This is a genomic window from Cohnella rhizosphaerae, assembly GCF_029525575.1.
In the GTDB taxonomy this organism is placed as follows: domain Bacteria; phylum Bacillota; class Bacilli; order Paenibacillales; family Paenibacillaceae; genus Cohnella; species Cohnella rhizosphaerae.
The window spans coordinates 173,015-403,129 of sequence record NZ_JAPDIA010000003.1 but is presented as its reverse complement, the minus strand read 5'-3'; the positions used below and the strand labels follow the sequence as shown (position 1 = coordinate 403,129).

The 230,115-nt window shown below is 59.0% G+C and carries 211 protein-coding genes, 1 tRNA gene, 26 pseudogenes and 1 riboswitch (2 of these 239 only partly in view); of the genes and pseudogenes, 80 read left to right on the top strand and 158 right to left on the bottom strand.

Annotation, left to right across the window (positions count from 1 at the left end; all coding sequences use genetic code 11):
* A protein-coding gene (locus OMP40_RS07425; RefSeq protein WP_277530398.1) for a vWA domain-containing protein crosses the window boundary here: on the top strand, window positions 1-945 show its 3' portion. 573 nt of this gene lie to the left of the window's left edge; 945 of the gene's 1,518 nt are visible here — the last part of the coding sequence; the start codon falls outside the window, past its left edge; it ends in the stop codon at window positions 943-945.
* 95 nt (window positions 946-1,040) lie between these two features.
* On the opposite strand, the gene OMP40_RS07420 is transcribed toward OMP40_RS07425, so the two are convergent.
* The 5 genes and pseudogenes from OMP40_RS07420 to OMP40_RS07400 form a co-directional block, all read right to left on the bottom strand.
* Window positions 1,041-2,633: a chitinase gene (locus OMP40_RS07420; RefSeq protein ID WP_277530396.1), complete on the bottom strand. Its 1,593-nt coding sequence runs from the start codon at window positions 2,631-2,633 to the stop codon at window positions 1,041-1,043.
* The gene (locus tag OMP40_RS07415; protein WP_277530395.1) at window positions 2,630-3,004 is read right to left on the bottom strand and encodes a hypothetical protein; all 375 of its coding nucleotides are present in this window, start codon (window positions 3,002-3,004) and stop codon (window positions 2,630-2,632) included. Before OMP40_RS07415 ends, OMP40_RS07420 begins: the two co-directional genes overlap by 4 nt.
* 390 nt (window positions 3,005-3,394) lie before the next feature.
* Window positions 3,395-4,786, bottom strand: a complete 1,392-nt coding sequence (locus OMP40_RS07410) for a glycosyltransferase family 2 protein (RefSeq protein WP_277530393.1) — start codon at window positions 4,784-4,786, stop codon at window positions 3,395-3,397.
* Between the two features lie 531 nt (window positions 4,787-5,317).
* Window positions 5,318-5,879, bottom strand: a pseudogene (locus OMP40_RS07405) (NADAR family protein).
* A gap of 336 nt (window positions 5,880-6,215) precedes the next feature.
* Window positions 6,216-6,524 carry a DUF2628 domain-containing protein gene (locus tag OMP40_RS07400; protein WP_277530391.1) on the bottom strand — a complete coding sequence of 103 codons (309 nt, stop codon included), beginning with the start codon at window positions 6,522-6,524 and terminating at the stop codon, window positions 6,216-6,218.
* Window positions 6,525-6,820: 296 nt separating this feature from the next.
* On the opposite strand from OMP40_RS07400, the gene OMP40_RS07395 reads away from it, so the two are divergent.
* Complete coding sequence (locus OMP40_RS07395; protein WP_277530390.1) at window positions 6,821-7,708, top strand: TolB family protein; 888 nt, start codon at window positions 6,821-6,823, stop codon at window positions 7,706-7,708.
* A 70-nt stretch (window positions 7,709-7,778) separates the two neighbouring features.
* Here OMP40_RS07395 and OMP40_RS07390 read toward each other — a convergent pair whose 3' ends face one another.
* Window positions 7,779-9,353, bottom strand: a complete 1,575-nt coding sequence (locus OMP40_RS07390; RefSeq protein ID WP_277530389.1) for an ABC-F family ATP-binding cassette domain-containing protein — start codon at window positions 9,351-9,353, stop codon at window positions 7,779-7,781.
* A 276-nt stretch (window positions 9,354-9,629) separates the two neighbouring features.
* Here OMP40_RS07390 and OMP40_RS07385 point away from each other — a divergent pair, with 276 nt between their 5' ends.
* Window positions 9,630-10,298, top strand: coding sequence for a DUF559 domain-containing protein (locus OMP40_RS07385; protein WP_277530387.1), 669 nt, complete (start codon window positions 9,630-9,632; stop codon window positions 10,296-10,298).
* A gap of 362 nt (window positions 10,299-10,660) precedes the next feature.
* On the opposite strand, the gene OMP40_RS07380 is transcribed toward OMP40_RS07385, so the two are convergent.
* The 11 genes from OMP40_RS07380 to OMP40_RS07330 all read right to left on the bottom strand — a co-directional run bounded on the left by OMP40_RS07380 (window position 10,661) and on the right by OMP40_RS07330 (window position 19,969).
* A complete protein-coding gene (locus tag OMP40_RS07380; protein WP_277530385.1) occupies window positions 10,661-11,785 on the bottom strand; it encodes an NADH-dependent flavin oxidoreductase in 1,125 nt (374 codons plus the stop codon).
* Window positions 11,786-11,891: 106 nt separating this feature from the next.
* On the bottom strand, window positions 11,892-12,422 hold the full coding sequence (locus OMP40_RS07375) for a TetR/AcrR family transcriptional regulator (RefSeq protein WP_277530382.1): 531 nt from the start codon (window positions 12,420-12,422) through the stop codon (window positions 11,892-11,894).
* Between the two features lie 313 nt (window positions 12,423-12,735).
* The gene (locus OMP40_RS07370; RefSeq protein WP_277530380.1) at window positions 12,736-13,095 is read right to left on the bottom strand and encodes a hypothetical protein; all 360 of its coding nucleotides are present in this window, start codon (window positions 13,093-13,095) and stop codon (window positions 12,736-12,738) included.
* Window positions 13,096-13,215: 120 nt separating this feature from the next.
* Complete coding sequence (locus OMP40_RS07365; RefSeq protein WP_277530378.1) at window positions 13,216-13,551, bottom strand: hypothetical protein; 336 nt, start codon at window positions 13,549-13,551, stop codon at window positions 13,216-13,218.
* A 250-nt stretch (window positions 13,552-13,801) separates the two neighbouring features.
* Window positions 13,802-14,761, bottom strand: a complete 960-nt coding sequence (locus OMP40_RS07360; RefSeq protein WP_277530376.1) for an ATP-binding protein — start codon at window positions 14,759-14,761, stop codon at window positions 13,802-13,804.
* A complete protein-coding gene (locus OMP40_RS07355; RefSeq protein WP_277530375.1) occupies window positions 14,721-15,092 on the bottom strand; it encodes an HD domain-containing protein in 372 nt (123 codons plus the stop codon). Before OMP40_RS07355 ends, OMP40_RS07360 begins: the two co-directional genes overlap by 41 nt.
* A 43-nt stretch (window positions 15,093-15,135) precedes the next feature.
* Window positions 15,136-15,567 carry an HD domain-containing protein gene (locus tag OMP40_RS07350; protein ID WP_277530373.1) on the bottom strand — a complete coding sequence of 144 codons (432 nt, stop codon included), beginning with the start codon at window positions 15,565-15,567 and terminating at the stop codon, window positions 15,136-15,138.
* A 617-nt stretch (window positions 15,568-16,184) separates the two neighbouring features.
* Window positions 16,185-16,391: a hypothetical protein gene (locus OMP40_RS07345; RefSeq protein ID WP_277530371.1), complete on the bottom strand. Its 207-nt coding sequence runs from the start codon at window positions 16,389-16,391 to the stop codon at window positions 16,185-16,187.
* 439 nt (window positions 16,392-16,830) lie between these two features.
* Window positions 16,831-18,021 (bottom strand): sulfurtransferase, encoded by a 1,191-nt coding sequence (locus OMP40_RS07340; RefSeq protein WP_338131052.1) that lies wholly within the window; start codon window positions 18,019-18,021, stop codon window positions 16,831-16,833.
* A complete protein-coding gene (locus tag OMP40_RS07335) occupies window positions 17,906-19,180 on the bottom strand; it encodes an NtaA/DmoA family FMN-dependent monooxygenase (protein WP_277530369.1) in 1,275 nt (424 codons plus the stop codon). The genes OMP40_RS07340 and OMP40_RS07335 overlap by 116 nt, the downstream gene beginning before the upstream one ends.
* Window positions 19,181-19,288: 108 nt before the next feature.
* On the bottom strand, window positions 19,289-19,969 hold the full coding sequence (locus OMP40_RS07330) for a carboxymuconolactone decarboxylase family protein (RefSeq protein ID WP_277530367.1): 681 nt from the start codon (window positions 19,967-19,969) through the stop codon (window positions 19,289-19,291).
* Between the two features lie 186 nt (window positions 19,970-20,155).
* On the opposite strand from OMP40_RS07330, the gene OMP40_RS07325 reads away from it, so the two are divergent.
* Complete coding sequence (locus tag OMP40_RS07325) at window positions 20,156-21,085, top strand: LysR family transcriptional regulator (protein ID WP_277530365.1); 930 nt, start codon at window positions 20,156-20,158, stop codon at window positions 21,083-21,085.
* Between the two features lie 48 nt (window positions 21,086-21,133).
* Here OMP40_RS07325 and OMP40_RS41295 read toward each other — a convergent pair whose 3' ends face one another.
* From OMP40_RS41295 to OMP40_RS07310, 4 genes and pseudogenes are all read right to left on the bottom strand, one after another.
* Entirely contained in the window at window positions 21,134-21,784 is a 651-nt protein-coding gene (locus tag OMP40_RS41295) for a tripartite tricarboxylate transporter permease (RefSeq protein WP_420871949.1), read from the bottom strand.
* A 73-nt stretch (window positions 21,785-21,857) separates the two neighbouring features.
* A pseudogene (locus OMP40_RS41290) lies at window positions 21,858-22,619 on the bottom strand (tripartite tricarboxylate transporter permease); the annotation flags it as partial.
* Between the two features lie 21 nt (window positions 22,620-22,640).
* The gene (locus OMP40_RS07315; protein WP_277530361.1) at window positions 22,641-23,207 is read right to left on the bottom strand and encodes a tripartite tricarboxylate transporter TctB family protein; all 567 of its coding nucleotides are present in this window, start codon (window positions 23,205-23,207) and stop codon (window positions 22,641-22,643) included.
* Window positions 23,208-23,303: 96 nt separating this feature from the next.
* Complete coding sequence (locus tag OMP40_RS07310) at window positions 23,304-24,368, bottom strand: tripartite tricarboxylate transporter substrate binding protein (protein WP_277530360.1); 1,065 nt, start codon at window positions 24,366-24,368, stop codon at window positions 23,304-23,306.
* Window positions 24,369-24,542: 174 nt separating this feature from the next.
* On the opposite strand from OMP40_RS07310, the gene OMP40_RS07305 reads away from it, so the two are divergent.
* The gene (locus OMP40_RS07305) at window positions 24,543-25,076 is read left to right on the top strand and encodes a hypothetical protein (protein WP_277530359.1); all 534 of its coding nucleotides are present in this window, start codon (window positions 24,543-24,545) and stop codon (window positions 25,074-25,076) included.
* Between the two features lie 261 nt (window positions 25,077-25,337).
* Here the strand turns inward: OMP40_RS07305 and OMP40_RS07300 are convergent, their stop codons facing one another.
* From OMP40_RS07300 to OMP40_RS07255, 9 genes and pseudogenes are all read right to left on the bottom strand, one after another.
* Entirely contained in the window at window positions 25,338-26,948 is a 1,611-nt protein-coding gene (locus OMP40_RS07300; RefSeq protein WP_277530358.1) for an alpha-L-rhamnosidase-related protein, read from the bottom strand.
* Entirely contained in the window at window positions 26,923-27,228 is a 306-nt protein-coding gene (locus OMP40_RS07295) for a hypothetical protein (protein WP_277530356.1), read from the bottom strand. Before OMP40_RS07295 ends, OMP40_RS07300 begins: the two co-directional genes overlap by 26 nt.
* Window positions 27,229-27,400: 172 nt before the next feature.
* Window positions 27,401-27,685, bottom strand: a complete 285-nt coding sequence (locus OMP40_RS07290) for a hypothetical protein (protein ID WP_277530353.1) — start codon at window positions 27,683-27,685, stop codon at window positions 27,401-27,403.
* 126 nt (window positions 27,686-27,811) lie between these two features.
* Window positions 27,812-28,747, bottom strand: coding sequence for an AraC family transcriptional regulator (locus OMP40_RS07285; RefSeq protein WP_277530352.1), 936 nt, complete (start codon window positions 28,745-28,747; stop codon window positions 27,812-27,814).
* Between the two features lie 219 nt (window positions 28,748-28,966).
* Entirely contained in the window at window positions 28,967-29,893 is a 927-nt protein-coding gene (locus OMP40_RS07280) for a zinc-dependent alcohol dehydrogenase (protein WP_338131051.1), read from the bottom strand.
* 76 nt (window positions 29,894-29,969) lie between these two features.
* Window positions 29,970-31,169, bottom strand: coding sequence for a helix-turn-helix transcriptional regulator (locus tag OMP40_RS07275; RefSeq protein ID WP_277530350.1), 1,200 nt, complete (start codon window positions 31,167-31,169; stop codon window positions 29,970-29,972).
* 31 nt (window positions 31,170-31,200) lie between these two features.
* On the bottom strand, window positions 31,201-32,232 hold the full coding sequence (locus tag OMP40_RS07270; protein WP_277530349.1) for a hypothetical protein: 1,032 nt from the start codon (window positions 32,230-32,232) through the stop codon (window positions 31,201-31,203).
* 914 nt (window positions 32,233-33,146) lie between these two features.
* Window positions 33,147-34,043: pseudogene (locus OMP40_RS07260) on the bottom strand (ABC transporter permease); the annotation flags it as partial.
* Between the two features lie 93 nt (window positions 34,044-34,136).
* A complete protein-coding gene (locus tag OMP40_RS07255; protein WP_277530347.1) occupies window positions 34,137-35,774 on the bottom strand; it encodes an extracellular solute-binding protein in 1,638 nt (545 codons plus the stop codon).
* Window positions 35,775-36,104: 330 nt separating this feature from the next.
* Here OMP40_RS07255 and OMP40_RS07250 point away from each other — a divergent pair, with 330 nt between their 5' ends.
* The gene (locus tag OMP40_RS07250; protein ID WP_277530344.1) at window positions 36,105-37,427 is read left to right on the top strand and encodes an MFS transporter; all 1,323 of its coding nucleotides are present in this window, start codon (window positions 36,105-36,107) and stop codon (window positions 37,425-37,427) included.
* Between the two features lie 936 nt (window positions 37,428-38,363).
* Here the strand turns inward: OMP40_RS07250 and OMP40_RS07245 are convergent.
* Window positions 38,364-39,953 (bottom strand): ankyrin repeat domain-containing protein, encoded by a 1,590-nt coding sequence (locus OMP40_RS07245; protein WP_277530342.1) that lies wholly within the window; start codon window positions 39,951-39,953, stop codon window positions 38,364-38,366.
* A 154-nt stretch (window positions 39,954-40,107) separates the two neighbouring features.
* Here OMP40_RS07245 and hprK point away from each other — a divergent pair.
* Window positions 40,108-41,023: pseudogene (gene hprK / locus OMP40_RS07240) on the top strand (HPr(Ser) kinase/phosphatase).
* A 188-nt stretch (window positions 41,024-41,211) separates the two neighbouring features.
* Here hprK and OMP40_RS07235 read toward each other — a convergent pair.
* The 6 genes and pseudogenes from OMP40_RS07235 to OMP40_RS07210 all read right to left on the bottom strand — a co-directional run bounded on the left by OMP40_RS07235 (window position 41,212) and on the right by OMP40_RS07210 (window position 46,747).
* Window positions 41,212-42,228, bottom strand: coding sequence for an NADase-type glycan-binding domain-containing protein (locus OMP40_RS07235; protein WP_277530340.1), 1,017 nt, complete (start codon window positions 42,226-42,228; stop codon window positions 41,212-41,214).
* Between the two features lie 428 nt (window positions 42,229-42,656).
* Window positions 42,657-43,181, bottom strand: coding sequence for an ABC transporter substrate-binding protein (locus OMP40_RS07230; protein WP_277530338.1), 525 nt, complete (start codon window positions 43,179-43,181; stop codon window positions 42,657-42,659).
* On the bottom strand, window positions 43,081-44,445 hold the full coding sequence (locus OMP40_RS07225; protein ID WP_277530335.1) for a helix-turn-helix domain-containing protein: 1,365 nt from the start codon (window positions 44,443-44,445) through the stop codon (window positions 43,081-43,083). The genes OMP40_RS07230 and OMP40_RS07225 overlap by 101 nt, the downstream gene beginning before the upstream one ends.
* 202 nt (window positions 44,446-44,647) lie before the next feature.
* The gene (locus OMP40_RS07220; RefSeq protein WP_338131050.1) at window positions 44,648-45,382 is read right to left on the bottom strand and encodes an acyl-CoA dehydrogenase; all 735 of its coding nucleotides are present in this window, start codon (window positions 45,380-45,382) and stop codon (window positions 44,648-44,650) included.
* A 199-nt stretch (window positions 45,383-45,581) separates the two neighbouring features.
* Window positions 45,582-45,821, bottom strand: a pseudogene (locus OMP40_RS39805) (acyl-CoA dehydrogenase family protein); the annotation flags it as partial.
* Window positions 45,822-45,949: 128 nt separating this feature from the next.
* Window positions 45,950-46,747: an SDR family NAD(P)-dependent oxidoreductase gene (locus OMP40_RS07210; RefSeq protein ID WP_277530331.1), complete on the bottom strand. Its 798-nt coding sequence runs from the start codon at window positions 46,745-46,747 to the stop codon at window positions 45,950-45,952.
* A 198-nt stretch (window positions 46,748-46,945) separates the two neighbouring features.
* Here OMP40_RS07210 and OMP40_RS07205 point away from each other — a divergent pair, with 198 nt between their 5' ends.
* A complete protein-coding gene (locus tag OMP40_RS07205; RefSeq protein WP_277530329.1) occupies window positions 46,946-47,641 on the top strand; it encodes a response regulator transcription factor in 696 nt (231 codons plus the stop codon).
* 112 nt (window positions 47,642-47,753) lie between these two features.
* On the opposite strand, the gene OMP40_RS39800 is transcribed toward OMP40_RS07205, so the two are convergent.
* Window positions 47,754-47,954 carry a hypothetical protein gene (locus tag OMP40_RS39800; RefSeq protein WP_338131049.1) on the bottom strand — a complete coding sequence of 67 codons (201 nt, stop codon included), beginning with the start codon at window positions 47,952-47,954 and terminating at the stop codon, window positions 47,754-47,756.
* A 62-nt stretch (window positions 47,955-48,016) separates the two neighbouring features.
* On the opposite strand from OMP40_RS39800, the gene OMP40_RS07200 reads away from it, so the two are divergent.
* The 4 genes from OMP40_RS07200 to OMP40_RS07185 all read left to right on the top strand — a co-directional run bounded on the left by OMP40_RS07200 (window position 48,017) and on the right by OMP40_RS07185 (window position 52,363).
* The gene (locus OMP40_RS07200) at window positions 48,017-49,141 is read left to right on the top strand and encodes a sensor histidine kinase (protein WP_338131048.1); all 1,125 of its coding nucleotides are present in this window, start codon (window positions 48,017-48,019) and stop codon (window positions 49,139-49,141) included.
* A 213-nt stretch (window positions 49,142-49,354) separates the two neighbouring features.
* Entirely contained in the window at window positions 49,355-50,479 is a 1,125-nt protein-coding gene (locus OMP40_RS07195; RefSeq protein WP_277530327.1) for a TolB-like translocation protein, read from the top strand.
* A 53-nt stretch (window positions 50,480-50,532) separates the two neighbouring features.
* Complete coding sequence (locus OMP40_RS07190) at window positions 50,533-51,603, top strand: hypothetical protein (RefSeq protein ID WP_277530325.1); 1,071 nt, start codon at window positions 50,533-50,535, stop codon at window positions 51,601-51,603.
* 67 nt (window positions 51,604-51,670) lie between these two features.
* Window positions 51,671-52,363: a YjgB family protein gene (locus tag OMP40_RS07185; RefSeq protein ID WP_277530323.1), complete on the top strand. Its 693-nt coding sequence runs from the start codon at window positions 51,671-51,673 to the stop codon at window positions 52,361-52,363.
* A gap of 290 nt (window positions 52,364-52,653) precedes the next feature.
* On the opposite strand, the gene OMP40_RS07180 is transcribed toward OMP40_RS07185, so the two are convergent.
* The 8 genes and pseudogenes from OMP40_RS07180 to OMP40_RS39795 all read right to left on the bottom strand — a co-directional run bounded on the left by OMP40_RS07180 (window position 52,654) and on the right by OMP40_RS39795 (window position 57,496).
* Window positions 52,654-52,821, bottom strand: coding sequence for a hypothetical protein (locus tag OMP40_RS07180; RefSeq protein WP_277530321.1), 168 nt, complete (start codon window positions 52,819-52,821; stop codon window positions 52,654-52,656).
* Between the two features lie 192 nt (window positions 52,822-53,013).
* A complete protein-coding gene (locus OMP40_RS07175; protein WP_277530318.1) occupies window positions 53,014-54,579 on the bottom strand; it encodes a methyl-accepting chemotaxis protein in 1,566 nt (521 codons plus the stop codon).
* A gap of 275 nt (window positions 54,580-54,854) precedes the next feature.
* The gene (locus OMP40_RS07170; protein ID WP_277530315.1) at window positions 54,855-55,556 is read right to left on the bottom strand and encodes a CTP synthase C-terminal region-related (seleno)protein; all 702 of its coding nucleotides are present in this window, start codon (window positions 55,554-55,556) and stop codon (window positions 54,855-54,857) included.
* A gap of 16 nt (window positions 55,557-55,572) precedes the next feature.
* Entirely contained in the window at window positions 55,573-55,914 is a 342-nt protein-coding gene (locus OMP40_RS07165) for a helix-turn-helix transcriptional regulator (RefSeq protein ID WP_459076905.1), read from the bottom strand.
* A 136-nt stretch (window positions 55,915-56,050) separates the two neighbouring features.
* A pseudogene (locus tag OMP40_RS41285) lies at window positions 56,051-56,281 on the bottom strand (WYL domain-containing protein); the annotation flags it as partial.
* Between the two features lie 190 nt (window positions 56,282-56,471).
* A pseudogene (locus OMP40_RS41280) lies at window positions 56,472-56,537 on the bottom strand (hypothetical protein); the annotation flags it as partial.
* A 103-nt stretch (window positions 56,538-56,640) separates the two neighbouring features.
* Window positions 56,641-57,357: a sigma factor-like helix-turn-helix DNA-binding protein gene (locus OMP40_RS07155; protein WP_338131047.1), complete on the bottom strand. Its 717-nt coding sequence runs from the start codon at window positions 57,355-57,357 to the stop codon at window positions 56,641-56,643.
* Complete coding sequence (locus OMP40_RS39795) at window positions 57,335-57,496, bottom strand: RNA polymerase sigma factor (protein ID WP_338131046.1); 162 nt, start codon at window positions 57,494-57,496, stop codon at window positions 57,335-57,337. Before OMP40_RS39795 ends, OMP40_RS07155 begins: the two co-directional genes overlap by 23 nt.
* A gap of 212 nt (window positions 57,497-57,708) precedes the next feature.
* Between OMP40_RS39795 and OMP40_RS07150 the strand changes: the two genes are divergently transcribed.
* The gene (locus tag OMP40_RS07150; RefSeq protein WP_277530311.1) at window positions 57,709-58,458 is read left to right on the top strand and encodes an SDR family oxidoreductase; all 750 of its coding nucleotides are present in this window, start codon (window positions 57,709-57,711) and stop codon (window positions 58,456-58,458) included.
* Between the two features lie 577 nt (window positions 58,459-59,035).
* The gene (locus tag OMP40_RS07145; protein ID WP_217595190.1) at window positions 59,036-59,239 is read left to right on the top strand and encodes a zinc ribbon domain-containing protein; all 204 of its coding nucleotides are present in this window, start codon (window positions 59,036-59,038) and stop codon (window positions 59,237-59,239) included.
* Window positions 59,240-59,300: 61 nt separating this feature from the next.
* Here the strand turns inward: OMP40_RS07145 and OMP40_RS07140 are convergent, their stop codons facing one another.
* Window positions 59,301-60,191 carry a LysR family transcriptional regulator gene (locus OMP40_RS07140; protein ID WP_277530307.1) on the bottom strand — a complete coding sequence of 297 codons (891 nt, stop codon included), beginning with the start codon at window positions 60,189-60,191 and terminating at the stop codon, window positions 59,301-59,303.
* 208 nt (window positions 60,192-60,399) lie between these two features.
* Here OMP40_RS07140 and OMP40_RS07135 point away from each other — a divergent pair, with 208 nt between their 5' ends.
* The gene (locus OMP40_RS07135; RefSeq protein WP_338131045.1) at window positions 60,400-61,299 is read left to right on the top strand and encodes an acrylyl-CoA reductase family protein; all 900 of its coding nucleotides are present in this window, start codon (window positions 60,400-60,402) and stop codon (window positions 61,297-61,299) included.
* A 34-nt stretch (window positions 61,300-61,333) separates the two neighbouring features.
* Complete coding sequence (locus OMP40_RS07130) at window positions 61,334-61,738, top strand: SRPBCC family protein (protein WP_277533029.1); 405 nt, start codon at window positions 61,334-61,336, stop codon at window positions 61,736-61,738.
* 99 nt (window positions 61,739-61,837) lie between these two features.
* Here OMP40_RS07130 and OMP40_RS07125 read toward each other — a convergent pair.
* Together OMP40_RS07125 and OMP40_RS07120 are read right to left on the bottom strand one after the other, a co-directional pair.
* Window positions 61,838-62,512 (bottom strand): annotated as a pseudogene (locus tag OMP40_RS07125) (GDSL-type esterase/lipase family protein); the annotation flags it as partial.
* Window positions 62,513-62,549: 37 nt separating this feature from the next.
* Window positions 62,550-63,137: a TetR/AcrR family transcriptional regulator gene (locus tag OMP40_RS07120; RefSeq protein ID WP_277530305.1), complete on the bottom strand. Its 588-nt coding sequence runs from the start codon at window positions 63,135-63,137 to the stop codon at window positions 62,550-62,552.
* 169 nt (window positions 63,138-63,306) lie between these two features.
* Here OMP40_RS07120 and OMP40_RS07115 point away from each other — a divergent pair, with 169 nt between their 5' ends.
* The 11 genes and pseudogenes from OMP40_RS07115 (at window position 63,307) to fhuB (ending at window position 75,809) form a co-directional block, all read left to right on the top strand.
* Window positions 63,307-63,666 carry a DoxX family protein gene (locus OMP40_RS07115; protein WP_277530303.1) on the top strand — a complete coding sequence of 120 codons (360 nt, stop codon included), beginning with the start codon at window positions 63,307-63,309 and terminating at the stop codon, window positions 63,664-63,666.
* A gap of 216 nt (window positions 63,667-63,882) precedes the next feature.
* Window positions 63,883-64,386, top strand: a pseudogene (locus tag OMP40_RS39790) (beta-ketoacyl-ACP synthase III); the annotation flags it as partial.
* A gap of 244 nt (window positions 64,387-64,630) precedes the next feature.
* A complete protein-coding gene (locus tag OMP40_RS39785; protein WP_338131044.1) occupies window positions 64,631-64,882 on the top strand; it encodes a 3-oxoacyl-[acyl-carrier-protein] synthase III C-terminal domain-containing protein in 252 nt (83 codons plus the stop codon).
* Window positions 64,883-64,919: 37 nt separating this feature from the next.
* Window positions 64,920-66,290 (top strand): ATP-grasp domain-containing protein, encoded by a 1,371-nt coding sequence (locus OMP40_RS07105; RefSeq protein WP_277530302.1) that lies wholly within the window; start codon window positions 64,920-64,922, stop codon window positions 66,288-66,290.
* On the top strand, window positions 66,287-67,285 hold the full coding sequence (locus tag OMP40_RS07100; protein ID WP_277530300.1) for an NAD-dependent epimerase/dehydratase family protein: 999 nt from the start codon (window positions 66,287-66,289) through the stop codon (window positions 67,283-67,285). Before OMP40_RS07105 ends, OMP40_RS07100 begins: the two co-directional genes overlap by 4 nt.
* On the top strand, window positions 67,282-68,259 hold the full coding sequence (locus OMP40_RS07095) for an MBL fold metallo-hydrolase (protein ID WP_277530298.1): 978 nt from the start codon (window positions 67,282-67,284) through the stop codon (window positions 68,257-68,259). The genes OMP40_RS07100 and OMP40_RS07095 overlap by 4 nt, the downstream gene beginning before the upstream one ends.
* Window positions 68,256-69,428, top strand: a complete 1,173-nt coding sequence (locus OMP40_RS07090) for a F390 synthetase-related protein (protein ID WP_277530296.1) — start codon at window positions 68,256-68,258, stop codon at window positions 69,426-69,428. The genes OMP40_RS07095 and OMP40_RS07090 overlap by 4 nt, the downstream gene beginning before the upstream one ends.
* Before the next feature lie 271 nt (window positions 69,429-69,699).
* The gene (locus OMP40_RS07085) at window positions 69,700-70,743 is read left to right on the top strand and encodes a GNAT family N-acetyltransferase (RefSeq protein WP_277530294.1); all 1,044 of its coding nucleotides are present in this window, start codon (window positions 69,700-69,702) and stop codon (window positions 70,741-70,743) included.
* Between the two features lie 21 nt (window positions 70,744-70,764).
* Window positions 70,765-71,628 (top strand): SDR family oxidoreductase, encoded by an 864-nt coding sequence (locus OMP40_RS07080; RefSeq protein ID WP_277530293.1) that lies wholly within the window; start codon window positions 70,765-70,767, stop codon window positions 71,626-71,628.
* A gap of 1,032 nt (window positions 71,629-72,660) precedes the next feature.
* Window positions 72,661-73,707, top strand: coding sequence for an ABC transporter substrate-binding protein (locus tag OMP40_RS07075; RefSeq protein ID WP_277530292.1), 1,047 nt, complete (start codon window positions 72,661-72,663; stop codon window positions 73,705-73,707).
* Window positions 73,704-75,809 carry a Fe(3+)-hydroxamate ABC transporter permease FhuB gene (gene fhuB / locus OMP40_RS07070; RefSeq protein WP_420871907.1) on the top strand — a complete coding sequence of 702 codons (2,106 nt, stop codon included), beginning with the start codon at window positions 73,704-73,706 and terminating at the stop codon, window positions 75,807-75,809. Before OMP40_RS07075 ends, fhuB begins: the two co-directional genes overlap by 4 nt.
* A gap of 61 nt (window positions 75,810-75,870) precedes the next feature.
* Here the strand turns inward: fhuB and OMP40_RS07065 are convergent, their stop codons facing one another.
* On the bottom strand, window positions 75,871-77,355 hold the full coding sequence (locus OMP40_RS07065; protein ID WP_277530291.1) for an MDR family MFS transporter: 1,485 nt from the start codon (window positions 77,353-77,355) through the stop codon (window positions 75,871-75,873).
* 183 nt (window positions 77,356-77,538) lie between these two features.
* Here OMP40_RS07065 and OMP40_RS07060 point away from each other — a divergent pair, with 183 nt between their 5' ends.
* Both OMP40_RS07060 and OMP40_RS07055 read left to right on the top strand, forming a co-directional pair.
* Window positions 77,539-77,832, top strand: a complete 294-nt coding sequence (locus OMP40_RS07060) for a PadR family transcriptional regulator (protein ID WP_277533025.1) — start codon at window positions 77,539-77,541, stop codon at window positions 77,830-77,832.
* Window positions 77,771-78,025 (top strand): hypothetical protein, encoded by a 255-nt coding sequence (locus tag OMP40_RS07055; RefSeq protein ID WP_277530289.1) that lies wholly within the window; start codon window positions 77,771-77,773, stop codon window positions 78,023-78,025. The genes OMP40_RS07060 and OMP40_RS07055 overlap by 62 nt, the downstream gene beginning before the upstream one ends.
* Before the next feature lie 22 nt (window positions 78,026-78,047).
* Here the strand turns inward: OMP40_RS07055 and OMP40_RS07050 are convergent, their stop codons facing one another.
* Both OMP40_RS07050 and OMP40_RS07045 read right to left on the bottom strand, forming a co-directional pair.
* Window positions 78,048-79,130 (bottom strand): hypothetical protein, encoded by a 1,083-nt coding sequence (locus OMP40_RS07050; protein WP_277530287.1) that lies wholly within the window; start codon window positions 79,128-79,130, stop codon window positions 78,048-78,050.
* Window positions 79,131-79,141: 11 nt separating this feature from the next.
* Window positions 79,142-80,914, bottom strand: a complete 1,773-nt coding sequence (locus OMP40_RS07045) for a glycerophosphodiester phosphodiesterase (protein ID WP_277530285.1) — start codon at window positions 80,912-80,914, stop codon at window positions 79,142-79,144.
* A 164-nt stretch (window positions 80,915-81,078) separates the two neighbouring features.
* On the opposite strand from OMP40_RS07045, the gene OMP40_RS07040 reads away from it, so the two are divergent.
* Both OMP40_RS07040 and OMP40_RS07035 read left to right on the top strand, forming a co-directional pair.
* The gene (locus OMP40_RS07040) at window positions 81,079-81,396 is read left to right on the top strand and encodes a hypothetical protein (RefSeq protein WP_420871906.1); all 318 of its coding nucleotides are present in this window, start codon (window positions 81,079-81,081) and stop codon (window positions 81,394-81,396) included.
* A gap of 141 nt (window positions 81,397-81,537) precedes the next feature.
* The gene (locus OMP40_RS07035; RefSeq protein ID WP_277530281.1) at window positions 81,538-81,732 is read left to right on the top strand and encodes a transporter; all 195 of its coding nucleotides are present in this window, start codon (window positions 81,538-81,540) and stop codon (window positions 81,730-81,732) included.
* A 54-nt stretch (window positions 81,733-81,786) separates the two neighbouring features.
* On the opposite strand, the gene OMP40_RS07030 is transcribed toward OMP40_RS07035, so the two are convergent.
* The 7 genes and pseudogenes from OMP40_RS07030 to OMP40_RS07000 all read right to left on the bottom strand — a co-directional run bounded on the left by OMP40_RS07030 (window position 81,787) and on the right by OMP40_RS07000 (window position 88,372).
* A complete protein-coding gene (locus tag OMP40_RS07030) occupies window positions 81,787-82,410 on the bottom strand; it encodes a hypothetical protein (RefSeq protein WP_277530279.1) in 624 nt (207 codons plus the stop codon).
* Between the two features lie 10 nt (window positions 82,411-82,420).
* The gene (locus OMP40_RS07025; protein WP_277530277.1) at window positions 82,421-83,056 is read right to left on the bottom strand and encodes a hypothetical protein; all 636 of its coding nucleotides are present in this window, start codon (window positions 83,054-83,056) and stop codon (window positions 82,421-82,423) included.
* Window positions 83,043-83,474 carry a sigma-70 family RNA polymerase sigma factor gene (locus OMP40_RS07020; RefSeq protein ID WP_277530275.1) on the bottom strand — a complete coding sequence of 144 codons (432 nt, stop codon included), beginning with the start codon at window positions 83,472-83,474 and terminating at the stop codon, window positions 83,043-83,045. The genes OMP40_RS07025 and OMP40_RS07020 overlap by 14 nt, the downstream gene beginning before the upstream one ends.
* A 647-nt stretch (window positions 83,475-84,121) precedes the next feature.
* Window positions 84,122-84,938: pseudogene (locus OMP40_RS07015) on the bottom strand (TerC family protein).
* Between the two features lie 286 nt (window positions 84,939-85,224).
* Window positions 85,225-87,186, bottom strand: a pseudogene (locus tag OMP40_RS07010) (GTP-binding protein).
* Between the two features lie 84 nt (window positions 87,187-87,270).
* Window positions 87,271-87,639, bottom strand: a complete 369-nt coding sequence (locus tag OMP40_RS07005; RefSeq protein ID WP_277530273.1) for a hypothetical protein — start codon at window positions 87,637-87,639, stop codon at window positions 87,271-87,273.
* A gap of 415 nt (window positions 87,640-88,054) precedes the next feature.
* On the bottom strand, window positions 88,055-88,372 hold the full coding sequence (locus tag OMP40_RS07000) for a hypothetical protein (RefSeq protein WP_277530271.1): 318 nt from the start codon (window positions 88,370-88,372) through the stop codon (window positions 88,055-88,057).
* Window positions 88,373-88,798: 426 nt separating this feature from the next.
* On the opposite strand from OMP40_RS07000, the pseudogene OMP40_RS06995 reads away from it, so the two are divergent.
* From OMP40_RS06995 to OMP40_RS06980, 4 genes and pseudogenes are all read left to right on the top strand, one after another.
* Window positions 88,799-90,278 (top strand): annotated as a pseudogene (locus tag OMP40_RS06995) (Lsa family ABC-F type ribosomal protection protein).
* 180 nt (window positions 90,279-90,458) lie between these two features.
* Window positions 90,459-93,746, top strand: a complete 3,288-nt coding sequence (locus OMP40_RS06990; RefSeq protein ID WP_277530269.1) for a BTAD domain-containing putative transcriptional regulator — start codon at window positions 90,459-90,461, stop codon at window positions 93,744-93,746.
* A 513-nt stretch (window positions 93,747-94,259) separates the two neighbouring features.
* Window positions 94,260-94,331, top strand: a pseudogene (locus OMP40_RS41275) (hypothetical protein); the annotation flags it as partial.
* 51 nt (window positions 94,332-94,382) lie between these two features.
* Window positions 94,383-95,408, top strand: a complete 1,026-nt coding sequence (locus OMP40_RS06980) for an S-layer homology domain-containing protein (protein ID WP_277530266.1) — start codon at window positions 94,383-94,385, stop codon at window positions 95,406-95,408.
* A gap of 141 nt (window positions 95,409-95,549) precedes the next feature.
* On the opposite strand, the gene OMP40_RS06975 is transcribed toward OMP40_RS06980, so the two are convergent.
* Complete coding sequence (locus OMP40_RS06975) at window positions 95,550-96,563, bottom strand: glycoside hydrolase family protein (protein ID WP_277530264.1); 1,014 nt, start codon at window positions 96,561-96,563, stop codon at window positions 95,550-95,552.
* 123 nt (window positions 96,564-96,686) lie between these two features.
* Between OMP40_RS06975 and OMP40_RS06970 the strand changes: the two genes are divergently transcribed.
* Together OMP40_RS06970 and OMP40_RS06965 are read left to right on the top strand one after the other, a co-directional pair.
* Window positions 96,687-97,076, top strand: coding sequence for an AraC family ligand binding domain-containing protein (locus OMP40_RS06970; protein ID WP_277530262.1), 390 nt, complete (start codon window positions 96,687-96,689; stop codon window positions 97,074-97,076).
* A gap of 182 nt (window positions 97,077-97,258) precedes the next feature.
* Window positions 97,259-97,591 carry a helix-turn-helix domain-containing protein gene (locus tag OMP40_RS06965; protein WP_338131143.1) on the top strand — a complete coding sequence of 111 codons (333 nt, stop codon included), beginning with the start codon at window positions 97,259-97,261 and terminating at the stop codon, window positions 97,589-97,591.
* A 433-nt stretch (window positions 97,592-98,024) separates the two neighbouring features.
* Here OMP40_RS06965 and mgsA read toward each other — a convergent pair.
* The 4 genes and pseudogenes from mgsA to OMP40_RS06945 all read right to left on the bottom strand — a co-directional run.
* Window positions 98,025-98,430: pseudogene (mgsA, locus tag OMP40_RS06960) on the bottom strand (methylglyoxal synthase); the annotation flags it as partial.
* 207 nt (window positions 98,431-98,637) lie between these two features.
* The gene (locus OMP40_RS06955) at window positions 98,638-99,189 is read right to left on the bottom strand and encodes a PspA/IM30 family protein (RefSeq protein WP_277530261.1); all 552 of its coding nucleotides are present in this window, start codon (window positions 99,187-99,189) and stop codon (window positions 98,638-98,640) included.
* Window positions 99,190-99,213: 24 nt separating this feature from the next.
* Complete coding sequence (locus tag OMP40_RS06950; protein ID WP_277530259.1) at window positions 99,214-99,759, bottom strand: hypothetical protein; 546 nt, start codon at window positions 99,757-99,759, stop codon at window positions 99,214-99,216.
* Window positions 99,740-100,333, bottom strand: a complete 594-nt coding sequence (locus OMP40_RS06945) for a hypothetical protein (RefSeq protein WP_277530257.1) — start codon at window positions 100,331-100,333, stop codon at window positions 99,740-99,742. Before OMP40_RS06945 ends, OMP40_RS06950 begins: the two co-directional genes overlap by 20 nt.
* 257 nt (window positions 100,334-100,590) lie before the next feature.
* Here OMP40_RS06945 and OMP40_RS06940 point away from each other — a divergent pair, with 257 nt between their 5' ends.
* Complete coding sequence (locus OMP40_RS06940) at window positions 100,591-101,064, top strand: C40 family peptidase (RefSeq protein WP_277530254.1); 474 nt, start codon at window positions 100,591-100,593, stop codon at window positions 101,062-101,064.
* Between the two features lie 222 nt (window positions 101,065-101,286).
* Window positions 101,287-103,465: pseudogene (locus tag OMP40_RS06935) on the top strand (heavy metal translocating P-type ATPase).
* 164 nt (window positions 103,466-103,629) lie between these two features.
* Here OMP40_RS06935 and OMP40_RS06930 read toward each other — a convergent pair.
* From OMP40_RS06930 to OMP40_RS06915, 4 genes and pseudogenes are all read right to left on the bottom strand, one after another.
* Window positions 103,630-104,394 carry a M56 family metallopeptidase gene (locus OMP40_RS06930; RefSeq protein ID WP_277530253.1) on the bottom strand — a complete coding sequence of 255 codons (765 nt, stop codon included), beginning with the start codon at window positions 104,392-104,394 and terminating at the stop codon, window positions 103,630-103,632.
* Window positions 104,391-104,816, bottom strand: a complete 426-nt coding sequence (locus tag OMP40_RS06925) for a BlaI/MecI/CopY family transcriptional regulator (RefSeq protein WP_277530251.1) — start codon at window positions 104,814-104,816, stop codon at window positions 104,391-104,393. Before OMP40_RS06925 ends, OMP40_RS06930 begins: the two co-directional genes overlap by 4 nt.
* A 110-nt stretch (window positions 104,817-104,926) precedes the next feature.
* Window positions 104,927-105,191, bottom strand: a pseudogene (locus tag OMP40_RS06920) (C40 family peptidase); the annotation flags it as partial.
* A 127-nt stretch (window positions 105,192-105,318) separates the two neighbouring features.
* Window positions 105,319-105,801, bottom strand: a complete 483-nt coding sequence (locus tag OMP40_RS06915) for a PCYCGC motif-containing (lipo)protein (RefSeq protein ID WP_420871905.1) — start codon at window positions 105,799-105,801, stop codon at window positions 105,319-105,321.
* Window positions 105,802-105,830: 29 nt separating this feature from the next.
* Here OMP40_RS06915 and OMP40_RS06910 point away from each other — a divergent pair, with 29 nt between their 5' ends.
* Window positions 105,831-106,826: an ATP-dependent DNA ligase gene (locus OMP40_RS06910; protein WP_338131043.1), complete on the top strand. Its 996-nt coding sequence runs from the start codon at window positions 105,831-105,833 to the stop codon at window positions 106,824-106,826.
* 71 nt (window positions 106,827-106,897) lie between these two features.
* On the opposite strand, the gene OMP40_RS06905 is transcribed toward OMP40_RS06910, so the two are convergent.
* The 16 genes and pseudogenes from OMP40_RS06905 to OMP40_RS06835 form a co-directional block, all read right to left on the bottom strand.
* Window positions 106,898-107,353: a hypothetical protein gene (locus OMP40_RS06905; RefSeq protein WP_277530248.1), complete on the bottom strand. Its 456-nt coding sequence runs from the start codon at window positions 107,351-107,353 to the stop codon at window positions 106,898-106,900.
* Window positions 107,346-108,464, bottom strand: coding sequence for a KamA family radical SAM protein (locus tag OMP40_RS06900; RefSeq protein ID WP_277530246.1), 1,119 nt, complete (start codon window positions 108,462-108,464; stop codon window positions 107,346-107,348). Before OMP40_RS06900 ends, OMP40_RS06905 begins: the two co-directional genes overlap by 8 nt.
* A gap of 171 nt (window positions 108,465-108,635) precedes the next feature.
* Window positions 108,636-108,781: riboswitch (cyclic di-AMP (ydaO/yuaA leader) on the bottom strand.
* Window positions 108,782-108,821: 40 nt separating this feature from the next.
* Window positions 108,822-109,344, bottom strand: a pseudogene (locus OMP40_RS06895) (DUF2179 domain-containing protein).
* Between the two features lie 5 nt (window positions 109,345-109,349).
* The gene (gene thpD / locus OMP40_RS06890) at window positions 109,350-110,249 is read right to left on the bottom strand and encodes an ectoine hydroxylase (protein ID WP_277530244.1); all 900 of its coding nucleotides are present in this window, start codon (window positions 110,247-110,249) and stop codon (window positions 109,350-109,352) included.
* 27 nt (window positions 110,250-110,276) lie between these two features.
* Window positions 110,277-110,660 (bottom strand): ectoine synthase, encoded by a 384-nt coding sequence (locus tag OMP40_RS06885; protein WP_277530242.1) that lies wholly within the window; start codon window positions 110,658-110,660, stop codon window positions 110,277-110,279.
* Between the two features lie 23 nt (window positions 110,661-110,683).
* The gene (gene ectB / locus OMP40_RS06880; RefSeq protein ID WP_277530241.1) at window positions 110,684-111,988 is read right to left on the bottom strand and encodes a diaminobutyrate--2-oxoglutarate transaminase; all 1,305 of its coding nucleotides are present in this window, start codon (window positions 111,986-111,988) and stop codon (window positions 110,684-110,686) included.
* A gap of 61 nt (window positions 111,989-112,049) precedes the next feature.
* Window positions 112,050-112,553 carry a diaminobutyrate acetyltransferase gene (ectA, locus tag OMP40_RS06875; RefSeq protein ID WP_277530239.1) on the bottom strand — a complete coding sequence of 168 codons (504 nt, stop codon included), beginning with the start codon at window positions 112,551-112,553 and terminating at the stop codon, window positions 112,050-112,052.
* Window positions 112,554-112,600: 47 nt separating this feature from the next.
* On the bottom strand, window positions 112,601-113,383 hold the full coding sequence (gene ehuA, locus OMP40_RS06870; protein ID WP_277530237.1) for an ectoine/hydroxyectoine ABC transporter ATP-binding protein EhuA: 783 nt from the start codon (window positions 113,381-113,383) through the stop codon (window positions 112,601-112,603).
* A complete protein-coding gene (gene ehuD, locus OMP40_RS06865; protein ID WP_277530236.1) occupies window positions 113,334-114,083 on the bottom strand; it encodes an ectoine/hydroxyectoine ABC transporter permease subunit EhuD in 750 nt (249 codons plus the stop codon). Before ehuD ends, ehuA begins: the two co-directional genes overlap by 50 nt.
* A gap of 3 nt (window positions 114,084-114,086) precedes the next feature.
* On the bottom strand, window positions 114,087-114,725 hold the full coding sequence (ehuC, locus tag OMP40_RS06860) for an ectoine/hydroxyectoine ABC transporter permease subunit EhuC (protein WP_338131042.1): 639 nt from the start codon (window positions 114,723-114,725) through the stop codon (window positions 114,087-114,089).
* A 16-nt stretch (window positions 114,726-114,741) separates the two neighbouring features.
* Window positions 114,742-115,149, bottom strand: coding sequence for a type 2 periplasmic-binding domain-containing protein (locus OMP40_RS41270; protein ID WP_420871904.1), 408 nt, complete (start codon window positions 115,147-115,149; stop codon window positions 114,742-114,744).
* A gap of 34 nt (window positions 115,150-115,183) precedes the next feature.
* Entirely contained in the window at window positions 115,184-115,681 is a 498-nt protein-coding gene (locus OMP40_RS41265; RefSeq protein WP_420871903.1) for a transporter substrate-binding domain-containing protein, read from the bottom strand.
* A 688-nt stretch (window positions 115,682-116,369) separates the two neighbouring features.
* Window positions 116,370-116,843 (bottom strand): MarR family winged helix-turn-helix transcriptional regulator, encoded by a 474-nt coding sequence (locus OMP40_RS06850; RefSeq protein ID WP_277530232.1) that lies wholly within the window; start codon window positions 116,841-116,843, stop codon window positions 116,370-116,372.
* 135 nt (window positions 116,844-116,978) lie between these two features.
* Window positions 116,979-117,581 (bottom strand): DUF2812 domain-containing protein, encoded by a 603-nt coding sequence (locus tag OMP40_RS06845; protein WP_277530230.1) that lies wholly within the window; start codon window positions 117,579-117,581, stop codon window positions 116,979-116,981.
* A 1-nt stretch (window position 117,582) separates the two neighbouring features.
* A pseudogene (locus tag OMP40_RS06840) lies at window positions 117,583-117,889 on the bottom strand (PadR family transcriptional regulator).
* A gap of 132 nt (window positions 117,890-118,021) precedes the next feature.
* A complete protein-coding gene (locus OMP40_RS06835; protein WP_277530229.1) occupies window positions 118,022-118,375 on the bottom strand; it encodes a DoxX family protein in 354 nt (117 codons plus the stop codon).
* Between the two features lie 142 nt (window positions 118,376-118,517).
* Here OMP40_RS06835 and OMP40_RS06830 point away from each other — a divergent pair.
* A pseudogene (locus OMP40_RS06830) lies at window positions 118,518-118,863 on the top strand (winged helix-turn-helix transcriptional regulator).
* Between the two features lie 542 nt (window positions 118,864-119,405).
* On the opposite strand, the gene OMP40_RS06825 reads toward OMP40_RS06830, so the two are convergent.
* Window positions 119,406-120,047: an NAD-dependent epimerase/dehydratase family protein gene (locus OMP40_RS06825; RefSeq protein ID WP_277530228.1), complete on the bottom strand. Its 642-nt coding sequence runs from the start codon at window positions 120,045-120,047 to the stop codon at window positions 119,406-119,408.
* Window positions 120,048-120,123: 76 nt separating this feature from the next.
* Window positions 120,124-120,192 (bottom strand): annotated as a pseudogene (locus tag OMP40_RS06820) (hypothetical protein); the annotation flags it as partial.
* 175 nt (window positions 120,193-120,367) lie between these two features.
* Here OMP40_RS06820 and OMP40_RS06815 point away from each other — a divergent pair.
* Window positions 120,368-121,198: a helix-turn-helix transcriptional regulator gene (locus OMP40_RS06815; RefSeq protein ID WP_277530226.1), complete on the top strand. Its 831-nt coding sequence runs from the start codon at window positions 120,368-120,370 to the stop codon at window positions 121,196-121,198.
* A 217-nt stretch (window positions 121,199-121,415) separates the two neighbouring features.
* Here the strand turns inward: OMP40_RS06815 and OMP40_RS06810 are convergent.
* Window positions 121,416-121,936 (bottom strand): annotated as a pseudogene (locus OMP40_RS06810) (GrpB family protein).
* Window positions 121,937-121,962: 26 nt separating this feature from the next.
* The gene (locus OMP40_RS06805; RefSeq protein ID WP_277530225.1) at window positions 121,963-122,784 is read right to left on the bottom strand and encodes a phytanoyl-CoA dioxygenase family protein; all 822 of its coding nucleotides are present in this window, start codon (window positions 122,782-122,784) and stop codon (window positions 121,963-121,965) included.
* Between the two features lie 298 nt (window positions 122,785-123,082).
* On the opposite strand from OMP40_RS06805, the gene OMP40_RS06800 reads away from it, so the two are divergent.
* Window positions 123,083-123,721: a helix-turn-helix domain-containing protein gene (locus OMP40_RS06800; protein ID WP_277530223.1), complete on the top strand. Its 639-nt coding sequence runs from the start codon at window positions 123,083-123,085 to the stop codon at window positions 123,719-123,721.
* A gap of 80 nt (window positions 123,722-123,801) precedes the next feature.
* Here the strand turns inward: OMP40_RS06800 and OMP40_RS06795 are convergent, their stop codons facing one another.
* Window positions 123,802-124,029, bottom strand: coding sequence for a helix-turn-helix domain-containing protein (locus tag OMP40_RS06795; protein WP_277530221.1), 228 nt, complete (start codon window positions 124,027-124,029; stop codon window positions 123,802-123,804).
* A 143-nt stretch (window positions 124,030-124,172) separates the two neighbouring features.
* On the opposite strand from OMP40_RS06795, the gene OMP40_RS06790 reads away from it, so the two are divergent.
* The 9 genes from OMP40_RS06790 to OMP40_RS06760 all read left to right on the top strand — a co-directional run bounded on the left by OMP40_RS06790 (window position 124,173) and on the right by OMP40_RS06760 (window position 130,195).
* Window positions 124,173-124,502: a DUF6809 family protein gene (locus OMP40_RS06790; protein ID WP_277530219.1), complete on the top strand. Its 330-nt coding sequence runs from the start codon at window positions 124,173-124,175 to the stop codon at window positions 124,500-124,502.
* Between the two features lie 835 nt (window positions 124,503-125,337).
* Window positions 125,338-125,532 (top strand): AAA family ATPase, encoded by a 195-nt coding sequence (locus OMP40_RS41260; protein ID WP_420871902.1) that lies wholly within the window; start codon window positions 125,338-125,340, stop codon window positions 125,530-125,532.
* Window positions 125,533-125,660: 128 nt separating this feature from the next.
* Window positions 125,661-126,398, top strand: coding sequence for an AAA family ATPase (locus OMP40_RS41255; protein ID WP_420871947.1), 738 nt, complete (start codon window positions 125,661-125,663; stop codon window positions 126,396-126,398).
* Window positions 126,298-126,729, top strand: a complete 432-nt coding sequence (locus tag OMP40_RS06785) for a hypothetical protein (protein WP_277530218.1) — start codon at window positions 126,298-126,300, stop codon at window positions 126,727-126,729. Before OMP40_RS41255 ends, OMP40_RS06785 begins: the two co-directional genes overlap by 101 nt.
* A complete protein-coding gene (locus OMP40_RS06780) occupies window positions 126,671-127,114 on the top strand; it encodes a hypothetical protein (RefSeq protein WP_277530216.1) in 444 nt (147 codons plus the stop codon). The genes OMP40_RS06785 and OMP40_RS06780 overlap by 59 nt, the downstream gene beginning before the upstream one ends.
* A 241-nt stretch (window positions 127,115-127,355) precedes the next feature.
* On the top strand, window positions 127,356-128,024 hold the full coding sequence (locus OMP40_RS06775; RefSeq protein ID WP_277530215.1) for an SMI1/KNR4 family protein: 669 nt from the start codon (window positions 127,356-127,358) through the stop codon (window positions 128,022-128,024).
* Window positions 128,025-128,293: 269 nt separating this feature from the next.
* Window positions 128,294-128,812 carry a hypothetical protein gene (locus tag OMP40_RS06770; RefSeq protein WP_277530213.1) on the top strand — a complete coding sequence of 173 codons (519 nt, stop codon included), beginning with the start codon at window positions 128,294-128,296 and terminating at the stop codon, window positions 128,810-128,812.
* A gap of 107 nt (window positions 128,813-128,919) precedes the next feature.
* Window positions 128,920-129,885, top strand: a complete 966-nt coding sequence (locus tag OMP40_RS06765) for an RDD family protein (RefSeq protein ID WP_277530211.1) — start codon at window positions 128,920-128,922, stop codon at window positions 129,883-129,885.
* Between the two features lie 82 nt (window positions 129,886-129,967).
* A complete protein-coding gene (locus OMP40_RS06760; protein ID WP_277530210.1) occupies window positions 129,968-130,195 on the top strand; it encodes a hypothetical protein in 228 nt (75 codons plus the stop codon).
* Between the two features lie 526 nt (window positions 130,196-130,721).
* Here the strand turns inward: OMP40_RS06760 and OMP40_RS06755 are convergent.
* The 3 genes from OMP40_RS06755 to OMP40_RS06745 all read right to left on the bottom strand — a co-directional run bounded on the left by OMP40_RS06755 (window position 130,722) and on the right by OMP40_RS06745 (window position 133,784).
* Entirely contained in the window at window positions 130,722-131,231 is a 510-nt protein-coding gene (locus OMP40_RS06755; RefSeq protein ID WP_277530208.1) for a S1C family serine protease, read from the bottom strand.
* A gap of 16 nt (window positions 131,232-131,247) precedes the next feature.
* Window positions 131,248-131,871: a hypothetical protein gene (locus tag OMP40_RS06750; protein WP_277530206.1), complete on the bottom strand. Its 624-nt coding sequence runs from the start codon at window positions 131,869-131,871 to the stop codon at window positions 131,248-131,250.
* Between the two features lie 1,196 nt (window positions 131,872-133,067).
* Window positions 133,068-133,784, bottom strand: coding sequence for an SDR family NAD(P)-dependent oxidoreductase (locus OMP40_RS06745; protein ID WP_277530204.1), 717 nt, complete (start codon window positions 133,782-133,784; stop codon window positions 133,068-133,070).
* Between the two features lie 100 nt (window positions 133,785-133,884).
* Between OMP40_RS06745 and OMP40_RS06740 the strand changes: the two genes are divergently transcribed.
* The gene (locus tag OMP40_RS06740) at window positions 133,885-134,244 is read left to right on the top strand and encodes a MerR family transcriptional regulator (protein WP_277530203.1); all 360 of its coding nucleotides are present in this window, start codon (window positions 133,885-133,887) and stop codon (window positions 134,242-134,244) included.
* Window positions 134,245-134,318: 74 nt separating this feature from the next.
* On the opposite strand, the gene OMP40_RS06735 is transcribed toward OMP40_RS06740, so the two are convergent.
* On the bottom strand, window positions 134,319-135,587 hold the full coding sequence (locus OMP40_RS06735; RefSeq protein ID WP_277530201.1) for a mechanosensitive ion channel family protein: 1,269 nt from the start codon (window positions 135,585-135,587) through the stop codon (window positions 134,319-134,321).
* Window positions 135,588-135,695: 108 nt separating this feature from the next.
* Window positions 135,696-136,757 carry an AraC family transcriptional regulator gene (locus tag OMP40_RS06730; RefSeq protein ID WP_277530200.1) on the bottom strand — a complete coding sequence of 354 codons (1,062 nt, stop codon included), beginning with the start codon at window positions 136,755-136,757 and terminating at the stop codon, window positions 135,696-135,698.
* On the opposite strand from OMP40_RS06730, the gene OMP40_RS06725 reads away from it, so the two are divergent.
* From OMP40_RS06725 to OMP40_RS06715, 3 genes are read left to right on the top strand one after another with little or no spacing between them, the layout of a single operon-like run.
* Entirely contained in the window at window positions 136,756-137,742 is a 987-nt protein-coding gene (locus tag OMP40_RS06725) for a zinc-dependent alcohol dehydrogenase (protein ID WP_277530197.1), read from the top strand. The two genes, OMP40_RS06730 and OMP40_RS06725, sit on opposite strands and share 2 nt — an antisense overlap.
* The gene (locus OMP40_RS06720; RefSeq protein ID WP_277530195.1) at window positions 137,739-138,746 is read left to right on the top strand and encodes a zinc-dependent alcohol dehydrogenase; all 1,008 of its coding nucleotides are present in this window, start codon (window positions 137,739-137,741) and stop codon (window positions 138,744-138,746) included. The genes OMP40_RS06725 and OMP40_RS06720 overlap by 4 nt, the downstream gene beginning before the upstream one ends.
* Window positions 138,680-139,435: an SGNH/GDSL hydrolase family protein gene (locus tag OMP40_RS06715; protein WP_277530193.1), complete on the top strand. Its 756-nt coding sequence runs from the start codon at window positions 138,680-138,682 to the stop codon at window positions 139,433-139,435. Before OMP40_RS06720 ends, OMP40_RS06715 begins: the two co-directional genes overlap by 67 nt.
* 143 nt (window positions 139,436-139,578) lie before the next feature.
* Here the strand turns inward: OMP40_RS06715 and OMP40_RS06710 are convergent, their stop codons facing one another.
* The 8 genes from OMP40_RS06710 to OMP40_RS06675 all read right to left on the bottom strand — a co-directional run bounded on the left by OMP40_RS06710 (window position 139,579) and on the right by OMP40_RS06675 (window position 149,489).
* Window positions 139,579-143,163, bottom strand: coding sequence for an S-layer homology domain-containing protein (locus OMP40_RS06710; RefSeq protein ID WP_277530191.1), 3,585 nt, complete (start codon window positions 143,161-143,163; stop codon window positions 139,579-139,581).
* Window positions 143,081-143,515 (bottom strand): hypothetical protein, encoded by a 435-nt coding sequence (locus OMP40_RS06705; RefSeq protein WP_277530189.1) that lies wholly within the window; start codon window positions 143,513-143,515, stop codon window positions 143,081-143,083. Before OMP40_RS06705 ends, OMP40_RS06710 begins: the two co-directional genes overlap by 83 nt.
* Window positions 143,490-143,792 (bottom strand): hypothetical protein, encoded by a 303-nt coding sequence (locus OMP40_RS06700; protein ID WP_277530186.1) that lies wholly within the window; start codon window positions 143,790-143,792, stop codon window positions 143,490-143,492. Before OMP40_RS06700 ends, OMP40_RS06705 begins: the two co-directional genes overlap by 26 nt.
* Before the next feature lie 44 nt (window positions 143,793-143,836).
* Window positions 143,837-146,188, bottom strand: a complete 2,352-nt coding sequence (locus OMP40_RS06695; RefSeq protein ID WP_277530184.1) for a right-handed parallel beta-helix repeat-containing protein — start codon at window positions 146,186-146,188, stop codon at window positions 143,837-143,839.
* A 68-nt stretch (window positions 146,189-146,256) separates the two neighbouring features.
* Window positions 146,257-146,622: a carbohydrate ABC transporter permease gene (locus OMP40_RS06690; protein WP_338131142.1), complete on the bottom strand. Its 366-nt coding sequence runs from the start codon at window positions 146,620-146,622 to the stop codon at window positions 146,257-146,259.
* 10 nt (window positions 146,623-146,632) lie between these two features.
* Complete coding sequence (locus tag OMP40_RS06685) at window positions 146,633-147,136, bottom strand: ABC transporter permease family protein (protein WP_277530183.1); 504 nt, start codon at window positions 147,134-147,136, stop codon at window positions 146,633-146,635.
* Between the two features lie 26 nt (window positions 147,137-147,162).
* Complete coding sequence (locus OMP40_RS06680; protein WP_277530182.1) at window positions 147,163-148,038, bottom strand: carbohydrate ABC transporter permease; 876 nt, start codon at window positions 148,036-148,038, stop codon at window positions 147,163-147,165.
* Window positions 148,039-148,052: 14 nt separating this feature from the next.
* The gene (locus OMP40_RS06675; RefSeq protein WP_277530180.1) at window positions 148,053-149,489 is read right to left on the bottom strand and encodes an ABC transporter substrate-binding protein; all 1,437 of its coding nucleotides are present in this window, start codon (window positions 149,487-149,489) and stop codon (window positions 148,053-148,055) included.
* 129 nt (window positions 149,490-149,618) lie between these two features.
* Between OMP40_RS06675 and OMP40_RS06670 the strand changes: the two genes are divergently transcribed.
* The gene (locus OMP40_RS06670; protein ID WP_277530178.1) at window positions 149,619-150,566 is read left to right on the top strand and encodes a cache domain-containing protein; all 948 of its coding nucleotides are present in this window, start codon (window positions 149,619-149,621) and stop codon (window positions 150,564-150,566) included.
* On the opposite strand, the gene OMP40_RS06665 is transcribed toward OMP40_RS06670, so the two are convergent.
* From OMP40_RS06665 to OMP40_RS06650, 4 genes are all read right to left on the bottom strand, one after another.
* Window positions 150,538-151,971, bottom strand: coding sequence for a sensor histidine kinase (locus OMP40_RS06665; RefSeq protein ID WP_277530176.1), 1,434 nt, complete (start codon window positions 151,969-151,971; stop codon window positions 150,538-150,540). The genes OMP40_RS06670 and OMP40_RS06665 overlap by 29 nt on opposite strands.
* 85 nt (window positions 151,972-152,056) lie before the next feature.
* Window positions 152,057-152,296: a hypothetical protein gene (locus tag OMP40_RS06660; protein ID WP_277530174.1), complete on the bottom strand. Its 240-nt coding sequence runs from the start codon at window positions 152,294-152,296 to the stop codon at window positions 152,057-152,059.
* Window positions 152,293-153,102 carry a response regulator transcription factor gene (locus OMP40_RS06655; protein WP_277530172.1) on the bottom strand — a complete coding sequence of 270 codons (810 nt, stop codon included), beginning with the start codon at window positions 153,100-153,102 and terminating at the stop codon, window positions 152,293-152,295. The genes OMP40_RS06660 and OMP40_RS06655 overlap by 4 nt, the downstream gene beginning before the upstream one ends.
* 215 nt (window positions 153,103-153,317) lie before the next feature.
* Window positions 153,318-154,061 (bottom strand): SDR family NAD(P)-dependent oxidoreductase, encoded by a 744-nt coding sequence (locus tag OMP40_RS06650; protein ID WP_277530169.1) that lies wholly within the window; start codon window positions 154,059-154,061, stop codon window positions 153,318-153,320.
* Window positions 154,062-154,254: 193 nt separating this feature from the next.
* Here OMP40_RS06650 and OMP40_RS06645 point away from each other — a divergent pair, with 193 nt between their 5' ends.
* The gene (locus OMP40_RS06645; RefSeq protein ID WP_277530167.1) at window positions 154,255-154,809 is read left to right on the top strand and encodes a TetR/AcrR family transcriptional regulator; all 555 of its coding nucleotides are present in this window, start codon (window positions 154,255-154,257) and stop codon (window positions 154,807-154,809) included.
* A gap of 96 nt (window positions 154,810-154,905) precedes the next feature.
* Here the strand turns inward: OMP40_RS06645 and OMP40_RS06640 are convergent, their stop codons facing one another.
* The 4 genes and pseudogenes from OMP40_RS06640 to OMP40_RS06625 form a co-directional block, all read right to left on the bottom strand.
* Complete coding sequence (locus tag OMP40_RS06640; protein WP_277530165.1) at window positions 154,906-155,712, bottom strand: TIM barrel protein; 807 nt, start codon at window positions 155,710-155,712, stop codon at window positions 154,906-154,908.
* A gap of 139 nt (window positions 155,713-155,851) precedes the next feature.
* On the bottom strand, window positions 155,852-156,346 hold the full coding sequence (locus OMP40_RS06635) for an SRPBCC family protein (RefSeq protein ID WP_277530163.1): 495 nt from the start codon (window positions 156,344-156,346) through the stop codon (window positions 155,852-155,854).
* Between the two features lie 2 nt (window positions 156,347-156,348).
* Window positions 156,349-156,678 (bottom strand): ArsR/SmtB family transcription factor, encoded by a 330-nt coding sequence (locus OMP40_RS06630; RefSeq protein WP_277530161.1) that lies wholly within the window; start codon window positions 156,676-156,678, stop codon window positions 156,349-156,351.
* Between the two features lie 32 nt (window positions 156,679-156,710).
* Window positions 156,711-157,053, bottom strand: a pseudogene (locus OMP40_RS06625) (DUF1801 domain-containing protein).
* Window positions 157,054-157,242: 189 nt separating this feature from the next.
* Between OMP40_RS06625 and OMP40_RS06620 the strand changes: the two are divergent.
* The 4 genes from OMP40_RS06620 to OMP40_RS06605 are packed head-to-tail and all read left to right on the top strand — an operon-like array spanning window position 157,243 to window position 160,198.
* Complete coding sequence (locus tag OMP40_RS06620; protein ID WP_277530155.1) at window positions 157,243-157,761, top strand: sigma-70 family RNA polymerase sigma factor; 519 nt, start codon at window positions 157,243-157,245, stop codon at window positions 157,759-157,761.
* Window positions 157,752-158,117 (top strand): hypothetical protein, encoded by a 366-nt coding sequence (locus OMP40_RS06615; RefSeq protein ID WP_277530153.1) that lies wholly within the window; start codon window positions 157,752-157,754, stop codon window positions 158,115-158,117. The genes OMP40_RS06620 and OMP40_RS06615 overlap by 10 nt, the downstream gene beginning before the upstream one ends.
* On the top strand, window positions 158,095-158,871 hold the full coding sequence (locus OMP40_RS06610) for a hypothetical protein (protein ID WP_277530151.1): 777 nt from the start codon (window positions 158,095-158,097) through the stop codon (window positions 158,869-158,871). Before OMP40_RS06615 ends, OMP40_RS06610 begins: the two co-directional genes overlap by 23 nt.
* On the top strand, window positions 158,813-160,198 hold the full coding sequence (locus OMP40_RS06605; RefSeq protein WP_277530149.1) for a carboxypeptidase-like regulatory domain-containing protein: 1,386 nt from the start codon (window positions 158,813-158,815) through the stop codon (window positions 160,196-160,198). The genes OMP40_RS06610 and OMP40_RS06605 overlap by 59 nt, the downstream gene beginning before the upstream one ends.
* 36 nt (window positions 160,199-160,234) lie before the next feature.
* Here OMP40_RS06605 and OMP40_RS06600 read toward each other — a convergent pair whose 3' ends face one another.
* From OMP40_RS06600 to OMP40_RS06580, 5 genes and pseudogenes are all read right to left on the bottom strand, one after another.
* Window positions 160,235-161,008, bottom strand: coding sequence for an ABC transporter permease (locus OMP40_RS06600; RefSeq protein WP_277530147.1), 774 nt, complete (start codon window positions 161,006-161,008; stop codon window positions 160,235-160,237).
* Window positions 161,009-161,768 (bottom strand): annotated as a pseudogene (locus OMP40_RS06595) (ABC transporter ATP-binding protein).
* A gap of 15 nt (window positions 161,769-161,783) precedes the next feature.
* A pseudogene (locus tag OMP40_RS06590) lies at window positions 161,784-162,135 on the bottom strand (DUF1048 domain-containing protein).
* 39 nt (window positions 162,136-162,174) lie between these two features.
* Window positions 162,175-162,522: a DUF1048 domain-containing protein gene (locus tag OMP40_RS06585; RefSeq protein ID WP_277530146.1), complete on the bottom strand. Its 348-nt coding sequence runs from the start codon at window positions 162,520-162,522 to the stop codon at window positions 162,175-162,177.
* Window positions 162,519-162,827 (bottom strand): PadR family transcriptional regulator, encoded by a 309-nt coding sequence (locus OMP40_RS06580; RefSeq protein WP_277533018.1) that lies wholly within the window; start codon window positions 162,825-162,827, stop codon window positions 162,519-162,521. Before OMP40_RS06580 ends, OMP40_RS06585 begins: the two co-directional genes overlap by 4 nt.
* Before the next feature lie 241 nt (window positions 162,828-163,068).
* Between OMP40_RS06580 and OMP40_RS06575 the strand changes: the two genes are divergently transcribed.
* Window positions 163,069-164,790 carry a sensor domain-containing diguanylate cyclase gene (locus tag OMP40_RS06575; protein ID WP_277530143.1) on the top strand — a complete coding sequence of 574 codons (1,722 nt, stop codon included), beginning with the start codon at window positions 163,069-163,071 and terminating at the stop codon, window positions 164,788-164,790.
* Between the two features lie 127 nt (window positions 164,791-164,917).
* Here OMP40_RS06575 and OMP40_RS06570 read toward each other — a convergent pair whose 3' ends face one another.
* The 4 genes from OMP40_RS06570 to OMP40_RS06555 form a co-directional block, all read right to left on the bottom strand.
* Complete coding sequence (locus OMP40_RS06570; protein WP_277530141.1) at window positions 164,918-165,226, bottom strand: DUF2628 domain-containing protein; 309 nt, start codon at window positions 165,224-165,226, stop codon at window positions 164,918-164,920.
* Between the two features lie 124 nt (window positions 165,227-165,350).
* Window positions 165,351-167,321: an S-layer homology domain-containing protein gene (locus tag OMP40_RS06565; RefSeq protein ID WP_277530140.1), complete on the bottom strand. Its 1,971-nt coding sequence runs from the start codon at window positions 167,319-167,321 to the stop codon at window positions 165,351-165,353.
* A gap of 1,313 nt (window positions 167,322-168,634) precedes the next feature.
* Entirely contained in the window at window positions 168,635-169,741 is a 1,107-nt protein-coding gene (locus OMP40_RS06560) for a hypothetical protein (RefSeq protein ID WP_277530139.1), read from the bottom strand.
* Between the two features lie 553 nt (window positions 169,742-170,294).
* Window positions 170,295-170,486, bottom strand: coding sequence for a hypothetical protein (locus OMP40_RS06555; protein ID WP_277530138.1), 192 nt, complete (start codon window positions 170,484-170,486; stop codon window positions 170,295-170,297).
* Window positions 170,487-170,884: 398 nt separating this feature from the next.
* On the opposite strand from OMP40_RS06555, the gene OMP40_RS06550 reads away from it, so the two are divergent.
* Together OMP40_RS06550 and OMP40_RS06545 are read left to right on the top strand one after the other, a co-directional pair.
* A complete protein-coding gene (locus tag OMP40_RS06550; protein ID WP_277530137.1) occupies window positions 170,885-172,084 on the top strand; it encodes a hypothetical protein in 1,200 nt (399 codons plus the stop codon).
* 131 nt (window positions 172,085-172,215) lie between these two features.
* Window positions 172,216-173,253: a hypothetical protein gene (locus tag OMP40_RS06545; RefSeq protein ID WP_277530136.1), complete on the top strand. Its 1,038-nt coding sequence runs from the start codon at window positions 172,216-172,218 to the stop codon at window positions 173,251-173,253.
* Window positions 173,254-173,539: 286 nt separating this feature from the next.
* Here OMP40_RS06545 and OMP40_RS06540 read toward each other — a convergent pair whose 3' ends face one another.
* From OMP40_RS06540 to OMP40_RS06530, 3 genes are all read right to left on the bottom strand, one after another.
* Window positions 173,540-173,953, bottom strand: a complete 414-nt coding sequence (locus tag OMP40_RS06540; protein ID WP_277530135.1) for a hypothetical protein — start codon at window positions 173,951-173,953, stop codon at window positions 173,540-173,542.
* Entirely contained in the window at window positions 173,868-174,656 is a 789-nt protein-coding gene (locus OMP40_RS06535; protein ID WP_277530134.1) for a hypothetical protein, read from the bottom strand. The genes OMP40_RS06540 and OMP40_RS06535 overlap by 86 nt, the downstream gene beginning before the upstream one ends.
* A 123-nt stretch (window positions 174,657-174,779) precedes the next feature.
* Complete coding sequence (locus tag OMP40_RS06530; protein WP_277530133.1) at window positions 174,780-175,025, bottom strand: hypothetical protein; 246 nt, start codon at window positions 175,023-175,025, stop codon at window positions 174,780-174,782.
* A gap of 361 nt (window positions 175,026-175,386) precedes the next feature.
* Between OMP40_RS06530 and OMP40_RS06525 the strand changes: the two genes are divergently transcribed.
* On the top strand, window positions 175,387-179,487 hold the full coding sequence (locus tag OMP40_RS06525; protein WP_277530132.1) for an Ig-like domain-containing protein: 4,101 nt from the start codon (window positions 175,387-175,389) through the stop codon (window positions 179,485-179,487).
* An 86-nt stretch (window positions 179,488-179,573) separates the two neighbouring features.
* Here the strand turns inward: OMP40_RS06525 and OMP40_RS06520 are convergent.
* From OMP40_RS06520 to OMP40_RS06500, 5 genes and pseudogenes are all read right to left on the bottom strand, one after another.
* Window positions 179,574-180,336: pseudogene (locus OMP40_RS06520) on the bottom strand (SDR family NAD(P)-dependent oxidoreductase).
* A gap of 26 nt (window positions 180,337-180,362) precedes the next feature.
* Window positions 180,363-180,845 carry a MarR family winged helix-turn-helix transcriptional regulator gene (locus OMP40_RS06515; protein WP_277530131.1) on the bottom strand — a complete coding sequence of 161 codons (483 nt, stop codon included), beginning with the start codon at window positions 180,843-180,845 and terminating at the stop codon, window positions 180,363-180,365.
* A gap of 129 nt (window positions 180,846-180,974) precedes the next feature.
* Window positions 180,975-181,865 (bottom strand): AI-2E family transporter, encoded by an 891-nt coding sequence (locus OMP40_RS06510; protein ID WP_277530129.1) that lies wholly within the window; start codon window positions 181,863-181,865, stop codon window positions 180,975-180,977.
* Between the two features lie 8 nt (window positions 181,866-181,873).
* Complete coding sequence (locus tag OMP40_RS06505) at window positions 181,874-182,062, bottom strand: hypothetical protein (protein WP_277530127.1); 189 nt, start codon at window positions 182,060-182,062, stop codon at window positions 181,874-181,876.
* Between the two features lie 23 nt (window positions 182,063-182,085).
* Entirely contained in the window at window positions 182,086-182,622 is a 537-nt protein-coding gene (locus tag OMP40_RS06500) for a staygreen family protein (RefSeq protein ID WP_277530125.1), read from the bottom strand.
* A gap of 148 nt (window positions 182,623-182,770) precedes the next feature.
* On the opposite strand from OMP40_RS06500, the pseudogene OMP40_RS06495 reads away from it, so the two are divergent.
* Window positions 182,771-184,005 (top strand): annotated as a pseudogene (locus OMP40_RS06495) (NAD(P)/FAD-dependent oxidoreductase).
* Window positions 184,006-184,093: 88 nt separating this feature from the next.
* On the opposite strand, the gene OMP40_RS06490 reads toward OMP40_RS06495, so the two are convergent.
* Window positions 184,094-185,056 (bottom strand): alpha/beta hydrolase family protein, encoded by a 963-nt coding sequence (locus tag OMP40_RS06490; RefSeq protein ID WP_277530123.1) that lies wholly within the window; start codon window positions 185,054-185,056, stop codon window positions 184,094-184,096.
* 389 nt (window positions 185,057-185,445) lie between these two features.
* On the opposite strand from OMP40_RS06490, the gene OMP40_RS06485 reads away from it, so the two are divergent.
* Window positions 185,446-185,829, top strand: coding sequence for a hypothetical protein (locus OMP40_RS06485; protein ID WP_277530121.1), 384 nt, complete (start codon window positions 185,446-185,448; stop codon window positions 185,827-185,829).
* A gap of 53 nt (window positions 185,830-185,882) precedes the next feature.
* Here OMP40_RS06485 and OMP40_RS06480 read toward each other — a convergent pair whose 3' ends face one another.
* From OMP40_RS06480 to OMP40_RS06460, 5 genes are all read right to left on the bottom strand, one after another.
* A complete protein-coding gene (locus OMP40_RS06480; RefSeq protein WP_277530119.1) occupies window positions 185,883-186,668 on the bottom strand; it encodes an ankyrin repeat domain-containing protein in 786 nt (261 codons plus the stop codon).
* Between the two features lie 1,290 nt (window positions 186,669-187,958).
* Window positions 187,959-189,611, bottom strand: a complete 1,653-nt coding sequence (locus OMP40_RS06475; RefSeq protein ID WP_277530118.1) for an AIPR family protein — start codon at window positions 189,609-189,611, stop codon at window positions 187,959-187,961.
* On the bottom strand, window positions 189,556-189,789 hold the full coding sequence (locus OMP40_RS06470; protein WP_277530116.1) for a hypothetical protein: 234 nt from the start codon (window positions 189,787-189,789) through the stop codon (window positions 189,556-189,558). Before OMP40_RS06470 ends, OMP40_RS06475 begins: the two co-directional genes overlap by 56 nt.
* 524 nt (window positions 189,790-190,313) lie before the next feature.
* Entirely contained in the window at window positions 190,314-191,180 is an 867-nt protein-coding gene (locus OMP40_RS06465) for a sulfurtransferase (RefSeq protein ID WP_277530114.1), read from the bottom strand.
* A 288-nt stretch (window positions 191,181-191,468) separates the two neighbouring features.
* A complete protein-coding gene (locus tag OMP40_RS06460) occupies window positions 191,469-192,500 on the bottom strand; it encodes an MFS transporter (protein ID WP_277530113.1) in 1,032 nt (343 codons plus the stop codon).
* Window positions 192,501-192,906: 406 nt separating this feature from the next.
* On the opposite strand from OMP40_RS06460, the gene OMP40_RS06455 reads away from it, so the two are divergent.
* A complete protein-coding gene (locus tag OMP40_RS06455) occupies window positions 192,907-193,386 on the top strand; it encodes a GNAT family N-acetyltransferase (RefSeq protein WP_277530111.1) in 480 nt (159 codons plus the stop codon).
* A 157-nt stretch (window positions 193,387-193,543) separates the two neighbouring features.
* Here the strand turns inward: OMP40_RS06455 and OMP40_RS06450 are convergent, their stop codons facing one another.
* Window positions 193,544-193,813 (bottom strand): TFIIB-type zinc ribbon-containing protein, encoded by a 270-nt coding sequence (locus tag OMP40_RS06450; RefSeq protein WP_338131041.1) that lies wholly within the window; start codon window positions 193,811-193,813, stop codon window positions 193,544-193,546.
* A 213-nt stretch (window positions 193,814-194,026) separates the two neighbouring features.
* Here OMP40_RS06450 and motA point away from each other — a divergent pair, with 213 nt between their 5' ends.
* Complete coding sequence (motA, locus tag OMP40_RS06445) at window positions 194,027-194,836, top strand: flagellar motor stator protein MotA (protein ID WP_277530109.1); 810 nt, start codon at window positions 194,027-194,029, stop codon at window positions 194,834-194,836.
* Complete coding sequence (locus OMP40_RS06440; RefSeq protein WP_277530106.1) at window positions 194,814-195,674, top strand: flagellar motor protein MotB; 861 nt, start codon at window positions 194,814-194,816, stop codon at window positions 195,672-195,674. The genes motA and OMP40_RS06440 overlap by 23 nt, the downstream gene beginning before the upstream one ends.
* Before the next feature lie 119 nt (window positions 195,675-195,793).
* Here OMP40_RS06440 and OMP40_RS06435 read toward each other — a convergent pair whose 3' ends face one another.
* Complete coding sequence (locus OMP40_RS06435) at window positions 195,794-196,639, bottom strand: hypothetical protein (RefSeq protein WP_277530104.1); 846 nt, start codon at window positions 196,637-196,639, stop codon at window positions 195,794-195,796.
* A 241-nt stretch (window positions 196,640-196,880) separates the two neighbouring features.
* On the opposite strand from OMP40_RS06435, the gene tadA reads away from it, so the two are divergent.
* A complete protein-coding gene (tadA, locus tag OMP40_RS06430) occupies window positions 196,881-197,339 on the top strand; it encodes a tRNA adenosine(34) deaminase TadA (protein ID WP_277530103.1) in 459 nt (152 codons plus the stop codon).
* On the opposite strand, the gene OMP40_RS06425 is transcribed toward tadA, so the two are convergent.
* Window positions 197,328-197,543 carry an aspartyl-phosphate phosphatase Spo0E family protein gene (locus tag OMP40_RS06425; RefSeq protein ID WP_277530101.1) on the bottom strand — a complete coding sequence of 72 codons (216 nt, stop codon included), beginning with the start codon at window positions 197,541-197,543 and terminating at the stop codon, window positions 197,328-197,330. The genes tadA and OMP40_RS06425 overlap by 12 nt on opposite strands.
* Window positions 197,544-197,749: 206 nt before the next feature.
* On the opposite strand from OMP40_RS06425, the gene OMP40_RS06420 reads away from it, so the two are divergent.
* The 5 genes from OMP40_RS06420 (at window position 197,750) to OMP40_RS06400 (ending at window position 203,246) form a co-directional block, all read left to right on the top strand.
* Complete coding sequence (locus OMP40_RS06420; RefSeq protein WP_277530099.1) at window positions 197,750-198,160, top strand: response regulator transcription factor; 411 nt, start codon at window positions 197,750-197,752, stop codon at window positions 198,158-198,160.
* A complete protein-coding gene (locus OMP40_RS06415; protein WP_277530096.1) occupies window positions 198,150-198,467 on the top strand; it encodes a winged helix-turn-helix domain-containing protein in 318 nt (105 codons plus the stop codon). Before OMP40_RS06420 ends, OMP40_RS06415 begins: the two co-directional genes overlap by 11 nt.
* Window positions 198,455-199,927, top strand: a complete 1,473-nt coding sequence (locus tag OMP40_RS43060; RefSeq protein WP_277530095.1) for a sensor histidine kinase — start codon at window positions 198,455-198,457, stop codon at window positions 199,925-199,927. Before OMP40_RS06415 ends, OMP40_RS43060 begins: the two co-directional genes overlap by 13 nt.
* A 68-nt stretch (window positions 199,928-199,995) precedes the next feature.
* Window positions 199,996-200,685, top strand: a complete 690-nt coding sequence (locus OMP40_RS06405; RefSeq protein WP_277530093.1) for an ABC transporter ATP-binding protein — start codon at window positions 199,996-199,998, stop codon at window positions 200,683-200,685.
* Window positions 200,682-203,246, top strand: coding sequence for an ABC transporter permease (locus OMP40_RS06400; protein ID WP_277530091.1), 2,565 nt, complete (start codon window positions 200,682-200,684; stop codon window positions 203,244-203,246). Before OMP40_RS06405 ends, OMP40_RS06400 begins: the two co-directional genes overlap by 4 nt.
* 1,017 nt (window positions 203,247-204,263) lie before the next feature.
* Here OMP40_RS06400 and OMP40_RS06395 read toward each other — a convergent pair.
* The 14 genes from OMP40_RS06395 to OMP40_RS06335 all read right to left on the bottom strand — a co-directional run bounded on the left by OMP40_RS06395 (window position 204,264) and on the right by OMP40_RS06335 (window position 217,586).
* Window positions 204,264-204,944: a zinc-binding dehydrogenase gene (locus OMP40_RS06395; RefSeq protein WP_277530090.1), complete on the bottom strand. Its 681-nt coding sequence runs from the start codon at window positions 204,942-204,944 to the stop codon at window positions 204,264-204,266.
* Window positions 204,877-205,275 (bottom strand): MDR/zinc-dependent alcohol dehydrogenase-like family protein, encoded by a 399-nt coding sequence (locus OMP40_RS06390; protein ID WP_277530089.1) that lies wholly within the window; start codon window positions 205,273-205,275, stop codon window positions 204,877-204,879. The genes OMP40_RS06395 and OMP40_RS06390 overlap by 68 nt, the downstream gene beginning before the upstream one ends.
* 64 nt (window positions 205,276-205,339) lie before the next feature.
* The gene (locus tag OMP40_RS06385; protein ID WP_277530087.1) at window positions 205,340-205,837 is read right to left on the bottom strand and encodes a chitinase N-terminal domain-containing protein; all 498 of its coding nucleotides are present in this window, start codon (window positions 205,835-205,837) and stop codon (window positions 205,340-205,342) included.
* Window positions 205,800-207,206 carry a golvesin C-terminal-like domain-containing protein gene (locus OMP40_RS06380; protein ID WP_277530084.1) on the bottom strand — a complete coding sequence of 469 codons (1,407 nt, stop codon included), beginning with the start codon at window positions 207,204-207,206 and terminating at the stop codon, window positions 205,800-205,802. The genes OMP40_RS06385 and OMP40_RS06380 overlap by 38 nt, the downstream gene beginning before the upstream one ends.
* Complete coding sequence (locus tag OMP40_RS06375; protein WP_277530082.1) at window positions 207,184-208,194, bottom strand: hypothetical protein; 1,011 nt, start codon at window positions 208,192-208,194, stop codon at window positions 207,184-207,186. The genes OMP40_RS06380 and OMP40_RS06375 overlap by 23 nt, the downstream gene beginning before the upstream one ends.
* On the bottom strand, window positions 208,130-210,040 hold the full coding sequence (locus OMP40_RS06370) for a hypothetical protein (protein ID WP_277530080.1): 1,911 nt from the start codon (window positions 210,038-210,040) through the stop codon (window positions 208,130-208,132). The genes OMP40_RS06375 and OMP40_RS06370 overlap by 65 nt, the downstream gene beginning before the upstream one ends.
* 429 nt (window positions 210,041-210,469) lie before the next feature.
* Window positions 210,470-212,026: an extracellular solute-binding protein gene (locus OMP40_RS06365; protein ID WP_277530078.1), complete on the bottom strand. Its 1,557-nt coding sequence runs from the start codon at window positions 212,024-212,026 to the stop codon at window positions 210,470-210,472.
* A 33-nt stretch (window positions 212,027-212,059) separates the two neighbouring features.
* On the bottom strand, window positions 212,060-212,845 hold the full coding sequence (locus OMP40_RS06360; RefSeq protein WP_277530076.1) for a carbohydrate ABC transporter permease: 786 nt from the start codon (window positions 212,843-212,845) through the stop codon (window positions 212,060-212,062).
* An 84-nt stretch (window positions 212,846-212,929) separates the two neighbouring features.
* On the bottom strand, window positions 212,930-213,865 hold the full coding sequence (locus OMP40_RS06355) for an ABC transporter permease subunit (protein ID WP_338131040.1): 936 nt from the start codon (window positions 213,863-213,865) through the stop codon (window positions 212,930-212,932).
* A 94-nt stretch (window positions 213,866-213,959) separates the two neighbouring features.
* Window positions 213,960-215,771, bottom strand: a complete 1,812-nt coding sequence (locus OMP40_RS06350) for a cache domain-containing sensor histidine kinase (RefSeq protein ID WP_277530074.1) — start codon at window positions 215,769-215,771, stop codon at window positions 213,960-213,962.
* Between the two features lie 5 nt (window positions 215,772-215,776).
* Window positions 215,777-215,929, bottom strand: coding sequence for a helix-turn-helix domain-containing protein (locus tag OMP40_RS06345; RefSeq protein WP_277533016.1), 153 nt, complete (start codon window positions 215,927-215,929; stop codon window positions 215,777-215,779).
* Window positions 215,930-215,975: 46 nt separating this feature from the next.
* A complete protein-coding gene (locus OMP40_RS06340; protein WP_277530072.1) occupies window positions 215,976-216,671 on the bottom strand; it encodes a response regulator in 696 nt (231 codons plus the stop codon).
* Window positions 216,672-216,757: 86 nt separating this feature from the next.
* A complete protein-coding gene (locus OMP40_RS41240; RefSeq protein WP_420871945.1) occupies window positions 216,758-217,021 on the bottom strand; it encodes a phytanoyl-CoA dioxygenase family protein in 264 nt (87 codons plus the stop codon).
* On the bottom strand, window positions 216,918-217,586 hold the full coding sequence (locus OMP40_RS06335; RefSeq protein WP_277530070.1) for a phytanoyl-CoA dioxygenase family protein: 669 nt from the start codon (window positions 217,584-217,586) through the stop codon (window positions 216,918-216,920). The genes OMP40_RS41240 and OMP40_RS06335 overlap by 104 nt, the downstream gene beginning before the upstream one ends.
* 144 nt (window positions 217,587-217,730) lie before the next feature.
* Between OMP40_RS06335 and OMP40_RS06330 the strand changes: the two genes are divergently transcribed.
* The gene (locus OMP40_RS06330) at window positions 217,731-218,837 is read left to right on the top strand and encodes a helix-turn-helix domain-containing protein (RefSeq protein WP_277530068.1); all 1,107 of its coding nucleotides are present in this window, start codon (window positions 217,731-217,733) and stop codon (window positions 218,835-218,837) included.
* Between the two features lie 740 nt (window positions 218,838-219,577).
* Here the strand turns inward: OMP40_RS06330 and OMP40_RS06325 are convergent.
* Complete coding sequence (locus tag OMP40_RS06325) at window positions 219,578-220,591, bottom strand: LacI family DNA-binding transcriptional regulator (RefSeq protein ID WP_277530066.1); 1,014 nt, start codon at window positions 220,589-220,591, stop codon at window positions 219,578-219,580.
* Between the two features lie 166 nt (window positions 220,592-220,757).
* Between OMP40_RS06325 and OMP40_RS06320 the strand changes: the two genes are divergently transcribed.
* A tRNA-Arg gene (locus OMP40_RS06320) sits at window positions 220,758-220,833 on the top strand.
* A 53-nt stretch (window positions 220,834-220,886) separates the two neighbouring features.
* On the opposite strand, the gene OMP40_RS06315 is transcribed toward OMP40_RS06320, so the two are convergent.
* The 7 genes from OMP40_RS06315 to OMP40_RS06285 all read right to left on the bottom strand — a co-directional run bounded on the left by OMP40_RS06315 (window position 220,887) and on the right by OMP40_RS06285 (window position 229,709).
* A complete protein-coding gene (locus OMP40_RS06315; RefSeq protein WP_277530064.1) occupies window positions 220,887-222,182 on the bottom strand; it encodes an efflux RND transporter periplasmic adaptor subunit in 1,296 nt (431 codons plus the stop codon).
* A gap of 41 nt (window positions 222,183-222,223) precedes the next feature.
* Window positions 222,224-223,102: a carbohydrate ABC transporter permease gene (locus OMP40_RS06310; RefSeq protein WP_277530062.1), complete on the bottom strand. Its 879-nt coding sequence runs from the start codon at window positions 223,100-223,102 to the stop codon at window positions 222,224-222,226.
* A 25-nt stretch (window positions 223,103-223,127) separates the two neighbouring features.
* The gene (locus OMP40_RS06305) at window positions 223,128-224,009 is read right to left on the bottom strand and encodes a carbohydrate ABC transporter permease (RefSeq protein ID WP_277530060.1); all 882 of its coding nucleotides are present in this window, start codon (window positions 224,007-224,009) and stop codon (window positions 223,128-223,130) included.
* Window positions 224,002-225,564 carry an ABC transporter substrate-binding protein gene (locus OMP40_RS06300; RefSeq protein ID WP_277530058.1) on the bottom strand — a complete coding sequence of 521 codons (1,563 nt, stop codon included), beginning with the start codon at window positions 225,562-225,564 and terminating at the stop codon, window positions 224,002-224,004. The genes OMP40_RS06305 and OMP40_RS06300 overlap by 8 nt, the downstream gene beginning before the upstream one ends.
* A 776-nt stretch (window positions 225,565-226,340) precedes the next feature.
* Entirely contained in the window at window positions 226,341-227,483 is a 1,143-nt protein-coding gene (locus OMP40_RS06295) for a WD40 repeat domain-containing protein (RefSeq protein WP_277530056.1), read from the bottom strand.
* A 54-nt stretch (window positions 227,484-227,537) separates the two neighbouring features.
* A complete protein-coding gene (locus tag OMP40_RS06290) occupies window positions 227,538-229,007 on the bottom strand; it encodes a sensor histidine kinase (RefSeq protein ID WP_277530054.1) in 1,470 nt (489 codons plus the stop codon).
* A 3-nt stretch (window positions 229,008-229,010) separates the two neighbouring features.
* Window positions 229,011-229,709 (bottom strand): response regulator transcription factor, encoded by a 699-nt coding sequence (locus OMP40_RS06285; RefSeq protein WP_277530052.1) that lies wholly within the window; start codon window positions 229,707-229,709, stop codon window positions 229,011-229,013.
* A gap of 255 nt (window positions 229,710-229,964) precedes the next feature.
* Between OMP40_RS06285 and OMP40_RS06280 the strand changes: the two genes are divergently transcribed.
* On the top strand, window positions 229,965-230,115 hold the beginning of the coding sequence (locus OMP40_RS06280) for a hypothetical protein (RefSeq protein WP_277530051.1). The gene runs 266 nt beyond the window's last position; the window shows 151 of its 417 coding nt (coding positions 1-151); its start codon is at window positions 229,965-229,967; its stop codon lies beyond the right edge, outside the window.

Here is a 230,115-nt window from a genome sequence, read left to right as displayed (position 1 = left end):
AAGCTGCTGGTCAATCAGTTGAAGCCTGACGACCGGGTCGGCATCGTCGTGTACGGCTCGACGGCGCGCACGGTGCTGGAGCCGACGGCCGTCGAGGATGAAGATGCGATTCTGTCCGCCATCGAGGAGCTTCAGATCGAGGGCTCGACGAATGCGGAGGCCGGATTATTGTTGGGCTATAAAATGGCAAGCAGATTCAATGACGACGAGAATGCGATCAACCGCGTCATTCTGTGCTCCGACGGCGTGGCCAACATCGGCGAGACCGGCCCCGACGGCATTCTCCGCACGATCGAGGACTACGCCGGGCGGAACCTGTATCTCAGCACCTTCGGCTTCGGCATGGACAATTATAACGACGTGCTGATGGAGCAACTGGCCGACAAAGGCAACGGCGCTTACGCCTATATCGACGACATCGGCGAAGCGAAGAAGATCTTTCAGGAGCATCTGACGGAGACGCTGCAGACGATCGCCAAGGACGCCAAGATTCAGGTGGACTTCGACCCGGCGCAAGTGAAGGGCTACCGGCTGCTCGGCTATGAGAATCGCGCGATCGCCGACGAAGATTTTCGCAATAACAAAGTAGACGGCGGGGAAGTCGGGGCCGGGCATTCGGTCACCGCGCTCTACGAGCTTCAATTGAAGGACGGCGCATCTCCGTCCGCACCGTGGGGCAAGGTCACGATTCGGTACAAGGACGTGGACGACAACAATCGGTCGCGAGAGTCGGCCGCCTCGATCGCTCCTTCCGGCGAGCTGTCCGATGCGACCTTGTTCGTCGCCGCCGTCGCCGAATTCGCCAAGCTCATGAAGGACAGCGAAGGCGTCGGGGAGAGCCGGCTGCAAAACGTGCTCGCGATGGCGGAGAAGCACGCGGCCAGCGATCGGCAGGAGGCGTTTGCGGATTTGGTGAGGGCATTCATCGCGCTTCGAGGCAAATGATAGACAAAGAGGGGCCTCCGCTAAGGAGAGCCCCTTTTTTGTTGCGCCAGCGGTTAATCTGCATAGGCAAGAACCCGGAGCTTACGCCCGGCGAATTATCCCTTCTTCTCCAAGTTTGACAAGATGGCATTGATTTGAGCCTGCGTCAGCGGCTTCCATGCGGCGCTGTCCGGATCTACCGATGCAAATGAGGGGCTTTCGCCCTGACTCCACCATTTGGCTTGATACGGCACGCCTTCAAAGACAACCCGCTGACCGGCTTCATAGACAGCCTTGTCTGACCAGGCGGGATAGGCATCCTTCGGCAGAGCAGGCTGAGGACTCGGCTTCTCGCCAGGCAATACCGGCCCGATGAGATTCCACGGCGTCTGCCACGACTGAAGAACCGGATTGTCCGGAATATCGCCTTTTGTCCACCACTTCGCTTCATAGACATTATGATGCCGGACGACTTTTGTGCCGACAAGGTAGACGGTTGTCGGCGACCATATCTGATAAGGACTGGTCGCCGGATCATCCGGCAGCTGTTGGCTGGCGGACGCTTGATCCGATGCGGTGACGGCACCGGCGTTCGCGACCATATTCCCTTCATACCCGCTGCCTAATAAATCGGAAAAGGCGTACGGCGTCTGTTCCACGCCGCTGCATGCGTCCGACACCGTACTGACGTCGACATAATTGCTGCCGCACATCATATCCCGGTTCGCAGACCATATGGACAATCGGCCGATGCCGCGAGAAAGGGCAAACCTGTTAAGCGCTTGCGCATCGTCCAAGGTAAAAATCTCGTTTTTATAATCGTTTTGGCCGATCATGGGCGTTGCGCCAAGCTTTGACCATAGCGTGCTGTCGCTAAGATTCACTCCTGCCTGTTGATAAAGAATCTTGAGCTGGCGTTCCGTCTGGATCAAGGCGCTCTCCGAAGCGCCCAGCATCGTCTGATCCGACGAGCGGCTTGCGCCGTAATCCATCGTCATCGCGTTCACGCCCGCCAGGTCGACGCCATGCTTAAGCAGCTGCGCGACGGCATTCGTCCCCTCCTCGCGCAAGCCTTGCGGCGAGACAGGCAGCGTCACCCACACCGCCAGCTGTTTGCCGGCCGCCCGTCTTTCCGACTGCAGCCTGGCAATGGCCTCGGCACGGCGGCTGCCGGCAGCGACATCCGCCAGTCCGGCGCTTTCCAGATCCAGATCGATCGTATTCAGCTTATATCTGTCCACAACCGCTTGATAGGCGGCTAAGAGCCGATCCGCAGCCGTACAGCCGACCGCCAGTTCATTGTTTTTCACGCCGCCGAAGGAGACCGCAATATGGCCGCCCTGCTGCCTCAACCGAGCGATCCGTCGATCCAGATCAAGACTGTCGCCGGCTTGATTCAAGGTGTAAGCGCCGCCCCAGGACGGTTCGCAAGGATGGACCGGATCGGAAACGATAAAGGCAAGAACGGCGTCTTTGCGCGCATTCGCGCCCAGGTTCTGGAACGCGAACATGGGGGTCGCCGTCACGTCAACGTAAGGCGCAAACCATTGATTCGGCACGGCAGCCCGAGCAAACCAGAGCTTTCCCGCAAGGCCGTCGGCACCGAAGATTCCGCAGGCGGCAATGCCTGCAAGGATCAGACATAGAAGCATCGCGCGCAGCGGCGATAATCGCCGTTCCCCGACGACGCGCTTCGTGACGCCGGTCATGAGGACATCACTTCTTTTTCTTCCAGGTGCGGAGCGAATGCGGTAAATGCAAGCTGGGCGGACGCACGATTAGACGGACGCAGCTCGGCATCGCCGTGATAAAGGATAGCCTGCCATCCGGGGCGCTGCGCGTACGCCGACTCCTGCTCCGTTCGCTGTTTCTTTACAGGGACGTACAGCCAGTCGACGATGCCGAGCCACACGTCGACGATGACGTGCTTGATGCCGATGAATTCCGCGACCGCCCATGCGGCAGTCAGGGCGTTGAATGCCGCAAAGGCCGCATTGCCCCAGTTCTGCTGCACGATGCCGCGCCACAAAATGAGGAGCGAAATGCCGACGATGAGAAACGGCGAAACGACGTACAGCATGGGAGAGATCGTGCGCTCCTTGATCTTTGGCGTCCGGGCAAACGGAATTTTTTTTAGCGCTCAATGCCTGCTGCATGGATTTCAGCACGCCGGCCAGATTCACGGGCAGCAGAATTAAGTTGAAGCCGTAAATCCTGAAAATATCGCTCCGTTTGTAGCTGCTATACTTTAGATCGCCCGACATCGCCAGGAAATACGGCAGCGCCGCAAGAAGGACGAACGGACTCAGAAGGCGCCCGTCGATCGGATAAGCCAACAGAAACAACAAACCGAAGCTTGCCCACGCAATGGAAGCCAGATAGTTTAAACGCAGCAGGATCTCGGCCTTGGATATTCCCTTTCCTTGTCTGTTGCGCTCTCGGACCAAAGCCCACAGCTTCGGCAAGACGATCAGCCCCCCCCGTTCGCCCATCGGCGCCGCTGGACGATAAGCGAACCAAAGTCGGGCGGGGTGGCGCTGTAGCTCAGCCGTTCGGGATAATTGACCAGCGTCCAGCCATGCCGGGCCAGATCGACGCTGGATTCCGTATCTTCAATCACTGTGCGATCCTGAATAAACCTCCGTATTTTAAAGCCGCCCACCCATTCCGTCTCGCCGATGTCTTCCAGCGCGGATTTCCTTATAATCGCATTCGCGCCGACCCAGAACGTCGCGTCGTAGTGCGTCATGCCCTGGTGCAAAATGTGCTGGATGTCCGTGGTGGCTCCGGCAATCCGCTCGATGCGGGTCGCGGCGCCGCGAAAAGAAGAATACGGTGTCTGAACGACCGCAACGCGGGCATGATCCGGCTGCTGCATAAAGTAGACCAGACGCAGGCAGTATCCGGGACGCAGAATGGAATCGGCATCGAGCGTAAGTACGAATTCGCTATCCGGAAATGCGACCCGCTCGCCGCTCCGAGTCTCGGACGCGGGCACGAGTATAGGTCCGTCCGGCGTATGTACCAGATTGTACGTATGGCCCATCAATCCGATATACGAATTCAGGTTCATGGCTTTATTGGGCTCGTGAGACAACGATGCGAACTTTTTCCGCTCGAAAACATCCAGCTCTTTATCGAATATCCAGGTCAGACGCCGATAAAGCTGGCCGACCCTGGAGACGGGCAGACTTGCCTGTTCGTTGTAGGAGGCGAGCAAAGCTTCGCGAACAAGGCGCAATTCCTTCGATAAACCGCGCACGACATCATCCGCGAAAAATCGCCCGACATGGTCGCCGATCTCTTCCTTCTTGACCAACTGATCCAGCCAATTCGCCGCATAGGCATAGTGCGCGGCCAGTTCCTTCGCGACCGCCGGTCCGACATGAGATGACGAAGCTTGTTCAAGCAGAAATTCTGCGAGCTTGGTTTCAAACAGCCGGCGGGGGCCGGCAAACAAATCTGCGATATCCTTGGCCAACTGCCGGGTGGCCTCGAGGCGGGCCGAAGCCGCCGGATCTGTCGGATAGGGGGCGTCGTCCAGAAGGAGAACGATACGAATGCGGGGATACTCCTGGAGCGCGGCGGACAGCAGCGTCTTGCGAACAACCTCCGGTTCTTCGTCATAGGACGGGATCAATACGGTAATCGTCGGCTGGTTCTGCTCAAAGTACCGATCAATCTCCGCGCGAGGCACGCGCACATGTCTACTGAACCGCAGCAGGGCACCCTGCCTTGCGAGGAGGTACATGAGGGCCGAGAAAGTAAGCAGCGTGACGATGATCAAATAGGCGAGGGACTCCATGACGTATTGAAACGTATTCGGCCCCTTGAAATATTGCTTTAAAATGGTGGTTACCACATAAACGCCCCAAAATCCGACCGTCAAAATCATCGCTAAGCGGCTAAACACCATTTTTCGGGTGGACGGCTTGTCGTGAAAAACAGAAAGCGGCGTGGCATGCCGTTCCGTTCCCCACTGCCGTTTCCGTGCCAGCTTCCTCGTGCGTCGCAAACGCGCCATAGGATGAGTCGGACCTCCTCCAGCCTATATTTACACCAAGATTTTAATTAAGCCCGACGGCTAATGGTTGTCTTTGGCTGTAAATCATATGGACAGAGATCTCATTATATGCGGGTAGAACGCAAAAACATCGCCAGGGCCGTCAGGCGGCTTCGCGATGTTTGGGTCTGGATAGGGACGAGCCGACGCTACGGCGATTCGGACCAATCGAATACGGTCCGCAAATGTCGGCACGGGAACGCCGACCGTATACCATTCTTCCTCAATAGGTGAATGGTTGTTCATCTTATTTAGCCCTGCCGAATACAGCATCAAAAACCCTCCGCGTATTTTGGAGCGTATCTCTCGCTATTATTTTCCGATCCACGTCTAACTTCCCTCTTCCTCTAGCAAGTTGTCCCTGACCTCGGTCAAAGCAAAGCCTAGCAAGTTCAAGCCGCGCCACTTTAACGGATTTTTCGCATCCGGATGATCCTTCTCCAATCCGATTCCCCAGATCCGGTCGAACGGGCTCGCCTCCACCAGAATTAGATCTTTTGTCGATTTCAGAAACTCCCACAGCTTCCGATCTTGCGAGAACTTTGCGTAGTTACCTCTTTTTTACGATCTCATAGCTGTTCTGCTCCCAGACCGTACTTTGAAAGGGTTTGACCGCCCGGCCTAAGGCCTTCATTTCCTTGGGCTGCGAGGCACTCATAATTTTACGAAGCGCCTCCGCATCGCCAAAAAGCCGCGCCTTTTCCGCCATCATGTACTGTTCCGTGCAAGAGTAGACTACGCCGTCGACCTCGAACTTGGATATCCACCATTGGCTCAGGCAACTCTGATTCACGCTTCCGTCCGCCGGCGGCGTATGTCCCCAGAAAAACAGAAACTTTGGCCTTTCGCCTGCGTTGTATGCGCGTCGAAGTTGCTCTAGTTGGTTATACATAAAAGTTCTCCCGCTTTCTATAATAGACTTTGCCGGCATTTCTGTTATTATCACTTTGATATTATCAAATTAATACAATTAGATCCGATTGTCAATCCGCGATTTTCTCATTGCAAAAAAACATCGCCAGAGCTCTTGGGCCGCCTGGCGATGTTTGATTCGATGTAAGAGGCCATTCGTCGACGTTGGCTCTCGACGCCATAATTTGCAATCTCGACCTGGGCGAGACGTCTCTTTGGCGATTCCCGGGCCGACTGCCGCGACCGCCATGTCCGCCGCCGCCATTTTCCGCAGCAGCGGCTTAGACCGGCTCGTGCTTCGACCCGCAAATGTCGATTAAGCCGCGATGATTCCGTTCGTCTGGAGCGTGGATTGCGTGTGCTCGTCAGCAGGACGATAACCTTTTTCGAGCAATTCTTTGATGTACATCTTGTTATAGATAAAAGAAAAAATAATGCCGGGCACCCAAGCGCCAATGCCAAGTGTAAAGAATCCTACGGCAACTGAGGTGATGAACATAATGGCAGCCCATTTTAAATCGCCTCTGAACAAGGCGGGGAAAAACCCAAAGAAAAAAGTCGTCCAGCTAAACCCGACTTTTGCTTCTTTTAATCCACCCGCTTCGTTTCTCAAACGAATACGCATTGAAAATCTCTCCTCATTTTAGTTTATTTTTCCATCAGTACATCTAATTATAGGAAATAAGTCTGATTTTGTCGATCATTATCTTTCCTGTCGATTTAGGAAAAATGATTCATCCAATGACTTCGTTCCTACAACTAATTATTCAGTCCTATTTAACTCCGCGAGAAAAATTGACAACGCTTTAAGTCCCTGTGTATGATGAAAACTCAAATAATTAAACGCGCGTTCACAATCGTTGTTAATCCTACGAAGCCGCAGGCCTTCCCCCCTCGGCGCAAACAAGGGAGACAAGCGTTATGAACAGATTAAAAATGCCTCGCAAGCCCGATGTCAGCCCGATCGTCAGCATCCTTGAGACGGTGGACATTCACAGCGGCGAGCGCCGCGTTCTAGCCGAGTTCGATCATCTGATCGAAGCGCCCAACTGGACCCGCGACGGCAACCGGCTAATCTACAACAGCCAGGGACGCCTCTATGCATACGACATTGCCGAAAACAAAAGCCAGGCGATCGACTCGGGCTTCGCGGTTCAATGCAACAACGACCACGTCCTGTCGCCCGATAATGGCCGAATCGCCGTGAGCCACCATACGTTCGAGGACGGCCAGTCGCGCATCTACGTCCTTCCCTTGGAGGGCGGACACCCCATGCTCGTCACGCCGATGGCCCCAAGCTACCTGCACGGCTGGTCGCCCGACGGCAGCACGCTCGCCTATTGCGCGGAGCGTGACGGCGCGTACGACATCTATACGATCCCCGCGATCGGTGGCATCGAGACGCAGCTGACCGACGCGCCGGGTCTGAACGACGGCCCCGAGTATTCGCCGGACGGCCGTCATATCTGGTTCAATTCCGTTCGGTCCGGACTTATGCAGGTGTGGCGCATGAACGCCGACGGCAGCGAGCAAGTCCGCATGACGACCGAGGAGAGCAACAACTGGTTTCCCCACGTCTCGCCGGACGGACAATGGGTCGTCTACATCGCCTACCGCAAGGGCGACGTCGCGCCGGGCGATCACCCTGCGAACAAGCACGTCGAGCTGCGCTTGATGCCTGCCGCCGGCGGCGAGTCCCGCCCTCTCGTCTCCTTGTTCGGCGGACAAGGGACGCTGAACGTGAATTCCTGGGCACCCGATAGCCGCACCTTGGCGTTCGTCAGCTACCGGCTTGCCGAGCAAGCATAAGCGTGCGCACGGCAGAAAAGCCCGAGAGCCACGCTCTCGGACTTCTGCCGTGCCGTTATTTCATATATCCTTACAAAGCCTGCGACGTCACGCCCTTTGCCGGATCGAAGGTCAGCATCTTCGTCCCGATCTTATCGATGAAGAATCGATCGTGGCTTACCGTGACGACGGCGCCGGGAAAATGGATCAGCGCTTGCTCCATGACTTGAATGCTCGTGAGATCCAAATGGTTGGTCGGCTCGTCCAGGATGATTACGGCCGCGCCCGAAAGGAGACATTTGGCCAGCGCCACCCGCGCTTTCTGTCCGCCGGACAGATGGCCGATCGCCTTGCTCAGATCCGCTTCCGAGAATTGCAGCATGGCCAGAAATTTGTTCACCTTTTTGCGCGGCGCATCCAGTCCCAGTCCGTACGTATTCACGGCGTGGCTCACGGTATCCTTGGGATCGAGCTCCTCCCACATCCGGTTGAAATAGGCGTAGCTGACCCCCCTTTCCCAGATCACCTCTCCGGATTCCGGCTTCTCCGCTCCGGTGAGCGCCTTGATGAGCGTAGACTTCCCGCTTCCGTTCGGTCCCGCGATGACCAGGCGATCTTCCTTCTGAATATCGAAGCTCACGTTTTCGAAGATCCGCCGTCCCTCGTAGGTTTGCGCGATTCCCTTCACTTCGCATAGCTTGTCCGGGAAGCGCAGCCTCTCGTAAATATCGGTGATCAGCACGTTAACGGGGTGCGGCTCGATCCGCTTCTTGTTGTCCGCCAGCTTGCGCGAGAGACGGTCCTTGGAACCGGACTTCCGGCTCGCACGGTCGTCGATCGCCTCGGACTCCATGAGCAGCAGCTCTTCCTCCCACTCGAATTGTCGGTCCAGCTCCTTCTTGCGCATCTTCTTCTTGCGGACGTAATCGGTGTAGTTGCCTTCGTATTCCTGAAAATGATAGTTCTCGATCTCGATCGTGCGCGTGACGACTTTATCGATGAATTGCCGGTCATGCGACACCAGGATCATGGCGCCCTTGAACCGGTACAGCCATTGCTCCAGCCATGCGATACCTTCCATATCCAAGTAATTCGTCGGCTCGTCGAGCAGTACGACGTCGGGCAGCTCGATCAACATCTTCGCGAGCGCCGCGCGGTTGCGCCACCCGCCGGACAACGCATCGATCGGCTGATGACGCGATCTGTCGTTAAACCCCAGCTTCGTCAACACCGTGTCGATCTCGACGGATACGTTCCAGCCATCGAGATGGTCCATTTGCTCGAATAGCTCCGCCTGCCTCGCGAGCAGTCCGTTCATTTCGCTATCGTCGGCAACGACGCCCAGCTTATCTCCGACCTCTTGCAGCTCGCGCTCGATCAGGGCCACCTGCTCGAAGCATGCTTCCAGTTCTTGCTGAACGGACAGGCTTCCGCGCAATTCCGAGAATTGCGAGAAATACCCGATGCGCACCTGGGGATCTATTTCGACTCTGCCGGAACTTGGCTCCTCTTGGCCCATGATGAGCTTAAATACCGTCGACTTGCCGGCGCCGTTCCGCCCGATGAGACCGATACGCTCCCCTTGCATCACCCGAAAATAAATATCGCGGAAAATCATGGACGCTTCGTACTTCTTCGTGACGTTCTCCAAACGGATCACGCTCATGGCAATCACCCTTCCCGTTCAACACGCTAGCGTGATTATACCATTCCCGCTTCACGGATACTTCTCCGATGGCTAGCCTTTGACCGCTCCGATCATCACGCCGTGGACGAAGTATTTTTGCAGAAACGGATACAGACATAACTGGGGCTTTAGGATCGCGTATGGACGATACTTGCCGGTTGACATATACTCTTCTTAAGAGACGAAGCACGTCCCTCTACATTCCTTGAGAATGCAGACGGGGCGTTTTTTATTTTTAAGGGGGTTGCGAGGGAGATGAACCTTGAACAAGCGCATGCTGAATTTATCCAATCACATTTGGCCCGGAGGAGCGGTGAACGCAGAGGACGGCTGGAGCGCGGACACCGCGAGGCCGAACGGCTATTTTGTCAAAATGTATGGTGGAAACTTCGCGGCAGTTTCGACGGGCTGCATCCTGAGTACGAAGTGACGGATTGGCGCGGGCTGTCGTATTTCTGCGACTTCGTTTGGATCCACCCGGCGGTGAGACTCGTCATCGAGATCAAAGGATTCGGTCCACATGTCAGGGATATGGACAGGAGGAAAGACTGCAACGAATTAAATCGGGAAACTTTCCTGACGGCAATGGGCTATCTCGTCATTTCGTTTTCCTATGACGACGTCGCCGAGCGGCCCGAGTTGTGCATCACGCTTCTACGGATGCTGCTGAGCAGATTTTACGCTCATGAATCGCCGGTCAGCCTCACGGAGCTCACAGAACGCGAGACGATCCGGCTAGCGTGCACACGATCGCGTCCCCTGCGCCCCGTCGATGTGGCCGAGCATCTGCAGATCAACCGGCGTACGGCAGTTCGAACGCTGCAGTCCTTGTGCAGTAAAGGCTTGTTCGCCGCAGTGAGCCATCCGGACAGCAAATTCGTGCGAAAATACGCAGCGCAGCCTGCGGCGTTCAAGCTTCTGTAGGCGGCTGGGGACTCCGAAGTGGCGGAGGTGACTGGGAGCTGTCGCGCAAAAGTGCACCGTACATAGCCAAAAAAGGCAAATTCAGGCGATCTACCGTGCATAAGTGCGCGGTAGATTCGCTTTACAGAAGAGAACTGGTGTGTTTCGGGAGCCAATCGTGCACTTTTGCGCGGTAGACGAGGCGTTGGAATGGTGGGGACGGCGATCGTGCACTTTTGCGCGGTAAGCGAGGCCGATTGACGGTGGGCGGTTGCGAGGCACCTCCACTAACCTCCAGGCGCGCGTAAGGCAAAAGGGGAGCAAACACCGCCATGGCGTCTGCTCCCCTTTGCCTTACGTTTTCCCCGTCCGTAACGATGTCGTTAATCCACCACGTTAAACCACCCCGGGACGTTGGTGATCATCCCCCACATCTTATCCGGAATCCGCAACTCCTTTTGCGAGGAGCGCGAGAGCAGCGTCGTGATTTCCGCTTCGCGACCGGACCGAACCTTTTCGATCCAATCCGGATTCAGCAGCATGGCATGGCCGAGCCCCACTAAAGGGATGCCGGTTCCAAGCGCTTGAACGACATCTTCCGGCGTCCATAAGCCGCCGACGCCGATAACGGGCACGCGCCCTCCCGCTTGTTCCTGGATCATGACGACCCTCGACTTCGCGCTGTTCTCCTCTCTCCTCGGACCGGCCCAGAAGCGATCCACGGATACGTGTATAAAATCCAAGCCTTGTTCCGCCAGCACATCCACGAATCGAAGCGTATCGGCCATCGTAATTCCCGGGTTTTCATTCTCTTCGGGAGACAAGCGATATCCGACGGCGAACGGAGATGAGGCGTGCTTAGCAACCGTATCCTTCACCCGTCTAATCACTTCGAGCGGAAAGTTCATGCGCTTCTCCAAGGTCCCGCCCCACTTGTCTTCCCTGCGGTTCGAATGCGGCGAGAAAAATTGCTGAAGCAAAAAGCCGTTTGCGCCATGAATCTCGACCCCGTCAAAGCCCGCTTCAATCGCTCTGCGCGCCGCCTGGGCGAAATCATCGACGACCGATTCGATTTCCGCTTCCGTCATGGCCTTGGGTACGGCTGCCCCCTCGCGCTCTGCCGCGACTGCGCTCGCGCCAAGCGCTTGGCCGCCCGGGAGCAAGGCAGGATTGCTCAACCGGCCGCCATGAAAAAGTTGAATGAACGCCTTGGTTCCGTTTTTCCGGATGACGGACGCCAATTTCGTCAATCCCGGCAGCAAGTCGTCGTTGTCGATGGCGAATAGGTTCTCCCCCAGCTTGCCGGATTGCGACACGAGCGCGCTGGAGGTGAACAGCGTGCCGATTCCGCGGGAACGGAGCTCGTAATACGCCAGTTCGTCGTCCGTCACTTCTCCGTTAGCGGCGGACGCCATAAGGGTCATCGGCGCCATCGTCACGCGATTGTCGACGGTTACGCCCGAAGGAAAACGGAAGGATGCGAATAGCGCTTCGTAAGATTTGTTCATGTTCATTCTCCTTTTAATGTTTGTATTATTAAAGACCGTTCGGTCCATAATAAGCATTATAATTACGGACCATTCGGTCCATAATGGTGAAAAAGAAAACGAACCCTCATTCGCGTTCGTTCAGCTTTTCCAGCGCAACGGATATGAAATCCTCCAAGACCTCTCGCTTGGCTTGCGCTCGAATCATGACGTTAATGCCTTGCAGCGATACCGTGAGGAAGCGAGCCATTTTGCGAGAATCAAGTCCGGCGCGGAGCGAACCGTTTTCTTTGCCTCGCTCGATGGTCTGCCGAAAAACTTCCTCGATATTGTAAAAGTCGCTCTCCACCATCTCTTGCAGCTTGGGGTCGTGGGGAGCCAGCTCAATGGCTTCATTCGCGGTCATGCAGCCCATCTGATTTCCCTTGCCGTCCAGCACCGTCTTAAAGGCGTTTGTGAGCGCCAGGTAAGCATCGGGCTGACTCAAGCCTGCGGTCAAACCGTCCATACGATCCTTCTTATACAGTTGGAATGCCCGGAGAAACAGCTCGCGCTTGCTTCCGAACGTTTCGTACAGGCTGCTCTTGCTCAGCCCCGTCGTTTGAAGCAAATCGGCCAGCGAGGTGGATTCATAGCCTTTTGACCAAAATAGCGCCATAGCCTTCCTTAGCACGTCTTCCTCATCGAAATTGCGCGGGCGGGCCATCCTGCATCACCTCTTAAGCAGCAGTATACATCATTAAGGACCGATTAGTCCATAACTAAGTGTGATGCCTCTGTATCAAGTTGATGCTTGTCGGGTGCAGGACATAAAAAAAATACACCGCCAGACGCTGACCGCGTGGCGATGTACATGTGCGTCGATGACGATTATGCCTCTTTCGGACCTTCTTTGTCTTCCGTACCGATCGGATTGTCCGCATACGAGATCCAATCGCTCCAACTATCGGATACATCCCCTCTGCCCTAAATTACAAATATTTATGCATATAACTTTCTAATTCATTAAATGCTTTGGGATATTTTTTTCTTCTTTCTTCAAGATCATAGGGAATAACCACGTTTCTCCCAATGTAACAATCTAACAATTCTTGGATGTAATCTTTATATTCAACGTTATCGTTCTTTCTTCTAATATTTCTTGGTGAAATACCGTGATCAATAACAAGGTCAATTTGATTAGAATAATCAGAAAGAAACTCAAAATCAATTGTAGATTTTTCGGGACTACCTAATGTAACGCTTATCCATAATCTGTTTTCACTTTCAATATTCATGATCTTTTTAATTTCTTTTTTTAATTCTGTAATTTCCCGTTTCTGTAAATGCATTTTGATAATCAGCTTTTTTTTATGAAAATTCTTTTTGAAATTATATTATACGAATTCTGAACGAGAGTTCTCTCATATAAAATACTCTTTAATATTGAGCGGTATTCACTTAATGCATATTTAGAAAAAACTGCCCCCCGAAAATGATTGTTGTAAGGATTTAAAGTCAATGCTCTTAGTATTCTTCAACCAAAACCACGTTATAACATCTTTTGAAAGAACCTCTAAAGTATATCTATGCAATAAAGCATATCCTTCTTCGAAGAATAAAAGCTTGCCTTCCCCCAGCCTGTTATGTGTACCATGGTTGGGTTTAGTTTCCCAAAGCAATGCAGGGTGGAGAATTTGAGTCTCATTTATTTGAGCCTGATAGTCTTTAAAACAACATATATCTTTAGCAGTAAGCAACTGTGCAATAATATCTTTACATATATCTTTTTTTAAGTTCTTCCTCAAAAAGGGAGACCTTCGCAATCAAGTTTGTTTCTATCTAATGATAATGGCAAGTTACCAGTGTTATCTATGACTATAAGTTTAGGTTGATTTTGATAGCCGAACGCTGGAAACGATTTAGCTTTATGCCCTAGAAACCTGTAACTATTAGTAATAACAATACCATTGCATAACAAAAAAATCTTTGCCCTGATCGTACTTCCAGTATACACAGTTGTATTTTTCAGGATATATTGGATGCCAGTCATCCCCATCAATATCCTTTATATAAAACTTTTTTATAAAATTCTAACCCCTTTGGATTCCAATAATTTGGAATTTTAATATTAACAACTGGTCTGTCAAATAAATACCAACCATACCAACATTTCGTGCGACCATTCTCGTAATAGTATTCTTCCTCAACTTGTTTTCTTAAAGCATCAAGTGCCTCTTTCTTTAAAAGTATTTTAATTGAAGTTCCTATTTCTAGTTCTGCCTCTTTTATTAATTCAATTTGTTCCTCTTCCACAGTGGCCTTAAACTTTAATCCAGTATGTTCATTAATATGCCTTGTACTTACCTCAATTTCATTGCCGAGAAGAAATGATGCTAATACACCTACGCCAAATCGACCGCTCCTCTGAACAGCGGATTGACCTTCTTTGTCAGAAAAAGTTTTGATCCACTTACTACTTCTTCTAAAAGAAGCACCTGCCTTGAAAAAGAAATTAATAATTGTCTCTTTCGTCATTCCGATTCCGTTATCATTAATTACAAAATAATACTCATTTTTATCGTTACTCTCTATAGAGATATTTACAACGGGTTCATATGAAAAATTTTGATTTTGAACTTTTGAGAGCTCCATGTGTTCTCTTTCCTTACACGCATCGAGCGCGTTTTGCAGTAACTCTCTTACCCCATACGACGGATTTTCTCCATACAATGGTGCCACTAACAATTTTAATAAAGCGGGATCTGAATCGAAGGTTACTTCTTCTGGAATATAATGTACTTGTTCAACGAATTTTTTTTCTTCAATATTAGTGCGTATTCTTCTAACAGTGATTTTCATTTCTTTTAGCTCATCTATCCTTCCGTAAACTTCCCCCATTATGGCCCAGCTCAAATCTAATTCGCTTTGAATATCTTTAAGAAGCCTTCGAATTTTTAAGAACATCTCACTCGTTTCAGGATTTGCTTGTACAAAAAAAGGTCTCTGGATCATCATGATTTCTATGAGTATGTTTAATTGAATTATGAAGATTCCACTCCTTTACTGAGAATGGGCTGGAAATTGTCCTTAATTGTAACGCCCCATAAGGAGCTCTGTCAGAAGTAATATGAAGGTAGTCGGCAATCCTCAAAACAATCATTAAATAAACGATTTTGACACCATATGGCGTACGATAGTCGCCATATTTATTTTTAAGATAATCCAACGTCGAACGAATATCCATTCCATGACTTCGAGCCAACAATCCAGTAATGTCTCTCAATTCATCATCCATACCTACAGCAAAAGGTATAAAACCATTATTTGTAGCCGGAAAACCGTTCAACGCTATTTCATGGGCTATTCTAGGGTGAGTCCTCCTAATGAACTCACCGATTAGTTTTTTTGTCGTATTCAGTCAGAGTATCTTTATCATTGGACAGCTCTTTAATTTCTATTATCTTTCCAAATGTCGAAATTAGTCTATTTTCATTCCACCGCTTAGTTTCCTCAAAATAAATACTCCATTCCTCATGCCAAAATTTCTGGTCAAAATAAGGAACTGTATTCTTTTTATTTTTCTGATCTGCTAATAATGTTTGAAATCCTTCATATGTAATATGCATTCCCAAATCATGCAAAACAATTGATAGAATGAGCACTGTAATATCTCGAGGTGTTAAGATCTTAATACTATCACCGATTAAATTTTCTGCTGTCATCAATACACGTTCAATATGCTCTATACCATGATTAGTATATTCAGAGAAAAACTCAAATTTACTCATCTTAATTATTTTTTCGAATTGTGAAAGTGTCATGAATAAGTATCCTGACAATTCGATATCTTTATCGATTATCTCTTTTGAATTTCAAAGGAATATTCATTTATTTGTTGTCATCCTTTCACTAACACAATAGTCTGCTCCTTATAATACCATAGCATCTATATTTAGTCGGAGATCCAGTCTTAAAGACTCAAGAAACTTTAAACTCCATTTTCTCAAAAGTATTACATCTCGTTTATCAAATTTCGTCAAGATTCCTTTTTTTTATTACCTTTCTTCAAGAAATGTTGTCTGCACAATATTAGGCCTGGGTCTAGGATGGTACATGCATCACATAGGTTCATTTCACTTATACGAAAGACATATGGATATGGCGAAAAACATACTTAAAGAAGGCCCTCCAAAACAAATAAAACAAATGGACCCAATGACTGAATTGAATTACCTGAAAGATTTTTTAGAAATAAAATGCCTTTTACGTAATGGAAATGATGTATCAGATGAAATAATAGATAAATACCGCAATTTTGGAGAGAACTCGTTTGTACCCTTAAAAAGAAACAACAAAGTATAAAATAAATCCCTCAATCCACCTAACACCTAACACCTAAACGACAAAGAACGCCCATTCCATACTGAATTAGCGTTCTTCAATCCAGCCCCATCCGTTTAAGCTTTAATCCAAACTGGCGATGTGACACTTCTATTTGGGAAGCGATCAGAGCCAAGGATATGCTAACGCCGGATACGTTGAAGCCACCCATGCCGCTGGTCTTCGTGCCCGGTTTCACGTTTGACTTGACCGGGCCGAGGTATATTGCACGGTAATAAACGCCTTCCGCCAGCAGCGTCGCCATTGATTCCGGTTTTTATCGAGGCCGTGTTTGGATCTGAATGCGATAATTTTGAGAATCCTCTGATTTTTTACATCCGCAAAAATCTTTAATGTCTCCCAATCTGCCTTTTTATACTCGCGTCTTTGATGGAATCGTTGACTTCATGTTGATTGTCTTACTACGGCTTTTATATTGTCGATTTAACAGCAGCGGTAACAATGTAGAAATAACCAAACAAAAACAGGGACTCGAACGTTAACCAGATAACGGCTTTCTCTCCCTTTGTTTATCTATATGGGCATGAGATCGTACGCTCGGTCCGGCACTCGATGGAATTACTTAAAGGCATGGTTGTTGACTTCTTGTTGATTCCAGCCATGAAAAATACACCGCCATAGCCCTGGGGCTACATGACAGTGTATTCATAACGAAAGTACTGCTAGTTGTCCTTCGGTTATTCTTAACTCCCTGTCGCGATTGGGTTGTCGCTAAATGAAATCCAATCGCTCCAGCTTCCCGCATACAGCTTCACATTCGTGAAGCCCGCTTCCAGCAGCGCCATGACGTTCGGCGTGGCGGTGACGCCCGAGCCGCAATAGACGATGACTTCGCCGTCCTGACTGAGGTCGGCGAAGCGTTCGCGCTGCGCGGCGGCGGACTTCCACTTGCCGTCGGCGTCGCGGCCTTCGCCGAAGGGGCGGTTGATCGCGCCCGGGATGTGGCCGGCCTTGCGGTCGATCGGCTCGACTTCGCCGCGGTATCGGGCGCCGTCGCGCGAATCGATGAGCGCGACGGCCGCGGCAGCCTCCGACCCTAAGGCTCCAGCCGCCTTCGCCGCCACGACTTCGCGCACGCGGTCCACGTCCGCTAGCAGCTGCGGCCGCAGCGACGGCACGAACGTCGCCGACGCGACGCCCGGCGTCTCCGCCGTCACGGCGTAGCCCGCGCGACGCCAGCCCGCAAAGCCGCCGTCGAGCACGCGCACGGCGTCGTGGCCTGCATAGCGCAGCAGCCACCACAGCCGCGATGCCATCGCGCCGCCCTGGTCGTCGTACGCGACGACCGTCGTGCCCGCGCCGATGCCGGCCCTGCCGAGCGCCGCGGCCAGCGCGTCCAACGCGGGCAGCGGATGCCGCCCGCCGTGCTCCCCGACCGGAGCGGACAGGTTCCGCTCCAGGTCCAGGTATACGGCGCCCGGAATGTGCGCCTCTTCATAAGCCGCGCGGCCCGCATCGGGCTGCCCGAGCACAAACCGGCAGTCCGCGACGACCAGTCTCGGCTCGCCAAGCCTCGCCGCCAGCTCCTCCGCCGCGATCACGTACTTGCTCATACCCGCTCCCCCCTCCGCTTCCTTTTTCCGCTCAGCGGTCGTTTGGTTCGTCGGCGCTGCCTGCCCCGCTGCTTTCCCCTGCTCCGCGATTTGCTGACTCAGCGGGATAGCCTGCCCCTCTTCCTTCTCCCGCGCCTCCGCATACTTGCGCGCCTCCGCATACCGATTCTTCGGCACCGCCAATCCCAAGTGTCCGCGCAGCGTATCATGCTCGTATTCCTCTCGGAACAGCCCGCGCCGCTGCAGGATCGGCACGACGTGGTCGACGAAGTCGTCGATCCCCTCCGGTAGCACATGCCCGAGGATGATGAACCCGTCCACCGCCTCCGCCCGGAAGAACTCCTCCAGCACGTCCGCGATCCGCTCCGGCGTCCCGACGAGCGGCCCCTTCGGCGTCGCGTTGCGGAGCGCAGCCTGGCGAAGCGTTAAGCCTTCTTCGCGCGCCTGCCGCTTGATGTTGTCGGTGACGCTCTTGTAGTTCTCGCTGCCGACATCCCCCCAGGTCGGGAAATGGCTCGTCGAGCGGATACTGCGTGAAGTCGTGATGGTTGAACCAGCGTCCCAGGTAGCGAAGCGCGTTCTCGATGCTGATGAGTCCCGCGATCCGCTCGTACTTCGCCTCGGCCTCTTCCTGCGTCGCGCCGACGACCGGCGCGATGCCGGGCAGAATGAGCAGCTCGTCCCGCCGCCGCCCATATTTGGAGAGCCGCCCCTTCACGTCGTCATAGAATCGCTTGGACGCTTCGACCGTCTGCACCCCGCCCATGCCGGTGAACACCGCGTCCGCGCCTTCGGCCGCCAGCTCCTTGCCGGCCTCCGAGGACCCCGCCTGAAAGACGACGGGGTACCCCTGCGGCGAACGCCGGATGTTGAGCGGCCCCTGGACCGCGAAGTGCTTGCCCTGATGATCGAGCCGGTGCATCTTGTCCGGATCGAAGAAGACGCCGCTCTCCTTGTCCCGCGAGAACGCGTCCTCTTCCCATGAATCCCACAGCCCGCGCACCACCTTCAGATGCTCGGACGCCCGTTCGTACCGCTCGCCGTGCGCAGGATGGCGCTCGCGGCTATGGTTGAGCGCGGCGCCGTCCAGCGCCGACGTCACGAGATTCCACCCCGCGCGGCCGCCGCTCAGGTGATCGAGCGAAGCGAACTGCCGCGCCACCGTAAACGGTTCGCTGTACGTCGCCGATACCGTGCCCACCAGGCCGATGCGCGACGAGTAGGCCGACAGCGCCGACAGTGTCGTCACCGGCTCCAGGCGGTCGAGGTACTGCGGCATGCTCACCTCGTTAATGAAGAGACCGTCCGCGATAAACGCGAAGTCGAGCTTGCCGGCCTCCGCCTTCTCCACCATATGACGGTAATGCGCGAGGTTCGTCGCTCCGTCCGCCGGCGTGCCGGGATACAGCCAGGACGCCATCTGCTCCCCCGTTGCGAGCAGCGCCGCGCCGATGTGCATTTTCCGATTCGTATCCGTCATGCCCTTCACCTCTCGAAAGCTCGTCGCGAGCGTATTCTGCCTTCATGGCCTGCCACACGGCCTGCCAGTTTCTTTGCCAGTCCGCCCCTTACCGGCCCGTCCGTCCCTTTACTCGCCCGCCCGCTCGTACGCGATATAGGCGTTCACCCGATGCGCCATCGCCGAGCCCGCCTTGAGCGCGCCGGCCACCACGATCGTCTCCGCGAGCTCCGCCAGCGACGCGCCCTCCGACTTGGCGAGCTTCGTATAATACTCGATGCTGTAGGCGCAGCCCTCGATATGCGCGATCGCGACCGCAACGAGCGACTTGTCCTTCGCGCCGAGGCTTCTGGGCGTCAGCACTTCCCGGCCGAACGACACGAATGCCGTATACAGCTCCTCGTTGACCGCCTCCAACGCCTCCAGCTTCGTCAGATTCTCGCGCGCATACAGGTCGTCCGCAGGCGATTCCTCGTACGCATTCAGCGCATTGATGCCGTGGTACAGCGCCGATCCGCCCTTCACGAGCGCGCTGACGCCGATCGCTTCGACGACCTCTTCCTTCGAAGCCTGCAGCTTGCGGCCCGCAGCGACGTGCAGGTCGATGCAGTACGGGCAGCCCGTCGCATGCGCCGACGCGATCGCGATGATCTCCTTCAGCTTGGCGCTTAGCGCGCCTTCCTGCATGGCCGCCTTGTTGAACTCGCCGAACGCCTTGAACGCCTCTGGCGCGTGCGGCACGAATTTTGGAGCGTATCTGGGAAAATAAGACCTCGCATAAAGGCTGTCCTGTTCAGCGGATACGGTCATGGGGTGCCTCCTTCAATGTGGGCGAGCGGTCCTCGCAATATTTCCTTGTATATAGGTGCGATTAATCGGTAATTGGTGCTATAATAACACGCATAATCGGTTTTGAATAATTGAATTATCGAATGCGTCCATTTCCTTTTATCGAATCGTCATTTTTCACTTACAGTCATCCCGGGAGGAACGACCATGGACATTCGCGGCATATCGACCTTTCAGACGATCGTGCGGACGGGGAGCTTCCAAAAGGCGGCGCAGGAGCTGCAGTACGCCCAGTCCACGATCACCAAGCAGATTCAGAATCTCGAGGACAGCCTCGGCGTCAAGCTGCTCGAGCGGGGCAAGAAGCTGCGGCTCACGCAGGCGGGCGAGCTGTTCATCGCCAAGAGCGACCGGCTGCTGCGCGATTACTACGAGCTTCAGCAGACGATGACCGACCTGAACGACGGGGAAAAGGGCGCCGTGAACGTCGGCATCATGGAACCCGCGGCCAGCTATCGCATTCCGGCGCTGCTGAAGCGGTTCGCCGACGCGTATCCGAACGTGGACATTCATCTTCGCATCCACAACAGCCATATGTTCAACCAGCTCGTCAGCGACGGCTCGGTCGACTTCGCCATCTGCGCGACGCCGGACAGCGGACTCGGCACGACGTTCGAGCCGCTCTACGTCGAGGACATCGTGCTGCTGCTGCCGGCCGCGCATCCGCTGGCCAAGCAGCATCGCATCCGCCTTGCGGACTTGCGCGGCGAACAGATTCTGCTGACCAACGCCACTTGCCCGTTCCGCCGCAAGCTGGAGACCGCGCTGCACGAGCGAGGCGGCACGCCGTACCGCAAGATCGAGATCGGCAACATGGCCGCGCTCAAGTATTACGTCCATGTCGAATACGGCATTGCCGCCGTGCCGCGCATCACCGTGACGCCTCCGCCCGAAGGCACGATCGTCCGCGCCATCGAGGATCTGGACGCCGGCCTCACGACCGGCCTGCTCATGAAGAAGGACACGCGCCTGCTGAGCGCCGCAGCGCGCAAGCTATCGGCCTTTCTGGCCGAGGAGCTCGGCCGGTTGAGCGAGCGCGCAGAAGCGCCTGCGATCGCGGAAGCCTCGCCCGCCTGAGGCGCGAAGTCGTTATCGTCGCCCCTGCCCTGCGCTTACTTCAGCCCTTCACTCCCGGCCGCCGCTGCGCCGCCGCGCCTTCCACAGCCGACTCGCCACGGCGTATAGCACGCCCAGCGCCGTCAGCCCGAGCAGGCCGCCGGACAGCGGACGCGTCGCGAAGATGGCGAAGTCGCCGTTGGACATGATAAGCGATTGGCGGAACGCGCCCTCCAGAATCTTGCCGAGCACGAACGCCAGCACCATCGGCGCCGGGTCGAAGCCCGCTTTTCGCATCAGATAACCCAATACTCCGAAGAACAACACGACGCCCATGTTGAAGCTGTCGTTGCCCAGGCTGTAGACGCCGATGAGCGTCAGCACGACCGCGAACGCCATCAGAATGCTGCTCCGCACCCGCAGCAGCTGGATGAACAGGCCGACGAACGGCAGGTTCAGCAGCAGCAGGAGCGCGTTGCCGATGTACATCGACGACACGACGCCCCAGAACAGGTCCGGATGCTCGCCGATCAGCTGCGGTCCCGGCGTGATGCCGTTCAGCAGCAGCGTGCCGAAGATGAGCGCCATGACCGCGTCCGACGGGATGCCCAGCGTCAGCAGCGGGATAAACGCCGCGCCGGCCGCCGCGTTGTTCGCCGACTCCGGTCCCGCGACGCCCTCGATGGCGCCTTTGCCGAAGCGCTCCGGCGTCTTCGACACCCTTTTCTCCACGCCGTACGAGGCGACCGTCGCGATGATCGAGCCCCCCGCCGGGCAGGATGCCGACGAAGAAACCGATGACCGAGCCCCGCACGATCGCCCACTTCGCCTGCGCGAAATCCTTGACCGTCGGCCACACGCGCCCGACCTTGGTCTGCTTCAGCGTGCCTTTGGACAGGTGCTCGAGGTTGTACAGAATCTCGCCGACGCCGAATACGCCCATCGCCATCGCCGCGAAGTCGATGCCGCCGAGCAGATGGTTCGAGCCGAACGTCAGGCGAATCGAGCCCGTGATCGGGTCCTGTCCGATCGTCGCAAGCAGCAGGCCGAACGCGGCGCACACCGCGCTTTTCAGAAACGACTTGGTCCCAAGGTACGCGACCAGCAGAATGCCGAGCGACGTCAGCACCGCGTACTCGGGCGCGCCGAACTTCACCGCGAAGTTTGCCAGCCCCGGCGCCAGGAAGCTCAGCCCGATGACGGCCAGCGTGCCCGCGACGAAGGAGCCGATCGCGGCGATGCCGAGCGCGATGCCCGCCCGGCCTTGCTTGGTCATCTGGTAGCCGTCGAACGTCGTGACGACCGACGCGGCTTCGCCCGGCAGATCGAGCAGCGTCGAGGTGATGGACCCGCCGTACATGGCGCCGTAGTAGATGCCCGCCATCATGATGATCGAGCTCTCGGGCGGCAGCGTGAAGGCGAACGGCAGGAGCAGCGAGATCGTAGCGGTCGGGCCGAGGCCCGGCAGCACGCCGACGATGTTGCCGACCAGCACGCCGATGAGGCAGTACAAGAGATTGTGCCAGGACAGGGCGACTTCGAAGCCGGAGGCCATCGCATTCAACGTATCCATGGGCTACCTCGCGCCGGACAGCAGAATGTCGTGGGGGAACGGGACCTCGAGGCCCCAGCCGAAAATCAGGTAGATCAGCGCGGTGAGCCCGACCGACACGGGCACCGCGACGCGCCAGCGCTCCTTGCCGAGCAGCTTCGTCCAGAACAGCAGCAGCGCGAGGCACGGCAGCGACAGCCCGAACCGCTCGAACAGCAGGATAAACGCAGCCAGGCCGAGGACGGCGTACAGCGGATAACGGGAATTGCGCGTAAAGCCTTCTTCTTCGGCGCCCTCCGTCCGCTCCCAGGCAGCCTCCAGCGCGGCGTCGTCGGTACCGGGAACGTGGTGGACATGCTCCTGAAGTCGGTGTATCGTCCCGGCGGCGGGTTTCTTGCGCAGCGCCAGCGCGAGCAGCCCCAGCGATACCAGCACGATGAGGACGGACAGGCAGGTCGGCCACAGGCCGGGTCCGGGATTCTGCCAGCTGCCGAACTTCATCCGCGCGGATAAAAAAAGAAAGTAGACACCGATGCCGAGCGGGACGGCGCTGGGCCACAGGGCGGCTGTGCGTATTCTAGGCGTATTCATCGGTTTCGCACCCTTTTCCAGGCAGGAAGGCCGAGCGCGCGCGGTTGGTCCGCTTGGCGCTCGGCATCGTTGCCTTCATGAATTTGAAATGAGGAATCAGGACTTCTTGAGATTTTCCTGGTAGTAGCCCAGCGCGTCGTCGTAGGCTTTGCGGAAGTCGGCGGCCGACGTGAAGATCGGCTCGATGAAAATGTTGTCGAAGCTCTTCTTCACGTCGGCGTCGGCGGTCGCTTGCTTGAGGGCGTCCTCGAGCTTGGCGACGACGTCGGCCGGCGTGCCCTTCGGTACGAACAGCCCGCCCGGAGGCGGCGCGAACGTGAGGCCGCCGAGGTTCTGCTCGTCTGAGGTCTGGACGTCCGGCAGAATCGCGGAGCGCTTCTTGGTGACGATGGCGAGCGGACGGAACTTGTTGTCCTTCACGTACGACAGAATTTCCGAGTCGACGTTAACGATCGCGTCCACGTTGCCGCCGAGCAGCGCGTTGACCGCGTCGACGCCGCCGTTGAACGGCACGAGCTGGAACTTGAGGTCCTGCGTCTTGGCGAACTGCTCGAGGCCGATGAAGGACGGCGAAGACGGGCCCGTCGTGCCGATCTTGATCGTGTTCGGCTTGGCCTTGATCGCATCGACCAGCTCTTGCAGCGTCTTGTAGGAGCTGGAGGCCGATACGGCAAGCGCGTACGGGTTGTCCATGAAGCCGCCTACCGCGTCGAAGTCGGCTGTCGTGTAGCCGACGTCGGACGACAGCGGCGTGATGATGCCGGGGCCGACCGTTACGAAGCCCACGGTGTAGCCGTCCGGCTTGGCCTTGAGCACTTCGTTCATCGAGAGCGCGCCGGCGCCGCCCGGCTTGTCGATGACTTCGACCTTCTGCCCGAGCACGGACTCGAGCTTCGGCTGGAGCGCCCGGACCGCCAGGTCCGACGCGCCGCCCGCGGAGAACGGTACGTAAATTTGAATGGTCTTGGTCGGGTAGTCGGTGCCGCCGGAAGAAGCGCTCCCGCTTGCACTGGCGCTGGCAGAAGCCGGCGCGCTGCTGGACGGTGCCGCTTCGCTCGAAGCGCCGCCCGACGCGTTGTTATTGTTGTTACCGCAGGCGCCCAGCACCGTCGTTAACAAGAGAGCCGCGCCAAGGGCGGCGAATCGGAATTTCTTTTTCATCTAGGTCCCCTCCAATTATCCATGTAAGTTACTCGGATTAATCAGATTATAGTAGGCGACCTCAGATGATGTAAAGATGAAATAAAGAATAGCAAATATCGAAAAAAGTGAATCGCCTGAACCCGTAACCGCCTCTCGCCGTCTATATGGAAAACGCCTAGGAGGGGGAAGCGATTGGCTAGACTTGAATATAAGAAGGGCTGGAAGGGCTTGGGCGGCGCCGCTGCGATCCTGACGCTTCTATCCGCATGCTCGACGGCCGAGGCGCCCGGGCGAGATCCGGCGAGCGAGACGCCCGAAAATAAGACCGCCGGCATGACGCCGGTCGCCTCCATACCTGACAAGGACGTCTACCTATATGCGGACACGGCAAAAAACGCGATTCTCGCCGTCGGAGATAAGCGGCAGACGATGGACTGGAGGTACTCGACCGTCCGGGGCGTGATGCCGGCGCTGACGATCGCCGACTACGATCATGACGGCGACGACGAGCTGGCGGCCGTGCTGGAGCTGGGCTCGGGGACGGGCTTGCTCCTGGACGAGCTCCATGTCGTGGAGTTGACGGAAACGGACGGCGCAGGCGAGCGGCCATTTGCCGACCATGCGTTCCAGGAGGAGGATTACCTGGCACAGCTGGGGGGATGCGCTCTCGTTCGAGAAAACGGAACAGGCGGGCAAATGGCTCGGACGCATCGCGGCCGGGGATAAAAAGTATGAGGTTGATTTAAGCGCGTTCGTCGATGAGTATGGGGCCGAGGCGATCAAGGAGAAACTGGGCTACGGCGCTATCGTGTATTTCCAAGCGACGGAGGAGACGATAACCCTGAAGGCCGCGATCGGTCTCTCGATCGACGGTCGGGTAGAGCCCCAATACATTGGAGACATTACGGCGTCAGTCCGCTACGAGGCAGGGGGGTTCACGCTCGGCAATTTCGTCTTCGCAACTGAATCACGTTAATCAATCACCGCTTATTTAACGTCGGTATACTTCAGCACCAGGCGCTCCTGCACTTCGAGCAGCGTATTCGGCGCGGTCTCTTCGCCGTCCAGCACCATATGCCGGATCGCGCGCGCCCCTTCAAGCGACACGCGAATCGGACGATCGGCGCGCAGCTCGTATTCCCATTGTCCCGGCGCGATCCGTTTCCATTTAACATGGAGCATGCCCTTGTCCGCCAGCAGCGGCACGCTGCCGGAGGCATACGCAAGCGTGCCCGGCTGAAACCGCAGCCGGTAACGCCAAAGGTCCCCGCCCGGCTCCGGGATGAGGCCGAGCGAATACCGCGACAGCTGCCAGGTCGGCGAAGCGGACCACGCATGGCAGTGGCTCCAGCGGGTATCGAACACCTCGAGCAGCGTCGTGACGCCCTGGTCCAGCATCCACCCCCCAGCACGTCCGGTACTGCTCCAGCACAAAGTCTGCCTCCCCCCCGCCTCCCACAATGCCTGCAGGGAAAAGTGGGAGAAGCTCGGGGTGATGAGCCGCTCGTGATCGGCCGAAGGGTGCGCAAGCCGCGGCGCGTCGGGATCGTTCGGAAAGCAGCTCAGCATATGCCGTTTGATGAACGCGACGGCGCGTGTCTTCGTATCCTCGTTGAACAAACCGTATAGCAGGCCGAGGACGGTCGCGTGATAACCTGCCTGCCTCGTTTCCGGCGACGATAGCGCCTCGGCCGGCACCGATTTGGCCAGCAGCCCATCCGCCGACCGGTAGTGCTGCGCCACGATTCGGCCTATTTGTTCACGCTGTTCCCGGCGTTTCTTCGCATTATCGTGCAAGCCTCGTGCCTGCTCCCATGCCGCCATTTGCCCCAGCGTATTCAGCAGCGTCAGATTCAGACTGACGTTGATCTCGCCGGGCGCGACGGCGTGTCCCCAGTCGATGAAGTCCCAGGTGTCCGCGGAAGGAAGCGTGCCTCGCGGCGTCATGTGTGCGAAAAAGTAATCGATCGTGCGCGCTGCCGTCTCGTAGCATTCTTCCAGGAGGCTGTTGTCCCCGGTCAGCCTGGCGTAGCGGAAGCAGCCGTCGATCCAATAGAGCGCGTACGTCGTCAAGTAAGCCTCCTGTCCGGGACAAAGACCCGCCGCCAATCCGTCGTGCCTGCGGCGGTAGGATGCCTGCTGCAGCCCCCGGCGAACGAGCTCGAGATCCCCGAAGGTGACGCCAAGCACTTCCATGCCGATGACGGCGGCATCGCCGATCCATTGCCCACGCTCTCTCGTCGGCGTATCGATCAGCGCGTCCTCGGCGCAGGCGCGCAGCGTATCTGCGCCAAGCCGCCAGATGTCGTTCAGCCGCGCGTCGCTGCAGTGGAAGGTCGCGGCCGATTCGCCGTAGCGGGTGCGCTGCAGGCCTTCCGCTTGAAGCGAAATCACGTCGGTCGGGGCGGCTGCGATATGAACCTCGATGAAGCGGAAGCCGCGCGGCGCAAACGTGAGCAGCCGCTGCGGCCCGCCGGCGGCGATCCATCGGTCGACGTGACAGGACGTGCTGGCCGACAGCGGGATGACCGGGAATACCCGTCCGTCGGTGAGCGATTCGGCGTAGCCCGCTTCAACGATGGTCCCCCCGCGGCACATCGATCGCGATGCACGGGCGATACAAGCCGATCTTGCCGAGGTCGAACCGCACCCATACGCCGTCGTCCGGCAATTGCGGCTGCAAATCCCGGCTCACGAATCGCACCGGCGGATCGTCGTTCGCGTACCCGAATCGGTCGGCATACGTGCCGCGCGCGATCTCGGTTGCCGCCACCGGCAGCCGGAGGCAATCCCCGACCGTACTGGGACGGTAAGCGGCATCCCCGAGCGGATGCTCGATTTCGAGCGCCTCCAGCCACCCTTCCCCCGTCGAACGCACGGCGCAAATCCGGCAGCCGCCTGGTGTCGCAGCTTTCCATCCAGCCGAGCTGCCCGTTGACCCGACGGTCGATCGGCTCGAAAGCGTCCAGCTCCTTGCACCTCCACGCCAGCGGAATCTGCCCTTTTTTCCCGGTCGCCCGGCACTGCAGAAAGGGATGGATCCCCCCCCATCAAAATGCGCGTATGGACGCCGTAATCGTGCACGATGACGGACAGGATACGGCGTCCGGCGGGCATATTGAAGGCGTAAACGTCGTACTCCGGGTGCTCGGGGAAAACCGCGCCGGCCCCTCCGCGATTTCCTCCCCGTCTACATAAACGCGGTACAGGCTGCTGCCGAATACGTTCAGCTGCCAATCGTCCGCTTCCTCAAGCGCCAATGCCGTTTGGAAAAGGACATAGACGTTTTGCGCGCGAGAAGGCGATGGATGCCACAAACACGGTACGTTCTTCATGCAAGAAGCCTCCTTGTCGTTGCTTATGCCGATTGTATCAACCGGACGGAAGCACGCAGGAGGCCGCAGCTTTCATTTTAGGTGGACAAATAAATCATTTCAGTTATTGGGTTCGAGGAGAGACGGTTAATCCCGATGGAGGAAAACGCGACGGTATGGATTCGGGCTGACCCCTTCGTGCTTGCGGAAAAGCCGGCTGAAATACCGGCTGTCTTCATAGCCGCAAGCGTATGCGACTTCCTGTACCAGGAGATCCGTGCTAAGCAGCAGCTTGGCTCCCTTTTCCATCCTAAGCTTGGTGAAATATTCATGAGGCGTGAAGCCCGTCTGCTCCTTAAATAACCGGTGGAAATGCGGCGCGCTGAAAAACACCGTCTCCTGCCATTGATTTAAAATGTCATCGGTAACGGGGGTTTGCCCGACGGCATCGTGCATGCGCAAGATGTACTTCGTGATATCCGAGCGGTCTCGCGGCCTGCCCGTCTTCCGGTCGGTCAGCGGCGCGCAGACGACGTATCCGTCCTGAAGCTGCCGCGACAAGACGAACAGCAGCCGCAGGAACAGGGCCTGCAGCTCCAGCTTCCGCAGCGGCCCGTCTTGGCGGAACGCTTCGACGACCTGCTCGACGAGCGCGACGGTCTCCTCGCTCGCCCCGTCGATCCGCACCATATTCGGCAGCCATAGCGAGGCCAGCTTGGCCGCTTCACTCGGAAGCTCATCCCGGTAAATCGGCCCTTCCCGATCCCCGACAATGTGAAGGAGGCCATCTACCGCTTGCGGTTCCCAGTCGAAATGAATCGCCCGATGCGCATGCCCGAGCGACGCGTCGGGATCGTCCTTGAACGAGTGAAGGACCCCCGGCGGAATCATCAGCAGCGAACGCTCCCCGTACGGAAAAGCGCCCAGCTCCGTAAAAACGGTGCCCCGTCCGCGCTCGACGAGAATGATTTCGTGATCGAACAAATAACGCGAGGGCACCTTCATCGGAAACTCCGTATAGTGCGCGAAGCGGACATGTGGCCTGATCTCTCGGAACTGCGCCAGCTGCACGAAGGGGAGCATCGTCATTCTCCTGTCTGTCTCGAATGAGATGATTGTACCGTGTCTATCCGTAAAGGAACAGTGTCCGCGCGGACGCTGTGCACAAAGCAGCCGATTCGTTCCGTCTACCGAGCACCTAAAGTCTCTCGCGCGCCCCACCTTCCCTACCCGTACCGGATCAGCGTCCCGATCGTCCGCGTGCTCTTGTCCGCGTAGTTCGCGTATGCCTCGGCGGCCTGCTCAAGCGGGTAGACGTCCGTAATAAGCGGACGCACGGAGATTCGCCCCTCCGCCAGCAGGCGGATGTACGCCGCAAGATTCCGTCCCTCGGTCCATCGCACGTGGCCGAGCGGGTAGTCCCGGTTGTCCCGCTCGTACGACGGGTCGTACCGGCCGGGGCCGCCGGCGCGCGAGATGAGCACTTGCGCTTCCTTGGCGAACATGAGCCCGCGGCTGAAGCTCATCGTCAGGTCGCCGACGATGACGACCTTCCCCCCGGTCGCGGACCCACTCGAGCGCCTTATTGATGAGCGGCTCGCCCGGCCCGCTGGCGCACAGCAGCACCGCGTCCGCTCCGGCGCCGCCGGTCTCTTCCGGCAGCGCCGCCTCCAGCGCATCCGCCTCCGCGTACGCGCTCGCGCCTCCCAGCTGCCGCAGCCTATCGGCGCGCTCGGCGTTCAGATCGTAGCCGACCGCGCGGCAAGCGGCCGCATGGGCGATCTGGGCCACGAGATTGCCCAGGATGCCCAGCCCCACGACGACCGCGGACTCGCCGAACCGCAGGTCCGCGACCCGCAGCGCGTGGACCGCGATGGCGCCCAGGCCGCCGAAGGCCGCTTCCTCCGGCGCCACGCCTTCCGGCACGACGGCCGTCAGGTTGGTCGGCACCGCGAGCCATTCCGCGTGCCGCACGTACGGCACGCCGTAGCAGGCCACGCGCTCGCCGACGCGGCGGTCCGCCACGCCTTCGCCGACCGCTTCGACGATGCCGACGGCGCTGTAGCCGATGGCCGCGGCATCGTCGGAGGCCCGGCCGACGAAGCCCATCTCCGTGCCCGGGCTGATCGCGGAGTACTCGGTGCGGACCAGCACATGCCCAGGCGCCGGGTCCGGCCGCTCCAGCTCGATCACCTTGATGTTCCCGCTCTGCGTCACAATGGCGCGCATGGTTATCACTCCCGCTTAGAAAATCTGCCGATCGTTTTGATGTTCTCACAACCGCGCGCATGCAACTCACTCGCGCCTAGACGATTTGCTGATCGTTTTGCTTGCGATAATCGCTCGGCGACACGCCCATATACTTTTTGAACGTCGTCGTGAACGTCGACGCGTTCAAATACCCCGTCTTCTCCCCGATCTCGGCGATCGACAGGCTCGTGCTTCGGAGCAGATCCCGCGCGTGCGATAGCCTCACTTTGTTCAGATACTCCACGTAGTTCACGCCGAACGTCTTCTTGAAGTAGTTCGAGAAGTACTTGGGCGTCGTCTCCATGACCGCCGCGATCTGGTCCAGGTACAGATTCTCCATGTAGTGCAGCTCGATGTATTGCGAGATAAAGGCCGAGTTCAGCTTGTTCTTCGGCTCCGCTCGCCCATAAGCGGACAGGCGGCCCGCTACCGCGACCAACGCCTCCTCCAGCTCGCGATAGTCGAAGGTCTGCTCGGCGCGGCGGCAAAAGTCGGTCTCGATCGCGTACAGCTCCTCGCGCATATCCGCGGAGCCCCCAGCGTACCGGAGCATGTAGAAGAGCATCGACTTGGCGATATGAACGAGCTGGTGGCGGTGGACGTTGCGCGCCGCGTTCTCGCCCATCGTCTCCCGGATAATCTGGACGCTCTCCTGCAGCTTGCCGTTCAGCAAGTAATTCGAGAGCTTCTCGAGCTTCTCGAACGGAAAGTAGACGTTCCATACGTATTCGATCTCCTCGACGTCGAGCACGCTCGCCGCGTCTCCGACGCCCCGGTACAGCATGCCGTTCATGACGTCGCGGTAGCCGCGATTGGCATTTTTAATCTCCGCGGCATACGCCTCGCTCACGCAAGCCCACAGGTCGTAGCCGAGCAGCGCTTCCTTCTCGGCCACCGCGATGCAGCCGCGAAGCCGCTTGATCAGCCTCGCCCGCTCCTCCGGCTTCGACAAGCCGACGACGGCGATGAATTCCGCGCGCGACACATGGAAGACGCTGGCCTCCGCTCCTTCCCGCCGCAGTCCCGCCTCCAGCCGGTCCGCGATCGTCTCGACGGGCAGCGGCGCCTCTCCCGCATCCGGCCTCGGTCTTGCCTGGAACAGCACCATGACGAAGCAGTGCTCGCCGAACAACGCCGGATAGTAGGTTTGCAGCTGGATATCGTGCGCCTTGGCATGCGCGCTCTCGTCGAGCGCCTGCAGGAACACGCCCCTGCGCAGCTCCTTGTCGGCGAACGCCAGCTGATCCCGATACAATTCGTTGTCCGCCTGCAGCTTGACGATCCCGCTATAAATTTTCCGAAAGTCGTTGCCCTTGCTGTGCCCGCCCCCCGAGCAGCCGGAGGATCCGCTTGACCGGACGGTTCAGGTAGATGCTGAGGAAGACGGACAGCGCGACGGCGCATACGATCGCGGTGAGCATGATCGAATCGTTGGCCTGCGTCACCGGGTTGAGATTCTGGAACTGGTAGGGCACCTTGTCGATATAAATAAATCCGTTGTAGTCCGATTTGTAGAAGTTGTATTCGTAGTTCTCGCGCGTCAGCGAGGCCTCCCGGTCCGCGTTGAAGTAGACGTCGTTCAGCACGTCGACGAGTCCCCATTGCTTGTCCGTGCTGTAGATGATATTCCGGTCCTGATCCAGCAGGATGAGCGCCGCGCCGGGAATGACCGACTGCTGGTTCACGTGCTTGAGCAGCGCGGCCACGTCGATCATGACCATGACGTTTTTGCTGGACGTCGCGAGCTTGTTGCCGCCGAAGGCAATCATCAGATTGCGGGACCGCGGCTGCTGATTGACGTCCAGCACCTTGAAGCTGTCCGCCGGAAAAATCTTGAACGCGTGCTTGGTCGACGCATACGTTTTCCAGTAACTCGCGTTGTACGTGTCGTGCCGGTACTTGCCGTCGAAGAACCGCTCGAAGCCGCTCGTGCCTTCGGACGTGATCGCGAGGCGCGCGTCGTCGTAGAAGACGACGACCTCCTCGATATAGTCGACCGTAGAGATGAGCGTGGACAAATTTTTGACCAGCGTGTAGACCTTGGTCATGTCCAGGCTGTCGTCTTCCGCCGAGATCAGATTGTCCGAGGGCGGCAGGCTGTGAACGGAATGAATGATGTTGTCCACCGTCCGGAAGCTGTCGTCGAACGACTGGACGACCGACTTGAAGACCAGCGCGTTGTTCTGCGTGACCTTGGCGTAAATGCCGGATATGGAGTTGCGGTAGATGAGATAGGTGGATACGAACATAATCGCGATGACGAGCAGCAGGGAGAAAAAAATTTGCAGAACGCCGAGGTTCGTCACGATCCGCTTCATGTAGGCCATCATCCTTCGCGTCGCTGGTGTATCCGTTTATTCTACCATCAGCCTTTTTCCGCGCCCAGCATGACGCCCTTGGCAAAGTACTTTTGCGCGAACGGATAGATCAGCAGCACCGGGATCATCGCGAGGATGATCGTCGCGTTTTTCTTCGCCTGCGGCGCCAGCGCGGACGCGTCGACGAGCGAGGACGAGTTGCCCTCGTGGAAGATCAGCATGCCTCTCAGCACCACCTGCAGCGGATATTTCCACTGGTCGTTCAGATAGATCATCGGGAGGAAAAAGCTGTTCCAGTGGCCGATGAAAAAGAACAGGCCGACGGACGCGAGCGCGGGCTTGGAGAGCGGCAGCACGATGTTGAAGAGGATGCGGTACTCCGATGCCCCGTCGATCAGCGCCGCTTCGCGAATTTGCGCCGACATGTTTTCATAGAAGCTCTTCAGAATGATCAACTCGAACGTCCAGATCGCGTTGGGGATGACGAGCGCCCATACGGAGTCCAGCAGGCCAAGCTTCTGCACGATCAGGAAGTTCGGGATGATGCCCGGCTGCAGGAACATCGTCAGCACGATCGCGAGCATCCAGAACTTCCGTCCGACGAACTGCGGCTGGGACAGCGGATAAGCCGCCACCGACGTGAACAGCAGATTGATGAACGTGCCCAGAAACGTATAGCACACCGTATTCAGGTACGCTCTCGGAATTTTCGGATCGAACAGGACGTCCTTGTACGCCTCCAGGTTGAAGCCGTGCGGCCAGAGGAACACCTCGCCCTGCGTCACGCTCGCGGTATCGCTGACCGATACGGCCGTGATGTACAGCAGCGGATAAAGGGTGGAGACCGCGACGGCGATCAGGATCAGCGCGTTGACGACGCCGAATACCGTGAATCTGCGTTGTCCTACCATAGTCCCTTCCCCTCCCAGCCGCTTGCTGATCAGATTCGCGCCGAGCAGCATGACCATGGCGACCAATGCCTCGAACAGGCCCACTGCCGCGCCGTAGCTATAGTTCGACTCGAGCAGGCCCTTGCGGTACACGAAGGTCGAGAAGACGTCGGCGACGTCGTAGGTCATCGAATTGTACAGGAGCAGCACCTTCTCGTAGCCGACGCGGAACATCGATCCGGTCTTCAGGATGAACACGACGAGAATCGTCGGCAGGAGGCCCGGCAGCGTGACGTGCCACATCATGCGCAGCCGGCTCGCGCCGTCCACCCGCGCCGCTTCGTACAGCGTCGGATTGATCCCGGCGATCGCCGCCAGGAAGATGATCGCTTCGTAGCCCGTATTGGCCCAGATGTCCGAGAGTACGTAGATTGGGCGGAACCAGGCCGGGTCGATCAGGAAGTACTTGGATTCGAAGCCGAGCAGGTTCAACAGCTTGTTCACGATGCCGTTGTTCGGGGACAGAAAATCGATGATCATGCTGCTGATGATAACGACGGACAGGAAGGTCGGCAGGTAGCTGGCCGTCTGAACGAACTTCTTGAACCAGCGGACCCGAACCTCGTTCAGCAGAATCGCCAGCAGAATCGGGAACGGGAACGAGCATACAAGGGCGAAGAAGCCGAGCAAAAACGTGTTGCGGAGCAGCAGGAAGAAGTCCGGGCCGGAAAAGAAGCGCTCGAAATGCTTGAGGCCGACCCAGGGACTGTCCAGAATGCCCGTGTACACGCTGTAATCCTTGAAGGCGATGATCAAGCCGTATAGCGGGCCGTATCGGAAAAGGGCGTAGAAGACGATGCACGGAATAAAGAGGATGAGCAGTTGTCTGTCGCGCGCGATTTTGCGGAGCAACGTTCGCATGAGGTTCCCTCCTGTCGGCGAAGGACGGGCGCGGGAAGATCGTCCCGCGCGCCGTCTCCCGCGATGCCGGGTGTGACGCAGCCTGATTCGGCGTTATTTGGCGCTGTCGAAGCGCTGCTGCGCGTCGTTGAAAATCTTGGCGAGCTTGGCCGCGCCCAGCTTGTCGGCGTTGGTCTTCCACGCTTCCCACTCGGCGTCGCCGTATTTCTTGTCGAGCACGTAGCGGGTGTTGAACTCCTCGGCCGCCTTCTGCAGCGAAGTCTGAAGCTCGGCGATCGTCGCGGTCTCGTCGTCGGTGAAGTTCAGGACGGGGTCCAGCGGCTCGAACTTGTCGCCGTTCGTGATCTTGTCCTGCGCCTCCTGCTCCTTCTCCGTGTAGTTGAAGTACACGCTCCGGTGGTCCGGCCGCAAGTACGCGCCTTCAAGCCACATGCCGTATTTATTCTCCAGCACCTTGATGTCGACGGCCGGCTCATTGGCCAGCTCCGGATACACCGGCTTGCCGTTCGCGTCGAAGTTGAACGTCTGGCCTTCTACGCCTAGCGTCATTAGCGCCGCGCCGGACGGGCTGGTCAGATAGTCGAGCAGCTTGAGCGACGCTTCCTTGTTCGCGTTGTTCGCGACCGTGATCGACCAGCCCGCTTCGATCTTCGGCAGCGACCGGACGTGGCCGGTCGGCCCGACGGGATTGCCGTAGCGCAGATCGTACGCGGGGTTCGCGTCCTTGACCTGGTTGTAGAAGAGGTCGAGACGTCCGATCCAGTCGAAGGTGACGAACGACTTGCCGGACGTCATCTTGGACGTCCAGGAGTCCTGCGTATCGGTGATGAATTCGGGGTCGAGCAGCTTTTCGTTGTACAGCTTTTTCATGAAGTCCAGCATGTCCTTGCTCTCCGGCTGCGTGGAGGCAAACTTCCACGTCTTCGCCGCCTCGTCGTAATAGACCGGATAGTTCGCGCCGCCGATGCCCCAGCCGTACGCGAAGTCTTTGAAGATGTTGACGGTGCTTTTGGACGCGTACGGATATGAATCCGGGTAGAGCTCCTTCAGCTTTTTCAGCGCCTGGTAGAAGCCCTCCGTGTCGGTCCACTCCGGAATGCCGTTTTTCTCGAAAATATCCTTGCGGTACAGGAAGCCGTGGTTGACCGCCCGGTTCATATCGTAGATCGGCCAGGTATAGATCTTGCCGCTCTCGTCGCCGTAGGACTTGACGACCCAGTCGTTCTCCTCCATATATAGCTTCTTGAAGTTCGGCAGCATGTCGGCATAGTCGTTGATCGGGACGACCGCGCCCTGCTTGCCCAGCTTCTTGAGCTCGGCCGCCGTCAGGCCATGGAAGATATCGGGCAGCTTGCCGGAAGCGACGGTCACCTTCAGCTTGTCTTGGTAGGTAGAGGATGCGTAGGTCTGAAAATTAACGGTGATGCCCGTGCGCTTCTCGATCTCCTTGACGATCATCTTGTCGTTCACCGGCGAATCGCCGACCAGCATCCAGTTGATCGTCGTCGGCTTGTCGACGAGCGGGAGCTTGAGCCCGCCTGTATCCCCGTAGTCGGCGGAGGCGCTTGCCGCGCTGCTTGCCGAAGCGCCCGCAGCCGGCGAGCTTGCAGCTTGAGCGCTTGCCGTGGGAGAACCCGACGCCCCGTTGTTTCCGTTGTTGCCGCCGCAGGCGGCCAGCGCCGCGACCGTCAGCGCCAGAACGACGCCGCCGCTTAATTGTTTCATGACCATTTTCTTTCCTCCCCCGAGATCGGTATGTGAGGCTGTCTTGCAATCCCATCCTACGAGACGGTCTCCGAGCTCGTAAATTCAGCGTTTTGACGGAGGTAGATATTTTCCGGAAGGAATTGCTTGGAAAGCGCTTAACACCAGTCCTGGCAAGGGTTTAGGCCGTGTGGAAAATGCTAAAGCGATAGAAAACCGTAAACAATCGGACGAATATCCCGACGCGCGCGCTTTTTATATCGGCTCAAAAAACCGCCTGACGGCCGATGCCGATTCATAGTATGATTTCATATACGCATATACAAAGCAACGGACGACTCACCTTCGGAGGCTCGAATGAAAGAAATACAAGTCTACACGCAAGCAGAACGGCGCGCCATCCACAAGCGGACGCTCGTCATCGTCGTGATCGCGCAGCTGTTCGGCGGCGCGGGGCTCGCGTCGGGCATCACCGTCGGCGCCTTGCTGGCGCAGGACATGACCGGCTCGGACGGGCTCGCCGGGCTGTCGACGACGCTGTTCACGCTGGGCTCGGCGCTGTCGGCCTTCGCGGTCGGGCGCCTCACGCAGCGGCTGGGCCGGCGGGCCGGACTGACGGCCGGCTTCTTCGCTGGCGCGATCGGCGCGCTGGGCGTCGTCGCGGCGGCGGTCTGGGACAGCCTGCCGCTGCTGCTCCTCGGGATGCTGGTGTACGGCGCGGGCACCTCCACCAACCTGCAGGCGCGCTACGCCGGCACGGACCTGGCCGAGCCGCATCGGCGGGCCCGCGCGGTCAGCATCGCGATGCTCACGACGACGTTCGGCGCCGTCGCAGGCCCGAACCTGGTGTCGCCGATGGGCAGGCTCGCGGCCGATTGGGGCGCGCCCGCGCTCGCCGGGCCCTTCATGCTCGCGTCGGCGGCGTTCGCGCTCGCGGGCCTCGTGTTCGCGATCCTGCTGCGGCCGGATCCTTTTCTCGTCGCCAAGGCGAGCGCCGAGGCGACGACAGCCGCGGGCGAAGGAGGCGGAGACGTCGCTGGCGAAAGCCGCGGAGGCGAGCAAGGCGGAGCCGCCGATGCCGCCGCCACCGAGCGCGCCGGCAACCGGGGCATCGTCGTCGGCGCAGCCGTCATGCTGATCACCCAGATCGTCATGACGGCGGTCATGACGATGACGCCGCTCCATATGAAGCACCACGGGCACAGCCTCGACATGGTGGGCTTGACGATCGGCGCGCATATCGCCGCGATGTTCCTCCCCTCGCTCGTGACCGGCATGCTCGTCGACAAGATCGGGCGCATCGCGATGTCCTGCGCCGGGGCGGCGACGCTGCTATGCGCCGCGCTCGTCACAGCGTTCGCGCCGGGCGACTCGTCGGCCTGGATGATCTTCGGCCTGGTGCTGCTCGGCCTCGGCTGGAACTTCGGTCTCATCAGCGGCACGGCCGTCATCGTCGACGCGACGACTCTCCGCACGCGCGCCAAAACGCAGGGCACCGTCGACGTGCTCATCTCACTCGCCGGCGCGGCCGGCGGCGCCTTGTCCGGCGCGGTCGTCGCCCTGTCGAGCTTCGCGGCGCTCTCCCTCTCGGGCGGCGCGTTGGCCCTGCTGCTGCTCCCCGTGATGCTCTGGTATCGCAGGGGCGGCTCCCGCGCTGCGGGGCGTTCGTTGGGGGCTTAGCGCTATCTCGCCGACAAGCGTTAAAAAACCGCCGGGGCGTCCCGGCGGTCGCCTTATTGCACTCTAACTCCATGCATACTTCGACAGCCGGTTGCCTCTTCGCCCGCCAACTGTTGATCTACGTGCATACTTGGGATGGTTACTCCTCGTTGACCCGCCAACTGTTGATTTACATGCATACTTGGGTTGGTTACTCCTCGCTGACCCGCCAACTGTTGATCTACGTGCATACTTGGATGGTTACTCCTCGCTGACCAGCCAACTGTTGATCTACGTGCATACTTGAGACGGTTACTCCTCGCTGACCCGCCAACTGTTGATCTACGTGCATACTTGGGATGGTTACTCCTCGCTGACCCGCCAACTGTTGATCTACGTGCATACTTGGGATGGTTACTCCTCGTTGACCCGCCAACTGTTGATTTACATGCATACTTGGGTTGGTTACTCCTCGCTGACCCGCCAACTGTTGATCTACGTGCATACTTGGGATGGTTACTCCTCGCTGACCCGCCAACTGTTGATCTACGTGCATACTTGGGATGGTTACTCCTCTCTGACCCGTCAACTGTTTATCTACGCGCATACTTAGAGCTCCGACGGCCTTTGGGTTTGTGCATTCGCGCATCGCTGACGGACTGAGAAACCCTTATTTTTGTTCAAATCGCGATTGGCGGCCTGCTCGGGGACCCAGGCGCCTCTATTTCGGGTTTGCCGGCCTTTTTTTAGCCGTGATCCGGATGAATAACGGCCCTCCAGTCCGAAACCATCGCTATTTTACTGGTTTTTAAGAAATAACGTCTCTTGGGTCCGATATCCCTTGCCTGACTTGCCTTCAGCGGCTGCCGGCCGCTTTGATTTGAACGCTCAGATTAACTGCTTTTCAAGCCGCGGCGGTCTATTTTGCTGTCGATTTGCTTGCAGCGCCTTTTCGGTTTAAGCGCCCTCCGTTACCGGAACGAGAATCTCATAACCCGACCGGCCCTCCTCGATCTCGACCGCCGCCGCCGTCGCGGAAGGCTTCAGCTCTTCTCCCATCCTTACGACATCCACGAAGAACTTGCCCGGCGGCAGATAGAGCTCGAAGACGCCCGCTGCCGGCTCGAATATGTATACATGGTCCGAATCGGCCTCCTTCACATACAGCGCGCCGGTCCAATGCGCCGGATCCGCCGTGAGCAGACGTACCTTGGCGTTAAGCTTGGGCAGCTGCAAGATCGTTGGCCCGGATGTTCCGCTTTGAATATCGATCGTCGGCTGCCGGTGCAGCACCCACCCTTTTCCGTACTTGGCTACAAACTCCGGCTGATAGCTTCCCGCCTCGACGTATGCCTGTTTCGAAAAATACACGTTGACCGACAACGGCTCGCTTCCCGTCTGCGCGCCGGCTCCGGCGGTCGGCTTCAACTGCGCGTTGCCCTCCTCGAGCTCCGTTCCTTCGGCCGTTCGGAAGGCGAGCGGCGCCAGCGTCTGACCGGCATCGCGAACAAGCCACCGCTCCACGCCGCGAGAACGGGCGACGTCCCTGGGCGTAGCGCCGAGACTCGACCGCCGGTCGGGGTCTCCGCCATACCGCAGCAGTTCCTGAACGACTTCGTAGCTGCCCGCCCCCGCGGCATGATAGAGGGCATCCGTCGTCACCTTCGCTCCGTGCGCCAGAAGCAGCCGGATCGTCTCGTAGGATGGCGCGGCCGTCACTTCCGATCCGTCGGGCCGGATGGTAGTGCTTTTCATACTGGCCTGCTCTAATAAAGTGGCGTGCGTATAGACGTCCCATAAATCCGGGTTCAGTCCGCGCTTCAGGAGCACCTCGAGCGTTGCCGTCGCTTGCGCGTCGCTCGGATGCAGCAGCGGCCATACAAGCGCCGGCTTGTAGGTGCCTCCGCGCGCCAGCAGCAGCTCCGCGGCCGACGGCCTGTGGTCGAGAATGGCGTAATCCATCGCCGTCCAATCCGCATACCCCTTCACCTTCGCGTTGACGTCAACGCCCCTGTCGAGCAGCTTCTGCAGCTGCGCTACGTTCCCTTGCCGGGCCGCGCTATGAAGAATAGCCGCGAGCTTGTTCTGCTTCTGCTCGCTGTAGCTGAACGTCAGCTTCCGGGTACCCTCGTCGTAACGCCAGGCATCATAGTCAAGCAAGCCTGCCGCGAGCTGCATCGGGATATAGAGCGTGCCCTTGACGATGATAGGAGCGGACGGAAGCTTCGCCGCATTTCCGTCGATGAAGCCCTTGAGCGAACCGACGGTGCCGGAAATGCGGTGGCTCCCCAGTTCTGCGGAGATCGTGTTGCTCTGGAGCTGAAAGCGCGCTCCTACGCCTTGGAAGAAGGCGCGGGCCGGAACCATGACGACCTGGGAAAGCCGGACCGTTTGAATCTGAAGCGTCAATTGTTGCTTGGCGATGGGAACCACGGCTGCCGAGGCGAACGCTGCCGGCGGGCGCGGAGCGGATATCGGAAACGAGGCGATCAGCAGCGCCGCGGCTGCGGATATGGCAAATCGGCTGACACGGGAGACGGCGGGCATTTTTTAAGCTCCTTCGGCTGGATTCTTTTTCCTTTCTAACATGCTCCAGGCATTCTGTCTATCTTCCCCGCGCATTTCGCAGGAATAAGCCTTTCCGACGGGGAATACATCGGGTAGAGTATGATATACGACGCATTCAAAGGAGGTTGGCCGCGTGAAGTCCATCGCCGTACACAGTCTCGCGGATTCATTCAAGCTTGAGGTGCTGGCGGGCGCCGACCGCCTGGACCGGCAGATCACGCGCTCGCGGGCGCATCGTCCCGGCCTGGAGTTCGTCGGCTACTTCGAATTCTTTCCGATGGAGCGCGTGCAGGTGCTCGGCCGCAAGGAGATTACGTATTTGCTGCAGCTCAGCGTCGAAGAGCGCTTGCTTCATATCGGCAACATCGTCAAGTATCACCCGCCCTGCTTCATCGTGACCGCGGGCCAGCAGGAGCTTCCTTATTTGAAAAAGTTTTGCGACGAAGAAGGCATCCCCCCTGCTGCGGACGAACGAACCGACGACCGAGTTCATCGCGAAGCTGGACGGCTATCTGGTCAAGGCGCTCGCGCCCGAGCAGTCCATCCACGGCGTCTGCGTGAACGTATCGGGCATCGGCGTCCTGCTGCGGGGCAAGTCCGGCATCGGCAAAAGCGAGACGGCGCACACGCTCATCCGCAGAGGCCACCGGCTCGTGGCGGACGACGTCGTCGTGCTCAAGAAGCTCGGCCCGTCGCTGCTGCTCGCCTCGCACAACGAGACGACGCGCGAGTTCCTCGCGCTGCGCAGCGTCGGTCTGATCAACGTCGTGCGGCAGTACGGCCGCCGGGCGTTCCAGGACGAGACCCGCGTCGTGCTCGACATCGAGCTCGCGACCTGGCGGGACGGCGAGCTCAGCAACGCGCTGGAGCTGGAGCCGAAGTTCTCCGATTACCTGGGCGTGCAGATCCCCTACATCGAGATCCAGCTGCAGCCCGGACGCGACGTCGCCGGCCTCATCGAGGCCGCCGCGAACAACTGGTACCTCAAGCAGCTGGGCTACAGCGCCGCGGAGGAGTTCATGCAGCGGATCCATAACAGCATCCAGTGAGACATTCCCCATGTGAAAAAGGCCTGCCTTACGCTATAGAAGCGATAGGCAGGCTTTTCGCATGAAGCGCGGCACGATGCGATCAGATTAAAAAAAACCGAATCTCGGACACGCACGTATCCGCGTACTTGGTCCCGGGCGTCACGTCGAGAATGACGAATTTGACGCTGGACGCTTTCACCTTTTCATCAAAAAAAGATGTTGAGCTTCTTGGTTAGATCGAGCAGTAGGACCGTGCCATCGGAGAAGACCAGCTTGGCCTTCTTCACGCTGCCGTTATCCAGATACGAGGCGACCGATTTGCCATAGCCCGGCGCGATCGCGACGCCGCTCAACTCCGTCTTCTCAGCGAATGAGAGCTTCACGCTCTGGCCGACGCCCAGCCCCTTCACGCCTTCGCACCAGCAAGTCGCAGGGTCTTTGTCAATGAGATTGGATGCCTCATAGGAAGCTGTCTTGGAGCCTGGCAGCGTGCTTGAAGCGGTTGCCTTGGCGACCTTAACAGAGGCTCCGTATTCCCAATCCGATTTCACCATTTCTGCCTGCCGTTTGTGCAAATTGACCTTGTATTCGACACGGTAGTTATCTCGTATGATAAACCAAACATAATAAATCCAGTTTTTATTGCCCTCGTTATCGCCGTCGGGCATCACCACTTCGACCTGCGCAGAGGGCTTGCACTTGCAGGCTGCCGTCGCGATCGCGATCGCCTCGCCGGACGAGAAATTTCTCTCGCCGTACGGATCGCGTATCAACGTTCTAGTCGCTTTGAATGACTTAGTCAGTTCGGCCGGCAGCGTATTCAGCACGAGCGTGATCCTGCCGGCGCCGAATGCGACTGATCCAGTGCCTTTATGGGCGTGTATGCCTTTGGCGTCCGCATCCACATATGAATACGTCCACTTTACCGCCCGGTCATCCGCAGCCGTAATCGGCGCGGTCGATTCAAACGTGTATGTCTCGCCCGAAAACCACGCCTCGTAGGCGATCCCAACAGTGCCGTCATCTGAGTTGACGCGAATCTGCAGCGTACCGTCGGTGTCTTCGTCTTCCACAAAAGCCTTGTCGACCCATCCGCCCTCATAGGCGGACAGACGGTATGCTCCTTGCGATCCCTCTGCCCTGCTATCGGCGGGATAAGCCAGCATCGTCCAAGCCAGTACCGCTATTCCCAGCAGCGCCAATGCTTTTCGCCATGTCATCATATTGAAAGACTCTCTTTCCTTTTTGATTTGGAGAGAGATACTTTCGCCGCAATGCTTATTAAATCCTTCATGTTGGCGACGAAGAAGAGCACCGCCTCACGCAAACGTCACGCATAGCGCCCTCACCGTATAGCGGCCTGGGCCATGCAAGCATGCGGCCGCGACTGTCCGGCACGGCGCATGCCGGCTCGGGGCGCTCGACGGCAGCTTCCTGAAGCTTTCCGCATCACCATCCCCGGTTCGACATCGACGAGCGCGCCCTGCTGCACGCCGGCAAGCTGTTCCTGGCGTTGGCATTGGCAGAACGGCCGATCGCCTGACGGCATGACGCAGCACCGGGGACGCATACGAACAGGAAGTTGCCCCGATCGGGGCAGCCTGGTATGTCAAAGCCGGCAAACTGGCTTAGGCCAATGCCGGCTTCCCTTCTACTGCAGCTTGTTCATCTGTGCGATCAGTTCGTCGACGGCTTCGTCGACGCGATACGGACCGTAATTCCACTTTTGCCGGCTGACGTTGATGATGCGATTATTTTTGACGGCGGGCAGCGTGCTGTACAAGGGATCCTTAAACAGTTCCGTCAGCTCCGCCATCTCGTCGTCGGTCATCTGCGTAAAATAGTAATCCGCAGGATTTGCAATAAAGGCTTCTAACGAGAGCGCAGTCCCGCCATCCGCATATTGCTTTAACTGATCGGGCATCCGGAAGCCATAATCCTGGTAGATTAATTTGCCGAGCGTGCCCCCTTCTCCTCCGATCAGCATCTCCTTGTCATAATAAACGAAAGTGAGCGCCGTCGTACCAGGTTCGATCCGCACGTCGATCTGGTCCCGGATGCGCTGAAGCTTCTTTTCAAACTCGGAGATCCACGCTTCCGCCTCCGTCTTGCGGTTCATAATATCGCCCATCGTGCGCAGCGTATGGATGACATCGGGGTCCCCGCCCCAGGCCACAGCGATCGTAGGCGCGATCTTGGCATAGTTCTCGTATTTGGCTTGCGTCGTAATAGTCGGGTACGATGATCAGATCCGGATCAAGCGCCGCAATGGCCTCTTCCTTGCCCAGACCCTCTCCGATATTCTTGACGCCCGCCATCTCTTCGGGATACTGCTTCAACGTGGCATCGTCCGCGCCAGCAGGCTTCATACCCAATGGAAGCAGATAACCTCCGTAGGTAACGACGACCACATGCTCCGGATTAACGGGGATCTCCGTTTCTCGCTTCAGCGCATCTTTGTAAATCCGCGTTTGCTCCGACGATTCCGCTGCCGCCGTCGCCTTCGCGGATGCAGGCTGCGAGCTTTGGGCCGACTCTCCGTTCCCCGCGCCATTGCCGCCGCATGCGGCAAGCAGCAGCGATATGCCGAACAACAGGCTAGCCGCCATGGACGGCTTGTTGCTGACCTTCACTTCGTTCACGCTCCGTATCGATGATGGGTGATAACAATTATCATTATCATCAACACTATAATCGGCGTCAGCCGCCTGAGCAATGAACGATTCGGGCGCAACTTTGGGACGAATTGAACCTGTCGTGCCGAGCACCTGCATTTTGAATTGAACCGGCGTCATGCCCAGCTGCTTTTTAAACTGCTTGTTAAAATAATACATATCCGCGTATCCGACGCGATCGGCGATGTCCCGGATGCTCATGCTCGTCTCGGCCAGCAGCTCCTTGGCACGGCTCATGCGCATCCGCGCGAGGTAACCCAACGGACTTGTACCGTACTTGCGTCTGAATACTCTGGAGAGATAGTGGGCGCTGTAGTGAAACGCCCGGACAAGCTCGTCCATCGAAGCAAGTTCGCGATAATGAACGCGCAGGTAGTCTGCGATCAGCTCCGCCAGGTCTGGCCGATGCGCCTCCTTGGCAAGCCGCAGTTGACGGAATTGCTCGTAGACGAATTGATAAAACAATCCGGTCGCGAGCACCCGCTCCAATTCGCCGCCCTCCGTCCACGAACGGTGCAACTGCTCGGCGAGCTGCCGAAGCTGCCAGGGCTCGGGGCATCTATAGTCGTACTTGGAGGTTATTGAAGCCGTCGCGCCCGCGCGCCCTTTGGCCGCATGCCCCTCTTCCGCTTTGAAAAACGGCTTGTACAGGACCAAATAATACGCATAGGACTCGCTTAGACATTGAATCTGCAGGCTATCTCCTTTGCAGCCGTGCAGCAGTTGATCTTGCAGGTGAACGACCTGCCTGCTGGCCAGCAGCAACTGCGCTTTCCCCCGGCGGCAAGCATGAATGCATGCGCGGGCAAGCGGTAAGGCGCGAACGCCTCTCCCCGCCTCAACGTCGCGAGACGAATATCAAGCAGCTTGACCGGCATGTTTGCCCAATCGCCGATCGTTTCGGATTCTGTCATGTGGACGCACCCCGACACGCATTCGCATATTTCCCATTATTATCGTGCAATTCTCACGCCTGCCCCGTCTCCCGCAGCGCCTGCTGATGATACATGCGCAGCACCGAGTCCTCCATCGGCGGATTGGACAGTCCGAAGCGGATGTCGCGGAAAAGCCGCTGCAGCGGATGCGTCTGGGCCAGCCCGTGCGCGCCGGCGATGCGAAGCGCCTTGTCGGCGACCGATAGCGCCGTGCGGATCGCGAACACCTTGACCGCGCCCAGCTCGGCGATGCCCGCGCCCTCGTCGGCGACGGGATGCTCCCACTTCGCGGCGACGCTGTACATGAAGTGCCGCGCAGCCGCCAGCTCGACGTCGATCTCTCCGATTAGCGCGCCGATATGCGGCAAATGAATGATCGGCCGGTCGAGCGTATTGGGCTGGTACGAAGCGGCGAAGGCGAGCGCCTCTTCGCGCGCTGCGCGCGCGGCCCCGAGATAACAGGCCGGCACGTGGAGCAGTTGCGGATTAGCCTGATTGACGCGTTTGCCTGCCGGCGCGCGGTAAACGAGCGCCTCGGCCGGCAGGACGACGTCGTCCAGCACGAGGTCGTGGCTGCCCGTGCCGCGCATGCCCATCATGTTCCAGACCGGGTCGACGGAGACGCCCGGCGCGTCCATCGGGATCAGGAAGTCGGCCGGCCCTTCCGTATCCCCTTCGATCAGGGTCGTGTTGACGACGACCAGGTCCAGCACCGGGGCGAGCGACGTGAACGTCTTGCGCCCCCCGTACGACGTACCCGTCCCCATGCGGCTCTGCCGTTGTCTGCATTTTGCCGCCTCGCGTCGGGCTGCCCGTCCCTTTTTCCGTCGCCGCGCGATTCATGAGCTTGCCTGCCGCAACCGCCCGCAGGAACAGCGCCAGCCTGTCCTCGCTCCACGTCTTCTTCGCCGCCAGATCGGCCACCGTGCCCATATGCCAGCCGATCGCGAGCGCCAGCGCCGGGTCGCCCATCGCGATCCGCTCCTGATAGAGGACGAGCTCGTAGACCGACATGCCCGCGCCGCCGTACGCCTCCGGCACCGCCCAGGTCGTATAGCCCGATGCGCGAAGCTTCTCCGCGGATTCGAAGGCGAAACCGCCCGCCTCGTCGACGGCCTGGGCCAGCGGCTTGAACGTGTCCGCCAGCTCTCCGACTAGCGCGAGGCGATCCCGCTCGGCCGCCGTCCTCGCAAAGGTGTCCGTCATCGTCGATTCCTCCCCTTCGTCTCTGTCTGCATGTTGCTTATGAGCCTAGCATGTTCCGGGAGGCGGATCAAGCGGCGAAGCTTACGAAGAAAAGGCCCGCCCTGTGGGCAGGCCGGATAACGCCGCAACTAATCCAGCAGAAAGCCGCCGGACAAATTGGCGACCGTGCCTGTCATCGAGGCGGCGCCATCGGATGCCAGGAACAAGGCGGTTTCCGCGATTTCTTTTAAGGTCGGAAGTTTATGCAGCAGCGTGCTCCCGGCAGCCCCTTCAAGCATCTGGTCTAACGCGATCCCGGCCATCGCCGCGTTTTCCTGGAATAAGCCCTTGCTGTGAGAGTCCATCGCTATCGCTTCGGGTATCATATGAGATCGGATGCAGACGCTTCGTATGCCGTCCTTCGCCAGTTCTCCCGCCAGATTCCGGGATATGGCTTCGACGCCCGCGCAAGCGACGCTATGTCCGATGAATCCCGGTCCTGCCATCCGGGACGCCGGGGTGGTCACATGCAGGATAACGCCGGAGCGAGCCCTTTTCATATGACGCGCAACCGCTTGGGAGATCAGAAACGTAGATCGAATATAGGCAGTGACTGGCACCTCGAATTCCTCAAGCGAAAGGTCCGCCAAAGGCTTGAACTGGTTGTGCGCGATACCGATTGCGTTCAGGGCAAGATGAATGCCGCCGGCCTCTCTCGCTACCCGGTCGGCATGGTCCCGGACCGCTTGTCCGTCAAGCGCATCCACAACGGCCGTGTCCGCCGTCCCTCCCGAATTTCGGATATCCGCTGCGACCTGCTCCATTTTGTTCGCGCTGCGGCTTGCTAGAAATACCCTGGCTCCTTGTTGCGCGAATAACCGGGCAACCGCGCCTCCGATCGCGCCCCCTCCTCCATAAATAATTGCGTTTTTCTCCGCCAGTTTCATAGGATCAGCTCCATTTCTTCGTATTCCTTTCACAATAACATCTCATTTATATAAGGATTTCTTACCGATTGCTGCATTTAAAGCCTGCGTATCGTCCTTCCGGGTGTTTTCCCGATCCGCACCTATTTGCATGTCCCGCCCGTTTAGGGGTATGAATGTTTATAGAGAAATTCGATCGGGAAGGGCGGGCGGACCGGCATGGTGCGTGTATTGGTGGTAGACGACGAGGCGAGCATATCGGAGGCGATTGCCTACGCGCTTGGACGCGAGGGATACGAGGTCGAGACGGCGGCGGACGGCGTGGAAGCGCTGGAAAAGGTGGCGGCCCGGAGGCCGGACGTGATGGTGCTGGACGTGATGATGCCGCGCATGAGCGGGTACGACGTCTGCCGCAAGCTGGACGGCAGGGATCGTCCGGCGATTCTGCTGCTTACCGTCAAAAACGATATCGTGGACAAGGTGCTCGGACTCGAGCTGGGAGCGGACGACTACATGACCAAGCCGTTCGACATCCGCGAGCTGCTCGCGCGCGTGAAGGCGCTCGCCCGGCGCATGCAGGATCATGCGCCGCCGGGGGCGCCCGCATCCGATGGGGAGACGGTCCGTCTTGGCGCGCTCGCGATCGACGCGCTGTCGCGGACGGCGCGCGTGGACGGGCAGGCGCTCGAGCTGACGCCCAAGGAGTTCGATCTGCTCGCGCTGCTGGCGGCCAACCCGGAGCGGGTGTACACCCGGGAGGCGCTGCTTGAATTGGTGTGGGACATGGACTTCGCGGGAGGAACGCGGACGGTGGACATTCACGTCCAGCGGCTGCGGCGCAAGCTCGGCGACGCGCAGAGCCTCATCCAGACGGTGTTCGGCGTCGGCTACAAGAGCGCCAGGCCGTCCGAATGAGCCGGGGCATGCGCTTCGGCCTGCAGGGCAAGCAGTCGCTGATGCTCGCGCTGCTGCTGGCCGCCGTCGTCGCCGCGCTGAGCATCCAGGTGTTGTCGGGCATTCGGGAAGATCAGAAGGAACGGCTCGAGCGGACCTTCGCGCGGCAGGCCGAGGCGGCGAACTTGCGCGTGCGCGAGGCGTTCCTGACCGGCGAGCGCATCGAGGCGAAGCCTTTTATGGAGAAAAACGGACAGCGGCTCGCCATCGATCTCGGCGAACTGAGCGGCCTGCCGGTGACGCTGTACGATACGGACGGCACGCTGGCCGGCACGTCGCTACCGATCCAGCCGCGAACCGACGCGTCTGACGCGCTCGCCTATACCGCGAGGGGGGATGTCCGCTTATATTACGGAAGGCGACGCGCTCTTATACCTGGCCCCGCTGTACAATGCCGATCAACTGCTCGGCACGGTTCAGTTCCACGCTTCGCTGGCCGAGCAGAACGCTTTCTACGAGCGAATCCGCGATCTTTTCCTGTACGCGGGACTCGCGGTGCTCGCGGGCGGCTTTCTGGCCGGCTACCTCTTCGTCCGCCGTCAGGTGAGCGTCATTCGCAGGCTCAACCGCGCCGCCCAGCAGATCGGACGCGGCGACTATTTGACCCGCCCTCCCGTGCGCCGCAGGGACGAGCTGGGCGAGCTGGCCGAAGGCATCTACGACATGAGCGGCAGCATCTCGTCTTCCGTGGAGCAGCTTCAAGAAGAGAAGCGCAAGCTCATGGAGGCGATCGCGCGGCTGACCGAGCTCGAGCGCCAGCAGAAGCAGTTCATCGGCAACATTAGCCACGAGCTGAAGACGCCGCTCACTTCGATCCGCGCTTACGCGGATCTGCTGGAGATGTACGCGGACGACCCGGCGCTGCTCGGCAGAGCGAGGGAACGCATCGGCACGGAGGCCGCACGGCTGTACGAACTGGTCGAAAAGGCGCTGCAGCTGTCCGCGATGGACGTGTACGACTTCGAAACGAAGGCAGCGCAAGTCGAGCTCGCTCCGCTGCTGGCCGAAGCCGCGGAACGCATCCGGGTCAAGGCCGACGCGGCCGACATCCGCGTCGAACTGGCGCTTCGGGAAGGCACCGTCTGGGCCGATCCCGACAATCTGATGCATATCGTGCTGAACCTGCTCGACAATGCGGTGAAGTACAACGTGCCGGGCGGGAAAGTAACGTTGAGCAACCGGATGGCGGAGAGACCCGGCGCCGTCTCGCGCATGCTGGTCGAGGTCGCGGACACCGGCAGAGGCATTCCGCCCGAGGCGCAGCCGCGCATCTTCGACCCGTTCTATACGGTCAGCGGGGACCGCTCCCGCGCCACCGGCGGCACCGGGCTCGGGCTGTCGCTCGTCCGCAGCCTCGCGGAGAAGCAGGGCGGCGCCGTTCGGCTCGCCGAATCCGGCGCCTCAGGCTCCCGATTCATACTCGAGCTGCCGATCCCGACGACGCCTTCGGGCGAGTCGTAAACGGCGCTCCGCAATGTTTACAACTTCGATACAAGCCGGATATGGCTTCGATATATCGCGATTCTATACTGATCTCAGGACAGGGACGACGGACGCAGGGCAGCGCGGTAGAGCGCCTCGCTGCAACTGCTCCCTGGCGAGAGATCCACATCAGTCAGGAGGACCTGTTCATGCCGAACAAAAAAAGGAGAGATCGCCGTTAAGCTGACGCTCTTGCTAGCGCTCGCCTGCGAACTGACGGCCTGCAGCGCCAAGCGCGGCGAGCCTGTCCCGGTCGCCTCCGGCGCGGAGGCCGGCCAAACGGACGGCTCGGCCGCCCAGCGTCCGGACGGCGGCAAGCGCAAGCTGACCGTGGTGAAAGAGACCGACGCGCCGACGCGCGCCGAAGTCGCGATCGACCGCATCCACCGGCTCGAAGGCGCGTCCATCGACGCCTGGCTATCGGACGACGTCGTGCGGATCACCACGACGAAGCGCTTGTCGCCGGGCACGGCGACCGAAGAAGCGAAGTTCAGCTACGCCGCCGAGACCGTCGACCTGACGAACGACGCGCGCAGCGCCGACAAGCAGGCCGATGCCGCCGGTCCCGCGCCGGCGCTGGTCAAGGAGAAGCTGTCGCCTGATGGCAAGTTCGCCTTCGTGCAGCAGTGGAAGGACAACTACACCGCCCGCAACTTCATGAAAAATACGGAGACCGGCGAGATGACCGAGATCAAGGCTTCCAATTATCTCGAGTCGGGCGGCTGGCTGGACGCGGACAAGTACGTACTGGCGGCAGGCGCCATGCAAGGACGCGGCGACGTGCTCGTCATCCGTACCGACGGCACGGTGTCGAAGATGGAGATCGACGACCCGCAGGCGGAGCTGTTCACGAAGCTCTCCGCCTCGCGCGGCAACGTCTACTACACGGACGCCCTGCAAAATCTGAAGAAAGTGGTCTATGGGGCCGACCCCAAACCGACGCTGCTCGCCTCCGGGGTATCGGACTACGAGCTCGCGCCTGACGGCGCCCGGATCGCCGTATCGACGGCGGGAGGCGCGGACGGCGCGAAGCTGCTCCTGTACGACGCCGACGGCCGCACGCAGAGCACGGCGGCGATCGGCAAAGGCGACCTCGTTCCGTATATGAGCTGGTCCGCGGATGCCTCCAAGCTGGCCTTCGCCGTATACGCGGAAGACCGCAGCGGCATGAACGGCGTCTACGTGTTCGACACTGCCTCGGGTACCGTGGTGCCCGTCGTCCCGAACGCATTCCCCCCAGTACCCGCTCAACTGGAATCCCTCCGGCACGCGGCTCGGCGTCACGGCGGAGGGGAAGGAAGGCTTGCCCGTTACTGAGATCATCGATTTTAAAACCCAAACCAAACCCAACCCATAAGGAGATGTTCAATATGAAAAACAACATGATGAAGAAATCGGTACTCGGCGCGATGGTGCTCGGCATGACGATCACAGGCGCGGCCGGCGTCTACGCCGGTACGAACATGCAGAAAATCACGGCCTACCTGAACGGCGACATCGGCATCAAAGTGAACGGCTCGGCCTATGCCCCGACGGACGCGAACGGCGCCAAGCTCACCCCGATCACGTATCACGACACGACGTATCTCCCGGTTCGCGCGCTTGCCGGCGCCCTCGACGTCCAATTGACGTTCGATCCGAAGACCAACCAGGTCGTGATCACGACGACGAAGCCGAATACGCCGCCGCAATCCGCCGACCTGGCCAGCATCGGCTACACGACCGCCCAAGTCAAGGAGATCCAGACGGCGTTCGCGGCATTCGACGGCTTCACGACGCCGTACGTGCCGACGCTGATGGCCGCCAACGACACGTACAAGCAAGCTTCCGCAACCGGCGACGGCGTGAACTTCGTTTTCTCGCACATGGTCGTCAACGTCTCGCCCCGCGACTATTCCTTCGAATACGACGGCACGAACGTGACGCTGTCGAACGGCGTTCAGGCCAAGTGGTATAAGCCGTCCGGCACCGACATGCTCACCTTCAAGCTCGACGACCGCTTCGTCACGCTCAGCTCGATGGACGGCACGCTGTCGAAGGCGCAGCTCGAGAAGATCGCCGTCGGCGTCGCCAAGCAATCCGACAGCACCGCGGGCCTTGCCATCGTCTCCTACAGCGATGCGCAGTTCAAAGCGATCAAGGACGCCTTTGCCGGCTTCGACGGCTTCACGACGGCTTACGCGCCGACGCTCATGGCCGGCGACGACGCCTTCAAGCAAGCCGCGGCGACGGGCGACGGCGTGAACTTCCTCTTCTCCCACATGACCGTGAACGTATCGCCCCGCGACTATTCGTACGGCTACGAGAGCACGAAGGTCACCCTGTCGAACGGCGTTCAAGCCACTTGGTATAAGCCGTCCGGCACCGACATGCTCACCTTCAAGCTCGACGACCGCTTCGTGACGGTCAGCTCCCCCGGACGGCACGCTGAACAAAGCTAAGCTTGAGCAGATCGCCGTCGGCGTCGCCAAGCTGAAATAAGACCGTTTTTCCAAGGAGGCCCGCATCATGAAGATATCATTCAAAAAGGCGTCCTACGGCTTCGCGTTGGCAAGCGTGCTCGTGCTCGCCGCCTGCAACTCCGCCGGCGTCTCCGCTTCTTCAAGCAATGGTGCGCCAAGCGCATCGCCTTCCGCGTCGGCATCGGCTCCAGCTTCGCCCTCGGCTTCGGCCGGAGGCGGGTCCGATGCGGCGGCCTCCCCGTCGGCCGGCGCGCCGGCGGGCGAATCCGCCCCGGCTTCGGCCGCGCCGACGAAGGTCTCCGCCGATGTCGCGGCGCAGATCAAAGAGCTGCTCAAGCTCGCCAAGGAGGGCAAGGCGCCCGGCATCCCGTACGTCGCCCACGATTCGCTGATCGACAACGTACGGGACGACTGGGGCAAGGCAGACTCGGACGACATGGCGGGCAAAGGCTTCTACGCCGTCTACGGCAAGCATCATGCCGCATTCGGCTACAACAAAGGCAGCCAGCTCTTCGACATCCGTTCGAGCGACGCCAAGCTGCAAAAGCTGACGCTGCTGCAGATCGAGCAGACGCTCGGCAAGCCGTCTTCCACGGCCAAGAGCGGCGACGATACGATCTACGTTTACGAGACCGGCACCGAATTCCAGCTGAAGTTCGCCATCCCGAAGTCCACGGGCAAGGTCGATCACATCTCGGTCTTCTCGACAACGGGATCGCGCAACAATATGGCCGGATAACGGCCCGCACGCGACTAGACCGCCGAGGCATATGCCCCGGCGGTTTTTTTTATCGTGTGTAGAAGATACAAGCGACCTACCTATCGCGCGAAAGTGCAGGCATCGAAATCGCCACGGATGGTAAGCGATATAAGCTTCCCATCCGGACGGCAGAGTTCGAGGAGGCGCCTTGAGCGCGCTTGCGCGGCCGGTTGCATCGTCCGGACAGGACGATGCAGGCCTATGCGCCAGTCGATCGCAAGGGACGAAGCGGCATCTTCCTGCTTCGTCCCTTGCCGCATGCTCGCGCCTTAGCGTCTGAGCACCTGCAAGCTGTATCCCCGCCCGAACAGCGGCGCCAGCACGCGCCATAGCGCTCCGTTCGCCGCTTCGGCCTGCGCCGTCGCTTCCCGATGCGCCGCCCACCGCTTTCCCAACATACCTCCGATATGCCCCGACCCGATCGACGCGATTTTCATTTTCCGGCAGCCTTCTTATTCAATACCTCTTGGTAAAATTCCAGCTTTTCCTTCGTCTGCCCGATCACATCCGCCAACATGCCTGCCTGAAGCCGCTCGCGGACCCGCGATGCGAAAAAGCCCCGGAGCGGATCATCGCTCCCGGGGCTGACGGATGCCGACGCGGCTCACCGGTCCGAATGCCGTTAGCCGCTAAACCTTGAACTTCTGCACCGACGCGCTGAGCTGCTCGGCCAATGTCGCCAGCGTCTGCGACGTTGACGCCGTCTGTTCGGCCGCTCCCGCGGACTCCTCGCTTGCCGAGGCCACGTGCTCCACCGACTTCAGCACCTCGTTGGCCTGTGCCGATTGCTCCTCGCTGGCCGCCGCGATCTCGGCGACCTTCTCCGTGGTACGCTGGACGGTCACGATGATCTGGTCGAACGCCTCGCCCGTCTGAATCGAGGAGGCGACGCCGTCGGCAACCGCGCGCACGCTCTGCTGGGTGCTCTGCTGAATCCCGCGGATGATCGCCGTGATCTGCTTGGTCGCCTCGCCGCTGCGCTCCGCCAGCTTGCGCACCTCGTCCGCGACGACCGCAAACCCGCGGCCCTGGTCGCCGGCCCTGGCCGCCTCGATGGCCGCGTTCAGCGCGAGCAGGTTCGTCTGCCCGGCGATATCGTCGATGACCTCGATGATATCGCCGATCTTGTTCGAATCCGTCTCGAGCTTGCTCATCTGGGCGCTGACCGCGTCCATGCCGGCTATGGACGTCCGGACGACGTCGCCGCCGTTCCTCGCGATGTCCAGGGAACGGTTCGACAAGTCGGCCGCTTCTTCCGCGTTGATCGCCACCGCATATACGGCCGCCGACAGCTCCTTGAACAGGTGGTTCATCGTCTGCGCGGCATCGGCCTGGCTGGCGCTGCTGCCCGCGATCTCCTCCGTGCTGGCGGAGATCTGCTGCGAAGCGGCCGAGACGTTGTGGGCGGAGGCCGACGTCAATCCGATCAGCTGTCGCAGGCTGTCCGTCATCACGTTCAGCGAGGCGACCATCTCGCCGATCTCGTCTTTGTTGCGGATGCGAAGCTCGCCCGCCGTCAGGTCTCCGTTCGCCACGCTGCCCAGCGTACGGGTCACGAGCCGTACCGGGACGGAGACGCTGCGCGTCATCGCGTAGGCCAGGGCGATCGTGGCCGCCAGCGCCAGGCCGCTGATCGCGAGCATAAGCGTCTTCGCATTTCGCTTCGCATTCGCAGCCTTTTGCGTCGCATCGCCGATGATCTTCGCGATGTCCTGCTCGATCTTGCCGTGCGTTGCCCGGAACTGGGCGAACAACGCCTTGCCGTCGCCCACCTTCAGCTGCGCTTCCTTGACGCTGCCGGCACGCACGAGCGCGATCTGGGATTGGAAATATTGCTCGATCGCCCCGATCTGGGGCTTCGCTTCGTCGATCAATGCCTTCATGGTCGGATGATTCGGGAGATGGCCTTCGATGTCGCGCAGATCGTTTTGCACGCCTTGCACGCCTTTTTGATAGGTATCGAGATATTTCTCGTCGCCGCCGATCAGAAAAGCCCGCGTTGCCGTTTCTTCATTGATGAGCGAGGTCATGAGATTGGAAGCGGCCATCGAGACGGGAATCGCGTCGGTCACAATATTGTTCGTTTGCGCTTGAATGTCGTTCATACCCTGCAATCCGACAGCGGCAACAAGCGCAAGCAGAATCAGGACAAGGAAGTAGCTGGCATACATCTTCTTCGCAACGGTGAGCTTCATAGGTGTACATCCCCATTTCGGATTGGTCATAAAGTACTATCTTTATGATAAAATCCGACAACGTTCTTGTAACCGCAAATCCATTGCGGTACCCCGCAAATTTATTGCGGGGTTGGGGCGAAGCGTAAAGGAGCGAGAACGGCCGACCAGCAGGGGGCCGGCGAAGTGGCGGAGAATGCGGCAGCGAATCTCAAGATGCAGCATTAGCGAGCGGCGGAACCGCGGAGGTTGTGCAAGGCGATGTGGCGGTGTTATTCAACGTTCCCTGGCAACGGCTACGCGCCTGCTCCCGCGGCCTCGACGAACGCGCGAATGAGCGGATGCACGATTCTCTTGAACGCGGAACGCTCCGGCTGGAACAGCGTGCCGAAGAAAAAGGGATGTCCCTCCAGCTCCATAATGCGCGTCTCCCCGTTCTCGTCTACCCCCGCGACGCGGAATCCGGCCTGCGAAACTTGCGCGGCGAATGCGGGATTGAGACCGTAATTGCAGATGCCGTATTGCTCGATCGTTTCGGATGCGCCATAGGCGGCCGCGGTGCGAGAGCCAGGCGTCAGTATGAATCGGTGCGTATGCTCTCGGAAAGCGCACGATAGCGGCGTGACGAGCAGCATCGGACTCTCGGGGCTGAGCTCCGCATGATCGGCCTCGGCCAAGCCCATGACGTCCCGGGCGAATTCGATGATCATATGCTGAAATCCGCCGCAGGTACCCAGTACGGGGATTCCGTTTTCGCGGGCATAGCGAATGCCGTTCAGGGCGCCTTGCATGCTGGCGTAAGGACTTGCCGGCGCGATCCATATTGCCTGATAAGCCGACAGCTCCGGCGCGTACGTATCCGCGAGCGCTGTCGTAGGAACCCAGTCGCAGTCGACCTGCACGCCCAGCGTGTCTGCGGTCAGACGCAGCGCCTGAGGTATAGCGATATGCGCCTTGACCTCCGTTTTGTAATCGCCGATCACGCCCACCCGAATCATCGTTACCGCTCCCTGTTTACGAATTGGTTCTTTGCGCAGCTGCGTTCGACATGCTTGCAGCCTCCTCCGCGTCTTCATAGATCGCCGCGATCTGCGCCCCCATGGCGCGAATCTTCGCCGCCACGGCGGCCGGCTCCAGCACCCGGACATCCGGGCCGTAGCCGAGGATCATGCCGTACATCCAGCGGTTGTCCGGATAGCTGGACCGGACGAGCAGCGAGCCGTCCTCCCGCATCTCCACCCGTTCGGCGCCGAACGTCTCCTCCACGCGCACGCGCAGCCGCGGGCTGAACAGCAGCGTCACCTCGATCTCCTGCCCGCGCTCCTGATTGCCCCAGCGCGCGTCCAGCTCCTCCATCCGCACGCCCCGGTTCGCGAACCGCTCCATGTGCACGCGCAGCCCGTCCAGCCGGGACAGCCTGAACGTCCGGTAATCTCCCCCGCAGCCTGCAATACGCGTACAGGTACCAGGCGTACCCTTTCCAAGCCAGACCGATCGGCTCGACCTCCCGCCGCTCCGCTTCTCCGTCCGTATTCGTATAGGCGAACGAGACGACCGTGCGATTTTTCGACGCCTGCCGCAGCTGCGCCAGAATCGTCCGGTCCTTGAGCCCGCCGCCGTGCCACAGGTTCGTATCGAAGATGAGCGTCTCGCCCGCTTCCTCGAGCTGCTTCTGCTCCGACCGCGCGACCAGCGCCTTGATCTTCGTCAGCAGCCCGTCCATCTCCTCGTCGCCGAGCGAAGCCCGAACGCCCTTGAGCGCCGCAAGAATGGATTGCAAGTCGTCCAGCGTTACGATCTGCCGATCGATCCGGTACTGCTCCATAATCTCGTAGCCCCCGTCGCTCCCCCGTGAACGATACGATCGGAATGCCCGCCGCGTTGATCGTCTCCAGGTCGCGATAGATCGTCCGGTGCGAGACCTCGAACTTGCCTGCCAGCGTCTGGGCGTTCACCCGGCGCCGGCTCAGCAGCAGCATCGTGATGCCGAGCAGCCGTTCCACCTTCAAGACGCCACCTCCCCCCGCAAAAGGAACATGATCACCGACCAGCCAAAGAGCCCGAGCAGACTACTTAAGCGATTTAAGCTTGTCCGGATTGCGCAAAATATACAGGCCGCGGATGATACCGCCTTCGACGCGGAACAAGGCCGCCGTATGAACGACGCCGTCCTCGTCGCGCAGAATCAGGCCGGGTTCCCCCGTTGATGCGCTCCATGCGGACGGCCGCTTCGCCTTCGAACGTAGCGGTCTTGCGGATGACGCCCATAAGGAACTTGGCCACGCGCTCCGCGGTATGAATCGGGTTGACGGCCGCCTGTACCTTGCCCCCGCCGTCTGGCAGCAGCACGACATCGGGATCGAGCATGGACAGAAGCCGGTCCATATTCCCCTGTCTAAGAGCAGACACGAACCCGTCGACCCATTCCTCGGAGGCGGAAGGAGCCTGTATCGGCGGCGCCTCGGCGTCCAGCCCTAATTTTCCGCGCGCGCGGCTGAACAGCTTTCGGCAGTTCACCTCGCTTTTATCCATGAGCGTGGCGATCTCGCCGTAGTCGAACCCGAGCGCCTCGCGCAGTACAAAGACCGCCCGCTCCGACGCCGTCAACCGCTCCAGCAGCGCCAGCATGGCATAGGACAGCAGCTCGTCGCGCGCGACTGAATCCGCAGGGTCGTTGTCGGCCGGAGCGAGGGGCTCGGGCAGCCACTCGCCGAAGTATTCCTCCCGCTTCTTGCGAGCCGACTTGTACAAGTCCCGGCAGCGGTTCGTGACCATTTTATACAAGTACGGTCCCGGCAAGGCCAATTTCTCCGGGGGGGAGCTGATAAGCCTTCAAAAATACGTCCTGCACGACGTCCTCGGCATCGGCGGCCGAACCGGTCAACTGGTAGGCGAGGTTGAACATCCGTCCCTTGTACTGCCTGTACAACTCCTGCATCTCGTCACTTCCTCGTCCGGTTGCTTAATTCTTATAACTAACATATAACTTGCCCGGCATTCAAATCAACCTCGGCCTCCCGCGGCTTGCGGCCATCCGTCCCTTGTCACACCATGTCCGGTTCGATCGTTATAAGGATGTCGGCAAACCGACAGGCTTTATTCAAACCCAATCGCCCGGCGGGGATACGGGCTAAACCCCAGGAGGTACTTATGAAAATCGTAGTGATCGGCGGCAGCGGACTGATCGGCAAAGGACTCGTGCAGAACCTGAACAAGCTCGGACATGATGCGGCGGCGGCTTCCCCGTCGCTGGGCGTCAACTCGGTAACGGGCGAAGGATTGGCAGCGGCGCTGGCCGGCGCGCAGGTCGTCGTCGACGTCACGAACTCGCCTTCGTTCGAGGAGAAGGCAGTGCTGTCGTTTTTCGAAACGTCGACCCGGAATCTGCTCGCGGAGGCAGCGAAAGCGGGCGTACGTCACTATGTCGCCCTCTCGATCGTCGGCACGGACCGCCCGCCCGGCAACGCGTACTTCAACGCCAAGATCGCCCAGGAGAAGCTGATTCAAGCGTCCGCGATTCCTTACACGATCGTCAGAGCGACGCAGTTCTTCGAGTTTGCCGGCGGCATCGCCTATACGGCGACGGAAGGCCAAACCGTCCGCTTGCCGTCCGCCGCCATGCAGCCGATCGCAGCCGCGGACGTGAGCGCGGCGCTGGCCGACTATGCGCTGGCGGAGCCCGCGAACGGGATCGTCGAAGTGGCCGGCCCCGAGAAGATCGGAATGGACGAGTTCGTGCGCCAATCCTTGAAGGCGACCGGAGACAACCGCGAGGTCGTCACGGACGACAAGGCCGGCTACTTCGGCGGGCAAGTGGACGATCGTTCGCTGGTTCCTGCGGAAGACAGCAAGCCTCGCATCGCGCCGACCAAGTATGCGGACTGGCTCGCGCGCGCCTGATTGCCTTTGCGCATAGCCGCAGACGCGCTTGATCGCCGCGGGGCATAGCCGCAGACACGCTTGATCGCCGCGGGGCATAGCCGCAGACACGCTTGGTCGCCGCGGCGCATAGCCGCAGACACGCTTGGTCGCCGCGGGGCATAGCCGCAGACACGCTTGGTCGCGGACGCTCTTGGTCGCCTCGGCGCATGGTCGCGGAATAGTTGCTCAAACGCATCTAATGCAGATTGCGCGGCGAACGTTGACGCAGATAAGTGTCAAAAAGCATCTATTTCTCATACCAAAGCCGAAAAATGGTGGAACGGACAAGATTAGTTGCTCTTTAGCAACTATCGGGCAAGTGTCGGGAGATTTGAGCCAAATTAATTGCTTTTTAGCAATTATCGCCTGATTGTCCTGAGGTCATGATTGTCCTGATTGTCCCGCCTATCCCCGCACCTCGACACCCACGCCCTGCGGGCAATTCTTTTCACGCGAATGAAAGACGACCCTCAGGGTATCGATTGAGAATCGGTCGAGCAGTTTCCCGCCCGCAGGGGTATAATAAGGGAAAATCGGCATGCGCGGAGGGATAAGGATGAGCGACAAGGGATGCATCAAATGCGGCAGCCAGGACGCCAGGACGAAGGAAGTCGCCATGACCGGAACGGGGCTTTCGAAAATGTTCGACATCCAGCACAATCAGTTCGTCGTCGTCTATTGCGCGAACTGCGGCTATTCCGAATTTTATAACAAGCAATCGTCGGCCGGTTCGAATATTTTGGATTTGTTCTTCGGTTGATTCTTACTTGAATTACGAAGCTGCCAGCCCGCCTGGCGGCTTCCTTCTATTTTCAGACGATCTACTCCGATGCGCCGGCCTGATACCTCGCTCGAACGAAATCCAGAAAAACCTCGGACACCGGCGTCAACCGCCTGTCCCTCTTCCATACGACGCCGACCGTAAGCGCGCATGCGGGATCGTTCACGGGAATCCAAGCCATCGGATAGCTGCGAATGCCCAGCGTCTTGGGCAGCAACGATACGCCGAAGCCCGCCGCTACCAGTCCCGCGACCATATCCAGTTCATCCGCGCGGTAGAGGGTGTCCGGCTCGATGCCGGTACCGGCCAGCAGCGCCTCCACCGTGTAGCTTAACGCGCAAGAGGGCTTTAATCCGACATAAGCCTCCCCCTGCAGTTCTTCCAGCCGGATGCTGCTCTTATCCGCCCAAGGATGACCAAGCGGCACGGCAACATAGAGCTCGGACTTGCCGATCAGCTGCCAATGGAACGCATCGTTCGCGGATTCCAGCGTCGTGATCCCGAAGTCGCAGTCGTTGCCGAGGATTCGCGCGGTCAGCTCGTCAAGCGAGCATTGATTCAGCTCGAAGCGAATGTCGGCGTATCGTTCGCGGAAGGCGCCAAGCATCGTCGGAAAAAGTTCGGCGCCCAGAATATGGGGAAAACAAAGCGATAGAACGCCAGACCAGGGATTGATTTGATTGGCGATCTCTTGCTTGGCCTTCTCGATCTCCGCCAAGGCGTTCTGCGCCCGTTCCAGGAAAAGCTGGCCATAACGATTGAGCGCCAGGTTGCGTCCGCGGCGTTCGAACAGCTCGACGCCCACTTCCTTCTCCAGCGTCGAGATGGAACGGCTTAACGCAGGCTGCGTGACGGACAGCTGCTTGGCCGCGTTCGTCATATGCTGCGACTTCGCCACCGCGATGAAATATTCGATTTGCTGCCACTCCACCTTCATCAACCTCTCGAAAGATAACAAAAAGTCATTATTTTAATGAGAATTATAAATTAGACGTATGATTGCGGCAAGTTTACGATGGAGGCAAGAGAGGAGACTTGCCCCATGGAGATTTATCGCGCTTTAACGGTCGATTGGAAGGATTCGAAGCTGCAGCCCGAGATTCGCGACTATTCCGCGGACGCGCTCCCCGCAGGGGGAGGTGACGATTCGGGTCGCCTATTCAAGCGTCAACTACAAGGATGGATTAACGACGATTCCGGGAGCCGGGATCGTCAGTCAATACCCTCATATTCCGGGCATCGACCTCGCCGGTTCCGTTATCGCCTCGTCCGATTCCTCGTTCAAGGAAGGCGACGAGGTGCTTGTGACCGGATACGGGCTGGGCGCGTCTCATCCCGGCGGGTTCAGCGAGCTCGCGCGCGTCCCTGCGTCGTGGGTCGTGCCCATGCCCCAGGGTCTGACCGCCAAGGCCGCGATGGCGCTCGGAACCGCCGGGTTCACGGCCGCGTTGTCCATCCATCGTATGGAACAGAACGGCCTCTCCCCGGGTCAAGGGTCCGTCCTGGTGAGCGGCGCCACCGGCGGCGTCGGAAGCTGGGCCGTCTCGATGCTCGCGAAGTCCGGTTATGACGTGACGGCCAGCACGCGCAAGAGCGAAGAGATTGCTTATTTGAAAAGCATCGGCGCGCGGGAGACGATCTTGCCGTCGGAGCTGGAGGCGCCCGAGGCCAAGCCGCTGGGTCGCGAGCGCTGGGCCGCAGCGGTCGATCCGGTCGGCGGGCCCTTCCTGACGCAGGTCTTGAACGCGGTTCGATACGGCGGTTCGGTCGCGCTTAGCGGGTTCACGGGCGGTTCGGAGCTGGCTGCCACGGTTTACCCCTTTATCGTACGGGGCGTCAACCTGCTTGGCATCGATTCGGTGCAGTGTCCCATGGACGTCAGGCGCGCGGTCTGGAACCGGATCGCCGCCGAATGGCAGCCGGAAGGCGCGCTGCTGGACGCGATCGTCCAGGAGATCCCGCTGTCCGGACTTCCCGCCGCGATCCAGCAAGTTCTGCAAGGCCGCATGCGGGGACGCTTCGTCGTCGCGTTGGCCTGACCGGCCTACTCTAACTCAAAGAGGAGAATTCGATATGCCGTCGATTCGCAAAGAAACCATCATCGACCGTCCGCCCGAGCAGGTGTGGGACGCCGTTAGAGACGTCGGGGCCTTCCACCTCCGTCTCGTGCCGGGCTATACGCAAAATACGCTGCTGGACGGGAACGAAAGAACGCTGATCCTGCCGAACGGCGACGCGGTGCGCGAGCTGATCGTATCCGTCGACGACGAGTCGCGCCGCATGGTATTCGCCGTCAAGGAAGGACGATTGCCGCTCGTTCATCACAACGCTTCCTTCCAGGTGCTGCCCCACGGCGATCGCGGCAGTATTTTCGTGTGGGTAACCGACTTTCTGCCCGAGACGCTGTCTGCGGACATCCAGGCGCAGACAGATCGGGTGTCCGCGGTAATCAAGCATACGATCGAGAACGCGAATTGAACGAAAAAGCGGCAGCCCCGACCTCGTCCAGGTCAGTGCTGCCGCTTTTCTATCGTTTTTTAAGGAAGCTGAGGCAGCAAGCGGACGCAGCGCCTCCGCCCAATGTCTGTAGCCGCGCTCCGTCAAATGACAGTAGTCCGGCGCGGTCTCCTGCGACAGCGTGCCGTCGGCTTCGAGCAGCCGCGGACCGATGTCGACGAACGCGTAGCCGCGCTCCCGCGCGATCGCCGCGTAGCGTTTGTTGATGTCCGCGATCGCGAGGCGCCTGGGATGATCCGGCTCACGCTCCCGCGGGAACACCGCCATGACCACGATCTTGGCGCCGGGCGCCTTCGCCTCCACACGGTCGCAGATCGCGCGCAGCCCTTCGGCAATCTCCTCCGGGGTGTTGGCCCGGGCATTCTCCGTCTCGCTCGTATTGTTCGTGCCGATCAGAATGACGACCGTCTGCGGACGCAATCCGTCCAACTGGCCGTGATCGAGCCGCCACAGCACGTTCTGCGTGCGGTCCCAGCCGAACCCCATGTTGAGCACCCGATAGGGAGCGAACGTCGCGTTCCAGGCTTCCCGGTTCCCGTGCACGTTTTCCGACCAAGGTTCGCCGCCCCAGAAATGCGTGATCGAATCGCCGATCAGGACGACCTCCGGATCGATCGCCTGCTGCAGGCTCAGCACCTGCGCATGCCGCGCCCACCAATCGTAGCTGTCTTCCTCCAGCTTGGAAGCAGGGATGACCGCCGTATTCACCGTATTCACCGTATTTTCCGCGTCCATCATCGTTTTTCCTCCGTCGAATTCGTCTCAGCGTCCATCAGACCGGCAGCCCCGCCCCGTCGATCTCCCGCGCAGCTGCGGACAGCGCCGCGATCGCCTGCTCGGCCAGCCGCTCGGGCGGCACTTTACGGCCGTCCTTGTTCCAATCCTTCGTCATGCCGTATGCGATCCAGCTCAAGACGCCGGACATCGTCCGCGCCGCCCCGTCGTCCATCCCGTTCTTTGGACGCAGCAGATGTCCGAACACGTCCTTCAAAAGCTTGCTCAGCTTGCTCTCGATATAAGGGCTCATCGCCTCGTAGCTGCGCGCGCACTGCCTGCTGAAGCTCTCGTGAAACTCGCACAGCGTCACGATAATGCCCGTCAGCGTCTCCCGGTTCAGCTCGGCATGGCAGGACAGCTTCTGCATCACGCTATCTTTGAACAGCTGGGAGAGCGCGTCCTCCATCAGCTCGTATTTATCCGCGTAATGGGCATAGAAGGTCGCGCGGTTGATCGTCGCCCGCTTCGTGATGTCCCCGATCGTAATGTCCTTGATATCCTTGTTGGGAATCAAAGCGTTGAACGCATCCCTTATGAGCTGCCGCGTTCGCAGGACGCGCGGGTCCGTCCTCGTATCCTCCATCTTTCGTTCCCCCTTCGCATATCCGTCCACTTTTCAGACAATAAGGCGCTTTTGTCGCTTAAGCGATAATTTTCGTCAACTTGACGGTTGTCGGCCGGTTACCGTTATCTTATCATAACCTAAGCAACAGATGTCGCATAAGTTCAAGCGCGAGAGGGGATAAGCGATCATGGTTCTTGCACTTCAAATCGTTCTGGCTTTGGCGTTCGCCGCCTCCGGACTCGGCAAGGTCGCGGGGATTAAGATGCAGGTCGAAAACTTCAAAAAAATAGGGCTGCCGCAATGGTTCCGCGTGGTCACCGGGCTGCTGCAGCTGGTCGGCGTCGCCGGTCTCGTCGTCGGCTTCTGGCGCGACAGCTGGGCCGCCTGGGGCGCCGCCCTCATCGGCGTCATCATGCTCGGCGCCGTCGCCTTCCACCTGCGCGCCAGGGACAAGTTCGGCGCGATCGCGCCGGCGCTCGTGCTGGTCGTCCTCGCCATCGCGCTCGTCGCGCTGCTCGGCTCGGACCTGGGCGACTTCCCGAACTGACGCTAAGGCTGTTCAGAAAACCGTCAACGCGCATGCGCGTCGGCGGTTTTTTCGCATGTCTCGGTTCATGCGTCGGCTGCGCCTCGTATTTTGTCAAAATTTAAGCGCCTTTCGCGAAAAACGATGGTACCATGAATAGTTAGTACTATCGGACCCGCGCGCGATCCTGCACAATGGACGTAACAACGAAGCGCCAGCCGAAAGGAGCCACACGACATGACGATGCGCAAAGTCAAAATATACGGTACCGGAAAATACTTGCCCGGCCGGCCCGTCACGGACGCCGAGATGGACGGCAGGCTCGGCGTCGCCCGCGGGTGGACCCGCAAGACGACGGACGTCGCCGTCCGGTATTTCGCGGACGGCGAGACCGCGTCCGGGATGGGCGCGAAGGCCGCCTATGCGGCGCTGGAGGATGCCGGCCTGCTTTTCTCCGACATCGACTGCCTCGTCTGCGCCAGCGGCACGCGCGAGCAGGCGCTTCCCTGCACCGCCGTCTACATTCAGCAGGAAATGGGACAGGAACGCTCCGGCGTTCCCGCCTTCGACATCGACGCCACCTGCCTCAGCTTCCTCAACGCGCTGGACGTCATGTCGTGCATGATCGCGGCAGGCCGCTACCGCCGCGCGCTCATTGTGTCGACGGAGATCGCGTCGCTCGGGCTGGACTGGCGGCACAAGGAGAGCGCCGCCCTGTTCGGCGACGGCGCGGCCGCCGTCGTCCTGGGCCCCGCCGGGGAAGGGGAACGCTCCGCCATCGTCGGCGCGTCCCTGCGCACCTACGCGGACGGCGCCGCCTTCTCGGAGATCCGCGCCGGCGGCTCGCGGCGTCATCCGCGCGGACCGCGGCCCGCGGAGCCGGAAGACTACCTGTTCCGCATGGACGGCCCCGCGATTTTCAAGATGGCCGCGCGGCTTGCTGCCCGACTTCGCGGACGACCTGCTGCGCGCGACCGGCTCGCGCATGTCCGACTTCAAGGCGGTGGTGCCGCATCAGGGCAGCGCGATGGCGGTGCGGCTGCTGCGCAAGAAGCTGGGCATCGCGGAGTCGCAGCTCGTCTACATCACGCCCGACCACGGCAACACGATCGCGGCCTCCATTCCGATGGGCCTGCACGAGGCCGTCCGCTCGGGGCGCATCGTTCGGGGCGACCGGGTGCTCCTGATCGGCACGGCCGCGGGGCTGACGCTCGGAGGGCTCGTGCTTGATTACTGAGCCGAGGACAAGGACCGCTGCGGGGAAAAACAGAGGCATGATTAGCGAGCCGGGAGCGGGAACCTCCGCGGGGAAAAGCAATGACTTGTTTGCCGAACGGGAAGCGAAGACCCCTGCCGGGGAACGCAAAGGCCCCGCAGCGCACAGCATGGCGGGCCTCGCGGCGGACGGCATGGCGGACGGCGGCGTCAAGCGCGTTCTACTCACCGGCGGCAGGGCGCCCGCCGCGCTGGAGCTCGCCCGGCTGCTCCGGGCGGCCGGGCATACGGTGTTCGCGGCCGAGAGCGCGCCTTATCACCTCTGCCGGGCTTCGCGCGCCGTGGCGCGCAGCTTCATCGTGCCGGCGCCGGCGTTCGATCCGTCCGGCTTCGCGGCGGCGCTGGCCCGAATCGCGGACGAATGCCGCGTCGACGCGATCCTTCCGACCTGCGAGGAGATTTTCCATCTCTCGCGGGAGCTGGACCGGTTCGCCGGGCTGTGCGAGGTGCTCGCCGCGCCGCTGGACGCGCTTGAGCGCCTGCATCACAAGGGCGCGTTTATCCGAATGGCGGAGGAAGCCGGCCTTCCCGTGCCGCCGACGGCCGTCATCGAGACGCCCGACGGCTGGCTGCCGCTGCTGCAGGACGGCGCGTACGCGGACGGGCTCGTGCTGAAGCCCGCGTATTCGCGCTTCGCGTCGCGCGTCATCGCGGTCGAGCCGCGCGAGGGGCGCTTATCCCCTTCGGTCAGGGAAGCGGTCCTCCGCAAGCTGGCCGAAGCCGGCGGCGGCGGCGTGTCGGCCGCGCGCCCCTGGATCGCGCAGAAGCTGCTGCGCGGCGACGAATGGTGCACGTACGGCGTCGCGCATGACGGCGCGCTCGTCGCGTTCGCCGCGTATCGCAGCCGCTTCCGCGCCGGGCGGGGCGCCAGCATTCACTTCGCCGCCGAAGCGCAGCCGGCGCTCGCGGACTGGGTCGCGCGGTTCGTCCGCCACGCGCGCTTCACGGGCCAGATCGCGTTCGACTTCATGGCGGAGCCGAACGGCGCGATCTACCCGCTCGAATGCAATCCGCGCGCCACGAGCGGCATCCATCTGTTCCGCCCGGCGGACGGCCTGGCGGAGGCGCTGCTCGCGCCCGGGCGGCTCGCCGCGAGCGGGTCCGTGGCGACGCCCGCGCCGGGCGCGGGCGCCATGCTGTCTCCCGCGATGCTGACCTACGGGCTTGCGCAGGCCGTCCGCGAGCGCAGGACGCGCGAGTGGCTGCGCGCCTTCGCCGGCAGCCGGGATGCGGTGTACCGGCGGGGAGACGCCGGCCCCGCGGCCGAGCAGCTCCGTCTGTTCGGCTGGCTCAGGCGGACCGCGAGCCGGCGGGGCGTGACGCTCCAGGAAGCGTCCACAATCGACATCGAATGGAATGGTGAACGATGACCAGAGCGTTAATAACCGGCGCGACCGGCTCCCTCGGACGAGCGACCGCGCTGCGTCTCGCGGAAGCGGGCTGGACCGTGACCGGCGTCGGACGCAATGCCGAGGCGGGCAGCCGGCTGGAGGCTTCCGGCATCGCCTTCCGCCGGATCGATATCGGCACGCAGCCGGAGGTGATGGCCGAAGCGTGCGCGGGCCATGACTATGTCATCCACTGCGCGGCATTGTCTTCGCCGTGGGGACGGTACCGGGACTTCGAGGCGGCCAACGTCGCCGGCACCGCGCATGTCGTCGCCGGCTGCCTTCGGCACGGCGTCCGCAGGCTCGTGCACGTCTCGACGCCGAGCGTCTACTTCGACTATCGCGACCGGCTGAACGTGCAGGAGACGGCGCCGCTGCCGCGGCGGCCCGTCAACGCCTACGCGGCGACCAAGCTGATCGCGGAGCGGATCGTGCTGGAAGCGGCAGGCCGAGGACTGGACGCGGTCATCCTGCGTCCGCGAGCCATCTTCGGACCCGAGGACGGCTCGCTGTTCCCGCGGCTGCTGCGCGTCAACGAACGCCGCGGCATTCCGCTGATCGGCGGCGGCCGGGCGCTGCTTGACCTGACCTACTCGGACAACGTCGTCGACGCGCTGGAGGCCGCCTGCCTGGCGCCTGACGCGGCGGCCGGGCAAATTTTCAACATCTCGAACGGCGAGCCCGTCCGGCTGACGGATCTGCTGCGGCGCCTGTTCGCGCTGCTGGAGCTGCCGCTTCGCACGCGGGAGGTTCCGCTCCGAACGGCGCTGGCCGCCGGTTCACTGATGGAGCGCGCCTACCGGCTCCTGCCGGCGCTCGGCGCGGAGCCGCCCTTCACGCGCTATACCGTGGGCCTGCTCGCCTACAGCCAGACGCTCGACATCTCGGCCGCGCGCCGGACGCTCGGGTACGCGCCCCGCGTGAGCGTCGACGAGGGGCTGCAGCGATTCGCCGCCTGGTGGAGGGCGAACCGATGAGCGCCGTAGCGCCGGTCGTCCCGGTCGAACTGAAGCTGATGTCGGCGGGTTACTGCGTGCACCCCGAGTTCGTAACGATCCGGGGCGGGTCGCTTCGCACTGCGGCTTATCCGGCCGGGTTCGCGCTGATCCGCCATCCCGCACAGGGCTGGATCTTGTTCGATACCGGCTATTCGGCCCGCTTCGAGGCGCTGACGCAGCGGCTTCCTTACGCGTTGTACCGCCGGCTCACACCCGTCCGCTACCGGGAGGAGGATGCCGCCGCACGCCAATTGGAAGCGCTCGGGATTCGCGCGGAAGAGGTCGGCACCGTGATTCTTTCACACTTCCATGCGGACCACATCGGCGGCGCGCGGGATTTTCCGAACGCCCGGTTCCTGTATCCCGAAGCCGCCTACGCGCCGCTGTGCCGGCTCGGCCCGGTGCGGTCCACCCGCGCGGGATTCCTCCCGGGCCTGCTGCCGGACGGCTTCGCGGAGCTGGCGACCCCCGTCGAGCGAGCCGCGTGGACGCAGCTGCCGGGGCATTCGCCGCTGGCAGGCGGCTGGGACCTGCTGGGCGACGGCAGCCTGATCGCCGTCAGCCTTCCGGGGCATGCCGCGGGTCAGATCGGCCTGCTGCTCCATGCTGGGCAGCCGCCCGCGCCCGCCGGCGCAAATGCCGCCGCAGCGACGCCGGGCCGCACGGTCGCTACGGATTCACCCGCGCCTATGCCGCAGCTAGCGTCCCGGCCCGATGCAAGCGGACCGACGCGCTATCTGCTGTGCGCCGACGCCGCCTGGTCCAGCCGGGCGCTGCGCGAGAACCGCCCGCCGCATCCCGCCGCCGGCATCGTCATGGACGACCGGCGGGCTTACCGCGACAGCTTCGCGCTGCTGCGGCGCTGGCAGGCCGCCGATCCGGCGCTCGTCATCGTGCCGAGCCACTGCCGCGAATTTTTTCCCATCGACGACCGGGAGGTGCCCATGCGATGATAAAAGCCGCCAGCTTCATCCTCCGCTACCTGCATGCCCGGCGCAGCGCGCGCCGCTGGCCGGATCGCGCCGCGTTCGACCGCTGGCGCGAGGCGCGCGTGCTGCGTCACATCGACCGCGTGCGCCGTGAATCGCCGTTCTACCGCGAGCTGTGGGAGGGCATTCCCGATGCGCAGTGGCGCGCATTTCCCGCGATCGACAAGTCCGCCATGATGGCCGGCTTCGACCGGCTGAACACCGTCGGCGTCGGCAAAGCCGAGGCGTTCGCCGTGGCGGAAGCGGCGGAGCGGTCGCGCGACTTCACGCCCGCGATTCGCGGCATCACGGTCGGGCTGTCGTCGGGCACCTCCGGCAACCGCGGCCTGTTCCTCGTCAGTCCCGAAGAGCAGGCGGCCTGGGCCGGCACGGTGCTCGGCAAGCTGCTGCCGGTCTCGCCGCTCAGCCGCTTCAAGATCGCCTTTTTCCTTCGCGCGAACAGCAATCTGTACGCATCGGTCGGCAACCGCAGGTTGAAATTCGGATTCTACGACCTGCTCGACCCGATCGAATCGCACTTGCGGCGGCTGCGGGACGAGCGGCCGGACCTGATCGCGGCGCCGCCGTCCATGCTGCGCATGCTGGCGGACGCGGCGCGCTCGGGCAAGCTCGACGGCGTCCGGCCGCGCCGGATCGTCGCCGCCGCCGAGGTGCTCGACCCGCTGGACCGCGCCGCGATCGAGGGGGGCGTTCGGCCAGATCGCGCATCAGGTTTATCAATGCACCGAAGGCTTTCTCGGCTGCACCTGCGCGCACGGCACGCTGCATTTGAACGAGGATCTCGTCTACATCGAAAAGGAATACGTCTCCGGCAAGCCCGGCACGTTCGTGCCGATCGTCACCGACTTTTCGCGCCGGACGCAGCCGATCGTCCGTTACCGGCTCAACGATCTGCTCGTCGAGCGGACGACGCCCTGTCCCTGCGGCTCGCCCTTTACCGCGATCGAGCGGATCGAGGGGCGGTGCGACGACATTTTCTACGCCTCGGCTCTGCAGCCTGGCGCGGCGCCCGTTCCGGTCTATCCCGACTTCGTGACGCGGGCGATCATCGGGGCCTCCGGCGAGATCGAGCAATACCGGGCCGTGCAGACGGCGCAGGATCGCTGGACCATCGAGCTCGATCTGCGGGATAACGAGTTGCGCCAGGCGGCGGAGTCGCGGATCCGACAGGCGATCGAGACCCTGTGCGAGCGCCTATGCTGCATCGCCCCCGCGCTCTCTTTTTCGTCCTATACTCGCATGCCCGGTGACCGCAAGCTACGACGCGTCGAACGGAGGTACTCGCCGTGAGCATACCGGTCGTTTTTTTACGACAGCACGAATATCGAGAATTGCCCCTGGCCGGACACGGCATACGGACAATATGCGAAAAGCTATCTGACTCCCGTCATGAAGGAGGGAAGCGTGGCGTTCGTCGGCAACGTGCATACGCGCCTGCTCGTCATGAGCGTCGACGGCGTCCCCGTGCCCGTCACCGTCAACGATACGGAATACGCCAACTCCTACGTCTGCTCGCCCTACACGCACTATGTGAGCTACGCCAGGCAGGAGCTGTCGCTGCTCCGCAACCGCGCGCTCATCGCCGTCTTGTCCGCGACGCTGACCGGGATCGGCGGCCTGCTGAAGGCTTCGCGGTTCAACCGCGTCGTGCACGTCAACAACTGGCTGCTGTCGACCAACCTGTATCCCGCGCTGTCGGACGCGCAATGGTCGGCGGCGCTGGACGGCCTGCTCCGCGCGTTTCCCGGCCACGCCATCGCCTTCCGGTCGCTCAACGACTCGCTGAACGCGCGGGAGATGAGCCTGTTCCGCGGGCGCCGATGCCGCCTCGTGCCCAGCCGGCAGATCTACCTGCTGCGCACGGACGACCCCGACTTCGCGAACGCCAAGGCCCGCTGGCTATTGAAACGCGACCGGGCGCTGGCGGATCGGTACGGCTATGTCGCGGCGGGACCCGCGGATATCGTGGCGACGGACCTCCCGCGCATCGCGGAGCTTTACAAGATGCTTTATCTGGACAAATATTCGCTGCACAACCCGCAGTTTACGGCGCGTTTCTACGAGCAGGCGCTTGCGGAGGGAACGCTTGAGCTGCACGGCTATCGCGACGGCGTCACCGGCAGACTCGAGGCGATACTCGGGTTCTACGCGCGGGAGAGCGCCATGACGACGCCCCTGTTCGGCTACGACACCTCGCGGCCGCAGGCGCACGGCCTCTACCGGATACTGTCGGCCCTCCTGATCGGCATCGCCCGCGAACGCGGCCTGCTGCTGCACGAGAGCTCGGGCGCGGCGCAGTTCAAGCGCAATCGCGGCGCTGCCGCAGACATCGAGTACACGGCGCTGTACGACCGGCACCTGCCCGCATGGCGAAGAGGCAGTTGGTCCGCGCTCGAAGGGCTGCTCGGGAAGATCGGCGTACCGCTGATGAAAAAATACAAACTATAGCCGGGTTCGGAGGAACGAGAAATGGCGACGCATGGGAAGGTTGAGAAAACGGCGCTGGTAACGGGCGCGTCGAGCGGCTTCGGCCTGCTTATCGCGGTAGAACTGGCGAAGCGGGGCTACCGCGTTGCCGCCGTGATGCGGGATACAGGGAAGCAGGCCGCGCTCATGCAGGCGGCGGAGCAGGCCGGCGCGGGCGGGCGCATCGAGACCGTCAAGCTCGACGTGACGTCTGCGGAAGCGATCGAGGCCGCCGTGGCGGATATGCTTCGGAGAAGCGGCCGGATCGACGTGCTGGTAAACAACGCAGGCATGGCGGTCGGGGGCTTCGCCGAGGAAGTGCCGATGTCGGCGTGGCGGACGCAGATGGAGACGAATTTCCTCGGCCTCGTAGCAATGACGCGCGCCGTCCTGCCCGCGATGCGGGCGCAGGGCGGCGGCACGATCGTTCAGATGAGCAGCGTGAGCGGCCTGTGGGGAATCCCCGGGTTCGGCGCTTATGCCGCGTCCAAGTTCGCGGTCGAAGGCTTCAGCGAGAGCTTGCGCCACGAGGTCGCGCCGTTTGGCATCCGCGTCGCCCTCGTCGAGCCTGGCGCGTATCGCACGGCGATCTGGGCGAAGGGCTTCGCGGACATGCACGCGCAGCCGGACTCGCCCTACGCAGGCGCGCTGGCCGCCGTGCTCCGCATGGCCCGGCGCACGGCGGCCAGCGCGCCCGACCCGCGCGAGGTCGCCGAGCTCGTGGGGCGCCTGGCGGACAAGCGCCGCCTCTCGCGGCTGCGCTACCCGATCGGCCGCGGCGCGCGCCTGCTGCCGCTCGTCGTCAGGCTGCTGCCTTGGCGCGTGGTCGAGGCGGCGACGCGGCGGGCGATGCGCGGCCAGGAATGAGTTCTCGGCATCGCCGGCAAAGGCCGGGAGCGCCATGGATGCTCGTGTGTCGCGTCAATGTGCGCGGTACAACAAATAGCTTTATGCAGTAATGCTGCAGCTTTCTCCCATGAGCTGTAGCGTAACTTTTTGCCTCTACAGCACCGTTTCGAGCGGCTCGCGAGCCTGTAAAGTAACTTTTTGCCTCTACAGCACCATTCCGAACGGTTCGCGAGCCTGTAAAGTAACTTTTTGCCTCTACAGCACCATTCCGAACGGTTCGCGAGCCCGTAGAGTAACTTTTTGCCTCTACAGCACCATTTCGAGCGGCTCGCGAGCCTGTAAAGTAACTTTTTACCTCTACAGCACCATTCCGAACGGTCCGCGAGCCCGTAGAGTAACTTTTTGCCTCTACAGCACCATTCCGAACGGTCCGCGAGCCTTTAGAGTAACTTTTTGCCTCTACAGCACCATTTCGAGCGATTCGCGAGCCTTTAGAGTAACTTTTTGCCTCTACAGCACCATTTCGAGCGGCTCGCGAGCCTGTAAAGTAACTTTTTGCCTCTACAGCACCATTCCGAACGGTCCGCGAGCCTGTAGAGTAACTTTTTGCCTCTACAGCACCATTTCGAACGGTCCGCGAGCCCGTAGAGAAACTTTTTACCTCTACAGCACCATTTCAACCGGTCCGCGAGCCTGTAGAGTAACTTTTTGCCTTTACAGCACCATTCCGAACGGTCCGCGAGCCTGCAGAGTAACTTTTTGCCTTTACAGCACCATTCCGAGCCCTACGTACTCTCCCTACGTACTCCCCCCTACGTACTCTCCCTTCACTCACTACCGTTCACGCCCACTCCCGTTCAAGCCCTAGCTCGTTTTCACACGCCGGTTCCACGCTCGCTGCCTCATCCTTCGAATGGCATTTCACCTCCTATGCACAAATAGAAACTGAAATCGGCTTGACATGAGTTGATGATAACGATTATCATTATCGAAGAAATCTCAAGCCTGCGAGCACTTATGTTATCCAATTAGAGATTAGGGGGAAATCGTTTGTCTTTTCTGCGCAAGTCTCCGTTATTCGCCATGCTGTCCGTTCTAATACTGCTCGTCGCCGCATGCGGCAACGGCAACAATAATAACGGCGCCGCGTCTTCGTCCGCGCCGGCCGCCTCCGAAGCTGCCGGTTCGCCTTCCGCATCCGCCGCCTCGTCCGCGGAAGCAAGCGGCACGCGCAACGTCAAGCACGCGCTCGGCGAGCTGCCGATCACGGGCGTGCCCAAGAAGATCGTCGTCCTCGAATGGACGTACGCCGAAGAGCTGCTGACGCTCGGCGTCCAGCCGGCCGGCGTCGCGGACATTGAGAACATGAAGAAGTGGATCTCCACGCCGACGGAGCTGTCCGCGGACGTGCAGGACGTAGGCACCCGCCAGGAGCCGAACCTCGAGACGATCGCGGCGCTCGAGCCCGATCTGATCATCGGCGTCAAGTTCCGCCACGAGGCTACATACGACCAACTGAACGGCATCGCGCCGACGCTGCTGTTCGATCCGTATCCGCCGGAAGGCCAAGGCGACCAGTATCAAGAAATGCTGGATACGTTCCACACGATCGCGGACGTCCTCGGCAAGCAGGACGAAGCCGAAGCGGTGCTCGCGGATTTGCAGAAGACGTACGATGACGGCAAGGCGAAGCTCGCGGCGGCCGGCAAAGAAGGCAGTTCGATCGTGCTGACGATGCCGTGGGTCGACCAGAACGCGGTCACGTTCCGCATCTCGACCGACAACGCGCTCGCCATCAAGAACCTGGAGCACCTCGGACTGAAGAACGCCTTCAAGCCCGCCCAGTTCGAAGTCTACGGCTACTCCACCACGGGCGTAGAAGCGCTGCAGTCGGTACAGGACGCCGACTACCTGCACATTACGGCGGAGGACGACGTGCTGCCGATGCTGGAGAAAAACCCCGTGTGGACCGGCCTCAACTTCGTCAAGGATAAACGCGTCTATGCGCTGGGCGGCGACACCTGGCCTTACGGCGGACCGTATGCCGCCAAGCTGATGGCCGAGCGCGCCGTCAACGCGCTGACAGCCGCCCAATGATCAAGGCGTCGGTCCGGGAGCCCGCTCCCTCGCCTGCGCGCATGAAGCCGGCCCTTCCCGCCCGAGGCGCGAGGGGCTGGCTTCCGTTCGCGATGCTGGCCGGCGGCCTGCTCCTGCTCGCCGTCCTGGCGTTCGCCAGCCTGACGCAGGGCTTGTCGCACATCACGGTCGCGACGGCGTTCGACGCCCTGATCGCACCCAAGGATACGCCGGATCACCGCGTCATTCACGGCGTTCGGCTGCCCCGCACCGCGATGGCGGTGCTCTCCGGCGCCGCGCTCGCCGTAGCCGGCGCGCTCATGCAGTCCGTCACGCGCAACCCGCTCGCCTCGGAGACGACGCTCGGCATCAATGCCGGCGCCTTCCTCGTCGTCGCTGTCGGCACGGTCTTCTGGCCGGGCTTGCTCCATCAATATGCGTTTTTGTTCGCAGTCGCGGGAGGCGCGGGAGCCGCGCTGCTCGTGTTCGGCATGGGCGGCGGCCGCAAGGGCACGCCGATCCGGATCGCGCTGTCCGGCATGATCGTCACGCTCGTGCTGTCCTCCGTCACGAGCGCCCTGCTGCTGCTGTTCGAGCAGAGCACCCAGGGGCTGTTCCTGTGGGGCTCGGGCTCGCTGAACCAGAATGACTGGAGCGGCGTCCGCTTCGCATGGCCCTGGGTCGCAGGCGGGCTGGCGGCCGTGCTGCTCGCCGTGCGCCACCTCGACTTGCTGTCGTTCGGCGAGGAAACCGCGCAGTCGCTCGGCCACCGCGTCGCGGGCACGCGCATGTTCGCCATGGGCGCCGGCATCGTGCTCGCCTGCGTCAGCGTCAGCATCGTCGGCCCGATCGGCTTCATCGGGCTGCTGGCGCCGCATATCGTCAAGCTGAGCGGCATGACCCGGCACGCCTGGCTGTTGCCGCTTAGCGCGATTTGGGGCGCGGTCATTCTCCTCGGCGCCGACACGATCGCGCGCGGCTTTACGACCAGCGCGGTCGGCGAGCTGCCGGCCGGCGCGGTGACTGCCTTCATCGGCGCGCCCTGGATCGTCTGGCTGGCGCTGCGCGTCTCCAAGCACGCAGCCTCTTCATCCGGCGCGGAGAGCCGGGCATCCATGCAGATCTCCCTGCTCGCCAAACGCATGCCGTATCCGCTGCTGGTCCTCTTGTTCGCCGCGCTGCTGATCCTCGTCAGCCTGGCCGCGCTCATGAGCGGCACCTTGCATCTATCCGCGGAACAAGTACTATCGACCTTGCTTGGTCACGGTAAAGCGCTGCATGAAAAGGTGCTGATCGACCTGCGGCTGCCGCGACTGCTGACGGCTGCAAGCGTCGGCGTCGCGCTGGCCGCAAGCGGCAGCCTGATGCAGAGCGCCGTTCGCAATCCGCTCGCGGACCCGCAGATCGTGGGCGTGTCGAGCGGCGCGGGCGTGGGCGCGATGCTGCTGCTGATCGCCTTTCCCGCGCTCCCGGCCGGCTGGGTGCCGGTCGGCGCTTTCGCGGGCGGCCTGGCCGCCGCCGCGATCGTCTACGCCGCGGCGTGGCGGCGCGGTCTTAGCCCGACTGTGCTCACGCTGGTCGGCATCGCGGTCGCGGCCTCCGGCAGCGCGCTGATCAACATCCTCGTCGTCTACGCCAAGCTGACGCTCGCGCCGGCGCTCGCCTGGCTCGCAGGCAGCACGTACGCCCGCAGCTGGACGGAGCTCGGCCAGACGCTGCCGTTCATTCTGGCGCTGCTGCCGCTCGCTTGGTGGCTGGGGCGGCGCGTCGACCTGCTCTCGTTCCACGACGAGAGCGCGACCGGGCTTGGCCTGCCCGTGCGCCGGACGCGGCTGCTCGTCGCATTGCTCGCCGTGCTGCTCGCGTCGGTCGCGGTCGCAGCCGTCGGCGCCGTCGGCTTCATCGGCCTGCTGGCGCCGCACGCAGCGCGCATGTTGGCGGGCTCCAACCACCGGCGGACGCTCTTGCTGTCCTCTCTCATCGGCGCGGTGCTGCTCGTCGGCGCCGACTGGATCGGCCGCATCGTCCTGTCGCCCAGGGAGATCCCTTCGGGCATCGTGGTCGCGCTCATCGGCGCGCCCTACCTGGTGTTCCTGATGTTCAGGTCGCGGGCGGGCAAATGACAAAAAAACGATGGCTTGGCGAAATATTCGCCTTGGCCATCGTTTTTTTCGCTTATTTTAATTACCCTTCCGCCGTCGCGGCCTCCGCCTTCACCGTCTCCGAAGCGAGCACGGCGTGCGGCTTCTTGAGCTTGGCGACGAACAGACTGAGCGGCAGGGCCGCGAGCGCGACGAACGTCGCGATGAGATACACGTCGTTGACGCTCATCGTGAACGCCATCATCTCGATATGCTCGCGGTTCTGGTCGCCCGCCATCGCCAGGCTGGTGCCGTGGTCGATCGAGCGGGAGGCGAGCAGCGTCGTGAAGATCGCGATCGCGAAGGAGCCGAAGACGTTCCGAGTCCAGTTCGAGATCGAGGAAGCGTGGCCCGAATTTTCCCGCGAGATCTCGTCCATCGCCGCGTTGCTCGACGGCATGACGACGAACGCGATGCCCAGGTTGCGCACGATCATCCACCAGATGACGTACGTATGCGACACGTCGATGCTGAGCCAGCTCAGGGCGAGCGTGCCGACGGTCAGCAGAATGATGCCGATGGACATCAGGACGCGCGGCCCGACGACGTTGTACAGCTTACCGACGATCGGCATCATGAGCGCCATCGCGAGCGAAGCCGGGAGCAGGATCAGGCCCGTGTCCATCGCGGATACGTGCTGGATGCGCTGGAGGAAGACCGGCGTCAGCAAGGTACCGGAGTAAAGGCTGATCGTGATGATGTTCGCGATGATCGTATTCAGCGTAAACCGGCCGTTTTTGAAAACGCGCAGGTTGAGCAGCGGCGCTTCGGCCGTCAGTTCCCGCCAGATGAACAGGCCCAGCACGGCCAGCCCGCCCAGCAGCAGCGAGAGGACTTTCCACGAACCCCAGCCCCAGTTGTGGCCTTGGCCGAGCGCCAGCAGCAGCGCCGTGCTGCTGACGACGACGGTGATGAAGCCGAGGCCGTCGAACGACTTGGGCACGCTGAGCCGATAGTACGGAATGTACAAGTATACGAGCAAAATGGCGATCAGGCCGATCGGGAGATTCATGATGAACAGCCATTGCCAATCGAAGTTCTGCAGCAGCCACCCGCTGATCGTCGGCCCGAACGCCGGCGCCAGCATCGCGGACAAGCCCCAGAAGGCGATGGCCATCGGTTGTTTGCCGCGCGGGATGATTTGATAGATAATGGACATGGTAGCCGGGATGATCAGGCCGCTGAATGCGCCTTGCAGCACCCGGAACAGGATCAGCGAAGCCTCGCTCCATGCCATCGCGCACAGCCCGGAGGCCGCGGTGAAGCCGATAAGGGAGAATAGGTACAACCTTTTGTAGCTGAACCGCTCGCCCAGGTAGCCGACGATCGGCGCTGTCGTGCCCATGGCGAGCATGAAGCCCGTGAGGGTCCATTGGACCGAGCTAAGCGTCGTGTGGAAGTGCTCCTTGAGCGGCTCAAGCGCGAGATTGATCGTCGCCGAGGCCAGGACGCACAGGAAGGACCCGATAAAAATAGACATCATGACCGGCCAAAAGCGAACCTCCGGCGTCTTTTTTTCCGTATTCATAATAGCTTTCTCCATCTCCCAGCTCTATATGTCTATATTTACATATATAAAACGCACTTATCTTACTACGCATCCTCGCTTGTGTCAAAGCAATTTTTCCGATAAAGGAGCAACGACGTGAACACCCTCTCTTACGGTCTGCTCAGCCTGCTCGCGCAATCTTCCTTTTCCGGCTACGATCTCATGCTTCGCATCCAGCCGTTCTGGCCCGCCAAGCACAGCCAGATCTATCCGCTGCTCGCCAAGCTGGAGCAGGAGGACTATATCAGCGTCGAGCTGGTCCCGCAGCGCGACAAGCCCGACAAAAAAAGTATATTCCCTGACCGGCAAGGGCAGGGATGCGCTCAAGGACTGGTTCGATCAGCCGACGGCCGAGCCCGCGCTGCGCGACGAGATGATGCTGAAGGTGTTCTGCATGTCTTACGCCAAACCGGCATCCGCCCGCAAAATGCTCGCCGACCGGCTCGCTTTCCATGAAGCGCAGCGGCAGAAATACGACAACAAGCTGGTTGAACTGAAGGAAAGGGCCGACTGGCCCGCGTCCGGCTTGCCCGAGCCCTTGCACCCGTTGTTCGGCGCCTACCTGCTGACGCGCAAGGCGATCATGTCGAACGAAACCAACACGGAGTGGTGCAAGTGGGTGCTCAGCCTGTTGCCGGCGGAGAACTGAACGTTCTCTGGCCCGATGTTGCCTAAGTGCTGCCCGTCGACAGCACTTCCGCCGCTCGGACGCGCAAGACTGCCGAAGTGCTTCCCTTCGACAGCACTTCCACCGCTCGGACGCGCAAGACTGCCGAAGTGCTTCCCGTCGGCAGCACTTCCGCCGCTCGGACGCGCGCGACTGCCAAAGTGCTTCCCTTCGGCAGCACTTCCGCCGCTCGGACGCGCACGACTGCCGAAGTGCTTCCCGTCGGCAGCACTGCCACCGCTCGGACGCGCAAGACTGCCGAAGTGCTCCCCGTCGACAGCACTTCCACCGCTCGGACGCGCGCAACTGCCAGAGTGCTTCCCGTCGGCAGCACTTCCACCGCTCGGACGCGCGCGACTGCCAAAGTGCTGCCCGTCGGCAGCACTTCCACCGCTCGGACGCGCGCAACTGCCAGAGTGCTTCCCGTCGGCAGCACTTCCACCGCTCGGACGCGCACGACTGCCGAAGTGCTTCCCGTCGGCAGCACTGCCACCGCTCGGACGCGCAAGACTGCCGAAGTGCTCCCCGTCGACAGCACTTCCGCCGCTCGGACGCGCGCAACTACCAGAGTGCTTCCCGTCGGCAGCACTGCCACCGCTCGGACGCGCGCGACTGCCAAAGTGCTGCCCGTCGACAGCACCTCCACCGCTCGGACGCGCGCGACTGCACGAGTGCTTCCCGTCGGCAGCACCTCCACCGCTCGGACGCGCGCGACTGCCGAAGTGCTTCCCTTCGGCAGCACTTCCACCGCTCGGACGCGCGCAACTGCCGAAGTGCTTCCCTTCGACAGCACTTCCACCGCTCGGACGCGCAAAACTGCCGAAGTGCTTCCCTTCGGCAGCACTGCCACTGCTCGGACGCGCAAGACTGCCGAAGTGCTTCCCTTCGACAGCACTTCCACCGCTCGGACGCGCAAGACTGCCGAAGTGCTTCCCTTCGACAGCACTTCCACCGCTCGGACGCGCGCAACTGCCGAAGTGCTTCCCGTCGGCAGCACTTCCGCCGCTCGGACGCGCGCGACTGCCGAAGTGCTTCCCGTCGGCAGCACTTTCTCCGCCTTCCGGCTTAGCCGCCCGATTCGGCTCAATTTCCGGCCCCCTACAAGTCCACCTCGACCATCGACTGCGCCATCGTCGGATTGTCGGTGATGATGCCGTCGACCTGGAACTTCAACACTTCCTTCAAGTCCCGCCTGTCGTTCACCGTCCACACCCACACCTCGCGGCCGCCGGCATGCGCCTGCTTCACGAGCTGCTTGGTCAGCATGATCTGCTCGATCGTGTAGAAGTCGACATCCAGCGCCGACAGGTTGCCTAGCGCGAAGTAAAGAATCTGCCCGATCTTGATGTCGGGATCGAGCGCCCGGATATGCCGCAGCGCGTTCCCGTCGAACGACTGCACGTAAACATCCTTCTCCATGCCGGTGTCCCGGATCAGCCGGACGACCTCCTCCGCCAGCGCGTCGCCGTTGCCGTAGGGCTTCAGGTCGACGATCAGCTTGATGCGCCCCTGCGCTTCGGACAGCACTTCGCCGAGCGTCGGGATCCGTACCGTTTCTCCGTTCTCGTCCTCTCCGATGTCCAGCCCGCCGAGCTGCGCGTAGGTGAGGTCGGCTATGCGCGCGTTTTTCCCCGTCATCCGCAGCAGATTGCCATCATGGAACAGCACCGCCACCCCGTCCTTGGTCAACTGGACGTCCAGCTCGACCGCCGTCATGTCCTTGTCGATCGCCGACAGGATCGACGGCAGCGAGTTCTCGGGACCGCCGGCCGCGTCTCCCCGGTGCGCCGCGATCGTCACGCTCCACTTGGCGTAGACGAGACCGCCCGTCGCCCGCAGGCCGATGAAAATCGACAGGCTCATATAGACGACCGCCATAGACCCCATCAGCAGGCGCCTTCTTTGAATTCCTTTCACATAACGCCCGATTCGGCCCTCCAGCCGCCCGAGCCGGCTGCGGTATATCGTCAGGCGATCCTGCGGCTTGACGCCCAAGGAACGGTTGAAGTTGTAGAACAGCCGCGTCAGCAGGATGATGTTGACCGGCAAGAGCAGCAACGCGAACATATACGTCAGAATGGTCGACAGCGTCAGCGAATAATGACGGGAAAAGATCGTCAGTACGTTGATGTCCAGCCAGGAGGGCAGGTAGGACAGCGACGAGATCGCCGACGATCCGGCCGCGAAGACGGTCGCGTTGAACAGGAACAGCGACAGAAAGAGCTGCGGGCGCCTGCCCCGCGTGAGCGCCTGGCTGCTGCGGATCGCCTGGGTCGTCGTCTTGCCCTCCAGCACGATGAAGTGCAGCGCGAATATCCACCGCAGCAGCGCGTACAACGCGACGACGATCAGCAGCGCGTATACGAACGTCATCGTGAACGACGCATCCAGCACTTCGCGGTTCAGGAAGACCGGGACGTTGAACAGCGCGTAAAAGGAGGCCGACAGCGGCGAGTCGATGAACGGAATCAGGATCAGCAGCAGGAACAACAGTTGAAAGATACCGAAGCCGAGCAGCCGCGGCGCCTGCCGGATCGTCGTCTTCACCGCGTCCGAGATTGCGATATTTTTGCCGAAATAATGCTGTTGTACGAGGATGATCAACACGATTAATTCGATCAGCACGGCGAGGGACGCCACCAGCCCGATCAGCGCGAGACCGAGCACGCCGTTGTAGCTCAGCCCGAGCCGGTAGACATCCCCGTTGAGCAGGGAGCCCGAGCCGACGACCGTCAGAATCCGGTTGAACATGAACGTGATGACCGGCACGACGATGACGCTCGTGGCCAGCATGTACAAATATTCGAAAAGCAGAAGCTTCGGATAAGTGGCGCGAAAATCGCGGAAGGCTCTGCCGAGCAGTCTGAACATAACGATCCATCCCAGTTCTAAGTGAAGTATGAAGGCTTGCGCAGCCCGGGTCTTCTAATCATACCATCCTCGTAAAGGGGGCCGGCGCGATCTTTGCCGCCGCGGAACGCCGGACTAGGCATGCGCATACTTTATCCTATGTTCAAAACGACGGAGGTATCGCCATGAGCTTGCCTTACACCACCACCGGCGGCGCGACGGCGCCGCTCTATCAATGCGCGTCCCATGTCCATGACACGCTGAAGTCCGTGAAGGACCACATGCACGGGCTCTGCGCCCAGCACGCCGGCAAGCTGGCCCGGGTAGAGACGCTCGAAGGCGACGTGTTCGAAGGACACCTCATGCACTGCGACCGAGGCATCCTGTACATGAACATCCCGGATACCCGCGCCTTCTTCCCCGGCCCGCCGGTACCGTTCGGAGGCCCCGGCTTCGTGCTGCCGCTCGTACTCTTCAACCTGCTGACCATCTCGCTGCTTTGAGTGCGGCCGCCGACCTGATAACTGACGAGGAGTGAGAAAAAATGGCTTTCATGCCCCCCCTTCGGACCGCAAGGCACCCAACAGGCGCCTACCGCGCCGCCGCCGCAGTCCCCGCCGCCGAGACCGCTCACCGCATCGGCCTTGGCCGTCGACCCCGGCGCCATCCGCGGCTGCCTGTACCGCAACACCTACATCTGGCTCAACAACGGCCAGGGCTTCTGGTTCTATCCGACCTTCGTCGGCCGCACCTCGGTATCCGGCTTCAGATGGAACGGCTTTTTCTGGATGTTCTCCGGCGTCAGCCTGGATCGGATCGAATCGTTCACTTGCTTCTGAAGCTTATGCGCGCAAAAGAGCGGGCGCCGGAATCCGGCGCCCGTTTGACGTTCGTTATGGTTGAATTTCGCTCCCGCTCCACGTGAACGCCCAGGGACCGCGAAGGACCGCGGTCGGCCTCGTGAACGTCACGGTGACCGACTTGGCATCAGGGTCGACCTCGAACTCCATGTACTCGACCGCGCCGGTGCGCTCGTTCAGCTTGGCCATCGAGCTCCTGTCGACATCAAGGTTATACAGCATGCGGTCCGGCCGCTCCTCTGCGTGAAGGTCCGTATAAATCCGCAGACTGCACGGCTTCACGCGTTCCGTCTTCGTGATCGTGACCGGGTAACCCGCGATCTCGAACGTCTTGTTTAGCCCCTCGGTCGTAACGGTCGGCAGCTTCACGGTCACCTCGTCGCGATAAGTGACGCTGATCTCCGGGATGCTCATCGTATAAGCGGCGCCCGTCCGATCGTTCAGCGGAAAATACAGCTCGCTCTGCGGAGCCCCCATGCCTCGCACGAACGATAGCGCGAGAGGCGTCCCCGACTCGTCCTTCACGCGCAGTTGTTCGTCCGAGCCGTGGCGTATGGGCGCCTCCATCCCGTAGTTGTCGATACGGAAGCCTGTCTGCGGCGGCGATATCAGCGAGATTCTCGCCCGACCGTCGACACGGTCCGCGATCGCCGTCACGGATAAGCCGTTAACCGTCGCGGTCTTGCCCAGCTCCGCGTAGCTGTCCGCGGCATCCGCCTGCTCGAGGCGCGCCTCGACTTCCCTCGCGGGCTGCAGCGGCAGACGCAGCTTGATCGCGCCGGATAGATCGAGCTTGCCTTTGTGCCAGAAGGAAGCGGTCCAATCGTTGGGCGTCCATGCCCCCCATATTGCTCGTTATGTCGAATACTTCGCCCCGCTCGTTCACCAGTTCCAGACTTTCCACGCGCGGCGCCTGCTCCCCCGCCATCGCGACATAAGTCATCTCTTCGTCGGAATGGATGCCGGTAATCGTAATTTTGCCCTCGCCAACGCTCAGCACGATCGGCTTTTTCAACACATACCGCTCCGACGGCGAATCCTCTTCCGACACGATCCCCGTGCCTGGCGAGAACTGAAATGTCTTGCGCAGCGCCGCCCACACCCGGTCGTGATTCGCGATGCCCGCCGACAGGACGAGCAGCGCAAGCAGGGCGGCGGCGATCGCCAGCGCGCGCCTGCCCCGGCGTCCCGCCGGCAGTTCCCGCTCCAGCGCTGCCGCAGCGATCCCCGCGCGGCTCCGCTCGCGAAGCTCGTCCGGAAGGGGAATCGCCTCCATCAGCCTTTTCAAATCATCGGTAGGCATCCCGCCCCTCCTCTCCCGCTTGCTGCTTCAGCTTCGACAGCGCGCGATACAGTATCGTCTTCGCAGTACCAAGCGGCAGCTCCAGCAGCTCGGCCACTTCGCGGATCGTCAAGTCATAGTAATATCTAAGCACGACGACCTGCTTCTCCGTCGCATCCAACGCTTCAAGCAAAGCTTGCAGCGAGATCGCCAGCGGAATATCGGTCTCGTCCTCCGCGAGCAGCTCTCCCTCGTACGCCGGGCTCCACGGCGAGACCTGTTTTCGCCTCCGATAGATGTCCGTGGCGCAGCGAATCGCGATTTTCATCAGCCACGTTTTAAAAAACCGCGGCTCCTTTAGTCGGCCGATCGCTTTGTAGGAGCGATAGGCCGTCTCTTGCACAGCGTCCAGCGCGTCCTCGGCATTGCCCAGATACACGAACGCCGCGCGGTACAGATCCCCCTCATACTGCCCGAACAGCTCCGCATAGGCTTCGCTGTCGCCTTTTTTGCGCTCGTCTGAGTAACTCCAGAATGTCCATCCCCCCCGCTTCGCCGTTACGCCAGTCTATATTCATTAGACGTGCGGGCGGCGGATTTGGCTTTGATCCTCCCCACGCCGCTCTCCTGCTCCCGCTCTGCGCCTTGCCCTTGCACCGCTTCCTTCTGCAAATAGCTGTTCGATTGCATTTATTTGGAGACGAATTCTCGCCGGTAAAAAAGATAAGTGTCCAAAAGCAATTAATTTACCAAAATCAGCCGATATTCGTCCCTTTGTTGCGAATTAATTGCCTTTTAACACCTATTTGGCCCACAAATGTACGAATCGAGGCAAATAAATGCTTTTCAACACTTATTGCTTCGCAGCATCTTACTTACATCGCATCTCCACGCCCGTTGCCGTCCCCCACCCCGAGCAAAGCAAAAGTCGGACGCCCCCCGCGCCCGACTTCTAAAAGCTCCCCCGTATATCCGGCGCCCAGCGGCCGGTCCGGCAAGCGCTTCGCTTTGCACCTGCTTCAACCGGTGGCCCACCGCCGCTACTCCGGTTTCGCGACCGACGCCGCCCGGCGCGTCTCCGCGCTCTTACTCCGGCCTCGCCACCGCTCCGCGCGCCTCGCCGCCCTCGCCCTCGCCCATACCCGTGCCCTTTCCCCCGGACAGCAGCCAGCCGCCCACGGCGATCAGGATGAGCACGGCGTAGAACGTCAGCTTCCAGCCCGTCGACTCCGCGAAGTCGTGCGGGATGACGTGCAGCGACGGATGCGCCAGCGTATGCACCGCGAGCTTGACGCCGACCCAGCCGACGATGACGAAGGCGGCGATCTCGAGCGACGGCCGGCTCTCCAGCAGCTTCACGAACAGGTTGGCGGCGAAGCGCATGATCAGGAGGCCGATGAACCCGCCGAGGAAAATGACGGCGAAGTGTCCGCCGTCCATGCCGCCGATGCGCGGCAGGGTCGTCTCCGGCAACGCGACTGCGAGCGCCACGGCCGCAAGGATCGAGTCGATCGCGAAGGCGATGTCGGCGACCTCCACCTTGATGACGGTCGGCCAGAAGCTCGCCTTCGGCTTGGTGCCCGCATGCGGCTCCGCATCGCGCTCACCCTTTTTTGACGATCGCTTTTCTGAAAATATGGTTGAGTGCGATAAACAGCAAATACAGCGCCCCGATCGCCTGCACCTGCCAGACGTCCACCAGAAACGAAATGGCGAACAGCGAGGCGAAGCGGAAAACGAAGGCCCCCGCGAGGCCGTAAAACAAAGCTTTCTTCCGTTCCTTCTCCGGCAGATGCTTGACCATGATCGCCAGCACGAGCGCGTTGTCGGCGGCGAGCAGCCCCTCGAGCGCGACCAGCACGAGCAGCACCCAGCCGTACTCCATCAGCAATGCGAAGTCCATGATTGATCCTCCTCTTATCGAAGTTAATCGGACCGCCGTCCTGCCGCCCGTGTCTTCCCTCGAACAAAACAAAAGAGACCTCTGCCTTGTTCAAGGGCAAAGGTCTCGCTAACAATGCCATGGTCGGCAATGCCAATAAAGCCGGAGAGCGGGCTCTCGTATTGACGACTTTATTGTGGCAGCTACTCCCCTTCGGAGTCGATATGCGGTAAAAGATTGCGGCGAAGCGCGATCCTGAGTTTGTACGGCGCGGCGGGAGGGAGGTTCCAAAAAAATTTCGGACGGCTCAAAGCAGATGCATCTTCGCCTCCGCCTCCTGCCACGGTACCGAGTATCCGCTCCCCCTTGGCGCAGAAGATCGAGGCGGACGTGTACAGCGGATCCGCGTCTTTCCGGTAGCCGATCCGTTCGATGACAGCCTGCGCATTGTGGCATTCGTCGTAGCCGCCGAAGACGCAGCGGATGCTGCCCCGGCCGTGCGTGAAGGCGGCCAGCTCCGTTGCGTAATTCATGAAGGTCGCCACGGACGCTCGGCCGGTGACGATCGCATGCGTATCCGTCGTCTGCGGCGGCTCGAACCGTCCGCTGGCGCGCTGGATGTCGGACAGCACCCGGCCCATCTCGTCGATGCCCACGCGAATTTTAAAGTCGTAAACGGGCTCGAGCAGCACATTGTCCGCCTTCTCCAGCCCCTGCCGCAGCGCCCGGAAGGCCGCTTCGCGGAAGTCGCCGCCGTGCGTATGCTCGTTGTGCGCCGCGCCCCGCAGCAGCGTGATCTTGAGGTCAGTGACCGGCATGCCCGCCAGCAGGCCGCGATGCTCCCGCTCGTACAGATGCGTCCGCACGAGATTCTGGTTGCCGACGCTGAATTCGTTCGGGTGACAAGCGCTCGCGAACGCGATCCCGCTGCCGCGCTCCCCGGGCTCAAGCAGTAGATGAACTTCGGCGTAGTGCCGCAGCGGCTCGAAGTGTCCGTACCCTTTGACGGCCGTTCGGATCGTCTCCTTGTACAGGATCTCCGGCGGCCCGAAGGAGACGTCCATGCCGAACCGCTCCTTGGCCACCTGCTCCAGCACCTCCAACTGGATCACGCCCATGACGTGCAGATGAATCTCCTGCAGGCGCTCCTCCCAGACGACGTTCAGGGAAGGATCCTCCGCATTCAGAATTTGAAAAGCGCGCAGCACGTCCTTGACGTTCAGCGTCGCGGGAAAAAGGACCTTGGACTGCAGCGTCGGCACCATCTCGTAGGCCTGCTTGTCCGAGTAGATGCCGAGGCCCTGACCGGCCTCGGCCGCGGACAGTCCGACGACCGCGACCAGATCGCCCGCAGTCGCCCGATCGACCGACTGGGAGCGGCTCCCGCTGAACGTCAGGAGTCGCGTGACCTTCTCCGCGTACCGGACGCCCCCGCTCTGGTAAGCCATCTCGTCTCGAACCTGGAGCGTACCGCTCAGCACCTTGACGAAGGTCTGCCGCACGCCGTTCGCGTCATGTCGGATCTTGTAGACCCGCCCGCCGAACGGTGCCTCCTCGTCATAATCTACGGTCGTCAGCAGATGCAGCTGCGCCAGAAATTCGGCCACTCCGCTGTCCTGCAGCGCCGACCCGCTCGCGCAAGGGAACAGCCGGCCCTCGCGAATAAGCGTTCGCAGTCCCCCAAGCCAATAAGCCGGATCGTCGCGCCCCTCCAGGAAGGCCTCCAACAGCGCTTCGTCCCGCTCCGCCATCCGTTCCCGCAGCGCCTCGCCCACGATTCCGTCCGGCGTTAGCTCCTCCGCGATCGACGCCGCGTCCGGCGTGAGTTGCGCACGGATCTCCGCCGTCACAGCCTCCGCGTCCGCGCCGATCCGGTCCGTTTTATTGATAAAAAAAGAACGTCGGCACGCCATGCTTGCGCAGCAGCTGCCAGACCGTCTCGGTATGCCCCTGCACGCCCTCCGCCGCGCTGACGATGACGATCGCGTAATCCATCGCCAGGACGGCCCGCTCCATCTCCGGCGAGAAGTCGACGTGTCCCGGCGTATCGATCAAATAATAGGTGTCCCCTTGGTATGACAGCGTCGCCTGATCCGCGAAAACCGTAATCCCCCCGCGCCCGCTCGATCTCGTGGCTGTCCAGGTAAGCGTCCTTGTGATCGACCCGGCCCCGCGCCCGGATGCTGTTGGTATGATAAAGCAGCTGTTCCGCAAAGGTCGTCTTGCCCGCATCCACGTGGGCGAACAGACCGATCGTCTTCCGCATGATGGTGTCCCTCTTCCGTCGCTCGTTGCAGTAAACCTCTGCTCCCATTAAAACATATTTGGCCGCGCAGGTTGTTAAAAAAGGCATTTATGCCCGCCGCATCGCCGCTCGGACGCGCGCGACTGCCAAAGTGCTGCCCGTCGACAGCACTTCCGCCGCTCGGACGTGCGCGACTGCCAAAGTGCTGCCCGTCGACAGCACTTCCGCCGCTCGGACGTGCGCGACTGCCAAGGTGCTGCCCGTCGACAGCACTTCCGCCGCTCGGACGCGCGTGACTGCCAAGGTGCTGCCCGTCGACAGCACTTCCGCCGCTCGGACGCGCGCGACTGCCAAAGTGCTGCCCGTCGACAGCACTTCCGCCGCTCGGACGTGCGCGACTGCCAAAGTGCTGCCCGTCGACAGCACTTCCGCCGCTCGGACGCGCGCGACTGCCAAAGTGCTGCCCGTCGACAGCACTTCCGCCGCTCGGAGCGCGCGACTGCCAAAGTGCTGCCCGTCGACAGCACTTCCGCCGCTCGGACGCGCGCGACTGCCAAGGTGCTGCCCGTCGACAGCACTTCCGCCGCTCGGACGCGCGCGACTGCCAAGGTGCTGTCCGTCGACAGCACTTCCGCTGCCCGGACGCGCGCGACTGCCAAGGTGCTGCCCGTCGACAGCACTTCCGCCGCTCGGACGCGCGCGACTGCCAAAGCGCTGCCCGTCGACAGCACTTCCGCCGCTCGGACGCGCGCGACTGCCAAAGTGCTGCCCGTCGACAGCACTTCCGCCGCTCGGAGCGCGCGACTGCCAAAGTGCTGCCCGTCGATAGCACTTCCGCCGCTCGGACGCGCGCGACTGCCAAGGTGCTGCCCGTCGACAGCACTTCCGCCGCTCAGACGCGCGCGACTGCCAAGGTGCTGCCCGTCGACAGCACTTCCGCTGCCCGGACGCGCGCGACTGCCAAAGTGCTGCCCGTCGACAGCACTTCCGCCTCTCGGAGCGCGCGACTGCCAAAGTGCTGCCCGTCGACAGCACTTCCGCCGCTCGAACGCGCGCGACTGCCAAGGTGCTGCCCGTCGACAGCACTTCCGCCGCTCGGACACGCGTGACTGCCAAAGTGCTGCCCGTCGACAGCACTTCCGCCGAGGCAGCGGGGCAGATACTTCTCTACATCGTACACGAGCACGATATCATTGACTGCTGGCTTCATGGGCACCCTCCATTAATTACAAATTGTGGATTAAGGCTCGGGTCGGTGTTCATGTTCGTATGGAGTCGTGGCGGGGGGAATCCGGGATTTCTTGCGTGGTTGAGTCGTGTATCGAAGAAATCGGTTCGCCACGCCTGCGCGCAAGCCGACGGGAATCCGAGGTTGCCTCCGCCCCCGCGCATGATTTACAATACGGTTAACTGAACGGATTGGAGTTGAAGTTGAATGTGATTTTTCTTGCCCATGCGAAGGAAGACGGCGATCGTTCGCCCCTATTCTTTGCCGTGCAAGAAAGTTACGTTCTTCTTCGCTCGATCGGCGGGCCCTGATCCATTCTGGATCGGCGGATTTTCCCATACCCATCGGAGCTGCGAGAAGTAACTTTCTTGCGGCTCTTTTATTTTTCCCAAGGGAGGAATCCGCCATATGTCATTGATTCAAGTGAAAAACCTGACGTTCGCCTACGACGGCAGCTACGATAACATCTTCGAAGACGTGAGCTTCCAGATCGATACCGATTGGAAATTAGGCTTCACGGGGCGCAACGGACGGGGCAAGACGACGTTCCTGAACCTGCTGCTCGGCAAATACGAGTACCGCGGGCAAATCTCCGCCTCCGTCGGCTTCGAGTATTTCCCTTTTCCCGTCGCGAATCCCGAGGACCTGACTCTCTTCGTCATGGAGAGCATCGTGCCGGAAGCCGCGGAGTGGGAGATCAAACGCGAGCTGTCGCTGCTCCAGATGTCGGAGGACGCGCTGTACCGCCCCTTCGAATCGCTGTCCAACGGGGAGCAGACGAAGGCGCTGCTGGCCGCGTTGTTTCTCAAGGAAAACAGCTTCCTGCTCATCGACGAGCCGACCAACCACCTCGACGCGCATGCCCGCAAGCTCGTCAGCGACTACCTGCGCACGAAGCGCGGCTTTATCCTCGTGTCCCACGACCGGGCCTTCCTGGACAATTGCATCGATCACGTGCTGTCCATCAACAAGGCCGATATCGACATTCAGAAGGGCAACTTCTCCGACTGGCAGGAGAACAAGCGGCGGGAGGACGACTTCGAGCTCGCGGAGAACGAGAAGCTGAAAAAGGACATCAAGCGCCTGTCCGAAGCCGCCAAGCGCACGAGCGACTGGTCAGACGCCGTCGAGAAGACGAAAAACGGTACGCGCGTCGGCGGCCTGCGACCGGACAAAGGGTACATCGGCCACAAAGCCGCCAAGATGATGAAGCGTTCCAAAGCCGCGGAGCACCGGCAGCAGGCCGCGATCGACGAACGGGCGGGGCTGCTGAAGAACGTCGAGAGCGCGGAGAGCTTGAAGATTCCGCAGCTGGCTTACCACCAGGAGAGACTCGTGGAGCTGGCCGGCGTATCGATTTTTTACGGAGACAAGACCGTCTGCGAAAATGTCGGATTCGCCGTCGAACGGGGAGAACGCATCGCGCTGTCGGGACCGAACGGCTCGGGCAAGTCGAGCATCCTCAAGCTGATCTGCGGGGAGAACCTGACGTATACAGGCACGCTGCGGAAGGGGAGCCAACTCAAGATCTCGTACGTGTCGCAGGACACCGCGCATCTGCGGGGCGACTTGTCGGATTATGCCGCGGCGCACGGCATCGACGAGAGTTTGTTCAAAGCGATCCTGCGCAAGCTCGACTTCGCCCGGGTGCAGTTCGAGAAGGATATCTCGTCCTACAGCGGCGGCCAGAAAAAGAAGGTGCTGATCGCCCGAAGCCTGTGCGAGGGGGCGCATCTGTACGTCTGGGACGAACCGCTCAACTTCATCGACGTCCTGTCCCGCATGCAGATCGAGGAGCTTGCTGCTCGCGCACGCGCCCACGATCCTGTTCGTGGAGCACGACAGTGCGTTCTGCAGACGGATCGCGACGAAGGTCGTGGAGCTATAAGACCAGAAATTGTGCGGAAATCGCGGATTTTGTCGAAGGAATCAGGGCGCCGTCCATCGAATTAATAAGGAATCTAAGATGGCTCGACGAGTCTGAGAGACTGGAGGATCCCCATTGATCGTACGCACCAAGCTTGCTATCCCGCGACTCCGGAGCGCTCCCGTACCCAGGCCCAGACTGATGCGAAAATTGAACGAGGGGCTGAACGCCAAGCTGACGCTGGTCTCCGGCCAATCCGGCTACGGCAAGACGACGGCGCTGAGCCAATGGGCGAGCGAGGCGAATCTGCCCGTGGCATGGATATCGCTGGATCGGCAGGACAACGATTGGATCGCGTTATGGAGCGGCCTGACGGCGGCCGTCGAGACCGTCGCGCCGGGCTTCGGCGAATCGGTCCTGCCGCTGGTCAAGGAAGGCCCTTCGTCCTTTCCGGCATCGCCTTCTCTGTCCGCGCCAGCGTGGTCGTCGGAGCCCGCGATCAAGGCGCTGCTGAACGCGCTGCACGACTATGCGGGCGAGCTTGCGATCGTGCTGGACGACTATCAATTCATCGAACTCTCCGCGATTCACCGCTCCTGGGTATACTTCGTCGAGCGCTTGCCGGATAATGTGCATCTTTATGTCGCGAGCCGCGTCGATCCGACGATGCCGACCGCGAGACTGCTCGCGAGACAAGAGCTGCACCTCGTCACGGCGGACGATTTGCGGTTCGATGCGGACGAGGGGCGCGCCTTCTTCGAGCTTAAGGCGGGGCTGGCGCTCACGGGCGAGCAGATGTCCGCGCTCGTGCGCCAGACGGAAGGGTGGATCAGCGGGCTGCAGCTCGCGGCGATCTCGCTTGGGCGAAGCGCCGACCCCGCCGCGTTCATCAGTCAGTTCAGCGGCAGGCAGCATCATATCGCGGATTACTTGCTTGAGGAAGTGTTCCGGGATCTCGAGGCGCCGCTGCAGGCGTTCCTTCGCGATACGTCCGTCTTGGCGCGGATGAACCCGTCTCTGTGCGAAGCCGTGACGGGCCGGAACGACTGCCGCGCGCTGCTTGCGAGGCTGGAGCAGCTCAATCTGTTCCTGATCCCGCTGGACGAGGAGCGGCAGTGGTACAGGTATCACCATCTGCTATCAGACTTTCTGCGCGGTCAGTTCGCCGGCGGCGATCCCGAAGGTTGGGCGGCCGCGCACGCGAGAGCCGCGCGGTGGCTGGAGGAGCAGGGCGCCATCGAAGAGGCCGGCGAGCACTACCTGGAGGGGCGGCAGTACGCCGAGGCCGTACGACTGATCGAGCGGCATCTGCCCGAGCTGATCCAGAGCAGTGGCGCTACGCTGAGCCGCTGGGTGCTGCGGCTGCCGGAAGGCAGTCTCGAAGGCAAGCCGATGGCGGAGATGTTCTATCTGCTCCTGCTGACCGGCAGCGGGCAGAAGGAGCTTGCCGCGCGCAAGATCGGGGAGGCGCGGGCGCGGTACGAGCGGCTGGAAGGCGCGATGGACGAGACCGCGTGGCGCTCGGTCATGGGCAATCTTTATTTCTTGAGCGGCGTTGTCTGCTATCTGCTCAAAGACCTGGATGGCGTAAGCGCCTACTTCGAGCTGGCGGAGCGCCTCTTTCCCGAAGCGCGGCTGCTGCGTTCGGTCTCGTTCAACAACAACCACGTGCTCGACGAGTTCGACGATCATCTGGGTTATCTGAACGATTACCGTGCCGCAAGCGCGTTCATGGACAAATGGCTGAGCGTCTGGGGAGAGAACCTGGCCCACCCGTTCGTCCTGTCGCTCAACGCTTCGCACAGCAGACTACTGTACGAGTGGAATCGGCTCGAAGAGGCGGAGGCGTGCGTGCGCCGGTTGCTCGGCCGCAGCGATACGCCCTCCGTCGCTCGAACTCTACTGCACCTTTACGGTAGCGCGTCGCGAATCATGCAGGCCCGGGGCTATGCGGCGGAGGCGGCGGACCTGCTGGTCCAGCTGCGGGCGCGCGTCGATTCGCCGGACTACGACCTGTATATGCGCAGAATCGAGGCGGAGGAAGCCTGCCTGCGCGTGCGGCAAGGCGACCTGCGCGGAGCGGCGCAGTGGCTGGTCCGCTGCGGGATGTCGCATGCGGACGAAGTGTCCGTCGGCAGCGTGATAGAGCAGCTCGCGCTGGCCCGGGTGCTGGCCGCCTGCGGACGCGGCGCGGAGGCGCTGGATCTGGCTGAGCGGCTGTACGCGCTGCTCTGCAGGGAGGACCGCCTGCGGGACCGGATCCAGGCGCTGATCGTGCAAAGCATGGCGCTGCACGGGCTCGAGCGGAAGGACGAGGCGCTGGACAGGCTGGATACGGCGCTGCGTCTGGCGGAACCGCAGGGCTTCGTCCGCAGCTTCGTCGACGAAGGCGAAGTCATGGCGGCGCTCCTCGCCGCCTATGTCGAGGCGGAGACGCGCGGGGCCGCAGGCGCCTTCGCCTATGCGCGAAGGCTGCTGCAGGCGCTGTCGGACGAGGCGGCGGGCAGAAGGGCGGCGCGGGAGGCGGCGAGGTCGGAGGCGGGCACTTCGGCCGAGCATGGATCGGCCGAAGCTGGCCCGACGACCAAGAATGCATCGGCGGAGGCCGACGTAATGCCGGGGCGCGAGACAGCAGACGCAGGCATGGCGGCAGGGTCCGTAGCGACGGAGACGGGCGCGACACCGGGTCGCGAGGAGACTGGCGTCGGCAGGACGGCCTTGCGCAAGGCTGCGGCGCTCGGAGAAGCGGCAGATCGTTCCGCGCCTGCCGTCCAACGGCTGCTGGTGAGCTGCTTCGGCAGATTCAAAGTCTGCGGCCCGGACGGCCGGGAAGTCCGCTGGCGAACGTCCAAAACAGAGGAGCTGCTGGCCTACCTGGTGCATCATCGGGGAGAAGCGGTGGACCGATATCGCATCATGGACGCGCTGTGGGACGACGACTCCGCCAAGACGTCAGCCAACCTGCACACGACGGTGCACCTCCTTCGCAAGACGCTCGGACTTCTCGGCATCGAAGGCATCATTCAGCACAACCGCGGCTTTTACCGCGTCGATACCGACATTTTGGATTGCGACTATCTGTCGTTCGAGGCCTGGGTATCCGCCGGTACGGCTCTAACCGACGACAATATCGACCGCTGCTTGGCGATCGCCAAGCTCTACGCGGGCCCTTATCTGTCGGACAACGGCTATCCCTGGTCAGAGCCGGCCGGGAAAAGTCTCGAGAACGAATTTTTAGCCCTCCTGCTCCAGATCTGCGATTATTATATGGACGACGGGAATTATCCTGCCGCCATCGGCGCGATGAAAAGAGCGCTCAAGCACGCATCTTGGCGGGAAGACGTGCACGTACGGCTAATCCGGGCGTATCTGGGAAACAAAGACCGGATCGCCGCCCTCAAGCAATACGATACGCTCAAGCGAATGCTGCGCACCGAGTATCGGCTGGAGCCGGGAGATGAGGCAAAGGAACTGTTGAACCTGCGTTGACCGTCGACATATACCGCCAGAAATACAAAAACGGAGCGCTTGTAAAATAACGGAAAATGCGCGAATCGGCGACATGATTCCTTGTCGGACAAGGCTTTTGCTGATGCCTCTCTCCATTCGCGTATGATTTTTTTGTTCAGTCCTTTTTTGCTACTATAGGCTCAGCCTGAACGAACATGCAGAGGAGGCGTATCGATTTACGATGAAAAAAAAGAACGATTGGCTTGTTTCTTGCTTTGTCCCTTTCTTTGCCGAGCGCGGCAGCGTTCGCAAAGACGTCCGCCGACTTTACCGACTTGAAAGACCTGGACGCGGCGACGAAGGCCAAGTTCGACGCGATGATCTCCGCGGGCATCTTCGACGGCGTATCCGACACCAGCTTCGGCTTAAAGGACGAGATGAACCGCGCCCAATTCGCCAAGGTCGCCGCCTTGATCTACGGTTTGGAAGTCGACAAGGATCTGAAGACCTCCAGCTTCACAGACGTAAAGGCGGACGATCAGGCCAACGGTTATGCGCTGCCGTACATCGAAGCGATCAAAAAAAGCCGGCATCACGGATGGCTACGGTTCGGGCGTATACGACCCTGCGGGAGAGGTCACGAAGGAGCAGCTGGCTGCGTTTCTGATCAAGGGCTTGGGCCAAAAGGAAGAGGCGCAACAAACGCCGGGCGTTAAAGATGATACCGTGTCGGATTGGGCCAAGGGATACGTCGCGCTGGCGCTGGATCTGAAACTCCTGTCCAACGGCACGGACGGAACATTCGGCGGCCAAGCAAACGCGACGCGCGACCTGCTGGTCACCGGAGCTTACGAGGCTAAAGCGCAGTATGTAGCGCCGGGATCGACACCGACGCCTACTCCGACGCCAACACCGACGCCTACACCAACGCCGACGCCGATCTATCAGCCGCCCGTGTCGACGCCAACGCCCACACCGACTCCGACGTCGACTGCGACGCCGACGCCGTCGTCAACTCCGACACCGACGCCTTCCGACGCACCTACGTCGACGCCGGCTCCTGCGATCGAGAACGTCGATGCCGAAGCGGGCACCGTTGCTTACACGACTCGCATCTTCTACACGCCTGACGCAGGCAACGTGCTTCGGATCAAAACGCAGGCAGACGCCTTTTCGGTTCCGAACGTAGGCGATGATGCGAGCGGCCTCAGCGAGGCTTACCAATCCGGTTCCAACATCGCGAATGTCGAAGTTGGCGATCATATCGGGCTTTATGAAGTTAATGCGGTAACTGGCGCTGTGGTTCGGTTCAGCGATATTGAACTGAACGGTACGAAGATCGCAGTGGAGCCTCCATATCTTACTGTAGGGGATATCGGAGATTTCGAGCTCGGCTCTCAAGCGGGCACCATCCGATTTACCGGCCTCCTTTTGCCGAGTGGCGCCACTAAATGGATGATTTTGTCCGGCTCCGCCCCTCTCGATATGCCGGCAGCGGGATCGATCTTCGACGGACAAGCGTATACAAAGGACGAAACGACGAACACCTGGGCGGATATCGAATATTTTGCTAACGCATATACCCATATTGTGTTAGCCGCTACAGACGACGATGGACGTATCATTCGATATAAGCCTCTCGCCTACAAGGATCCCCCCAGAGGATTCAAACGGTTCAAATGGCCCGGGTGGTCCAACTGATCCGAACGGCCCGTATAACCCGCCATTCTATCCTTAATCTCGAGTGTCTAGCGGTTCGTCAGAAAAAACCGTCAGGGAATCCACCCTGGCGGTTTTTCATTTCCCCCCTGCCCTCTCCGACTTTCAAAAAGCTTCCTGCTATTAATCTTGCCTATCCCCCAACGGCCTCGAAGTCGCGACGGCGATCGTTCTGAACGTGCCGTGGTGAACGGCGCGATCTCCCGGCCGGCTGGGCCTGCATGCGCAATAGAAGTGGTAGAGCGTTCCTTCGTGACGAATGACGGATGGTTTATGCGCGTAGAGACTGTCCAGGCTGCCTTCCGGACCATGCCGGATGATCGGCTCCGCATGCTTTTGCCAATGAAGCAGGTCGTCCGATAACGCAATTCCCTCCTGCGCGTGACGTCCGTCGAAGCCGAAATAAAACAGCGCCCACCGATCCTTATGCCGCAATACGCAGGGATCGCTGACAAACCGGCTTTCCCACGAATCGGGCGAGACGCGCAGCAGCGGGTTGTCGGCGGCTCTCGTCCAATGGACGAGATCGGTAGACGTAGCCAATCCGGTCTGTTCCATCCAAGCTTCATCCGCCCCGCTCCGGTTCTTGGCATTGTAAAACATATAAAACAATCCTTCATGCTCAACGAGACATTCCTTATACAGGCCGCCTTGCTCCCAAGGCGCCCCGTCTTCCGGTACGAGGATCGGTTCCGGCAAGCGATGCCAGGTCAACAGATCGGAGTCCTCCGTCCAAGCAAGTCCGATCCGCGCGGGGCCAGTCTCGTATCCCTCTCCGGGGTACGCATGATAGACGAGCCAATACTTATCGTTCCACTTTTTAAGCACGGGCTGCCCGTCCATGTCGTTCTCCCGCAAGATCCAGGCGCCGGCCACGTTCAACGAATCCCATCCGTTTCCTTCGCCGCGGCGCAGGATGAGGCCCGCCGGACGCCAATCCAGCAAGTTATCGCTTATCGCAAGCCCCGTCTGATATCCGACACCGTCAAATCCCACGTACATCATGTAATACTGGTCCCGATGCCGGAACACAAAGGGACAGTCGACCGCTTGCTCGTCGAATGCGCCCGGCACCCCCGACCCGGTAAGAACCGGTCTGTCCAGCTTGTAAGACGTTAAAAAATCGGTTATATCCATCCCCGGCGCACCCTCCGCTTCGTTTGACCATTTCATAACGAGCGTAGCATGGAAAAAGCTTTCGTTACATGGTTGAATCAGATATAATTTTGACTAAATCCGACTTCACGAGAGGTTATAAAAATGGAAACCGACGCTTCGCTATGCTTCAAAGGCCATCCCTTCCCCGGTTACATTTCATCCGGCAAAGTCGTATATGGGACGGACGATAAGCACCCGGAGCGAATCTTTTCGACCTTTGTGGCGATGTTTATCGAGGAAGGAACGCTCTACTTCACGGAAGGCGATGCCGCATACACGCTCAAAGCCGGCGAATGGTTCATTCAGACGCCCGGCATTCGGCATTACGGGCATCAAGCGGGGGGGCGTCAAGACGATTTTCCATTTCGTTCATTTCTTGCCCCAAGGGGAATGGCGGATCGAGACGCATGCCTGGCGTCGGGAGCAAGCCGCGCTTCCCGTATGGCAGCTCGATCATGGCGAGGGTATCCGTCTTCCGCAGTTCGAGATTAGACTGCCGATGCGCGGGAGCTTTGCGCTTACGGATTGGCAGGCGCTGTTCATCAAGCTTCATCAAAATCGCGCACAAGGGATGGGATCGATCGGCCAACAAGCCACTTTCCTCGAGCTTCTTGAAAAAATGGTATGGCAGGACACGGACGGCACGTTAACCGCGCTGCCGATCCAAAAAAGTCATTGCTTATATCCAGCAGCATTATGCAGAATCGCTTACTGTGTCGGCGTTAGCCAGCCGATTCCACTTCTCCCCGGACTACTTAACGAGGCTGATGAAGCAGACGACAGGCCTGGCGCCTTCCGTGCTCATCGCTCAGTATCGCATGAACAAAGCGAAGCATCTGCTGGTCCATACGAACGATGCCATCCAACAGATCAGCCGCGAGACCGGCTACCCCGATATCGCTGTGTTCAGCAGAACGTTCAAGAAGCATACCGGTCAGTCGCCAACCCTATACCGGCAAGAGCAGTGGGGCGGAGGCGCCCGGCTGCGCGAAAAGAAGCCAAAGTAAATCGAAAGGCGCCAGAATAAGCCTCGTCGCACCTTGCTTTCGCCGCAAAGCCTGCAGATTTACATCAATTTCTGCCGAAGTCGGGCCTATTGAACAAAATACCTGCAAATACGCATTTATTTCCCTTCGTTGGCCCGATTGCCGGCTTGCGAGATGAAATTACCTGCACATTTGCAGGTTTTTCATCTACAGTCTCGGGCCGACAGAAAAAGCCTGCACAAATGCAGGCTTTTCGATCGTCATCGGATGTATGTTCTAAAAGTGTACCAGGCGTTCGCCCTAATGGTTCTTACGGCAACCACGCGTATGATCGGCAGTCAGCGCCCGCACCCCGTCAGATCGACTCGGCGCGGGGAAGGCTGCGCTCCTCGTCGGCCGACTTTCCGAGTTGGGCCGGCGCGGCGGACGAACGTTTGAGGTGGGCGACGTTGGCAGGGCGGCGTTGATGAATGATATCGCGCCAGTGGAAGTCCCCCCCGCTCCAGCGAATGAACGAGCAGCTCGGCGGTCGCCATATTCGTCGCTACGGGAATGCCGTATACGTCGCACAGCCGGAGCAAGGCGGTGATGTCCGGTTCGTGGGGCTGCGCCACGAGCGGATCGCGGAAGAAGACCAGCAGATCCAGTTCGTTCTGCGACACCATGGCGCCGATCTGTTGGTCGCCGCCCAGCGGTCCCGACTTGAAGGTCATGATGTCCAGGTCCGTATTTTCCATGATAAGCCGTCCCGTCGTGCCCGTAGCGAACAGCGTATGCGGCTTGAATAACGACTGATAAGCGATCGTGAACGCGATCATCTCTTCCTTCTTGTGGTCATGCGCGACAAATGCTACGTTCATCCGGTTCACCTCGATGATGTATTTGCGTTATATTATTTTACATAATACTATCATTAATCCGAATAATCGACAACCTTCGCGCAAAATATCCCGAAAATGCGTAATATAAAGTTACACAATACAAAAAAAGATGGAGCTCGATAGCTCCACCTGTACTCGCCGATATTTTTCGAGTGCTAATCGATCTACGATTTATGCCGAGCAGGACTAGTAAGGCCGGCTGCGCTCCAGCTCCGCTTTGGCTTCGGCCAGAAATAAATCGGCTTGAAGCTGGTCCAGAACATCCTTGGAATCGCCGTCGGATAGGGCTTGTTCAGCCGCGATCAGGGAGACGGCACGGCGGCTTCTCGCCTTGTACTGTTCGATGACCGCTTTTGCGGTTTGAATTTTGCCGGACAGCGCATCCTGCTTCTCCAACAATTCCTCCGCAAACACCCGGTTGCGTTCGGCATCCGCTTGCAGCTTTTCATATAGCTGATTCCGGTCGTGGACTTCCTCCAGCCACCGGCGCGCCAGCTCCGCATCCGATGCCCGGGCCGCATCTTCCGCTATGTCGCGCTTCGTTTTGATTTCCGATTGAACGGCGTTCATCTTCTCCAGAATGACCAGGCCCTCCGATTGCACGCGCTTCGTCGTCACGGACAACTCGCGCAAGGCTTCGGAGCTCGCTTCAATGTAGGCATTTAACAGGCGCTCCGGATCTTCCTCGGATTGACGCTTGGCTGCGAACAATCGGCGCAAATGTCGAGTCAGCCCCAAAGCGGGTCGCCCCCTTCTTTACCTTCATTCATCCTCGCAATACTTGCGGTCGGCGCCCTTGTGAAACGAAGCGGCCGATATAAAATTGCTGGGGGCGCCGTCGTCTCCGTATTCCAGTACGAACTCATGCCCTCGCGGAACGGTCCTTCCCAATATTTGAACGGAAGGGGTCGAGTTGCGGACGCGGTAGACGGACGGAAAGGGACAGCAGTACCAATAACCTTTTTCCTCGATGAGATTGCGCTCGAGCAGCTCTTCAACGGTGATCTCGTATTCTCGCTCCACTTCCGTGATGAGACAAGCCGACCAATGCTCTTGAAGATCATCGACGGCCTGCTGCCACTCGCCCGCCCTTTGAATTTCTCTTTTGGCGCTGCTCGAGGTTACTTTCCAAATATCGTCGGAGTCCAGCTTGCACAGGCGTCGCAGCAATCCGGACCGGTCGCCCGGAGCCGGCAGCAGGTCGAACTGGATGGCTTCCGGTGCCTTTAAGCCTTGCGCGACGAGCAAATAATCGGTGAGCGCCAGCCAGTATTGCTTCTCCGCATCCTCATGCGTCTCCTCGGACACCCGTCGGCCGCTCGATATGCTCCCTACGATCGCGTCCCCCCGCTTGCTTGCGCGTTCGAGCCGCTTCATAGGACAGGATCACGGCCTTGAAGCGATCCCCTTGGGATCGTGCCGCATCGACCGCCTCTTTGGTCATCTCATCCATCCGCTCGGCAGCGCGGCGCAGGCCGGCGAGATGCGCAACCGGGCATGGGCGCGGGCCTTCCAGCTGCGGGCCCAACCGGATCGGAAGCTCGATGCGGGCCGATCGCTCGAAAGCGGCCTCCTGCCGGGCCGCGATCATCAGATCGGGTATTTTGCCGTACCATATATCCGCCTGGTCGTGGGTGATGACGGGGACCGGCTTCGCCTGACCGCCGAAGCTGGAGAGCGCATCGCCGAGAAGCGCATCGGCCATCGTCTGCAAAGCGCGCGCGGCCTGCATAAACGCGAGCGCCCGGCCCCGATCGCAGCCGGCCATCTCCACATGAAGATCGTACACCTGCTCGCCAAGCCTTCTATAGCTTTCCAGATGCTCGATCGGACACACTTTTTCGCCCGTCACGCTTTCCCGAATCCAACTGAACAGTCCCATCTTGACGACCTCCAACCTCGTATTGTTTTCATCATAATACAAATACTTACGCAACAAGGATAAAAAAAGTCGGAAAAATTAAATGTTTCCTGTCCGATTCGCTTGAAACGCCCATTAAAGAATTATCAGCAAAGCTTCATAAATCGCCAAACGAACCGGCAACGTCCGAATCTGACTTCTCATTGGAAAAGGGGTTCCATTTATTTTGTGATATGGTGAGTGAACCTTATTAAACGACAAGGAGGAACACCCAGATTATGCAATGGTCCAGAATAAAAGCAGTCGTCATCATCACACTGAGCGCCGCCATCGGCGCAACGGCAGGCCTTTCCGCCCGTACCTCGACCGCCGCGGCCGCGACTCCCGCATCCAAAGAGGTCATCGCCTCGGGAACGAAATACTTGGGCGTGCCCTATCGCTTCGGCGCCCCGACCAACATCACCTATGCTTTTGATTGCTCCTCCTTCACCCAATACATATTCAAATCGAATGGCGTCAAGCTTCCCCGCACCTCGATCACGCAAGCCAAGATAGGCAAGAAGGTAACGAAAGGTTATCTCAGCACCGGCGATCTGATCTTTTATAACACGAGCGGCAAAGGGATCAGCCATGTCGGCATCTATGCAGGCAACGGAAAAATGCTGCACAGCTCAAGCAAGGGCGTGGCCCTCTCCAGCATCAATACATCGTATTGGAAATCCAAGTACGTGACCGCGCGAAGAGTACTGTAGGCGTACGAGCGAACAAGAGGACATGGCGGTCCTCTTGTTTTTGGCATGGGCGCAGGTTTATGGCGAGCACCGCTGTTTAATAATACTATGATATGTAGTATATTTACGGTATACATGATCGATTGTTCATATTTAGCTTGAAATGATTGACACTCTTCCTAATTCGGCATATCATATGAGCATATACTCATATGTTTGCGCTGAGAATGGAGTTGCATAGCGATGGAGCTTCGGGTAAACGGATTGTCCTGTCCGAATTGTACGAATGAGCTCGAACAAGAAATCAAGCGGCTGACGCACGGGCAAACGGCAAAGCTAAGCTATAACTCCGGCAAACTGACGGTGGATGAGCAGATCGACCTTGAACAGGTTAGACGAATCCTCAAATCGGACGGCGCTTCTTTGGAACTCACTCCGAAGGGTCAAGGACAGCAGGCGAAAAAGGGGCATGACGGCCATGGACACGATCACGGCCACGGACACGATCACGACCACGGGCAAGATCACGGCCACGACCATGGACACGATCACGACCATGACCACGGTGCCGGCGGCACCAAACGAATCGTCTGGCTGCTGGGCATCTCGACCGTCCTGTACATCGGCACCATGTCGACGCAGGACATGCTGCCGTCCGCCGTTTCCATCGCGCTGTATATCGTCGCTTCGCTCCTCAGCGGGTACTCTACCTTCTGGCGCGGCTTAAAAAATCTCGCGAAGCTCAAGTTCAACATCGATACGCTCATGACGATCGCCCTTATCGGGGCGGCGGCGATCGGAGACTGGAAGGAAGCGACGCTCGTCGCCATCTTGTTCGGGCTCAACGAGCTGCTCGAGGGCATGGGCATGGAGAAGGCGCGCAAGTCGATGGAGACGCTGCTTCAAGTGGCGCCCAAAGAAGCCGTCAGGCTGGAAAACGGCACCGAGACCGTCGTCCCCATCGCCAGCCTGATGGTCGGCGACATCGTCATCGTCAGACCCGGCGAGAAGATCCCTTCCGACGGCACTGTGACCAGCGGCAAGAGCTCCGTGAATGAAGCTGCGATAACCGGCGAGTCTCTCCCGGTGGAGAAATCGAACGGACAGCCGGTTTTCGGCGGCAGCATCAATAACGAGGGCGTCCTCCAGGTCCGCATCGACAAAGCCTACCAGGATTCCTCGCTGGCCAAAATTTTGCATCTGGTCCAGGAGGCGCAGGAGACCAAGACGCCTACGGAATTGTTCATCAACAAGTTTTCGAAGTATTATACGCCGCTGATCATTATTGTTGCGCTGCTGGTCCTTCTCGTTCCGCCCCTGCTGTTCGGAGGCGATTGGCAGAAGTGGCTGTACCAAGGCCTGGCGGTTCTGATCGTCGGCTGCCCGTGCGCGCTGATCCTTTCCTCCCCCCATCGCGATCGTATCCGGCATTACGCGCAATGCGCGCAACGGCATCCTGGTGAAGGGCGGGGTTTTCCTCGAACAGCTGGGCAAGCTGGACACGCTCGCCTTCGACAAGACCGGTACGTTGACCAAAGGCGAACCGCATGTGGAAAAGACCGTCGTATACGATAAAGAGAAGTTCTTTGTGGTCGCGGGCGCGATCGAGAAAGCTTCCATTCACCCGCTGGCCAAAGCGGTGATGAAGGAGATCGATCGGCTCGGCATCGCGGCCGGAGAAGCCGACGACATCCAGACGGTGTCCGGCCAAGGGATCACGGCCAACTATGAAGGGCGCAAGTACTGGCTGGGCAACGAGAAAAGCATCTCCCATCTCTCCTTCCCGGGAGAGGTGCGCGACGCCGTCCAAAGCCTGAAGGAAGACGGTCTGACGCTCGTGCTGCTGGCCGACGAGCGCAGCGTGCTGGGCATGTTCGGCATCGCCGACGAGATTCGCGAGGAGAGCGCCGGCGTGATCCGGGAGCTGCACCGCAGTGGCATCCGCCGCACCGTGATGCTGACCGGCGATCACCAGAAGACGGCGGAAAAGGTCGCGAAGGCGGTCGGCGTCAGCGAATACTACGGCGGCCTGCTGCCGGAGGACAAAGTCGCGAAGGTGAAGGAACTGGCCGCGACGGGCACGGTCGGCATGATCGGAGACGGCATCAACGACGCGCCTGCGCTGGCCTCCGCCCAACTCGGCATCGCGATGGGCAAAGGAACGGACAGCGCCATCGAGACGGCGGATATCGTCCTGATGCAGGATCACCTCGGGAAGCTGCCGGCCGCGGTCCGGATCGCGCGCAGGGTGAACCGGGTCATCCGGTTCAATATCAGCGTGGCGCTCGGACTGAAGCTGATCGCCTTGCTGCTCACCATCCCCGGATGGCTGACGCTGTGGATCGCGATCCTGTCCGACATGGGCGCTACGATCTTCGTCACCCTCGTCAGCTTGACGATCTTGATTCAGAAGCGTTCCTAGCCAAAGCAAAGAGCCCCGGCACTGCGATTCGCAGCGTCAGGGCTCTTTGGCTTACGCTTTTCAGACGGAGATCAGAATCATGAACGTAAAGAGGACGACGATCGCCGACAGCACGACCGACCGCTTCGTCGCGATCGGAATACGAAGCGGCGAATCAGGCTCGATCAGCTGCTGCAGGCGGTAATTAATCGCCTCGTTGGCGAAGGGAACCGCGTCTCCCCCGCATGCCGGGACTGGCTCTTTTTTACGAAGTCCAGCAGCACCGCCCCCAACGTCCACTCGGTTCCCGTGCGGCAGATCACGAATCGGTCGGCCAGCAGCTCCAGCCAGATCCCGTAATAACGGACGAGCTGCTTCAATACCGGCAGGAACGCCAGCATGTTCGACGCAAGACGCAGCACAAACAGCTGCAGGGGATGCCGAAATTTACAATGAAAAAACTCGTGCAAGACGATGGCTTCCAACTCGCTCGCTTGAAAGCGCGCGATCAGCGCGTCCGATAAAACGATCCGGGGACGCCATCCGCCGAAGGCGACCGCGACGTCGGACGGATGCGAGATCACTTGAATGCGGACGGCCCCCAAGGCGAACCGCTCATTCAGCCGCTTCTCCAAAGCCGGGACCGAATGCTTCTCGATGTAACTCAACCACTGTCGTCGTTCCCGGCCGTATCGGATCGATTCGACCAGGAGGGTCCATCCCATATAAGCGATGAGCGCGTTCAGGCCGATCTCGAAGAAATGATGATTGACGAGCACGTCCGTGAAGGCGGCGACCAAGAAACGTACGAGATTGGGGCTTGCAGGCACATCCGCCATTTGATGCACGAGGAGGTAGCTAAGTTGGGCAAACATCCACAGGCCGAGCGCGCCGAAGACGGCCAGCACGATCTTAGGCGTCCGCGGCAGCTTCGTCGACGATGAATTCATGGCTTTTGCTTCAACTCGCTCAGCTTCTTCTCCAGCCGCGCGATGAGCTCGGGATCCGCCTTATCCAGGTTATCGACGAGGTGGCTGACCATTAAAGATCCGAAGTCTTCCACTAACCCGTCGGTTACGGACTTGGTCTGTTCCGTAATGAATTGCTCCCGCGTCTGGACAGGCGTAAAAAACGTCAGCCGATTGCGTCCGCCCCCGGTCGATTCCTTATGAAGAAGCCCTTTATCGGCCAGTCGCACCATGACCGTCAAGACCGTCGTAAGAGAGAGCGGATCCGCCCGGTTCAAGATCTCGTGGGCTTGTTTGATCGTCAGCCGCCCCTTTTCCCACAGCAAGCTCATGATCTTGGCTTCCAGGGAGCCCAGGAACCGAAGCAAACCTTCTTCGTTCAAGTGCAAGGTTTTGACCTTCACGATCTATCACCTCAATCTGATTTATCTCACGTCGGCGGACGACTGAAGTGCACGCATGCGAGAATAGCGCAATTTTGCGCCATTTTTGCGTCTGGAGCCATAATATTAAATTAAAGGAACTTCTCCGTCGATACCCTTCTGGCCGTTACATAGCGTTTGGCATAATAGGTTTCGGACAGCTTGCTGATCGTCACGCCTTTGCTGCTCGAGGAATGGGCGAACGCCCCCCTCTCCCACGTAGATACCGGCGTGAGAAATCCCGGCGCCGCTCGTATTAAAGAAGACGAGATCGCCCGGGAGCAGCTCGTCCTTCTCGACCTTCGTCCCTTCAAGCGCCTGCGAGCTGGATGTGCGCGGCAACTCCAATTGGACTTGCTTCTCCCTTCCACGCCTTGTTCGACAGATTTTTGTATTACGTTGTGTAGTATAATTCTTCAAACGAACGCACACTCCTCTCGCAGAAACATTAAAAAAGCCCTCATTTTGGCTTCGCGCGATTTCCTTATACAGGCGGCATGGGCGTATCCGTAGGTTTGCCGAATCCCGTTTTATACGTCTCGTCGATAAAGGCGCGGATCTCTTTGTTCGAAGCGCCCTTTTGCTTCATCTGCGCGGATTGGACGGCGATCTGCAAGCATACCCCGCAGCGCGTTCCATGATCGGTCCATACGACCGAGCCGTCGTCCTTCGTTTGCTGAATAAAGCAATTGTAGTTGCTCCTGTGACCGGCGCTTTCACCGCAGCCGCAATAGCAAGGGATCCATTGAAGAATATCCTTCGCGGCCGCCGCGATTCGGTACACGGTACGGACTTCATCCGGCTGACCGGACAAGAAAGCAGGCTGTACTTGCGACGACGAAGTGGTCTCCAGCAGATCGTTGTCCGTATGCTCGTGCGCGTGAGCATTTTCTTTTTTCGAAGCGCAGGCACTGGCGAACAATAAAATAACCAACATCAAAACGAAAGACTTATACCCGCGTTTCAAATGCTCACCTCGTATTCCGACTTTTACAAATGGCCATACTACGCGCTAACGACCCGCAGAAAGGGACAAGAACCATGAAGCTAGACCCGGTTATCCCCTTTGAGCCTATATTAACAGACAAAACGCCGCAAGGGGACCATTGGATATCGCAGATCAAATGGGACGGCGTTCGAATGCTCGCCTATTACGACGGCACGAACACGCGCCTGGTCAATCGCCGGCTGAACGACCGAACGCTGCAGTATCCCGAGTTTCTATCGCTTGCTCAATATTGCTCGGCTTCGTCTTTCATTTTAGACGGGGAACTCATCGCATTCGACGAGAAGAAACCGTCCTTCCATGAAATCATGAAGCGCGATCGTCTTCGAAAACAGCAAAGCATCGCGGCAGCGATCGCTGAAGTGCCCGTGACCTACATGGTCTTCGACCTTCTATATCTAAACGGCAGCTGGGTGACTTCGGAAAGTCTAAGGCGAAGACAGGCGTTGTTGAATCAAGTCATCAAGCCCAACGATAAGGTGCAGCCCGTCGAAAACTTTCCCGGCGGCGATGCGTTGTTCGAGCTCATGAAGGCGCACGGCATGGAGGGCATCGTCGCTAAAAACCTGGACAGCAGCTATGCGGTGAACGGCAAGGACGCGCGATGGCTAAAGCGAAAGTTAAACCAAGATTTATATGCCGCCATCGGCGGCGTGACGTATCGAGGGGATACGGTCAATGCGCTTTTGCTGGGGGTTTACGCGCAAGATTCGTTCATTTATATCGGTCATTCGGGAACGGGAAAGCTGACCGGCGCCCAATGGCAGGAACTCACGCGGAAAGTCCAGCCCTTCATCGTCCCGCGCTCGCCCTTTGCGAATATCCCGGAACGGCACGAAGAGGCGACTTGGGTCCGACCGCAGTTCGTCGTCAAAGTTCAATTCCTGGAGTGGACGCCGGGAAAAACGATGCGCCATTCGAGCATCCAGAGCATGATGGAAACGATGGTCCCGACCGAATGTACGATCGATCAGGCGACGACATGAAAATACGCCCGCAAACCCGAGAACGCCTGCCCGCAGCCCAAAGCGGGCTGCGGGCAGGCGCCTTCGCGAGGTCATGCCGGACAGCTCGTCAAGTTCCAAGCAGATCGCCCATAAAAAAAATCGATCCTCGTATCCAGGTAGGCGGCATCGAGCTCCGCGACGTGTTGATGAACCCGGATATCCATCCCTCTCCGCTTGGAAATGAAGCTGTCCCGGCGGGTAAAAATATGGATCGGACTCTCGGTCCATGCCCGGCAATACTGAACGTACCGCCAAGTAAGCGCCGGACTTCTCTCGAAGATGACGATCAGATCGGCATCGAGATCCGGCGGTCGCCAGGTGTCGGGCTCGGCCGTCTTCACCTGCACCAGCTGCGCTTGCTTGAACCGCTGGAGCCTGCTTTTCTCCTTCTTGTTGTTCGTGAGCAGGGCATAGGGCAACTCTCGCCGAATCAACTGTTTGACGAACGATCGGCCGTCCTGATTCGGCGCGGATACGAGGAATCGGACATGCCGGCCGTCACGCATTCCCGGCCACGCCCGTCTTGCTCCAATGCGACTCGCTGCCTGGCAAGTCGTCGAACCACGCGGCGTCGGGCGGACAATCCAGTACCATGAACGTACCGTAACGCCCTTCCCGGGATTGGTGGTATTTCAGATAAGCTTTGCCATCCTGGATCGCAAGCACTTCGATTTTCCCGGAGGAGTGGCTCATGGACAGCCGCACTCTCTTGCCAAGCCCGGACGTTCTGGCTTTGGCTTGCTCCACCAGTTCATAGACGCGCTGCAGCGGAAGGACAAAGTCCCGATTGCCGGCGACCGGACGGTTGACGAAAAAGTAGTACGGGGTGACGCCCGCCCAGGAGAGCTTGTCGAGCAGCTCGCCGAGCACGCCGGGGTCGTCGTTAATGCCGCGCAGCACGGGCGTCTGGTTCACGACGATGGCGCCGGCTTGATGAAGCGCCTCAAATCCCCGCTTGGCTTCGGCCGTGATCTCGCGCGGATGGTTGATATGAGCCATCACGTAGATTCGGCGTTCTGCCGTGGAATACATGCGGATGAGCGCCAGCAGCTCCGGGTCCTCGTAGATTCGCATCGGATTGAAGACCGGAATCTTCGACCCGAACCGGATGATCTTCACATGCTCGATTTCCCGCAAACGTTCGACGATGAGCCTCAGCTTGGCCGTCGCCAGAATCAGACTGTCCCCGCCGGTCAGCAGCACATTGTTGATCTCCGGATGGCTCGCGATATATTCGATGCCCTGCGACACATCCGACACGGCCTCCTTGACGTCGTTGCGGAACAATCGTTTGCGGAAGCAATACCGGCAATAAGCGCCGCACACCTCAGAGACGATAAGCAGCGCCGTCGTGCCGTATTTATGCTGGCAGCCCGGCACGACGTAGTTCGCTTCTTCGTCCGATGCGTCCCAACGGCCGTACTCCTTCAATTCGCCCGTATTCGGAATGACGAGCTTGCGGAGCGGGTCCTCCGGGTCGTTCCAGTCGATCAGGTTCAGGTAATAATCGTTCACGCGAAACACGTACTTGTCCGTGATGGGCTTCAATTGCTCCCTTTCCCATTCGGGAATCGCTTCGATTTTGCGAATGTCCGTTATGTATTTTGCCTTCGCCATTTGAGCACTCTCCTTTTCGCGTTCTACTGGGGATTCGTGTGAAACGGCAATGTAGGAAGCCTCCTCTCTCCTGTATTGAACCAGTCCGATGATGAGTGCCAGCAGGGTCCGAAAAACGCAAAAAGACCCTGAGGAAACAGGGTCTTGGATTCACCTTTAAAGAAAAGCAAAATATAGACCCATCTACTGCTGACGAGGTTAGCTGACGGACTCGGGTAAGATGGTACCCTACACTTCATACGAAGCGATTCGCCCCACTTGACTGGGTTCCCCCCGCTTTCCGGACATTGCAACCGGAAATTAAGCGTGCCTATATGATAATGAGAATGATGAGAAATGTCAAACCGGGCAACGATCTTATTTATCCGTGATCCGGACCCAGAAGCCGCCGCGGAACGACTTGGGCTCATGCGACAGCACGAACGCCTTCGGCGCCAGCTTCGCCAGCGTATCCATCAGCCGGCGTTCGTTGCTCCGCTTGACGAGCACCTGCATGACGAGCCGCTGGCCGTCCCGCCCTTCGGCCGCCCACGCCGTGACGCCGTAGCCCGCCCCTCGCAGCCTCCCCCGGAAGCGCCGGATCCAGCGCGTCGACGATGACCTGGACGACCAAATAGCCCAGCGCCAGCATCTCTTCGATCCGGCTGCCCGTATAGACGCCGATCCCGAAGCCGAGGCAATACGCCGCCATGTTAAACGGATCGGAGACGTTCTTCAGCACGAGATTGAGCCCGATCAAGTAGATAAACACTTCGAGCATGGCCAGCAGAGCCGCAGCCCGCCGCCGTCCTTTAATGAGCAGGATCAGCCTCAGCGTAAAGGCGGATACGTAAGCCACGTTAACGGCGACGATAGTCAGAACGACCTTCCAGTCGATCATGGCGGCTAGCTGCGCGCGGCGATGTAGTCCGGACGGGGGGCCTGGCTGCCGAACGGCTTCCCGATGCGATTTTCGACGCTGTTGAACACCATGAAAATATTGTTGCGAGAATACGGCGTAATGTTGCTGTTGGAGCCGTGCATGATGTTGCAGTCGAACAGCACGATCGACCCGGCCTTGCCGACCGGCGTATCGATGCCGCCGTCCTTGACGAGCTTCGTCAGGCTGTCATTGTCCGGCACTCCGTACTCCTGCTTGCGCAGCGACTGCTTGTAATGATCGTCCGGCGTGCGGCCGACGCAAGATACGAACGTGTTGTGCGAGCCGGGAACGACCATGAGCGGCCCGTTGAAATGGTAATTGTCATCCAGCGCGATGGAGCAGCTGAGCGCGCGCATGGCGGGCATCCCGTCCTCCACGTGCCAGGTCTCGAAGTCGGAATGCCAGTAGAACTCCTTGCCCTTGAAGCCGGGCTTGAAGTTGACGCGGGACTGGTGAACGTACACTTCGCCGCCGAGCAGGTAGGTTACGATCTGCTGCAGCTTGCGGTGCAGCGACAAGTCCCGGAACGTCTCGTTATTCGCGTGCACCGCGAAGATCGACCGGATATCCGTGCCTCCCGGCTCCCTTACGATCTCGTCTGCATTGCGTGTCTCGTTCAACGCTTTGAACCGTTCCATCTCCGCTTTTAACCGGACGACCTCCTCCGGCGAGAAGAAGCCTTCCAGATGCAAATACCCGTTCTTCTCGTAGAACTCGGATTGCGCCTTCGTCAACCCGGCGTCCTCCCGCCATTCGGAATAGACGACCGGATCCTTCCGTTCGAGCAGCGTCGGAAGGTCGTACACGCGGGACGGATACTTATCGTTGCGGAATACCGGTTCGAGATGCGTAATCGTTGTCATATACAATCGCTCCCTCCAAAAGTAGGTTTAATCTTGGGCTATCGGATAAACGCCATCGGCGTCGTGGACTTCCGTGCCGGACAGCGGCGGATCGAACACGCACAGCATCGTCATGGCGCTCTTCGCGCGGAGCAGATGCTTCTCGTGCCCGTTCAGCACGTAAAGCGTACCGGGACGGATCGGATACGTCTCGCCGCCGATCACCTCGATCTCCCCTTCGCCGTCCATGCAATAGACCGCTTCGACGTGATTTTTGTACCAGATCTGCGTCTCTGTTCCTGGCTTGATCACCGTATGGTTGAGCGAAAAGCCGATGCCGTCGCTGCGGACGATCAATCTCCGCGAATCCCAGGTTGGCGTATCCACTTCGTTCTTCGTTCCGACGATATCGGAGACATGTTTGACGATCATAGTCTTTATTCCCCTTTCAATAGTCAGACGGTGGCGATCGCTTCGGCTGCAGGCTGCGGCACGGCAAGCTCCTGGATGCAGCCCTCGAGCATATCCAGTCCCCGCCTCAACTGCTCCTCGCCGATCGTGAGCGGCGGCATGACCTTGACGACTTCATCGGAAGGTCCCGAGGTTTCCAGAATGAGACCCGACTGGAAGGCCGCCTGGCAGATGGCTGCGGCTCTCGAAGCATCGCGAAACGCCAGGCCCTGAATCATTCCTTTGCCTTTGGGCTTCGCCTCCCCGGCCGGCAGTCCGGCGGCCATCCGGAGGAGAGAGGAGCGGATCGTCTGCGATTTGGCTGCAAGCTCCGCCTCGAACTGACCGTCCTTCCAGTAGTCGAGCGCCTCCGAAGCGGCTACGAATGCCAGGTTGTTGCCGCGGAAGGTGCCGTTGTGCTCTCCGGGCATCCAGGCGTCGTATTCGGGCTTGATCAGCGTCAGCGCCATCGGCAGTCCGAAGCCGCCGATCGACTTGGAGAGACAGACGAAGTCCGGCGAGATGCCCGCTTCCTCGAAGCTGAAAAACGTGCCGGTTCGTCCGCAGCCCATCTGTACGTCGTCCACGATCAGCAAAATGCCGTGCTTGCGGCAGACTCGCTCCATCCGGCGGAGCCAATCAGAGGATGCGACGTTCAGACCGCCTTCGCCCTGCAGCGTCTCCAGCAGCACCGCTGCCGGCGTCTCCAGGCCGCTTCCTCCGTCCTCCAGCATTTTCTCGAAGAAATCGACCGTATCCAGCTTGTCGCCGAAAAAACCGTCGTAAGGCATGAATGAAGTGTGAGACAGCGGTACGCCGGCGCCCGCCCGCTTGAACTTGTTGCCCGTCGTCGCGAGCGAGCCTAGCGTCATGCCGTGGAAGGCATTCGTAAAGCAGACAATGTCCGTGCGCCCCGTCACCTTTCTCGCCAGCTTCAAGGCCGCCTCCACGGCGTTCGTCCCCGTCGGCCCCGGGAACATCACCTTGTACGACAGCTCCCTCGGCGCCAGAATGATTCGGTTAAACTTTTCAAGGAACGTTTCCTTCGCTTCGGTCGCCATGTCCAGGCTGTGCGTCACGCCGTCGCCAAGCATGTATTCCACGACCTTGTTCCGGATTTGCGGATTGTTGTGCCCGTAATTCAAGGCGCCGGCGCCCGCGAAGAAATCGATGTACATCTTGCCTTCCGTGTCCCAGATCTGCGCGTTGGATGCCCTGGAGAAGACGGCGTCGAAGCTGCGGCAGTAGCTGCGCACCTCCGATTCCATTTCCTCGATGACGCTGGTCGTCCGTTTCTCGTGCAAGTGCATGTTCGAATTCCTCCTTGACGTTTTTTCTTTCATGGCTTGCTAGGGTGTCAGGATCTTGCGGTCAAGTCTCGCGGCCCCTGAGAGGCCCGATGCGCAAAAGCGGCTCTCCGTCATGACCGCTGCCGGGGAACAGCTCGGCGGGATAGCCGCCCTCCGCATATCCGCACGGCGATCCCATCGACGCGGCGAAGCGCTCGAACATGCGCCGGGAGGCGGCGTTCGATTCGCTTACCGTCGCCTCCATATAGCGGATCGGCTCGGAATAGGCGCGTTGAATCAATTCCGAGAGCATCGCCGCTCCGAGCCCCTTGCCGCGATGCTCCGGATCGACGGCGACCTGCCAGACGAACAACGTATCCCGATTCTCCGGCTTCACGAAGGCGGATACGAAGCCGATAGGCGTCCCCTCCGATTCCGCGATGACGCAAGTGGCGCGGAACATATCGCAGAGCATGAGATAACCGTACGCGGAGTTCACGTCCAGCCTGCCGGCTCGGCGAACGAGCCGCCACGCCCCCGCTCCGTCGGAAGCCTGCGGCTGACGCAGGACGATCGTCTCTTGCATAGCTTCACCTCCTGACTGTCGCAGTTTCCTCATATTGATACCGACGATTACCGGAAGCGACCAAGGAAGGACTGCAGCCGGTCGCTTTTCGGATTCTCGAAAATCTCCTTGGGAGGCCCTTCCTCGACGATCCGTCCGTCCGCGCCGAAGACGACGCGATCCGCCACGTCCCGGGCGAAATCCATCTCGTGCGTGATAAGCATCATCGCCATGTCGCCCTGCCGGGCGATGTCCTTGATGACTTCAAGCACCTCGCCGACCAGCTCGGGGTCGAGCGCGGACGTGACCTCGTCGAACACCATCACCTTCGGGTTCATGACGAGCGCCCGCGCGATCGCCACGCGCTGCTTCTGGCCGCCGGACAGCTGGGACGGATAGACGTCGATCTTGTCCGCGAGCCCGACTTTGGCCAGCATGGCCTCGGCGCGTTCCTTCGCCTCCCGCTTGTGGAGCTTAAGCACCTTGCGCGGCGCCGAGGCGACATTGTCCAGCACGTTCATGTGCGGGAACAGATTGAAGTGCTGGAACACCATGCCGATTCGCTCGCGCATCCGGTGCAGATGCTTCTCGCCGGCGCGCACGAACCTGCCGTTCTTTTCCTCGTGCCACAGAAGCTGGCCGTCGACCTGAATGGTGCCGCCGGTCGGCTCCTCCAGCGTCATCAGCATGCGGCCCAGCGTCGTCTTGCCGGAGCCGCTCGGCCCGATCAAAGCCACCTTCTCGCCCGGCGCGATGGACAGGTCGATCCCCTTGATGACCTCCAGGTCGCCGTACGATTTTTTAACCTGGGAATACTTCACGATTGTCGACGTTTGGCTGAGTGCGTTCATGCTTCCTCCTTCCGAACGAACGGGATGCCCCTTGCTTCGAACCGAGATGATGGCGATTGAACCGGACCTCGATTCGTCGAAGCAGAAATGAAAAGATCACGCAGATGATCAGAAACAGGACGCCGACCAGCGTATAGGGCTCGAAGAACCGAAACGAGACGGACGTCAGGTTCTTGGCGGTGAGCAGCGTCTCTACCAGCGTGATGGCCGACAGGATGGGGGTATCCTTGAAAATCACGATCAAATAGTTGCCCATGACCGGGATCATCGGCGGCAGCGCCTGCGGCAAAATAATGGTGAACCAAGTTTGCCTGCCGTTATAATTGAGCGCCTTGGCCGCCTCCCATTGTCCCTTCGGCACGCCCTCGATACCGGCCCTGTATACCTCCGACATGTAGGTGCTGTAGTGAAGACCCAGCCCCACGACGCCTGTCACGAAGGCGGAAGGCGCGATGCCGATCGCCATCGGCAGGCTGTAGTACAGGAAAAACAGCTGTACGAGCAGCGGCGTGTTCCTGATGAACTGGACGAGGCCGCGCGCAGGCAGCCGGAGGACGGCCAGGCGGGATCGTCCGGCCGCCACAAGGATCAGGCCGCCCATGCAAGCCATCGCAAAACCCCAGGCCATCGCCGAAAACGCCGTGCCGAACGAAGCCGCAAGCTCGGGCAGAATCGACCAGGCATAGTCCCAATCCCACATCGGCTAGACCCTCCCTTCCGTCAGCCTGCGCTCCAGCCACTTGACGACGACCGTAATGACGACGGACAGCAAAAAGTACAAGATCAGCAGCAGTCCGAAAATATGCGGCGTCCAGGGCAGGAAGTTATTGCGCAGAATCATGGCTTGATAGGTCAAGTCCGACAAGGTAATGAAATAGATCAGCGAGGTGGCCTTCACCAGCTCGATGAGCAGGTTGCCGAACGGCGGCAGCATGCGAGGCAGCGCCTGCGGCAAGATCAGGTACAGCATCCGTTGGGCGGGCGTAAAATTAAGGGCGATCCCCGCCTCGCGCTGCCCGGCCGGCACGGCTTCGATCGAGCTGCGTACGATCTCCGAGCCGAACGCCCCGTAATTGAGGCCGATGGCCAATACGGCAGCCGCCAGCTTCGGCAGCTCGAGGCCGGCGAACGGGAGCGCGAAGTAGACCCAGATGAGCAGCACGAGCAGCGGGATGCCGCGGAACAGCTCGGTATACGTCTTCGCCGCCCATTGGACGGTCCGGTATTTGGACACTCGGCATAGCCCGCTCGCTCCGGAAAGCGCCAGCGCCGCGATCGCGGCGAGGAACGCGACTTCGGCGGTGACCTTCAGTCCCTCCCACAGCAGCGGGACAAATTCCATCCACGGCGCATTCATGTTACGCTTTGCAGAGCACCTCGGCCGTGATGTCTCCCGGCAGCTCCGCCTCCGTAAATCCGAATGTCTTCAAAATATCGAGCAGTTCGCCGGACGCCTTCATTTTCTCAAGCTCCGCATTAAAGGCTTCGCGGAACGCCTGATCGTCCATTCGGAAAGCGGACGCTCCGTAGCCCCGCACGTCCTTGCCGTCGATGACCGGCTGTACGAAGTCCGACACGCGCTCGAGATTCGCGTCGTTTGCCGCATCGAGCCTGGATTGAAGCGCCGGCCCCGTCATCGTCATCGCGTCGGCGCGGCCTGCCTGCAGCGCATTGATCGCGGCATCCTGATCCGGTACGATGACGAGCTGATCCTTGGCCACGCCCGACTTTTCCAGATAACCGAGCTCGACCGCGCCGGCCATCACGGCGACCTTCGCCTTCTTGTTGGCCGCGATTTCCTCATAGCTCTTGAGATTGAGCGGATTCCCTTTCTTGACGGCGATCCCTTCCCCCGATGCTGTACTCGGGGTTCGCGAACAGGACGGCCTGGCAGCGCTCCGGATTGATGAACATGCCCGCGGTGATCATGTCGAACCGCTTCGCCTGAAGCCCGCCGATCAGCGATCCGAATTCGGTGAGCTCGCCGCGAACCTCGTCGACGCCAAGACGCTTCAGGATCACCTTCGTAATCTCGACGGCTTCTCCGGTCAGGGTTCCGTCCGCTTCCTTGTATGCGTAGGGCTTCTCGTTGGCGAAGCCGATCGTGATGTAGCCTTTCTCCTGCGCGGCCTTTAACGTCTTCGAATCGACGACGGCCGTCTGTTCCGCGGTTCCTTCATTTGCGGCGCTCCCCGATGCATTCCCGGGTGCGGCATTTCCATCGCCGTTCTTTCCGCAGCCCGCCGACACGACGGCTGCCAGCAGAAGAACCAGCATCGACCATTTCTTGCGCAACACGACTCACAACCTTTCCGCTTTTTTGGAACTGTATAGTATGCTAGCATACCATTCGCTGGAAAGTCATTCGGGCTCTCGAAGCCCATTCGGGGAAAATCTTTGCTCCCATGGGATGACGGAACCCGACTGGCCGCAAACGCTGTTATGCTCTCTGATGGTTCGGGATCGGGTCGGATTCGGCGGTTTACGCCGCAAGGGGACTTATGTTATTCCGAGGGAGGTGCCGGCAGAATAAATCCGCTCGCTCCGGGCTTCGCTGCGTCTCGGTGGTCCCATCTAGGAACAAATCCGATCGCTCCGGGCGTCGCTGCGTCTCGGTAGTCCTATGTAGGAACAAATCCGCTCGCTCCAAGCGTCGCTGCATCGCGGTAGTCCTAAGTAGGAACTAATCCGCTCACTCCAAGCGTCGCTGCTTCACGGTGGTCCCATGTAGGAACAAATCCGCTCGGAACTGGCGTCGCTGCGTCTCGGTGGTCCCATGCAGGAACAAATCCGCTCGCTCCGGCTTCGCTGCGTCTCGGTGGTCCCATGCAGGAACAAATCCGCTCGATCCGGGCTTCGCTGCGTCTCGGTGGTCCTATGAAATGAAGAAAAGGGTGAAGTCTAAGCTTCACCCCGAAGTTATCCATTCTGATATGTAAAAAAAGACGACGGAAAGATTCCGCCGCCGCATGCGCGAGCTTGTCAATTAAAATGCTTGATGCCGGTGCTCGAAGGAATAACGCTCGATCTCGGTCAAAATCTGGTCCTGCAAACTCGCCAGCATGTCCTTCAAATTCAGCAGATCCTGCTCCGACAACTGCCCGCTGGCCAGCCGGTTCACCTTGTCGGGGATCGGCTGCAGCTCCCGAATCAACGATCGGCCCTCTTCCGTCAAGTAAATCAAGAAGGAACGCCTGTCGTTCGGATTGTTATGTCTGTGCAGCGCTCCGCGCTCCTCCAGACTGTCGATGATCCGCGTGATGGTCGTCTTGTCCTTATCCGCCATATAGGACAGATCCTTCTGGGAGATTCCGTCTTTCTCCTGCAGATGCTTCAGTACATTCCACTGCTCCGGCGTAATGTCGTATGATCTCAGGTTTAAAGACATCAAATACTGGAACGCGCGGTTGACACGGTAGAAGATAACGGCCAGTTGCTCGGACGGATGCTTATTTTCCATAAAGGTTCCTCGGTTCCTTGTTCGTGTCAGCTGCGGCGATCGCATGCGCCTACAGCTATTATAAGCATCCGGTTGCAGATTTGAAACGGGGCAATTGCGTTCATGGGCAGGAACGTGAATGCCGGCGCCGCGCGGTCAAGCATACTCCTTTTTCCGCTTCACATATAGGAAGTAGCTGTAGAGGGACACGACGATGGCGATCCCGAAAATCCAGGCCGGCAGGAAGCGAAGCATCGCAAACGGGGTCTCGAATAGAAAGGCGCGCCAGAACATCGCTCCTTCCATCTCCCACAAGCCTTCGGTTAAATAGCTCGCTTTGACGTCGAACATGGCGGTAAAAATATGACCGTCGAACAAGACGCAAATGTAGATGAAAAAGAGACAAGCGGTCGTGAGCGCGTAATGCGTCAGGCGCTGATAGAACGCGATCTGCGAGCCGGCGTCGGAGAAAATCTCGTCGCGTCCGTCCGCGGGCTTTTGCCAGTATTGGACGCTGCCCCAGCGGCTGCCCTTCAAATGGGTCCATCCGAAGTCCGCGTAGGTCCCCTTGTATTCCTCGTATTTCTCGGCGCTCATCTGGCGCTGATAGTCGAGCCGGATGACCATCTTGCGATCGGTCGGTTCGAACAAGTACCCGCCGAGCGAACTGACCCTGCGGCAAGCGTAGCCTTCGGCCAACCTGTCGTTCAGCCACTTCTCCTCTTTAAGGAGGTTGATGAACCATTTGCGTTTTTTCATGTTAATCCCTCGTTTCATAGAGTGCCAGCAAATGCGCCAGTCTTCCCCGCTCGATGGCCAGGATGCGTTCGCCTTCCGTCGTGATCCCGTATACCTTCCTCCGTCCCGTCTCCCCCCTGCACCGGCGCGATCCAGCCGTGCTTGCTCAAGTTCTCGACGGCGCCGTACAGCGTGCCGGCCGCCAGGATGACCGTCCCTTCGCTCATCCGCTCGACGGTCTGCATGATCGCGTACCCGTGAAGCGGCTCCTTGAGGGCCAGTAAAATATAATGCATCGTCTCCGACAACGGCAGCAGCGGATGCTTCATGCGAAGCCCTCCTCTCTATATACAATCTGACTGTTCAGTTGAACTTAGTAAGAGTATATACAGTTCAACTATACATTTCAACTGAATATTCAACGAAAGACATTTGTGGACAAAAAAAAAGCCGGTCAGCCCTTAGAGCCGACCGACGGCCACCAGTACGGCGAGCGCCAGAAACACGACGTTGATGCCGATCTCCCGATATTCTCTGCGGGAGATATGGAAGAGCGCGCCGAGCAGAACGACGGCGGCCAGCGCGATCGCGGCGATCGGCGTCAATACACGCGCGATTCCCGTTGCCTCGGGCAGGATCAAACCCAGCGCGCCGAGCAGCTCCAGAATGCCGACCGAGACGACGAAGCTTCTCGGCACCTCCTTGACCCAGCCCCATGCGGCCGCTCCTTTTTCATACTGGACCGCCTTCATCCATCCCGCGTACAGAATCCCCAGGGACAGCAAGCCCTGCGCGATCCATAATGCGATATTCATCGTCCGATTCCCCCTTATCCCGTGTGTCGTCAACCTTCGTCTATAGCCTATAATAGGAGGTAGAACGCCGCTCCGGAAGAAGGCACTTCAACCATACAAGGTATAGAAAAGAAAACCTTAGACCACGACTGGAGGCTGAGGCATGACGGCTTATTGCAAATTCGAGACGACGCTCGAGATTCTCATCGGCAAGTGGAAGCCCGTGATCCTGCTGCGCCTGCTCGCGAACGGCACGATGCGGTTCAGCGAGCTGCAAAGGTCGATCCCCGACATCACCAAAAAAGATGCTCTCGCAGCAGTTGAAGGAGCTCGAATATCACGATATCGTGCGCAGAGAGGTGTATCCGTCGATTCCGCCCAAGGTGGCGTACTCCATCTCGGAATACGGGCAGCGCTTAACGCCGATCCTGCAAGCCATGAACGACTGGGGCGTCGGACATCTCGCGCATTTGACCGAGCTGTACGGGGAGGAACGGTCCGCGGAGTGATTCCGCGAGAAAAGCCGGCTGGCTTCTTTTATTTTTCCATTCGCGCGCAGCCTACGGACTGAGGAGCCCTTATTCTTGCTCAAATCGCGATTCGCAGCCCGATTGCGGACCCAGCTGCCGTTATTGCGGGACCGCAGGCCTTTTTTTAGCCTTGATCCGGGCCCATAACGTCCCTCCAGTCCGATAAGATCGCAAAGGAACGGTTTTGACGAAAATAGCGGCTCCTGGGTCCGACGTTTTCTGCCTGGCTTGCATTCAACCACTGCCCGCAGCTCTCGTTTTCGCCACCCGCATACCTCCCCGCCGATTTTCGGCCCGTCGCGGACAACAAGTACTTCGCCTTCTTCTGGGGGCTCGCCTACGTCGGCGCCGGCTGGTGCAGCTGGACCGGGCGACTGAAGCCGCGCGAGCAAAGCCTGTATACGGCGGAGGCGGCCAGGACGCAGGCACGCGCGTAAGGTTCGGGCGGGACGACCGGAAATGCGCAAAAGAGAAAAGCGGCCTCGCGAGAGGCCGCCTCTTTCGTCCATTTTTTTCGCCGCTTAAATCGCCCCTGCATCTCTTGCCGTATAGAAGGACGGATAGATCGGACGGAAGTTCAGCTCTTCCCGAATCCGCGCCGTATCGACGATCATGTCCCACGGATCGAAAGGTTGCTGCTCCGCCTCAGGTGTGCCCTCGCCGCCATGAAGCCGCCGAAGCTCCTCGACCGTGATCGGCGCATCGTCGCCCACATTGTAGATCCGGCCATCGATGCCCGGCGTGGTCGCTGCGAGCAGCAGGGCTTGAGCGACATCCGCGTGATGCCCCATATGCATGCGTTTGGCCGGATGCCAGCTGCGCAAGTGCGGCAGTATTTCCACGATATGCGGATCCCCGTCGCCATAGACGAACGGCAGCCGAACGATCCGAACGCCCAAGCCCTGCTCGCGATGAAGCCGCAGCAGCACCGCTTCGGCCTCCACTTTGCTTTGCGGATAAGCCTGGGTCGGGCTCAGCTCGTCGTCTTCGCGGCTGGGCCGCGTACGGACCACCGAACCATAGACGGTGCTCGTGCTGGCAAAAATCAACCTGGGCACTTCCGCCTGCAAGGCCGCATGAGCCAGCGCGATCGTGCCGTCGAGGTTGGCCGTTCTCGTCGTCTCCTCGTCCACGCCGCGGAACTGCGCCGCCAAGTGAATCACCGCATCCTTCCCCCCGCAGCGCGCCGATATAGTCGTCCGGCCGCAGCAGATCGCCTTCCACGATCTCCGCCCCCTGCCGGAGAAGCCCGTCCGCCTTTTCGGCGTTTCTCGCCAGCAAGGTCACGCGATGGCCGCGCTGCAGCATACGCTGCGCAAACCGGCTCCCCACTTTACCTGTAGCTCCCGTTATAAAAGCGTTCATTTTAAAGCCCTCCTACGTTTTTTAGTTGCTATACGGGCAGTATAATAGAAGGAGAAGCGGGCTTCCCTCCTGCGTTTATCGTAGGTTTGGGAGTGTCAGGATACGGGGGGGCATGGAGATGGAAGTGGTATCTTCCAGAAGGTCGTTGGGCGAATTTCTGCGCATACGGCGGGAGCGGTTGACGCCGGAAGAGGTTGGGCTAGTCTCGTATGGACGGCGGCGGACCTCGGGTCTTCGGCGGGAAGAGGTCGCCCAGCTCGCCCATATCGGCACGTCCTGGTATACCTCCCTGGAGCAGGGGCGCAGCGTTAACCCGTCCGAGGATGTGCTGAACAATATCGCCAAGGCGCTGCGATTGACCGAGGACGAGCGTCGCCATCTTCACCTTCTGGCCAGATCGGATCAACAGGAGCCGGAGGAAGAAGACCGCGATATCGCCACGGGCTTGCAACGAATGATCCAGGCGCTGGACCCGCACCCGGCGTTCGTGCTCGGCAGATATTGGGACCTGCTGCTGTGGAACAAGGCGGCAGAGCTTGTTTTTCATATCCCTGCCCAACCCGACGACACGATGTTCAATTGGATGCGGCATCTGCTGACAGATGCCACGCTGGAACCCGAGCGGATGGACGAAGTATCCCGGACGCGCGTATTGATCGCACGATTTCGCGCGGATTACGCACGATTTCCGAATGATGAGCGGTTTAAGACGCTGATCGAGGAGTTCATGCGTATCAGCCCGCTATTCCGCGAGCTCTGGCCGATGCACGATGTCGAGGCGGCGACCGATCACCGCAAGCAGAAGTTCGATCCGCAGATCGGAGAGATGGCTTTCGAGCATGTGACCTTGCAGCCGCCGACCCATCCGGATCTGAAGGTCATGATCTTTACCGCTTCGGCGGATACGGCGACGCGATTGCAGCGATTGTTGGATGCATCGGAAGGCTGAGCTTGATCCGTTCGCACCCCCGACCGTCTATCGTGCAAAAGTGCACGATCGAGACCAGCTCTCGCTCGTCGCTTCGCCTATCGCGCAAAAGTGCAGGATTTTAGCCCCAATAAGTATCAATCCTGTTCAGAGAAGCGGGCTAACGTGCACTTTTGCACGATAGATCACCCAAACCCGTCATATGGGACCTAAAATGATGCACTTTTGCACGATAGCACTAACGCCCTTGCCTCTCGGCATACCACGCCAGCGCAAGCCGCTCCATGTCGCTAACGAATGCCTTCTTGGCCGGGCTGTATTCGTTCGTGCGCGCGTAGCGCTCGGCGAGCTCCTCCTTGAACCTGCTGTACCTCGCAGCTTCATCCGGATGACACCGCAAATAATCTCTGAAGACGAGATGCCGTTCAATCTGCGGGTTATCCGTCTCATAAAAATGAATGTGATGCGTCCGTTCCTCGCCGCCTTTGCGCAGCAAGCCCGCCGGCCGGGAATGCCCCACTCTCCGGCGACGTCGTATCCGAGCTGGCGCATTCGGTCGTTATATGCATCGATCCGATCGATGTCCCGCACCACGCCCATCATATCGATGACGGGCTTCGCCTTCATGCCCGGCACCGACGTGCTGCCGAAGTGCTCGAAGCGCACGATCTCATCCCCGAATATCGCGCCTAGAAACGCGGCTTCGTCCTCATATAGCCGCACCCACTCATTGCTGTAGTCGCTCAGCCTAACCTTCATCCGACACGCTCCTTGCCAGCTTGGGCCTAGAAATGCCCGCGCGGTTTTTTCCCGGCCCAGCGTTCGTCGACCTGCTCCAGGGAGGATTGATACCGGGTGTCCACGCTCAGCCGATATTGGTTCGTCGTATTCTCCAGCGAGCAGTGCATAAGGAACATCCCGAAAATCATCACGTCGCCCGCCCGGTACTCGGTCGTCGCCCACTTGCCGCCATATTTGCCCGTAATGACGAGCGGATCGTCCGTGTAGTTGTTCACTTTGTCCCAGTCCGAATCCTTGGTGCCGTAGGTGCGCTTCAGCTCCTCGAACCGGTGCGAGCCCAGACACATCGCCAGACCGCCCATCGCGTAGCTGATGTCGCCGATCGGGGACCAGACGGTGTACAGATTGTGCGTGCCGCGGCCCATATACACGATATCATAATGCGCGCCCGTATAGTCGCCCTTGCCGACCGCGCGCAGCCATTTGTAATTATAGGTCAGCGACTTCTCGCCGAACAGCTCATCGAAGAAACCCATGATCCGCGGCCCGTTCAGCACGTCCAGCAGCTCCGGCAGATCCTCGTTCGTCCCGCCGAAAAACAACGTTCTGCTGCCGTCCGCCATGACGCCGTCCTCGAGCAGGGTATCCCTGTCGAGCTTGCCCATCTTCTCCATCTTGCGCAGCACCGCGCGTCTGGCGTTCAGCACCTCCTCCCGGTCGTGGAAATCGCGCAGCAGCAAATAGCCGTCCTCCGCCATTCTGGCGCGCAGGGCGTCGAAGTCATGCCTGATATCGTTCGAATCCCTCAGCTCCGTCAGATGCTCCCCGCCGAGCTCCAGCTCCCGGCTCCCTACCTTGACCATCATGCGCGTCTCACTCCTGTCGTCGATTGTAGCTTCAGTATAGGGAGAGACTGCGGGGACTTCCATTGAAGACCGTTGCGAATCCATGTATAATCGTACAAAATATTGATGCGGAAAAGAGGCGGCAGGGCGATGGTTACGACGGATATTCCCTACGAGTTGGACGAAGGCTTTGTCGCTCCGCTCTTCCGCTTCCAGTCTATCTGGAAGGTGGCCGCGAACGACGCCTACCATGTGTCTAAGCTGCATGGCTTCCTGAGCGCAGGCCTCTTCGTCACCTACGAAGGCAAGGGGGAGCATCATGTACGGAGATACAAGCGAATTCATGGAGGCAGGCACCTGGCTCCTCGTCTCCGGCGACGTGCCCTGCTCGTACCGCTGCTTGGACGACGACTGGAAGTTCTACTTCCTTCACTTCGATCCGCTGGACGTCGCCGACCAGCTAGGCCTTGCCGCCTGGAGGCCGATATCGACCGGGCGCATGTCCGGTGCCGTTCGATTGTGCGAGCGCCTGATAGACAGCCTCATTCTCCAGCCTGCCGGCTACGGCATGGCCGTGCATCTCACCGCGCAGGAGCTGCTGCACCTGTTCGCGCAGGAACGCGCCGCCTACGGCCGCAGCCGCCATCCCGAGCTCGACAACATCCTGTACCGGATGCACAAGCAGATCGGCGCATCGGTGCCGGTGGACGAGTACGTCCGGCTGAGCGGACTGTCGCGTACAGCCTTTTATGTTAGGTTTCGCGAGCGGACCGGCATGTCCCCCACCCAATATGTGCAGGAGCTGAAGCTCGCCTCCGCCAAGGCGACGCTCGAGACTACGAATGCTACGGTCAAGGAGATTGCCGCATCGCTGCGGTTTTATGACGAGTTTCATTTTTCGCGGCTGTTCAAGAGAAGGTATGGAGTGGCGCCGAGCGCTTATCGGCGAGGGTTGTAGAGGGTGGAAAACCCGCCGGGGCCGGAGAGCTGCGGCGGGTTTTGTTGTGTTGATTTTAAGGATTAAAAAAGGTCGTTAGCCTATACGGATCGGTTCGATGGATATGGCTTTTTAACATCAGTAAGGCCCAAGAGATAGTCCGTACTGGTCTCATGCAGGCGGGCCAGCTTGATCAGAATAGCTGTCGGAATATCAACCTCGCCCCGCTCATAATTGCTGTAAATCCGCTGACTGCAGCTCAAATAGGCCGCCACTTGCGTTTGCGTCATATCCTTATCCTCGCGCAAATTCCGAATACGTGCATACATCTCCGCTACACCTCAGAAGAAGTATATTTTAGCGGAAAATTCGCTATGTACTTTTAGCGATAATATCGCTAATATGAAGATGAAAGAATACCGGAACTCTGCTGTACACCTCGTAATGATGTAGAAGCCGGGGAGGGAAAGCCATGCGAAAATTGCTTGAGCAGCTATACAACGGACAACTCAATCCACTTGAACAAATTGTCTCCAAAGACCCGGCTTACCATACGATCAATCGACAAATCACGGAAGCCATGAATATGTGGCAAGGACGGCTTGCCGAAGAGGATTATGAGGAACTTGAACAATTGCTCGACCTACGCTCTCGACTTGAGACGCTGGACATGCTCGCTTCGTTTGAATATGGGTTTCAGCTTGGCGTCTCTTTAATAGTAGAATCGGTGGCGGGATGGGAGGATTGGTTGAAGGGGGAATTCCTTATAATAGAAACAAGTGATGCTCCGATAATATTTTGACCCAAACCATGATCCCCTTCTTGAGGGATTTTTTATTTTAGAAGAATGAGAACAGTCAGGACAAAGAGCTTTGTTTCTTACAGATAAACATAGCGTTTCAGAATTCCACAGGGAATCATGCCATCCCATGCAGGATTGTATGGGAATTTCACGAACATGTAAAATATTTATAATTTCTGGAGTTCGCCAATAAGACGTTAGATGAAATTGACCAAAGGACGGGAAAATCATAAAGATCAATACTAAACCGATTTTTAGCTTGATAGGAATAGTTTTATTTTCAATTACATTAGTTATCCATCTATGTTTTAGATTTTCGAGAACTTCAGATGTCGGAATAGGAATGATGTTGTCACTTGCCAACGCCCTTATGTTAATACTCACTTTGGTATGGAGTGTATTGGGGATGATTGAAATGCGATTTCTAATAAAATCATACAGAAGAATCACAGAAAACGTAAATTCGGGAAGAATTAATAAAGATGAATATAGGAGAATTTCATCCAGATTAAAAACCAGCTTATCAATAAACATTGGATATTTATTTATTACCTTATGTCAACTTGGATTTGTAATCCATAGCTGGGATGAATTAAACATATAAATTCATTGATTGGAATTCGAAGTAGTGGTCAACCTCATCTAACAATGTATTCACGCGTCGGGGCCTACGGCCCCTCGGTCCGCCAGATGGATCTCGAGGAAGTGGAATCAGGCGGACACACCTGCGAGGCTAAGTCCTGTCGGATCCGGTCACTGCGTGACCTTAAGCCTCTCGACGTCGTGATTACGGGAACGTTAGGCGAAATTAATTGGAAAGAGCGTGGAAATACATATGAATTCTAAAATTACATTTTATTCAGTCGAATTTAAAAACTATAAGGCTTTTAAAAGCTACACTCTTAGATTTCAACACATGAATATTCTTGTTGGGCCTAACAACAGTGGTAAATCAACTATTCTTAGCGCCTTTAGAGCCCTTGGGGTAGGTCTAAGACAAGCAACCTCAAAAAAAACCAATAATAGTTAAGGGGCCGGATGGGACTGATAAGTTCGGATATCAACTCAATGAAGAAGCATTGCCTATGTCAATTGAAAATGTACATACTGACTACGTTGAAACAGATACAACTGTAACTTTTAAATTATCAAACAACAATATTCTTTTATTATTTTTTCCTAGAAGCGGAGGCTGTTTTTTTAATAATTGATGCCAATGGAAAACAAATTACAAGTCCAAAGCAATTCATTAAAGAGTTTCCGATCGATCTTGAGATAGTTCCAGTTTTAGGGCCAATAGAACAAAATGAATCGATAGTAACGGAGGAAACAGTTCGAAAGGGACTAACTTCTCATCGAGCTTCAAGACATTTCAGAAATTATTGGAGATATTATCCGAATGGTTTTGACGAATTTGCTGAATTAGTAAAAAAAACCTGGCCTGGGATGGAGATTGAAGCTCCAAAATGGCCAAATCTGATGAGACCTGAGTTAGTTATGTTTTGCTATGAGGAGCGAATTCCTAGAGAACTTTATTGGTCAGGTTTTGGATTTCAAATATGGTGTCAATTGCTTACTCATATTTCAAGATGTAAAGATGCAACTTTGCTGATTGTTGATGAACCTGAAGTATATTTACACCCAGATGTACAAAGACAATTAGTGGGGATATTAAGATATTGTGGACCGGATATTATTTTAGCTTCGCATTCACCAGAAATTATGGGAGAGGCTGATGCTTCAGAAATCTTGTTAATTAATAAGAAGCTACGAAGTGCTGAAAGAATAAAAGATATTGAAGGAGTTCAAAAAAGCATTAGATACAGTTGGTTCAATTCAGAATATAACCTTAACTCAATTAGCAAGAAATGGAAGGATTCTTTTTGTCGAAGGTGATTATGATTACAAAATTCTTAGAAGATTTGCAAGACAACTAGGTTTGATCGAGTTGGCATCGGGAAATGACATCACTGCATTTGAATCAGGAGGATTTTCTTCCTGGGAGAAAATTAAATCATTTGCCTGGGGTTTTAAATCTACCATCAATAAATCGCTTCATATTGGTGCTGTTTTTGATCGTGATTATAGATCTGATGAAGAACTTCGAAAAATAAACGAGGAACTAAATGAGCATCTGGATTTTGCACATATACATTTAAAAAAAGGAGATGGAAAACTATTTATTAGCTCCGGAGATATTAGAAAAAGCCTTGAGAAAAGCACTTAGGGAAAGAGAGCGCAGAACAGGCGAAGAAATTCCTGAAGGAGAATCAGTATTTCACATTTTGGATCGAGTTACTTCTTCATTGAAATATAAAATACAAGCCCAGTACGTGACTAGAAGATCGGAGTATCTGAATAATACCAAATATGATGGTGCGACAATAAGTGAAGAAACAATAGAGTTGTTTGAGGAGAAGTGGAAAGAGCTCGGGAGCAGGATGAATATTGTTCCAGGAAAAGACGTTCTCAGTAGTTTACGATCTGAAATTCAAAAGATTTACTCGGTCAATTTAACTGACTTTAAAATTATTGAAGAATTTACACCAACAGATATTCCAGAAGATTTAAGAGGACTATTATTCAGACTAGATAAATTTAGAACAATTTAGAATCCATTCAGATTAAGATTTTTGATTGTTATTCAAGTTTGTCAACTAACTTCGCCTAACAATGTATTCACGCTTTGGAGCCTACGGATCCTCGGTCCGCCAGATGCAATTCGGGAAAGCGGGCTCAGGCGGACACACCTGCGAGGCTGAGTCCAGTCGGACTCAGCAGCTTAGTTGCCTTAAGCCTCTTTGCGTCGTAAATACAATAACGTTATCAGAAATCGTTGAAAGGAAGATTATTATGAGTTCGTGGAAATCATGGGAAGACAATATAAAAACATTTCTCCAATCAATTCAACAAATTGGTGGAGAAGTCGATGGTTACCACATCAAAGCACCTTCAAAAATCGAGTCGATCCAAGAAGTTGAGGAGACACTGGGTATAAAACTGCCTATATCTTTTACTAAAACTGTGCTTGAGTTTTCAAGTGGTTTTGAGATGAATTGGTCATTACCAGATGATGAAGATCTAGAGGTACCTCTTCCAACAGAGCTAAAGGGAATATTTGCGGGCAACTTTAGCTGGAGTTTGAAGGATATCATTAATATTGAACAGGACAGAAAAGGCTGGGAATTAGAAGTCTTTTCGAATTTTGAAGATGACTATGATCGTATTTGGCACAATAAATTAGGGTTAATGGAAGTAGGTAATGGCGATTATCTAGCTTTCGATTTATCTATTCCAATTGATCCGCCAGTCATTTATTTATCCCATGATGGAGGAGAAGGCCATGGTTATATTTTGGGAAATAATTTTATAGATTTTATGAATAGATGGACAAGAATAGGTTGTGTAGGTTGTGAGGATTGGCAACTGATGCCTTTCATGAATGATTCTTCAATGGGAATCTTACCAGATGGTAAGAATGCCATTCAGTGGAGAAAATATTTAAAAGTACAGTTACCATAGGGGTTTTTCAGAAAAGGCAACTAACGTTCTGAGAACAATTTATTCACGCATCGGATCCTACGGCGCCTTTGTCCGCCAGATGGATTTCAAGAAAGCGATGCGAATGATTATTTCTAAACCAGTGTGAGGGCATGATTTCATTTTTTCTCATTTATTCATTTTATATTATCCATCTACTTGGTTGGAAATCGGATCACAATGACCAAGATGAAGGACTTCCTGCTGCTTTACATGAAATCCAGTACATATAATATGATGAGGTGCTCCAGATGAGTGAGTTTAGTGCAAGCTATCATTTAAAAGCTAAGGACAGGGAACAAGCGATAAAGCTCATTAAGGACGCTGGCCATCAGGGATTTGTATTTAACGAAACGAATGGATGGGTTACTTTCCTCATAAAAGGACAGGTTTTTGATATCAGCGAATCCGTCCTTCAATGTAATCCCGGACTGCTCGTTCATTATGTTTACGCAGAGGATCATGGATGGGAGTTTAGAGTGTTTGAAAAGGATCGCGTCGTTTTTGAATATACCTGCGATTGGACGGATGAGCTCCATATCGAAAAAAATGTTTACAACTTAGATGTGATTATAGAAATGATCTCGTCTCGCGGCCATGAAGCGAGTGATTTAGAAGAGATTTTTGAAATGGATGCGTTCGATTATGAACATTCGCCGGCCTATCAATTAGCTGAAAAAATCGGATTGGTTCACTATGAATGGCTATCGGCAGACTATTTAAGCAGTGACGATGAGTTGGAAGAGAGAGGTTTGATCCACGTAGGATAATCTCAAAGGGAGGGGGGGGGGGGGAATCAATCAAACCTAATTATAATGATCTTGGCCTGTCTATTACAATGGGCCCACAACTTCGAAGTGAAGTAGAGCGTCAGCTGTTGAAGGAATTGCTTTTTCACCATAAGTTTGAGAATAAATTGTATTTTGACTGGTCCGACAGTTGTATAGAAGGAAAGTCGTTACATTTTCTAGACGGTTCTTTAGATAGATATTCAGGAATCAGTATTTATGATGAAAACAATGAGTTCGTTGCAGACGGTTGGATGGATTTTGAGTTCGATCCTGGCTCCAATCAATTGTCTGTTTACTGGACATTCCTAGACATTTACTTGAATGGACAAAAAATAAAAGCAATTCAAAAGAACAAGATGCCGACGTTAAGCGAGGAACGACTTATGGAAAGAAGCCAGGAAGTTGATTTTATTTACTTCGGCTTTTGGAAACGCGTATTAATGAGAATAATCGATTTTGCAATCATCTTCATTCCGATTGGTCTCTTGTACCGTTTTGCGGTTCATGAATCCCTTCAAATGAACTCTATCCTACCGTTTATCCTGATGTGGATCGTTACATCCGCATATTACGTCCTGACAATTTCAATCTTTGGGGGAACCCCCGGAAAGTTAATCTTGAAGGCCAAGGTCGTAGATCATTCAGGGAATAAACTATCGTTTTATAAATCGCTACTCAGGAGCATATTTTATATTTTATATGCGGTAATCATGATTTTTGCATTTAGCAGCTCGAACTTCAAACCTATAAATGCGCCATTTGACGTCATCGCCGACCTCATAGGAGTCGTAACGATAGCATCGGACTTGGTTGTTTTGTTTAATCGCAGGAAGAAAGCGTTGCATGATTATATCGCAGGCAGCGTGGTTATCAAGACATCGGGGGGAGACCAATTGAAAAAACGCATTCTTATTTCTGTCATAGCATCCACCCTCATTCTGAGCGCCTGTTCGAACAGCGGGCAAAATTCCTCCTCAAACGCAGGGGCGGTCGAAGCGTTAACCAGCGAGGTATCCAAACTTAAAAAAGGAAAATGCAGCGCTCAAGGCTGAGTTAGACGATCAAAAAGAATAGCCCTGCGAAGCTGCTGGCCGAGGGCAAGGCATTTTTTCAAAAAAAAAGGATCTCGCTTCGTTGAAAAAAACGACGGAGACGTTAAAAACAAAAGCGCCGGAGTCAGCGGAGTACACAGAGTTGGTCGGACTCGTGGCCAAGTTATCCGCGGCGTTACAAGCAACCGAAGAGAAAGCCAAGCAACAAGAACTCGCCAAAGCCAAAGCAAATAACAAGCGATTGGCAGAAGCGACGTCCAAAATGAGGAAAGAGTACGATGAGGTCGGCGAGGTTTCCTTTTTTTTATGACAAAACTACCGTAAAGTACGTCAATCAAAATGCATTCTATATTTATTTCTCGAAGTCTGCTGACGGATATATTCCTTATCCGCATATCCGAATTCAATATACGGGGGGATAAATGGATATTTATTAAGAGATTTATTATAAAGACTGACAAGAACACGTACAAGATAACATTTGGAGATAAAGCTGTCGTTCAAGATTATAAAGGCACCGTTACTTGGGAGTATTACGATAATCTTTTAATGCCGGACGAATTTGCAATGATTGAAGATATCATCTCCTCCTCCAAAACCATTGTACGTCATGAAGGGAAACGAACTTATATAGACCGTGTCGTTACGGCTAATGAAAAAAACCGCCCTCAGACATGTGCTGGATGCTTATGAGGCGGTGGGCGGAAAGATGCCTTCTTAAGACGGGCGATATAAGCGATGGCCGAAACTGTATTTTAAAAAACTAAGGGCGGGCGCTCACTTATCGTGAACGGACCCCGCCCCTTATTTATACTGCACACCTTACCCATCCCCCGTTAGAGGCTCGTCACCGACGTTCCCGCCATCAGTTCGGTCAACGCACTCTGGATAACCGAGGCCGGAATGGCAAAGCCGATGCCTTGCGCCTCTGCGTTCACGGCCGTATTCACGCCGATCACTTCCCCCTTATCGTTGAGCAGCGGTCCGCCGGAGTTGCCGGGATTGATCGAAGCGTCCGTCTGCAGCAGATGCTCGTATTGATGCGCGGTACCGTCTTCTTCGGCGATCGTAATCGGGCGTTCCTTGGCGCTGAGCACGCCGACGGTCATCGTGTGGTCCAGACCGTAAGGGTTGCCGATCGCGATCACCCAGTCTCCGATGCTGGCCTGGTCCGAATCGCCGATCTTCAGCGCCGGGAACTTCTTGCCGTCCGGGCTCTCGACTTTAAGCACGGCCAGATCGAGCTGCGCGTTCGAATTGACGACCGTTGCCGTGAGAGGCTCGTCGTAGCCGGGGACGGTCACCTTTAGCGCGGTCGCGTCCGCAATGACGTGTTCATTGGTCAAGATGTAGCCGTCTTCGTTAAAAAAAGAAGCCGGTGCCCGTACCCATCAGCTCCGGCTCGCCGCTCTGCTGCGACGGCATCGACTGTCCGCGCGGGTTCGCCCATCCGCCGCGCCCCCCGAACAGGCTATTCGCCGACGATTGGCTTTCGACGCCGTAGTTCGCAATCTCCACGACGGCAGGGTTCGCTTGGGCGAACACGGCGGAGATCTTCTCGTCTACGTTCGAGGAAGCGGACACCGACGCCGTCGTAAGTCCCGCCGCGTCCGAATACGCGTTGCCGGCCGCTGCCGACTCGACCGCGGCGGGCGTTCCACCGCTGAACAGGTTCATCCGGTCCGACATGACGCTCATGCCGCCCACGAACAGGGCGCCGATCAGGAACGAAGCGAGGAGCGACTTGGGCGAGCCGCCCTTTTGGCGATTCTCGCGCCCGTGACCGCGATCGCCGCGACCGTTTCCGCCGCTCCCATTGTCCGACGCAGTCGTTTGCTCGGCCGCATTCAGCTCTTCCTCGTAGCGCGTACGCAGCGATTCGACTCGGTTAGCGGATTCGTAACGATAGACCGACACAGGCTCGCGATGGTTATTTATTTCATGGCTTTGCTCGTTTTGCTCATTGTGCTCATTATGCTCATTCATTCGAGTCATCCTCCCATGCTTGCTTCCTATGACTCTATCATGGACCTCCAACCTAAATCTGAGCTTAAATGAGCCTAAAAGGTTCCTGAAAGAATTGAATTCTAGCTCAGCGTACCAAAAACAGTAACGGCCTGTGGATACGCACACTCCATGATGGAAAGTGCAAATCCACAGGCCTCGTTCAAACTATTACTTATAACGAGCGTTGAGTTGCTTTTGGAAACTGAATTAAAGCGTTTCGTCAGATGCTCGAACGCTAATTTCCCCACTCACGTTACCATTAGCTGTATTATAATCTACATAAAAAACGTGTCCACTTGCGTGAGTAACATTAATAGTCAAAGTGCTATTTGATCGAACGGTTCCATTATAGATCTGTTGTTTGCTGCCATTTAAATCGTATGATAGGTAGACTTTTAGCGTTTGGGATTGCGAATTGGAAATATATACTTGGGCATAATCGTATCCAGATGGCTGGGACCAAGAAGTTCCACCGTTATTCAGATTCGCTTTATTAACAGTTAAGATGTCAGTGTATGGAGAATCAGCAACGGCTGAAACGGACGACAACGACATCAATGCGACTACTACGGCAAAGATAAAAAAAACTCCTTTTAAATCTTTTCAATTTCCTTCCCTCCAATTATAAACTGCAGAAGGTTGCATTGCGCGTGATTACAACATCACTGCCAATTACAGGTGGCATAACCGTATAATACGTGTATAATAAGTATAAGATAAAAATAAGAAGCCCGTGCCGCCTGCACTGACTTCCTGCACAACTGCTTCGGCGGGGTGCCTCCAGTCGATCGACCGAAGAAATGACCCGTTACCCCGTGGCAGCAACCTAGGGCGGGTCATTTTCTTTTGTTCAGGTAAGTAAGCAACGCCAGGATGAACATACCAAGCATCATTACTTCCTGAAAAGAAAATGTCATAGCCTCACCTCCGATCTGGAGGCGGACTACCCCGACTAGGCGAGTCGTACTGGATCAGTATACCATTTTCTCCTCCCTGCATAAATTAAAAAGCGAGCTCAAAGATCCATCGTCCGAGGACGACCAGCCCATTCGGAAGCAACGGAGCATATAAATAAATGGCCGACATCATGACTCGCAGAAACATGGTGTTGTTTGTTTAACGCAAAAACGCTTGCCTGCGTGCAGGACAAGCGTTTTGTTCATGCTTTCATACGATCACCAAGCAAATACGCCCTTCTCATCCAAAAACTCGCCGTTATGACGCTGCCCGTCCGTCGCATACCCGACAATAATCGCAGCCGCGGCTTCCTTCGATTTCCCGCCCGCGGCATTGCCGTTGAGATCCGTGGTCGTGAATCCAGGCGTCACCGCGAATACCTGCGCGCCACTGTCACGAACCTCATAAGCCATCGACAGCGTCATGGCGTTGTTGGCCGTTTTGGAGGCGTTGTAGTCGAACGCGTTCAAAGTGAATGCGGCATTTTGCATATGGTCGAGGGACGCCATGTCGGTCGAGACGTTGACGACGGTGCCTTCGTTTGCCTTGATCAAAGGGAACAGGCGCTGGTTCAGGCGGAAGGTGCCGAAGAAGTTGACCTCGAAAGCGTTGCGCAGGTCTTCCTCGTTGGTATCGGTAAACGAGCGGGAGAACGCGCCCGGCATGCCTGCATTATTGATCAGCAGCGTGAGCTCCCGATGGTTCTTGTTGATCGTGTCGGCGGCCTGTTCGATGGACTTCAAGTCAGTTATGTCGATCGCCACGAATTTAACGTCCAGCCCCTTGGACGCCAGCTGTGCGACTGCGGCTTCGCCCAGTTGGGTGTTGCGCGCGCCAAGAAGAACTTTCCAACCAGCCTCCCCCCAGCTGCTTCGCGATCTCGAATCCGATTCCTTTGTTAGCCCCCCGTGACGAATGCGGTCTTTTTCATGCAAATCCCTCTTTCCTTAAGGTTGATTGCCTTTCATGATTGATAAGTTACTATGCTACACTTAGTGTAGGTCAACCACCATTTTAAAAAAAGCGAGGGCACATATGCTGACGATCGGGGAAGTCGCGAAGGGCGTCGGGATCAACATCGGAGCGATCCGTTTTTACGAGCGGAAAGGACTATTGGAGCCGGCCGCCCGCAGCGAGCAGAACAACCGTCTGTACACGGAGCATGACCGGAACTGGCTGCTGTTCATCAAGTGTCTTCGCGAGACCGGGATGAGCGTGGAGGACATCAAGACGTACTATGACAAGGTGAAGGAAGGCACCTCCACCCTGCCGGAGCGCATCGATATGATTCAAGCGCAGAAGGCGAAGCTGCTGCACGATATCGAGGAGAAGCAGGCGCAGCTCGTTCGGCTGGAGGAGAAGCTGGAGCGGTACTATCGCGGGGAAAATTATTGAAAAAAAACCTCCAACACCGCATCGATCGCGGTGTCGGAGGTTTTTTGCCGCAACGGGACCGCAGGAAGATTAGATCAATACCCCCGCAAGGCAATCTTCTCGCGATCCGCCTCCGGCTTCAGCATGCTTCGCATATCGTGGCCGGAGGGGTTCTGGAAGACGACCAGCCCGAACTCCGGCGCAACCGCGAGCAGATGATCGAAGATGTCGGATTGGATACCTTCGTATTCGCTCCATGCTGTTGTATCCGTGAATGCATAGATCTCCAGCGGCAGGCCGTTGGCGCCGGGATCGAGCTGGCGGACAAGACGCGTCATGCCTTGATGAATCCGTGGATGGCGCTCCAGATACCGGTCGATATAAGCGCGGAAGACGCCGATGTTCGTCATCGCCCTGCCGTTTACCGGCATGGTGCGGTCGATTTCCCGCTCCCGGTTATACAGCTCGATGTCCGCTTTTTTCTCCCGGATGTATTCGCCCAGATATTGAATGCGCTCGAACCGCTCGATCATGTCGGGCGTGCAGAAGCCGACGCTGTTCATGTCGATGCAGAGCGACCGCTTGATGCGGCGGCCGCCTGCGTGCTGCATGCCCCGCCAGTTCTTGAACGAATCGGAGATGAGCGCGTAAGAAGGAATCGTCGTGATCGTCTTATCCCAGTTCTGCACCTTGACGGTGTTCAGCGAGATGTCGATCACGTCGCCGTCCGCGCCGTACTTGGGCATCTCGATCCAGTCGCCGACCCGCACCATATCGTTGGACGTCAGCTGGACGCCCGCGACGAGGCCGAGCAGCGAATCCTTGAAGATCAGCAGCATGACGGCCGACAGCGCGCCGATCCCGCTGAGCAGAATGAGCGGGCTCTGTCCGATCAGGCTGGAGACGACCAGAATGCCCCCGATGATGAACATGAATATTTTGAACACCTGAATGTAGCCCTTGATCGGACGGACCTTGGACACCTCGTAGGTCGTATAAATGTCGTTCAGCGCGTTCAACAGCGCGTCGAGCACGACGATCGCCACGATCGTCAGATAGACGGCCACCCCCTGCGCGATGAGCCCATGATAGCCGGGGAAGCTGTACGAGAAGGAATAGATGATGACGGCGGGCACGATGTGGCACAGTCGCTGGAATACCTTGCGCTTCAGGATGTAGTCGTCCCACTTGAACCGGTTGCGCCGGATGTAATGGCCGGCAATGCGAAGCACGATCTTCTTGGTCACATAGTACGCCAGCAAGCTGACTGCCGCGATGCCGACGATCAGGATGGCATTCGCCAGGTAGACGGACGTGCCGGACGCGACGCCCAGGTCGGCGAGCAGCTTTTCAATTGAATTCATACCTTCCTCCCCGAAATAAAGAAAGGCCCGCCTGACGCGATTGCCCGTGCGTCAGGGAGCTTTTTGTCCGATGTTACCGGAAGCCGGGCGATCCGTCAACCGCCGGCATTAGGCAGTAAATCGGTTTTCTTTTCTCCAAACCGCGGGGCTGACCCCGTATCGCTGCTTAAAAAAACGGCTGAAATAATGAATGCTCTGGAAACCCGAAGCTTCGGCAATGCGCTGGACGCTCATCGCGGTCGTCGATAAGTAACAAAGGGCGGCGCTAAATCTGAGTTCGTGCAGATATTGCAAAGGGGTCTTGCCGCAGAGGCTGCGGAAGGCACGGATAAAATAGTTGTTTTCCATATTCGCCGCAATGGCCAGGTCCCGTATCGACAAGGGTTGATGGTAACAAGCCTCCATTCTCCGCATCGCCTCTTGCAGCCGCTCTCGCGTCTCGGTCCGTACATACGCGGTCTGCGGCCGGTCTCGGTTTTCTCCCCTGCATACCCGCGAATAGTGTCGAATCAGCAGCAACAACTTGTTGATATCGTACTCGGCCAGCTCGGATCGGATAGCGGAATATGGCGGGGCGATCTGCGAGCTATCCCAAAGCTGGCCGTTGGCCGTCCGGATCGGAGCGCATTCAGGGCGCGCATCGTTCAGACCCCCGGTCTGATTCCAGTCCGTCGATGCCGAGATGCTCGGAAATTCGAGTTCGCCTTCAACCTCCAACTCGACGAATCCGAAACGGCAAGATTCCGACAGTGGCAGCAGCAGATGGGGCGTGTTGGCCGGAATCAGAAACAGTGCCGGCGCGGCTGCCTCGAACCGCTCTCCCATCCAGTGCAAACGCACCTCTCCTTCCAAGACTGACAGGATCTCGTGGTAAGGATGAATGCCCCCGCTGCCGTTTTGCAGAGGAGACGAGCAGTTCATTTCCACCAACTCGATTTTGCGTATCTTCACTTGGCTCTCCCCCTTTCTGAACAATGCCACACGCAATTGCCCCATGCGGAGCACGGCAGTCGATTTTGTACAAACGCGATTCAAAAAAAACGCCGTGCTGTCTGCACCATTTGCTCGTCGATATCTTCCAGAAAGGCCGTAGCGTGCAAAGACAAAACGGGCCGCATTCGTTAAGCTGTAGCCATCTTCCATCTTACCCGAAAAGGAGCGGTTCAGCATGGTCACACAGCCGAAAACGATGAAGGCATTGCAAATCACAGGCAAGGAAAGCTACGCCATCGCGGAAGTTCCGATTCCCGTTCCACAGGACCATGAGATATTGGTTCAGATCGAGATCGTCGCGACATGTCCCCGCTGGGATATGAACATGTACGGCGGCAGAGACATGTTCGACTACAGTCGTTCGCCTCAATATCCCCTCGCTCCCGGATTTCCCGGGCACGAAGCCGCAGGTGTCGTACGCGCGGTAGGAAAAGGGGTTACCCGCTATCAGGTCGGCGACAGGGTCGCCGCTCTGGAGCACATCGAAGGCAATGGCGCTTATGCGGAATATATCTGCTATCGGGAGCACGAGGCGCTTAAGCTGCCGGATCATATCTCGTTCAAGCAAGCGGCTTCCTTCGAACTGTTGAAGTGCGTCATGATCGGTTTGTCCCAATTCGGCGATCTGCGCGGCAAATCGGTGCTGGTCTCGGGCCTCGGTCCGGCAGGCATGCTGGCGATCCAGGCAGCCGCCATCTGGGGCGCCTCCCGCGTCGTCGGCATCGACCTCAACCAGGCCCGTATCGACGAGGTGAACAGGCTCGGGCTCGGCACTGCCATGCATGCGGACCAAGTCGCTCCCGATACGTTCGATTTGGGCTACGATTGCGTAGGCGCGGCGGCTTCGGTCCAGTATTTGCTGGATAACGTGCGTTCTCACGTCGTCATTTTCGGCGTTCTGAAGGGCTCGGTGCAGTTCGACGAGCGGCTGTGGCTTCGCGGAACAAAGCTGGAGGCGTACCGCTACCGGAGCTTTGGCGAACGCGACCGCGAATTGCTGCTGGACGCCGTCGGCAACAAAGGCCTGAACTGCAGCTGCCTCTTGACGCATCACATTCCCTTTACGCGTTATGAAGATGCCGTCAAGCTGTTGCAGACCCAGCAAGCCGTCAAAGTCTACTTCCATCCCGGCTCCGATCTGGGACAGGGGGGCGAAGCATGAGTCTGCAGGGAAAAGCCGTCGTATTCACCGATCGGCAGCGGGTCGAGGTGCACGAAGTTCGGCTGCCCGCGCCGTCTGCAGACGATGTGGTCATCGATGTCGAGATCTCCTGGATCAGCAACGGAACGGAGTCCTCGTTCCTGCGGGGCGAACGCACGGCGGGCGACACTCCCTATGCGGAAGGCCATCCATGGCCGTTCCCCATCGTAGCCGGATACCAGAAGGTCGGCACTGTCCTGCAAGTCGGCTCGGCCGTATCGGCCTTCAAGCCCGGCGATCGCGTCTTCGCCACGATCAGCAAGGTAGAAGGCATGTACGAGCCTTACGGCGGCCATGTATCTCCAGCCGTTACGGCCGCAGATCAGGTCTGGAAGCTGCCGCAGGATGCAGACCCCCTTGATTACAGCGGGCTGGTACTCGCACAGGTCGGCTATAACTGCGGGGAGCGGCCTCCGATTCGCGAAGGCAGCCGGGCGCTCGTCATCGGCGACGGCCTTGTCGGGCATTGGGCGGCGCAGACTCTTCACCATCGCGGGTCGCGGGTGACGGTGCTCGGTCGGCACGAAGACCGCATGCGACTGCTTCCCGAGACGATCGGACATCTACGAAGCGGACAGCAGGATACGGGAACCGAGCTGCGCCGACTCGCCGAAGCGCAAGGCCTCGATATCCTCGTAGATACGGTCGGAGATATGGATGCAGTCACTGCCAACCTGCCTTTGCTGGCACACGACAGCCACTTCGTGTCCGCCGGATTCTACGGGAACCGCGGCTTGGTGGACATTCAGGCGCTGCGCGACAAGGAAATCACGCTGCATGCGCCCGCTGGATGGAACAAACGGCGCATGGACGCCGCTCTTGAAGGCATCCGTCAAGGCTGGCTGCAGACCGGCAAGCTGGTCACGCATCGGTTCCCGGTCGATCGGGCTGCGGAAGCGTGGGAATTGATCGTCGGCAGACACGAGCCTTACCTGGGGGTGGTGTTGGAATGGCGCCAACCTTGATCGAGCGACTCCAGGAAAAAAGAACGGATCCCGGCGCCAGAGCGGTGTTGTACGTCGCGTTGGGCGACAGCGTCACGCAGGGATGCATGCAATTCGGCGCTACCGAGTATGACCGCGTCTATCATGCGGTCTGCAAGCGGGAGCTCGAACGCCGCTGCGACGGCGCTATTATCAATGTAATCAATTCCGGAGCAAGCGGCGATACGATCGCCGCTTCCCGCATCCGCTGGGATCGCGACGTTTTCCCGTACAAGCCCGATCTGGTGACGATCCTGTTCGGCCATAACGACGCGCATGGCGGAGAAGCCGGACTTAAAGGCTTTGCGGCGGCGCTGGATGAGCTCGTAAGCCGATTGCGGGCAGAGACGGAAGCCGTTATCGTCCTGATCACGCCCTGCATGATGATGCGACACGATAACGCGAACATCGCCGCCGAAAACCGACAGCATGTGCCCGCATTTTTACGCCTTGCTGAAGAAAAAGCATTGGCGCAATATGTCGCGTGCATACGCGGCTACGCGGCCAAAAACGGTCTGTTGCTGGTAGACGCTTATGCGATGTGGGAGCGGATGGAGGAGAACGGCGCCGATATTCATGCCCGTTTATCGAACGGTATCAATCACCCCGACGCCGCTTTTCACATCGAGTTGGGAGAGGCTTTGACAGCTGTCCTGCTGAGTGGCGGATGACCGGCTGCGTCGGACGAAGCGGACGGAGAGCAGAAAGCGGCGGAACAGGGAATGCCTGCTCCGCCGCTTTCGCATTCTGCGGATCTATGAATCTATGGATCTATGCAGAACCCTGTTACGCCTGACGCGCCTTCCGGCTTCGTTCAGTTTCGACTGAACAATCTGTAGATAACGGCCGCCGCCTGCGCGCGATTCGCGTTCAGCTTCGGCGCAAAGCGTTCCGGGCCGACCCCGTCGAGCAATCCGGCAGCGCGCATGCGTTCTATCGCCTCCCGCGCATAGCCGGGCGCCTGTCCCAGGTCGTTGAACGTCTCCGATGCCCCTCCTGCCCCGTCGCCGGGCTCGATCTCCAGCAGGCGATATACCCGATCCAGCACAACCGCCATATCCAGGCGGGTGATCGGCTCGTTCGCCCCGAAAGTGCCGTCCGACTTGCCCGAGACGATGCCAAGCTTGTGCGCGGAGGCAATCGAGCGGTAATGCCAGTCTTCCTCCCGCACGTCCTGGAAGGCCGCGTTCGCATCCGCATTCTCCCACTCAAACGCATTCACGAGCATCTCGACGAACTCCGCCCGGGTGACCTCGCGGCTTGGCTCGAAGCGATCGCCGCCCGTTCCCTGCACGATGCCTCTCGCCGCCAATGCCTCGATGCTGTCCCGAGCCCAAGCCGACTGCGCCAGATCCGCGAAGGAAATATCGGCGTAGGCTGCGGCGTAACTGCTGAAATGCTCCGGGGTAAAGACGGCGCTGCCTGTCTGCGCCTGATATTTGCCGTTGACGACGGCACGCAAGCCGCCCGCTTCATCGATCAAGTAAACCACGACGTTGCCTGGCTTCTGATCCGCTTGAAGCCTGTATGGCATGCGAACCTCCACTTGGCCTCCGAACGAATTCAGCGCTGTCCCGTTCACGAGTAAATGGAACTCGTAAGCGGCACTGTCCCCCAGCTTCCGTCTGGAGGACTCCGGCAAACTCGCCGTGTCCACTTGAGAGACGCGGAGTTCCAGCTTTCCGGACGCGGGCTGACCCTGCAGCAGGTCCGGCCGAATCGAGACAGAAGCGAACCCGGTATCGACGACAAAAGTCTCTACGTTTGCCAGCTTCGCCGTTTGCATCGGCCCGACGGGCAGCTCCAGCCGAATCTCCTTCGCTTGCCGGTCCGGCTTCGCTTCAATGCGAACGGTCCCGGCGCTGCCGTCGCCGATGGCCGCCGTCAATTGCTGTGCGTCGAGCTTGCCTGCGGCGATCCCCCGGCTATCCGTCGCGATGCCGATGACGGCTGTTCCCCGCTCGATCGCGACAGTCTGCTGCGGCACCGTGCCGGACCCGGTCGGAATGCCGGGGTCGCCAGGCGGTCCCGGATCGACCGGTCCCCCCGGCTCCTCCGGCTCTCCGGGCTCCGTCGCGATCGTATAAGTCCCCACGTCGGCCAATTCAAAGGCGGGCACATCCGTCAGCTGCGTATTGATGCCGAGCTGCACGCTCGTCAGCCGATCCAGATCGAGCCGATTGTTCGGATCCGGCGGACCGAAGGTGGCCAGCACGAGCTGCCTGAACGGCACGATATACGTGTGCCAGCCCGCCTTGATCGAAAAGCCGTTCAGCGTATAGTAGCGGCTCCCGTTGTCTTCGTTTACGATCAGCTTCAGATCCGTCTGCGGGATGTCCGCCTCGGCGTATACTTTGAAGGCAATCCCGCTCTTGCCCGCGAAGACCGTGCTCCCGTTCACCTGAAGGAACGGATACGCCCACTGATTGGTCTCGCCGAAGCTGTACTTGTAGCGAACCGCACCGGTTGCGGAGCCCGCTTCAATAACGCCTGTGCCGGAAGCTGCGATCGCGTCCGTCCTCTGCAGGTCCCATTGCTCCGGGTCGCCGCCGCCGGGAAGCGGATCGATCTGAATCCGAGAAATGCCGGTGAATACGTAGGCCGCGGAAACGGTTGTGGAATCGCCGCCGAACGAGCCTCTGAAGCTAACTTTACCTTTCTCCATCGGCCGAACCTGCGCCCCGGCTTGCAGGCTGAAGGCGACCGTCTTCTTCTCGCCCGGCGCGAGCGCGACCGTCTCCACCTCGCGATCCAGCACCCAGCCGCCCGACGCTTCTCCGCGAATTTCTCCTTCCATGGCAGTATCGTTGAAGTTGTAGATCTCCAGCCCGATCGTGTTGCCGCCCGTCTCCTTCAAGGCGTAGGCGCCGAACAGCTTAGCATTGGAGCGGGCTTCGTCCTCGTAATTCTGCGCCAGCACGATCCGCTGGGCAGGCGTTAATTCAGGCGCTTCGTATACAGGCTTCGCAACACGCGAGAACGATGCCACCGGCACCGACAGCCGCTCGTCCTTCCGGATAAAAATCGGATCCGGCCCGATCTCGAAAGCGATCTTGCCTTCATGCGTTTCCGCCGTGCGGCCGTGTCCCATCAGATCGAACCACTGCGCCGCCGCGCCGGTCGAAGCCCACTCGACGGTCGCCGGCCGCTCCGACCAAAGGACCAGCACCTGGCCATGGCCGCTGTCGAACAGATGACCTTCCGCGCCTTCCGGCAGCCCCTGAACCTGGCCGGCATAGAGGCCTTGGCCGAGCATATCCGTTACATTCGCAATCGCCTGATAAGCCGCATAGGGCGCGTTATTTTGGCTGAACATGCCGTACTGGTTGCCTTGCTCCAGGTAGTAGGGCATCACAAACCAGAAATGCTTGTCCACCCCGGCCGCAAGCGATTGTACGGCGGAGGTCGCCATATACCGCGCTTGCGCCTGCTGCTCGGCCGCCGTCAATTCGCGCAGCGAGCCGGTCGGAATGGTGATCCCCGCTTCTGTCAGCCATGCGTTCCGGTTGCCCGCGGCATTGCTGTCCATAAATTGCAGATGCTTGCTCGCATTGTCCGGAAACGGGATGACCTCGGTATCGTACGTGCCGTAAGGCAAAGGGTAGGCATGGAAGCTGTACGTATCCGCATAAGGAAAAACCTCGTTATCCGCCACGGTCTGCACATAATCGTCGGGCACGCCCGCCATTCCCGCCACCGTTACGGCCGGCTTGGCCGCGCTGTCCCGGTAGCCGATCGCCATCGCTTTCATGAACGCGGCATACTGGTCCCCCGTCTCGTTCACGCCGGTGAACCCGCCGTCAGGCTCGTTCCATATCTCCCAGGCGGACACGCCGCTGCCGAAGTGATCCGCGGAATCGCGCGCGAATCGATAGGCCGCGGTCAGATCGTCCGGCAGGCGATCCTGCGGCCCGTGCGTCCAATCCGGCGCATCCCCGTATACGTCCAGCGTGCGGATGCCTTTGGACGTCACCGCCCGGTTGACCGGGTCAAAGGGGGAAAAATCGTATACGCCGGGCGCGCTGTTGGCGCTTGCCCAGTGAAGCCGGTCGCGCATCCACTTGACGCCGGATAGCTGCAGCGCCTTGGCAAAATCCTCCGTCTGCGACGGCTTGACCAGCAGCGAGGCCGCGGCATCGACGGCAAACGGCGAGTCCGACAGCTGCTGGCGGGACGCATAGGGCGTCACGACGGACAAGTAGGTTTCCTTGACCACGTCGGTCCCTGACAGCTGCGCCGAGACGGTGTAATGCCCCTTGTCCAATATCCCCAGATCGACCTCGACGCGCTGATCGCCTTCGTCGATCGGATAGGCCTCAGCGGATACGGTCTCCTGCCAATAGTCGGTTACGGTAACGCTTACGGACGCCGAAGGGCCAGCCGGCCCCAGCAGATTCACGGACAGTCGAACCGGCTCCCCCCGCTTCGAATACGTTAAGCGGCGCTGCCGTCTCCACGGACCGAACGCCTGCCGGAAGCTTGCGGAACGACAGCCGGTCCAGATATAACACATAATCGCCGTAGCTTCTGCGGTCCTTCACCCTGAAGGTAACCGTATTGTCGCCTTGCTTCAGGAAGAAGACGCCGATATCGTATTTGCGCACGGTATCGTTCACGTTGCCGACCTGCAGGGCGTTTCTTACGGGCGTTTCTTCCCCGTCGTTGACCTGAATCGAATAAGGCGAGGTCCATACTTCCTCGGGCGGCGTCGATGCGACGATCGCTTCATAAGCCCCCCGCTTCCTCCGCATGCAGAGAATAAACAGCCTCGTATCCGCCGGCCGGCGCCTCTTGGGACGTCTCCAGCCGCAGCAGCTTGCCGCCGCTGAACAAGCTCCCCTCGAGAACGTCGGTGAAGTTGTGAGCTGCCGCATCCTCTCCCTCGACGGCAATCTCGTATGCGCCGGGGTCCGCGCGTTCATCCGCCCAGGCCGGGTTCATGCCGGCAGCCCACGAGCAGAGCAGCGACAGGACGACCGCAATTCTAATCCATCTCGATGTCACGGCATTTAATCGCTTCGTAAACAAGGAAGCGCCTCCTCCTCATCTTGTGTGAACCGCGAAGGGCTGCCTTAATGGACGATCGTACCGTCCACGATCATATAAGTGCCGCTTGCCTTCACGACCTTCAGTCGGTGGTACCCGATCGCAAGTCCGCTCTGACTGAACACGCTCTGCATCGCCTGTCGCGGACCGGATGTATAGGCGTCGATCCGTTGAACGAATACGCCGTCCACATAGACGTCGGCCAGACCTTGATCGCCGGATCGCTCGGACAGCAGTTCGATCCCGCTGCCGTAGAACGCGTAATCGAAGCTGTCTCCGTTCTGAGACGCATAGTGGACATCGTCCCCGTAATCCCCGATGCCCCGCGCATTCGAATATCCCCAGGCGCCGATATATCCCGCCGCCATCGTCGCATCCGTATCGTTGACATACTTCGGCACCGCGACAGCGTCAACCGTCATATAGGTGCCGCTTTTCTTGACGGCCTTCAGCGTATGCGTTCCCGGAGACAGGCCTCTCTTGACGAATACATGCTGCTGGGCCTGCCTTGCAGCAGCGTACGTATCGATCGTCTGGACCCATACGTTGTCGATGTACACGTCCACAAGACCTTGATCGACGTTCATCTCGCCGATCAGATCGATGCCGTCTCCCGTAAAGGCGTAGCTGACGCTGTCGCCGTTCTGCGTGGCATAGTGGACATCGTCCATATAATCGCCGACCTGGCGATTGCTCGAGACAGCCCAGGACGAGCCCGTGTAGGATAGCCCCGAATCGTTGACGGCGGAAGAGACGACTCCCGCTACAGCCGCTCCGTTATACGCGCCTCTGTTCGGCTGCGCGGTCGCAGATACCGGATTCCCCCAGTAATCTTGTCCGCCGTTGTACGAGACCGGCGTTCCGCTCGCCAGCGCCGGCGACCCTGCGACAAGCTTGAAGCCCGACGCCGCATCCATGCCGTCCATCCCCGGAAAGGGCGCCTGGAATTGAGGATTGGCATTCAGCTTGTGAGCGTCGGCCGGGCCCGAGAAGCCGTGGAACAAGTTGTAATCGTAACTGTAACCGCTGTCAAAATTGCCCTGGCTGCCGACGAAAAGGTTGTTCCAGAAGTACACGTTTTGCTTCAGCGCGCTTCCGCATACGACGCTCGGGTCTCCGAGCTGGCAGTAAGCCTGGATGCGGCCCGTCGTATAAATCGTATTGTTGTAGGCCTGCACGCCCGGCTTGTCGATCAGGAATCTGGCGCCGAGATCGGTCCCGGCCCCATCGTTTACGCTGACATTGTAGCGAAAGACAAGCCAGTCGGACCGCGTATTTTCTTGCTGCAAAATGATGCCGCCGGCATTGTCATGGCTGTAATTGTATTGATAGGTTACCGTGCCCGTATTGCCCCAGTCATTGTCCCAAGCCTCTCCATCCTGGCCCGGTCCCATATCCGCGATCCGCGCCACCTCGTTGTATTGAAAAAGCGGATTGCGGCTCACGAAGGCGAACATGCCGGCGATCAGCCGCTGGTCGCTGACGCCGTTGCGGCTGATATGCCCCAGATCGTACGCGCTATTGCGCTCGATCAAGGGGGCGTCCGCGCCGCCGATGACGATCGCGTCCCTGCCGATGTTCCGGATCGTATTGCCGGCCACGCGCACGTTCGTGCTGTAGTGGAAGTTCGCTTCCGGATTGGCCGTTATCGGGCCGAACCGGTTCATCATCAAAATGCCGATCCCCGTAGAATCGCGGATGGTATTGTTCTGAATGAGCAGGTCGTCGAACCTGGCGTTCGTTACCGGAGACGGGGATTGATGAAAGTTGTTCGGGTCCTCCTCGGTCATCACGTAGATCGCCGCATTATTAAATGCGCCGACCGTCTGACCGTTGCCGTCCGTGCATTCCCAGCAGGAAATGGATTTGACGTCGGCGACTTCAAGGTTAAGCAAATGAATGCCGCCGTACGTCCCGTTCTGGCTGGCATGAACGTAGACGCCGCTGCGCTTCCAATTATCGTTGCCGGCAGCCGGAAACGTAATTTTTAAGTTTTGCACCGTCCAATAGCTTTGGTTCTCCAGCTTGACGGCCGCCGACAGGCTTGCATCTGTCGACCTGTCCCCGGCAATGACGGGAGCGGCGCCGCTCCCGTAGCGATCAATGACAACGGGATTGCCGGCAGCGCCCGAGCCCTTCGGCCATAGCTGTCCTGTCCATACGCCGCCGGACTTGAACAGAATGCGGTCGCCCGGTCCGAACGTCGTACCGTTGATCTTCCCCAGCGTCCGCCAGGCGGTCGCCGGGGTCGTCCCGCTGCCCGCATCGTCTCCGGCCGGATCGACATAATAGGTCGTACTGCTCGCGAGAACCGGCGACACCGGAAGCGACAAGCCCGACAGAAGCAATAACGCAGCAAGCATGATCCGTGTTGCCATACCGTTAGCCTGCAATCCCGCACGCAACATTGGCAGCATCCCCTTCATGTAGGTAGTGAACGACGCGTCTAGCCTTTAATGCCGCTGAAGTTGAAGCCCGCGATGATATAGCGTTGGAAGAACAGGAACAGAACGGCCGGCGGGACAATGGAGAGGGTCAACGCGACGAACATGATGTCCATGGGCGCCGAGCTTTTCAGGTTAAATATCGCGACCATCACCGTCCACAGCTCTTGATCCTTCAGCACCATATAGGGCCAGAAAAAATCCGACCAGGCATTGTTGACGGTAAGGATGGACACCGCCCAGAGCACCGGCTTGCTAAGCGGCAGCGCGATCCGCGCGAACAAGCCCATGGAAGTGCAGCCGTCGATTCTGGCCGCTTCGATCAGCGCCTGCGGAATGCCGTCGAAGAAGCCTTTGAAAATAATGATAAAATAAGCGTTAGCCCCCCGCCATCAGCCACATCGGCCAGAACGAATTCGTCAGATTCAGCCCGAGGATCGGGAAATGGACGAGATTTTTGAATACGCCCACCATGCCTACCGTGTTCGGCAGCAGCATCGTCCAGAGCACAAGCGTCATCAGCACGCCGCTGCCAAGCGGCTTGAGCCTGGACAGGACGAACCCCGTAACGCCGTTGAACAGGATTGTCGATACCAGGGTGCCGCCCGTAACCGCAAGCGTATTGCCGTATATCGTGAGAAATCGGTAATCGCGCCAGGTGGAGACGATTTTGTCGACCTCGAAGGATCTCGGCACGATCGTCGGCGGGATGGCGAAAAACTCCTTCACGTCCTTCAGGCTGGACAGCAGCAGCCAGACGGGCGGGAACAAACAGACTGCCGCTACCGCCAGCATCGCGAAGAACATCGTCCAGTAGAGCAGCTTGATATGCGGCAGCTTGATGTCATGCATGCCGATGATGCCGTTGTAGTTAGCGTTCATACTGCTGGTTCTTCACTCCTCGCGAATTAATCCGACCGCCGATTGACCCTGAAGTACACGAAGGTCAGTACAAGCAAGATCATGAAGGTCATGCTGCCGATCGCCATCGACTTGCCAGCATCGAAATAGCGGAAGGCATAGAAATAGCTTTGCAGCATGAGGGACATCGATGAGTTGCTCGGTCCGCCCTCCGTCATCGTCAATGGTTCGTACATCACTTGAAACACGCCGATGATCTGCAGGATAAACATGATGCCGATAATACTGGAAATCTGCGGAATCGTAACATTTCTTACGCGCTGCGCGACTCCGGCGCCGTCCAGCGCGGCGGCCTCGTACAGCTCGCGGTTGACGCCCTGCAGGCTGGCCAGATACAAGATGACCGAGCCGCCGAACGACTTCCAGGTCATGGTCACGACGATCAGCGGGATGCTCCATCCGGGATCCTGCAGCCAAGGATACGGACCAAGTCCGATTTTGCCGAACAGCATATTCAGCAGTCCGCCATCGCCGGGCTCGAACATGAACATCCACATCATCGCGGCCGCGATTCCCGGGACGATCACGGGAAAATAAATCGAAAACTTGAAAAATGACTTGAAATGAACCAGTTCGTTCACGATGATCGCGATGACGATCGGAAGCGCGAATCCGATCGTCAGCGACCATACGACATAAGAGAACGTATTGATCAGCGTCTGTTGAAACTCCGAGTTCTGGATCACTTCGACGTAGTTTCTGATCCCGACGTACTGCTCCGCCCGATATCCCTTCGTTTTGAAAAATGACAGGTAGAGTCCCGAAATCAGCGGCTGCCAGGAAAAAACGATGAACAGGAACAAGCTGGGCAGCACAAGGCCCCATACGGGGATCTCTCTCCAAATTCTTCTGGCGATTCTCATTGCCGGGCCACCGATTACGCCTTATCCAGGTAATCCCGTTGGAAGTCCGCTACCGCTTGGTCGAGCAGCGCCTTCGGGTCGGCGCTTTCCTTGGTCAATACGGCCTGAATCACGACGTCGAGCGCCTTGTACAGCTCTTGCGAATTGATCGGCTCTTCCGGTCGGATCGTGACGCCTTCATTGTTCATATAGCTGTTCCACAGGTCCATGTTGACGTTCGTATACTTGGCACGAATCTCGTCCTGCGTCTTCACCACTTGCGGGTCGGCCCACAGCGACATGCTGTGCGGGCCTACGACGCGGTTCAGCTTCTGGTCGTTCGCCAGCGACTCCTCGAATACTTTAAGGGAATCCGCGGACGTATCGGGCGAGTAGCCGCGATATTTAAGCCATTTGAAGCCTGCGTCGATCTGCTCGGGAGAGCTGTTGTTGGAGAACATGTACAGCGAACCGCCCATCAGCGAATATTTCCCCTTCGGTCCGGCCGGCACCGCCGCCATCGCCTCGTCGTCCTTGCTCATCTTGTAGTCGTTGATCGGCTGATTCGCCCAGTCCGCCGTGCCGAAGCCCATACCCACCTGATCTGTCCCGATCATTCGGAACAGGTCGCTGACGTCGACCAGATTGTTGTCGGTCAGCACCTTGTATTTCCATTTCAGGTCCTTCACGTATTGCAGCGCCGCGACGGCCTCCGGGCTATTGAATACCGCCGTCCACTTGCCGTCTACCTGCTTCTCGAACTCCGCGCCGAACGACCAGGCGATGTTCATGAACTGCCAGCCGCCTTGTCCGTTCTTGGTCGGGAGGAAGAAGCCGGCTTTTCCTGTCTTCTCCTTAATGACTTGCGCGGTTTGAGCCAGCTCGTCGTAGGTTTGGGGGTACTTGGGCACGCCCTTGTCGTCGACGAGACCGGCCTGCTTGAACAGATTGACGTTCAGCCACAGTCCCATGTAGTAGCCGCTGGTCGGAAAACCATAGATCTTGCCGTCCTTCTTGACCAGGTCGAGCATGCTCGGGTTCAGCGACTGATCGTAGCCGTACGCCTTCATCGATTCCGTCAGATCGGCTGCATAACCTGCGTTGATGATCTTCTGCGGCTCTGTGAAAAACGTGCCGAAGAGGTTGGGGAGCTGTCCGCTCTCCGCTTTGGGCAGGAACGTGCTGGCATCGTACGGATAAGGCTCGGTTTCCATCACGATGTTGGCGTTGGCTGCCTCGAACGCCTGCTTCCACTTTTCGAATTGCGGGAGAGACTGGTCGTTCGTCTGCGGCCAGTCCCCGTTCACGAACGTGATTTTCTTTCCGCTCGCCGGCGAGGAAGAAGCAGTCGCGGACGCCTCGCCGCCGGAAGCTTCCGAAGCATTGGGCTGGCTGTTGCCTTTGGTCGTACATCCGGTCACCATGACTGCAACAATCGAGCCGGCGACCAAACCCTTCATAAACTTGTTCAAATCCGTTATCCCCCTCTGGTAGAATAGCTTTATGATAGCGCTTTAATCGGATGCGCTCCTAGGCGGCAAACCTGCCTTTTATTCTAAATTCGTGCCCAATCTCATGGCTTCGAAAGGGAGGCCGTTCTCATGTTCCGGAAGCTGAATGTCAGAATCGTATTCCTCGTCTGTCTCTCGCTGTGGCTGACTTCGCTGACGATCGGGGCGTTTGCCTATCTCTATGCCAGGAATACGATGAGTCAGCAATTTCATAGCGTATTCGACAGCTACTTCAAGAGCAGCGCGGACAACCTGACGCACGATCTGAATTATACGGTGGAGATGCTCCGCATGATCGGCGCGAACTCGCAAGTGCGCAAGGCGCTGGACAGCCCCGAATACGATTCCACGCTGCCGCATCAGTTGGACGCGCTTATTCTTAACTCTACGTTGCGCATTCAGGGCATGACGCTTTATACGTCCCAGGGACTCGTTTACGCGACGAGCCTGACATCGAATCCGCCTGCGCTGGCCCAGCTGGCGGCCTTGCCCAGGCTGTCCGCCTGGATGAGCGGTTCCGGCGACGACCCGCTCTGGACATGGCGCAGGCCGGACGAAGTGCGCGACTTCTACAATGGGAAATACGGCAGCGACGGCGTGCTGACGCTGGCCATCAAGCTCTCTTCCACCGCCTCCCGGCAAGCCGGTTATGCGGTAATCGACTTTAACCCGGATTATCTGTTCCAGTTTTTCCAGACCAAAAACGCCTCTCTGAAGGGAGTAGGCGTCGGTATTGCGGATGAACGCGGTCAATGGCTGGCCAGCAACCGCTCTTCCCCGGCCGAGGGCGTTCGCGCCGCCTTTGCCGTCCGGCATCCGATTCAGACCGCGGGGGCCGTATTGGTCGCGGTCGTTCCCGAAGCCGCGGTACGGGAGCCCCTGCATGCGCTGCGTACTTTTCTGGCCGTATCTTCGTCGGTCTTCCTGCTCATCTCGTTGGCCGTCAGCCTGTACCTCAGACATTTGATCGTCGCGCCGTTAAGCCGTCTTTATCTGAAGATGAAAAAATTCAAGAATCGCCCCGTTCAAGGCCGATGACCACCGTCGCCGTCGTTCCGCTCCCCGGCACGCTGCGAATGGTAATGCCGTATTGATCGCCGTATTCCATGCGAATTCTCTCGTCCACGTTCGCAATGCCGTACCCTCTCCCGCTATATGTCTTGGGCGCGGCGTACAGCAACTGGTCCGAATCGAATCCGATACCGTCGTCGGTAATGTCGAACCGCAGCGCATGGCGCTCCATGGTCCCCTTGACCGTAATGGTGCCTTTACTCGCCTTAGGCCCTATGCCGTGAACGATGGCGTTCTCGATCAATGGCTGCAGGAGGATCTTCAGCATAGGAAACGGCAGAATCTCCGCTTCTATATCGTAGTGCACTTCGAATTTGTCGGGATAGCGGAATTCCTCGATGGCCACATAGCTTTTCACGATGCCCAGCTCTTCCTCGACCCGAATGAACTTGTCGCCTTTATGCAGGCTCAACCGGTAGAAGCTGGCGAGCTCGAGCACAAGCCTTTCAATATCCGGCTGCGCGTTGATCTTGGCGATCCAGCCGATCGCGTCCAGCGTATTGTACAGGAAGTGCGGATTGATCTGTGCCTGAAGGGCGACCAGCTCGGATTCTCTCTGCTTGTCCTTGGACTCGTTGTTGTTGGCGATCAGCTCGTCGATCCGTACGACCATATCGTCGAAGCTTCGGGACAGCACCTGCAGCTCGTCTCCGGACGCCTCTTCGGCGTGCTTTTGTTCGGGCGCCTCCGTCGCCGTTTTCCCGAATCCTTTTATTTTACCGATCAGCCCATTGACCGGTTTAAGCGTCGTTGCCGCCAGGTACAGGGCAAATCCTAAGGCCACGACAAAAACGAGTCCTTGAATCCACGCGGACAAGCGTTCCATCCGACGAATGCTTGCGTACAGCTTGTCCTCGGAAGCAAGGTTTACGATGCTCCATTTCAAGCCGATCCGCTCGAGATTGCCGGTGAGCGGATAGGACGACACGGCATAGGTCTCTCCTTCGGGCAGCGCGACCTTGATCGTCGGGTGTCCGCGGTCCGCTCCTTCCTCGCTCCGCTGTCCCAGCACCCAGTCGAACATCACGGCGCCGAGCTTGCTCTTGTCGCCGGCCGATATAATGCGGTCGCCGTCTACCAGCATCGAGTAGCCCCACGGATGAATCGTATTTTGAATCAACTCGTAAAGCGATTCTTCTTTAATCTCCACGATCAGCACGCCAAGCTGCTGGCCCGTATAGAAGTTCTGGAATTTGCGGCCCAGCTGCAAGTAGGCCTTGCCTTCCGCATCCTTGCGGATATCTCCCCATACCGGCGTTGACGAAGCGAGGATCCTGTCGACAAAGGCTTGATCCGGCTCCTCGATCGCGATGGCTGCGGGATAGCCGTAATAGTCGGAGTCGTTCGTTCGGATGAACAGTTTCCCGACCACGCGCCCGTCTATCATCGTATTCGCCAGCAACTCGTTAAGCTTGGACTGCTTGTCCGCTTGGTCCCCTTCCGGGCCGTTCAGCAGGTTATATATTTTTTTGATCGGTGAGCAGACGGATGGACAACATATTGACGCCTTGAACGAGCAGCTCGATACTGTTGCCGATCTTCTCGTAGTTGATCGCGATCTGATCGTCGATCGTGTTTTTCATTTGACGCTGCAAGTAGCTCTCCGTGCCTCTTAGCGTTATCGTCGAAAAGACGAGCAGCGTGGGCACCAGGATAAGAAACAGCTTGGTTCGCAGACGCATTCGCCCAAAGCTCACGGCTCTGCGCCTCCCTGAAGCACGGAAGCCATTTGCTGGTATTCTTTTGGCGTCATGGCCACGATCTTTTTGAACACTTGGCTGAAATACTTCGGATCGGGGAAGCCCACCATGGCGCCGACCTCGTAAACCTTCGTACGCCGGTCGGCCAGCAGCCGCTTCGCTCTCTCCACCCGATATTCCGTCAAATAGGTATTAATCGTTTTGTTCTGGCGCTCCTTGAAGACCCGCATCATATAGTACGGGCTGATGTGCAGCCGATCGGCCAGCAGCTTCACGCTCAAGTCCTCCATATAGCAAGTCTCGATGACGCGGAGCACCTCCTCTACGAGGGCGTGCGTCTGACCCACCTTCCGGATCCGAATCTCGTTCAGCAAGGAAGCAAGCCTCCCGATCAGCCGCTCCCGATACAGCTGCTGCAGCAGCGAATCTTGCCGGATCTCCTTTGCCAGTTTGTCCAGCAGCGCCACAAGCTGGCTGTTGTCCACCGGCTTAAGGATGTACCCGTCCGCGCCGTAATCGACCGCGCCCTTGGCATATGCAAAATCCTCGTAACCGCTAATGACGACAAGTCTGGTTTGAAGCGCTTGTCTTCGGACTTCGCGCATGAATTCGATTCCGTCCATCAAGGGCATTCTGACATCCGTAATAACGACGCCCGGCTTCAGAACCCCAACCAATTGAAGCGCTTCCAAACCATTGGAGGCTTCGCCTGCGACTTCATAGCCCAGGCTTCTCCAATCGATCGTCATGCGAAGTCCCTTTCGCACCAAATGTTCGTCATCGACTATCAGCACGCTGATCATGATCCAACCCCCCGAAGCAGTCTTATACGCGTCCCTTCGCACTACGGCCGAATCCGCCGCTTGCATCACACGAAAAGTCTACCATGTTTCGGGCCGGAATGCAGGATAGCAAAAAAAAAGCCGCTGCGTGAGCGCGCCGCGGCGTTATTGCAAATCAGACAGGATTTGTTATTCCCGGCCAGCTTCGTGCCACATTCGATAGGGCAGACAGACCGTCAGACCGCCATAAATCCGCCGTCCACGAACAGTTCCTCGCCTGCGATGAAGCTGCTCTCGTCCGATGCCAGGAACAGCACCGCTTTGGCGACCTCGTCCGGCTGGCCGAATCTTCCGAATGGCGTCATCTGCTTCATCGCTTCCTCGGCCCCTTCGTTGTCTCGGAGATACGTCTCGATTGCCGGCGTGAGGATCACGCCGGGGGAAACCACGTTTACGCGGATGCCACGGCTCTTAAGGTCGGTCGTCCATGTGCGCGCGAACGAGCGGATCGCGGCCTTCGTGGCGCTATAGATCGACAAACTGGGAAACCCTTTGCTGCCCGACCCCGATCCGGTTAGGATCACCGCGCCTCCATCCTTCATGAGCGGCAACGCCTTCTGAACGGTGAAGACCATACCCTTCACGTTCGTGTCGAACACGCGATCGAAGTGCGCTTCCTCGATGCCGCCGAGCGGCGCGGACTCGGATATCCCTGCGTTGGCAAACACGACGTCGATCTTGCCGTGATCTCGTTGAATCCGCTCGTAGAGCCGATCGAGGTCGGCGAAGTTGCCGACATCTCCCTGGACGCCGACGGCCCCGCGGACGATCTCCTTCAGGGCCTCATCCAATCGTTCTTGCCGACGCCCCGTGATGTACACATGCGCCCCTTCCGTCGCAAAAAGTTTGGCCGTCATCAAGCCGATGCCATCGCTGCCGCCCGTGATCACGACGACCTTGTTCTCAAATCGATTCGACATTTCCTCTGCCCTCTTTCCTTTTAAGTGGAGGTTTACTCCACTTATTATACGGAGGCATCCTCCACTTTTCAAGTCGCATGAAAAACACGACTGCTTTTTTAGCCTCTGTATCCCTTTTGACACTTTCTCCGACGTTCACTACACTAAAGAAAGCAAAGAAAATAACGGTGAAAAGACGTAGGGGGGAACCGCATTGACTGACATCCATCCACTGCGGGCAGACGCCCAACGGAACCGCGAACGTATCCTCGCCGCAGCTGAAGAGGTCTTCGTAGCGCGGGGTGCCGGCGCTTCGCTGGAAGACGTCGCAAAGCGTGCCGGCGTTGGAATCGGGACGCTCTATCGGCGCTTTCCTACGCGCGACGCGCTCTTGGCTGCAACCTACAGCGACCGTTTCTTGTCATTCGCGCAAGCCAGTCGGGAAAGATCTGCCGGACTTGATCCGGCAAGCGGGGTACGTGCCTATCTTGAAGAACTCGCCCTGCATACGAGCGTTTATCGTGGCCTTGCCGCTTCGCTAGGCACTGTTCTTCAAGTCGGCACGCCAGGTTGCCACGCGACAACCGAGGAGGGGTTGCGATTACTGGACCATGCGCAGAAGGCGGGGGCTATTCGTCCTGATATCACCCTCGATGATCTGGTGTACGTCGTAACCGCGATCTCCCTGGCTGCTGAAGGCGATGACTCGCCGAAATCTCGCATTGCTCATTTGGTCAGCTTGTTCCTCGACGGCATCAGCGTGCGGTGACGGTCCAGAACCTCATTGGACGACGAATGTTTTTCTGAGCACAAAAAAAATACACCGCCAGAGCAAGCGTATGCCCGGCGATGCATGTGCTTTATTCTATTTAGCCGCGACGCGTTCCTCCGCTTCGATGTCCGCAAAATAACGCGCGCTCTCCACCATCGGCGTACAGTCGGAGTGATCCCCGCTCAGCGTGATCTCGAAAATAAAGTCCTTGCCCAGCACGAGCGGCTTCACCATGCGCCAATCGATCTTCCCCAGGCCCAGCTGCAGCGAATCGTGCACAAGTCCCATGCTGTCGACGAGATGGTAATATTGCGCGTAAGGCGCGGTGCGTTCGAGGATGTCCCGCAGCCGCTCGTTGTCCCCGCGATAGCCGATAAACGTATGACTCACGTCGACCGTCAGCGGAAGCGCCAGCGGCTCGATCAGATCTTCGATGAGATACGGATTGCAGCCGTAAGAGAACAACCCTTCCGTCGAATCCTCCCAGACGAACGCGTCCCGCGAATACGCCATGATCTTGCGAATCTCTTCGCGCAGCAGCGCGGTTCGCTCCCGGGTAACATTGCCGCAGCTGGCCGTATGGACGTAGTGGGCGTGCACGACGCATTTGGCCCGCTCCTCCTCGCAGATGCGGGCGAGCGTTTCGCAAGATTCATGGTAAAATCGGCGCGCATCCGGATTTTCGCTCAAGATGTCCAGATACGTCCCGCGGTACGTCGGCGGATGATGCAGATACGGCTTGACTCCACGATCGTGAAGCTGGCGGATACGGTCACGGATAAGTTCCTGATCGCCCAGATCGCGCTCGCTGAGGTAGAACTCGATAATATCCGGCTCGTAAGAAAGGCGATTGTCCAAGTTGCGCTGCTCGAGATTCCCTTTCAAGCGTATAAACTTCACCAGAATACCACCTCCGTCCCCCATCTTATCACATCCGTGTTAATGGGGCGTTATCGCGCGCCCCCGCTTCAAGTCGTCTTGTAAAATCCGCTAAAAACAGAAAAGCAGCGCTCCCGCATCGGGAACGCCGCTCTCCTCTTTATTGCTGGCTGGCCAGGTATTGATCGAGCTGCTCGAACGTGCCGGCGAAGCCTTGCTTGACCATCGGCTTCATCGCGTTGAACGCCGCCATCTCCTCTTCCGAGGCGTTGATCGGACCGCCGCTGAAGGTGACCGTGGTCTTGCCGTCCGCTTCCTCGAAGGTCAGGATATTGATGATCTCGAGCGGCCAGTTCGGGTTGAAGGGCGCCCGGATCGTGTTGCCCTGTTCGTCGCTGAACGATTGGACGAAGACGAGCTTTTCCGGCTTAATGACTTCCCTATAGACGAACTTCCCCCACATGCTCATCCCGTCAGGCGACTTCTGGCACCCGAGAAACATGCCGCCCGGACGGGCGTCCATCTTGCTCACCTCGAGCGTGAACCCCTTCGGGCCCCACCATTTGCCGAAGTGCTCCGCCTCCGTCCATACCTTGAATACTAGCTCGCGAGGCGCGTTGAACTCGCGCGTCAACAATACTTCCTGGTCTGCCACTTTTATTCCTCCTCGTTATTTTCCTTTTGAATATAAGAAAGATACGCGTCCAGCTGACCGAATTGGTCCTCCCAGAACTTGCGAAACGTACCGAGCCATTCGTTCATCTCCTGAAAAGGCTGGGCGCGAAGCCTGTAAATCCGCCGGTTAGCGACCGGGTACACGTCCACGATCTTCGCTTCGCTCAGTACCTTTAGATGCTTCGAGGCCTGCGGCTGGCGAATGTGCAGTTCATTCGCGATCTCCCCTACCGTAAGCTGACCGCCCCGCAGCAGCTCCACGATCCGCAGTCGCGTGGGCTCGGCCAAGGCGCCTAGCGTATCCGGCTCCATCCCGCATCATCCGCCCCCCCGCCCGCTCCGGATCAGAGCGATTCAGCGGCCTTGGCGAGCAGCGCGGACAGCGTCTCGTAGTCAGGCGCGACGCCTTGCTTGATCTTGATCCACTTGCGCTCCGGCGGTCCTTCGAAGCCCTTCGGGAAATCAATCCCCCGATGCGTTCATGATCATAAAGGCGATGGCATCCTTCGAAGGCGAGATGACCGCGGCATAATGACCGTTTTTCAGAAAATGGGGCTTCTTGTACTGAATTCGTTCCTCGACCGACGGAATCGTCCGATGCACCATCTCCCTAAGCTGCTTGGCAAGCTGAACCTGCCAGTCCGCACCCAGGTTGTCGATAAAAGCAATTACTTCTTCATTCTCCACTTCAGTCCAACTCCTTTTCTTCAAGTTTTATCCATGCCCAGAATATACTACATAGGGAATATTCTCGTAAAGGAATTTTTAAAATTTTCTATGTCTTGAAAAGATCCGGCGATATTTGCGCAACCGAATCCATGCAGCGCGCATCTTACTTACGGGGGAGGAGGAAGCGGTCTGGATATCGTTCAAGGCTTGAAGGAGAAAGACGAAGCCGCGCTTCGGGCGTTAATGACGCGGTACGGCGATGAATTGATGCGAACGGCATTCCTGCTGGTCAAAGATAAGCAAGCCGCGGAAGAAGCCGTCATGGACACGTTCATCCAGGCCTACCGCAAGATCGGCCAGCTCCAGAATCCCGACCGTCTGCAAAGCTGGCTTCTGCGCATCGCGGTGAACCGGTGCCGGATGAAGATGCGCACGTGGAGCTGGAGCCGAATCTTTCCTCTATCCCAGGTAGAGACATTGGTGGCTGAAGAAGAGCCTGGCCCGGAGACGCTCCTGATGGATGCATGGCGCAACGAGATGCTAAGCGAGGCGCTGCTGAAGCTGGATTACAAATATCGCGAAGCGATCGTTTTGTTTTATTACACCGGACTAAGCGTGGCCGATCGCGGAACAGACGAGCGGCAACGAGAATACGGTAAAGGCCAGGCTGGCGAGAGGCCGGGCGAAGCTGAAGCTCATGCTGGAGGAACAGGAGGATGGGAATGAAACCGGAGCAGGCGCAAGCGTCCATGAGAGCGAAGCTGGAGGAAGAGCTTAAGGAAATGCACTTTTCGAGAAGCACGGAAGTGTTGAATCGTACCCATCCCCGTTCCTTGCCGGCCAAGCTGCGCGCTTGGTGGAATTACGAGATCGAACTGCCTTTGATCCCGCTCGGCGCCGGCTTCGCCGTGCTGCTGGTGATCTTGCTCGCGACGCAGTTTGAAGAGCATTCGGATCCGGGGGACTTGGCGGGAGACATGCCGCGCGCTGATCGGCAGCTCGTCGAAGCGGGAGGCAATACGTACTGGAAAGAGGACTTTGAAAAGGCGGTGAGGCGCGTTGAAGGTAAGGATCAAAGTTAAGCATCTCTTCACGCTTGTCGCCGTCCTGTGCGCTTCGCTCGTCTTGCTTCAAGTCTTCATAATGCCGAGCGTCCAGGTCGCGCTCGCGAAAAAGCACTTCGAGCAAGGGGTACCGAATGGAAAAAATGAAATGCTTCGCGCGTTCGATGCCGCGTCCGGAGACGACAAGTGGGCGCTGATCCGGCGCTATATGATTGAGAACGGCTCGGATTTGGGCGCGACGAGATTCGACGTCATCGCGGGAGACGGAACCTTCGATTCGTCGACAGTGACCTCGTTGCCGGACGCGCCGCGCTGGACGGGGGAAGAGAAGCTCAAGTACCTGGAAGCCTACACAGAAGGCGGCCCGGTCGATGGCTATATGGTTCGGGCGGCGAAGCAGTTGGCCTTCGAATATTTAAAGCTTGGCAGGATTGAAGATGCGATCCGCGCGTTAGAGCGGACGGAGAAAAAGCTCCCCAGTCTTGACGATAATCATAAAAACGAGCTTAAGTTTGCCCGCGCCAAGATATATGCGGATACCGAGCAATCCGACACGTCGGAGCGCTTGTTGAACGAACTCGGCGAGCTCCCCAGCCGGCAGGATCCGTATCTCAACGACAATGTCGCGAAGCTCAAGACCTGGATTTCAAAGCAGCGAGATCCTACAGCTTCAAGCGTATCCGGTACGATTAAAAAAAAGCGACGGCACGCGCATGTCAGGCATCGGCGTGTACTTGCGGAGCAGCAGGGATATCTACCACAGCCTGATTGATAACGAGCCTTACCAGACGATGACCGACGCCGAAGGCCGCTTTACGTTCAAAGGCATTGCCCCCGGGAGTTACGTCATTTACATCGGCCTCAACTTCGAGCAGCTCGACGGCTGGACGCGACCGGCCGGCTATAACGAGGAGTGGATCGACCTCCAGGGCGGCGAGCGGTTGACCCGCAACATTACGTTGCAAAGATTAATTCAGCTGCATACGCCCGTGGATCAGCAGGTCATTACAGGCGATACGGTCCAGTTCGAATGGGAGCCCGTCGAAGGCGCCGCGTACTACAACCTGAACGGGGCCTTACCCGTCGATAACGGCTTGGTAGTCTTCCCAATCAAAAATCATATCGAACGCAACGCCATCGAATTGCCGCTCGAAACGCTTTACGGCGTCGCAACAGGCTATTCCTACAAAAAGTTCGACGACAAGGAGTTGCCTGATCCCTCCAATCTGCTCGGATTCGCCGATCCGTCCAGCCGGTTTTCCTGGAACGTAGAGGCCTACGATGTCGGCGGGCAACTGTTGACGCGAAGCAACGGCTACCGGTTGAACGAGCAGACGATGGGTCATCTTCCGTTTTTCTACCTGAAGGCACGCACGCTCACCGAAGCCGACCGTCTGCTGCTCGAGGGCCGCATGGACGAAGCGTTGTCCGCGTACAAAGCGGACTACGCGCAGGATGAGCAGGATCATCATAGTCTGCGGATGATCGTTAAGCTTCTCGGGATCCCTGCGCCGGGTCAAAAACAGATATTTGACGCGGCTTCATTAACGTACCTGGAGAAGCTGGCAAGTGTCGACGATAGCGGAAGTGCGCTGGCCACCTTGATCGAGCATTACGGAAGCGTCGGGAACTGGCCTTTGGTGGACCGGTATTACGGCATGCTCGAGGAAACCCGGCAAGGAAAGGTGGAAAGCTACACGCAGGCTCTCTATGGTACGCTGCTGCTCAAGCAAGAAAGGTTCCGGGAAGGCGAGGCGCAGCTCCGACACGCGCAAGAAAATGATCCTTCCAACCGGTTTATCGGCAGTTATCTCGCGAGCGTTATTTATTTGTCAGGCGACTTGGTTAAGGCCGAAGCGCTCGCGCGCCAGTACCCTGAACGCTCCTATTACGATCAAGCCAATCCGGACTGGAGCAAGCTCGTGCAAGATTTAGCTGGAGAAAGCCGGAATGCGAATAGGGAAACCTACTTGTCGCAGCTGAGAGATGCGTTGCGGATCGGGTTCAGCGGAGATCAGGCGCGCGTGGCGAAATGGAGGGCGAAGTCGGAGCATGCGGCCATGGAGGCGTTCGTCCTGGCGCTGTCAAAGGTCGATTAGCGTGGCTATTGCGGCGGGCTTCAAGCAGCCATCGCCTTATTGCGCGGAATGACGATTGTAAGCCCGCACCGCGAATGCGTAGGCGACGATCAATATGCCCAAGCACCAAGCCAGCGCAACCCAGATATCGTTACCTACCGGTTGGTTCGACAGCAGCGCGCGGATCGTTTCGACGATGGAGGTCACCGGCTGGTTCTCGGCGAAGGCGCGAACGACGGCGGGCATCGACTCGGTCGGCACGAACGCCGAGCTGATGAACGGCAGGAAGATCAGCGGGTAGGAGAAGGCGCTTGCGCCTTCGACCGTCTTGGCGGACAGTCCGGCGATGGCCGCGATCCAGGTGAGCGCCAGCGTGAATAGGACGAGGATGCCTGCTACGGCGAGCCAGGGCAAGATTCCGGCCGACGAACGAAAGCCCATCGCGAGCGCGACGAGTATGATGACGGCGATCGAAATGACGTTGGATACGACCGATGTCAGCACATGCCCCCACAGCATCGTAGAGCGCGCGATCGGCATGGAGTTGAACCGCTCGATGATGCCCCGCTGCTTATCCAGAAACAGGCGGTAAGCGACATAGGCGACGCCGCTGGCGATCGCCATGAGCAGGATGCCTGGCAGCAGGTAATTCACGTAGTTATCCGTACCGGTCTCGATCGCGCCGCCGAAGACGTACACGAACAGCAGCATCATCGCGATCGGCGTGACGCAGACCGTGAAGATCGTGTCCACGCTGCGGAAAATATGGCGCATGGAACGTCCGAGCATGACGCCCATATCGCTGAAAAAGTGGTTTTTTGCCGTTTCCATTTAGATGGCCTCCTTTTTGCCGATGATGGCGAGGAAGATTTCCTCTAACGTCGGCTGTTTTTCCACATACTCGACCTTCGCTTGGGGGGAACCTCTTCTTCAGCTCCGCCAGCGTACCGCCGGCAATGATCCGGCCCTCGTGCAGAATGGCGATTCGGTCGGCCAACTGCTCCGCTTCCTCCAGATACTGCGTGGTAAGAAATATCGTCGTGCCGCCGTCTGCGAGCTCCTTGACGATCTTCCATACCTCAATGCGTGCCTCCGGATCAAGCCCCGTGGTCGGTTCGTCGAGGAAAATAATCTTCGGCTTGCCGACCAGACTCAAGGCGATGTCGAGACGGCGGCGCATGCCGCCAGAATACGTGGAAGGCTTGCGGTCGGCGGCGTCCGTCAGGCCGAAGCGCTTCAGCAGATCGTCCGCCGCCTGGCGCGGCTGCTCGAGATGCCGCAGCTTGGCGATCATGATCAGGTTCTCCCGCCCGGTGAGCACCTCGTCGACCGCCGCGAACTGCCCGGTCAGGCTGATCGCATGCCGCACCTTCTCCGGCTGGGACGCGACCTCGACCCCGTTCACGAAGGCGTTGCCTCCGTCCGGCTTGAGCAGCGTGGCGAGGATTCGGACCATCGTCGTCTTGCCTGCGCCGTTTGCGCCGAGCAGGGCGAAGATCTCGCCCCGCTTCACCTCCAGATCGACGCCCTTCAGCACTTCCTTGCCTTTGAAGGCCTTTTGAAGACCTTTCACTTCGATCGCTTTTTCCATCGCCGCTCTCCTCCTTTATTTTTTGTTGTCCGTCACTTTTTTCATGGCCTTGTTAACGGCCTGATTCGCGGATTCCTGCGCGATGTCGGCGTACGTTTTCGAATCTTTGATCAGCTCGTCGCAGAAGGCCGCCACGTCGCTGCCCGTCACCTCGAGCACGCCCTTGCCCGACGCCGCGCCTTCCTCGAACAGATCGACGATCCCCGACAGCAGCCCGTTTCCCTCGGTCAGTTCGACCGGTCCGACCTTGAATAGATATTTTTGAATCTCTTTGTAAACGATCTGATAATCCTGCGGAAGCGCCTTGACCCGCGCTACATGCGCGCGCCATTCTTTTTTTGCCCTCGATCATATCGCGAATGTTCATTTTGATTTCCTCCCTAATCGCCTCATTATTTGCCTAACTTTATTTGCCTAACTTTTTGGCCACGTTCTGATTGAGCTGCTGGCGCCACTTGTCGCGGTAGGTCTTTGCCCCTTCTTCGCCGGCCAGCGCCGCGCAGAAGCCTTTGATGTCGTCGCCCAGCACCTCTTGGACGCGCTGTCCCTCCGCCGCCGATTCTTCGAGCAGACCGAGCACGCCGTCGAGGATCGGCATCAGGTTGCGACCGCTGAAGCTGGAGTACGACCAAAGATTGGCGGTCACTTCTCCCCATGCCGCCTGATATTCGGCCGGCAGCTTTTTGGCTCGCGCTTCAAAAGCCTTCATTTCCTTCGTCATGTCGCTTCCGGTGATCTTTTCCCAAAGGTTCATTGCGATTTCTCCTTTAACTCGTTCATTTTGGACGATACGAACTCCCACTTTTCCCAGAACTTCCGAAGCTCTGCGCGTCCCGCGTCGTTAATCGCGAAAAACTTGCGCGGCGGCCCCAATTCCGAAGGCTTCTTGGTGATCTCCACCAGCTTGTTTTTCTCCAGCCGGATCAGGATCGTGTACACCGTCCCTTCCACGACGTCCGCGAAGCCGAGAGCGTTCAACTGCCGCGTGATCTCGTAGCCGTACGTTTCCTTGCGGCTAATAATTTCAAGGACGCAGCCCTCGAGCACGCCTTTGAGCATTTCCGTTAAGTTTTCCAAGGCAATCACCCTTCACTATTCTGTACGACTGGTATGCAGTATTACTTACTACTGCTATAAAGTAACACGCAGTAGCGACGGCTGTCAACGACTTTTATGCTTGCGGCGCAAATTGTTCCCTGCCGGCCGCCGACACGGGCAGGACTTTTGAAGCTTTTCGTCGAATGGTGTCCTATTCATTCACATTTGCGTGTTCGTCGAACGCAATAAAAGGAAGTGCCGAATGAGCCGCCAACCGGAGTACGATGTGCGCCATGGAAGGTTTAAGATACAGAGCCTGCTGCTCGGTCTGCTCGCATTCACGCTGATCGGATCGACAGTGACGCTGACATGGGTATCGGTTCATCGCCAGAACGAGACGCTGACCAGAACGACGTTGCAGAAAAACTTCGAAGCGGCGCGCAACCTCGCCATCTCCGCCAATACGATCAAAAGCCTCATGTTCAAATCGCTTGAGAACGCTGCGCAGTACTTTAACGAGGAACGACTGTCGGCCGGGGCGGACAGCGCGCGAATGCTCGACGTGCTGCTGCTCGGGAGCGGCCTCTTCAACGGCGCCATGATGGTGGCCGGCGATGGCGAAGTGCTCGTCTCGACGAGTGGATCCGGATTCGCGGCCGGCGAGCGCCTGGATGCCGCGGCGCTGGCATTGAACGCGCGCAATGCGGAGCCGGAGATGTCCGAGCCGTTCGCCGCGCCGGACGGGCACCGGGTCGTACTTGCCGTATATCCGGTGACATCCGGCTATTCGCGAACGGACGTATACATCGCAGGGCTCATCGATCTGCAGCGCAGCAATGTGTTCTCCGACATGTTCGCGCATACGATCAAGAGCGATCCGGGCACGTACGCGTATTTGGTCGACGGCTCCGGCGAGATGATGATGAATGCGCAAGCAAGCCGCGCAGTCGAGGCCGTGCCGGCCAAGACGCTGCTCGCGGCCTTCCGGGGCGAAGGGACCGACGCTCCCGATCGGTTAGGGGCGCCGCCTCCGCCGCCGGGACGGGACGGCCCGGAGACGGGGATGCAGGGCGCTCCCGACGCACGGAAGGCGCCGGCACAGAGCGTCGGGGATGACAGACCCGTGCCGCGAGCGGCCATTCTGGCCGACGGACGCGGCTTGCCGAGCCTCGTCGGCTACTTGCGCGTCGGCGAGCTCGGCTGGGGGATGATCGTCCAGTCCCCGGTCGCCGTCGTGGATCGGGCGAAGCGCGAGCTTCTGACGACGCAGTTGAAATGGAGCGTACCGCTCATCGCCGCGTTTCTGCTGCTCAGCCTGTGGATGTCGCGCATGCTGTCCGCGCCGTTCTCGAAGCTGACCGCCGTCGCTCGAAACATCGCGGCGGGCAAACGGCTCGGTCATCCTCCGTTCGAACGCCACTGGAACTACGAGGCGCATCATCTCGCGCAAGCGATGATCACCGCCATGAACGGGCTCCAGCGCCAGGCCGACGAGTGGGGACTGCGCGCGCGAACCGATCATCTGACCGGGCTGCTGAACCGCAAGGGGCTGGACGATTGGCTGAAGGCGCGCGAAACAGAGGATCCGGGCGCGGGATACTCGCTTATGGTGATCGATATCGACCACTTCAAGCGCATTAACGACAAATACGGCCACCAGACGGGCGACGACACGCTTGTTCATCTGGCGCGCATGCTGAAGAAGGCGTGCAGGGAGACGGATCTCGTGTGCCGGTTCGGCGGGGAAGAGTTCGTGGCGGTGCTGCCCGGAGAGAAGCTTGAGGGCGGTTATCTATTGGCCGAACGAATCAGGGAAAGCGTGGGAAATGCCGTCAGTCCGACCGGCCGGCCGATTACGGTGTCGATCGGCATCGCCAGCTTCCCGGACCAGGGCGAAGACTTCGAAGCTGCATTCCGGCGGGCGGACGAAGCGCTGTACGAAGCGAAGCGGGCCGGGCGCAACCGGACGATGAGGTCCGCATAAGCGCCACGAAGCACGAACCGCGGCAGTCGAAAAGCATAAAAAATACATCGCCGCGACCGTAAACGGCCAAGACGATGTATGCGGGGCTTCGACTCCGAAGCGATCGCCGAGGGTCGAGGCGGATCGACTATGCGGCAATGACGCCACTGGTCCGGAGTACGGACTGGGCATGCTCGTCGGCCGGGCGATAGCCTTTTTCCAGCAATTCCTTGATATACATCTTGTTATAAATGAATGAGAAAATAATGCCGGGCACCCACGCGCCGAAGCCTAATGTAAATGCGCCTACGGCCGCCGAGGCTACAAACATGATCGCGGCCCATTTCAAATCGCCTCTGAACAAAGCGGGGAAAAATCCAAAGAAAAACGTCGTCCAGCTAAATCCCACTTTTGCTTCTTTTATTCCGCCGGCTTCATTTCTTAAACGAACGCGCATTGCATAATCTCTCCTCGATTTCGATTATTTGGCCCTTTCCCGATTCGAAAACATCCAAACATACCGGTCTCCCGCTGCAGCACACGACAACGGGAGACCGATGGAAGCGCCGCGGAAGCGCGAGCTACCGGTCGGCCAGCTCTACTTCGCCATTCAGATAGCGATGCGCTTCAAACGATCGAGAAGCGGAGATGATCTGGCCCGACGCCCAGTAGACGGCCGGCACGTCGGTCCATGACGAACCGTCGTTCGGCAGCGCGGGACGTCCGAAGACGCGATTCAGAATGACGACGGCTTCGGCTCGCGTCACGCCCCGATCCGGGCGATAGGTGCCGTCCGCGTAGCCTGCGATCCAGCCCGCCCGCTCCGCAGCCGCGATCGATCCGGCCGCCCAGTGGGAGACGGCGTCTGCGAAGCGCGGCGCGCCGTCCGGCTGCAGCTGCTTCCACCGGGTCAGCGTCACTGCGAGCTCGGCACGGGTGATGAGCTCGTTTGGACGGAATTGTCCGTCCGCACCGCCCTTCATGATGCCTGCCGCGGCGAGTTTGCCGATGGCCGAGGCGGCCCAGTGCGAGCCGGGCACGTCGCGGAAGCCTGCCGCGATCGTTTCCTGACTGCCGTCCAGCTGCTTCGCGAGCAGGACGGCAACCTCCGCCCTTGTCACGAGACGCGCAGGCTGGAACGTGCCGTCGGCGTAGCCGCTCACGTAGCGGTCGTACGCGGACGAGATCGGGTCCGCCTGAATGACAGCGAGACGCGCAAAGCTGCCGATCTTGATCGCGATCCCCGTCGCACGGCCCTGGGAATCGAACTGAACCGTGCCGGGCTCGATCGCCTTCGTCCCGTCGTCGTATTCGACGAACGCGGCGAGGGTGCGGGGATCCGCCCCGATTAGCGATGTCGGCAGCGGCAAGACCAGCCACACCGGAGCGCCGGTATAACTTGAATCGACATCGACGGGAACTCCCGCCACTTGTAACTCCCACTTGCCGCCGGCGGACGAGGACGCGGCGGACTTCATTTCATCCGCGACGGACGGACTGCCGAACGACCTGAGCCGGATGACCGTCGCGCTCTTGCCGCCCGCTGCGGCGGCCCCCGCTGGAACCTGGTACGCGACTGCGTCGATGGCCAGCGTCACGCGGATGTTTTGCGCCTCCAGCTTGGCGAGTCCTGCGTTGTCCAGCACGATCCGCATATCGTCGATGCTCGGAATCATCTGTCGGTTCGCCAGCACGCGCAGTTCGGTGTCTCCGCTCTGCGCTGCGGACTGGACGACAAGTGTCGCCACCGTCTCGTTCAGGCGGAGCTCGTAGTAGGTCGTGCCGTCGGCATTGCGCACGGCGGTCAGCGGCACGTTCACGTCGATCCGCTTGCCGCCCAGCATAAGGCTCACGCCGGATGATGCCTCCGGGCTCGGCTCCGACGCCGGTGTTGGCGTCGGTGTTGGTGTTGACGTTGGCGTTGACGTTGGTGTTGACGTTGGTATCGGTGTTGGCGTTGCGGCGTTCTTCTTCGTAATCTCGATCGTATACTCCCGCTGCACGGACGACAGCTGCGCGGCGACGACGATCCGGATCGTATTGGCGCCGGTCGTCAAGGCAATCGGCGCCAATGCCGCCCCGCCGACCTGCGCAGTGCCGTTTACCGTCACCGATGCGACTTCGTCCGATGCCATCGGCTTCACGGTGATCGCGTCTACGGTGCTGTCCACCTCAAGCGAATACTGCAGCTTCTCGGGGTCGAAAGCAGGCGTGAGCGCCAGCTCCGTCTCGCCGCTTCGCAGTCTCAACGAAGCGAGCGAGGCGTCCGTCCGCCGAATGTTGTTCACTTCAATCGTCTGCACGGCGACGTTGCCCGCCGCATCGCGGGCGTAGACGGTGTACGTGCCGTTGGTCTCGGCTTCGAACGCGCGATCCGCCCGCAGATCCGTGCCGTCGCTGCCGCCCGCGAAGTAGGCGGCGTCCCGCGCGCCGGCCGCCCAGCGGAGCGCGGCGAGCGAATTGCCCGCCCCCCTCGCCGTCGACAGCCGCTTCGACCGCGACGGACACCTTGCCGCCCGTCGGTGCGGTCGTATCCGGCGCGAGCGTGACAACAGGCGCGGTCTTGAAGATGTTGTGAACGGCGATTGATTGCGTGTTCCTGTTGCCTGCCCTGTCACGGGCGGAAACGACATACGTGCCGTTGGCCTCGACGACGAAGCTGCCGTCGATCACGTCGGCCCATGACAGCGGGATGTCGGCCTCCGGCTCGCCCGCCGCCCACCGGACCCTGTCGATGCCGCTGTCCGCATCGCTCGCGTCGACGCCGATCGTCACGTCGCCGTTCGTCGGTTCGGTCGTATCGGCCGTCAGCCCGAGCGTCGGCTTCACGGTGTCGATGTTGCCGACGACGACCGTCTGCACGGCGTCATTCCCTGCCGCATCGCGGGCGTAGACGGTGTACGTGCCGTTGGCTTCGGCTTCGAACTCCCGATCCGCCAGCAGATCCGTGCCGCCGCTGCCGCCAGCGAAGTAGGCGGCGTCCCGCGCGCCGGCCGCCCAGCGGAGCGCGGCGAGCGAATTGCCCGCCGCTTCGCCATCTACAGACGCTTCTACCGCAACGTACACGCTGCCGTTCGTCGGCGCGGTCGTATCCGGCGCGAGCGTCACAACCGGCGCAGCCTTGAAGATGTTGGCGACGGCGACGGCTTTCGTGATCGCATTGCCCGCCTTGTCGCGGACATAAACGGTATAAGTGCCGTTCGCTTCCGCGACGAAGCTGCCGTCGGTCACGTCGACCCCGTCCTGTTCGGCGTCGACCGAGCCCGGCGCGCCGGCGGCCCAACGGACGATATCGATGCCGCTGTCCGCATCGCTCGCGTCGACGTCGATCGTCACTGAGCCATTCGTCGGGTCGGTCGTATCGGCTGTCAGCGCGAGCGTCGGCGGGACGCTGTCGATGTTGCCGACGACGATCGTCTGTACGGCGACGTTGCCCGCCGCATCTCGGGCGTAGACGCTGTACGTGCCGTTGGCCTCGGCTTCGAACTCCCGATCCGCCAGCAGATCCGTGCCGCCGCTGCCGCCCGCGAAGTAGGCGGCGTCCCGCGCGCCGGCCGCCCAGCGGAGCGCGGCGAGCGAATTGCCCGCCGCTTCGCCGTCGGCGACGGCTGAGACATCGACCGTCACCGCGTCGCTGGTCGGCGCCGTCGACGACGGCACGAGCGTGACAGTCGGCGCGGTCTTGAAGATGTTCGACACCGTCAACGTCTCCAGCAGCTCGTTGCCGGCAGTGTCCGAGACATAGTAGGTATAAGTTCCGTTGTCGGGGATCGAGATCGTCGAAGAGAATGCAGTGCCGCCGCCGCCCTGAAAGTACGCGGCAGCCCGTGTACCGGCGTCCATGAGCTTTTTATCGATGCCGACATTATCCGCGACCGTCACGGCGTAGACGACAGCCCCGTTCGTCGGTGCCGTCGTGCTTGGCGTCGCCGTGGCGGTCGGCGGCTCGCGGTCGATATTGCCGACCGTCAGCACGCTTACACGCTCGTTCCCGACCCCATCGCTGGCATAGATCGTGTAGGTGCCGTTCGCGGTCGCGTCGAAGCTGTTCGTCAGCGCCGTCCCTTGACTGCCGAAGTAGCTCGCGTCTCGCGTGCCGCTCGCCCATTTCTTCGCGGCTACGCCGGACGATGCGTCCGTCGCCGTGACGTCGACGACGACGTCCGACTTCGTCGGAGCGGTCGGCGTCAGCGTATAGGTTATCGTCGGCGCGGTCTTGTCCACGGTCACCGTCGAACCGTCCGTCGTTGCGGCGACGGCCGGGGCGGGCGCGCCGTCGGTCCCGTAGAATACCGCGGATACCGCGAGCGGCCCCTCGGCGATCGTGCCGTCCAGCGTCAGCGTGCCGGTCCAGCTCGTCCCGCTCCCCCGACACCGTCGCGCCGCTGCCGCCGATGACGATGGCAGGCTGCTTGATCGCCAAGTCGGTCTGCAGGCTGACGCTCACCAGGCTGCCCGGCTTGGCCAGGGACGGATTGCCGTTGTCCGAAGCGACGGTCAGCGAGACCGCTTGCGGCGATATGCGGTTGAGCGTATAGGCGCTATACGTCTCGCTCGATGTTTGCTTCCATGCGTCATTAAAGGACACCAGGGTCGCCCACTGGGCATTCGCCGGTATGCTGTTCGGATCGGATGCGGTCAGGATGTCGGTGCCGTTGACCGAATACTTGAAGAGCGTATCCTTAATGGGATAATTCCCGCCCGTACCTTCGATCTTGAAGCTGGAGATCGTCGCCCAGGCGGCATCGGGCGGGATGCTCATGGGATCGGAGGCTTGCAGGATGCTGCCATTGTAGCTGTAAGTGAACAGCTTGGCGGAGCTGTTCCTGCTCCAGGCGCTGTCATAGAAGTTGGAGACAACGGCCCAGTCCGCATCGGCCGGAGCCGAGCTGGAGGCGCTGACCGTACCGCCCGAGCTATATACGAATTGGTTCGCTGCCCCCCGAATAGGAAGTGTTGTAGACCAATACATACGAAGTGAGCAGTTGACCTTGATAACCGGCCGCGCTGGCCGACCGCATCGGCAAGGCGGCCTGGAGCGCGCCAAACAGCGGCAACAGTGTCAAGACGGCTGCCAATAAACGACTGATTCTCCTTGCATTCATCCTATCGTACCCTCTCGCTTGTCTAATATTGTTGTATACTATACCATTGGATTGCCAGGCCAAAGTCTCAATTCAATCTCAACTTTTCAATCTCAACTTTGCGAAACGGAGGCAGCGGCCTCATATGCTAGGTTACAGCAGTCCCCGCAATGGATTTGTAGGGAGAGCCAAGGAGCGGTCCCTATTCGCCCGGTGGCTCGACGACCCGGATGCGCCGCTCTCTATCGCGACACTGACGGGAATAGGCGGAGTAGGCAAGTCGACGCTGCTGTCCGAGTTCATGCGGATGGGCGCTGAGCGCGGAACTGCCGGCATCTGGCTGGACGGGCGAGCCTGCGTATCTACGCCTTCTTCGTTTATTGAATACGTGAGCTCCTCCCTGTCGCTAGACACGCCGCCCGGTTCAAGGTCGTACCCGCTTCAGCCGCTGTTCGAAGCTTCCCCGTCCCGGCGGATGCTGCTCTGCATCGACAACTTCGAAGAGCTTCGCTTGCTGGAGGGATGGTTTGCCGAAGCCTTCCTGCCGAAGCTGCCCCGCTCCGGCATCTTCGTCGCGCTCGCTTCTCGCCCCGACTTTTCCGCCATCTGGCATACGAACGCCTTGACGGACATGACGGCATTCGCCATCCGGCTATCGAACTTTACGATGGAGGAGACGCTGTCGTTCGTTCGCGCGCGGGTCGAAGCGCCTGCCGCGGCCGGATCGCTTCACCGCATGACCGAGGGACATCCGCTGGCCCTCGCGCTGACGCTGGAGATGGCCGCGAAGCAGGGACTGCTGAAGGGCGACGAGTCGTCCATCGTCTCCCAGCGCGTGAGCGCCGGTCTGCTACGCGAGCTGACGAGACCCGATTTGTTGTCTCTTATTGATATTTTGACGGTGCTGGAGACGGCCAATCAGGAGCTGCTGTCGCTCATCGCGGGCGCTCCGGTTCCGCTTGGCGACTATCAGGCGCTCCGCGAGCTGTCGTTCGTACGGGTGACGCCGGAGGGGGGTATCGCTGCACGATGTGGCCCGCGTTCATCTGCTGCGCGACTTCAAGCTGCGCGAGCCTCAGCGCTATCAGAGGCTGCGGGGAGATATTCTGACGCTGCTGCTCGGCAATCTCCGGACCGCGGACAAGGCGTCCAGCCGCCGGATCGCCGCTCAGATTCTGCTGCTATGCAAGGACGCGCTGCCTGCCTTGGACCGCTCGTATGCGGATATTACGACCGACTTCTACGCCCCGGGCATCGATTATTATCGTCCCGACGACTTGCCCGTCCTGCACGATCTGATCGCCCAATGGTGCGTATACAGCGTCGAACCGGAGCAGGAGGAGATGTATCATCGCTTCCTGGACGACCTGGCCGTTCAATCGCCCGAGAGCATGATCTTGCAGCGGGACGCGGAAGGGATCCCTGTCGGTCTGTTTATCAACGTCCTGCTTCACCGGGACAATGCGCGCATGCTGGAGCCCTATTTCGCGGACGAGCTCGGCGAATGCTTCACAAGGCCGGAGCTGAACGTAGAGCCCGACCGGGCGGACACCTATTTCCCGATATTGGCGGCCGCGACGGACCGAAGGGCCGATTGCACGCGTGAAGAACTGGTCGGCCATCTGGCGCTCCGAGGTCTCTCCATGCTCGGCGAAGGGATGCGGGCGGTGCTGATCGTGACCAACGAGCATCTGAAGCACTTTTTGACCAACCTGGGCTTCCATATGCGCAGGGCGAGGACCCGGCAGTTCGACTTCTCGCAGGGCGAAGCGCATGTGCTCACGGTCGACCTGCGCGCCGGCCAGTTCGCGGATTGGGTGCTGTCGTTCATCGCCAAGGCGGACGGCCCCCCGTTCGGAGACGCTGGCCCCCGCGGCCCCTACGGGGAGAGCGCATCCCACGGAAGCGCAGGTGCGCAAGATGCTCGCCAACCTTCAATCGCCGGCCAGGCTGGACGACTACGTCAGGTTCGCGACGGGCGTCCGGACCGGCATGGAGCTGAAGGCGAAGCTGCAGTGGATCTTGAACGATGCGGGCTCGGGACTCGGTCCGGACGATCGGGCGGTACTCGCTGCCGCCTACGTCGCGCATCCCCACAATACGGTAGCGGCCGCCGAGCGCTGCTGCATGAGCCGGTCCACCTACTTCCGCCATCTGCGGGAGGCCGTCTCCCAATTTCGGCATATTCTCATTCACCTGCCCTGACGGGCGGGCGGCTGATGCGGAGCTGAACGGGATCGGCTACCCGCAACGATAACTTCCACCATATCGACAAGATTTTGAATGCCGACGCGCTACCAAATATGGATATCCTGCCTTAAAATGAAATGGAATGTTACTTTTCAAGCGAGGATGGGATGACATGGCGGCCGTCAAACTGAAACGCTCGGGTTCCTTTCTGTTCGCTCTCGTATCACTGATCTTCATCATCGATACGGCTCTCATTCGTACGACATCGCTGTCCGCGGAAGATCCGATCCTTGTGTATGCGGTACTGTTCGATTTTATGCTGGTTGTCCCCTTCTTATATTGGGCTATCGTTTTAAGACCCAAAGGAGCGTCGATCGCCAAAGTCGCACCGTTGCCGATCGTAGGTGCCGCAGCGGCATGGGTTGCGCTTCCCGAGTCGCTTCGCGGCATGGTCTGGCATACGATATGGCCGATCGAGGCAGCGCTGGCGGCAGCCGAGATCGCCATTATCGGATTCGAGCTGCGGATCTTGTACCGGTTCGTCCGGCGTTTTCGGCTGGTCGCCAGGCAAGAGCCCGATACCGGAGAAGCGCTGCGAATGGCGGTGCACGAAGGAATCGGCCGAGGGAAGTTAGCCAACTTCCTCCTTCATGATCTCAGCATGTTTTATTACCTGTTATTTTCATGGAAAAGAAAACGCCCCTCGAAGGACGATGCTTCGGAAGCCCGTTTTACTTACCATCGGAATTCAAGCCAGACGCTATACGCGGCGATCCTCACCAAGATTATCGTGGCGGAAGGCTTGGCTATGCATCTGCTGCTTCAGCAATGGTCCCACTGGGCGGCTTGGATCATGACCTTGGCCGATCTATGGCTCCTCGCGCTGATTTGGGCGGATAGCCGCGCCTCGTTCCTGCGGCCCGTCACGCTCGAGGCAGACAAACTTAAGCTTCGATACGGCCTGCGAATTCAGGCCGATCTGCCGCTGTCGGCCATCGCGAATGCAGCTTGCTCGCCCGAGTTCCATCCGGATCGCACCGAACAGCGAGATGCGGCCACTCCACTTCTATCTACGCCCAATGTGCGGATCGAACTCTCGCGGCCGATACAAATCCAGGGCCTGCTTTTCCAGCCTCGAACCGTTAAATGGATCTATCTGGCTGTCGACGAACCGAGCGCTTTCGTACAACAATTGGAACGTGCGCGCTGAACGTCAAAGCCGTTTGGCAGCATAGCGGAGCCCTCCGCTCATTGGTCGCCTGCGCTGCCGGGCATACAAAAGGCCGGGAAGTCCCCAGAGGGACGCCCGGCCTGTCTCGCATGTTTGTCTCGCGCTTGTCTGTATACGCTTGTCTGTCCTGCGCTTGTCTGTCCTGCGCTTGTCTGTCCTGCGCTTGTCTGTCCTGCGCTTGTCTGTCCTGCGCTTGTCTGTCCTGCGCTTGTCTGTCTACGCTTGTCTGTCTCGGCCCCAGATGTCAGCCGCTTTGATTCATGCTCTACGCCGCTTTGAGCGGTCTGGCGGCATTGGAAAAATCGTACTTCACCGGTCTGGCGTACACATATTGCTTCGTCTTGGGATCGAAGGCATACACGGTTAACGTCAGCTCCGCAGCAGGCAGATCGCCGGAGATCGTCATTGAAGTCGCGCCTGTCTTCAGCGGCGAAAAGTCGATCCAGCCGTCGTCTCCCTCTTCGCTCCAGTACACGATGTACTGCAAGCGGCGCGCCACATCCGGCGTCGTCGAGGCTGCGGCGTAGGTCAGCTTGTACTGATACTCCCCGCTGCCGTCTGGAACCGCCTGCACCCCCGTCAGCTTCGGCTCTTTAAAGACAAGCGGCTGCGGATCCTTGAGTCCGCTCAGCTTCAGCCAATAGGACCTTACCGCCTGCAGCGACGTGACTGGGGTCACGAATGTATTCTCGATCTCCCCGTAGAACCCGAGTCCGTCGTCTCGCTTGAGCGAATTCGCCATCGTCTGCTTGGCCGTACTCGAGCCGAATAACGCCAGGTAATCGTCCGCCATAATTTCGATCGCGTCCCACATATGCGTATAGCCGGGCTCGGACCCGTCTTCGCTGAAGAGGACCGGGTCGTTCTTGATCCCCCGCAGCGACGCCCACTTGGTGTCCGGACTGCTCGGGAGCTTGCGCTCCTTTTTGATCAGCCAATAGTGGGTAAAAAAGATGTCCGTATTCGTGGCTCAGCGTCGCAGACAAGCTCTCGACCGTGTTCAGGCGGTTGGCATCGTAAAGGACAATCTCGGTCCCCTTGTCCATGACGATGTCGGACCGGTCGTCCTCCGTCCAGGAATAGGACAGGTCCGCGTAGCCCGCTTCGCCTTCCTTGCTCTCCGGGGACAGAACGACCTTGCCCAGATAGGCCAGCTCCTGGCCGTGCAGATTGCGCATCAACTCGCCGTACAACGCCTTGAGCTTGGCCTGATTCCAGCTCTTGCTGTAGCTGACGAACTGGATTCGCTCCGGCGACATAAAAGTTGCAACCGGCTTGCCGGCTGCCGCGCCGGCCGTCGGCCCCCAAGCGCCGCCTACGGTCGCGACGACGAGAATCGCCAGCATGACGACCCAAATCCTGCGATAGTGCTTCGTTCCCACAAAAGACCGCCCCTCATACTCGGTTTATATAACGCTAGAGAGAGTTATCGGTCGGAACGGCAAAGAGATGAAGCGCTCGGATTCGACCGGCGGGATGGAACGAAGAAGCGGTATAGCGCATTACTACGGCGTTGGTTCCTGCTCTTTCATCTTACGGCGCATCTCCTTTTTCCTTTCGCGCTCTTCGTACATCTCATGGATCCAGGCCTTTACAGGTATCTTCCACATCTGATTTTTCGCGGGAATATTTTTGATTAAGCTTAGTGGATTAAGTCCCATTTCTTTCGCCATTCGAATATCATCGTCATTCAAGCGGCATCTTTGTTTCGCTTCTTTCCACTGCTCGGCTTTTTTGTCCGGATTGGCCATGAAGCTTCGCCCCTTTCGTTTCTGCAGCAGTTTACGATACGTCCTGCCATGTCCTTATGTTTGCAGACCGGGCCGATGGCATAAGGACGGTCGCATACAGCGTTCTCGATTCTTCCAATTTCGTCGATCTTTACCTCGATCTCGTATACTTCTCTTCCTTCTATCTCAAACAAATATTTATTATTGCCTTGCTCAGTTCGCATCTCGACACCATGATACCACAGGTTTGAAGCCCGGCTCATCAAACGTACATAGTCCAATAGTCTTACATAACGAATATTTTCTATCTATTGCGAAAGTAACATGCTAACATAAAAATGATGTCAAAATTTGCTTGGAATTTTGTCGGGGGGGTATGTCATTGAGAGGAAGAAAAGTGGATGGATCAGGATTTAGCGACAAACGAGGATTGTCGCAGCGCGTGTTCGCTGCCCTATTAATTCTCGCCATGATCGCCGGTGGCGCTCTATCCGCCATGGGAAGCGCGTATGCGGCTTCACCCTTAGAAATTACCGCGGAGCCGCTCGATATCGTAATCAACGAAGGAGTGGCCGCGACCCAAACGTTCACTGTCGAAGCGGGAGGCGGCGGCGGCCCGTTTAGCTATCAATGGTATCGCACTTCCGGCGGGAGTACGTACCTGCTCTCGGGAAAAACGGATCCTTCTTTGGACGTCCCCACGTGGTCGCCGTTCGAATCCGACTACTACGTTAATGTATCCGACGGTACGGACACGGTGATGAGCCGCTTGGCGCACCTGACGGTGAATGCGCTGCCAAACGCGCCGGAGCCATCGATCGCGACCCAGCCGGCGTCAGCTACGGGACTGACTGTGGGAGATGCCGCCCCGACGCTTAGCGTAGCTGCGACGGGTAGCGGGACGCTCAGTTATCAATGGTATCGCAATACGACGGACGACAACACAAGCGGCTTTATGCTGAACGGCCAGACAGGGGCCTCCATTACGGTGTCGACAGGCGCCGAGATGGATTCCTATTATTATGTCGTTGTTACGAATACCGATAGCAGCTTCGCAGTCGGTAAGCAGACAGCCAGCATCAGAAGCGCTACCGCCCATGTCAAAGTGAACGCGCTGCCGGACGCGCCGGCGCCGTCGATCGACACGCAGCCCTTATCGTACACGGATCTTAGCGAGGGCGACGACAGCCCGACGCTAAGCGTCGCGGCGAGCGTGACGGGCGGCGGAACGCTCAGCTACCAATGGTATCGCAATACGTCGGACAGCAATGCGGGCGGCTTTATGCTGACGGGCCAGACGCAAGACACCTATTCGGTGCCGACAGGCAGTGCGCAAGATTCGTACTACTATGTCATCGTCACCAACACGGTCGACGGCAATCAGCCGACAAGCATCTCGAGCGCTACCGCTCATGTCAAAGTGAACGCGCTGCCGAGCGCGCCTGCGCCGACCATCGACACGCAGCCCTTATCGCACACGGATCTTAGCGAGGGCGACGACAGCCCGACGCTAAGCGTCGAGGCGAGCGTGACGGGCGGCGGAACGCTCAGCTACCAATGGTATCGCAATACGACGGACAGCAATGCGGGCGGCTTTATGCTGACGGGTCAGACGCAAGACACCTACTTGGCGCCGACAGGCGGAGCCCATGATTCGTATTACTATGTCGTCGTCACGAACACGGTCCCGGGCCAGCATCCGGCCAGCGTGCGCAGCAACACCGCTCGCGTCGTCGTCCAGGATGTCACTTCGCCGACCGTCTCGATCTCGTCGGGCATCAACCGACCGACGGCTCAGGCTGCTTTTGGCATTACGATTACCTTCAGCGAGCCTGTATTAGGATTCACGGATGCGGACGTCACCGTCGCTAACGGCAGTCTCGATCATTTCGAGGAGGTCAGCAGTCTTGTATACACCGCGGATATTACCGCGACAGCCGAAGGTCCCGTGACCATCGAAGTGGCTGGCGGCGTAGCGATGGACAATTATGGCAATTTTAATGCGGCCGCGACGCCGCATGTCGTAACCTACGATACGACCGGACCGACGGTGAGTCTATCTTCATCGGTCGCGAATCCGACGAATCAGTCTTCGTTCGTCGTCACGTTGGCGTTTAACGAGCCTCCGTTCGACTTTTCGACGACGGATATTACGGTGACGAACGGGTCCGCGAGCCAACTGCAATCCGCGGACGGCACGACCTATACCGCCGTCATCAGACCGGCAGCGGACGGGCCGGTGACGGTTGGCCTGGACGCGAACGTCGTGACCGACGCTGCGGGCAATGCGAACACTGCGGCGCCGACTTCGGTCAGCACCGTCTACGACGGCACGCCGCCGACGGCGAGCATCGCCTCGACTGCAGCGAATCCGACGAATCAGTCGGCGTTCGACGTCACGATCACGTTCAGCGAAGCCGTCACCGGATTCGCAGTCGGCGATCTCGCGGTCACGAACGGGACCGCGAGCAACCTGAGCACTTCCGACAATATCGTGTATACCGCAGTCATTACGCCGGCGGCGGACGGCTCCGTTGTCGTGACGCTTCCCTCCGGCTCGGCAGCCGATGCGGCGGGCAACGGCAATGTGGCGTCTACCCCTTACAGCACGGTTTATGACACGATGGCGCCCGAACTGACCGAAGTGCGCATCGTCAGCGATAATGCGACGCCGTCCCTTGCCAAAGTCGGGGATACCGTGACGGTAACCTTCAGCGCCAGCGAACGGCTGGCCGCTTCGCCTGCCGTGACCATCGCGGGACACGCTTCAGCGACCACCGAAGCTGGCGGCACCTACACGGCAGTCTACACGATGACCGATAGCGATGCCGAGGGCGCTGTCCCGCTGCAAATCGCATTTAGCGATCCGGCGGGGAATGCCGGCGTGACGGTCGTACAGACGACGGATGCGAGCGCGGTTGTTTTTGACAAGACGCCTCCTGTTCCTGTCATCGCAAGCCCGATCGACGATGCGCGATTGACCGACAAGCAGCCGACGATCGAAGGAACAGTCGAGCCCGGCAGTACGGTGAAGATCGCCATTAACGGCGAAGCGAGCGAAGCGCAGGCGGACAGCGACGGCAAATGGGCGTTCAAGCCGGCAGCCGCGCTGATCGACGGTGCGTACACCATCACGGTCGATGCGATCGACCCGGCCGGCAACCACAGCGAGGTTCAGGCCGAACGCTCCATCACGATATACACGGAGCAGGTCTCTGCGTCCGACAATACCGTGGACTTGTTGATCAACGGAAGTCCGAGCAAGATCGGCAAGCTGACCGGCGGTCAGAAAGACGGCCGATCCGCGACGACGCTGGCGGTCGATGAGCGCGAGCTGGAGAAGCTGCTGGCGGAAGCAGGACCCGGCGCAGTACTCACCTTGCCGTTCACTGCGAACTCCGATATTCTGATCGGACAACTGAACGCTCAAATGATTAAAAGCCTCGAGCAGATGAACGCCGTCGTGGCGCTTAAAACCAAACAAGCGACGTATACGTTGTCTGCGAAGCAATTCAACGTTGAAGCGTTGTCCAACAAGTTTGGCAGCTCGGTCAACCTGCGGGACATCGCCATTCTGATCGAGATCGCAGCGCCATCCGCAGAGATGACGAAGCTGCTGACGCATGCCGCGGACCAAGGATCGTTTACCGTCGTCGCATCCCCGGTCAGCTTCACGGTAAGCGCGGTGTACGCGGGGACGAGCACGGAGATCACCACGTTCAGCGCTTACGTCGAACGGACGATCGCGCTGCCGGCCGGCACGGATCCGGACAAAGTGACGACAGGCGTCGTCATCGAGCCGGACGGTACGTTGCGCCATGTGCCGACCCGAGTCGAAGTCGTCGACGGAAGCTACACCGCGCATATCAGCAGCTTGACGAACAGCACGTATGCGATCGTCTGGCATCCGCTCGAATTTGCCGATATGAACGGTCATTGGGCCAAAAAGTCCGTCGACAACATGGGCTCGCGTATGGTCATCAACGGTATCGACAACGATCGCTTTAGTCCCGACACCGAGATTACGCGCGCGGAATTCGCAGCCATCATCGTTCGCGGCCTGGGCATCGGCCTTAACCAGGATCAAGGCGCATTCTCCGACGTTCAATCGGCCGACTGGTACAGCGCAGCCGTTCAAACGGCTTATGCGTATCAGTTGATCAACGGCTTCGAGGACGGGACATTCCGGCCGAACGACAAGCTCACGCGCGAGCAGGCGATCGCGATCCTCGCCAAAGCCATGACGATCACGAACGGGTCGGCTGCGACAGCGGTGACGGAAGCCGCGGCAGAAGGAACGCTGAATTCCTACAAGGACGCGGACGAAGCAGCCCCCTGGGCGCGCAGGGGCATCGCCAGCAGCATTCAAGCGGGCGTAATCCTCGGCAGAAGCGCATCTTCGCTCGCGCCAAAAGCCAATATCACGAGAGCCGAGGTTGCGGTTATCGTAGAACGGCTGCTCAAGCAGGCGGGCTTGATTTAAAGGGATTTCGATTACAGCAGAAGCATTAACAAAAACGCCTCCTATTCCACGGTGAAGTGGGTAGGAGGCGTTTTATTATTTTTATGCTACCCTGTCGCCCTCCCGACATACGGATAGATCGGATCTCTCAACTCGAAGTCGTACGTACTTCCGTTCACGATGCCAACGACTTTCTCGCTGTCGTAAAGATCCAACATCAACCCGGCCATTTCTTTGGCGGTATGGAACTTCGGAACGACGCCTTCATAATGAAAAGCTTCTAAATCCAAAGCGCTCTTGATGAATTCAGTCGCCGTCGCCGCGGGGGCCAACACTTTGGCCCGCAGCGCTGCGCCGCGTTCCTTCAATTCCTGCGCGACGCCTTCCGTAAAGGCGCTTGCATAGAACTTCGAGGCGCAGTAGGCCACGGAATTGCCGACGATCTGGTAGCCCCCCTCCCGAAGAAACATTGATGATCTGCGTCCCTTCGACATCGGCGTAATCGCGGACATAAAGCGTCGTAAGAACGGTTAAAGCTTCGACGTTCAGGCGAAGCATCGCCGTCACTTTCGTTAAACTTTGCTGCCCGGCGGGCGCAAAGCTTCCGGCTCCTGCATTGTTGATCCAGGTCTCGATCGGATAATCCGCAAGGCTATCGTAAAATTCATAAACCTCGGCGGCAACGGACAAGTCGACCGTCCGAAGGACGACGTCCAGGTCCGGGTTCAGGTCGGCCACCTTTAACTTTAAGCTTTCCAGTTCCTTCGTCCTGCGGGCTGCCAGGATCAAGTTCTTTCCGCGAGCCGCAAAAGCAAGCGCCGCTTCATACCCGATTCCCGAGCTGGCTCCCGTAATTACCGTATATTTCATAACCGTTTCCCCTTCCTTCCATTCCATTACTCCGCAGAGAAGCTTCGAATGTATAACGCCTGTTGCTTGAGCATATATTCCGAGGCTTTTTTCATCAGATCGGCGAATTGCTTGCTCTCTTCCTCGCCAAGATGGTTGACCAGATCGACGAACATGTTAAGGCGGGCTTCGTTAATGCGCTGGATATACGCTTTTCCTTGCTCCGTAAGCCGGATTCTGACGACCCGCCGATCGGCGGGATCGGCATGACGGCTGACCAGCTCCTGCGCTTCCAGACTGTTGATATGCTGCGTGATCGTCGGCGATGTCACATTCAGTTTTCCGCTGATCTCCGACACCATCAGTCCCGCATCCCCATCCCGGACATTCATACTGATGAAGTAGAGAACCATGATCTCGCCCGGCTTCTGATTGTATACCGCGCGGTTCTGCATCATGTTGCCGCTCACTTGCGATTGAAAGTACGATTCCATTAACTGCTTTGCGATCGCCTTTTGCTCATTGGACAATCCGTTCACTCCTCGCGAGGTACATAAGTCACCAAATACTTTGGTAACTAATTAAATAACTTACCTAAGTATATACGCATAAAAGCGGATCGTCCACTCCCTTGTTGCAAAGGGCAGGGGACGGCTCCGCTATTCCACGATCTCTTCCACTTTCTCCTGAAAGAAAAGCTTGTAAATGTGCGTCAGCAAAATTTTAACGACGATATAGGCCGGAATAATGAGCAGCATACCCAGCACGCCCGCGAGATCGCCGCCAAGCAGCAGGAGCACAATGATGGTAACCGGATGAATCGCCATCGTTTTCCCGAAGATGATCGGCGTCAGGATATGGTCCTGGATCTGCTGCGCGGCCAGAATAATGAGCAGCGACCAGAGCGCCATCATGGGGGATTCCATAAAAGCGACCACGAGGATCGGGATCGCCGATATAATCGCGCCGATGTACGGAATAAAGTTCAGCACGACGGAGATCAGCACCAGAAGCAGCGCGTACGGAAGCCCGATGAACAGGAAGCCGACATACATGAGCGCGCCGAGAATGATGTTCAGCACGACCCGGCTGACGATGAACGAACCGAGCGCTTCGTCGATCTCCGACAGGGCCGCACGCCCTTCGGCCTTGTACTTGCGCGGCACCAGATATAAGAGGGAATCCTCCAGCTTGCGTCCGTCCTTCAGCATAAAGAATAGGATGACCGGCACGACTCCGATCAGCACGACGGCACGGGAAATGACGGAAATGATGTTCGTCAGGTACGTAGAAGCCCAGGCGGCGGCCTTCTGGGCATACTCCGACATCCGGGTTTCCAAATCGATAGACTTCGGCAGGACCGAGGAGACTACGCCCCCGTCTTCAGTCTTATCTTGAACCTGATCGCTCAGGTCCTCCACGACTTCGGGCGCGCTGTTGATAAAGTTATTCGTCTGATCGCGCAGCGTCGGCCACACCAGCCAGATGAACAGGGCAATTAACCCTGCGAACACCAGATACAGCAGCGTGACGGCAAGCCAACGCTTCATCCCCCCGGTTATGTAAAAAAGCCGACGATCGGGCGGAGGAGGTAATAGAGAAATCCGGACAGCGAGATCGGCAAAATCAAAATTTCGAACATCCGAACGATCGGCGCGAACATGAAGCGATCCAGGAAGAGAAGAAAGATCGCCAGCAGCACAAAAATAACGCTGAGAATGATTCGAAAAAACTTCGCATGCGGCACGGCAGCTCCTCCTTTTGGCTCTATTACCCGCCGGAGGAACGAACAGAAACGAGACGGCAAGACGTAAAGAGGTTCAATCGCTCCGGCACACGACCTCCCCCGATATCGTCCGTCCTATAATCGTTGAACGTGCCCCAATATTCCTGTCCGGCATACCGGGGATAGGCAGACTCGAATCGGACGATGATCGGCGCTGCATCGAGCCGGGGGCATCGGTCGAATAAAAACCGGTCGCCATATCGGATGGCGGTCAGGGCCAGGGGCAGTTCGCGTCTAAATACTTCGTTGCGTCGTGCCGCCGCCTCTTCCCCGATTTCGCCGTTATCCAGGTAGACGCACGAGACGTTACGCACGCAGGCTCCCGCCGGCTTCCATTCGCTCAACACCTCGTCCCGCATGGCATTGATCCGATCCCGGGCATAAAAGGCGCCAATGGTTAAAAATAAATCGCCCGTCGCATCCGAGTGGGTGAGCGTATACCTTCTGGGGACGACAGGAGTCGCAGGGCATATACCGCTTCTGTACTGTACGAATACCTTATCCGGGTCGAATTCGCGCATCTTACCCGCTCCCATCCATTCCATGTTTACTGAATCCTATGCGCGAATGGACGTAGGCGTGTGCCGTCGCTGCGATTCGTTGCCGATGTATGCGCAGGACAATTCTGGATATCGTATACATAGAATTCTTACTGCCGGGAGGTACGCCATGAACTTGCAAACGGGAACCTATTATTGGCCGACCACCTTCCCCCGAAGCCCCATCCTTTCCCTCCCTGGAGGAGGATCTCTCTTGCGATGTGGTCGTCATCGGGGGCGGAAGTTCTGCCGCGCAGTGCGCGTATTATCTGGCCGGCAGCGGACTGGATGTCGTTGTGTTGGAAAAAGGGCGCATCGGCGGAGGCAGCACGAGCACGAACACCGCGATCATTCAATATTCGGGGGAGAAGATGTTCACCGCTCTGGTCCACACCTTCGGGGAGACATACGTCGGACGGCACCTGAAGCTGCTCAAAGAAGCCATCGACGAGATCGAGGCTGCCTCCCGAAGCGTGGATATCGATTGCGAATTCCGGCGCAGAGACACGCTTTATGCCGCGAGCTGCCCCGAGGACATCGACCGATTGCGAAACGAATACGAATTCATCAAGCGCCATGGCATCCAGATCGACTTCTGGAATCGCGCGCAAATCCAAGAAAAGTATCCGTTCGGCCGAGACGCAGCGATCTACTCCTATGACGATGGCGAGCTGAATCCGTACAAATTCACCCATGCGTTATTTCAATATGCGACGAAACGAGGGGTACGCGTCTATGAACATAGCGGGATGAACGGCCATCATTACGACCGGCAGCGGCAGCGCATGATCGTCACGACGAAGACGGGGAGCGAAATCAACGCACGCCATGTCATCTTTGCGGCCGGCTATGAGAATATGGAGATCCGCAAAGAGAAGCAAGCCTCTTTCGTGAGCACCTACACCGTGACGACCCAACCTGTGGCAGACCTGTCATCCTGGTACAACAGAACGCTGCTGTGGGAGACCGCACGCCCGTATTTATATGTGCGAACGACGGTCGACAACCGAATCATCGTCGGCGGCCTGGACGAAAATACAGCTTATCCCGAGCGTCGGGACAGCAAGCTGCTCCATAAGAAGGATATGCTGCTTGCCGCGTTCAACCGCCTGTTCCCCGACATTCGGGTAGAGCCGGCCTTCTATTCTGCGGCTTTTTTACGGCGGCATGACGGACGGTCTGCCCATCATCGGGAAGTACGAGGAATATCCGAACAGCTACTTCTTGCTCGCCTACGGCGACAACGGGACCGTATACAGTCAACTGCTGGCCAAGCTTATCGTCCAGGACATCGTCGAAGGGCACAGTCCCGACCTGGCGCTGTATTTGCAGGATCGACCGCTGTTGCAGGCTTTAGTCGATTAATGACGGGGGGGATCGCTCTTTGAATTAAATAAAGCCGAGATGGCTGCCGGAATGGCGGCTGTCCCGGCTTTTCTTTGGCTTCACATCTTCATTTGCATTCGATAATGCCTGGCGGATTCGGTGCGTTCTTCAGCGCGGCACATGCTTGGGACCAGGCAGCGTCCTCCGGGTAGAGCGCCGTGCGGAGATAGGACCAGACGAGGGCTCGCAGCGCAGCCACACGCTCGGGGTTCTCGTCGGTTGTCTCCGCCGCGTCGTACGCGGCAACCCCGCCAAGCCCGTGCTCCGCACCGAACAGCGTCAACTTGCATTTCGGACCGGGGCTCAGATCATACGCATCCGAACGCCAATCCTTGCGATCCGAGAATCTGGGGTTCCAGTCGTTCTCGCCTACGACGATTAACGCCGGCGTCGTCATATTTGCAAAGCTAGTTGATCCCAGTACCGGGTAATGCTTCGATGCGAACGCGGCGAGGTCTTCGCCTCTGCCCGGGGCGGCCAACAGGACACCGGCCTTGATACGCGGGTCGAGCAGGTTCACTGCTTTCCCGTCGACCGGATCCGTTACGTCCTGACCGCACAGCATGCCTACCGTATGCCCGCCTAACGAATGTCCGACCGCGGCGATCCGGCTCCTGTCCATGCGTCCACCGAGCCCCGGTACGGCAGCCTCGATCTGGTCGAGGCGATCAAGGATGAAGCGCATGTCCTCCGCTCGGGACCGCCAATACAACGGGGCCTCCGGGGTTTCCGCTTCGCGCAGGCCCAACATTTTCGCGTCCAAGTGCGTTGGCTGGATCACGACAAAACCGTGAGCAGCCCAGAAGTTTGCAAGAGGCGCGTAGCCATGCAGCGAGGACACGAAGTTCGAAGGCCCGTGGCCGTGCGACAATAGAATCACGGGCAGGCCGCTCCCAGTCGCGGGCGCAGAGACCTTGATCTCCAGATCTACGACACGGCCCGGAACCGACAGCACCACGGGGCTAAAAGTCATGACGGGCGTGGAATCGCCAATCGGAATAGCGGCAGCTTCAGTAAACGGCTTGCTCATGGAATGACCCCCCTTCGGTTGATATATCAACCATAATGTCAAAATAACACCATTCGGTTGACGCGTCAACCATTTCGGATCGATCGCTCTGCTTGGACATGGGAACCTTCGCGAAAGGAACGACTACCACAACACATAAGTTCCTGTCGTTAAGCCGCGATAGACTCGGATAAACCTCGTTAAACCCGGTTTGCGAATCCCTCTTTCCGTCAGTTAAATGCCTTTAACATTTTTTAAGTTGCTATGCTAAGCTTAGTGTAGGCAAGGATGCTTATGCTGGCGATCGGAGCAGTGCCGCAAGCGCTTCACCGTTCATGCCATACCCGAGGTGATCCGTCATAACCAGATCAATCGCGAAAACGGTATATGCGGGCGCTGTATCCGGCATCGTGCTCGGTCTCGTCTTAAAGCTCGTCGAGCGGTCGACCGCGAAGCCCGTCTATACGCTGCTGCTGAACGTGGACTACGTGCCTGTCCTCAACCGAATCTCCATGCCCGAGCGGGTAGAATTCGCAATACATCTGGCGATCTCCGTCGCGCTCGGTCTCTGCCTGTCTTGGTGGATGAACCGCACGGGCGTAGCGCCTGGTCGCATGACGCGTTATGCGACCTTCGTCGGGCTCGCCGTCGGACTCTGCCTGTACCCGACTTCCGCCCTGTCCGACCGCACGCCGATTCTGACCGACGGGTCCGCGTTCCTGTACTGGATGGCCGCTCATGCCCTGTACGGCGCGACGCTCGGCGCACTGCTTGCGCGGACGGCGAGACGATAATGTAACGTTACCGGCATGCATAGGTCAGCCTCCAACGAGTAAGGAAATTTCCTTCACAATTCGCCGGCAGATTTGGCGCCTTGACTCTGCAGCCAATGAACAAGATCGGTAGCAGAACTACGTTGCGCTGCGTCCAGTGGAGTTAATCCATCCCAGACGGATATCCAGTTCAGTTCGGCACCTTGTTCGAGGAGGTATTCTGCAGACTGCAACTGACCTCCGTGGCAAGCGCACCAGAAGGCAACGGTAACCTTGCTCGGAGGAGAAGCGCGATTTGCTCCCCAAGGATATCTCTCAGAAAGCGTGTTCCCGGCGAAATAAGCTTTTATTACGTCCATCTGTCCAAGCGCAGCCGCATGCCAGAGTGCAATCTCCGCTCCGCGTTCAACCAATCTACGGGCTGCATGCCATTGTGCAAACGCTACTGCATCGTCCAGTGGCGTACCGCCGGCAATCACTGCACCTGGCGCCTCGATGTCGGCGCCAGCATCAAGAAGCGCGTCAAGAACTTCAATGTCATCGGAACTCGCAGCCCAATGCAGCGGTGTCTCGGTGTTCGAACCCGCGAAACGAGCGTTCACCTCCGCACCGAACTCGACTAACACTCCCACGGTAGCCGATCCGTTTGGAAAGTGACCGGGCCAGTCGGTCACCACATGCAACAGTGTTCGAGACATCCTATAGCTGTCGCCTTCGTTACTATTGTCTCTTCCGATAATTCTTGCCCTTGCCAACCCTGGATTCTCGACGAGCAGTCGCTTCAAAGATGGAATATAGCCAGTGTGGATCGCTTTGATAATGGTTACTGCCAGCGTTTCATCTTCGTAAATATAGTCCATATCCAACCTCCCAATATATAATCAGTCCTATCTCTATCCCTCATGGCTCACGTGGTATTTTAATTACTGAATTAAATTTGAACTTCGTAAATTCGCCGTACTTGAAGTATTCTTGGAATGATAATAATGTCCTGCTTCGTTCGTAATGGTTGGAGTATTGGTTTATCCATGCTTTCTGAATCGCGGCTGGACTCTTGCTCCGCACGCAAGGGTCACGAACATTCGACAACCACCTGTTCCCATCGCCGGACTGTGGCTGGCTCCTGGCTTCCTGCTAACACTTTCCTTTACTTCTTGTTTGCAAGCTGTTGACAGAAAAGCCCAAAAAAGGCTGCAACAGGTAATTTGCTCCCAACCTGTCACAGCCCCCCAAACCCGCGTCCGCCGCGTCCTTACCCCTATTCTTCTTCTCCCGTCGTGATCGGATTGTCAGCGTATGTAATCCAATCACTCCAATCGGAGAAGTGTATATTCGATATCTTGCTGCATACATCAGACCAAGTCGGGGAACGCCAAGCAGGGGTACGTTGTCCCGTTAGCGCCATTGCTCCAAGAACCATGCAAGCCGTGCCCTCACTCTCGGTCGTGAGCGATAAAGATCGGCATGGCGACCCGTCAACGCCATTGTACCGCAGAGCAAAAAACACGACGGAACCGTACAGGCATGACCGGGGGGAGCAGGGCGGCGACAGCGGTCGGCAGAGAAGGAGACCGAACTGAAAGTACAGCGCCCCGACCACACGAGCAGGCCTGCCCAGCCTGCCCACGTCTGCCCACGTCTGCCCAAGACCTCTGGGCAGCCTTGGCCCCCCCTTGCTGGCGAAGGAACAAACCTACATTGCCCAAAAGCCCAAAAACAAAAACAACAAAAAAAAGAACCTACTGACACTGTACTCTGTATTATCTCTCTATCCGATTTCTGGAAACTTTGTTTTATCTCCGGGCCGCTGGACAAGTACCCTTCTTCCTCTTGCCGACGAGGGCGTGTAGGTTGCCCATGCCCTTTGGGCAGGCCCGGGCACGATAAGCGTAGCCCCTCGTCCGTAAGGCACTCTGCTGTAGCTGGCTTATGACTGATCTGCCCACAGCCCGTGGACAACCGCCTGTTCTGAAGCTTAGTGTCCGTGTACAGCCGCCCATGTCTCCGCAACGCCAATTTCCTTTCTCTCCGACCTCGTGAGCCTAGCGTCTCAAAGCCGAGTCCTCCTCGCAGCTGATGGGACTATAGCAGATACCCAATCCAGTTATAGCTCTAAAAGGTAAGCTTGCTGACTCTTAACTTTTGTAGAGTCACTCTTTACCCAAGACCATTGATAATTTCCATCCATACCAGTTCTCATAATAATCATCATTTATTATTTTTGCTTGAATGATTTGCGCGACACCTACCTCATCACGAATCTCCCTTATGTACCGATCCGCGATTCTAGATATATGGACTGAACCACTATTCCTTACATCGTCAGTTTTAATATCAACCAGAAAATAGTAATCTTCAATATTTTTAACTACACAAGAAACTATATCCCCACTTTTAAGATAAGAAGTATTGTTCATAGCATGTGAGTACTCTGACACTACATCTAGCAATGTTTGTGTAAGATCTTTACTACGATGCAAATTCTCTTTAGATACATTAGTACTTCGATTTATAGCCTCGTCTAAACAAGAAGTTGCAACAGAGAGTACGGTATCGAATTTATTATTTCTAATTTCTTTAAAAATAACCTCGCACTGCTTCTTTAAAGCGCGACTGTTCGGTGGTAATATCTCTTTCCCAACTAATAGTGCTTTTATAGCACAGACTAAATGATATTTAAACTGATGATACTTAGATTTTTGAATCTTTCCAGTTTTAATAGAGTTGTTTACGAAATAATGCATATATGCGGACACGTAGTAAGGCTCATACAAACTACCCTCAACAAATAACTGTCTGTCGTAATTCCGTAGTAATTCTCCGTAATATCTATGTGTGCTATGCGGGGAATTTAGGAACATAGAAATATAAGAATTTATCTGTGAAGAAAGTGTAACTACATTGTTTTTATTAACACTGTCCACCAAATCATATTGTTTCGATCTTCTTTCATAATAAAGTCGAAACTCTGGTTCTATAGAGTTATAATAGTCCTCCAAATTCTTATGGAATGGTTTCGTTGAAGCAAATGCCTCTGATTTAACTTCTGTTTGTCTATTTGTTGTATATACAATTCTATCTAGCACTTCTTGATTCTCAACTTCAATTAATTTTATAAATAGATACATGTCTTCATTTAGCTTATCTTTATTCTCATACAATACATAACTTGTTTGACAACCGTTAACTATTTGATAGTCGAATATTTCGACTTCATCTCCTGTTGGATCAATCCTTTTTGCGATAATTGTTAACCCGTTATTCAGTACGGAAAACCATTTTTGCTCATTTGAATTGTTTATTGTCTTTTGAATCTCAGTGTTTACTGGATTATAGCCTTGAAAGTCTCTCACGTTATCCTCAAAAATGTTCCGTAACATATTCCCCTCGTTATCTTGCAGTATATTAACAAAGTCCTTGCATTTTACAAGGCCTCCGTAAGCTTGCTTTATGTTAACCATAGGAGGAAAGGTAAATTTCTTTTCCATAATAATTTTCTTGCTTATTTTCTTCTTTAATTCCTTATATGTAATTATAATGTTGTCATTATCATAGGGAAAAAAATTAACTCTTTCAAAATCTTGCGTTGACCTGAAGTAATCACACTCTACCTTTACCCTATCATTTAGGTTTGTTTCATTACTCCACTTTCCACAACTTATATAGAATAGATGCAGTTCTGGTTTTGACGAAAAATCGATACTTCTTGTATATACCAAGTCTTTAAGTTTTATTAGTTCTTCAATTTTAACGTTTGTTTTTGGCCTCTGTTCCGTTGGTAAAAAAGAAACTCTTAACTCCATAAAAGAAAGTTCCCATTTCATCGCCATCAAATCTATCGCTAGTTTTTGCTTGAAGAAAAACAAACTTAACTTCTACCTTTGCAGAGATATTTAACGCTTCATTTAACGTATCCTCATTAATAACTAACATATCATTAACAATTATCGCAATTCCATCTAACCCAACCTCCCCCTTCAACCGTCATGATATCATCTGGTGAGAATCTTTCCACAACATACTTATTCACAATTAGCCTATTACAGAAATGCTCAAAGGCTATATTCGGGTGTAGAGATTCAATCCCGTACTCTTTTATGTGAGTATCTAAAAAACTTTTAATTATTTGATTCATTGATATAACCCTCCAAACATTGTTTTTCAGCTTGTTCTTAATAGTAACATGAATTTAGGACTATTGTAATAATTATCCTCCAGCTCTATATAACAAAAGTTGTATGTTTTAACGTCAGCACTCGGTTGCGGCTAACTCATCATAGGGAGAAAGTTGTGGGTTACTATGTTGAATTTTCGTTGATACTAACTGTCATTTTTTTAAATTGTTGACTCAAATAAAGTTAAGAAGTTGCCGACAGAGGTGCTTCTTGGGCATACGAACGTAAACTCGAGCCGTCGCGTGTTGACTCCGTGTAGACTTCTAGCCATAAAAAAATACACCGCCTGGGCATGCAAGCCACCTGGCGATGTACTCAACCTCAAAACTGCTACTCGTCTTTCTGTCCTTCCTCGTCCCCCACCGCAACCAGATTTTCCTCATACGAAATCCAATCGCTCCAGCTCCCAGCATACAACCTCACATTCGTATACCCGGCCTCCTGCAGCGCGAGCACGTTCGGCGTAGCCGTAACGCCCGAGCCGCAATACACGATGAGCGGCGCGTCCTTGGCCAGTCCCTCGAAGCGCGCGGCCTGCGCGGTCTCGTCGCGCCAGCCGCCCTGCTCGTTCAGCGCGTCCTTCCAGAAGCGGTTGATCGCGCCCGGGATATGCCCGGCGGCCTTGTCGAGCGGCTCGACTTCGCCGCGGTAGCGCGCGGGCTCACGCGAGTCGATGAGGGTTGCCTTGTCGGTGCCGAGCAGCTCGCGCACGTCGTCGACTTCGGCGAGCATGCTGTGCCGGACTTCGGCCAGGAACGGCGCCGGGATGCGCACCTGCTGCTCCGCGTTTACCGGATACCCGGCCTCGCGCCAGGCGGTGAAGCCTTGGTCCAGCACGTACACCTGGTCGTGCCCGAGATACTTCAGCAGCCACCACAGCCGCGAAGCCATGGCGCCGCCTTGGTCGTCGTAGGCGACGACACGCGATGCGTTGCCGATGCCGGCGCGGCTGAACGTGCCGGTGAGCTGCGCGGCGTCCGGCAGCGGGTGGCGTCCGCCGTGACCGTCAGGCTCGACCGGGGCGGACAGATCCTTTTCAAGATCGAGATAGACGGCGCCCGGGATGTGGGCTGCTTCGTAAGCCTCTCGGCCCGCGTTCTCCTGGCCTTTGCCCATCTGGAAGCGGCAGTCGACGATGACGAGATCCGATTCGTAGAGACGGGCCAGCAGCCACTTGAGCGATACGATATGATTCAAGGAACAACGCCTTCTTTCAGATAAGGTTATACAGGCATTATACCGGATCGGGCTGCACCGCCGGAAGGGCGGGCCTGCATCAGGCTATCGCGCAAAAGTGCACGATCGAGCGCCGCGTCCGTCCGTCGCTTCTGCCTACCGCGCAAAAGTGCACGATTATTACCCAAAACACCCGGCTTCTCGGGTAAAAGGACACGCTACAGCGCACTTTTGCGCGATAGCTAGCCCCCCCATCCGCCATACCAGCCTTGGATGACGCACTTTTGCACGATAGCGCAACGCCGCGGTCTACGCCGCCAGCTTCGCCGCCGCGCGCGCCGCCTTACGGCTCGCCGCCGAAGCGACGGCGGCGACCGCGAGCAGCAGCACCGCGAAGCCGGCCAGCAGCCACCGCGTCTCGTCGTCGCCCAGCGCGTCCAGGCTCCAGCCGACGAGCTTCGGCAGCACGGCGCCGCCGAACAGGCCGCACGCCAGCAGGAGGCTCGTCGTGCGTTCGGTCATGCCCGGGGCGAAGCGGTTCGCGAAGACGAGCGCGATCGCGAACATGCCGCTCATCGCCAGACCCGCGACGGCCGCCAGCACGAACATCGGGGCCGGGCCGCCGAAGAGGCCCATCAGCGCAAAAGCAAAAGCCGTGATTCCGCACATCGACAGCAGATACGACGTGCTGCCGATCCGGTCGGCCAGCTGCCCCGCGAACAGCCGCCCGAGCGTCATGGCGCCCCAATACACGCCAAGCGACAGCGCCGCCGTCGCTTCCGTGATGCCGCCTTCCTGTACGAGCAGCGTCGGCAGGTAGTGCGCGTAGCTCATCTCGAAGCCGACGTAGAGGAAAAAGAACGCGGTGCATGCGATCAGCACCGGGCGCGCAGGTCCCGTGCCGAGCAGCGGCAGGCGCACGGATGCCTGCCCCTTTTTCCCATGCGCATCGACCTGCGCGGCAACCGCCGGCGCGACGTTCAGAACCGTCGGCCAGAACGCCGCCCACAACGCGACGGTGATCGCGGCCAGAACGCCGACGACGCCGAACGCCAGGCGCCATCGGTCGATGTCGATGAGCAGCGCCCCGACGAGCGGCATCAACAGCGCGCCCAAGCCGAAGGACATCTCCACGCGGCTCATCGCCACGTTGCCCTTCTCGCCCGCGGAGCCGATGATGAACGAGCCGACGACCGTCTCCGTGATGCCGAACCCGAAGCCGGCGACCGGACCCAGGACGAGCATCGCGCCCCAGGGCGGCGCCTGCGTATATACGATCTCGGCGGCGGCCATCAGCGACATCGCGCCGAGCAGCAGCGCGCGCCTGCCCAGCAGCCGCATCAGCCAGGGCGCCAGAAGCGTCCCGCCGAGGCCCCCCGAGAAATTGATTCATAATAAGCTGTCCGCCGTCCCCGTACTGCACGCCGTAGGCGCCGACCATCGGCTCCATCACCGCGCCGACCACGAGCTGTCCGAGACCGACCGTCAGATAGGCCAGACATCCCAACCAAATAAGCCGAACCATGTAAAGCGAACTCCTTCCGCCCCGCCGTCCGGCGGGAGCTTTCCGTCAAGTTCCTTCATCATAGCACGGGCGCAGCGCGAAGGTCATGGCGCATTTGGCTGTTCCTGTCGCCGATTCAGGCCCCGATGCGTCTTCCAACCCTGTCCCGGCGGGATATCTCACTATATAATAGATACCGGAGAGCATCACGGACAACGTTCAGACAGCTAGGGGGCCCGCCCGATGAGCAAGCCACAATTCCATATCTGGCCGATGTCCGAGTCGGACGCCGCAGCCGTGTGCGAATGGCGCTACCCGGCGCCTTACGAGCAGTTCCGCTGGCCGTCCTGGCGGGCGATGACGCGCGACGGCAAGGAATTCGGAGATGCGGAGATCCGCAGGCGGCAGTACGTGTCGGTATGCGACGAGCACAGCGCGCTCGTGGGTTACGCGCAATTTTTTCCGATGGAGGGCGTCGTGCGCCTCGGGATGGGCATGCGTCCGGACCGGTGCGGACGCGGCAGCGGCGCCGCCTTTGCCCGCGCGATCGCCCTGGAGGCCGGCTCGCGGTATCCCGGCGCGCAGATCGACCTGGAAGTCGAGACCTGGAACGCGCGGGCGATCCGTGCTTACGAAAAGGCGGGCTTCAAGGTCGCCGACCGCTATTCGCGTCAGGCGGCGCACGGCGAAGTCGAAGTCTATTGCATGGTTTTCGGTGGATAACCGCTGTTTATCCCGATCTTATCCACAATCCATCCACAAAAAAGACCCGTTGCATCCACAATGCAGCGGGTTCTTGTCTGTATCCCTGTCGAGCTAGTCGAACAAATCGCCGAAAACGTCCAACACGCTCTTTTTCTTTTTCTTCTTATAATAATCGCTATTGTGCTTGCCGTAGGGCTGCTGGTGCGAATCGTAGGACTGCTGCGGCGGGTAATTCGGCTTGCTGCGCATAACGCCTGCGGTCGTCATCGTCGTCCCGGTAATGCCATTCGTTGTACTCCGCGCGCACCTCGCGCACGTCGTTCATCAGCTTGTCCAGCTCTCCGCGGTCCAGCCAGACGCCCTTGCAGCTCGGACACACGTCGATCAGAATCCCGTTTTTCTCCACCTCGCGCATGCGCGAACCCTCGCAAATCGGACAATTCAACTTGATCTGCCTCCTTTGCCTGTTTTCCTCTACTACGGATGAAGGCGCTACCGGTTGCAAGCCGTCTCGCCGGCGCACTTTTTCTTCACAAAAACATTTCGTATCCTCTAACAGTTTAACTGGAAAATGTCGATAAACCTATTACCGTGTCGCTGGAAGGGCCCTCTTCCGCTTTGACTAGAATCTTATAGAACATTCGGGGTGCGAACCATAATGAAAAACTCAACAGTAATCGGACTCTTGCTTGGCTTCGCCTCATTGATCATCGGCATGATCCTGAAAGGCGCGCCGCTGGGCTCGCTGATCAGCAATCCGGCCGCGTACGTCATTATCGTCGCAGGCACGATCGCTTCCGTCTGCATGGCTTTCCCGATGCGCGACCTCGCGAAGGTCCCTAAGCTGTTCAAGCTCATCTTCAACGAGCCGAAGCTGCTCTCCCGCCAGGAAGTCGTCGGCATGTTCGTCGAATGGGCTTCGATCACCCGCCGCGAAGGCCTCCTTGCGCTGGAAGCCCGCGTCGAAGAGATCGAAGATCCCTTTCTGAAAAGCGGCATGCGCATGATCATCGACGGCAACGATCAGGACTTCGTGCATGACGTGCTGCTCGAGGACATCTCCGCGACCGAGGATCGGCACAAATCCGGCGCCCTGATCTTCTCCCAGGCGGGCATGTACGCGCCGACGCTCGGCGTACTCGGCGCCGTCGTCGGCCTGATCGCCGCGCTCGGCCACCTTGAAGACATGGGCGAGCTCGCCCATGCCGTCGCCGGCGCGTTCGTCGCGACCGTGCTCGGTATTTTCACCGGTTACGTCCTCTGGCATCCGATCGCCAACAAGCTCAAGCGCATGTCCAAACGCGAAGTGCAGCTGAAGCTGATGATGGTCGAAGGCCTGCTCTCCATCCAGTCCGGCGTATCGACGACGGCGATCCAGCAGAAGCTGTCCGTCTTCCTGACGCCGACCGAGCGCAAGGAGATGGCCGAGAAGGAGGATTCAGACCGTGAGCAAAAAGCATCGGCATGAAGAACACGAGGAGCACGCGGACGAATCCTGGCTCCTTCCCTACTCCGACCTCATGACGCTGCTGCTCGCCCTGTTCATCGTGCTGTACGCGGCGAGCTCGGTCAACGTATCGAAGCTCGAGGAGCTTAGCGAGGCGTTCAAGTCCGCCTTCTCCTCCGGCATCAGCATCCTGGACAAGTCCGCCGCCATCGAGAGCGAGACGGACGATCTGGGCAAGCGGCAGCGCGAGGCGCGCGCCGATACGAACAAGAATCAAGAGGCGCTCACCCGCACCGAGCAGAGCAGCCGCCAGACGCTCGCCAAGCAGGAGCAGGAGAATCTGGAGAAGCTGAAAAAGCAGCTCGACCAGTACATCAAGAAGGGCGGCCTGTCGAGCCAGCTCGAGACGAACCTGAACCAGTCCCAGCTCATGATCACGATCCGGGACAACGCCCTCTTCCCGTCCGGCACCGCCGACGTGAAGCCCGAAGCCCGCAAGCTGGCCGTCGCGATCGGCAACATGCTCAAGACCTATCCCGACTACGAGATCATCGTCTCGGGCCATACGGACAACCAGCCGATCAACACGTACGAGTTCGCCTCCAACTGGGAGCTGAGCTCCAAGCGCGCGATCAACTTCATGAAGATTCTGCTGGAGAATCAAGCGTTCGACCCGCGCAAATTCAGCGCGATCGGCTACGGCGAATACCGGCCGCTCGACTCGAACGACACCGATGCCGGCCGATCCAAAAATCGCCGCGTCGAAGTCTCGATTCTCCGCAAGTACACCGACAATACGACGGAGAGCATGCAGCTGGACGCGATCGCCCACGAAGCCTCCGCCATCAACGTCAATTAAATGCGCGAATCCCCTTCAGTCTTCGGACGGAAGGGGATTTTTATGTATGCGGAGAGCGCCATCCGCCGCTTGTTGAGCGGGCGATGGCGTCCTCCCCGGTCGAAGGCGCCTCCAAGCGCTCAGTCCGACTTCGCTTCCGTCTTGAAAATCGCTGCCTCCGGCGCCCCGGGCTCCGATCGCTTCGGCCCCGCGCCCTCTTCCCATCTGCGCAGCAGGCCCGCGAGCTCCGCCCAGGTCACCGCCCGGCCTGCCGCCGGCGCGGGCTCGCTTACCAACCCGCGCGCGAGCAGCCATTGCAGCTCCGTACCGTCCCCCGCGCTGCCGCCCGTACGAAGCTCATCCTGCGCGCCGCCTCCGGCTCTTTTTTCCGCATCGCCGATGCCATGGACATTGCTGTTCATTCGGCTCTCTCCTCCTTTGCCTGCCCACTCCAGCATCCGCCGCCAGATCGCGACCGTACCGCTCCCGTCCCTGCGCGCCGGGTGGATGACGCCGTCCAGGTCCTCCCAATAGGTCCATTTCCGATAGACTGCCGGCCGCCCCGCAGCGCTGTCCGCCGCCTCCTTCGCCTGAGCGAACCGCTCGGGAAAAGCGTACCGCGCGAGCCTCATCATATGCGCCTCGACCGCTTGCTCGATCTCGTCCCCCTGAAGACCGGCGCGGCCCCATCCCATCGCCGCCAGTCCTGCCGCTGCCGCGGTCCAGCCCAAGCCTTCCTCGCCCCTGCCGCGCCAAGCGTTCGTCTCGTGCACCGCGTGGCAGAACGCCAGATCTCCGCGCAAGCCGTACCGCTCGCCCGCCGCCAGATAGCGCCCGGCCAGATCGGGCGCCTCGGGATTGCGCCGCGCGACGTAGCCGCGCATCTCGTCGGCCGTGCAGCGCGCTGCGCCAAGCAGCGGCGTCTTGCCTGCCGGCGTCAGATCGGTCGCCTGCCGGAACCGTTCCGTCCATCCCCTTTTTCCCAATTCGCATGCCTCCTCTTCCGCTCCGCGCCTTGGCGGCTCGTCTACAGGCTATATATATTCGCGTTTCGGGGCGAATTTGAACTTCTTTTGCACTCTGTTACAATAAAAATCAGTTATACCCACACCCTTGCACAACATGTGAATAACTCTGTGGAAAAGCGCTTAGTTATCCACATTTCTATACACACCATGTTAACAACGAATGCATGTTCGCGGGATGAGCGAGAGGAGCGCACGGTACGTGACGGAAGACGAGAGATGGATGCTGGAAGCGATCAAGCAGGCGGAGATGGCGGAAAAGCTGGGCGAGGTGCCGATCGGCGCGGTCGTCGTCAAGGAGGGACGCATCGTAGGAGCCGGGTACAACCTGCGGGAGACGAGCCTGGATCCGACATCCCATGCGGAGATGGTCGCCATTCGGCAAGCCAGCGACTCGCTGGAGGCCTGGCGCCTGCTGGGCTGCACGCTGTACGTGACGCTCGAGCCCTGCCCGATGTGCGCCGGCGCGATCCTTCAATCGCGTGTCGAGCGGGTCGTATACGGCGCCCCCGATCCGAAGGCGGGCTGCGTGGGCACGTTGATGGATCTGCTGCAGGACGCGCGCTTCAATCATCGGGCCGAATGGACCTCCGGCGTCCTTCAAGAGGAATGCGCGGATTTGCTCAGGCATTTTTTCAGGCGGCTCCGGTCAAGAAAGTGACGGCGGCTCCGCAGCGGACTTGGCTTCGATCTTCTTCAAGCTCTGTTCTTCCATATGCATGCGCTGCAGCTGGACGATGAGACGGTCCGCCTCTTCGCTAACGGCGACGATCTCCGGGTCGGTCAGCTTGTCCAACTGGGCGGCCATCTCGCACAGCCTGCGCTGAAGCTGCTCGAGACGGTGGATTAATGGGTGGGGATCCAATGCGGCTCCGCCCCTTTCTGTGGTAATCGCTAAGATGCTTAGCAGCCTTGCAGCCGTGCGAATGAGTATACTTATTATAAAGGAAGAAGTTTTCGATTAATGTTGAATAATGTCGATCAAAATGAGTTAATTTCTCTCATTTTTTGACATTCATATTTTTACACGTTATTACATCGGTTGCACACGAGGGGAAAGGAGCTGTTCGCGTGAATCGACAACTTCTGCTGGTCGAGGACGACGCCTCCCTGCATCGCGGCATCGCGTTCACGCTGCGGCAGGAGGGCTTCGACGTGACCGGCGTTTATAACGTGGCGGATGCGAGGGACGCGATCGCGAGCCGCGCACTGGCGTTCGATCTGATCGTGCTGGACGTCCAGCTACCGGACGGAAATGGCTTCGACTTCTGCGCGGAGCTCCGGGCGGCGAGGGACGCGACGCCGATCGTTTTCCTGACCGCGAGCGATACGGAGCTGGACGTCGTGCGGGGACTGGATCTGGGCGGAGACGACTATATTACGAAGCCGTTCAGGCTGCGCGAGTTTCTGTCGCGGATTCATGCGGTGCTCAGAAGAAGGGGGGCCGAACCCGAACCCAAGCCCGAGTCCGATGACGTCTGACGAGCCGGCGCTTGCTTCCGGCAACTTGCGGCTGCACGCCGCGGAGATGCGGCTGCTCAAGGACGGCAGCGAAGTGGCGCTCAGCGTGACGGAGTTCAGATTGCTGTCGCTGCTCATGGCTCATCCGCGCGCCGTTCTGTCCAAGGAGCAGATCTTGCGGCAGCTCTGGCAGCACGACGGGGCGTTCATCGACGACAACACGGTCGCCGTCAACGTCCGCAGGCTAAGGGAGAAGATCGAGGACGATCCCCAGCAGCCGCAAAAAATCGTGACCGTGCGCGGCGCGGGGTACAAATGGAACGGCTGACGGGGCAGCATGCAGCTGACGGTCGCAGGGGCGACGATCAGAAGGCTGAGGGGCGTGGAGACGGCTATCGCACGGCCGACGGACGCGAACCTGTCGCAACCGCCATGCCGATGCAGGCCAAGCCCGCCCGCTCGTTCAAGCCCGGTTGGCGGCGCATGTGGCGCAGCTCGAGCGTTCGGCGGCTGGCCGTCATTTTCCTGCTGGCGTTCGGGACGGCCGCGATCCTGCTGTGGGCTTATTCGTCATACAGCGCCGACCGGCTGGGCAAGGATTGGATCGCCCGGGAAACGGCGGCCCTCGGCGCGCTCGCGGCGCGCGACCCGGCGCTGGCCGAGGCGTGGGCCCGGCAGCTCGGCGCCGGCGACGCGACGCCGGCGGAGGCCGCGCTCGGTCGCGAGCTGGCCGCACGCTACGGCATCGACGCCAAGCTGGACGCCGCGCTCGTCCCGCTGGCCGAACGGCGGCGCTCGCGCGAGTGGCCGCTGCTCGCGGCCGGGGTCTTCGGACTGCTCGCCGCTCTGCTGCTCGTCCTGCTGCGCGAATCGCGGCGGCAGCTGGCGGAAGTGCGCGGCCTTGCCGGCTCGCTCGAGGCGGCCGTCAAGGAGAACCGGCCGATGAAGTTCCGCATTTACGCCGAAGGCGAGCTGGGGCTTCTGGCGCATCAGGTCCAGGAGCTGTCGATGCGTCTGCAGGAGACGATCGCGCAATTGAATCGGGACAAGGACTTTCTCCGCGACACGATTGCGGACATCTCCCATCAGCTCAAGACGCCGCTCGCCTCGCTTACCGTCTATGTCGAGCTGCTGCAGGGCGGCGGGGTCGGGCCGGCGGAGCAGGAGGAGTTCCTGCGGACGTGCGGGCGCGAGCTGGAACGCATGGAGTGGCTCATCCAGACGCTGCTGAAGCTCGCGAGGCTGGAGGCGGGCAGCCTGCCGATGCAGCTCGAGCGGGCGCCGATCGGCCAGACGGTTCGGACGGCGGTCCATGCCGTCGGGCGCCTTGCCGAGGAACGGCGGGTAGAGATCTGCCTCCAGGAGCCCGCCGAAGCGGTCAGCCTGCCGCACGATTCGAGATGGCTGGCGGAGGCGATCGCCAATCTCGTCAAAAACGCGGTCGAGCACAGTCCCCCCGCGCGGCGTCGTCAACGTCGCATGGGAGAAGACGCCGATCTTCGTCCGGCTGCGGGTGACGGATCAAGGCGCGGGCATCGACGCGCGGGACGAGCCGCATATTTTCAAAAAATTTTACCGCGCTCCGTCCGGCACGTCAGGCGTCGCCGGCAGCGGCGTCGGACTCGGCCTCCCGCTCGCCAAGACGATCGCGGAGCGCCACGGCGGGATGCTGTCGACCGGCAGGGCCGAAGCAGGCGGCACCGCGTTCACCCTGACGCTGCCGCTTGCGCAGCTGCCCGTCTCCTAGCTTTCTTACAAATCTGTAAGCGGGCGCGCCTTGCCCTGTAAGGTTGAACCTCTATACTGAACCTCGTGAATGGATATACCGCAATCGCGAGGAAAGGATGATTCACCTCATGAACGTCATCGAAGCTGCCGGACTGTCCAAGTCCTACGGCAAAGACAGCACGCTCGTCGAAGCGCTCAAAAACGTAACGTTCTCCATCCCCCAAGGCGAGTTCGTCGCCATCGTCGGCGCCAGCGGCTCCGGCAAAAGCACGCTGCTGCACCTGCTCGGCGGCCTCGACCGGCCGACCGGCGGCGCCGTCCGCATCGACGGCGAAGACCTCTACGCCTTGAAGGAGTCGCAGCGCGCGGTATTCCGCCGGCGCAAGATCGGCTTCATTTTCCAATCGTACAACCTCATCCCCGTCCTGAACGTCGAGGAGAACATCACGCTCCCGCTGCTGCTCGACCACAGGCAGCCGGACAAGGCCTACGTCCGCGAGCTGATCGACACGCTCGGACTCGGCGAACGCCGCAAGCATCTGCCGTCCGAGCTGTCCGGCGGCCAGCAGCAGCGCGTCGCGATCGGACGCGCGCTCGCCTATCGTCCCGCCATCGTGCTCGCGGACGAGCCGACCGGCAACCTCGACAGCGCCAACGGGCGCGAGGTGCTCGAGCTGCTGAAGCTCGCCGTGCGCCAGTTCCACCAGACGGTCGTGATCATCTCGCACGACATGAACGTCGCCGCCGAGGCCGACCGCGTGCTGCGCATGCAGGACGGACGCCTCGTCAGCGACAGCCGCGGGGGCGTGGTCCAATGAACGGCTACGGCGCGCTTGCAGGCAAGTATCTGAAGCAGCAGAAACGGCGAACGCTTCTGACCGTCGTCGGCATCCTGCTCTCCGTCGCGCTCATCAGCGCGCTCGGCACGATGGGGCAGAGCATGAAGGACAATATGGTCGATCAGACGATCTACGACTACGGCGCCTATCATATCGGCTATGGCGAAGCCACGCCGGAGCTGCTGGAGACGCTGCGGCATCATGCGCTCATCAAGGAAGCCGGCGCGATTCGAAAAGGGGCGCTCACGGAGCTCGCGAAAGGCTATAAGCTCGAGCTGGCCGAGGCGACGACCGCCGGCTTCGAGCTTGCGCCGATCCATCTGTTGAAGGGCCGGTTCCCTTCGGCGGCGGGGGAAGCCGTCGTCGAGGAATGGGCGCTAGCCCAGCTTCCGGGCGCGCCTGGACTGGGCGGCAAGACCGAGCTCGTGAAGCCGGACGGCACGAAGCAGGCTTATACGATCGTCGGCATCTTGAACAACCAGCGCCTGAACATGACCTATGGCACGGGAGCCGCCTATGCCTGGATGGACGATGCCGCCGCGATGGCCGACGTTCCCGGCACGCGCTTGTCCGCCGCCGCGATCTTCAAGCGTGGCGTCGATATCAGCGCGCATCTGGCCGAGTTCGAGAAGCTGAGCCCGAAGTCGTTCGGCACGAACACGCAGCTGCTCGCCCTGAAGGGCGAGACCGCCGACAGCAGGCTGAACCTGTCGCTCATCGTCATTTTCAGCGTGCTCATCGGCCTGGTCGTCCTGTCGACGATCGCGGTCATCTACAACGCCTTCAACATCGCCGTGCTCGAGCGCATGCGTCACTTCGGCCTGCTGCGCACGATCGGCGCGACGCCTTCGCAGCTGCGCGGCATCGTGTTCCGCGAGGCGGGGCTGCTCGCGCTGTACGGCATCCCGGCCGGACTGCTCGTCGGGTACGGCGGGCTGTGGCTCGTGCTCAAGGCGATGTCCGCCGCGGGCTTCAGCATCCTTACCTTCGACGGCTTCCGGCTTACGCTGCACGCCTGGATCATCGTCGGCAGCGCGATCGTCGGCCTGCTGGCCGTCCTGCTCGCGGCTTGGCTGCCCGCCCGCAAGGCGAGCCGCGTCTCGCCGGTCGACGCCGTACGGGGTACGGGCAACATCGTGCGCGAGTCGTACAGACGCGTCAGGCTGCCCTCCGTGCTCCGCCTGCTCGGCATCGAGGGCGACATGGCGTCCAAAAACATCCGGCGCAACCGGTCCAAATTCCGGATCACCGCTTTCTCGATCGTCGTCAGCATCACGCTGTTCATCGTCTTCCACTACTTCGCGCAGGAAGCGTTCAAGGTGGCCGTGAACGACTCGCGTGACGATCAGGTCGCCTTTCAGATGCTGTCCTCGTTCACGCAGACGGCGAACGGCAATCAGGCCGGCACCTCGCCTGCCGCGGTCGATGCGTTCGACGCGCAGACGATCGCGGACATCAAGGCGCTCCCGGGCGTCGAGCATGTCTATGGGCGCTACAATATGCCTGACGCGCAGATCTATCTGCCAAGCGCCAAGCTCAACGGCGAGTACCTGTCGAAAATGGGCGATGACGTGTTCGCCAAGTCGACGCTGGACGGTAAAGAAATTCGCATCGTGCCCGCCTATACTACGCTGTACGACGACGAGCGCATGAAGCAGGCCGAGCCTTACCTGATCGCCGGGACGGCCGATCCGGCCAAGCTGTCCGCGACGAACGGCGTGCTCATCGTGCAGCAGGTGAAGCCGCTGGTCATCGCCGAAAACAAGAAAATCAACCTGGACCTCTCGGATCTAAAGGTAGGAGACGCGCTCACCCTCAACTTCGGCACCCAGGAGAAGCCTTTGATGCGCGAGGTGCGCGTCGGCGGCATCCTGAGTCAGGCACCGTTCAACCCGACCGTTCTCGACACCCAGCTGTACGTGATCGGGACGAAGGCGACCTACGCGGCGCTGCTGAAGGACGTACCGATCGAGACGGCGCCGAACGATACGGCGCTGCGGGGGCTCGACATCGCCCTGGCCGACGGCGCGGACGGCGCGCCGGTCAAGCAGGCGCTGCAGCGGATGGCCGACCAGGACCCGTCGATACGTCTCGTCGACTTCGTGGAGGAGCAGCGGCAGACGCGCCAGTTCAATCTGCAGATGAAAATTTTCATCTACGGCTTCCTGGGCGTCATCGGCCTGATCGGCAGCTTGAACATCGTCAACACGGTGCAGACGAACCTCATGCTGCGCCGGCGCGAGTTCGGCCTGCTGCAGGCGGTCGGCATGACGCTGAGCCAGCTGCGGCGCATGGCGACGCTCGAGGGCGTCTGGTTCGGCGTCATCGGCGCCTTCTGGGGCCTGCTGCTGGGCGTCGGCATCAGCTTCCTGCTGTACCGCCAGATGAACAACGTCGAGGGGATTCCCTTCACGTTCCCGGTGACGGGCGCGGTCATCTCCTGCGTCTTCGCGCTCGGCGTCGGATTGCTGTCCGTGCAGGGCCCGCTCCGCAAGATCGCGAAGGCGAGCGTGGTGGAGGAGCTGCGGGAAGAGGCATGACGGCATGAGCCTGCGTGAATGGCCGCATGAGCGTATGAGCACCAATACCCCTGCAAAGAACGTGATATCTTGGGCGGCGTTAGTGACCATTTGCGCTTATCTGCACCATTCCGAGCGTCCCTGAGGTGGCGTTAGTGACCATTTGCGCTTATCTGCACCATTCTGAGCGTCCCCGAGGTGGCGTTAGTGACCATTTGCGCTTATCCGCACCATTCTGAGCGTCCCCGAGGTGGCGTTAGTGACCATTTGCGCTTATCCGCACCATTCCGAGCGTCCCCGAGGTGGCGTTAGTGACCATTTGCGCTCAAAGGCATAGAATTATACTGTTTTTCCGTGTAACTCTGCTTCCGGTGGCCGGGTTTACGGGAGTTGCACGGTTTTTCCGTGTAACTCTGCTACCGGTGGCCGTGCTATCGTGAGCGCAAAAAAAAGAGCGCATGCGGTCGCTAGCTAGGTTGTGCATTAGCGCGCAGCGGACGGACCGAGGAGCCGTTATTTTTGTTCCGATCGCTACATGCGGTCCATATGCGGACACAGTGGACGTTATTGCGGGATCGCTGGCCTTTTTTTAGCCTTGATCGTGTTCAATAACGTCCCTCCGGTCCGAAACCATCGCAACTGGGGCCGTTTTTTTACGAAATAGCGTCCCCTGTGTCCGATCTCTCTGCCCGACTCGCATTCAACCGCCGCCCCGCACCGTATCTGACGGTTACTTTCGCCGATGCATCTTCTGCGCACAGATTTCGCCCGTACGGAGGCACCCAAGCTACAATAGGGGATAGGCCCTTCCGGGACCGGATTTTCACCGGTAGCAGATGCGTATTGGGCTGGGCACGCCGCAGGCAAAAATAAGGCAGCGCCCCACCGGCGCTGCCTTTTGACGATTTCACGCATGGATCGTGTCGCGCTTCGCCTTGCTTTACGATGAATAAGCCGTTCGCGCATGGATCATGTCGCGCATTGCCTGGCTTTACGATGGGCAGGCCGCGCATTGCACGGCGCATCCTGTCCCGAACGCTATTCGCGCCAATCGAACAGGACGCCGTGATAACGCTCCTTGTCGATCCGCAGCCCCTCATAGGCGGACGGCGCTTCCTCCGGCTTCAGCACGTGGCTGATCAACGGCTCGATCTTCAGCTTGCCGCGCTGCATGAGACCGAACACGATGCGGGAATTGCGCACCATGGAATGCTTGACGAACGGGTCCGGCTCGACCGGGAAACGCCATTCGTGCGCGCCCTTGAACGTGATGCAGCCGCGCTCGTTCAGGTGGCAATAATTGAGCACTTCCGTCAGATCCGCATTGTACTCGCCTCGCGGGCTCCCGAGTAGAACGAGCTCTCCCGATTTGGCGATCCAGCCCAGACTGTCGGCCGCGACCTTGGACAGTCCCGTCGCCTCGATATGCGTCGATACGCCGGCGCCGCCCGTCCATTCGGCCACCCGCCCCTTGCCGTCGCCCAAGCTGCTGTCATAAGTCCCGAGCACGCCGCAGATCTCCGCGATGCGGCGACGCTCGGCGGACAAGTCCATCCCCAGGACATCCGCGCCTTGCAGCTGGGCCAGCTGCGCCGCCATATTGCCGATCAGTCCGAGCCCGGTGACGCTGACCGCGTCGCCGAGCTCTATATTAGAGACGCGGATCGCGGTGAAGGCTACCGTCGCCATGCGCGCGAACGGCGCCCACCGCAGGTCCAAGCCGGCGGGAACCTCCAGAAACGTGCCGCGCGTCGAGACCGCCTGATAGCGGGAATGGTCGCCGTAGTGGAAGACGATATCCCCCTTGGCGCCACCGCCGCTCGTTCGCGCCGGTCTCTACAATCTCGCTGACGGAAGCATAGCCCGGCGTTCCCGGCAGCCCGAACCAGCTCTCGCCGCCGGACAGGCAGGCCAGCTCCGTGCCGGGGCTGATGAGCGTATACAGCTTCTTGACGACGACCTCATCGGCCGCCAAGGCTGGCGCGACGAACGTTCCCTCTTTTACCTCGACCTGCCATGGCTTTTCGAAGATGATGCTTTGATTGATCACGGTTGCACGCCCTTTATTTTCTTTGGATTTTCCTATCCATGTACCTCTTCGGGCCGTCTCCGGCCTATTCGACCGTAACGTCCATCACCGGGCTGTCGGTCTTGCCTGCCGCATTGATCAGCTCCGCGCGGTATTGATAGACGCCCGGCGCCCTTCCCGACACGTCGGTCGATGCCGTCTGGGCGTCCGGCGTATGGCCGCTTAGCGCCAGCTCGTCGATCAACTGCCCGTTCTCGTAAAGCTTGTACGTGGTGCCGTTGGTTCCCCACCACATATTCATCGTGACCTTGTACGTTCCGTCGCGGTCCCAATTGTCGTTCGCCAGCGCCGGCTTGCCCGGATTGGCGTCGCTGACGACGACCGTATGCGGGTCGCAGGCGGCAGAGCCGAACGCATTGGTCAGCTCGCAGGTGTAGACATAGGTGCCGTTCGGCTTGCCCGTCAGCTCGATCGTCGCCTGCTGGGCGGCGGGCGATGCGTCCTTAAGCGTCGTGACGTCGATCGGGACGCCGTTTTCGTACAGCTCATACTGCGTGCCGTTGGCGCCCCACCACATGTTCATGTTGACGGCATAGTTCCCGTCGCGCAATCCGCCATAGCCGTTCGTATCGGACAATACCGGCTTGCCCGGCTTCCCGCTTGCCCGCACGGCCGGCGTATACGGCCCGGTGCGGACGAACTTGATGCCGTCTGCCAGCACGAAGTTGCCGGTCAGATGACCGTTCGCGATGGACACGCTCCCCCGCGGCGCCCGGCAGGAACGCGAAGTTGCCGATCTTGTTCCACTTCGCCCCGTTCTTCGATTGATCGACGAGGAGATCGGTCGTCCCCTCTGCGTCGCGAATCGTGAACGGCGCGTCCGTCGGACCGGCGGTCGTATGATGCCATTCGTATACGTCGTACATGCCCGCTGCCGGAATCGGCGGCGTATAAGTAACCGTTGCGCCTCCGCCTCTTGTCGTATTCACCGCGAAGTCGCCCTTGAACGCACCGGCGTTGACGCCGGTGTTCCGCCAGGAGGCATCGGAGAAGACGACGCCGGAGGCGTCATTGTTGTCCATCTCGATCGTTAGATTATCCGGGATGCGCGAAAAGGAAACGTTGTCGAACGATACTTTGCCGCTGCCGGCCCGAATCCCGATGCGGACGGCGATGTCCGTATTCGCCGGCACGACGACCGTCTGCGCGTAATAGGCGTATTGGCCGGTCAGCGTCACCGAAGGCATCAGGTGCAAGCCGTTCCCGTCCGTCACGTCAAGCGCGGGACGAACGCCCGCGCCGCCGTCGAGCTGTTTGACGTAGGCCGACAGCGCGTACGTGCCCGGTTCGAGCACGGTAAACGCCTGCGTCATGTCGGCCCGTCCGCCCGGCGCTCCCGCCGAGTCGAACGTTAGCGCATACGCACCTTGGAACGGACTTGCCGCATTCACGAACGCGTTGGTGCCGTAAGCGCCCTCGCCCATCTGCCAACGACTCGGGAGAACGGCTGCGGGGTTCCCCGCCGGGTCGCCCGACAGAGACTCGAAGTCTCCGTTGGCGAATCGAGGCTGCACGTCGCCCGCGCGGACCAGCTTGATGCCGTCGGCCAGGATGAAGTTCCCGGTCGAGACGGCGAAGTTATTCGTAATGACGATGCTGCCCGTCGCGCCTGCTTCGAAAGGATAACTGCCGACGAGATTCCATTTTCCGCCGGTCGTTCCGGTTTGGTTCACGGTCGTCTGCGCGGTGCCGTCGGCATGGCGGATCGTAAAGGGAGCTGCGGTCGAGCCGTTCGTCACGTGGTGCCATTCGTATACGTCGTACATGCCCGCGCGCGGAATATTCGGGGTATACGTCGCGCTGGCGCTGCCGTCGTGACCGGTGTTGAGCGCGAAGTTGCCCTTGTTCGCGCCGGCATTCGTCTTCGTGTTATCCCACGCGCTGCCGGGCACGCTGCTCGTGAACGCTACCCCCCGACGAATCCGAATTGTCCATCGCGATCTCCACGTCGTCCGGCACGCGCGCGAAGGCGACATTGTCGAACGACACGGCCCCGCTGCCGGACAGGATGCCGATGTTGACCGTCAGACTCATCGGTTCATCGACCACGAAAGGGTTGGCGTAGTAAGCATACTGGCCCGTCAGCTCGACCGGCGCCAACTGATGATCGTTCGTCCCGTCCCATACGTTGAGCTCGGGCTGCACGTCCGCCCCGCCCGCCGTCTTCCGAATCTGCGCGGACAGCACATAGGTGCCGGGCTCCGCGACGGCGAACGATTGATTCATGAAGACGCGGCCCGACGGCACGCCAGAGCTGTCGAAAACCATCGTATTCGCGCCCGCGAACGGAGCGATCTTGTTCACGTAGGCGTTCGTTCCATAGACGCCCGCGACCATATGCCAGTTGTCGGCCGTGACGGCGGCAGGCCCGCCCATCGGATCGCCCGACAGCTGTTCGAATCCGCCGTTGCGAATCGTCGCCGGCGTACCGTCGCTGTCGACGCCCTCGATCTCAAGCGGCTCGCTGCTGACGATGAACAGCGTATCCTTCTTGTACACCGAACCGTCGGCCTCCACGGGCACGTCGTTCCCGTAGTTATCTATCGCCCGGATGATTTGGTCCGCATTGCCGATCGCGACGCTCATCGGCTGGCGATCCGCAGACAGCACGCTCAGGTAATTGCCGTCCGTCCGGTGCATGTAGCGCTTGACGGGCAGCAGCGATTCGTTCGCGAAGCCGGCATAAGAGCCGACGTACGCGTCGACCTTGCGAACCTCGTTGTTGAGCACCGCGGTCGTCTGGAACACTTCCGACGGAGACAGGCTGAAGCGATTGACGTACGTATTCTCGCCGGGATCGCCCATGGTAAAGTATTTATCGAAGCCGCTCGCGAGAAAGTCCATATATTTGTCGACGGTCCCGAACAGCTTCGCAGGCACGGAAGCGTATGTTTCGTTCAGCGGGAAAAACTCCCCCTTGCCACAGCGTCAGTCCGGGATGGTCGACCTTGGCGGCCTGGTAAGCCGCGAGTACGTCGTTCTTGATGGCGCTCGTGCCGTTATAACCGTGAATGTTGAAAATGTCGTAGTAGCCGACGTACGGCTCCTGCAAGGCGTCGATCGTCATCTGACGATCGGCGGACGTACCTGCGACGGGCGTGAAGCCGCTGGTCGAGACGTACAGCTCGAGCGCCTCGCCCGTATCCGCCTCGTACTCGGACTTCACTCGCTCCGCCTGCTCGTGGGCGATCTGAAGCATCCGGAAATACTCGGCCTCCGTGCCCGAGAAGCTTGCGGCGAGATAGGGAGGATGGAAATTGGCTTCGTTGCCGATCTCGTAGTACTTGACCTTGCCCGCATAGCGCTTCATCGTCCGGTACACATAATCCGCCCAATCGTCGCCCGCGCCGGGAATGCCGTTCTGGGACAGAATGTCCTGGGAAACGTAGCGATCGGCGATATATTGGTAGGAGGACGGGTACCCTTCGGCCGGGATCGCGCTGACAGGCGGCCGCGTCGAAGCCCAATTCGGCGGGTTGCCGAGCACGGCCAGGACGTCCAGCCCGGCCTCGTTTGCCGCATTCGCGTATTGATCCGCATGCTCCCAAGTGTACTGCCCTTGCTCGGGCTCGATAGCTTGCCATAAGAATACCCGCGAATCCTCCCAAGATCGGGTCGCGCTTGTATTGATCTTCGCCCAAGGCGACATGCTGTCCTTGTAGTCGGAATGCGTGCCGTAGTAGTCCGCATACACGCCGTCGGCAACGGAAACGTCGTTGTCCGGCAGCTTGGAGATCGCGCTCTTGTAAACGATAACGTCGCCTGCGCCGGAGCTGACGGTCGTCTCCAGGTACCAGAAGCCGACCTCGGCGGCCAGCTCGGGGAGGGGCAGCTCCTCGATTCGATATTGGCCATCCGCCGGCACGGTCACGGATTCGTTATGCGTAAATGCCACGACGCCTTCCGGGTCGGTCGCCTTGACGGCGACATTGTACGTACGCGCAGCGGCACCGTAATTAACCGTCATGACGGGATACACCGCGTCATCCTGCCTCGCGAACACTTGCTTGTCGTTGCGGAAGGCCGGCTTGACGACGCTATACCCGGAGGAAGCCTGCCAAGGCGTCTCGAATTTCTCCGTTTGCGCGGGCTGGCCTAGCGTAATATCGCCGAGCAGAGACGTGTCCGGGCCTTGGCTGAACGAGGCGGTGCTCGTCTCGAGCTCGCTGGCCGCCAGCGCCCGCGTCGAGATTTTCAAGTTGCTGACGTTGTAGGGCGCGCCACGCTCCACGGTGAACTCGTAGGGCATGAACTTCTCCTGCACCGGATCGATGGCGTACGGCTGCCTGGCAAGCTGAACGCCGTCTTTATAGATCGCTACATAACCGCTCGGCCCCGTCTTCCATGCAAGCGCGAGATTAAACGGCTGCCCGGCCGTATAGGTCAGATCGCTCGGCTGCGCGTAAGCGTAGGCGCCCGTCGTGCCCAAACCGTTGCGAACGAAAAACGTCAGCGGCTGCTCGTAGGTCGAGCCTGTCGGCTTGGCGGTCGGCGGCGGAACGTGGGCGCTGATCAGCGTATTGCCCGGCCCCTCCTGCGCAGGGATGACGCGGAACAAAAAGTCGTACCAGTTGCCGAATTCCTCATACGGTTTGTCGAACCGCACCGTCATCTCGACCGTGCCTTCGTTCGGGCTGATGATGCCCGGCGCAAAATCGCGGTACCAGGTCTCGTTGGGGACAAAGTAGCCCGATGGGTCCGGGACGCCGGCGGCGATCTCGGACACCGTTGCCGAAGCTTCCTTCCGGGCCCCCCGTCGCCGGCGAGACGATCGTCAGCAGCAGGAGCAGGCAAATCGCCAGCCGTGCGATTTTCCCCTTGACCGGCGCCGATCGCAGAGCTTTTTTCTCCATCTTCATTTTCCTCCGTTTCGGTCGGATGTGTGGCCCTCATGGATGTAATCGCTTCCATTTGGACACTCCCACTATAAGCAACGGCGGAACCTGCGAAAACGGGACAAAGCTACGATTAGGTGGCGAAACTTATCGACCTTGTGCGCTTTTTCCGGCTAATTCGCCACTCCCGGCGCACCAACCGCCACAGTTACCGGTTTTTCCGGCTAACTCGCCTCTCCCGGCGCCCCAGCTGTCCTTCCGAAAAATCCCGGCCCCCTCGCTCGGAGGGCAGTCGGGATCGCAGTCTTTATTTCGCCCCGTTATAGGCGTCGTTCAACGCCTTCTCGACGTCCTCCCCGCCCGCTTGCTTCCACTTTTCGATAAATTGGTCGTAGGCGGTCAGCGGCAGCGCGCCGGTGATGATCTTCAGGAAATACTGGTCGCGCAGGTCCTTCAGCTCCGTGCTCTTCTGATCGACCAGCGGGATCGGCGCGACGAGGTCGACGACGTTCACGTACTTGGCGACTTTGGAGACCGGGGTGAAGTACGGGCTGAGGCCGGCGTTTTCCATGCGCTGCAAGCCCAGGTCGACGGTGTCGAACATGTTGTAATACACCTTGTAGGCGATGTTGCTCATCTCCGGAAGCGCTACGTTCTTTCCGTTTTCCTTTTTTAAAGTGCGTGCCTTCGATTCCGAAAGAGATAAAGTCGATAACGGCCGGATCCGAAGCCTTGTTCAGGAACTGAACGACTTCCTTCGCGTGCTTGCTCGCCTTGGGGATGATGAAGTACTTGGAGATGGTGGACGACGCGCCCATGCCGAACGAACCGTTGCTGCCCGTCGGCGGATCGATATACGCCAGATCGCTGTTCGCGTTCTTCTCCTTGGACGCCGCGACGATCGCCGGACCTTCCCACCAGCCGAGCGTGGCCAGCGCCGCCTTGCCGTTCGACAGCTTCTCCTTCACGTTATCCGTCTTGTTGACGACGGACTCCTTGTCGATCAAGCCTTCCGCGAACAGCTTGGAGGCAAAGGCCAGGAAATCCTTCGCTTCCGGCTGCGCGGCCGTGTAGACGACCTTGCCTTTTTTTTGCACGTAGTCGACGGGCGGATAGAACATGCTGGCGATCGCTTCGAGTCCGGTCAGACCTTCCGACAGATTGGCCGTATACGGCGCCATGCCCGGCTTCTTCTCTTTGATCGTCTTCAATGCATCGTAAAATTCATCCTGCGTCTTCGGCAGACCGAGTCCCAGCTCCGTCAGCACGTCTTTGCGCGCCGTCAGGCCATAGGAAGCGTTGCTGTAGCTGAACGTGCGGATGGCGTAGATCTGGCCGTCCCACATGGCCGATTTCCACTGCTCCGGCGTGAGCAGCGACTTGATATTTTGTCCGTCCTCGTCGAGCAGCGCGTCCAGCGGCGTGAGGAGCCCTTGCTGCGCGAAGTTGCCGAACTGCGCCTTCTCGGAGTTGCCCATGATGATCAGATCCGGCGTATCGCCGGAGGCCATGAGCACGTTCAGCTTCTGGTGAAGCGCTTCCGCATCCTTCGGCATGAGCTCCCACTGAACGTCGAAGCCGGTCCGCTCGCGGATGCCGTCCGCGATCTCGTTGTGATTGACGTCCTTCCCGCTCGGGAACTCGGCGATATTGTTCGGCACCAGAATCTTGAGCGTGACCTTCTGCCCGCTTGCCGCCGGGCTGCCGGAGGAAGCCGAGGACGCAGCGCCCGAGGAGGAAGCCGCCGAGGACGAGGCAGCCTCGCTGGCAGACGAATCTGTATTGGCGTTGTTCCCTCCGCAGGCGGCAAGCGCCGAAGCCATTAACGGAATTGCCGCAAGCCCTACTGCCGAACGCATGACACGGTTGAATTTCATATTCCTGTCTCCCCTTTGCTTATAGTTGCTATATTAGCCTTTTACGGCGCCAAGCACGATCCCTTTGACAAAAAAACGCTGGAGGAACGGATACACGAGCACGATCGGGAGGGTAGCCGCCACGACGACGGCGCCGCGGATCGACTCCTGCGCCACCTGCGTCTGGGCCATCATCTCGATGTTGCTGCTGGCGTCCGACACGCTCATGATGACTTCCCGCAGGAACACTTGCAGCGGCAGCTTCTTCGCGTCGCTGATGTACATGAGTGCGTCGAAGTAGCTGTTCCAATACTCGACCGCGCAGAAGAGGGCGGTCGTCGCGATGACGGGCGCGGCCATCGGCATCATGATGCTGAAGAGGATGCGAATATTGCTCGCGCCGTCCATTTTCCCCGACTCCTCAAGACTGTCCGGAATGTTAAAGAAGTACAGACGCACGATGATCATATTAAACGGACTGACCAGCCCCGGCAGCATAAGCGCCCAGAGCGAATTGATGAGCCCCAGATTCTTGATGACCAGATAAGTGGGCATGATGCCGGCCTGGAACAACATCGTGAAGACGAACAGCATCATGATGAACTTCTGCCCCGCCAAGCGGCTGCGGGATAAGGCGTAGCCGGTGAAGACGGTCAGCGTGACGTTGATCAACGTGCCGACGACCGTGATCAGGACCGAATTGCGGAACGAGCTCAGGAACTTCGGACTGCCCAGCACGATGTTGTACGCATCCGTCGTAAAGTGGACCGGCCAGATGCCGACGTCGCCCGCCACGACGTAGCTCTCGCCGCTGAGCGACTTGGCGACGATATTGAGCACGGGAATGAGACAGACGAGAATGCCCAGGACAAGACCGGCATAGACGCAAATTTCGTAGACGACTTCCCCCTTTGGTTCTAAGCCTCATGCGGCCACTTCCTTTCTGCCTACCAGAGGCTTCGCTCCCCGTACTTTTTGCTGAAGTAGTTCGCCGTGAAGATCAGCCCCATGCCGACGACCGACTGGAACAGCCCGATCGCCGTCGTATAGCTGTATTGCAGGTTGCCGAGGCCCATCCGGTAGACGAACGTGCCGATCACCTCGCCCACATTCGCGACGAGCGGATTGTAGAACATGAGCACCTGCTCGACGTCGTTGCCGAGCGCGCTGCCGACTCGCAGGATGACGACAAAAAAAGATAACCGATCGGATGCCCGGCAGCGTGACGTGCCAGATCTGCCGGAAGCGACCGGCGCCGTCCATGCGGGCGGCTTCGTACTGCTGCGTGTCGATGGAGAGAATGGCGGACAGATAGATGATCGAGGACCACCCCGTCTCCTTCCAGGCCGCCGACATGACGAGCACGCTGCGGAAAAATCGCTCGTCGGCGATCATCATCGTGTCCTGCATCCCGAGCAGCTGGAAGAGATCCTTCAGAATGCCCGTATGCGGGGACAAGAGGTTGATGAAGATCGTGCTGATGATGACCCAGGACAGGAAATGCGGCAGGTAGGTGATCGTCTGCGCGGCCCGCTTGAACGCGACGTTGCGCACCTCGCTGATCATCAGCGCCAGCAGGATCGGCAGCGGAAACTGGAAGATGAGCTTGTACAGGTTGATCAGCACCGTATTGCGCAGCACCTGGTAAAATTTTTCGTCGCGCAGCAGCGCCTCGAAGTTTTGCCAGCCAACCCACGGACTGCCCCAGATTCCGTCGCCGAGCCTGTAATCCTTGAACGCGATAATCGCGCCGAACATCGGGACGTACTTGAAGATCAGCAAGGCCGCCAGACCGGGCAAGAGCAGCAAGTACAGGTCGTAATCCCGAAGCGCGGCGCGCAGTCGGCTTCGCTTGCTCATTTACACACATCCTTCTCCTTGATGGAATCGCTTTCAACTCCGTGAATTTAGTATAAAAAAAGAGAGCCGCCCCTTAAACGGGACAGCTCTACGATTAGGTGGCGGATCTTACGCCGTTGCGCAGCGGGTCGACGGGGGCGGTCTTCAGCTTCAGGCGCACGACCGTGCCGCTTCCCGGCTTGCTGCGGATGGACACCCCGCATTCCGGGCCGTAATACAGCTGGAGCCGCCGATGTACGTTGCTGATTCCGTACCCGCCGACCGTGCCGTCCAGCACGCCCGCCGCCGTCTCCCGGTCCATGCCTGCCCCGTTGTCCGCGATCAAGAGGACGATCTCGTCGCCGACCAGCCGGCCGCGCAGCAGGATCAGGCCGTCTCGGCCGCCCGCCTTGTTGATGCCGTGGATGATCGCGTTCTCGACGATCGGCTGCAGGATCAGCTTGATGATCTCGATATGCGGCAAGCCGGGATCGAACGAGAATGCCGTACGGAGAGCGCCGCCGAACCGGACGTTCTGGATGTCGACGTAAGCGCGCACATGCTCGATCTCCTTTTCGAACGGAATCTTGTCCTTGCCGCGATTAAGGCCGATGCGAAAAAACTTGGACAAGTCCGTCACGACCCTGGCAATGTCCGGCGCGCTCGACTTGAGCGCCATCCACTTGACCGAGTCGAGCGTATTGTAGAGGAAGTGGGAGTTGATCCGTCCCTCCAGCACCTTCATCTCTTCCTGCTGCTTGTGCTGCGTGACGCGGTACACTTCGCCGATCAGATGCTCGATCTGCCCGGACATTTTGTTGAACCGCCGCTGCAGCAAGGAAATCTCGTCGCGGCCCTGGATTTTAACCGTCTCTCCGAAGTGCCCGTGTTCGATGCCCTTCATCTTGTCGGCCAGGACGGACAAGCGACGCGTGATCCGGCCCGACAGCAGAAAGGCGAGCGCTGTGGCGAACGCGATCAAGCCGGCCGACAGCAGCAGGATGTACACGCCGAGCATGTCGCTCTGGTCGGCGATGTTCACCGTCGGAATGAGCGCGACGATCTTCCAGTCGACGTTGTCCAACCGCTGGACCAGGTACAGATAGGTCGTGCCGTCGTAGCGGATCGTCCTCGCTTCCCGTTCCGTTCCTCCGCCGAGACGCAGAATGTCCGAGAGCGGCGCCTTGTCGATGCCGAGCCGCTCCGGCTCGTGCGCATAAGAGGCGATGACGGACTGGTCCTTGATCAGCATCGCCTTGTAAGGAAGCGCGAGATTCATGTTCTCCAGCACGTCGGTGAACGTTCGCTCCTCCACGTCGATCGCGATGACGCCGAGGGAGGTGGTGACGTTGTTGAAGTCCTTCATCAGCCGCTGCAGCGAAATAATGCTTTTCGTCCCGGCATCCAGGTACGACGTCGGACCGAGGTATTTCCAGGCCATCATGTTCTTCGCCTCGCCCAGCTCCCGGCGGTAATCGTCGAATTCGCCGTCGCTCAGGCCGAACAAGCTGATATTCTCGGTCGTATACAGCGCCGTGCTGGGCACGAGCAGCCGGATGCGGAAGATGTTGCGGCTCGTCTCGAGGTTATGCAGGATCTCCTTGATGTCCTTGTAGTCGTCCATGACCTGCCCCGTCGTCAGCTCGGATGCGTGCGCCCTTCTTAGCATTTGCTGCAGATTGTCGTTCGTGTACACGATATACGAGATGTTCTCCACCTCGGTCATCCGGTACGACAGGTTGATCGACGTCTGGCGAAGCGCTTCCAGATAGGCTCGGCTCGTTTGCTCTTGAATGATCGAAGACGATTTGCGGTAGGAAAAAAAACCGATCGCGATCGACGGCACGAGCACGAGCAATGCGAACGCCGCGAGCAGCTTGCTGCGGAGACTCGTACGGGAATCGAACCGGCCGAACCATCGCCACATCCGCTTCACGCCCGATCCCTGAATTCGCTCGGATTCATGCCGATCTCGCGCTTGAACAGCTTGGTGAAGTATTTGCCGTCCTTGTACCCGATCCGCTCCGCCACGTGCTGCACGAGCAGGCCCGGTTCTTCCCGGAGCAGCCTCTTGGCCTCGGACAGACGGATTTGCGTAATGTAATCGTTTACAGTTATGCCCGCGTTTTTCTTAAAAAAGGTTGGCTAGATAGTTGGGAGACAAATGCACCGCATCGGCCACCTGCGCCAGCGTCAGTTCTTCCCGAAACGCGGATTGGATATAATCCTTCACGGTCCGCACAACCTTGCGCTGGTCGGAGCCGCTCAGCGAATCGGTCTCGGCTCCCGCGAGCAGGTCGTCCAGCTCGGCATAAGCGGCAAGGCGCGATTGCGTCGGTTTTGCGGATTCTGCGCTCAAGTTTTCCACCAGCCGGTCCCGAACCCACGCTTGCGACAGCTCGTTCCTGCGTTCCAGGCTCCGCAGACGCTCCTGCCGGCTCCGCTCTTCGTCGAGATCGGCCACGACTTTGCGGACGACCTCCGCGAACTCCTCCTCGTGGAAGGGCTTGAGCAAATAGTCCACGACCTGCAGCTTCAGCGCAGAGCGGATATAATCGACGTTCTCGTGGCCGCTGATCATGATGACCTTGATCGATTTGCCCTGGGTATCGGCCTGCAGCCGGCGCGCGAGCTCGATGCCGTCCATCTCCTTCATGACGACATCCGTAATCACGATGTCCGGACGCAGCCGACCTGCCAGCTCCAGCGCTTCCTTGCCGTTCGAAGCGGCCGCCGCCAGATTCAGCCGGTAGGACGCCCAGTCGATGCCGAACCTCATCCCCTCGCGGATGACCTCCTCGTCTTCGACGATCATGCAGGTGTACATGGACGCTCCCCCCCTTCGCGCTGCGTTCTCCATTAAATATACCGTCTGTCCGGTCCGCTTGTCATGCCGTTCCTACAGCCGCGTCCCTATAGCCGCGCAAACGGCGCAAGACCTTCTCCGCCCGGAGAAGGCCGCTCGTCTTTACAGCAGGTAGTATTCGCCCGTATCCTTGCCGGCCAGCGAGTACCGCTGATAATGCTGGTAGTGCGCCTTGTACAGCTCTCCGTCCTTCGCGGGGGGAGTAGGTCAGGGAAAAGCTGCTTGCGGCTGTATTCCGACAGATTCGGTCCGCTCTGATGCGGCGTGAAGGAGTGGAAAATGATGACGTCGCCCGGGTTCGTCGCGACGATATGGCCGGTGGCGGGATCGATCTCGGCGATCTCCGCCGCGTTCATGTTGCGCAGCTCGCCCGGCGTCGAGCGCAGTCTGTCGTGGTAGCCGGAGAACAGCTCCAGCCCCCCCGTTCTCCGCGGTGGCGCCGTCGATCGCGACCATGACGGAGATGAGTCCCTCGATCGGGAAGCCCTGCCACCAGGACGCGTCCTGGTGCATGGAGTAGCCGTTTGCGCCCGGCAGCTTGAAGATCAGCTTATCCTTGAAGAGCTTCGGCTCGTCCAGATAAATGTCCCGCAGCGGCGCCAGCAGCCGATCGTCCTGCACGAGGCTGGCGAACACCGGGGAAATATCGTGAACCGGATCGAACCGTTCGATCTTCGTCTCCCCGTTCGCGTAGCTCTTGTAGCCGGCGCGAATATTTTTCGGGTCCGTGTACTCGGAGAGCGTGAGCAGTTTATCGCATTCGATCTGCAGCACCTTGGCCTCGGCTTCGGAAAATACGTTTCGCAAAACCAGGTAGCCTTGGCGATTGTAATCTTCCAGCTCCGTGCCGCTCAGGAAGTTCAGCTTTTGTCTCACAAAAATCGGCCTCCATTTTTTTCTCGATTTTATTTTCTGATCGCTGTCTACAATGCTATGATATGCCTTGAATCGACGCTTCTCCATGCATTCACTTTATCTATTTCATATACTTTTTTTTATTTTCGCGAGAGGAGACACGCGATGGAGGTCAAAACCTATTATTACAATGCCGGCGGGATGACGCAGTTCCGTTATCCGGAAGATACGTATGCCGGGTGGGCCATTTTGGTCCCGCAGTCCGGCCGGTTTTCGTTCGCCATCCATGAAGGCGCGAAGGTTGACGGGACGGCGTCGGGGAGCTGGCGAGCGGGGGCAGGCGGAAGCGAGACCGCACGGGCCGGCGTTGGCGGAGACGGGACCGTACGATTTGGCGTTAGCGCGGCGGAGGTTAACAGCGAGCCGACTGCGTCCGGCGTTGGCGGAGACGGGACCGTACGATTTGGCGTTAGCGCGGCGGAGGTTAACAGCGAGCCGACTGCGTCCGGCGGACCCGAGAATAGCGGGACTGGAGGAGGGACCGAACGTATTGAAGCGGACGTGGCGGAGGTTAGGAGCGAGTTTGCCGGCAGGGCTGGAGCCGTTAAGGCAGTTACCGACGAGACCCGGGCTGCGCCATACAACGGTGAGGCGGCGTTCGGCGAGCTTGTGCTTTGCCCGCCCGGCTTCGTGCTGAAGCGATCGATGCTGGAGCCGACCTCCTTCCACTTTATCGAACTGGCGGTCTCGGACGAATTTGCGTTGCCCCCGGGCAAAGTGCGCATTCGCGACGTGCAGAGGCTTGGCTCGACCTGCTCGTACCTGGCCCGGCTGCGCGCGGAGCAGTCCTGCGACTACCAGGAAGAGATCGCCCATTTAATTCGAGATCTGCTCTACCTCGTTCGGCTGGAGCAGGCCTCCGCAGCAGCCTCTCGGCGTGCGACGACCGAGCCGCTCATGCATCATGCCGCCGCGCTGATGGAGCGCGGGGCTTGCGAGCCCGACTTTTCCCTGCAGCGTATCGCGGTGCAATGCGGACTGCGCGCATCGCAGCTCAGCACGCGGTTCCAGGCCGCCTACGGCCTGTCGCCGATCCGCTACGCGACCTCCGTCCGCCTGGCGAAGGCCGCCAAACTGCTCGTCGAGACCGACTTGACGCTGGACGACGTCGCCGAGCGCTGCGGCTATCAGAACGCATTCTACTTCAGCCGCGTCTTCTCCAAGCAAATGAATATAAGCCCTTCCTTGTTCAGGAGGGCTAACCGGGTGTGAGCGAGAACAATCCCCCGGGCTAAGACCCGGGGCGCAGCGTTTGGACAACGGGTTGGCCGGAAAATTTGTGTTTCTGCGGCGACCCGACAAAAATAAGTGTTAAAAAGCATTTATTTGTCCAAAATTGACCGAATTCCAGAAAATAGTTGTTATAAAGCAATTAATTCGCTTTATTCCTCTTCATTCCGCTCGATTACGCACGATTAGATGCCTTTTAACACTTATTCCATAGCTCGGTCGGTCGGCCCGAAAAATAGTTGCTTTTTAACCGTTATTTCGCAAAAGTGTCGGGGGAGGGAGGGGGGCGCGCGGCAAATGGAGATGTCGGCCAGGGGGCGGGCAAGAAGAGTTGAGGCACGGTGGATTCCGGACAACGGTGGATTCCGGACAACGGTGGATTCCGGACAACGGTGGATTCCGGACACGTTGGATTCCGGACACGGAGGATTCCGGACACGGAAGATTCGGGCCAGACGGCAGCAGAGGGGGGCGCGATGACTGGTCCGGCGAACAGCAATCCGGCAAGTCGTCGGAGTGCGGCGAAGCAGAGGCGGAGCAAGCATCCGGCAAGCCGACGAAACACAGTGCAGCAGCGTCTGAGCAGCAATCCGGCAGACCGTTGGGGCGCAGCAAAGCAAGTGTGGGGCAGTCATCCAGCGACTGAGCGCCCGAAGCAGCAGTAGCGCCGCCACCCGGCAGGCCGTCGGTCCGGTCCGGTCCGCGCCGCAGCAACGCCAGCGCTAGCCGTCACGCGGCGGCGGGCCCGTCGTGCCGCGCACGGCCAAGGCCGTCGGCACGATGACCGCCGGAGCCGGGCTGTCCGGCTCGACGATGAGTCCGTCGAGCAGTTCGACCGCGCGACGGCCGAGCGTCGACATGTCCTGCCGCACCGTCGTCAGCGGCGGGTACACGACCCGCGCCTCGTCGATGTCGTCGAAACCGACGATCGACAGCTCGGCCGGCACCGCGACGCCCGCCTCGCGGGCCGCCTGCAGGGCGCCGATCGCCGCCTTGTCCGAGCCGCAGACGACGGCGGTCGGCCGTTCGGGCAGCGCCAGCAGCCGCTGCATTCCGCGGTAGCCGGTCTCCTGCGTGAAGTCGCCGATGACGATGCAGTCCGGGTCCGGCGACAGGCCAAGCTCGGCCATCGCCTCATGATAGCCCGCGAGCCGCCGCTCGCCGACGTACGAGCCGGGCAAGCCTGCGATGCATGCGATCCGCCGATGCCCAAGCTCATGCAGGTAACGCACGGTGCCCTGCACCGCCTCTTTGTTATCCGAAGAGATGTAGCCTGCCCGCTTGCCTGTCAGATTCAGGTCGATGAACAAGGTCGGGATGCCCGATGCGACCAGCTTGTCCGCGTCCAGTTCGCCCAGCTGGAAGCCAAAGGCGAGCACGCCCTCGACATTGCGGCTGCGGCAGTGATGCACGAAGTTGTACTCCGGATGGGCGGACAGCTGCGCGAGGTAGATGAGGTCGTAGCCCCGCTCCTTCAGCGCCTCGTCGATGCCGCCGAGCAGATGCACGAAGAAAGGGTTGGCCAGGCCGGAAGTCAGCAAAATGCCGATCGTCATCGAGCGCCTGCCGACGAGCGAGCGCGCCGCCTCGTTCGGGCGGAACTGCATCTCGGAGACGAGCGCGAGCACCTTCTCCCGCGTGGCCCGGCTAACCGTCGAGTAATCGTTGAGCACCTTGGATACGGTCGCGACCGACACGCCGGCCGCCTTCGCGATATCGCGTATTGTAGCTGTCATCGTAAGCCCCCCGCCTTGCTGCGCGCCCAACCGGGCTGAATCGTTGTCCCTACCATAACGCGAAGCGGCGCTTTTGGCAATCGGAATACGGTTCGTTTTCGCCCGCTTCAAGGTCGAATTTCGTTTTGGCTCTCCGACGGGATTGTGCTATAATGAGATTTACTGTGGCCCCGTAGCTCAGCGGATAGAGCACACGTTTCCTAAACGTGGTGTCGGATGTTCGATTCATCTCGGGGCCGCCAGTTTCTTCTCTCGCAAATGCCTACAGGCTGCCGGATCGTTCCGGGCAGCCTGTTTATATGCGCACCCGCTCGCCCTCGCTCAGCGGCTCCTCGCTCTCGACGATCATCCGATCACCTTCGAACAAGCTGCCGGAGACGGCGGACATACCGTCGCCCGTCTCTTTGACGGAGACCGATCTGCGCGAGGCGTAATAGGCGTTGCCAAGCGGTCCCTGACGCTCTTCGATTACAAGCACGTAGGCGCCGGCGCCGTCCCGGCGGACCGCCGCGCTCGGCACGAGCATCGTATCCGTATCCGAGGCGTCCTTCTCGAGATGGACCTTGACCGTCTCGCCGCCGCGAATCGAGGCGTCCGTCAGCTTGACGACGATCCGATAGCCGGGCACGGAAGAAACGGCTCCGTCCTCCTCTTCCCCGCCTCCGCTCCCGTCCGAGCCGGGCAGATCCTGCAGAATCTCCGTCACGACGCCATGTATCGTATGAGGGTCGCCGTCTTGCATATCGCCTTTCATCTGTCCTTGTTCCTGTTCCTGTCCTTGTTCCTCGCCTTGCGCCTTGCCTTTTACCTCATCTTGCCCTTCGCCCTCACCTTGCACTTCGCCTTGCCCTTCATCTTCTTGCCCTCCACCCTGCGCCTGCACCTGCGCCTCCAGCTTGTCGCCCACCCTCAGCGTCTCCGCGAGCGATGCCGGCGGACGCAGCTCGAACCGGTACCCGCGACCGCTGCTCACCAGCAGCACGTCCGGTCCCGCCGATACGCCGGCCGTTCCAGCGAGCGCATGCACCTCCTTCACGATCCCGTCCACGGGCGCGACGAGTTTGCCCTTCTCCGCCATATCCGCCTGCAGTCCCGCGATCAGCTGCTGCTGCGCGGCAATGTCGATTTCCGCGCTCTCCAGGGCGGACTTCGCGCCGGCTACGTCCGCCGCGCCTCCATCCTTCGCCGCCTGTATATACTGCTGCTGGAGCAGCGGAATTTGCAGTTTTAGCTTCTGCAGCGAAGCCTGCTGCGCCTCGATCTGGTCCCGGGCATCGCGATCGTCGTAGGTAACGAGCGCCTGCCCCTGGTGGACCCGGTCGCCCTCCTTCGCCAGCACCTGTTTGACCTTCCATCCCGCGGGATTCGGCAGACTGAGCGTCTCGACCGGCTGGACGACCCCCGTGCCGTCGTATTGGGTCTTCACCCGGCCGCTCTGAACCGGCTGGACGGCGACCTTCGGCAGCGTCAGCGCCAGCAGCGTATTGCCGAGCAGCGTCAGCGCGACGAGCAGCCCGGCGAATACGCCAGCAGCCATACGGATGCGACGCTGGCGCAGCTTCTGCCCTGCACCCGCCGCTTCGGTGTCCATCGTATCCCTCCCTTCGCATAACAACCTTTGCAAACCGTCCGCTACCCTTTGATCCCCGACAGCTGAATCCCTTGTACGAAGTAGGACTCCGCATACAAATACAGCAGGATCATCGGCGTCATATACAGCACCGACGCGGCGAAGCCGATGCCGCGCGCCGTCCGGTTGATATGCGCCAGATAAAGCGACAACGGCTGCTTGAACGCGTCCTGCAAAAAGATGAGCGGCTGCTCCACCATATTCCAGTAATCGACGAACAGCAGCACCGTCAACGACGCGACGCCCGGCATCACGAGCGGCAGAATGATCCGGGCGAAAATCGTCCCATGCCCCGCTCCGTCGATTTTCGCCGCCTCCGTGTAGGTGCCTGGGATATGGAGCATGAACTGGCGCAGCATGAACACGCCGAAGGCGCCGAAGATGCCCGGCAATATGATGGACGCCTCCTTGTTCAGCAGCCCGAGCCTGGCGATCATGATATAGTTGGGCACCAGCGTCACCTGGAACGGCATCAGCATCGTCATGAGATAGACGAGGAACAGCTTGTCCCGCCCGCGGAAGCGCAGCCTGGCGAACGCATAGGCGGACAGCGAAGCTACGGCCGTCTGACCCGCCACGATGGGCAGCACCATGCCGGCCGAATTCCAGAACATGCGCAGGAACGCCGGGTTAAAAATCAGCACCTGCCCGTACTGCGACAATGTCAGCCAGTCGGGCAGCAGCTTCAAATTAATGAACAGATCCCGCCCGCCTGCCGCGACATCGGTCATCTCGCCGAGCAAGCCGTAGTTGGCCCCGATCTCGCGCTCGGTCATCAGCGAATTGGTGAAGGTCAGCGCGATCGGCACCAGCGCGACCGCCGCCAATACGACGAGGAGCGCGCTCAGGCACAGCCTGGCGATCAGCTTGTTTTTCTCCAACGGCAGCCTGCCTCCTCTCCTCCGATCATTCCATCCACGATCGGAACCGCTTCTCCGCCGCCAGCAGCGAGCCGGCGAGGATGACGATGCAGCCGACCATCAGCGCCGCCGCGGAGGTCAGCTTCTGAATGTCGAGCGAGAAAAACATGTTGTTCATATAATGCTGCAGCATGTAGATGCGGTCGTAGGGGTAATCGCCTGCGAGCAAGTACGTCTCGCGGAACACCTTGAACGAATTGATGATGGAAATGAGAATGACGAACACCGTCGTCGGCGTCAGATAGACGAGCGTGATATGCGTCAGCTGCCGCAGGCGGCCCGCGCCCTCGATTCGCGCCGTCTCGTAATAAGACTGCGGAATCGACAGCAAGCCGGCTAGAAACAGGATCATGTCGTAGCCGACGTTTTTCCAAACGTACATCGCCACGAGCGTCGGCATCGCCCAATCGGATTGAAGCCAGTCGATGCGCCCGTAGCCCAAGCCGTGCAGCCAGGCGTTGAGACTGCCGTTCCAGTCGAGGAAGATCTGCCAGATGGCGACGACGGAGGCGACAGGCACGACGAGCGGCAGCACGAAGGCGGTCTGCAGCCATCTGCGCAAAAACAGCGGCCGGCTGAGCAGGAGCGCTAGCCCAAGCGACAGCGCGATCAGGATCGGCACGCTGACGCCCGTGAACAGCAGCGTGTTGGCCGCCGCCTTGCGGAACGAGCCGCTCGCGAGCAGCGCTTCGTAGTTGGCCAGTCCGACGAAGCGGCCGCCGATCGTCCTGTCCGTCAGCGAGTACCACAGTCCCATCGCGAACGGGAACAGATAGAACAGCGCGAAGCCCGCCGCGCCCGGCGCCAGGAACAGCAGTGCCGCCGCCCCGTCGCCGCCGCGCCATCGGCCCCGCAGCCGCCTACTCATTCAGATAAGTCGTCACTTTGTTCTGAATCAGCTTCGCGACGGTTGCTGCGGACTTCTGTCCGGTAAAAAAAGCTTTGCTCTCTTCGCTGATGATATCGCCGATCTTGGTCGACTGGCCGACCGGATGCACCGCCGCCGTCACGATGCCGTCGAGCAGATCCAGATGGGCTTCATTCACCTTGAAGGGATCGGATTCCGCGGGGCCGTTCTTGTAGCCGGGCACCTCCCCTTCGTCGCGCAGCTTCTTGATCTCCTTGTCGTAGGCGATCTTGCTGATCGGGAATCCCGTATGCCCCAGCGAGATATCGGGATCGGCCGCGCCCTGCTCGGACAGCAGAAACTTGAGAAAATCCCACGCCTGCTCCTTGACGGGCGAAGCGGCGTTGATCCCCATCGTCTGGTTCGCGATGAAGTAGCCGCCCGGTCCCATCTCCTTCGCATGCGGCTTCGTGTAGACACGGGTATTGCCGCCATATTGATCCATCAACATTAAAAATTCCATGGGCGAGGGGATTTGCGTGCTTTGGAAATAAGTATTGATCTTGGGGTTATCCGCCATCGACTCGCTCCGGAAATTCGCCTTCATGAGATCGATCACGACGCCATCGTCGAACAGTTGCTTGACCTGCGTCATCAGCCCGGCGAAGTCCGGCGAATCGAAGTTTGCGCGGCGGCCCGCTTCGTCGACGAATTGCGCGTACCGCTCGCCTACGAGCTCCGACAGCATATAGTCCGGCGTGTTGGCCAGCGCATGCGGATGGGTGCCCTTCTGGATCAGCCGCTTCGCGGACTCCGCAAATTCGTCCCAGGTCCAGTCGCCGTCCTGAACGCCGCCGTCCTTTTCGATGGCCGCCTCGTCGCCGAGGAGCGCGACAGGGTAGAAGGACAGCGGCATCGCGTATAGCCCGCCCGCGATCTGCAGGTTATCGAGCAGATTGACGAAGTAGTCCGGCTTGTTAAAATCCGCATCGCGGTTCATCCAGTCGCCGAGATCGGCCAACAACCCCCGGCCTACCAATTTCTCTCGCGGCAGCAGGTCCAGCTCCATGACGTCCGGACCTTTGCCGGACAGCAGCGCCGTGTTCGTCGTCGCGACATACTTCTCGATATTCGCGATCTGCGAATCCAGGCTTTTGAATTCCGACTGGGCGGCCTGCAGCTCGACCGTCACGTTCGGATGCGCCTGCTCGTACTTCTTGACCGCCTGCTTCAACTGCTCGCTCGGCTCGAACGAGGCCACGACGAGCTTGACCGGCCCGGTCGGCAGCTTGATCTCTTCCCGCGCGGGCACAGGCGCCTTCGTCCCGGCGCCCGCGCCCTTGCCGTCCGTCTGCGCGTTCGTCTGCTGCGCGCCTGCGGAAGATCCGCTCTGTCCGTTCGCAGCGCTTGGCGAACCGCCGGCATTCCCGCCGTTTCCGCTGCACGCGGAGACACTAAGAAGCAGCACGCCGAGTGCCGTCATCAACCCGATTCTTTTCATCGCCATCCACCTTCCGATATTGAGCCTGCGGCCGAATCGCTCCGTATTCCCGGCCGCCCGTCCAATGTAATACACGGATGTGGCCATCTCTTCGCCGACTTGTGAACAAATTGTCTCCAAATTAGAAAAGCCGCCTGCGGCCTTTAAATGCGCAATGGCGCGCAGCTTACGGACTGAGAAGCCCTTATTTTGTTCCTATCGCGATTTGCAGCCTGTCCGCGGACCCAGGAGCCTCTATCGCGGGATTGGAGAACGTTTTTAGCCAGGATTTGGGTGAATAGCGACTCTCCAGTCCGAAAGGATCGCAATTGCACCGTTTTTTACGAAATAGCGTCCTCTGAGTCCGGAGTCTTCGCTCGGCTTGCCTTGGGTTACTCCCTCAGTTCTCATTTGCATTCTCACGCTTACTTTGCCCCCCTAACGTCATCGTAAGGTTAGCAAGTGAAGCCAGCGGGGCGATTGGACGCGCGCTCCTGTTCGCAATCTGCCTGCGCGAGGGATGACCGACGAATGCCAGCAAAGGAGTGGCAGGCATTTCCGCCTCAGCTTGTCCAATTAGCTGAAAAGCCTGCGTTATCCAACGTTATTCCCGTTCTCGCCTCATGCGACGATGCGAGAGGGGGTGTAAGGCGCTGTACAGCGTTACCTGATCGGGACTGTGGCGTATATTCCGGGGCGAAGAGACGCTGTACAGCGTTGCTTGTCGGGACTGCGGTGCATTTCGGGCCAAGAGGCGCTGAAGGGCGTTACCTGTCGATTTTTCAATCTTATACTTTCTTTCATATTGAAAAAATCCGCGAACGGCGCCGGATACGGCATCCGCTTCACGGATGGGGAGGCAGAAGGAGCGTCTAGCGGAATTGCAGCACGAACGAGGCATACCGGCCGTCGGTATCTTCCGCCGGCGCCGGGACCGCGCGCTCCTGCGCATACGGCGGCTTCGTCCCTTCGAGGAGCAGCCTGTCCCCGTCCGGACTCCAGGCCAGCAGCAAGGGGCTGATCCCTTGATAGACGACGGCTTCGTTCAGCACGTTGTTGCCCTGCAGCCTGCCGGCCACGACCGTATCGTCGCCGCGCGAAAAGGCGATCGTCTGCTTGTCCGCCGACAGACTGAACAGGCCCGTCCCTTCCGCGAGCACGGTCAGCGCGCCATTGCGCGCGTCGTAGCCGAACAACGTATCGTCGGCGCCCGCGAAGACGATCTGGCTGTCGTTGACCCAGTCGGCCGAGCCCGCGTCGGCGAGCGGATGCGCATATCGGCTCTCGAAGGCGCCGCCGGCTCGCTCCGCGAGCATGACATAGCTGCGGCCCTCCCGCAGCTGTCCGTCCTGGCTCTTCTCGTCGTCTTTATAGACGATCAGCGCTTTCGCGCTGTCGTTCGACAGCTTGACCGATACGATCGTAGCCGACGAAGACGTGTCGGCCGTCCATTCGTAGCTCGCCGTGCCGCCGGTCTTCGCGTCGTAAACCTCGATGCGGTCGGCGCTCGCGCCGGGTTCCCGAACGCCGTAAGCCACGTATCGGCTATTGTCCGACCAGGCGAACGGATACTTGCGCCACTTGAGCGCCGCGTACGGAATCGCCGCGACTTCGCGTCCGTCGTCGGACGCGAGCAGCTTCAACGTATAAGCGTCCCCTTTAGCGTCTCCGTCTTTGGCGATGCCGAGCAGCAGAAGCCCGTCCGGCGAGACGCCCAGCGGGATAATGTAGGGGTCGCTCAGCACGGCCGGTTCGCGATACGGAGCCGCGAGGGATACGAAGCCGCGCTCGGTATCGTCGGCATACCCGATCAGCCGGCCGCCGGCCGCCCACCCTAGCGGATAGCCGAGTGTCCGCACTCCGAACGAGACCTTGAAGATCGACCGCACCTCGAACGCCGCGTCGGCGCCGTTCGTCGACGCAAGCCGGCGCCGCCGCGTCGGGGATGACGACCGTCTCCGAGCGGAGACGGCTCGCGCAGCCCGCCTGCAGGGCGAACGCCGCCGCCAGCGCAAGCGCGAGCGTCCCGCCGCGCAGCGCTTTTCCCGCCTTGCGCCATGTTGCAGATCTCATCGTCCGAACAACCCCCTCTCCTCGGCATAAGGCAGCGCGACGCGCACCGACGTCCGCCTGCCTTCGCTGTCGATCTGAATCGTGCCGCCGTGCCGCCCGACGATCGCATGGCTGATGCTGAGGCCCAGCCCGACGCTGCCGCTCTCCCCCGAGCCGGCTTCGCCCCGGTAGAAGGGCTCGAATATCCGCGCCAGATGCGTCTGCCCGATCGGCTCGCCGATGCTGTCGATCCGGCAGCGAACCGTCCCCGCCTCCCGCTCTGCCCGGACCTCGATCTCCGTTCCCGCGTCGCCGTACTTGATCGCATTGTCGATTAAATTGATGAACAGCTGTCTTAGCTGATCCGCATCGCCTTCGACGAACAGTCCGTCGTTCGCCGCGCACGCGATCGCCTTCCCGTAGCGCTCCGCCTTGAAGGCCATCGAATCGCACACGTCCCGCAGCAGCCGGGCCGCGTCGAGCCGTTCAAGCTCGTCCGACCGCAGCTCGGTCCGCGGATTGGACTGCTCCAGCAGGTGCACGACCAGCTCGTGCAGGCGGCGGCTCTCCTGAACGATATGGTCCATGCCCTTGGCGAAAAAGGCCGGATCGTCCGCCCCGTTCGACCGGATCATCTCGGCATAGCCGATGATCGACGTCAGCGGCGTTTTCAGCTCGTGCGTGACATTGTCGAAAAACTGTTTGCGCTGCGCATGAAGCCCCTTCAGCCGGTCGCGGTCCGACTCGATCGTCGCGATCTGTCCGCGGATTTTCCCTATCATCGCGTTGAAGTTGTCGGCCAGCCTGCCGACTTCGTCCCGCCGGCGAATCGCGAGATTGACGTCGAGGTCGCCGTCCGTCACCTGGGACGAAGCCTTCGTCAGCTTGACGATCGGCACGGTGATATGGCTCGACAGCAGGTAGGCGAACAGAAAGGCGGCGGCGAAGACGGCCAGCGCGATGTAATAGAGCGAATCGAGAATCCGGCGGCTCTGCTCGTACAGCGGGGAGTAATCCTTGGCGAAGCGCAGGATGCCCACCTTTTTGCCGTCCACGACGACCGGATAGGCATACAGCACCGATGCCGTGCCGCTCGCGTAGGATACCGAATACGCCGTCTCGCCGCCGATGGCGTGCCGCAGATCGTCGGCCTTCCCGCCGGAGAACGCCGTCTTGTCGGATGCGTACAGCAGCTCGCCCGCCGGCGAATAGGCGCCGACGGCGTCCGAGGTGGCGTGGCGCAGATCGCCGACCATCTCCTCGGCCATCTGGGCGAAGTAGATCTCGTCGTTTGCGAAATGATTGATGAGAAACGCCTGCCGGACGTAGACGCCGCTGTTGTTTTTGAGTCCGATCAGATCGTCCGTTATAATCTGGCGGTTGCCCGATGCGATGATGCCGGCGATAATCTGGTTCAGCAGCAGGAACGAGACGCAGAAAATAACGAAGAAGCCGACGGCGAACTTGGTGCGGATCGTCCGGAACATGCGCTAGTCCTCCCGCTTCTCGAACTTGTAGCCGATGCCGAACACGGTCGTGATCCAGTCGCCTGCGTCCAGCTTCTTGCGGAGCCGCAGCACATGCGTGTCGACGGTGCGCGTATCGCCGGCAAAGTCGTAGCCCCACACCAGATCCAGCAGCTCCGCGCGCGTGAAAATTTTGCCGCGGCGGCCGTGCAGCGTCATCAGCAGGTCGAACTCCTTGGGCGTCAGCTCCACCGTCTCCCCGCCTTTGCGCACGAGCCGCTCGCCGACGGCGATCTCCACGCCGCCGAAGCGGACCGCCGCAGCCTCCCCGGACTCCTCCGTCGCACGGCTTGACTGCGCCATCCGGCGCAGAATCGTCCGGATGCGGGCCACGACCTCCCGCATGTCGAACGGCTTCGTCATATAGTCGTCCGCCCCGAACTCGAGACCCAGCACTTTGTCCGTAATGTCGGACCTCGCCGTCAGCATCAGAATCGGAATATTGCGCTCCGCCGTCATGCGCCGGCAGAGATCGAGCCCGCTCATGTCGGGCAGCATCCAGTCGAGCAGGAGCAAGTCCGGTTCGAACCGCTCCGCCTCTCGCAGCGCCTCCGCGCCGGTGCTTGCCGTCTGCGTGCGGAAGCCTTCCCTTCCCAGCCCGTATGCCAGCAGATCGGCGATCGCCGCTTCGTCTTCGACAATCAAAATTTTAGTCCCGTTCATGCCCGCGCCCTCGCCGTCCGTTTTTTCTTATTTTAACCGATCGCGGTCCGGCTTGCCCGCAGGGCGATCCCGCGAACCCGTCTTCGGGCGCCCGCCCGGCCCGTCGCGTGCCGTTCTTATGACTTTCATGACAACAAATCATGACGGAGTCATGCCGAGTTTAGGTACGTCGTTCCTGACGTACGCGGAGCCGCCCATGAGATGATGGCAGGAATACTGCGATACGTGTCGGTATCCGAGGAGGAGGAATATGCAATGGGACGGGCATGGAGGAAGATGCGGACCCTTGCGGTCGTTGTCTTTGCGCTGTCGCTTCTGCTCAACGGCAACTTGAATCCATTGTCGGCCGCGCCGGAGGCGCCGGAGTCGGAAAGTTCGGCGTACGATCCGTTAGATTTTTTGCGAT

Excerpts from the sequence above, each read along its gene's own strand:
- OMP40_RS06975 (WP_277530264.1), bottom strand. The coding sequence starts at position 96,563 with ATGGATATAACCGATTTTTTAACGTCTTACAAGCTGGACAGACCGGTT.
- OMP40_RS07205 (WP_277530329.1), top strand. The coding sequence starts at position 46,946 with ATGGTGCGTGTATTGGTGGTAGACGACGAGGCGAGCATATCGGAGGCG.
- OMP40_RS06330 (WP_277530068.1), top strand. The coding sequence starts at position 217,731 with ATGGAGGTCAAAACCTATTATTACAATGCCGGCGGGATGACGCAGTTC.
- OMP40_RS07220 (WP_338131050.1), bottom strand. The coding sequence starts at position 45,382 with ATGGGGACGGGTACGTCGTACGGGGGGCGCAAGACGTTCACGTCGCTC.
- OMP40_RS07080 (WP_277530293.1), top strand. The coding sequence starts at position 70,765 with ATGGCGACGCATGGGAAGGTTGAGAAAACGGCGCTGGTAACGGGCGCG.
- OMP40_RS07090 (WP_277530296.1), top strand. The coding sequence starts at position 68,256 with ATGATAAAAGCCGCCAGCTTCATCCTCCGCTACCTGCATGCCCGGCGC.
- OMP40_RS06680 (WP_277530182.1), bottom strand. The coding sequence starts at position 148,038 with ATGAGAATCGCCAGAAGAATTTGGAGAGAGATCCCCGTATGGGGCCTT.
- OMP40_RS06775 (WP_277530215.1), top strand. The coding sequence starts at position 127,356 with ATGAGTTCGTGGAAATCATGGGAAGACAATATAAAAACATTTCTCCAA.
- motA (WP_277530109.1), top strand. The coding sequence starts at position 194,027 with ATGAAAAACTCAACAGTAATCGGACTCTTGCTTGGCTTCGCCTCATTG.
- OMP40_RS06585 (WP_277530146.1), bottom strand. The coding sequence starts at position 162,522 with ATGAACCTTTGGGAAAAGATCACCGGAAGCGACATGACGAAGGAAATG.
- OMP40_RS06385 (WP_277530087.1), bottom strand. The coding sequence starts at position 205,837 with ATGAACATGTGGTGGGGCGCCAACGGCACGCAGTATGAGCTGTACGAA.
- OMP40_RS06405 (WP_277530093.1), top strand. The coding sequence starts at position 199,996 with ATGAACGTCATCGAAGCTGCCGGACTGTCCAAGTCCTACGGCAAAGAC.
- OMP40_RS07025 (WP_277530277.1), bottom strand. The coding sequence starts at position 83,056 with ATGCCTACCGATGATTTGAAAAGGCTGATGGAGGCGATTCCCCTTCCG.
- OMP40_RS07055 (WP_277530289.1), top strand. The coding sequence starts at position 77,771 with ATGTCTTACGCCAAACCGGCATCCGCCCGCAAAATGCTCGCCGACCGG.
- OMP40_RS07310 (WP_277530360.1), bottom strand. The coding sequence starts at position 24,368 with ATGAAAAAGAAATTCCGATTCGCCGCCCTTGGCGCGGCTCTCTTGTTA.
- OMP40_RS06990 (WP_277530269.1), top strand. The coding sequence starts at position 90,459 with ATGCGAAAATTGAACGAGGGGCTGAACGCCAAGCTGACGCTGGTCTCC.
- OMP40_RS39795 (WP_338131046.1), bottom strand. The coding sequence starts at position 57,496 with ATGCAGGAGTTGTACAGGCAGTACAAGGGACGGATGTTCAACCTCGCC.
- OMP40_RS06900 (WP_277530246.1), bottom strand. The coding sequence starts at position 108,464 with ATGGCGAAGGCAAAATACATAACGGACATTCGCAAAATCGAAGCGATT.
- fhuB (WP_420871907.1), top strand. The coding sequence starts at position 73,704 with ATGATCAAGGCGTCGGTCCGGGAGCCCGCTCCCTCGCCTGCGCGCATG.
- OMP40_RS06460 (WP_277530113.1), bottom strand. The coding sequence starts at position 192,500 with ATGCGGCTGCTGGGCAGGCGCGCGCTGCTGCTCGGCGCGATGTCGCTG.
- OMP40_RS06365 (WP_277530078.1), bottom strand. The coding sequence starts at position 212,026 with ATGAAATTCAACCGTGTCATGCGTTCGGCAGTAGGGCTTGCGGCAATT.
- thpD (WP_277530244.1), bottom strand. The coding sequence starts at position 110,249 with ATGACAACGATTACGCATCTCGAACCGGTATTCCGCAACGATAAGTAT.
- OMP40_RS06835 (WP_277530229.1), bottom strand. The coding sequence starts at position 118,375 with ATGAATATCGCATTATGGATCGCGCAGGGCTTGCTGTCCCTGGGGATT.
- OMP40_RS07105 (WP_277530302.1), top strand. The coding sequence starts at position 64,920 with ATGATTAGCGAGCCGGGAGCGGGAACCTCCGCGGGGAAAAGCAATGAC.
- OMP40_RS06725 (WP_277530197.1), top strand. The coding sequence starts at position 136,756 with ATGGTCACACAGCCGAAAACGATGAAGGCATTGCAAATCACAGGCAAG.
- OMP40_RS07345 (WP_277530371.1), bottom strand. The coding sequence starts at position 16,391 with ATGGCGACGCTGCTGGCGGAAGGCGTTTATTACCGTGCAATATACCTC.
- OMP40_RS07315 (WP_277530361.1), bottom strand. The coding sequence starts at position 23,207 with ATGAATACGCCTAGAATACGCACAGCCGCCCTGTGGCCCAGCGCCGTC.
- OMP40_RS07395 (WP_277530390.1), top strand. The coding sequence starts at position 6,821 with ATGAACAGATTAAAAATGCCTCGCAAGCCCGATGTCAGCCCGATCGTC.
- OMP40_RS07040 (WP_420871906.1), top strand. The coding sequence starts at position 81,079 with ATGAGCTTGCCTTACACCACCACCGGCGGCGCGACGGCGCCGCTCTAT.
- OMP40_RS07325 (WP_277530365.1), top strand. The coding sequence starts at position 20,156 with ATGGACATTCGCGGCATATCGACCTTTCAGACGATCGTGCGGACGGGG.
- OMP40_RS07375 (WP_277530382.1), bottom strand. The coding sequence starts at position 12,422 with ATGGCGCTATTTTGGTCAAAAGGCTATGAATCCACCTCGCTGGCCGAT.
- OMP40_RS07065 (WP_277530291.1), bottom strand. The coding sequence starts at position 77,355 with ATGAATACGGAAAAAAAGACGCCGGAGGTTCGCTTTTGGCCGGTCATG.
- OMP40_RS07000 (WP_277530271.1), bottom strand. The coding sequence starts at position 88,372 with ATGAAGCCAGCAGTCAATGATATCGTGCTCGTGTACGATGTAGAGAAG.
- OMP40_RS07390 (WP_277530389.1), bottom strand. The coding sequence starts at position 9,353 with ATGAGCGTGATCCGTTTGGAGAACGTCACGAAGAAGTACGAAGCGTCC.
- OMP40_RS06655 (WP_277530172.1), bottom strand. The coding sequence starts at position 153,102 with ATGATCAGCGTGCTGATAGTCGATGACGAACATTTGGTGCGAAAGGGA.
- OMP40_RS07255 (WP_277530347.1), bottom strand. The coding sequence starts at position 35,774 with ATGGTCATGAAACAATTAAGCGGCGGCGTCGTTCTGGCGCTGACGGTC.
- OMP40_RS07150 (WP_277530311.1), top strand. The coding sequence starts at position 57,709 with ATGAAAATCGTAGTGATCGGCGGCAGCGGACTGATCGGCAAAGGACTC.
- OMP40_RS06290 (WP_277530054.1), bottom strand. The coding sequence starts at position 229,007 with ATGTTCCGGACGATCCGCACCAAGTTCGCCGTCGGCTTCTTCGTTATT.
- OMP40_RS07360 (WP_277530376.1), bottom strand. The coding sequence starts at position 14,761 with ATGATGATCCAGAGACCTTTTTTTGTACAAGCAAATCCTGAAACGAGT.
- OMP40_RS07335 (WP_277530369.1), bottom strand. The coding sequence starts at position 19,180 with ATGACGGATACGAATCGGAAAATGCACATCGGCGCGGCGCTGCTCGCA.
- OMP40_RS07190 (WP_277530325.1), top strand. The coding sequence starts at position 50,533 with ATGAAAAACAACATGATGAAGAAATCGGTACTCGGCGCGATGGTGCTC.
- OMP40_RS07415 (WP_277530395.1), bottom strand. The coding sequence starts at position 3,004 with ATGCTGTACGTCGTTTCGCCGTTTCTCATCGTCGGCATTTCGCTCCTC.
- OMP40_RS06805 (WP_277530225.1), bottom strand. The coding sequence starts at position 122,784 with ATGATGGTCAAGGTAGGGAGCCGGGAGCTGGAGCTCGGCGGGGAGCAT.
- ehuA (WP_277530237.1), bottom strand. The coding sequence starts at position 113,383 with ATGAACGCACTCAGCCAAACGTCGACAATCGTGAAGTATTCCCAGGTT.
- OMP40_RS06305 (WP_277530060.1), bottom strand. The coding sequence starts at position 224,009 with ATGAGTAGGCGGCTGCGGGGCCGATGGCGCGGCGGCGACGGGGCGGCG.
- OMP40_RS41260 (WP_420871902.1), top strand. The coding sequence starts at position 125,338 with ATGAATTCTAAAATTACATTTTATTCAGTCGAATTTAAAAACTATAAG.
- OMP40_RS07370 (WP_277530380.1), bottom strand. The coding sequence starts at position 13,095 with ATGCATTTACAGAAACGGGAAATTACAGAATTAAAAAAAGAAATTAAA.
- OMP40_RS06670 (WP_277530178.1), top strand. The coding sequence starts at position 149,619 with ATGTTCCGGAAGCTGAATGTCAGAATCGTATTCCTCGTCTGTCTCTCG.
- OMP40_RS06475 (WP_277530118.1), bottom strand. The coding sequence starts at position 189,611 with ATGGAGTTAAGAGTTTCTTTTTTACCAACGGAACAGAGGCCAAAAACA.
- OMP40_RS06615 (WP_277530153.1), top strand. The coding sequence starts at position 157,752 with ATGGGAATGAAACCGGAGCAGGCGCAAGCGTCCATGAGAGCGAAGCTG.
- OMP40_RS07400 (WP_277530391.1), bottom strand. The coding sequence starts at position 6,524 with ATGCGTATTCGTTTGAGAAACGAAGCGGGTGGATTAAAAGAAGCAAAA.
- OMP40_RS06545 (WP_277530136.1), top strand. The coding sequence starts at position 172,216 with ATGGCGGCCGTCAAACTGAAACGCTCGGGTTCCTTTCTGTTCGCTCTC.
- OMP40_RS06720 (WP_277530195.1), top strand. The coding sequence starts at position 137,739 with ATGAGTCTGCAGGGAAAAGCCGTCGTATTCACCGATCGGCAGCGGGTC.
- OMP40_RS06630 (WP_277530161.1), bottom strand. The coding sequence starts at position 156,678 with ATGGAGCCGGATACGCTAGGCGCCTTGGCCGAGCCCACGCGACTGCGG.
- OMP40_RS06780 (WP_277530216.1), top strand. The coding sequence starts at position 126,671 with ATGGAAAACTATTTATTAGCTCCGGAGATATTAGAAAAAGCCTTGAGA.
- OMP40_RS07115 (WP_277530303.1), top strand. The coding sequence starts at position 63,307 with ATGGTTCTTGCACTTCAAATCGTTCTGGCTTTGGCGTTCGCCGCCTCC.
- OMP40_RS06575 (WP_277530143.1), top strand. The coding sequence starts at position 163,069 with ATGAGCCGCCAACCGGAGTACGATGTGCGCCATGGAAGGTTTAAGATA.
- OMP40_RS06910 (WP_338131043.1), top strand. The coding sequence starts at position 105,831 with ATGGCCATACTACGCGCTAACGACCCGCAGAAAGGGACAAGAACCATG.
- OMP40_RS07250 (WP_277530344.1), top strand. The coding sequence starts at position 36,105 with ATGAAAGAAATACAAGTCTACACGCAAGCAGAACGGCGCGCCATCCAC.
- OMP40_RS07180 (WP_277530321.1), bottom strand. The coding sequence starts at position 52,821 with ATGAAAATCGCGTCGATCGGGTCGGGGCATATCGGAGGTATGTTGGGA.
- OMP40_RS06500 (WP_277530125.1), bottom strand. The coding sequence starts at position 182,622 with ATGCGCGAATTCGACCCGGATAAGGTATTCGTACAGTACAGAAGCGGT.
- OMP40_RS06490 (WP_277530123.1), bottom strand. The coding sequence starts at position 185,056 with ATGAGCAAGCCGTTTACTGAAGCTGCCGCTATTCCGATTGGCGATTCC.
- OMP40_RS06770 (WP_277530213.1), top strand. The coding sequence starts at position 128,294 with ATGAGTGAGTTTAGTGCAAGCTATCATTTAAAAGCTAAGGACAGGGAA.
- OMP40_RS07175 (WP_277530318.1), bottom strand. The coding sequence starts at position 54,579 with ATGAAGCTCACCGTTGCGAAGAAGATGTATGCCAGCTACTTCCTTGTC.
- OMP40_RS06750 (WP_277530206.1), bottom strand. The coding sequence starts at position 131,871 with ATGAATGAGCATAATGAGCACAATGAGCAAAACGAGCAAAGCCATGAA.
- OMP40_RS06800 (WP_277530223.1), top strand. The coding sequence starts at position 123,083 with ATGTACGGAGATACAAGCGAATTCATGGAGGCAGGCACCTGGCTCCTC.
- OMP40_RS06285 (WP_277530052.1), bottom strand. The coding sequence starts at position 229,709 with ATGAACGGGACTAAAATTTTGATTGTCGAAGACGAAGCGGCGATCGCC.
- OMP40_RS06530 (WP_277530133.1), bottom strand. The coding sequence starts at position 175,025 with ATGGCCAATCCGGACAAAAAAGCCGAGCAGTGGAAAGAAGCGAAACAA.
- ectA (WP_277530239.1), bottom strand. The coding sequence starts at position 112,553 with ATGCAAGAGACGATCGTCCTGCGTCAGCCGCAGGCTTCCGACGGAGCG.
- OMP40_RS06735 (WP_277530201.1), bottom strand. The coding sequence starts at position 135,587 with ATGAATTCAATTGAAAAGCTGCTCGCCGACCTGGGCGTCGCGTCCGGC.
- OMP40_RS06350 (WP_277530074.1), bottom strand. The coding sequence starts at position 215,771 with ATGTGGCGATGGTTCGGCCGGTTCGATTCCCGTACGAGTCTCCGCAGC.
- OMP40_RS06340 (WP_277530072.1), bottom strand. The coding sequence starts at position 216,671 with ATGTACACCTGCATGATCGTCGAAGACGAGGAGGTCATCCGCGAGGGG.
- OMP40_RS06650 (WP_277530169.1), bottom strand. The coding sequence starts at position 154,061 with ATGTCGAATCGATTTGAGAACAAGGTCGTCGTGATCACGGGCGGCAGC.
- OMP40_RS06740 (WP_277530203.1), top strand. The coding sequence starts at position 133,885 with ATGCTGACGATCGGGGAAGTCGCGAAGGGCGTCGGGATCAACATCGGA.
- OMP40_RS07170 (WP_277530315.1), bottom strand. The coding sequence starts at position 55,556 with ATGATTCGGGTGGGCGTGATCGGCGATTACAAAACGGAGGTCAAGGCG.
- OMP40_RS07235 (WP_277530340.1), bottom strand. The coding sequence starts at position 42,228 with ATGATGACATGGCGAAAAGCATTGGCGCTGCTGGGAATAGCGGTACTG.
- OMP40_RS43060 (WP_277530095.1), top strand. The coding sequence starts at position 198,455 with ATGGAACGGCTGACGGGGCAGCATGCAGCTGACGGTCGCAGGGGCGAC.
- OMP40_RS07185 (WP_277530323.1), top strand. The coding sequence starts at position 51,671 with ATGAAGATATCATTCAAAAAGGCGTCCTACGGCTTCGCGTTGGCAAGC.
- OMP40_RS06705 (WP_277530189.1), bottom strand. The coding sequence starts at position 143,515 with ATGCGGAGGAAGCGGGGGGCTTATGAAGCGATCGTCGCATCGACGCCG.
- OMP40_RS06815 (WP_277530226.1), top strand. The coding sequence starts at position 120,368 with ATGGAAGTGGTATCTTCCAGAAGGTCGTTGGGCGAATTTCTGCGCATA.
- OMP40_RS06480 (WP_277530119.1), bottom strand. The coding sequence starts at position 186,668 with ATGGACTATATTTACGAAGATGAAACGCTGGCAGTAACCATTATCAAA.
- ehuC (WP_338131042.1), bottom strand. The coding sequence starts at position 114,725 with ATGGAATTTGTCCCGCTGCTGTGGGAGGGACTGAAGGTCACCGCCGAA.
- OMP40_RS06685 (WP_277530183.1), bottom strand. The coding sequence starts at position 147,136 with ATGAACGCTAACTACAACGGCATCATCGGCATGCATGACATCAAGCTG.
- OMP40_RS07285 (WP_277530352.1), bottom strand. The coding sequence starts at position 28,747 with ATGCTCCCCTTCGTGCAGCTGGCGCAGTTCCGAGAGATCAGGCCACAT.
- OMP40_RS07290 (WP_277530353.1), bottom strand. The coding sequence starts at position 27,685 with ATGAAGAACGTACCGTGTTTGTGGCATCCATCGCCTTCTCGCGCGCAA.
- OMP40_RS06315 (WP_277530064.1), bottom strand. The coding sequence starts at position 222,182 with ATGGACACCGAAGCGGCGGGTGCAGGGCAGAAGCTGCGCCAGCGTCGC.
- OMP40_RS06940 (WP_277530254.1), top strand. The coding sequence starts at position 100,591 with ATGCAATGGTCCAGAATAAAAGCAGTCGTCATCATCACACTGAGCGCC.
- OMP40_RS06945 (WP_277530257.1), bottom strand. The coding sequence starts at position 100,333 with ATGGGACTGTTCAGTTGGATTCGGGAAAGCGTGACGGGCGAAAAAGTG.
- OMP40_RS06885 (WP_277530242.1), bottom strand. The coding sequence starts at position 110,660 with ATGATCGTCAAACATGTCTCCGATATCGTCGGAACGAAGAACGAAGTG.
- OMP40_RS06730 (WP_277530200.1), bottom strand. The coding sequence starts at position 136,757 with ATGCTGAACCGCTCCTTTTCGGGTAAGATGGAAGATGGCTACAGCTTA.
- OMP40_RS07270 (WP_277530349.1), bottom strand. The coding sequence starts at position 32,232 with ATGAAGCGGATCGTGACGAACCTCGGCGTTCTGCAAATTTTTTTCTCC.
- OMP40_RS06355 (WP_338131040.1), bottom strand. The coding sequence starts at position 213,865 with ATGAGCAAGCGAAGCCGACTGCGCGCCGCGCTTCGGGATTACGACCTG.
- OMP40_RS06605 (WP_277530149.1), top strand. The coding sequence starts at position 158,813 with ATGTCAGGCATCGGCGTGTACTTGCGGAGCAGCAGGGATATCTACCAC.
- OMP40_RS06570 (WP_277530141.1), bottom strand. The coding sequence starts at position 165,226 with ATGCGCGTTCGTTTAAGAAATGAAGCCGGCGGAATAAAAGAAGCAAAA.
- OMP40_RS06510 (WP_277530129.1), bottom strand. The coding sequence starts at position 181,865 with ATGAAGCGTTGGCTTGCCGTCACGCTGCTGTATCTGGTGTTCGCAGGG.
- OMP40_RS07120 (WP_277530305.1), bottom strand. The coding sequence starts at position 63,137 with ATGGAGGATACGAGGACGGACCCGCGCGTCCTGCGAACGCGGCAGCTC.
- OMP40_RS06400 (WP_277530091.1), top strand. The coding sequence starts at position 200,682 with ATGAACGGCTACGGCGCGCTTGCAGGCAAGTATCTGAAGCAGCAGAAA.
- OMP40_RS06790 (WP_277530219.1), top strand. The coding sequence starts at position 124,173 with ATGCGAAAATTGCTTGAGCAGCTATACAACGGACAACTCAATCCACTT.
- OMP40_RS39785 (WP_338131044.1), top strand. The coding sequence starts at position 64,631 with ATGTCCGACTTCAAGGCGGTGGTGCCGCATCAGGGCAGCGCGATGGCG.
- OMP40_RS06560 (WP_277530139.1), bottom strand. The coding sequence starts at position 169,741 with ATGTATTGGTCTACAACACTTCCTATTCGGGGGGCAGCGAACCAATTC.
- OMP40_RS07100 (WP_277530300.1), top strand. The coding sequence starts at position 66,287 with ATGACCAGAGCGTTAATAACCGGCGCGACCGGCTCCCTCGGACGAGCG.
- OMP40_RS07385 (WP_277530387.1), top strand. The coding sequence starts at position 9,630 with ATGAACCTTGAACAAGCGCATGCTGAATTTATCCAATCACATTTGGCC.
- OMP40_RS06415 (WP_277530096.1), top strand. The coding sequence starts at position 198,150 with ATGACGTCTGACGAGCCGGCGCTTGCTTCCGGCAACTTGCGGCTGCAC.
- OMP40_RS06580 (WP_277533018.1), bottom strand. The coding sequence starts at position 162,827 with ATGCTCAAAGGCGTGCTCGAGGGCTGCGTCCTTGAAATTATTAGCCGC.
- OMP40_RS07420 (WP_277530396.1), bottom strand. The coding sequence starts at position 2,633 with ATGACCGGCGTCACGAAGCGCGTCGTCGGGGAACGGCGATTATCGCCG.
- OMP40_RS06905 (WP_277530248.1), bottom strand. The coding sequence starts at position 107,353 with ATGCGTGACGGCCGGCATGTCCGATTCCTCGTATCCGCGCCGAATCAG.
- OMP40_RS07130 (WP_277533029.1), top strand. The coding sequence starts at position 61,334 with ATGCCGTCGATTCGCAAAGAAACCATCATCGACCGTCCGCCCGAGCAG.
- OMP40_RS07045 (WP_277530285.1), bottom strand. The coding sequence starts at position 80,914 with ATGTTCAGACTGCTCGGCAGAGCCTTCCGCGATTTTCGCGCCACTTAT.
- OMP40_RS07060 (WP_277533025.1), top strand. The coding sequence starts at position 77,539 with ATGCTTCGCATCCAGCCGTTCTGGCCCGCCAAGCACAGCCAGATCTAT.
- OMP40_RS07200 (WP_338131048.1), top strand. The coding sequence starts at position 48,017 with ATGTCCGCTTATATTACGGAAGGCGACGCGCTCTTATACCTGGCCCCG.
- OMP40_RS06845 (WP_277530230.1), bottom strand. The coding sequence starts at position 117,581 with ATGAAAAAACGCAAATGGTTCATCAACCTCCTTAAAGAGGAGAAGTGG.
- OMP40_RS06850 (WP_277530232.1), bottom strand. The coding sequence starts at position 116,843 with ATGGAAAATAAGCATCCGTCCGAGCAACTGGCCGTTATCTTCTACCGT.
- OMP40_RS07380 (WP_277530385.1), bottom strand. The coding sequence starts at position 11,785 with ATGAACAAATCTTACGAAGCGCTATTCGCATCCTTCCGTTTTCCTTCG.
- ehuD (WP_277530236.1), bottom strand. The coding sequence starts at position 114,083 with ATGTGGGATTGGGACTATGCCTGGTCGATTCTGCCCGAGCTTGCGGCT.
- OMP40_RS06795 (WP_277530221.1), bottom strand. The coding sequence starts at position 124,029 with ATGTATGCACGTATTCGGAATTTGCGCGAGGATAAGGATATGACGCAA.
- OMP40_RS06600 (WP_277530147.1), bottom strand. The coding sequence starts at position 161,008 with ATGGAAACGGCAAAAAACCACTTTTTCAGCGATATGGGCGTCATGCTC.
- OMP40_RS07165 (WP_459076905.1), bottom strand. The coding sequence starts at position 55,914 with ATGGAGGAGCTGGACGCGCGCTGGGGCAATCAGGAGCGCGGGCAGGAG.
- OMP40_RS06325 (WP_277530066.1), bottom strand. The coding sequence starts at position 220,591 with ATGACAGCTACAATACGCGATATCGCGAAGGCGGCCGGCGTGTCGGTC.
- OMP40_RS06455 (WP_277530111.1), top strand. The coding sequence starts at position 192,907 with ATGAGCAAGCCACAATTCCATATCTGGCCGATGTCCGAGTCGGACGCC.
- OMP40_RS06695 (WP_277530184.1), bottom strand. The coding sequence starts at position 146,188 with ATGGCAACACGGATCATGCTTGCTGCGTTATTGCTTCTGTCGGGCTTG.
- OMP40_RS07095 (WP_277530298.1), top strand. The coding sequence starts at position 67,282 with ATGAGCGCCGTAGCGCCGGTCGTCCCGGTCGAACTGAAGCTGATGTCG.
- OMP40_RS07245 (WP_277530342.1), bottom strand. The coding sequence starts at position 39,953 with ATGCCCGCCGTCTCCCGTGTCAGCCGATTTGCCATATCCGCAGCCGCG.
- OMP40_RS06970 (WP_277530262.1), top strand. The coding sequence starts at position 96,687 with ATGGAAACCGACGCTTCGCTATGCTTCAAAGGCCATCCCTTCCCCGGT.
- OMP40_RS06555 (WP_277530138.1), bottom strand. The coding sequence starts at position 170,486 with ATGTCCGTCAAGGCGTTCGTATGCCAGATGGCGGAAAAGTCGGGGCGA.
- OMP40_RS06930 (WP_277530253.1), bottom strand. The coding sequence starts at position 104,394 with ATGAATTCATCGTCGACGAAGCTGCCGCGGACGCCTAAGATCGTGCTG.
- OMP40_RS07280 (WP_338131051.1), bottom strand. The coding sequence starts at position 29,893 with ATGCGCGCCATTGTGACGCAGAGCGGGAACATCAAGGTGATCGAGCTG.
- OMP40_RS07330 (WP_277530367.1), bottom strand. The coding sequence starts at position 19,969 with ATGACCGTATCCGCTGAACAGGACAGCCTTTATGCGAGGTCTTATTTT.
- OMP40_RS07210 (WP_277530331.1), bottom strand. The coding sequence starts at position 46,747 with ATGAAACTGGCGGAGAAAAACGCAATTATTTATGGAGGAGGGGGCGCG.
- ectB (WP_277530241.1), bottom strand. The coding sequence starts at position 111,988 with ATGCACTTGCACGAGAAACGGACGACCAGCGTCATCGAGGAAATGGAA.
- OMP40_RS07145 (WP_217595190.1), top strand. The coding sequence starts at position 59,036 with ATGAGCGACAAGGGATGCATCAAATGCGGCAGCCAGGACGCCAGGACG.
- OMP40_RS07300 (WP_277530358.1), bottom strand. The coding sequence starts at position 26,948 with ATGTGCCGCGGGGGGACCATCGTTGAAGCGGGCTACGCCGAATCGCTC.
- OMP40_RS07350 (WP_277530373.1), bottom strand. The coding sequence starts at position 15,567 with ATGACACTTTCACAATTCGAAAAAATAATTAAGATGAGTAAATTTGAG.